Annotated in this window: 202 protein-coding genes, 7 tRNA genes, 1 other RNA gene, 3 pseudogenes and 1 riboswitch (1 of these 214 running past the window's edge); of the genes and pseudogenes, 108 read left to right on the plus strand and 105 right to left on the minus strand. The window is 70.4% G+C overall.

Going from position 1 to position 230,686, the window contains the following annotated elements:
• The first annotated feature begins 150 nt into the window (after positions 1-150).
• Positions 151-1,107 (plus strand): hypothetical protein, encoded by a 957-nt coding sequence (locus AMO33_RS18710; protein WP_050767933.1) that lies wholly within the window; start codon positions 151-153, stop codon positions 1,105-1,107.
• Position 1,108: 1 nt separating this feature from the next.
• Here the strand turns inward: AMO33_RS18710 and AMO33_RS18715 are convergent, their stop codons facing one another.
• Positions 1,109-1,945, minus strand: coding sequence for a DUF1266 domain-containing protein (locus AMO33_RS18715; protein WP_060593745.1), 837 nt, complete (start codon positions 1,943-1,945; stop codon positions 1,109-1,111).
• 141 nt (positions 1,946-2,086) lie between these two features.
• On the opposite strand from AMO33_RS18715, the gene AMO33_RS18720 reads away from it, so the two are divergent.
• On the plus strand, positions 2,087-2,350 hold the full coding sequence (locus tag AMO33_RS18720; RefSeq protein ID WP_011206924.1) for a DUF2277 domain-containing protein: 264 nt from the start codon (positions 2,087-2,089) through the stop codon (positions 2,348-2,350).
• On the opposite strand, the gene AMO33_RS18725 is transcribed toward AMO33_RS18720, so the two are convergent.
• On the minus strand, positions 2,340-3,635 hold the full coding sequence (locus AMO33_RS18725; protein ID WP_060593746.1) for a PucR family transcriptional regulator: 1,296 nt from the start codon (positions 3,633-3,635) through the stop codon (positions 2,340-2,342). The two genes, AMO33_RS18720 and AMO33_RS18725, sit on opposite strands and share 11 nt — an antisense overlap.
• Before the next feature lie 140 nt (positions 3,636-3,775).
• Between AMO33_RS18725 and AMO33_RS18730 the strand changes: the two genes are divergently transcribed.
• The 4 genes from AMO33_RS18730 (at position 3,776) to AMO33_RS18745 (ending at position 12,021) form a co-directional block, all read left to right on the plus strand.
• Positions 3,776-5,392 (plus strand): aldehyde dehydrogenase family protein, encoded by a 1,617-nt coding sequence (locus AMO33_RS18730; protein ID WP_082668759.1) that lies wholly within the window; start codon positions 3,776-3,778, stop codon positions 5,390-5,392.
• A 444-nt stretch (positions 5,393-5,836) separates the two neighbouring features.
• A complete protein-coding gene (locus AMO33_RS18735) occupies positions 5,837-6,733 on the plus strand; it encodes a LysR family transcriptional regulator (protein ID WP_011206921.1) in 897 nt (298 codons plus the stop codon).
• A 993-nt stretch (positions 6,734-7,726) separates the two neighbouring features.
• Positions 7,727-9,775, plus strand: coding sequence for a serine/threonine-protein kinase (locus tag AMO33_RS18740; RefSeq protein WP_373862100.1), 2,049 nt, complete (start codon positions 7,727-7,729; stop codon positions 9,773-9,775).
• Positions 9,772-12,021, plus strand: a complete 2,250-nt coding sequence (locus AMO33_RS18745) for a protein kinase domain-containing protein (RefSeq protein WP_060593748.1) — start codon at positions 9,772-9,774, stop codon at positions 12,019-12,021. The genes AMO33_RS18740 and AMO33_RS18745 overlap by 4 nt, the downstream gene beginning before the upstream one ends.
• A 78-nt stretch (positions 12,022-12,099) precedes the next feature.
• On the opposite strand, the gene hpt is transcribed toward AMO33_RS18745, so the two are convergent.
• Genes hpt through AMO33_RS18765 form a run of 4 tightly spaced genes read right to left on the minus strand, consistent with a single transcriptional unit; the run spans position 12,100 to position 16,248 of the window.
• Positions 12,100-12,657: a hypoxanthine phosphoribosyltransferase gene (gene hpt, locus AMO33_RS18750; protein WP_011206918.1), complete on the minus strand. Its 558-nt coding sequence runs from the start codon at positions 12,655-12,657 to the stop codon at positions 12,100-12,102.
• 36 nt (positions 12,658-12,693) lie between these two features.
• Positions 12,694-13,716: a tRNA lysidine(34) synthetase TilS gene (tilS, locus tag AMO33_RS18755; RefSeq protein ID WP_060593749.1), complete on the minus strand. Its 1,023-nt coding sequence runs from the start codon at positions 13,714-13,716 to the stop codon at positions 12,694-12,696.
• Positions 13,692-14,798, minus strand: coding sequence for a zinc-dependent metalloprotease (locus tag AMO33_RS18760; protein WP_011206916.1), 1,107 nt, complete (start codon positions 14,796-14,798; stop codon positions 13,692-13,694). The genes tilS and AMO33_RS18760 overlap by 25 nt, the downstream gene beginning before the upstream one ends.
• 13 nt (positions 14,799-14,811) lie before the next feature.
• Positions 14,812-16,248, minus strand: a complete 1,437-nt coding sequence (locus AMO33_RS18765) for a D-alanyl-D-alanine carboxypeptidase/D-alanyl-D-alanine-endopeptidase (RefSeq protein ID WP_060595041.1) — start codon at positions 16,246-16,248, stop codon at positions 14,812-14,814.
• Positions 16,249-16,431: 183 nt separating this feature from the next.
• Here AMO33_RS18765 and AMO33_RS18770 point away from each other — a divergent pair, with 183 nt between their 5' ends.
• Positions 16,432-16,923, plus strand: a complete 492-nt coding sequence (locus AMO33_RS18770; protein ID WP_011206914.1) for an inorganic diphosphatase — start codon at positions 16,432-16,434, stop codon at positions 16,921-16,923.
• A 79-nt stretch (positions 16,924-17,002) separates the two neighbouring features.
• On the opposite strand, the gene AMO33_RS18775 is transcribed toward AMO33_RS18770, so the two are convergent.
• Both AMO33_RS18775 and AMO33_RS18780 read right to left on the minus strand, forming a co-directional pair.
• Positions 17,003-17,257 (minus strand): hypothetical protein, encoded by a 255-nt coding sequence (locus tag AMO33_RS18775; RefSeq protein WP_011206913.1) that lies wholly within the window; start codon positions 17,255-17,257, stop codon positions 17,003-17,005.
• Between the two features lie 225 nt (positions 17,258-17,482).
• Entirely contained in the window at positions 17,483-18,304 is an 822-nt protein-coding gene (locus AMO33_RS18780) for a crotonase/enoyl-CoA hydratase family protein (protein WP_011206912.1), read from the minus strand.
• Between the two features lie 303 nt (positions 18,305-18,607).
• Here AMO33_RS18780 and AMO33_RS18785 point away from each other — a divergent pair, with 303 nt between their 5' ends.
• Positions 18,608-19,075, plus strand: a complete 468-nt coding sequence (locus tag AMO33_RS18785) for a flavin reductase family protein (protein ID WP_081433270.1) — start codon at positions 18,608-18,610, stop codon at positions 19,073-19,075.
• 61 nt (positions 19,076-19,136) lie between these two features.
• Here AMO33_RS18785 and AMO33_RS18790 read toward each other — a convergent pair whose 3' ends face one another.
• Positions 19,137-20,453, minus strand: coding sequence for an aminotransferase class V-fold PLP-dependent enzyme (locus AMO33_RS18790; protein ID WP_060593751.1), 1,317 nt, complete (start codon positions 20,451-20,453; stop codon positions 19,137-19,139).
• A 47-nt stretch (positions 20,454-20,500) separates the two neighbouring features.
• Positions 20,501-20,614: riboswitch (SAM riboswitch) on the minus strand.
• 100 nt (positions 20,615-20,714) lie between these two features.
• Between AMO33_RS18790 and AMO33_RS18795 the strand changes: the two genes are divergently transcribed.
• The 3 genes from AMO33_RS18795 to AMO33_RS18805 all read left to right on the plus strand — a co-directional run bounded on the left by AMO33_RS18795 (position 20,715) and on the right by AMO33_RS18805 (position 26,862).
• The gene (locus AMO33_RS18795; RefSeq protein WP_060593752.1) at positions 20,715-21,341 is read left to right on the plus strand and encodes a LysE family translocator; all 627 of its coding nucleotides are present in this window, start codon (positions 20,715-20,717) and stop codon (positions 21,339-21,341) included.
• A 243-nt stretch (positions 21,342-21,584) separates the two neighbouring features.
• Positions 21,585-25,457, plus strand: a complete 3,873-nt coding sequence (locus tag AMO33_RS18800; RefSeq protein ID WP_107103146.1) for a Pls/PosA family non-ribosomal peptide synthetase — start codon at positions 21,585-21,587, stop codon at positions 25,455-25,457.
• Positions 25,458-25,506: 49 nt separating this feature from the next.
• Positions 25,507-26,862 (plus strand): M1 family metallopeptidase, encoded by a 1,356-nt coding sequence (locus tag AMO33_RS18805; RefSeq protein ID WP_060593754.1) that lies wholly within the window; start codon positions 25,507-25,509, stop codon positions 26,860-26,862.
• Positions 26,863-26,923: 61 nt separating this feature from the next.
• On the opposite strand, the gene AMO33_RS18810 is transcribed toward AMO33_RS18805, so the two are convergent.
• Entirely contained in the window at positions 26,924-27,112 is a 189-nt protein-coding gene (locus AMO33_RS18810; protein ID WP_011206906.1) for a hypothetical protein, read from the minus strand.
• A 47-nt stretch (positions 27,113-27,159) separates the two neighbouring features.
• Positions 27,160-27,720, minus strand: coding sequence for a DUF2752 domain-containing protein (locus tag AMO33_RS18815; protein ID WP_060593755.1), 561 nt, complete (start codon positions 27,718-27,720; stop codon positions 27,160-27,162).
• A 179-nt stretch (positions 27,721-27,899) separates the two neighbouring features.
• On the opposite strand from AMO33_RS18815, the gene AMO33_RS18820 reads away from it, so the two are divergent.
• On the plus strand, positions 27,900-28,964 hold the full coding sequence (locus AMO33_RS18820) for an alpha/beta fold hydrolase (protein WP_060593756.1): 1,065 nt from the start codon (positions 27,900-27,902) through the stop codon (positions 28,962-28,964).
• Positions 28,965-29,019: 55 nt separating this feature from the next.
• Here the strand turns inward: AMO33_RS18820 and AMO33_RS18825 are convergent, their stop codons facing one another.
• The 4 genes and pseudogenes from AMO33_RS18825 to AMO33_RS30505 form a co-directional block, all read right to left on the minus strand.
• Positions 29,020-29,712 (minus strand): ABC transporter permease, encoded by a 693-nt coding sequence (locus AMO33_RS18825; protein ID WP_060593757.1) that lies wholly within the window; start codon positions 29,710-29,712, stop codon positions 29,020-29,022.
• On the minus strand, positions 29,712-30,623 hold the full coding sequence (locus AMO33_RS18830; protein WP_011206902.1) for an ABC transporter ATP-binding protein: 912 nt from the start codon (positions 30,621-30,623) through the stop codon (positions 29,712-29,714). The genes AMO33_RS18825 and AMO33_RS18830 overlap by 1 nt, the downstream gene beginning before the upstream one ends.
• A complete protein-coding gene (locus AMO33_RS18835; RefSeq protein WP_373862099.1) occupies positions 30,620-31,012 on the minus strand; it encodes a GntR family transcriptional regulator in 393 nt (130 codons plus the stop codon). The genes AMO33_RS18830 and AMO33_RS18835 overlap by 4 nt, the downstream gene beginning before the upstream one ends.
• Positions 31,013-31,182: 170 nt before the next feature.
• A pseudogene (locus AMO33_RS30505) lies at positions 31,183-31,341 on the minus strand (alpha/beta hydrolase); the annotation flags it as partial.
• A gap of 109 nt (positions 31,342-31,450) precedes the next feature.
• Here AMO33_RS30505 and AMO33_RS18840 point away from each other — a divergent pair.
• Together AMO33_RS18840 and AMO33_RS18845 are read left to right on the plus strand one after the other, a co-directional pair.
• A complete protein-coding gene (locus tag AMO33_RS18840) occupies positions 31,451-31,786 on the plus strand; it encodes an MmcQ/YjbR family DNA-binding protein (protein ID WP_041560586.1) in 336 nt (111 codons plus the stop codon).
• A 46-nt stretch (positions 31,787-31,832) separates the two neighbouring features.
• Positions 31,833-32,384, plus strand: coding sequence for a dihydrofolate reductase family protein (locus AMO33_RS18845; protein WP_060593758.1), 552 nt, complete (start codon positions 31,833-31,835; stop codon positions 32,382-32,384).
• A gap of 324 nt (positions 32,385-32,708) precedes the next feature.
• On the opposite strand, the gene AMO33_RS18850 is transcribed toward AMO33_RS18845, so the two are convergent.
• The gene (locus AMO33_RS18850) at positions 32,709-33,266 is read right to left on the minus strand and encodes a GNAT family N-acetyltransferase (protein WP_060593759.1); all 558 of its coding nucleotides are present in this window, start codon (positions 33,264-33,266) and stop codon (positions 32,709-32,711) included.
• Positions 33,263-34,435, minus strand: a complete 1,173-nt coding sequence (locus AMO33_RS18855) for a hypothetical protein (protein WP_139337553.1) — start codon at positions 34,433-34,435, stop codon at positions 33,263-33,265. Before AMO33_RS18855 ends, AMO33_RS18850 begins: the two co-directional genes overlap by 4 nt.
• 633 nt (positions 34,436-35,068) lie before the next feature.
• Between AMO33_RS18855 and AMO33_RS31635 the strand changes: the two genes are divergently transcribed.
• From AMO33_RS31635 to AMO33_RS18860, 3 genes are all read left to right on the plus strand, one after another.
• Positions 35,069-35,224, plus strand: coding sequence for a hypothetical protein (locus tag AMO33_RS31635; RefSeq protein WP_159005435.1), 156 nt, complete (start codon positions 35,069-35,071; stop codon positions 35,222-35,224).
• 97 nt (positions 35,225-35,321) lie between these two features.
• Positions 35,322-35,468: a hypothetical protein gene (locus AMO33_RS31640; RefSeq protein ID WP_159005437.1), complete on the plus strand. Its 147-nt coding sequence runs from the start codon at positions 35,322-35,324 to the stop codon at positions 35,466-35,468.
• Positions 35,469-35,569: 101 nt separating this feature from the next.
• Positions 35,570-36,427, plus strand: coding sequence for an aKG-HExxH-type peptide beta-hydroxylase (locus AMO33_RS18860; RefSeq protein ID WP_060593761.1), 858 nt, complete (start codon positions 35,570-35,572; stop codon positions 36,425-36,427).
• Between the two features lies 1 nt (position 36,428).
• Here the strand turns inward: AMO33_RS18860 and AMO33_RS18865 are convergent, their stop codons facing one another.
• The gene (locus AMO33_RS18865; protein ID WP_082668760.1) at positions 36,429-37,091 is read right to left on the minus strand and encodes a pentapeptide repeat-containing protein; all 663 of its coding nucleotides are present in this window, start codon (positions 37,089-37,091) and stop codon (positions 36,429-36,431) included.
• 202 nt (positions 37,092-37,293) lie between these two features.
• Here AMO33_RS18865 and AMO33_RS18870 point away from each other — a divergent pair, with 202 nt between their 5' ends.
• On the plus strand, positions 37,294-37,971 hold the full coding sequence (locus AMO33_RS18870; RefSeq protein WP_060593763.1) for a hypothetical protein: 678 nt from the start codon (positions 37,294-37,296) through the stop codon (positions 37,969-37,971).
• A gap of 91 nt (positions 37,972-38,062) precedes the next feature.
• Positions 38,063-38,326, plus strand: coding sequence for a hypothetical protein (locus tag AMO33_RS31645; RefSeq protein WP_127516297.1), 264 nt, complete (start codon positions 38,063-38,065; stop codon positions 38,324-38,326).
• Between the two features lie 822 nt (positions 38,327-39,148).
• Here the strand turns inward: AMO33_RS31645 and AMO33_RS18880 are convergent.
• The 4 genes and pseudogenes from AMO33_RS18880 to AMO33_RS18895 all read right to left on the minus strand — a co-directional run bounded on the left by AMO33_RS18880 (position 39,149) and on the right by AMO33_RS18895 (position 44,049).
• A tRNA-Thr gene (locus tag AMO33_RS18880) sits at positions 39,149-39,224 on the minus strand.
• A gap of 57 nt (positions 39,225-39,281) precedes the next feature.
• Positions 39,282-40,483, minus strand: a pseudogene (locus AMO33_RS18885) (DNA polymerase III subunit delta').
• 45 nt (positions 40,484-40,528) lie between these two features.
• On the minus strand, positions 40,529-43,462 hold the full coding sequence (gene topA / locus AMO33_RS18890) for a type I DNA topoisomerase (protein WP_060595042.1): 2,934 nt from the start codon (positions 43,460-43,462) through the stop codon (positions 40,529-40,531).
• Between the two features lie 380 nt (positions 43,463-43,842).
• Entirely contained in the window at positions 43,843-44,049 is a 207-nt protein-coding gene (locus AMO33_RS18895; protein WP_011206895.1) for a cold-shock protein, read from the minus strand.
• A gap of 452 nt (positions 44,050-44,501) precedes the next feature.
• On the opposite strand from AMO33_RS18895, the gene AMO33_RS18900 reads away from it, so the two are divergent.
• Entirely contained in the window at positions 44,502-46,889 is a 2,388-nt protein-coding gene (locus AMO33_RS18900; RefSeq protein WP_060593765.1) for a DEAD/DEAH box helicase, read from the plus strand.
• 283 nt (positions 46,890-47,172) lie between these two features.
• On the opposite strand, the gene AMO33_RS18905 is transcribed toward AMO33_RS18900, so the two are convergent.
• The 3 genes from AMO33_RS18905 to AMO33_RS18915 all read right to left on the minus strand — a co-directional run bounded on the left by AMO33_RS18905 (position 47,173) and on the right by AMO33_RS18915 (position 48,799).
• On the minus strand, positions 47,173-47,487 hold the full coding sequence (locus AMO33_RS18905) for an Rv3654c family TadE-like protein (protein WP_390502534.1): 315 nt from the start codon (positions 47,485-47,487) through the stop codon (positions 47,173-47,175).
• Positions 47,488-47,538: 51 nt separating this feature from the next.
• Positions 47,539-47,808 (minus strand): TadE family type IV pilus minor pilin, encoded by a 270-nt coding sequence (locus tag AMO33_RS18910; protein ID WP_220275699.1) that lies wholly within the window; start codon positions 47,806-47,808, stop codon positions 47,539-47,541.
• Positions 47,809-48,661: 853 nt separating this feature from the next.
• Positions 48,662-48,799: a DUF4244 domain-containing protein gene (locus AMO33_RS18915; protein ID WP_081433269.1), complete on the minus strand. Its 138-nt coding sequence runs from the start codon at positions 48,797-48,799 to the stop codon at positions 48,662-48,664.
• 868 nt (positions 48,800-49,667) lie between these two features.
• Between AMO33_RS18915 and AMO33_RS32635 the strand changes: the two genes are divergently transcribed.
• Positions 49,668-49,799, plus strand: coding sequence for a hypothetical protein (locus AMO33_RS32635; protein WP_255266263.1), 132 nt, complete (start codon positions 49,668-49,670; stop codon positions 49,797-49,799).
• Positions 49,800-50,961: 1,162 nt separating this feature from the next.
• On the opposite strand, the gene AMO33_RS18920 is transcribed toward AMO33_RS32635, so the two are convergent.
• From AMO33_RS18920 to ssd, 4 genes are read right to left on the minus strand one after another with little or no spacing between them, the layout of a single operon-like run.
• Positions 50,962-51,570 (minus strand): type II secretion system F family protein, encoded by a 609-nt coding sequence (locus AMO33_RS18920; protein ID WP_060593767.1) that lies wholly within the window; start codon positions 51,568-51,570, stop codon positions 50,962-50,964.
• A gap of 3 nt (positions 51,571-51,573) precedes the next feature.
• Entirely contained in the window at positions 51,574-52,359 is a 786-nt protein-coding gene (locus tag AMO33_RS18925) for a hypothetical protein (protein WP_060593768.1), read from the minus strand.
• Positions 52,356-53,543 carry a TadA family conjugal transfer-associated ATPase gene (locus AMO33_RS18930; protein WP_060593769.1) on the minus strand — a complete coding sequence of 396 codons (1,188 nt, stop codon included), beginning with the start codon at positions 53,541-53,543 and terminating at the stop codon, positions 52,356-52,358. The genes AMO33_RS18925 and AMO33_RS18930 overlap by 4 nt, the downstream gene beginning before the upstream one ends.
• Entirely contained in the window at positions 53,540-54,649 is a 1,110-nt protein-coding gene (gene ssd / locus AMO33_RS18935) for a septum site-determining protein Ssd (RefSeq protein WP_060593770.1), read from the minus strand. Before ssd ends, AMO33_RS18930 begins: the two co-directional genes overlap by 4 nt.
• A gap of 476 nt (positions 54,650-55,125) precedes the next feature.
• Here ssd and AMO33_RS18940 point away from each other — a divergent pair, with 476 nt between their 5' ends.
• A complete protein-coding gene (locus tag AMO33_RS18940) occupies positions 55,126-55,875 on the plus strand; it encodes an HAD family hydrolase (protein ID WP_229435036.1) in 750 nt (249 codons plus the stop codon).
• A 423-nt stretch (positions 55,876-56,298) separates the two neighbouring features.
• Here the strand turns inward: AMO33_RS18940 and AMO33_RS18945 are convergent, their stop codons facing one another.
• Positions 56,299-57,045, minus strand: coding sequence for a Fic family protein (locus tag AMO33_RS18945; RefSeq protein ID WP_060593771.1), 747 nt, complete (start codon positions 57,043-57,045; stop codon positions 56,299-56,301).
• 136 nt (positions 57,046-57,181) lie between these two features.
• Between AMO33_RS18945 and acs the strand changes: the two are divergent.
• The 4 genes and pseudogenes from acs to AMO33_RS18965 all read left to right on the plus strand — a co-directional run bounded on the left by acs (position 57,182) and on the right by AMO33_RS18965 (position 62,026).
• A pseudogene (gene acs / locus AMO33_RS18950) lies at positions 57,182-59,133 on the plus strand (acetate--CoA ligase).
• Positions 59,134-59,298: 165 nt separating this feature from the next.
• Positions 59,299-60,549, plus strand: coding sequence for a Na+/H+ antiporter NhaA (nhaA, locus tag AMO33_RS18955; protein WP_060593772.1), 1,251 nt, complete (start codon positions 59,299-59,301; stop codon positions 60,547-60,549).
• Between the two features lie 33 nt (positions 60,550-60,582).
• A complete protein-coding gene (locus AMO33_RS18960; RefSeq protein WP_011206882.1) occupies positions 60,583-61,089 on the plus strand; it encodes a phage holin family protein in 507 nt (168 codons plus the stop codon).
• Between the two features lie 4 nt (positions 61,090-61,093).
• The gene (locus AMO33_RS18965) at positions 61,094-62,026 is read left to right on the plus strand and encodes an alpha/beta fold hydrolase (RefSeq protein ID WP_011206881.1); all 933 of its coding nucleotides are present in this window, start codon (positions 61,094-61,096) and stop codon (positions 62,024-62,026) included.
• 3 nt (positions 62,027-62,029) lie between these two features.
• Here AMO33_RS18965 and AMO33_RS18970 read toward each other — a convergent pair whose 3' ends face one another.
• The 4 genes from AMO33_RS18970 to nth form a co-directional block, all read right to left on the minus strand.
• A complete protein-coding gene (locus tag AMO33_RS18970) occupies positions 62,030-63,223 on the minus strand; it encodes a MarP family serine protease (protein WP_011206880.1) in 1,194 nt (397 codons plus the stop codon).
• On the minus strand, positions 63,220-63,939 hold the full coding sequence (locus AMO33_RS18975) for an NUDIX hydrolase (RefSeq protein WP_011206879.1): 720 nt from the start codon (positions 63,937-63,939) through the stop codon (positions 63,220-63,222). Before AMO33_RS18975 ends, AMO33_RS18970 begins: the two co-directional genes overlap by 4 nt.
• A gap of 186 nt (positions 63,940-64,125) precedes the next feature.
• Positions 64,126-64,755 (minus strand): TlpA family protein disulfide reductase, encoded by a 630-nt coding sequence (locus AMO33_RS18980; RefSeq protein WP_060593773.1) that lies wholly within the window; start codon positions 64,753-64,755, stop codon positions 64,126-64,128.
• A complete protein-coding gene (gene nth / locus AMO33_RS18985) occupies positions 64,752-65,594 on the minus strand; it encodes an endonuclease III (protein WP_170916140.1) in 843 nt (280 codons plus the stop codon). The genes AMO33_RS18980 and nth overlap by 4 nt, the downstream gene beginning before the upstream one ends.
• Positions 65,595-65,684: 90 nt before the next feature.
• Between nth and AMO33_RS18990 the strand changes: the two genes are divergently transcribed.
• Together AMO33_RS18990 and AMO33_RS18995 are read left to right on the plus strand one after the other, a co-directional pair.
• Positions 65,685-65,927: a hypothetical protein gene (locus tag AMO33_RS18990; RefSeq protein WP_060593774.1), complete on the plus strand. Its 243-nt coding sequence runs from the start codon at positions 65,685-65,687 to the stop codon at positions 65,925-65,927.
• Between the two features lie 170 nt (positions 65,928-66,097).
• On the plus strand, positions 66,098-66,772 hold the full coding sequence (locus tag AMO33_RS18995) for a Crp/Fnr family transcriptional regulator (RefSeq protein ID WP_011206875.1): 675 nt from the start codon (positions 66,098-66,100) through the stop codon (positions 66,770-66,772).
• A gap of 73 nt (positions 66,773-66,845) precedes the next feature.
• Here AMO33_RS18995 and AMO33_RS19000 read toward each other — a convergent pair whose 3' ends face one another.
• Genes AMO33_RS19000 through AMO33_RS31110 form a run of 3 tightly spaced genes read right to left on the minus strand, consistent with a single transcriptional unit; the run spans position 66,846 to position 68,325 of the window.
• Positions 66,846-67,637 (minus strand): MBL fold metallo-hydrolase, encoded by a 792-nt coding sequence (locus AMO33_RS19000; RefSeq protein WP_041559770.1) that lies wholly within the window; start codon positions 67,635-67,637, stop codon positions 66,846-66,848.
• A gap of 52 nt (positions 67,638-67,689) precedes the next feature.
• Positions 67,690-68,160 (minus strand): RidA family protein, encoded by a 471-nt coding sequence (locus AMO33_RS19005; RefSeq protein ID WP_011206873.1) that lies wholly within the window; start codon positions 68,158-68,160, stop codon positions 67,690-67,692.
• 9 nt (positions 68,161-68,169) lie between these two features.
• The gene (locus AMO33_RS31110) at positions 68,170-68,325 is read right to left on the minus strand and encodes a DUF4177 domain-containing protein (RefSeq protein WP_011206872.1); all 156 of its coding nucleotides are present in this window, start codon (positions 68,323-68,325) and stop codon (positions 68,170-68,172) included.
• Between the two features lie 112 nt (positions 68,326-68,437).
• Between AMO33_RS31110 and AMO33_RS19010 the strand changes: the two genes are divergently transcribed.
• Both AMO33_RS19010 and AMO33_RS19015 read left to right on the plus strand, forming a co-directional pair.
• Positions 68,438-69,457 (plus strand): ArsA family ATPase, encoded by a 1,020-nt coding sequence (locus AMO33_RS19010; protein WP_011206871.1) that lies wholly within the window; start codon positions 68,438-68,440, stop codon positions 69,455-69,457.
• Positions 69,454-70,566, plus strand: coding sequence for an ArsA family ATPase (locus AMO33_RS19015; protein ID WP_060593775.1), 1,113 nt, complete (start codon positions 69,454-69,456; stop codon positions 70,564-70,566). Before AMO33_RS19010 ends, AMO33_RS19015 begins: the two co-directional genes overlap by 4 nt.
• 130 nt (positions 70,567-70,696) lie before the next feature.
• Here AMO33_RS19015 and AMO33_RS19020 read toward each other — a convergent pair whose 3' ends face one another.
• Positions 70,697-71,020: a WhiB family transcriptional regulator gene (locus AMO33_RS19020; RefSeq protein ID WP_011206869.1), complete on the minus strand. Its 324-nt coding sequence runs from the start codon at positions 71,018-71,020 to the stop codon at positions 70,697-70,699.
• A gap of 376 nt (positions 71,021-71,396) precedes the next feature.
• Between AMO33_RS19020 and AMO33_RS19025 the strand changes: the two genes are divergently transcribed.
• Positions 71,397-73,760, plus strand: coding sequence for a penicillin-binding protein (locus AMO33_RS19025; protein WP_041559769.1), 2,364 nt, complete (start codon positions 71,397-71,399; stop codon positions 73,758-73,760).
• A 6-nt stretch (positions 73,761-73,766) separates the two neighbouring features.
• Here the strand turns inward: AMO33_RS19025 and AMO33_RS19030 are convergent, their stop codons facing one another.
• Positions 73,767-74,231 (minus strand): GatB/YqeY domain-containing protein, encoded by a 465-nt coding sequence (locus AMO33_RS19030; RefSeq protein ID WP_060593776.1) that lies wholly within the window; start codon positions 74,229-74,231, stop codon positions 73,767-73,769.
• A 178-nt stretch (positions 74,232-74,409) separates the two neighbouring features.
• On the opposite strand from AMO33_RS19030, the gene AMO33_RS19035 reads away from it, so the two are divergent.
• The 5 genes from AMO33_RS19035 (at position 74,410) to AMO33_RS30510 (ending at position 78,715) form a co-directional block, all read left to right on the plus strand.
• Positions 74,410-75,369, plus strand: coding sequence for a metallophosphoesterase (locus AMO33_RS19035; RefSeq protein ID WP_060593777.1), 960 nt, complete (start codon positions 74,410-74,412; stop codon positions 75,367-75,369).
• A gap of 101 nt (positions 75,370-75,470) precedes the next feature.
• The gene (locus AMO33_RS31650; protein ID WP_159033822.1) at positions 75,471-76,349 is read left to right on the plus strand and encodes a hypothetical protein; all 879 of its coding nucleotides are present in this window, start codon (positions 75,471-75,473) and stop codon (positions 76,347-76,349) included.
• Between the two features lie 60 nt (positions 76,350-76,409).
• A tRNA-Pro gene (locus AMO33_RS19040) sits at positions 76,410-76,483 on the plus strand.
• 323 nt (positions 76,484-76,806) lie between these two features.
• Positions 76,807-77,604 (plus strand): hypothetical protein, encoded by a 798-nt coding sequence (locus AMO33_RS19045; protein WP_060593778.1) that lies wholly within the window; start codon positions 76,807-76,809, stop codon positions 77,602-77,604.
• Positions 77,605-77,668: 64 nt separating this feature from the next.
• The gene (locus AMO33_RS30510) at positions 77,669-78,715 is read left to right on the plus strand and encodes a helix-turn-helix domain-containing protein (RefSeq protein ID WP_240327260.1); all 1,047 of its coding nucleotides are present in this window, start codon (positions 77,669-77,671) and stop codon (positions 78,713-78,715) included.
• 51 nt (positions 78,716-78,766) lie between these two features.
• On the opposite strand, the gene AMO33_RS30515 is transcribed toward AMO33_RS30510, so the two are convergent.
• Both AMO33_RS30515 and AMO33_RS19050 read right to left on the minus strand, forming a co-directional pair.
• Positions 78,767-79,114 carry a DUF397 domain-containing protein gene (locus AMO33_RS30515; protein WP_076573699.1) on the minus strand — a complete coding sequence of 116 codons (348 nt, stop codon included), beginning with the start codon at positions 79,112-79,114 and terminating at the stop codon, positions 78,767-78,769.
• Positions 79,115-79,360: 246 nt separating this feature from the next.
• Positions 79,361-80,236, minus strand: coding sequence for an aldo/keto reductase (locus tag AMO33_RS19050; protein ID WP_011206856.1), 876 nt, complete (start codon positions 80,234-80,236; stop codon positions 79,361-79,363).
• Positions 80,237-80,699: 463 nt separating this feature from the next.
• Here AMO33_RS19050 and AMO33_RS31655 point away from each other — a divergent pair, with 463 nt between their 5' ends.
• Positions 80,700-80,846: a hypothetical protein gene (locus tag AMO33_RS31655; protein ID WP_157838324.1), complete on the plus strand. Its 147-nt coding sequence runs from the start codon at positions 80,700-80,702 to the stop codon at positions 80,844-80,846.
• Between the two features lie 80 nt (positions 80,847-80,926).
• Here AMO33_RS31655 and AMO33_RS19055 read toward each other — a convergent pair whose 3' ends face one another.
• Positions 80,927-81,358: a Fur family transcriptional regulator gene (locus AMO33_RS19055; protein ID WP_011206854.1), complete on the minus strand. Its 432-nt coding sequence runs from the start codon at positions 81,356-81,358 to the stop codon at positions 80,927-80,929.
• A gap of 172 nt (positions 81,359-81,530) precedes the next feature.
• Between AMO33_RS19055 and AMO33_RS19060 the strand changes: the two genes are divergently transcribed.
• Positions 81,531-82,778, plus strand: a complete 1,248-nt coding sequence (locus tag AMO33_RS19060) for an APC family permease (protein ID WP_060593779.1) — start codon at positions 81,531-81,533, stop codon at positions 82,776-82,778.
• Positions 82,779-82,862: 84 nt separating this feature from the next.
• Complete coding sequence (locus AMO33_RS19065) at positions 82,863-84,206, plus strand: serine hydrolase domain-containing protein (protein WP_076573701.1); 1,344 nt, start codon at positions 82,863-82,865, stop codon at positions 84,204-84,206.
• A gap of 3 nt (positions 84,207-84,209) precedes the next feature.
• On the opposite strand, the gene AMO33_RS19070 is transcribed toward AMO33_RS19065, so the two are convergent.
• From AMO33_RS19070 to AMO33_RS19080, 3 genes are all read right to left on the minus strand, one after another.
• Positions 84,210-85,124: an aminotransferase class IV gene (locus tag AMO33_RS19070; RefSeq protein WP_011206851.1), complete on the minus strand. Its 915-nt coding sequence runs from the start codon at positions 85,122-85,124 to the stop codon at positions 84,210-84,212.
• Between the two features lie 189 nt (positions 85,125-85,313).
• Entirely contained in the window at positions 85,314-86,348 is a 1,035-nt protein-coding gene (locus AMO33_RS19075) for an aspartate-semialdehyde dehydrogenase (RefSeq protein WP_011206848.1), read from the minus strand.
• A 3-nt stretch (positions 86,349-86,351) separates the two neighbouring features.
• Complete coding sequence (locus tag AMO33_RS19080) at positions 86,352-87,617, minus strand: aspartate kinase (RefSeq protein WP_011206847.1); 1,266 nt, start codon at positions 87,615-87,617, stop codon at positions 86,352-86,354.
• A gap of 163 nt (positions 87,618-87,780) precedes the next feature.
• Between AMO33_RS19080 and AMO33_RS19085 the strand changes: the two genes are divergently transcribed.
• On the plus strand, positions 87,781-88,185 hold the full coding sequence (locus AMO33_RS19085) for a secondary thiamine-phosphate synthase enzyme YjbQ (RefSeq protein ID WP_060593780.1): 405 nt from the start codon (positions 87,781-87,783) through the stop codon (positions 88,183-88,185).
• On the opposite strand, the gene AMO33_RS19090 is transcribed toward AMO33_RS19085, so the two are convergent.
• On the minus strand, positions 88,182-88,754 hold the full coding sequence (locus AMO33_RS19090) for a dihydrofolate reductase family protein (protein WP_060593781.1): 573 nt from the start codon (positions 88,752-88,754) through the stop codon (positions 88,182-88,184). The two genes, AMO33_RS19085 and AMO33_RS19090, sit on opposite strands and share 4 nt — an antisense overlap.
• 20 nt (positions 88,755-88,774) lie before the next feature.
• Positions 88,775-89,341 carry a dihydrofolate reductase family protein gene (locus AMO33_RS19095; RefSeq protein WP_060593782.1) on the minus strand — a complete coding sequence of 189 codons (567 nt, stop codon included), beginning with the start codon at positions 89,339-89,341 and terminating at the stop codon, positions 88,775-88,777.
• 70 nt (positions 89,342-89,411) lie between these two features.
• On the opposite strand from AMO33_RS19095, the gene AMO33_RS19100 reads away from it, so the two are divergent.
• From AMO33_RS19100 to AMO33_RS19110, 3 genes are all read left to right on the plus strand, one after another.
• The gene (locus tag AMO33_RS19100; protein ID WP_011206844.1) at positions 89,412-89,984 is read left to right on the plus strand and encodes a TetR/AcrR family transcriptional regulator; all 573 of its coding nucleotides are present in this window, start codon (positions 89,412-89,414) and stop codon (positions 89,982-89,984) included.
• A 246-nt stretch (positions 89,985-90,230) separates the two neighbouring features.
• On the plus strand, positions 90,231-90,686 hold the full coding sequence (locus tag AMO33_RS19105; RefSeq protein WP_011206843.1) for an SRPBCC family protein: 456 nt from the start codon (positions 90,231-90,233) through the stop codon (positions 90,684-90,686).
• Positions 90,687-90,785: 99 nt separating this feature from the next.
• Positions 90,786-91,997 (plus strand): low temperature requirement protein A, encoded by a 1,212-nt coding sequence (locus AMO33_RS19110; protein WP_011206842.1) that lies wholly within the window; start codon positions 90,786-90,788, stop codon positions 91,995-91,997.
• Positions 91,998-92,000: 3 nt separating this feature from the next.
• Here the strand turns inward: AMO33_RS19110 and AMO33_RS19115 are convergent, their stop codons facing one another.
• The 4 genes from AMO33_RS19115 to AMO33_RS19130 form a co-directional block, all read right to left on the minus strand.
• A complete protein-coding gene (locus tag AMO33_RS19115) occupies positions 92,001-92,858 on the minus strand; it encodes a hypothetical protein (RefSeq protein ID WP_011206841.1) in 858 nt (285 codons plus the stop codon).
• A gap of 104 nt (positions 92,859-92,962) precedes the next feature.
• Positions 92,963-94,582: a GMC oxidoreductase gene (locus AMO33_RS19120; RefSeq protein ID WP_060593783.1), complete on the minus strand. Its 1,620-nt coding sequence runs from the start codon at positions 94,580-94,582 to the stop codon at positions 92,963-92,965.
• A gap of 91 nt (positions 94,583-94,673) precedes the next feature.
• Entirely contained in the window at positions 94,674-96,350 is a 1,677-nt protein-coding gene (locus tag AMO33_RS19125; protein WP_240327262.1) for an alpha/beta hydrolase, read from the minus strand.
• Between the two features lie 71 nt (positions 96,351-96,421).
• Positions 96,422-97,189, minus strand: coding sequence for a sulfite exporter TauE/SafE family protein (locus tag AMO33_RS19130; RefSeq protein WP_060593785.1), 768 nt, complete (start codon positions 97,187-97,189; stop codon positions 96,422-96,424).
• 264 nt (positions 97,190-97,453) lie between these two features.
• Between AMO33_RS19130 and leuA the strand changes: the two genes are divergently transcribed.
• Entirely contained in the window at positions 97,454-99,247 is a 1,794-nt protein-coding gene (gene leuA, locus AMO33_RS19135) for a 2-isopropylmalate synthase (protein WP_041559760.1), read from the plus strand.
• Positions 99,248-99,536: 289 nt separating this feature from the next.
• Positions 99,537-101,114 carry a MinD/ParA family ATP-binding protein gene (locus tag AMO33_RS19140; protein WP_060593786.1) on the plus strand — a complete coding sequence of 526 codons (1,578 nt, stop codon included), beginning with the start codon at positions 99,537-99,539 and terminating at the stop codon, positions 101,112-101,114.
• A gap of 3 nt (positions 101,115-101,117) precedes the next feature.
• On the opposite strand, the gene AMO33_RS19145 is transcribed toward AMO33_RS19140, so the two are convergent.
• Positions 101,118-102,014, minus strand: coding sequence for a LysR family transcriptional regulator (locus AMO33_RS19145; RefSeq protein ID WP_060593787.1), 897 nt, complete (start codon positions 102,012-102,014; stop codon positions 101,118-101,120).
• A gap of 106 nt (positions 102,015-102,120) precedes the next feature.
• Between AMO33_RS19145 and AMO33_RS19150 the strand changes: the two genes are divergently transcribed.
• The 10 genes from AMO33_RS19150 to AMO33_RS19195 all read left to right on the plus strand — a co-directional run bounded on the left by AMO33_RS19150 (position 102,121) and on the right by AMO33_RS19195 (position 112,944).
• Positions 102,121-103,170 (plus strand): EamA family transporter, encoded by a 1,050-nt coding sequence (locus tag AMO33_RS19150; protein ID WP_229434836.1) that lies wholly within the window; start codon positions 102,121-102,123, stop codon positions 103,168-103,170.
• Positions 103,171-103,280: 110 nt separating this feature from the next.
• Positions 103,281-104,972: a hydroxysqualene dehydroxylase gene (locus tag AMO33_RS19155; RefSeq protein WP_228786811.1), complete on the plus strand. Its 1,692-nt coding sequence runs from the start codon at positions 103,281-103,283 to the stop codon at positions 104,970-104,972.
• Positions 104,973-105,011: 39 nt separating this feature from the next.
• Positions 105,012-105,641 (plus strand): pyridoxamine 5'-phosphate oxidase family protein, encoded by a 630-nt coding sequence (locus AMO33_RS19160; protein ID WP_060595045.1) that lies wholly within the window; start codon positions 105,012-105,014, stop codon positions 105,639-105,641.
• Between the two features lie 64 nt (positions 105,642-105,705).
• Positions 105,706-106,944 carry a MurT ligase domain-containing protein gene (locus AMO33_RS19165; protein WP_060593790.1) on the plus strand — a complete coding sequence of 413 codons (1,239 nt, stop codon included), beginning with the start codon at positions 105,706-105,708 and terminating at the stop codon, positions 106,942-106,944.
• Between the two features lie 14 nt (positions 106,945-106,958).
• Entirely contained in the window at positions 106,959-107,669 is a 711-nt protein-coding gene (locus AMO33_RS19170; protein ID WP_060593791.1) for a type 1 glutamine amidotransferase, read from the plus strand.
• Positions 107,670-107,903: 234 nt separating this feature from the next.
• Entirely contained in the window at positions 107,904-108,107 is a 204-nt protein-coding gene (locus AMO33_RS19175; RefSeq protein ID WP_060593792.1) for a hypothetical protein, read from the plus strand.
• Between the two features lie 109 nt (positions 108,108-108,216).
• Complete coding sequence (locus AMO33_RS19180) at positions 108,217-108,864, plus strand: hypothetical protein (RefSeq protein ID WP_060593793.1); 648 nt, start codon at positions 108,217-108,219, stop codon at positions 108,862-108,864.
• Positions 108,865-109,128: 264 nt separating this feature from the next.
• Positions 109,129-109,728 (plus strand): GAF and ANTAR domain-containing protein, encoded by a 600-nt coding sequence (locus AMO33_RS19185; RefSeq protein WP_060593794.1) that lies wholly within the window; start codon positions 109,129-109,131, stop codon positions 109,726-109,728.
• Positions 109,729-109,743: 15 nt separating this feature from the next.
• Positions 109,744-111,228 (plus strand): PP2C family protein-serine/threonine phosphatase, encoded by a 1,485-nt coding sequence (locus AMO33_RS19190; protein WP_060593795.1) that lies wholly within the window; start codon positions 109,744-109,746, stop codon positions 111,226-111,228.
• A gap of 90 nt (positions 111,229-111,318) precedes the next feature.
• A complete protein-coding gene (locus AMO33_RS19195) occupies positions 111,319-112,944 on the plus strand; it encodes a RecQ family ATP-dependent DNA helicase (protein WP_060593796.1) in 1,626 nt (541 codons plus the stop codon).
• A 116-nt stretch (positions 112,945-113,060) separates the two neighbouring features.
• On the opposite strand, the gene recR is transcribed toward AMO33_RS19195, so the two are convergent.
• On the minus strand, positions 113,061-113,669 hold the full coding sequence (gene recR / locus AMO33_RS19200) for a recombination mediator RecR (RefSeq protein WP_011206824.1): 609 nt from the start codon (positions 113,667-113,669) through the stop codon (positions 113,061-113,063).
• Between the two features lie 15 nt (positions 113,670-113,684).
• Positions 113,685-114,017: a YbaB/EbfC family nucleoid-associated protein gene (locus AMO33_RS19205; RefSeq protein ID WP_011206823.1), complete on the minus strand. Its 333-nt coding sequence runs from the start codon at positions 114,015-114,017 to the stop codon at positions 113,685-113,687.
• A gap of 129 nt (positions 114,018-114,146) precedes the next feature.
• On the opposite strand from AMO33_RS19205, the gene AMO33_RS19210 reads away from it, so the two are divergent.
• The 3 genes from AMO33_RS19210 to AMO33_RS19220 are packed head-to-tail and all read left to right on the plus strand — an operon-like array spanning position 114,147 to position 115,974.
• Positions 114,147-114,725 carry a hypothetical protein gene (locus AMO33_RS19210; protein ID WP_060593798.1) on the plus strand — a complete coding sequence of 193 codons (579 nt, stop codon included), beginning with the start codon at positions 114,147-114,149 and terminating at the stop codon, positions 114,723-114,725.
• Positions 114,726-114,783: 58 nt separating this feature from the next.
• Positions 114,784-115,599, plus strand: coding sequence for a MerR family transcriptional regulator (locus AMO33_RS19215; RefSeq protein WP_060593799.1), 816 nt, complete (start codon positions 114,784-114,786; stop codon positions 115,597-115,599).
• A gap of 27 nt (positions 115,600-115,626) precedes the next feature.
• On the plus strand, positions 115,627-115,974 hold the full coding sequence (locus AMO33_RS19220; RefSeq protein ID WP_011206820.1) for a VOC family protein: 348 nt from the start codon (positions 115,627-115,629) through the stop codon (positions 115,972-115,974).
• A gap of 17 nt (positions 115,975-115,991) precedes the next feature.
• Here AMO33_RS19220 and AMO33_RS19225 read toward each other — a convergent pair whose 3' ends face one another.
• Positions 115,992-116,426 carry an SRPBCC family protein gene (locus AMO33_RS19225; protein ID WP_011206819.1) on the minus strand — a complete coding sequence of 145 codons (435 nt, stop codon included), beginning with the start codon at positions 116,424-116,426 and terminating at the stop codon, positions 115,992-115,994.
• A 190-nt stretch (positions 116,427-116,616) separates the two neighbouring features.
• Between AMO33_RS19225 and AMO33_RS19230 the strand changes: the two genes are divergently transcribed.
• Together AMO33_RS19230 and AMO33_RS19235 are read left to right on the plus strand one after the other, a co-directional pair.
• On the plus strand, positions 116,617-118,074 hold the full coding sequence (locus AMO33_RS19230; protein ID WP_060593800.1) for an FAD-binding oxidoreductase: 1,458 nt from the start codon (positions 116,617-116,619) through the stop codon (positions 118,072-118,074).
• Positions 118,071-119,387 (plus strand): class I SAM-dependent methyltransferase, encoded by a 1,317-nt coding sequence (locus tag AMO33_RS19235; protein ID WP_060593801.1) that lies wholly within the window; start codon positions 118,071-118,073, stop codon positions 119,385-119,387. The genes AMO33_RS19230 and AMO33_RS19235 overlap by 4 nt, the downstream gene beginning before the upstream one ends.
• A 188-nt stretch (positions 119,388-119,575) precedes the next feature.
• On the opposite strand, the gene AMO33_RS19240 is transcribed toward AMO33_RS19235, so the two are convergent.
• From AMO33_RS19240 to AMO33_RS19260, 5 genes are all read right to left on the minus strand, one after another.
• Entirely contained in the window at positions 119,576-123,196 is a 3,621-nt protein-coding gene (locus AMO33_RS19240) for a serine/threonine-protein kinase (protein WP_179946655.1), read from the minus strand.
• 193 nt (positions 123,197-123,389) lie between these two features.
• Positions 123,390-125,540: a 3-hydroxyacyl-CoA dehydrogenase NAD-binding domain-containing protein gene (locus AMO33_RS19245; RefSeq protein WP_011206815.1), complete on the minus strand. Its 2,151-nt coding sequence runs from the start codon at positions 125,538-125,540 to the stop codon at positions 123,390-123,392.
• 39 nt (positions 125,541-125,579) lie between these two features.
• Positions 125,580-126,794, minus strand: a complete 1,215-nt coding sequence (locus AMO33_RS19250; RefSeq protein ID WP_011206814.1) for an acetyl-CoA C-acetyltransferase — start codon at positions 126,792-126,794, stop codon at positions 125,580-125,582.
• 257 nt (positions 126,795-127,051) lie between these two features.
• Positions 127,052-129,463 (minus strand): DNA polymerase III subunit gamma and tau, encoded by a 2,412-nt coding sequence (locus tag AMO33_RS19255; protein ID WP_060593802.1) that lies wholly within the window; start codon positions 129,461-129,463, stop codon positions 127,052-127,054.
• 50 nt (positions 129,464-129,513) lie between these two features.
• The gene (locus tag AMO33_RS19260) at positions 129,514-130,437 is read right to left on the minus strand and encodes a neutral zinc metallopeptidase (RefSeq protein WP_060593803.1); all 924 of its coding nucleotides are present in this window, start codon (positions 130,435-130,437) and stop codon (positions 129,514-129,516) included.
• Positions 130,438-130,766: 329 nt separating this feature from the next.
• Between AMO33_RS19260 and AMO33_RS19265 the strand changes: the two genes are divergently transcribed.
• Positions 130,767-132,383 carry a DUF2207 family protein gene (locus AMO33_RS19265; RefSeq protein WP_060593804.1) on the plus strand — a complete coding sequence of 539 codons (1,617 nt, stop codon included), beginning with the start codon at positions 130,767-130,769 and terminating at the stop codon, positions 132,381-132,383.
• 22 nt (positions 132,384-132,405) lie between these two features.
• On the opposite strand, the gene AMO33_RS19270 is transcribed toward AMO33_RS19265, so the two are convergent.
• The 3 genes from AMO33_RS19270 to AMO33_RS19280 all read right to left on the minus strand — a co-directional run bounded on the left by AMO33_RS19270 (position 132,406) and on the right by AMO33_RS19280 (position 135,457).
• On the minus strand, positions 132,406-133,671 hold the full coding sequence (locus AMO33_RS19270) for an ROK family transcriptional regulator (protein ID WP_060593805.1): 1,266 nt from the start codon (positions 133,669-133,671) through the stop codon (positions 132,406-132,408).
• Positions 133,672-134,048: 377 nt separating this feature from the next.
• The gene (locus AMO33_RS19275) at positions 134,049-134,765 is read right to left on the minus strand and encodes a hypothetical protein (RefSeq protein ID WP_060593806.1); all 717 of its coding nucleotides are present in this window, start codon (positions 134,763-134,765) and stop codon (positions 134,049-134,051) included.
• 110 nt (positions 134,766-134,875) lie between these two features.
• Positions 134,876-135,457, minus strand: coding sequence for an HhH-GPD-type base excision DNA repair protein (locus AMO33_RS19280; protein WP_060593807.1), 582 nt, complete (start codon positions 135,455-135,457; stop codon positions 134,876-134,878).
• An 80-nt stretch (positions 135,458-135,537) separates the two neighbouring features.
• On the opposite strand from AMO33_RS19280, the gene AMO33_RS19285 reads away from it, so the two are divergent.
• Entirely contained in the window at positions 135,538-135,990 is a 453-nt protein-coding gene (locus AMO33_RS19285) for a VOC family protein (protein ID WP_011206807.1), read from the plus strand.
• Between the two features lie 129 nt (positions 135,991-136,119).
• On the opposite strand, the gene AMO33_RS19290 is transcribed toward AMO33_RS19285, so the two are convergent.
• Entirely contained in the window at positions 136,120-137,037 is a 918-nt protein-coding gene (locus AMO33_RS19290) for a tyrosine-protein phosphatase (RefSeq protein WP_240327264.1), read from the minus strand.
• Between the two features lie 159 nt (positions 137,038-137,196).
• Here AMO33_RS19290 and AMO33_RS19295 point away from each other — a divergent pair, with 159 nt between their 5' ends.
• Positions 137,197-138,045 (plus strand): class I SAM-dependent methyltransferase, encoded by an 849-nt coding sequence (locus tag AMO33_RS19295; RefSeq protein WP_011206805.1) that lies wholly within the window; start codon positions 137,197-137,199, stop codon positions 138,043-138,045.
• Positions 138,046-138,058: 13 nt separating this feature from the next.
• Entirely contained in the window at positions 138,059-138,496 is a 438-nt protein-coding gene (locus AMO33_RS19300; protein WP_060593808.1) for an SRPBCC family protein, read from the plus strand.
• Positions 138,497-138,501: 5 nt separating this feature from the next.
• On the opposite strand, the gene AMO33_RS19305 is transcribed toward AMO33_RS19300, so the two are convergent.
• Positions 138,502-139,791 carry an aminotransferase class I/II-fold pyridoxal phosphate-dependent enzyme gene (locus AMO33_RS19305; protein WP_060593809.1) on the minus strand — a complete coding sequence of 430 codons (1,290 nt, stop codon included), beginning with the start codon at positions 139,789-139,791 and terminating at the stop codon, positions 138,502-138,504.
• A 218-nt stretch (positions 139,792-140,009) separates the two neighbouring features.
• An RNA gene (gene ffs, locus AMO33_RS19310) (signal recognition particle sRNA small type) lies at positions 140,010-140,104 on the minus strand.
• A 106-nt stretch (positions 140,105-140,210) separates the two neighbouring features.
• On the opposite strand from ffs, the gene AMO33_RS19315 reads away from it, so the two are divergent.
• Positions 140,211-140,298, plus strand: a tRNA-Ser gene (locus AMO33_RS19315).
• 57 nt (positions 140,299-140,355) lie between these two features.
• On the opposite strand, the gene AMO33_RS19320 is transcribed toward AMO33_RS19315, so the two are convergent.
• Positions 140,356-141,288, minus strand: a complete 933-nt coding sequence (locus AMO33_RS19320; protein WP_060593810.1) for a phosphatidylinositol mannoside acyltransferase — start codon at positions 141,286-141,288, stop codon at positions 140,356-140,358.
• 158 nt (positions 141,289-141,446) lie between these two features.
• Between AMO33_RS19320 and AMO33_RS19325 the strand changes: the two genes are divergently transcribed.
• Positions 141,447-142,094 carry a hypothetical protein gene (locus AMO33_RS19325; RefSeq protein WP_011206801.1) on the plus strand — a complete coding sequence of 216 codons (648 nt, stop codon included), beginning with the start codon at positions 141,447-141,449 and terminating at the stop codon, positions 142,092-142,094.
• A gap of 126 nt (positions 142,095-142,220) precedes the next feature.
• On the opposite strand, the gene AMO33_RS19330 is transcribed toward AMO33_RS19325, so the two are convergent.
• Positions 142,221-143,663, minus strand: a complete 1,443-nt coding sequence (locus tag AMO33_RS19330) for a WS/DGAT/MGAT family O-acyltransferase (protein ID WP_060593811.1) — start codon at positions 143,661-143,663, stop codon at positions 142,221-142,223.
• Between the two features lie 93 nt (positions 143,664-143,756).
• Complete coding sequence (locus AMO33_RS32260; RefSeq protein ID WP_041559757.1) at positions 143,757-143,966, minus strand: DUF397 domain-containing protein; 210 nt, start codon at positions 143,964-143,966, stop codon at positions 143,757-143,759.
• 423 nt (positions 143,967-144,389) lie between these two features.
• Here AMO33_RS32260 and AMO33_RS19340 point away from each other — a divergent pair, with 423 nt between their 5' ends.
• Genes AMO33_RS19340 through AMO33_RS19350 form a run of 3 tightly spaced genes read left to right on the plus strand, consistent with a single transcriptional unit; the run spans position 144,390 to position 146,587 of the window.
• Complete coding sequence (locus AMO33_RS19340) at positions 144,390-144,899, plus strand: DUF309 domain-containing protein (protein WP_060595047.1); 510 nt, start codon at positions 144,390-144,392, stop codon at positions 144,897-144,899.
• Positions 144,892-145,827: a tRNA glutamyl-Q(34) synthetase GluQRS gene (gene gluQRS / locus AMO33_RS19345; protein WP_060593812.1), complete on the plus strand. Its 936-nt coding sequence runs from the start codon at positions 144,892-144,894 to the stop codon at positions 145,825-145,827. The genes AMO33_RS19340 and gluQRS overlap by 8 nt, the downstream gene beginning before the upstream one ends.
• Before the next feature lie 58 nt (positions 145,828-145,885).
• Positions 145,886-146,587, plus strand: coding sequence for an RDD family protein (locus tag AMO33_RS19350; protein ID WP_060593813.1), 702 nt, complete (start codon positions 145,886-145,888; stop codon positions 146,585-146,587).
• Positions 146,588-146,650: 63 nt separating this feature from the next.
• Here the strand turns inward: AMO33_RS19350 and AMO33_RS19355 are convergent, their stop codons facing one another.
• A complete protein-coding gene (locus tag AMO33_RS19355) occupies positions 146,651-147,187 on the minus strand; it encodes a DUF4190 domain-containing protein (protein WP_060593814.1) in 537 nt (178 codons plus the stop codon).
• Between the two features lie 29 nt (positions 147,188-147,216).
• On the opposite strand from AMO33_RS19355, the gene AMO33_RS19360 reads away from it, so the two are divergent.
• Complete coding sequence (locus tag AMO33_RS19360) at positions 147,217-147,999, plus strand: queuosine precursor transporter (RefSeq protein ID WP_228786809.1); 783 nt, start codon at positions 147,217-147,219, stop codon at positions 147,997-147,999.
• 18 nt (positions 148,000-148,017) lie between these two features.
• On the opposite strand, the gene tgt is transcribed toward AMO33_RS19360, so the two are convergent.
• The 5 genes from tgt to AMO33_RS19385 all read right to left on the minus strand — a co-directional run bounded on the left by tgt (position 148,018) and on the right by AMO33_RS19385 (position 154,226).
• A complete protein-coding gene (gene tgt, locus AMO33_RS19365; RefSeq protein WP_060593816.1) occupies positions 148,018-149,277 on the minus strand; it encodes a tRNA guanosine(34) transglycosylase Tgt in 1,260 nt (419 codons plus the stop codon).
• A gap of 51 nt (positions 149,278-149,328) precedes the next feature.
• The gene (locus AMO33_RS19370; protein ID WP_060593817.1) at positions 149,329-151,248 is read right to left on the minus strand and encodes an ABC transporter ATP-binding protein; all 1,920 of its coding nucleotides are present in this window, start codon (positions 151,246-151,248) and stop codon (positions 149,329-149,331) included.
• Positions 151,245-152,981, minus strand: coding sequence for an ABC transporter ATP-binding protein (locus tag AMO33_RS19375; protein WP_011206792.1), 1,737 nt, complete (start codon positions 152,979-152,981; stop codon positions 151,245-151,247). The genes AMO33_RS19370 and AMO33_RS19375 overlap by 4 nt, the downstream gene beginning before the upstream one ends.
• Positions 152,982-153,056: 75 nt before the next feature.
• Complete coding sequence (locus AMO33_RS19380; protein ID WP_060593818.1) at positions 153,057-153,587, minus strand: RrF2 family transcriptional regulator; 531 nt, start codon at positions 153,585-153,587, stop codon at positions 153,057-153,059.
• 96 nt (positions 153,588-153,683) lie between these two features.
• Positions 153,684-154,226 carry a TetR/AcrR family transcriptional regulator gene (locus AMO33_RS19385; RefSeq protein ID WP_228786808.1) on the minus strand — a complete coding sequence of 181 codons (543 nt, stop codon included), beginning with the start codon at positions 154,224-154,226 and terminating at the stop codon, positions 153,684-153,686.
• A 255-nt stretch (positions 154,227-154,481) separates the two neighbouring features.
• On the opposite strand from AMO33_RS19385, the gene AMO33_RS19390 reads away from it, so the two are divergent.
• Together AMO33_RS19390 and AMO33_RS19395 are read left to right on the plus strand one after the other, a co-directional pair.
• Positions 154,482-156,776 carry an MMPL family transporter gene (locus AMO33_RS19390; protein ID WP_060593820.1) on the plus strand — a complete coding sequence of 765 codons (2,295 nt, stop codon included), beginning with the start codon at positions 154,482-154,484 and terminating at the stop codon, positions 156,774-156,776.
• Positions 156,777-156,988: 212 nt separating this feature from the next.
• Positions 156,989-159,280, plus strand: a complete 2,292-nt coding sequence (locus tag AMO33_RS19395) for an MMPL family transporter (protein WP_060593821.1) — start codon at positions 156,989-156,991, stop codon at positions 159,278-159,280.
• Between the two features lie 84 nt (positions 159,281-159,364).
• Here AMO33_RS19395 and AMO33_RS19400 read toward each other — a convergent pair whose 3' ends face one another.
• Together AMO33_RS19400 and AMO33_RS30525 are read right to left on the minus strand one after the other, a co-directional pair.
• Entirely contained in the window at positions 159,365-159,565 is a 201-nt protein-coding gene (locus tag AMO33_RS19400) for a hypothetical protein (protein ID WP_041559755.1), read from the minus strand.
• Between the two features lie 219 nt (positions 159,566-159,784).
• The gene (locus AMO33_RS30525; protein WP_076573705.1) at positions 159,785-160,027 is read right to left on the minus strand and encodes a hypothetical protein; all 243 of its coding nucleotides are present in this window, start codon (positions 160,025-160,027) and stop codon (positions 159,785-159,787) included.
• Positions 160,028-160,153: 126 nt separating this feature from the next.
• Between AMO33_RS30525 and AMO33_RS19405 the strand changes: the two genes are divergently transcribed.
• Positions 160,154-161,416: a helix-turn-helix domain-containing protein gene (locus tag AMO33_RS19405; RefSeq protein ID WP_076573707.1), complete on the plus strand. Its 1,263-nt coding sequence runs from the start codon at positions 160,154-160,156 to the stop codon at positions 161,414-161,416.
• Between the two features lie 135 nt (positions 161,417-161,551).
• Positions 161,552-161,725, plus strand: a complete 174-nt coding sequence (locus tag AMO33_RS19410) for a hypothetical protein (RefSeq protein WP_159005378.1) — start codon at positions 161,552-161,554, stop codon at positions 161,723-161,725.
• Positions 161,726-161,730: 5 nt separating this feature from the next.
• Here AMO33_RS19410 and AMO33_RS19415 read toward each other — a convergent pair whose 3' ends face one another.
• Entirely contained in the window at positions 161,731-162,954 is a 1,224-nt protein-coding gene (locus tag AMO33_RS19415; RefSeq protein ID WP_060593824.1) for a helix-turn-helix domain-containing protein, read from the minus strand.
• Between the two features lie 275 nt (positions 162,955-163,229).
• Here AMO33_RS19415 and AMO33_RS30530 point away from each other — a divergent pair, with 275 nt between their 5' ends.
• Positions 163,230-163,523, plus strand: a complete 294-nt coding sequence (locus AMO33_RS30530) for a hypothetical protein (protein ID WP_076573709.1) — start codon at positions 163,230-163,232, stop codon at positions 163,521-163,523.
• A gap of 164 nt (positions 163,524-163,687) precedes the next feature.
• Here the strand turns inward: AMO33_RS30530 and AMO33_RS19420 are convergent.
• From AMO33_RS19420 to AMO33_RS19430, 3 genes are all read right to left on the minus strand, one after another.
• Positions 163,688-163,775 (minus strand) — tRNA-Ser (locus AMO33_RS19420).
• 46 nt (positions 163,776-163,821) lie between these two features.
• The gene (locus AMO33_RS19425; RefSeq protein ID WP_060593825.1) at positions 163,822-164,301 is read right to left on the minus strand and encodes a nucleoside deaminase; all 480 of its coding nucleotides are present in this window, start codon (positions 164,299-164,301) and stop codon (positions 163,822-163,824) included.
• 10 nt (positions 164,302-164,311) lie between these two features.
• Positions 164,312-164,851, minus strand: a complete 540-nt coding sequence (locus tag AMO33_RS19430) for a tRNA adenosine deaminase-associated protein (protein ID WP_011206766.1) — start codon at positions 164,849-164,851, stop codon at positions 164,312-164,314.
• Positions 164,852-164,909: 58 nt separating this feature from the next.
• Here AMO33_RS19430 and AMO33_RS19435 point away from each other — a divergent pair, with 58 nt between their 5' ends.
• The gene (locus AMO33_RS19435; RefSeq protein WP_011206765.1) at positions 164,910-165,860 is read left to right on the plus strand and encodes a prephenate dehydrogenase; all 951 of its coding nucleotides are present in this window, start codon (positions 164,910-164,912) and stop codon (positions 165,858-165,860) included.
• 18 nt (positions 165,861-165,878) lie between these two features.
• On the opposite strand, the gene AMO33_RS19440 is transcribed toward AMO33_RS19435, so the two are convergent.
• Entirely contained in the window at positions 165,879-166,394 is a 516-nt protein-coding gene (locus AMO33_RS19440; protein ID WP_041559751.1) for a putative glycolipid-binding domain-containing protein, read from the minus strand.
• A gap of 268 nt (positions 166,395-166,662) precedes the next feature.
• Between AMO33_RS19440 and AMO33_RS19445 the strand changes: the two genes are divergently transcribed.
• The 5 genes from AMO33_RS19445 to AMO33_RS19465 all read left to right on the plus strand — a co-directional run bounded on the left by AMO33_RS19445 (position 166,663) and on the right by AMO33_RS19465 (position 170,246).
• Positions 166,663-167,796: a DNA cytosine methyltransferase gene (locus AMO33_RS19445; protein WP_170916151.1), complete on the plus strand. Its 1,134-nt coding sequence runs from the start codon at positions 166,663-166,665 to the stop codon at positions 167,794-167,796.
• Entirely contained in the window at positions 167,793-168,263 is a 471-nt protein-coding gene (locus AMO33_RS19450; protein ID WP_011206762.1) for a very short patch repair endonuclease, read from the plus strand. The genes AMO33_RS19445 and AMO33_RS19450 overlap by 4 nt, the downstream gene beginning before the upstream one ends.
• 136 nt (positions 168,264-168,399) lie before the next feature.
• Positions 168,400-169,056 carry a DUF998 domain-containing protein gene (locus tag AMO33_RS19455; protein WP_060593827.1) on the plus strand — a complete coding sequence of 219 codons (657 nt, stop codon included), beginning with the start codon at positions 168,400-168,402 and terminating at the stop codon, positions 169,054-169,056.
• A gap of 41 nt (positions 169,057-169,097) precedes the next feature.
• Positions 169,098-169,490 carry a RidA family protein gene (locus AMO33_RS19460; RefSeq protein WP_060593828.1) on the plus strand — a complete coding sequence of 131 codons (393 nt, stop codon included), beginning with the start codon at positions 169,098-169,100 and terminating at the stop codon, positions 169,488-169,490.
• Between the two features lie 27 nt (positions 169,491-169,517).
• Positions 169,518-170,246 (plus strand): maleylpyruvate isomerase family mycothiol-dependent enzyme, encoded by a 729-nt coding sequence (locus AMO33_RS19465; RefSeq protein WP_060593829.1) that lies wholly within the window; start codon positions 169,518-169,520, stop codon positions 170,244-170,246.
• Positions 170,247-170,350: 104 nt separating this feature from the next.
• Here AMO33_RS19465 and hisC read toward each other — a convergent pair whose 3' ends face one another.
• Positions 170,351-171,427, minus strand: coding sequence for a histidinol-phosphate transaminase (hisC, locus tag AMO33_RS19470; RefSeq protein WP_060595048.1), 1,077 nt, complete (start codon positions 171,425-171,427; stop codon positions 170,351-170,353).
• Between the two features lie 128 nt (positions 171,428-171,555).
• On the opposite strand from hisC, the gene AMO33_RS19475 reads away from it, so the two are divergent.
• The 4 genes from AMO33_RS19475 to AMO33_RS19490 all read left to right on the plus strand — a co-directional run bounded on the left by AMO33_RS19475 (position 171,556) and on the right by AMO33_RS19490 (position 173,531).
• Positions 171,556-172,263, plus strand: a complete 708-nt coding sequence (locus AMO33_RS19475; protein WP_041559750.1) for a dienelactone hydrolase family protein — start codon at positions 171,556-171,558, stop codon at positions 172,261-172,263.
• 91 nt (positions 172,264-172,354) lie between these two features.
• A tRNA-Ser gene (locus AMO33_RS19480) sits at positions 172,355-172,444 on the plus strand.
• Between the two features lie 34 nt (positions 172,445-172,478).
• A tRNA-Arg gene (locus tag AMO33_RS19485) sits at positions 172,479-172,551 on the plus strand.
• 191 nt (positions 172,552-172,742) lie between these two features.
• Positions 172,743-173,531, plus strand: coding sequence for a GNAT family N-acetyltransferase (locus tag AMO33_RS19490; RefSeq protein ID WP_011206756.1), 789 nt, complete (start codon positions 172,743-172,745; stop codon positions 173,529-173,531).
• A 94-nt stretch (positions 173,532-173,625) separates the two neighbouring features.
• On the opposite strand, the gene AMO33_RS19495 is transcribed toward AMO33_RS19490, so the two are convergent.
• The 5 genes from AMO33_RS19495 to AMO33_RS19515 form a co-directional block, all read right to left on the minus strand.
• Complete coding sequence (locus AMO33_RS19495; RefSeq protein WP_060593830.1) at positions 173,626-174,339, minus strand: protein phosphatase 2C domain-containing protein; 714 nt, start codon at positions 174,337-174,339, stop codon at positions 173,626-173,628.
• Positions 174,340-174,434: 95 nt separating this feature from the next.
• The gene (gene nicT / locus AMO33_RS19500; protein WP_197657783.1) at positions 174,435-175,481 is read right to left on the minus strand and encodes a Nickel transporter NicT; all 1,047 of its coding nucleotides are present in this window, start codon (positions 175,479-175,481) and stop codon (positions 174,435-174,437) included.
• A 90-nt stretch (positions 175,482-175,571) separates the two neighbouring features.
• Positions 175,572-175,656: transfer RNA gene (locus tag AMO33_RS19505), tRNA-Ser, on the minus strand.
• Positions 175,657-175,676: 20 nt separating this feature from the next.
• Positions 175,677-176,171 (minus strand): MarR family winged helix-turn-helix transcriptional regulator, encoded by a 495-nt coding sequence (locus AMO33_RS19510; protein WP_011206753.1) that lies wholly within the window; start codon positions 176,169-176,171, stop codon positions 175,677-175,679.
• Between the two features lie 48 nt (positions 176,172-176,219).
• Positions 176,220-177,395: a lactate 2-monooxygenase gene (locus AMO33_RS19515; RefSeq protein ID WP_060593831.1), complete on the minus strand. Its 1,176-nt coding sequence runs from the start codon at positions 177,393-177,395 to the stop codon at positions 176,220-176,222.
• A gap of 117 nt (positions 177,396-177,512) precedes the next feature.
• Here AMO33_RS19515 and AMO33_RS19520 point away from each other — a divergent pair, with 117 nt between their 5' ends.
• A complete protein-coding gene (locus AMO33_RS19520) occupies positions 177,513-178,517 on the plus strand; it encodes an NAD(P)H-quinone oxidoreductase (RefSeq protein ID WP_060593832.1) in 1,005 nt (334 codons plus the stop codon).
• 10 nt (positions 178,518-178,527) lie between these two features.
• On the opposite strand, the gene AMO33_RS19525 is transcribed toward AMO33_RS19520, so the two are convergent.
• Positions 178,528-179,730, minus strand: coding sequence for a cysteine desulfurase-like protein (locus tag AMO33_RS19525; protein WP_060593833.1), 1,203 nt, complete (start codon positions 179,728-179,730; stop codon positions 178,528-178,530).
• A 295-nt stretch (positions 179,731-180,025) separates the two neighbouring features.
• Between AMO33_RS19525 and AMO33_RS19530 the strand changes: the two genes are divergently transcribed.
• The 6 genes from AMO33_RS19530 (at position 180,026) to AMO33_RS19555 (ending at position 185,813) form a co-directional block, all read left to right on the plus strand.
• A complete protein-coding gene (locus tag AMO33_RS19530; RefSeq protein WP_041559749.1) occupies positions 180,026-180,628 on the plus strand; it encodes a bacterial proteasome activator family protein in 603 nt (200 codons plus the stop codon).
• A 203-nt stretch (positions 180,629-180,831) separates the two neighbouring features.
• Positions 180,832-181,713: a galactan export ABC transporter permease subunit Wzm/RfbD gene (gene wzm, locus AMO33_RS19535; RefSeq protein ID WP_076573762.1), complete on the plus strand. Its 882-nt coding sequence runs from the start codon at positions 180,832-180,834 to the stop codon at positions 181,711-181,713.
• A 9-nt stretch (positions 181,714-181,722) separates the two neighbouring features.
• Positions 181,723-182,574, plus strand: a complete 852-nt coding sequence (wzt, locus tag AMO33_RS19540) for a galactan export ABC transporter ATP-binding subunit Wzt/RfbE (RefSeq protein ID WP_011206747.1) — start codon at positions 181,723-181,725, stop codon at positions 182,572-182,574.
• Complete coding sequence (glfT1, locus tag AMO33_RS19545; RefSeq protein WP_220275726.1) at positions 182,571-183,518, plus strand: galactofuranosyltransferase GlfT1; 948 nt, start codon at positions 182,571-182,573, stop codon at positions 183,516-183,518. Before wzt ends, glfT1 begins: the two co-directional genes overlap by 4 nt.
• A gap of 235 nt (positions 183,519-183,753) precedes the next feature.
• Entirely contained in the window at positions 183,754-184,800 is a 1,047-nt protein-coding gene (gene rsgA, locus AMO33_RS19550) for a ribosome small subunit-dependent GTPase A (protein WP_060593834.1), read from the plus strand.
• A gap of 167 nt (positions 184,801-184,967) precedes the next feature.
• Positions 184,968-185,813 carry an SDR family oxidoreductase gene (locus AMO33_RS19555; RefSeq protein ID WP_060593835.1) on the plus strand — a complete coding sequence of 282 codons (846 nt, stop codon included), beginning with the start codon at positions 184,968-184,970 and terminating at the stop codon, positions 185,811-185,813.
• Positions 185,814-185,816: 3 nt separating this feature from the next.
• On the opposite strand, the gene AMO33_RS19560 is transcribed toward AMO33_RS19555, so the two are convergent.
• Both AMO33_RS19560 and AMO33_RS19565 read right to left on the minus strand, forming a co-directional pair.
• Positions 185,817-187,727: a glycosyltransferase gene (locus AMO33_RS19560; RefSeq protein ID WP_060595051.1), complete on the minus strand. Its 1,911-nt coding sequence runs from the start codon at positions 187,725-187,727 to the stop codon at positions 185,817-185,819.
• Positions 187,728-187,829: 102 nt separating this feature from the next.
• Positions 187,830-188,390 carry a GtrA family protein gene (locus AMO33_RS19565; RefSeq protein WP_167547537.1) on the minus strand — a complete coding sequence of 187 codons (561 nt, stop codon included), beginning with the start codon at positions 188,388-188,390 and terminating at the stop codon, positions 187,830-187,832.
• Positions 188,391-188,461: 71 nt separating this feature from the next.
• Between AMO33_RS19565 and AMO33_RS19570 the strand changes: the two genes are divergently transcribed.
• Entirely contained in the window at positions 188,462-189,457 is a 996-nt protein-coding gene (locus tag AMO33_RS19570; protein WP_041559747.1) for a glycosyltransferase, read from the plus strand.
• Positions 189,454-191,217 (plus strand): DUF2142 domain-containing protein, encoded by a 1,764-nt coding sequence (locus AMO33_RS19575; protein ID WP_060593836.1) that lies wholly within the window; start codon positions 189,454-189,456, stop codon positions 191,215-191,217. Before AMO33_RS19570 ends, AMO33_RS19575 begins: the two co-directional genes overlap by 4 nt.
• Positions 191,218-191,230: 13 nt before the next feature.
• Here the strand turns inward: AMO33_RS19575 and rfbB are convergent, their stop codons facing one another.
• A complete protein-coding gene (rfbB, locus tag AMO33_RS19580; RefSeq protein ID WP_060593837.1) occupies positions 191,231-192,253 on the minus strand; it encodes a dTDP-glucose 4,6-dehydratase in 1,023 nt (340 codons plus the stop codon).
• 276 nt (positions 192,254-192,529) lie between these two features.
• Here rfbB and AMO33_RS19585 point away from each other — a divergent pair, with 276 nt between their 5' ends.
• Positions 192,530-193,243 carry a hypothetical protein gene (locus AMO33_RS19585; RefSeq protein WP_011206738.1) on the plus strand — a complete coding sequence of 238 codons (714 nt, stop codon included), beginning with the start codon at positions 192,530-192,532 and terminating at the stop codon, positions 193,241-193,243.
• Between the two features lie 244 nt (positions 193,244-193,487).
• Here AMO33_RS19585 and AMO33_RS19590 read toward each other — a convergent pair whose 3' ends face one another.
• Positions 193,488-194,453: an alpha/beta hydrolase gene (locus AMO33_RS19590; RefSeq protein WP_041560559.1), complete on the minus strand. Its 966-nt coding sequence runs from the start codon at positions 194,451-194,453 to the stop codon at positions 193,488-193,490.
• A gap of 235 nt (positions 194,454-194,688) precedes the next feature.
• Between AMO33_RS19590 and rfbA the strand changes: the two genes are divergently transcribed.
• Entirely contained in the window at positions 194,689-195,561 is an 873-nt protein-coding gene (gene rfbA, locus AMO33_RS19595; RefSeq protein WP_011206736.1) for a glucose-1-phosphate thymidylyltransferase RfbA, read from the plus strand.
• A gap of 1 nt (position 195,562) precedes the next feature.
• On the plus strand, positions 195,563-196,111 hold the full coding sequence (locus AMO33_RS19600) for a dTDP-4-dehydrorhamnose 3,5-epimerase family protein (RefSeq protein ID WP_011206735.1): 549 nt from the start codon (positions 195,563-195,565) through the stop codon (positions 196,109-196,111).
• Between the two features lie 63 nt (positions 196,112-196,174).
• On the opposite strand, the gene AMO33_RS19605 is transcribed toward AMO33_RS19600, so the two are convergent.
• Complete coding sequence (locus AMO33_RS19605; RefSeq protein ID WP_011206734.1) at positions 196,175-197,638, minus strand: MFS transporter; 1,464 nt, start codon at positions 197,636-197,638, stop codon at positions 196,175-196,177.
• An 85-nt stretch (positions 197,639-197,723) separates the two neighbouring features.
• On the opposite strand from AMO33_RS19605, the gene AMO33_RS19610 reads away from it, so the two are divergent.
• The gene (locus AMO33_RS19610; protein ID WP_011206733.1) at positions 197,724-198,128 is read left to right on the plus strand and encodes a MarR family winged helix-turn-helix transcriptional regulator; all 405 of its coding nucleotides are present in this window, start codon (positions 197,724-197,726) and stop codon (positions 198,126-198,128) included.
• Between the two features lie 15 nt (positions 198,129-198,143).
• Here AMO33_RS19610 and AMO33_RS19615 read toward each other — a convergent pair whose 3' ends face one another.
• Together AMO33_RS19615 and AMO33_RS19620 are read right to left on the minus strand one after the other, a co-directional pair.
• Positions 198,144-199,028 (minus strand): helix-turn-helix domain-containing protein, encoded by an 885-nt coding sequence (locus tag AMO33_RS19615; protein ID WP_060593838.1) that lies wholly within the window; start codon positions 199,026-199,028, stop codon positions 198,144-198,146.
• Positions 199,029-199,165: 137 nt separating this feature from the next.
• A complete protein-coding gene (locus tag AMO33_RS19620; protein ID WP_060593839.1) occupies positions 199,166-199,813 on the minus strand; it encodes a DUF4282 domain-containing protein in 648 nt (215 codons plus the stop codon).
• A 284-nt stretch (positions 199,814-200,097) separates the two neighbouring features.
• Between AMO33_RS19620 and AMO33_RS19625 the strand changes: the two genes are divergently transcribed.
• The 3 genes from AMO33_RS19625 to AMO33_RS19635 all read left to right on the plus strand — a co-directional run bounded on the left by AMO33_RS19625 (position 200,098) and on the right by AMO33_RS19635 (position 203,815).
• The gene (locus tag AMO33_RS19625) at positions 200,098-200,607 is read left to right on the plus strand and encodes a hypothetical protein (RefSeq protein WP_170916141.1); all 510 of its coding nucleotides are present in this window, start codon (positions 200,098-200,100) and stop codon (positions 200,605-200,607) included.
• 165 nt (positions 200,608-200,772) lie between these two features.
• The gene (locus tag AMO33_RS19630; protein ID WP_082668763.1) at positions 200,773-202,971 is read left to right on the plus strand and encodes a molybdopterin oxidoreductase family protein; all 2,199 of its coding nucleotides are present in this window, start codon (positions 200,773-200,775) and stop codon (positions 202,969-202,971) included.
• Between the two features lie 196 nt (positions 202,972-203,167).
• A complete protein-coding gene (locus AMO33_RS19635; RefSeq protein WP_060593841.1) occupies positions 203,168-203,815 on the plus strand; it encodes a pyridoxamine 5'-phosphate oxidase family protein in 648 nt (215 codons plus the stop codon).
• A 23-nt stretch (positions 203,816-203,838) separates the two neighbouring features.
• Here AMO33_RS19635 and AMO33_RS19640 read toward each other — a convergent pair whose 3' ends face one another.
• Positions 203,839-204,303, minus strand: a complete 465-nt coding sequence (locus AMO33_RS19640) for a GtrA family protein (protein WP_011206727.1) — start codon at positions 204,301-204,303, stop codon at positions 203,839-203,841.
• A gap of 101 nt (positions 204,304-204,404) precedes the next feature.
• On the opposite strand from AMO33_RS19640, the gene AMO33_RS19645 reads away from it, so the two are divergent.
• The 6 genes from AMO33_RS19645 to AMO33_RS32110 all read left to right on the plus strand — a co-directional run bounded on the left by AMO33_RS19645 (position 204,405) and on the right by AMO33_RS32110 (position 214,621).
• A complete protein-coding gene (locus tag AMO33_RS19645; protein WP_011206726.1) occupies positions 204,405-205,886 on the plus strand; it encodes an FAD-binding oxidoreductase in 1,482 nt (493 codons plus the stop codon).
• Positions 205,887-205,902: 16 nt separating this feature from the next.
• Positions 205,903-206,682 (plus strand): decaprenylphospho-beta-D-erythro-pentofuranosid-2-ulose 2-reductase, encoded by a 780-nt coding sequence (locus AMO33_RS19650; RefSeq protein ID WP_011206725.1) that lies wholly within the window; start codon positions 205,903-205,905, stop codon positions 206,680-206,682.
• Between the two features lie 204 nt (positions 206,683-206,886).
• The gene (locus AMO33_RS19655) at positions 206,887-208,944 is read left to right on the plus strand and encodes an arabinofuranosyltransferase (RefSeq protein WP_197657784.1); all 2,058 of its coding nucleotides are present in this window, start codon (positions 206,887-206,889) and stop codon (positions 208,942-208,944) included.
• 193 nt (positions 208,945-209,137) lie between these two features.
• Positions 209,138-210,970, plus strand: coding sequence for a glycosyl transferase (locus AMO33_RS19660; protein WP_060593842.1), 1,833 nt, complete (start codon positions 209,138-209,140; stop codon positions 210,968-210,970).
• Between the two features lie 71 nt (positions 210,971-211,041).
• Positions 211,042-214,287 (plus strand): arabinosyltransferase domain-containing protein, encoded by a 3,246-nt coding sequence (locus tag AMO33_RS19665; RefSeq protein WP_060593843.1) that lies wholly within the window; start codon positions 211,042-211,044, stop codon positions 214,285-214,287.
• Positions 214,288-214,459: 172 nt separating this feature from the next.
• Positions 214,460-214,621: a hypothetical protein gene (locus AMO33_RS32110; protein ID WP_167547538.1), complete on the plus strand. Its 162-nt coding sequence runs from the start codon at positions 214,460-214,462 to the stop codon at positions 214,619-214,621.
• A 74-nt stretch (positions 214,622-214,695) separates the two neighbouring features.
• Here the strand turns inward: AMO33_RS32110 and AMO33_RS19670 are convergent, their stop codons facing one another.
• A complete protein-coding gene (locus tag AMO33_RS19670; RefSeq protein WP_041559745.1) occupies positions 214,696-218,031 on the minus strand; it encodes an arabinosyltransferase domain-containing protein in 3,336 nt (1,111 codons plus the stop codon).
• Positions 218,032-218,109: 78 nt separating this feature from the next.
• Between AMO33_RS19670 and AMO33_RS19675 the strand changes: the two genes are divergently transcribed.
• On the plus strand, positions 218,110-218,607 hold the full coding sequence (locus tag AMO33_RS19675) for a peptidylprolyl isomerase (RefSeq protein ID WP_011206720.1): 498 nt from the start codon (positions 218,110-218,112) through the stop codon (positions 218,605-218,607).
• Between the two features lie 75 nt (positions 218,608-218,682).
• Here the strand turns inward: AMO33_RS19675 and AMO33_RS19680 are convergent, their stop codons facing one another.
• The 7 genes from AMO33_RS19680 to AMO33_RS19710 form a co-directional block, all read right to left on the minus strand.
• On the minus strand, positions 218,683-220,227 hold the full coding sequence (locus AMO33_RS19680; RefSeq protein ID WP_011206719.1) for an acyl-CoA carboxylase subunit beta: 1,545 nt from the start codon (positions 220,225-220,227) through the stop codon (positions 218,683-218,685).
• Positions 220,224-225,476, minus strand: coding sequence for a polyketide synthase Pks13 (gene pks13 / locus AMO33_RS19685; protein WP_275896132.1), 5,253 nt, complete (start codon positions 225,474-225,476; stop codon positions 220,224-220,226). The genes AMO33_RS19680 and pks13 overlap by 4 nt, the downstream gene beginning before the upstream one ends.
• A gap of 112 nt (positions 225,477-225,588) precedes the next feature.
• The gene (gene fadD32 / locus AMO33_RS19690) at positions 225,589-227,505 is read right to left on the minus strand and encodes a long-chain-fatty-acid--AMP ligase FadD32 (RefSeq protein ID WP_060593844.1); all 1,917 of its coding nucleotides are present in this window, start codon (positions 227,503-227,505) and stop codon (positions 225,589-225,591) included.
• A gap of 191 nt (positions 227,506-227,696) precedes the next feature.
• A complete protein-coding gene (locus AMO33_RS19695) occupies positions 227,697-228,716 on the minus strand; it encodes an LLM class F420-dependent oxidoreductase (protein WP_011206716.1) in 1,020 nt (339 codons plus the stop codon).
• Between the two features lie 166 nt (positions 228,717-228,882).
• Complete coding sequence (locus tag AMO33_RS19700; protein WP_076573713.1) at positions 228,883-229,860, minus strand: cutinase family protein; 978 nt, start codon at positions 229,858-229,860, stop codon at positions 228,883-228,885.
• Complete coding sequence (locus tag AMO33_RS19705) at positions 229,857-230,387, minus strand: DUF732 domain-containing protein (RefSeq protein ID WP_011206714.1); 531 nt, start codon at positions 230,385-230,387, stop codon at positions 229,857-229,859. Before AMO33_RS19705 ends, AMO33_RS19700 begins: the two co-directional genes overlap by 4 nt.
• A gap of 102 nt (positions 230,388-230,489) precedes the next feature.
• On the minus strand, positions 230,490-230,686 hold the 3' portion of the coding sequence (locus tag AMO33_RS19710; protein WP_060593845.1) for an alpha/beta hydrolase-fold protein. It continues 1,588 nt past the right edge of the window; 197 of the gene's 1,785 nt are visible here — the last part of the coding sequence; its start codon lies beyond the right edge, outside the window; the stop codon is at positions 230,490-230,492.

The following is a 230,686-nucleotide window of genomic DNA, read 5'->3' on the forward strand; positions in this document are numbered from 1 at the left end:
GCGCAGTTCGGCAGTTGGTGCAGTTCGACAGGTAAACGGCCGGGGAACGGCGGTGGTTCCCGATTCCGCGCGCCGGTTTACCCCGAGTGGTCACAATCATGGCATGTACGGCCTATCGTGAGCGACGACACAAGACGAAGCGCAGGGGGTATGGACATAGTCGAGCTACGGACACCCACCGCGATCGTCCGGCACGGCGGCGGCCGACTGGTCGTGCTGCGCCCGGGCGGAGAAGGCGACGAGGGCGAGCGCGTTCTGGATGTTCCGATCGGTGACCTGCTCAAGGTCCGGCTGAGCAGACGCGCCGACGACGCCGTCGTCATCGAGATCTACCTGCGGTATCCGACCCCGGTGCTCACCGGGGTGCCCGCCGACCGCACGCCGCTGCCGGTCCTCATCGCCGAGCACGACGTGCCCGCGGCCAGCCGCATCGTCGAACGCATCAACGACCAGATCCTCACCGCGCAGCGCGTCGACATCGCCGCGCCCGACCTCGATCCCCCGGCCCCGGTGTGGACCGCCGACGGCCCGACCCGCGGCGACGTGGACCGGGCGGTGTCGCGGATGACCAGGCACGAGGAGGCCGCCGACGCCGTCGCCGCCCTGCACCACTACGTGCTGGGCGACGAGTACGTGCTCGAGACCGCCGTCGCCACCGCCCGCCCGCCCGCGGGGACCGGCACCGGCCTGCTGGCCGCCACCACCGGCCGGGTGCTGTTCGTCGCGCTCGGCCCGGACGAGAGTTACGCCTACGAACTGCCGGTGACCGCGGTGCTGTGGGCGCATTGGAGCGAGACCGCCCCCACCGCGCCGGGCGAGATCGGCGCCGACCGCGGCCGCAGCTGCGTGGAGGTGCACGACGGCAACCGGACGCTGTGCTTCACCGGCGTCGATCGCGCCGACATGGAGCGGGTGGCGTTCGCGGTGAACTTCGCGGTGCGGCGCGAGGCGGTCGACGGCGCCACCGGTCCCGCCGACCCCGGGGTCGCGCAGCTGTACGCGGAATGGGAACTGCTGGTCGAGCGGCATTCCCTGGGCATGGTCGACGACGTGCAGTTCCAGCGCTACGGCCGCGGCATCCTGCGCTCGCTGCCGGACGCGGGCTGACTCAGTCGGCGGCCTTCTTCGGCCCGTTGAGTTCGATCCGCCGCCACGGGCTGGTCGGCCTGGTCCAGAGCCGGAGCAGCTCCATCCGCCGGTCGACGCCGCCGTTCTTGAGTTCGGCCAGGTCCTCGCAGGCTTGCCAGTAGGTCCAGCCGGTGAGGTAGGCGTCGCCGAACTGCCGCCAGTTGCGGTACTTGCGCTGGGCCAGCGGCAGCGCCCGCATCAGGTAGCCCCAGGCCACGTCGGCCTCGATGTAGCCTGCGGTGAACGACATCCGCGCCACCGCGACCACGCGGGCCAGATCCCAGGCGTGGATGTCGCTGGGCAGCGGGCGGGCCAGGTGCTCGGTGAAGCCGATCTTGATGGCCTGGGACCAGATGTCGTAGTCGCGTACCAGCGACTCCGGGTTGTCCATGCCGCGGAACGAGGCGACCTGGCGCAGGAACGCGCGGTGCCGGTCGGCCCGCTCGCCGAAGCGGTCGCGCTCGCTGGCGTTGATCGAGGCGGTCACCAGCGGGTGCACCAGCGCGTAGAGCGGGGCGTGCATGCCGTCGAGCAGCTGTTCCATCGAGGCCTGTGCCTCGGTGCCGTCGGTGATCCCCCACGCCCCGGTGAGGGTGTCGATCGCCAGCTCGCGGCGATCGCCGAGCGGGTGTTCGCGTTCGGGGCCGAGCAGCAGCGCGTCGTGGAAGGCGTCCCAGCGGGTGGAGTAGAAGCCGCCGAGCGCGAGCGCGCGCAGTTCGTCGTCGGAGATCGCGGCGCCGGACCAGTGGTCGGGCTCCCGCTTGTCGAGCTCTTCGTACGGGAAGGTCGTCAATGTGGGTATACCGCGGGCAGGCATGTCACCGATTGTTCCCCATGGACCTTTCCGGGGCCGGTGTTATCGCCCAGCGGGGGCGTGTTCGCCCGCTGCGGGACGCAAATTCGCACTCCGGGTATTCATGCGGTGCCGCATCCGGTTTCGGAGAGCTAATGTGCACGCATGTGTAGTGACATCACCCGCCTGCGCGGCCTGGAGCCTGCCGCTACCGAGCAGGAAATCTATGCTGCCGCACTGCAGTACGTGCGCAAGGTCGGTGGTGTGTCCGGCCTGTCCACCACCACCAAGGCAGCGGTGGACAAGGCCGTGGCGACCATCGCGGCCGCGACCACGACCCTGCTCGCGGAGCTGCCCGACCACCCGGCCGCCGACGGCGTGGAACCGCCCTTGCGGCGCAACCGCGTCAGGGAGGTCGTCACGGACTGACGGCCTGCCCGGAACCGTAGGCGGCCAGGCAGGTCAGGGCCGTCTCCAGGGCCAGCGCCCGGTGTTCGACGGGATGCCCGAGCAACTCCTCGATGCGCTGCAGGCGGTAGCGCACGGTGTTCTTGTGGACGCCGAGCGCCTTGGCGGTGGCCTCGGGGCTGCGCTGCCGGGACAGGTAGACGTGCAGGGTGTCGCGCAGCCGGACGGTCGCGGGATCGGTCCCGGCGAGCGCGCCCAGCTCGCGCCGGATCAATCCCCACATCGCGTGCTGATCGACCCCGGCGAGGTAGGCGATCTCCACGTCGCGGTAGGCGACCACCCGCCTGCCGCCGCCGCGTTCGGCCACCTGCCGGGCCGCCATCGCCTCGCGGTGTCCGTCCCGGAATCCGGCCACCCGGGCGCCGGGCACCCCGAAGGCGATCCGGACCGGCGCCTCGATCTGCCCGTCCAGCACCTGTTCGATGCGTCCGGGCGCGGCGAGGTCGGCGGCGTGCGCTGCATCGTCGAGACCGGCCCACGCCCACATGCCGCTGGCGCCGGAGGCGACGGTGAGCAGGCGGTTGGTGCCGAGTTCCGCGGCGACCCGCGCCGCCACCCGGTCGAGCAGTCCGGTGACCTCCGCGTCGCCGCCGGGTTCGATCCGGTCGGTCCACAGCACGAAGGCCAGGTGGTGCAGGCCGAGCCGGTAGCCGAGCCGCACCGAGGCCTGGTCGGCGTCGAGTTCCTCGCCGGCCAGCAGCGCGTGCACGGTCTCGATGCGCCGGTTCAGCGCGGCGCGCAGCACCCGCTCGCGCTCCTCCATATAGGTGTCGGTGAGCAGTTCCACCGACAGGCTGATCCACTTCGTGGTGCGGTCGAACATCCGCAGCATGACGGCGCGTTCGATCTCCGCGGGCACCTCGCGCTGGCCCACCGCGTCGTTCATGTAGTCCAGCACCGCCTCCATCCCGGCGTGGTAGGTGCGTAGCAGCACCCGCAGGTCGAAGCCGCGGCGGGCGATCGTGCGGGCGAAGGCGTGCGCCTCGGCGGGCAGGGTGAACTCGAAGGTGTCGCTGGTGAGCCCGGCGAGCACGGTCCTGGCGTGGGCGCGGGTGCTGGCGGCGAGGTCGCGGCTCATGTCGCGGTCGGACAGTTCCGGCACGCGCGCGACGATGGCGGTGTCGAGCCGGCGCACGACCTGCTCGAGCGTCTCGGCGCGCATCGTCTCCGAGACGTAGTCGGCCAGCCAGTCGCGCACGACCACGCTGTTGGGCTCAACCGCCCCGGACTCCCCTGCTTGTGTCACCGATACAAACCGACCCGTCCTCGTTGACCGAATGGGCCAAGAAACTCCCCCGTCATTGTGTCACGATCATAGTTCAGTGAGCTGACTCACAGCGGTCGGCGCACGGCGGTCCACAGCACGACGTCAGTGGGAGAACAGCAGTGACCAACACCGAGTCCGCGCCGAAGCAGGCGAGGAAGGCACAGGCAGCGACGCCGGTCGAGCCCGCACCGAGCGCGCCCGGTCCGGACGTCATCGAGGTGCGCAACCCCGGTACCGGCGAACTCGTCGGCACGGTGCCCGCGCAGGGCGCCGACGAGGTCGCCACGACCGTGCGGAAGTTGCGCGAGCACCAGGCGGCCTGGGAGGCCCTCGGCCCCGACGGCCGCAAGGAATGGCTGTTGAAGATGCAGGACTGGATCATCGACAACACCGAGCAGCTGGCCGATGTGTTGCAGTCGGAGACCGCCAAGGCGCGCGGCGACGCGCTGATCGACCCGGCCTTCGGCGCCGACCTGATCGGCTATTACGCCCGGCGCGCGGCCAAGTTCCTGGCCGACGAGCATCCCTCCCCGCACAGCCCGCTGGCCCGGGTGAAGAAGCTGACCGTGGCCTACCGCCCCTATCCGGTGGTCGGCGTGATCACGCCGTGGAACTTCCCGCTGGCGATGCCGATCATGGACGTCTTCCCGGCGCTGGCCGCGGGCGCGTCGGTGGTGCTCAAGCCCTCGGAGGTGACCCCGCTCTCGGCGCTGGAGCTGGCCAGGGGCTGGGCCGAGATCGGCGCGCCGCCGGTGTTCGCGGTGGTCACCGGCGCGGGCGCGACGGGCGCCGCGGTGATCGACAACGTCGACTACGTGCAGTTCACCGGGTCCACCGCCACCGGCCGCAAGATCGCCGCGGCCTGTGTGGAGCGGATGATTCCCTACAGCCTGGAACTCGGCGGCAAGGATCCCGCGATCGTGCTGGCCGACGCGGATCTCGAGCGCGCCGCCAACGGCATCGCCTTCGGCGGCATGTTCAACGCCGGGCAGGTCTGCATCTCGGTGGAGCGGGTCTACGTGGAGGCTCCGGTCTACGACGAGTTCGTCGCCAAGCTCACCGAGAAGGTCCGCGCCCTGCGCCAGGGCCTCGACGACCGCTCGATCAAGCACGACCTGGGCGCGCTCGCGAACGAGAACCAGGTGCGCATCGTGCAGCGCCATGTCGAGGAGGCCGTCGCGGCCGGGGCGAAGGTGCTCACCGGCGGCAAGCGGACCGGTCAGGGCACGTTCTTCGAGCCGACGGTGCTGGTGGACGTGGACCAGAGCATGTCGTGCATCACCGAGGAGACCTTCGGCCCGACCCTGCCCGTGGTGAAGGTCGCCGACGAGGACGAGGCGATCCGGTTCGCCAACGACTCGATCTACGGACTGTCGGCCTCGGTGTGGACCGGCGACAAGGAGCGGGGCGAACGCATCGCCCGTCAGCTCGACGCGGGCGCGGTCAACATCAACGACGTGTTCGCCAACCTGTTCAGCTTCGCGCTGCCGATGGGCGGCTGGGGCCTGTCGGGAGTGGGGGCGCGCTGGGGCGGCGCGGCGGGCGTGCGCAAGTACTGCCGCCAGAAGGCGATCACCAAGCCGATCCTGCCGACCCAGGAGCGCGAGCTGTTCTGGTACCCGTACAAGCTGCCCAACCTGCTGGCCGCGGTGGGCACCATGCGGCTGGCCGGTGCGCGCGGCCTGCGCCGGATCAACATCCCCGCGCTGCTGAGCCTGAAGCGCAACAGCGAGTAGCGGACACGCCGGACGGACCGGCGGCATCCGGGGCGCTGTGGTTCATGACATGTCGTGAACCACAGCGCCTTTCGTTGTGTTCGGACACGGCCGCGGGAAACCTGCCGGTTGTAATGTGATGAAGATCACCGATATGCGCCACGCGGCGGACATTTCCGTTCGGTGTCATTCTCTGCGCGATTACCCGGACCCGCCGTAACACCATCGATCGCCGCGACGACTTCTCCTCACGACACCCATTACTACTGGTCAAACGTCCGAATGCGGCAGCATCGACAGCGGCGGATACGGCTGCTCACAATTCGCCCGTACGGATGATGCGCATCACCACACGACCCTCTATGCTGTCGAGTAACAAACCTGCCGACTGTTTCCGGCGCGCTATCCGAACTTCGGGGCCTGATAAGGCTGGAAATTCAAGACCGATTCTGATAGCAAAGGGCTATGGACCCGCACTTGCGCGACCTGCGGTATTTCGTGGCCGTCGCTGAGGAATTGCATTTCACCAACGCCGCTCAGCGGCTGCACATCGCTCAACCCACCCTGTCGCGTCAGATCCGTCAGCTGGAGCGCCAGCTCGACGTCGTGTTGTTCGACCGCAACCAGCGCAGCGTCGCGCTGACCGTCGCGGGCAAGGAACTGCTCGAGGGCGCCCGCAAGATCCTGGAGCTCTGGGAGGTCACCAACGTCTCGCTGCAGGAGGCGGGCGAAGTGCTGCGCGTCGGCATCCAGTCCGCGCTCGGCCGCGGGTTGCTCAACGACCTGGAGAGCGCCAGCGGCTACCGGCTGGCGCTGCACGCCGCGTCCTGGAACGACCCCTCCAGCGGGCTCGCCGGCCGCCAGGCCGATCTCGCGCTGGTGTGGTTGCCGCTCCCCGACTCCAACCGCTACCGCTGGCAGGTGCTGCGCACCGAGCCGCGCTGGGTGCTGCTACCGGAGAACCACCCGCTGGCCGGCCAGGACGTGATCGACTTCGCCGACCTGATGGACGAGCCGTTCATCGCGCTGCCCGCCGAGGCGGGCGCCATGCGCGATTTCTGGCTCGGCAACGACGGCCGCGGCGGACGCGCCCCCAAGATCGGCGCCGAGGCGGCCACCCCGGAGGACAAGCTCGAGGCCGTCAGCCTCGGTCTCGGGGTCTGCCTGCTCGCGGAGAACAACGTGCCGATGTACCGGTGGCCCGGGCTCACCGCCCGGCCGGTGGGCGGGCTCGCGCCCTGCGAACTGGCGGTCGCCTGGCGAGCCGACGACACCCGGCCGACGATCCTGGAATTCGCGGGCCGGGCGATGGAAGGCGGCTTCGCCACGCTGCAACAGCAGCACCAGCCGGTCGCGAGCTGAGCCGCCGGGCACGGTCGCGGCCCGTGCCCGGTTGCCGAAATCGCATGATCGGCGGCGAGGGTGGCAAGTATCATTCCCGGTACCGCGCGGGGACGATGACGTCGGGTGTGGCGGAACCCAATCCGGCACGCTACTGCCGACCAGTGCGGATGACCGCGATCATCCGCTCAGCCACCAGGTCCGAGAATGAGTGCCGAGTCCGAGAGAAGTCTTCCGCCGGGTCGAATCCCCGACCGCCGGGCAGGTGGCCGCCTGCTCGGGGCCGAGCCCGGCGCGGTGCGCGCCTTCACCGCCGCGTGGGCCGCGCTGGACGATCTCCCCACCACGGACCGGGCCGCGCGGGCGCCGCGCATCGCCGACTATCTGCCCGATGCGCGCACCCTGCGCGTCGAAGCGCTCGTCGAGCTGATCCGGGTCGACCTGCGGCACCGCTGGCTGCGGCCCGCCGGGTCCCTCCCCGACCGCCGCAAGCGGCTCGACGACTACTGCGCCGAGTTCCCCGAACTCGATCGTGACGAGTTGCCCGCCGGGCTGATCTACGAGGAGTTCGTCGTCCGCAGGCACAGCGGCGAGCGCCTCGATCCGCGCGACTGCCTGCGCGAATACCCGGTCCAGGCCCCGGCCCTGCGCGAACTTCTCAACGCCGACGACCTCGACCAGAGCACCCGCCGCGCCCGCCCCGACGAACTGGGCGAGGCATCGGCCCCCGACACCACGCTCTCCGCGACGGCACCCGCCACCCCCGCCGCGGATACCGCACCCGGCCGCGCTGCGGCACCGGATTCCGGGTGGGACGACGACATCACCGTCCTGGCCCCTGGACAGCCGGCCACACCCCCCGTCGACGACACCACGCGGCGCGGCCCCGGACCGGACCCGCGCCGCACGCCGCAGTCGCCGCCCGACACCACGGTCGCCGCGCCCGATCCGCGCACCGCGACGACGCGGGTCGCGTCCGGCGCCGACCAGCCGGGACCGACCGACGACATCACGCTGCTGCCGCACACCGGCGGCGCGGCGGACACCCCCGCCGCCGAGCACGCGGTGAACCCCGCCACCGCCCCGGCTCGTACCTCCGACATGGACGCCACCGCAGCCGCCACCCGCGCCGCGCCGGACGCGACCGGAACGGAGGCGACCGGGACGGCGACGGCGATCGGCTTCGGCGGAGACGATCGGCTCGACCCGCTCGATCGCATCCGCGTCGGTCAGCGGGTGGACGATTTCGATCTGCTCACCGGGCTGGGCAGCGGTGCGTTCGCGCGGGTGTTCCTGGCCCGGCAGCGGTCCATGCAGCGGCTGGTCGCGGTGAAGATCTCCGCCGACCACGGCACCGAGGCGCAGACGCTGGCGCAGCTGGACCACGACTACATCGTGCGCGTCTTCGATCAGCGGCTGATGGATTCCCAGCGCGGTACCGGGGAATCGGCGCGGCGGCTGCGCCTGCTGTACATGCAGTTCCTGCCCGGCGGCACCCTGCTGGGTGTGCTGCGCTGGGTGCGCGCCACCCCGCCCGCCGAGCGCAGCGGCAAACTGCTGCTGGACGCCGTCGACGCGGCGATGGAGGAGAAGGGCGAGATCCGCCCCACCGATTCCAGCGTCCGCGCCGAGATCGCGGGGCTGAGCTGGCCGGAGACGGTGGCGTGGCTGGGCCGCAGGCTCGCCGAGGCACTGGCCTACGCCTCCTCGCACGGCGTGCTGCACCGAGACGTGAAACCGGCCAATGTGCTGCTCACCGCCGAGGCCGTGCCGAAGCTGGCCGATTTCAACATCAGCTTCAGCCGCAACGTGGAGGGCACCAGTCCGGTGGCCTATTTCGGCGGCTCGCTGGCCTACATGTCCCCCGAACAGCTGGAAGCCTGCCACCCCGGCTGGGAGCGTTCCGCCGCCGATCTGGACACCCGCGCCGACATCTTCTCGCTGGGCGTGGTGCTCTGGGAGTTGCTCACCGGCGCGAAACCGTTCGACGACTCGACCGCGGGCGCGGGCAGGCGCGGTGACGACACCACGCTGGAGGCGATGCTGGAGCGCCGCAGCCTCGGCGTCGACCCCGCCGCGCTCGACCGGGTGCCGCCGGACTGCCCCGCCGCCCTGCGCCGCGTCCTGCTGACCTGCCTGGAACCCGACCGGGAACGCCGCTGGGCCGGCGGTGACGTGCTGGCCAAGCAACTGGACCTGTGCCTGGATCAGCGGGCACGCGAACTGGTCGACCCGAAGCCGGGCAGCTGGCGGCTGCGGCTGCGACCGTGGATCGTGCCGGTGCTGCTGGTGGCCATCGGGCTGCCGAATCTGCTCGCCTCGCTCTACAACATCCAGCACAACCAGACGCTGATCGTCGCGCGGATGACCGAGGACGCCCAACGCACCTTCCTCATCATCACCGGCGTGGTGAACAGCGTGTTCTTCCCGCTCGGATTCGTCGTCGTCGCCTACATGTCGCGGTATGTGCTCTCGGTGCCGAGAGGGCTGCGCCGCGGGCGCCGGTACGACCCGGACACGCTGCGAAGAGCCCGGTGCGACGCGCTGCTGCTCGGAGAGCGGGCGGTGGCGATCCCGTTCTCGCTGTGGGTGCTGGCCGGACTCACCTTCCCGCTGGCCCTGCAGTTGTCCACCGGCGGGATCACCGCGAGCGCGGTGATCCACTTCCTGGCCTCGCTGGTGGTGTGCGGTGCGATCGCGGCGTCGTATCCGTTCTTCCTGGCGACCTTCTACATCGTGCGCTGCATCTACCCGATCTTCCTGCGGCACGGGGAGATCAGCGCCGACGACGCGGTGCGGCTGCGCGCCCTGGACCGCCGCTGCAACGGCTATCTGGCGATCGCCGCCTCGGTGCCGCTGCTGGCGGTGGCCGGGGTGACCTTCCTGCCCCCGGGCGACATCCCGCAGGTGATCGTGGCGGTGCGGGTGCTGTGCGTGGGCGGCATCGTCGCATTCGTTGCCTCCTACCTGCTGTTCCGGGCGTTGGAGGCGGATCTGCAGGCGCTGGAGCGGGTGGTGTCGCCGGATTCGGCGCGCGGTCCCGACCCGGAGCCGCCCTCGTGACCCAGCCGGTCGCCGACGCCGTCGCCCGGTTCACCGCGCGGTGGCGCGAATCCCTGCGCACCGGCGCCGAGCCGCCGCGCCCGGCCGATTTCGTGCCGCGCGCCGCGCACGCCCGTCGCGCGGTGCTGCTGGCACTGGTCCGCGCCGACATCCGCGCCCGTGCCGCACACCCCGGCCTGGTCAAGGACATCGACGACTACCGGGCCGAGTTCCCGGAACTGTCCGACACCTCCGCCCTCATCGACCTGCTGGCCGTGGCCACGCGGTCCGCCGCCGACCTGACCAGAACCGGTGCGGCACGGCCCGACCACACCTCGGCCGCGTCGACCGACGGCCGCACGGCGCCGGCCACCCCCCTCGACGACATCGAGGACACCGAGACCGCGTGCGCGGCACGGCCCGGCCGCACACACACCGCGAGCAGGACACCGATACCGTCCGCCACGGACGGCACCGCCCGTCCCGGCGACCGGATCGACGACTTCGACCTGCTCGCCGAACTGGGCGAAGGAGCGTCCGGGCGGGTCTTCCTGGCCCGGCAGATCTCCATGCAGCGCCTGGTCACCCTGCGCCTGACGCGCGGCACCGAGCTGCCGCACGCGATGGCCGAGCTGGATCACCCGCACATCGTGCGCGTCTACGACCAGCGGCTGCCGGGCGGCGCCGAAGGTCTGGTCTACATGCAGTACCTGCCGGGTGGAACGGCCGAACACCTGCTGGCCGCCCGCCGCAGCCACGGACCGACCGGCGGCGGGCTGCTGCTACGGGCGGTCGACACCGCGATGGAGGCGAAAGGCGAGATTCCGCCGTCGGATTCGCCGATCCGCGCGCGGCTGGCCGGACTCGGCTGGCCGGAGACGGTCGCCTGGATCGGCCGCGGCCTGGCCACCGCGCTGGACTACGCAGCCCGCCACGGCACCCTGCACCGCGCGGTCAAGCCGGCCAACGTGGTGTTCACCGCCGAGGGCGTGCCGAAGCTCGCCGACTTCGCCGCCGACCCCACCGGCATCGATACCGGCGCGGCCCTGCGCTACCGCGCCCCGGAAGAACTCGCCGTCCTGGGCCGGGGCCCGCGAAACGATCCCCAGCCGTCCACAGGCGCGGTCGGGGAACCCGGACACGCCGCGCCCGAGGTCGGCGCGCGCGCCGACATCTACGCCCTCGGACTGCTGCTCTGGGAGCTGCTGACCGGCCGCTGCCCGTTCGACGACGAGGGCCTGCCCCCCGAGCAGATGCTCGCGCACCGCCGCCGCGGACTCCCCGACTCGGCCACGGCCGCCCTGCCCGCCGGCTGCCCCACCGCCCTGGTCCGCGTCCTACGCACCTGCCTCGACCCCGATCCCGCCCGGCGCTGGCCCGACGGCGCGGTGCTCGCCCAGCAGCTCGACCTGTGCCTCGACGAACGGGCCAGGGAGCTGGTCGACCCGCCGCCGGGCAGCCCGCGGCGCAGGCTGGTGCGGTGGCGGGTGCCGTTGATCGCCGCCGCGATCACCGTCCCGAACGTCCTGGCCTCGCTCTACAACATCGACCACAGCCGCAAACTGATCACCGGACGGCTCACCGAGCGCACCCAGGAGCTGTTCGCGACCAGCACGGTCGTCACCAACCTGCTGTTCTTCGCCATGGCCGCCGCGCTGCTCACCTACTGGTCCCGCCGGATCATCACGGTGCCGCGCGGACTGCGCGCCGGGGTGACCTACCCGCCGGGCGAGCTGGCACGCGCCCGCCGCGACGCGATCCTGCTCGGCGACCGCGCGGTGCTGGTGGCCTTCGGCTTCTGGATGATCAGCGCGGCCAGCTACCCGCTCGGTGTCACGGCGGCCGGTGACCGGCTCGCACCGCACGCGTTCGCCCACTTCCTCGCCTCGCACGCGGTGTGCGGGGCGATCGCGCTGGCGTATCCGTTCTTCCTGGTGAACTTCTACGTGGTGCGGTGCCTGTACCCGATGCTGCTCGGACACAGCGCCGTCGGCACCGACGACGGAGCCCTGCTGCGTGGGCTGCAACGCCGCTGCGTGGGCTACCTGCTGATCGCCGCGTCCATCCCGCTGCTCGCCGTCGCCGGGGTGACGCTGCTACCGGTCGAGGACGTCGCCCGCATCATCGTCGTGGTGCGGGTGCTGTGCCTGGGCAGCATCGTCATGTTCGTGGCCAGCTACCTGCTGTTCCGGGCGATCGAACGCGACCTGTCGGCGCTGGCCCGGGTGGCGCGGCCCGGACTCGCGCCCCTCACCACCCGGGCGTGAACGAGCCGGCGCCCTCCGTGGTGACGCTCCGCTACCGCCTCCGTGGTGACGCTCCGCTACCGCCTCCGGGTGCCCCGCTCAGGCGCCGCCGTAGACCTTGGGGTCGAGGGTGCCGATGTAGGGCAGGTCGCGGTAGCGCTCGGCGTAGTCGAGGCCGTAGCCGACGACGAACTCGTTGGGGATGTCGAAGCCGACGTGGGCGACCTCGACCTGGGTGCGCAGCGCGTCGGGCTTGCGCAGCAGGGTGACCACCTCGAGCGAGGCCGGATTGCGGGTGGACAGGTTGCGCTTGAGCCACGACAGCGTCAGGCCGGAGTCGATGATGTCCTCGACGATCAGCACATTGCGCCCGGCGATGTCCTTGTCCAAATCCTTCATGATCCGCACCACGCCCGAGGAGGAGGTGGACGACCCGTAGGAGGAGACGGCCATGAATTCCATCTGGGTCGGAATCGGCAGCGCCTTGGCCAGGTCGGTCATGAAGAAGATCGCGCCCTTGAGCACGCCCACCAACAGCAGATCACCTTCGGGGGCGCCGGCCGGATAGCGCTTGGCGATCAGCTCGGCCAGTTCCTTGGTCTTGGCGGCGATCTGTTCCTCGGTGATCAGCACCGACGCGATGTCGTCCCCGTACACGTGTCGTGGTGTCCCTTCCCTGTGTTCGCGGCACGTTCACCGCGCGGGCGATCGTGCTTGCCTGCGCAGTGTCAGCCTGCCACGTTCGCGCGCGGCAACCAACCTCATCCCCGGTGTTCCGCCGCCGACGGCCACCCCGCCCTGGCCTCGCCAGGCGGTAACCAGCGCGTCGATCGCGCGTAATTGCCTGTCGGTCAGTGCCTTCGCGCCGCCGTCGAGCAGCCAGGCGCGGATGGCGCGGCGGCGCAGCGCGGCCGGAGCCGTGGCCAGCGTCTCGATCCGCAGGTCACCGGCATCGGCGGCCGCGCTCGCGAGGTCGGCGGCCAGTGCGTCGAGCACCGCGCCGTCCTCGCGCAACTGCTGCCCGGTGCGGGCCAGCGCCTCGGCCACCCCGCCGCCGAGCACGTCCTCGAGCAGCGGCAGCACCTCGGTGCGCAGCCGCACCCGGGTGAACTCGGCGGACCGGTTGTGTGGGTCCTCGTGCGGGGTGAGGCCGAGGTCGGCGCACAGTCGCCGGGTGTCGGCCCGGCGCACCCCGAGCAGCGGCCTGCCCCACGGCGGGGTGTAGGCGGCCATGCCGCGGATGGATCGCGCGCCGGAGCCGCGGGCCAGGCCCAGCAGCACGGTTTCGGCCTGGTCGTCGAGGGTGTGCCCGAGCAGCACCGGAAGACCCGCGCGCGCACTGCCCAGCGCGGCGTAGCGGGCCTCGCGGGCGGCGGCCTCCAGCCCGCCGTCGCTGCCGACGCGCACGCGCAGCACCCGCACCGAACGGCAGCCCAGTGTCCGGGCCTGGGCCGCGGCCGCCGCGGCCACCGCGTCCGACCCCGCCTGCAAGCCGTGATCGACGACGAGGGCGTCCACCGCCGCGGCTTCCACCACGGCCGCCGCGGTCAACGCCAAGGAGTCGGCCCCACCGGACAACGCGACCGCGACGGCGGGCGCGGCACCGGGCAGGTGTTCGGCGAGCCACCCGCGCACGGCGTGCCGCAGCACGAGCGCCGCGGGGGTCTCGGGCAGGGTGCGTGTGTCCGCGCTCAGTTCAGGACGCGGGCGATCCACCGGTCCGGGTCCTCGATCTCGTCGGTGCGCGGCAGCGTCTCCGCGTCGGTCCACACCGTGTTGAACGAGGCCATCCCCACCCGGCCCACCACGTGGTCCACGAACGCCTTGCCCCGCACGTACTGGGCGACCTTCGCGTCCACGCCGAGCAGGGCGCGCAGGATCCGCTGGATCGGGTTGGCCGGGCGCTGCCTGCGCTTGTCGAAGGCGGCGCGGATCTGCGCGACGGTGGGGATCACCGCGGGCCCGACCGCGTCCATCACGTGGTCGGCGTGGCCCTCGAGCAGGGTGCCGAGCATGAGCAGCCGGTCCAGGGCCTCCCGCTGCGGTGGCGCCTGGGTGGCGCGCAGCAGGCCGATGACCCCGCGATTGGCGGGATCGTCGGGCACACCGCCGCGCCTGCGCTCGCGCACCTCCGCCACCAGCCGCGACAGCATCTCGGCCAGCGGCTCCTCGCCCACCTCGCCGAGCACGTCGACATTGCTGCGCATGTAGTCGGCCAGCCAGGGCGCCGAGGAGAACTGCACCCGGTGGGTCACCTCGTGCAGGCACACCCAGAAACGGAAGTCCGTCGGCGAGACGCCGAGCGCGCGTTCGACCGCCATGATGTTGGGCGCCACCAGCAGCAGCGTTCCGTCCGGCCCGGTGAACGGGTCGTACTGGCCGAGGATCGCGGTGGACAGGAAGGCCAGCATCGCGCCGGCCTGCACCCCGGCGGGTTTGCCGGCGAGCCTGCCCTTGAAGCCGGTGTCGGCCTGCGCGCCGGTGCCGGTGAGCGTGGACATCGAGTCCGCGGCGGCGCTGATCCAGCCGGGCCGGTCGACGATCCTGGCCTCGGGTACCGGCTGGTCGTCGAGAAGCCCGCTGACCTCGCGCACCGGTCCTTCGGCTCGGATGGAGGACGCGGCGAGCTCGGCGACCACCTGCTCGGCCGAGTACCGCGAGGTGCGCGGTCCCGCGGGCACCAGCGCGGCGCCGGTGCGCGCGGCCAGCCGCCAGTCGACGGCGCCGGACAGCCCGGAACGGCGCGGTGACTCGGTCGTCCCGGCCGCGGTGTCGGTCTCGTCAGCGCCTTCGAACATGGTCAACCACCCGTCACGAGCATCCACAGTTGCGCAGCGTGCCCGCGATGGCATCCAACGCCGGCCTGCTCACCTCCGGCGGCCGATCGTTCGACATCAACGCGAAGGTCAGCACCCGCCCGTCTCGGTCGAGCACATACCCGACCAACGCGCTGGCAACCGTGAGAGTTCCGGTTTTGGCCCGTACCCAGCCCGCGCCCTCGCGATTGCGGGTGACATACCGTTCGGCGAGCGAGCCGGTCGCCCCGGCCACCGGCAGCTGGTCGAGCAACGGCGCCAGCGTCGCGGCCAGCCGGTCGCTCTCCGGCTCGGCCTTGGTCCCGGCCGGGCGGGCCAGGGCCGTGCCGGTGGGCTGGGCGGCGGTGGCGATCACCTTGTCGAGCAGCCGGGCGGGCAGCCGGTCGTCCACCGACAAGCCGCTGGTGTCGTGCATGTCCATGCCGCTCACGTCGAAGCCCGCCTTCTCCAGCGTGGCGCGCACCGCGGCCACGGCGCCGGTGAAGGACGGTTCGTGGCCGGTGGCCAGGGCGATCTCGCGGCCGATCGTCTCGGCCAGCACGTTGTCGGAGTGCACCATCATGTCGCGCAGCCGGTCGCGCAGCGGCGCCGAATGTACCGCGGCCACCTCGGCGGCGTCGGGTGCCGCGGTGCCCGCCCGCACCCGGGCGGGGTCGAGCCCGAGCGCGGTGGCCAGGGCGCGCCCGGCGTCGAGGGCCGGTTCGGTGGTGCGCGGGGAGTATTCGACCAGCGGGCTCAGCCTGCCGCCGTCGATCATCACCGGCTCGATCGGGGCGATGGACCCCTCCGGCACGTCGATCGGGTCCCAGCCCCGCGCCATGGTCGGTCCGCTGAAGGCCGAGGTGTCCACGACGATGGTGTCGACCGCGCGTCCGGAGGCCTTGATCTGGTCCACCAGATCCGACAGCCGCGCCGCGTTCGGGTAATACCCCTTGCCGTCCGGCTGGGCGGTCAGCGTCGGGTCACCGCCGCCGACGAGCACCAGTTCCCCCGCCGCCGAGCCGACGACCACCTCGGTGGCCACCCGCCGGTCCGCGGGCAGTGCCAGCAGCGCCGCGGCGGCGGTGAGGATCTTGGCCGTGGAGGACGGGATCATCGGTGTGCCCGGGTCGGCGCTCCACAGCGTCACCCCGCTCTCGGCATCGGTGACGATGCCGGTGAACGCGCCCAGATCCGGGTTCGTGACGGCCGCGGCCAACGCCGTCGAGACCCCCGACGGGCTCGGCGCGGGCGCCTCGGTCGCCGGGGTCACCCGGGGGAACGCCTTGACCGGCGCGGGCGGGGCCGCGACGGTCAGCCCGCCGTGCCGGAATTCCGGGGTCCAGGGCCGCACCACCAGCAGCACCGCGGCGACGGCGAGGAGCAGCGCGGTCGCGGCGGCCGTGGCCCCGATCCACAACCGCCTGCGCCGCCGGGCCGCCAAGTCACCGATCTTCCTGTCGTTCCCACCAACCACGTGCCCGTCGTCTCCCTGACTCCGCTCACCGCGCACCGCCTGGCGCACCCGTATCCGCACCGCTCACACTATCCTCGTTCCGCTACCGTTCCCCCGAACAGTCGGCGAGTCGGCCGCGTGCCCGCTCGCGCCCACAGAAGCACCACAGAAGGAGATGGCGTGGAGTTCGACGTCACCATCGAGATCCCGAAGGGATCCCGGAACAAGTACGAAGTCGATCACGAGACCGGGCGGGTCCGCCTCGACCGTTTCCTGTACACCTCGATGGTGTACCCGGCCGACTACGGCTTCATCGAGAACACCCTGGGCGAGGACGGCGATCCGCTGGACGCGCTGGTGCTGCTGCCCGATTCGGTGTTCCCCGGCGTGATCGTGGAGGCCCGTCCGGTCGCCATGTACAAGATGGAGGACGAGGCGGGCGGCGACGCGAAGGTGCTGTGTGTGCCCGCCGGCGACCCGCGCTGGGACCACATCCAGGATCTGGCCGACGTGCCGGAGTTCGAGCTGGCCGCGATCAAGCACTTCTTCGAGCGCTACAAGGACCTCGAGCCGGGCAAGTACGTGAAGGGCTCGGAGTGGGTCGGCCGCGCCGAGGCCGAGGCCGAGGTCGAGGCGTCGTTCAAGCGACTGCAGGACAAGGGCGGCCACTGAGCCTGCCCCGCACACGGCGAAAGGGACGTCCGGCCGATGCCGGGCGTCCCTTTCTCGTCGCGGTGTGCGGAACCGGAGATCAGTAGTAGATGTAGAGGTCCCAGCCGTCCCAGTTCTCGATGCACTCCCAGTAGTAGCCGCCGGTGCTCGGGGAGATGCCGTCGGCGCGGCAGGCCTCCAGGGTGGCGTAGGTGCCGATGTAGGTGCCGCCGTAGTAGGCGGCCTGGTAGGTGGTCTCGATCGGCGCGGCGGCGGAGGCCGTGGCCGCCGTCGACACCCCGGCGACGGCGGCGGTGGCCAGCAGGCCGGCGGCGATGAGGGACTTGATGCGCATGTCGTGCTCCTGTCGGAAGGTGCGGGTCGGTGTGACAGGAACAACGGTATGGTTCGGAAAAGCCCTGCACAGCCACCCCTAGGTGGCGATACCGGGCACCCTGGCGGTGTTCACCACCGCCACCTTCGGACCTCCGCGCCCCACCCTCGGGTGGACGGCGTGAACGACGAAGCCCGCCGGTCGTGGGGACCGGCGGGCTCGGGCTCGGGGCTCGGAGCTCAGGGCTCAGCGTCCCTTGAACTCCGGCGCGCGCTTCTCGAACACCGCCTGGATCGCCTCGGTCAGGTCCTCCGAGGGCAGGAAGGCCGCGTTCCACGCCGAGACGTAGCGCAGGCCCTCGGCGATGTCGTTGACCCGCCGCTGCTCGAGCACGTCCTTGACGCCCTGCACCACCAGCGGCGGGTTGGCCGCGATCTCGCGGGCCAGCGCGTGCGCCGCGGCCAGCACCGCCTGCTGGTCCGGGTACACGTCGTTGACCAGCCCGATCTTCTCCGCGCGTGCGGCGTCGATGTCCTTGCCGGTGTAGGCCAGCTCGCGCAGGTGGCCCTCGCCGATGATGCCGGGCAGGCGCTGCAGCGAGCCCACGTCGGCGACGATGGCGACCTTGGCTTCGCGCACGCTGAACTGGGCGTCGGCGCTGGCGAGCCGGATGTCGGCGGCCGCGATGAGGTCGACGCCGCCGCCGATGCACCAGCCCGACACCGCCGCGATCACCGGCTTGGAGCACTCGGCGACGGAGTTGATCGAGGCCTGCAGCCTGCGGATCTCCTTGAGGAAGTCGGTGCGCGGGGCCGCCAGCGCCCGGTCGGCCATCAGCGGGCCGAAGGTGCCGGACATGGCAGGCAGGTCGAGACCGTAGGAGAAGTGTTTGCCGGAGCCGGTGATCACGACCGCGCGCACCTGCGGGTCGGCATCGAGCCCGGCGAAGATCTCCGGGAGCTCCCGCCAGAAATCCGGTCCCATCGCGTTGCCCTTGCCGGGACCGGTCAACGTCACCTGGGCGACATGGTCGCTGATCTCGACCGTGAAAGCCTGCCAATCTGTCATCCGCCCACCGTATCGGCCGCGCCGAGGCCGCGGCCAGCCCCTCCCGGCCGCCGCCGCACCCCGCCGGTGCGGATTTCCTTCGGCGTGGATCGAATCCTCGACCCCGCCGGTGCTCGGCACGTTGTTCCAGGTCACCGCGGTGGGCGGGAGGTGACGAGCCACCCAGCACGGCTGCCGCCCGCGCTCGGCGGGTGCCGATGCGGCGTAGCTTGTGGTGGTGTGAGCGAAGTACCTCGCCCCGAGACGGGCATCCGGATCCCCGACGACCTCAGCGGCATCACCGCCGAGCAGTACCGAGCGTCGATGCGGCACTACCCGGCCGGCGTCACCGTGGTCACGCTCGACTCACCGGCCGGACCGGTCGGCTTCACCGCGACGTCGTTCGCGTCGCTGTCGCTGGAGCCGCCGCTGGTCTCGTTCAACATCGCCCACACCTCGTCGAGCCTGACCGCGATGCTGGCCGCCGACTCGGTCGTCATCCACTTTCTCGGCGAACACCAGCGCCACATCGCGCAGCGCTTCTCCCGCACCGCGGCCGAGCGCTTCGCCGACCATTCGCTGTGGACCACGCTGGAGACCGGGGAGCCGGTGCTGCACGGCACTCCCATCTGGGTGCGCGCCGCGGTGCATCAGCTCATCCCGATCGGTGACCACACCTTCGTCGTCGGCCTGGTCACCCGCGTCCACGACGACACCGACGAGAGTCCGTCGGCGGCACCGCTGCTCTACTACAACGGCCGCTACCACCGGCCCACGGCACTGGACGGGTGATCCCGAGGTCGGCGGCCGGTCGCACGATGGCACCACCGGCAGCCGCTGCCGACCGCGGGCCTCAGCGCAGGCAGGGCGCCGCGCCGCCCGCCGAATCACCGCCGAGCGGCCGGGTTTCGGGGCTCGGGCTCCACAGCCCGCCGGTGCACGCGTAGTTCCACGCCGTCCCCCGCTCGACGAGCCGCGCGACCGCGCCGACCAGGCGGTCGACCTGCTCCGAGGTGGTCGACACCCCGACGCTCGCTCGCAGCGCGGCGGCCACCCCGAGCCGGGCCAGCAGCGGATGCGCGCAGAACCGCCCGTCGCGCACGCCGATGCCGTGCTCGGCGGACAGGTAGGCGGCGACATGACCGGGCTCGTACCCGTCGAGGGTGAACGCCACGATTCCGACGCAGTCGCTGCTGTCGGCGAACACGCGCAGCACCCGGCACCCCGGCACCGCGGCGAGACCGGCGCGCAGCCGCTCGGTGAGCTGCCGCTCGTGCGCGACCAGCGCTTCGGCGTCGACCGCGCCCAGCGCATCGCAGGCCGCGGCGATCGCGGCCGCACCGAGCACGTTCGGCGATCCGCCCTCGTGCCGCTGCGGCGCGGGCGCCCACGCCACGTCGGAGACGCCGACCTCGCGCACCGCGCCACCGCCGGCCAGATACGGCTCGGCCGCGTCCAGCCAGTCCCGCCTGCCCACCAGCACCCCGGCGCCGAACGGCGCGTACAGCTTGTGCCCGGAGCAGGCGAGGTAGTCGATGCCGGTGTCGCGCAGGGAGATCCGCCGGTGCGGCGCGAGCTGCGCCGCGTCGACCAGCAGCCGCGCACCGCACTGGTGGGCGATCTCGGCCAGCCTGCGCAGCGGCAGCACCTCGCCGGTCACGTTGGACGCGCCGGTGACCGCGAGCAGCGCGGCGGGGCGGGCGCACAGCTCGGCCACCAGCCTGCGCAGTGTCTCCTCGATCGTGTCGGCCGCGCGCACCACCCGCCGCCCGTGCCTGGTCCAGGGCAGGAAGTTGGCGTGGTGCTCGATGTCGAGCACCACGGTCTCGCCCGGCACGCAGCCGGCCAGCAGGTTCAGCGAGTCGGTGGTGTTGCGGGTGAACACCACCACCTGGTCGTCGCCGGCGTCGAGGAACCGGGCGACCGAGCCGCGCGCGGCCTCGTAGCACTCGGTGGAGATGCGCGAGGCATACCCGGCGCCCCGGTGCACGCTGGCGTAGTAGGGCAGCAGGTGCTGGATCCGGTCGGCCACCGTGGCCAGCGCCGGAGCGCTCGCGGCCAGGTCGAAGTTGGCGTAGGTGGTGGTCCCGCCCTGGACGAGCGGCACGCGCAGGTCGTCGCCGGACACCCGGGCGAAGGCGGCGCAGGTCTGGTCCACAACAGCAGTCATCACGTCATCCCGTCGGTTCATGGACCCGAGATCGAGAGGATTCGTCGAGTCCGCGCTTGCCGCGTCCGGTCGGACGGCGGCCAGGTCGTCACCCGGAGCACCCCACCGCGGAGGAGGGTTGCCGACCAGCGAGCCGGGGCTTTGCGCTGGCACTCATGACCTGGACCGAGATTGGCAGACCCGGCGCCGCGTTGTCAACCACGATCCCCGGCACACCGAAACCGGGTTGCGGGCGCGCGCGGGGTGCGATCCCATCGACAGGTGACCCCCTCGCTGCTGCTCAGCTTCGTCGGCCTGTGCGTGCTGCTGTCGCTGACGCCCGGCCCGGACTCGTTCCTGGTGCTGCGGTTCTCGATCGTGGACGCCCGACCCGGCATCGCCGCGGCGATCGGCTCGGCGCTCGGCGGCATCGCCTGGGCGGTGGTGGTGGCCGCCGGGGTGGCGACCCTGCTCGAACAGTCCGCCACCGCCTACCGCGCCCTGAAGGTGATCGGCGGAATCTACTTGGTGTACTTGGGGATTCGCGCACTGCTCGACCACCGCAAGCAACGCGGAACCGCCGCGGAGCCGCCCGCGCCGGACCGGCACGCCCCCTCGGTTCGCTCGGCGTTCACCGCCGGTGTGGTCTCGTGTCTGTTCAACCCGAAGGTCGGCCTGTTCTACCTGGCGGTGCTGCCCCAGTTCCTCACCGAGGTCACCTTCGCCAACACGCTCGCCCTCGGTGCGATCGAATGCCTGGTGGCCGCGGTGGAGATGGTCCTGCTCGCCCTGCTGGCCGCCCGTGCCGTCGCCCTGCTGCGCACCCCGCGGGTGCGGGACCGGCTCGAACAGGCCAGTGCGGCGATCCTCACCGCGCTCGGCGTCGGCACGGTCGCCTCGGCCTCCTGACCGGGCCTGCGGACCGGGCCTGCCGACCGGCCACGTCCCGGCTCCGCGCACCCGCCGCGCACGACCCGTCCGGGTACCGTGGACAGCTGGTCACCGGGGTGTTTGCCCTCTGGTAACCCTGCTGTGAAACAAACATCCCGACACTGGGCAGGTTCTCGGAGAGGTGGACAGGACGTGACGCTGCAGCCGCAGGTCGACGCCGCGGCGGACGGCAACCGGGCACCGGGCGCATCGCCCGACCCGCTGTACCGGTCGGTCGCCGCACCCGAGCCGCGCACCCTGGTCGACATCCTCGACGCCACCGTCGCCGCCCACCCCGACGCCCCCGCCCTCGACGACGGCGAGGTCGTGCTCAGCTACGCCGAACTGCGCGCCGAGATCGCCGAGCGCGTGGCCGAGCTGGTGGCCGCGGGCGTGCGCCCCGGCGACCGGGTCGGTGTCCGGATGCCCTCCGGGGATCACCGCCTCTACGTGACCATCCTCGCCGTCCTCTACGCCGGAGCCGCCTACGTCCCGGTCGACGCCGACGATCCCGACGAACGGGCGGCCCTCGTCTTCGGCGAGGCGCGGGTGCGGGTCGTCGCGACCGGTGCGGGGATCGAGGCAGCCGAGCAGGCCGGGACGGACGGCCGCCCCCCGGCAGCCGGCCCCTCCCCCGCCGACGACGCCTGGATCATCTTCACCTCCGGCTCCACCGGCACCCCCAAGGGCGTGGCCGTCACCCACCGCAGCGCCGCCGCGTTCGTCGACGCCGAGGCCCGGATGTTCCTGCGGGACAACCCGATCGGCCCGGGCGACCGGGTGCTGGCGGGTCTCTCGGTGGCCTTCGACGCCTCCTGCGAGGAGATGTGGCTGGCGTGGCGGCACGGCGCCTGCCTCGTGCCCGCGCCCCGGGCCCTGGTCCGCACCGGCGCCGATCTCGGCCCCTGGTTGGTGCGCCGGGAGATCACCGTGGTCTCGACCGTCCCGACGCTGGCCGCTACCTGGCCGCCGGAGGCTCTGGAGGCGGTGCGGCTGCTCATCTTCGGCGGTGAGGCCGTGCCACCGGAACTGGCCGAACGGGTCGCCGGCGGCGACGACGCGGGCCGGGAGGTGTGGAACACCTACGGTCCCACCGAGGCGACGGTGGTGGCGTGCGCGGCGCCACTGACCGGCGAGGGCCCGATCCGGATCGGGCTGCCGCTGGACGGCTGGGATCTCGCCGTCGTCGACGCGCAGGGCAATCCGGTCGGCGAAGGCGAGTCCGGCGAGCTGGTGATCGGCGGCGTCGGCCTGGCCCGCTACCTCGACCCGGCCAAGGACGCCGAGAAATACGCTCCCGCACCGGCATTGGGCTGGGAGCGCGCATACCGCAGCGGTGACCTGGTGCGCAAGGAGCGCGCGGGCCTGATCTTCCTCGGCCGCGCCGACGACCAGATCAAGCTCGGCGGCCGCCGCATCGAACTCGGCGAGATCGACAACGCGCTCCAGCACCTGCCCGGCGTCACCGCCGCCGCGGCGGCCATCCGGACCACCAAGGCGGGCAACAAGATCCTCGTCGGCTACCTCACCGGCCCGGGTGCCGACTACGACCTGCGGGCCGCGCGCGAATCCCTCGCCGAGCACCTGCCCGCCCCGCTGGTGCCGCGCCTGGCGCTGGTCGACGAGCTGCCCACCCGCACCTCGGGCAAGGTCGACCGCGACGCACTGCCCTGGCCGCTGCCCGAGACCGGGCGCGCCGACGCCGAGGACGGCCTGTCCGAGACCGGGCGCTGGGTGGCGGGTCTGTGGGACGCGATCCTCGGCGCCGAGGTCACCGGCCCCGATGCCGACTTCTTCGACCTGGGCGGCGGGTCGCTGGCCGCGGCCCAGCTCGTCACCGCGCTGCGCGAACGCCACCCCGGCATCGCCGTCGCCGACCTCTACGACCATCCGCGCCTGGGTGCGCTGGTCGACTTCCTGGAACAGTCCGCGCCCGCGGCCCGCGTCGAACCGCGCACGGTCGTGCCGACCCCGCGGCGCGCCCAGCTGACCCAGGTACTGGCCACCGTGCCGCTGACCACCCTCACCGGCCTGCAGTGGTTCACCTGGCTGGCGATCGTCGGCAACATCGCCGCCTGGTCCGGCTCGCTGCCCTGGCTGCCGCGGCTGTCCTGGTGGTGGGCGCTGCCCGCCTTCGTCCTGTTCATCACCCCGCCCGGCCGTATGGCGCTGTGCGTGGCCGGTGCGCGCATCCTGTTGCGCGGGGTGCGGCCCGGCAGCTATCCACGCGGCGGGTCGGTGCACCTGCGGCTGTGGGCCGCGGTGCGGCTGTCGGAGGCCAGCGGCGCGGAGAACCTCTCCGGCGCACCGTGGATGGTGCCGTTCGCGCGCGCGCTGGGCGCCCGCATCGGCAAGGGCGTCGACCTGCACACCCTGCCGCCGGTCACCGGCATGCTCGAGCTCGGTGCCGGATGCAGCGTCGAACCCGAGGTGGACCTGTCCGGCTATTGGATCGACGGCGATCTCGTGCACATCGGCCCGATCGAGGTCGGCGCGGGCGCGGTCGTCGGATCCAGGTCGATCCTGTTGCCCGGCAGCCGGATCGGCAAGAACGCGGTGATCGCACCGGGCTCGGCGGTGTCCGGGCGCGTCAAGGCCGACCAGGAGTGGGCGGGCTCCCCCGCGGTGAAGGTGGGCAAGGCGCGCCACCGCTGGCCCGATCACACCCCCGCCCGGGCCCGGCACTGGGTGGCGGTCTTCGCGATCACCTCGGTCGCGCTGGCGGCGCTGCCGATCGTCGGGCTCGCCGCGGGCGCGGCCTGGCTGGCCTGGTGCGTCCGTGACACGACGACGCTCGGCGCGGGCCTGACCGGCGCGTTCGCGGCACTGCCGCCCGCCGTGCTGATCGCCCTCGGGGTGTACGCCGCGGCGACCATCGTGCTGGTGCGGCTGTTCTCGCTCGGCCTGACCGAGGGCTATCACCCGGTGCGCAGCCGCGTCGGCTGGCAGGCCTGGGCCACCGAACGCCTGCTCGACGGCGCCCGCACCTTCCTGTTCCCGCTCTACGCCAGCCTGCTCACGCCACTGTGGCTGCGGCTGCTCGGCGCGAAGGTCGGCAAGCACGTGGAGGCCTCCACGGTGCTGCTGCTGCCGAAGTTCACCACCGTCGCCGACGGCGCGTTCCTGGCCGACGACACCATGATCGCCGGATACGAACTCGGCGGCGGCTGGCTACGCATCGGCGAGGCCAAGGTCGGCAAGCGCGCCTTCCTCGGCAACTCCGGCATGACCGCGCCCGGACGGCGGGTGCCCAAGAACGGCCTGGTCGCGGTGCTGTCCGCCGCGCCGTCCAAGGCCAAGGCGGGCTCGTCGTGGGTGGGCAGCCCGCCCGTGCGGTTGCGCCGCGCCGCCGAATCCGGCGACACCCGGCGCACCTTCGATCCGCCGCCGAGCCTGAAGCTCGCCCGCGCGGCCGTGGAGACCTGCCGATTGCTCCCGGTGCTGGTGACGTTCGGCATCGGACTCGGTGTGCTGTTCGCGATGGCATGGCTGGCGCAGACCGTCGGCCATCCGGTGGCCGCGCTGCTGAGCGGGGTGGTGCTGCTGGTGGCGGGCGCGGTCGCCTGCGGCAGTGCGGTGGCGGCGAAATGGTTGCTGGTCGGGCGGATCCGGGCCGAGGAGCATCCGCTGTGGAGTTCGTTCGTCTGGCGCAACGAGGTGTCGGACACCTTCGTCGAAACCGTCGCCGCGCCCTGGTTCGCGCGCGCCGCCACCGGCACCCCGGTGCTGAATCTGTGGCTGCGGGCGCTCGGCGCGCGCATCGGCCGCGGGGTATGGTGCGAGTCCTATTGGCTTCCGGAGGCGGACCTGGTGACACTCGGTGACGGCGCGACCGTGGAACGAGGCTGCGTGGTGCAGACCCACCTGTTCCACGACCGCATCATGGCCATGGACACCGTCGTCCTCGAACCCGGCGCGACCCTCGGTCCGCACTGCGTGGCCCTGCCCGCGGCCCGCATCGGCGCGGGTGCCACGGTGGGCCCGGCCTCGCTGGTCATGCGCGGTGACGCGGTGCCCGCCTCGACGAGCTGGTGGGGCAACCCGATCGCGCCGTGGCCGCGCCCCCATCCCACGCCGACCGTCGCCGAGGGGTGACGGATGCGAGCGCTGAGGGGTGAGAAGTGCTGATGGGCGAGAAGTGCTGATGGGCGACAAATTCTACGACGAGCCGATCGACGACTACCTGCCGCAGAACGGCAATCGCGGCTATCGGGTCTCCCGCTACGAACTGGACCTGGTCTACAAGGTCGCCGGCAACCGGCTGAGCGGGCGCGCCGAGATCACGGCGGTGACCACCGCGGTGCGCCCGCGCTTCGCGTTCGACCTGGCGCAGTCGCTGAGCGTGGCCAAGGTGTTCGTCAACGGCGCCAAGGTCGCCCGCTACACCCACCGCAACGGCAAGCTCGTCCTCACCCCGCAGCAGAAGATCCCCGCGGGCGGCGTGCTCGCGGTGGTGGTCCAGTACGCCGGTGCGCCCAAACCGGTGCGCGGGCCGTGGGGTGAGGTGGGTTGGGAAGAACTCACCGAGGGCGCGTTGGTCGCCAGCCAGCCCAACGGTGCGGCCTCCTGGTTCCCCTGCGACGATCACCCCAGTTCCAAGGCCAGCTACCGCATCTCGATCACCACCGACAGCCCGTACCACGCGCTCGCCAACGGCACCTTGGTCCGCAAGCAGACCAAGGCCAGCCAGACCACCTGGGTCTACGAACAACCCGAGCCGATGTCGAGCTACCTGGCGACCATCCAGATCGGCCCCTACCGCTGGCATCGGATCGGGTCCGAGCAGTCACCCGTGCCGATGTACGCCGTGCTGCCCGCCCGGCTGCGCGCCGCCTTCGACACCGATTTCGCCCGCCAGCAGCGGATGATGGAGGTCTTCACCGACCTGTTCGGGCCCTACCCGTTCGCCGGGTACACCGTGGTCGTCACCGACGACGACCTGGAGATTCCGATCGAAGCACAGGGCATCTCGATCTTCGGCGCCAACCACTGCGACGGCCGCCGCGGCTCCGAACGCCTGGTCGCGCACGAACTCGCCCACCAGTGGTTCGGCAACAGCCTCACCCTGCGCCGGTGGCGCGACATCTGGTTGCACGAGGGTTTCGCCTGCTACGCGGAGTGGATCTGGTCGGAGGCCGCCGGCGGCCCGAGCGCCGACCAGCTGGCCCGCGCCGCCCGGCACAACCTCTCCCGTGAGCCTCAGGATCTGGTGCTGGCAGATCCCGGCCCCGCATTGATGTTCGACGACCGGGTCTACAAGCGCGGCGCGCTCACCCTGCACGCGTTGCGCATCGAACTCGGCGACCGCGCGTTCTTCGATCTGCTGCGGGAGTGGACCGGTCGCTACCGGCACGCCTGCGTGGACACCGAGGAATTCACCGATCTGGCAGGCCATTACAGCCAGGTGCCGCTGCGCCCGCTGTGGGACAGCTGGTTACGCGAGACGGCGCTGCCGCCGCTGCCGCCGCACGGCGGACAGGCCGTGACCGTGCCGCGCTGAGGATGTCGGGCGCCGCGTCGAGGACATGCGCGTCGAGAACATGCGCGTCGAGAACATGCGCTCAGAACACCAGATAGCGTTCGGCCAGTTCCTCCACCAGGGGGTCGTCCTCGGTCACGCTGTCGAGGGCGTCCAGGTCGGTCTCGACCGAGATCTGGCGGGGGTCGTCGTGCTCGGCGTCGGGCGGGCCGTCCTCGCCGAGCTGGCGCAGCAACTTCTCCCGCACCCGTTTCTTCAGTGAATCCGTCATATCGACAGAGTGCCCGGTCCGCGCCGGGGAAACCGCCCGCGCCGTGATCAGACCGGCGTCAACCAGGTGCCCCACGGGGTGTTGCGCAGCACCGCGTATACCGCGAAGAGCGCGAACAACGCCCACATGACCGATCTGTCGATGGCGGGCACCCGCGGCTTCTGTCCCCGCCACGCCCGCACCGACCAGTCGGCGACGAACCAGAAGAACGCCACGATCAGTGGCAGCGCGAGCAGGTTGCTGTGCAGGGAGTCGAGGACGCGGCCGTCGGTGAGGTTGTGCACCGCGCGCATGCCGCCACAGCCCGGGCAGTACACCCCGAACAGCGCATACACCGGGCATTCGCCGTAGGACCCCTCGACGTGCGGATCCCGCACGTGCAACAGCACCAGCACGCCGGCGCCCGCCGCGGCCGTCAGCATCGGCAGGCCGAGCGCTCGCAGACCACCGCGCTGTACGGGCCTGGGTGCCTGGTGATCGACGGGCGTGTCCACGAGAACCCACGGTAGCCGGGCCGCGCCGACCGGCGCCAGCGCACCCGACGCGGCGGCGCTGCTCTCGACTCGATAACGGTCGGCGGCACTCGGTATCGCCGCTGGGTACCCCATCGATAGACCTGGCAGGACGCCGCTCCGGCGCCGAAGATCTTCGGTCGGGACGGAAAGTTCAGTGGACCGAATATCGGGTATCCAAGCATTCGGAGCCAGGTTTTCCGACACCGAGCGCTTGCACTAGCAAGCAGTCGTGCTTGCACGGTACGGTGGCGGCAGACACAAAGGAGTGTGCGATGCTGGTGACGTCGATGAAGACCCTGGCGGGGGTGCGCAGCACCGAACCGCTCACCGCGGCCTACCGTGCCGCCCTGCGATCCCGGACCTACGCCACGGCGTCGCTGAACAAGCCCGCCGCGCCCGTGGAGATCGTGCCGGTCACCACCGTCGACGGCGCCCGCCTCCGAGTGCATGCCTACGGCCCCGCCGACGGCGAGGTCATCGTGCTCATCCACGGCTGGAGCTGCTGCATCGAGTACTGGCACCCGCAGATCAACGCCCTGGCCGACCGCTACCGCGTGATCTGCTACGACCAGCGCGGGCACGGCGAGAGCACCCTCGGCCGCGTGGCGCCCTGCGCCGACACCCTGGCCGACGATCTGGCCACCGTCCTGGACGCCACCCTGCCCCGTGGCCGCCGCGCCGTGCTGGTCGGCCACAGCATGGGCGGCATCACCCTGCAGGCCTGGGCCGCTCGCTATCCCGAGCAGGTGCCCGACCGCGCGGCCGCCGTCGTGCTGGCCAACACCGCCTCCAAGGACATCCGCTTCGAGACCGATCTGCTGCCGCTGCTGAACAAACCGCTGGCCGTGGCCAACCGACCGCTCACGGTGTTCGGCCGTGGCGTGCGGATGCCGATGGTGCTCGCCGAAACCCTGCTCACCGCACCGATACCGCTGCCCGGTGGCCCGATGAGCCCGCTCGTCACCGCGGTCCTCAAGTCCCGCGTGATGACCAGGAACGCCACCGCCGACCAGGCCGCCTTCGCGCTCGGCATCGTCCGCTCCTGCCGTCCGCTCACCCGCGGCCTGCACGCGGCGGCGCTGGCCGACATGGACCTCGGCGACGCGGCGAAGAACCTGACCGTGCCGACCACCGTCATCGCCGGGCTGCACGACCACCTGCTGCCCGAGCGGATGAACCGCACCATCGTCGAGGCGCTGAAATCGTCCGGCTCGCTGGCGGATTACCAGGTCTGGCCGACCGGGCACCTGAGCAACGTGGAGGCGGCCGACCGGTTCAACGCGGAGTTGGCGAAGATCGCCGCCAGCGCCTACCGGCCGCAGGCCGACGCGGTGTGAGGAAACGGCCCCGGCTGAGGAGCCGGGGCCTGCGCCGCCGCGTCCGGATTCGTGGTCATGCCGTGGCGCGGCGGACCAGCGCCCACGCGCCGCCGAGGCAGACCGCCGCCAGGACCGCGGGCACCAGCACCATCGGGACCGCGCGCGGGCTGTCGGTGAACCAGTGGCCCACCTCCGGCCACCAGCGCTGCCAGGTCACCAGGATCGCGGCCAGACCGCCGAGCACCAGGACCACCGCGCCGAGGGTGTAGAGCCCGGTCACCCGCCACCGCTGCTGGATGGCGCCCATCAGCAGGCCCGCGGCCGCGATCAGCGCGAGCACCGCCAGGAAGGTCCCGAGTTGGACCAGCCGGTTGTCGGTGAATTCGGCCGGGATCCCGAACATCACCATGTTCACCCCCCACCCGTCGGTGGCCTGCTCGGCCGCCGACAGTCCCCACAGCAGCACCCCGAAGCCCACGATCTGGGTCAGCGCGACCAACAGGGTGGCGAGGAAGTAGTCGCGCCTGGTCACCCCGAGCCCCAGCGCGAACGGCAGCGACTGCGTCATCGCGACCAGGTAGAAGGCCAGTGCGATGCCGAGGATCGAGTAGACGCTGCCGGTCATGTTGCGGTCCTCGGTGTCGACCAGCGCGAAGATCACCCAGGGGATGGCGAACGCGGCCGTCAGCACGCCCAGCGGCCAGGCGAACAGCAGCGGCCAGGAGACGGCGTGAATACGGGCGACGGACAGGACTCGGGCGATCATCACTGCTCCTGGGTAGTGGCGGTTTCGACGATGAGCTGCTGCAACGAGACCGGCTCCAGCCGCAGTCCCAGTGCGCCCGCCCGCGCGACGTCGGCATCGTGGTCGGTGGTGCGCACCAGCACGCGCGCCTGGTTGCCCAGCGCTTCGCGGCGCAGTTCCGGACGTCCGGCGACGAAGCGGTCGACCTCGCCGACCGGCCCGGCGACGGTGATCGCCGATTCGCGCAGCTGGTCGGCGGCGGCGTCGGCGACCACCCGGCCACGGTCGATGACGATGACGTGCTCGAGCAGATCCGCCACCTCGTCGATGAGATGCGTGGACAGCACCACGGTCCGCGGATTCTCGGCGTAGTCGGCGAGCAGCCGGTCGTAGAACAGCTGCCGCGCGACCGCGTCCAGCCCGAGGTACGGCTCGTCGAACAGCGTCAACGGCGCCCGGGACGCCAGGCCGATGATGACGCCGAGCGCGGACGTCATCCCGCGGGAGAGCTTCTTGACCCGTCGACCGAGCGGCAGGTCGAAATCGCGCAACAATCGCTGGGCGAAATCCTCGTCCCAGTGCGGGAGCAGGTGCCGCGCCACGTCGAGCACATGCTTGACCTTGTAATCGGCCGGGTACGGCTGGCTCTCGCGAATGAAGGTGACATCGCGCAGCACGGCCGCGTTCTCGTGCGGCGTCGCCCCGAACACGCTGACCTCACCCGCGGTCTGGAACTGCTGTCCGGTGAGCACCTGCATCAGCGTCGTCTTGCCGGCGCCGTTACGGCCGAGCAGGCCGTAGATGGTGTTCGCGCGCAGCTCGAAGGACACGTCGTCGAGCGCCGTGACCGAACCGAACCGCATGCCGACACCCCGCACCGACGCGACGGTCTCGGTGTCGAGCACCGCAGGGTCGAGGTAGGTCGCGCTCATCGTGATCCCTCCCGCTGGTCGAGCATGGCCTTGAGTTCGTCGATGCCCATGCCGAGCTTGTCGGCCTCGGCGATCAGCGGATCGATGTACTGCTGGGCGAACCGCTCCCTACGCCGCATCCGCAAGGCGTTGCGCGCGCCGGCCGTGACGAACATGCCGATCCCTCGTTTCTTGTACAGAATCCCTTCCGACACAAGCTGATTGAGCCCTTTCGCCGCCGTCGCCGGGTTGATCCGGTGAAAGGCGGCGAGCTCGTTCGACGACGGCGCCTGTGCCTCTTCCGCCAGCGACCCGTCGATGATCGAGTTCTCGATCATCTCCGCGATCTGCAGAAAGAGCGGCTTCCCGTCTTCGAGCACCAGCTCACCGTCCTCGGTGGAGTGGTTCATTACTCATGTAATGAACCATAGAGGTAGGTCACGGGTCGGCGCAACTCCGGCGGGCGCGACCAGGACACGTGCGGTCGGCTGCCACGCTGTTCCGCCCGGTCAGGCGCGGTTACCGACGGCCGCCGTCATCCGGCGTCGAGGGCGGCGCTGATCCTGCGAGGCAGGGCGGCAGCGTCCAGACCGCTGCGGATGCGTTCCTGCTCGTCACCGCGGCTGCCGAACGAGGTGCCCGAGGCGACCACGTACCGCACCGGCACCCTGATCTCGTCGAGCACCGGACCCAGCTCCCGCTCGCGGGACAGCTCGCCGAGCTCGATGTTGGAGGTAGCCCTGTGTGGCGAACTGACCGTTCAGGTGGACCACCGGCAGCCCGGCGCCGCCGGTGTCGGTGACCGCCGGCCCGGCCACGTGACGGTGCCCGCTGGCAAGATCACGCCCATGAGCACCACCGGCGACGACGTACGCGCCTACGCCCTCTCCCTCCCGGAAACCACCGAGGAATTCGCCTGGCAGATGCCCATCTTCCGGGTCGCGCGCTCGCTGTTCCTCACCCTGCCCGACGACGAGACCTCCATGGCCGTCCGCTGCCCCGTCATCGACCGCGACGAACTCGTCGCCGCCGAGCCGGCCAAGTTCTGGATCGCACCCCACGAGGCCAACAACGCCTGGGTCCGGGTCCGCCTCGCCGCCCTCGACGACCATGACGAACTGCGCGCCATCGTGCTCGACTCCTGGAAACTGGCGGCCCCCAAACGGTTACTCGACGGCGCCTGACGGGTCCCGGCGATGATTTCTGCCGGCGCGGCGCGTCTACACCGACATGAGGAAACTGGTCTACGGGTTCAGCGTGTCCTTGGACGGCTACATCAACGACCGCGCCGGCGCCATCGATTGGACCGAGCCGGACGACGAACTGCACCAATTCCACAACGACCGCTTCCGCGAGATCGAGATCTCGCTGCACGGCCGCCGCCTGTACGAGCTGATGGCCGAGTACTGGCCGCACGTCCCCGCGGACGCACCGCCCATCGAGCGCGAGTTCGGCAGGCTCTGGACCGAGAAGCCGAAGGTCGTCTTCTCCCGGACAGTGCCCGAAGTGCACTGGAACAGCACGCTGATCAGCGCGAACTCCGCCGAGGAGGTCGGCAGACTCAAGGCCGCGGGCGACGGCGTCATCGAGGTCGGCGGCGCGACACTGGCCGCCTCGCTGATACCGCACGGACTCGTCGACGAGTACCAGATGTTCGTCTCCCCCGTGGTTCTCGGCGGCGGCACCCCGTACTTCCCCGCCCTCGACACCCGCCTCCGCCTGCGCCTGGCCGAAACACGGCACTTCAAGACCGCGGTCCTGCTGCGCTACGTCACCGAGTGAGCCGGCCACTCGGCCGGACGAACCGCGCCCACCTTCGAACCATGTCAGTCGATGTCGAAGTACTCCTCACGCGGACTGCCGAGTTCATGCCGGGTCTACCGGTGCGGAATGTCGGCTGATGGCGACCAGCCGAGCATGGCCGTGGCGAGAGGAGGCCGTGGCAGATGGTCAGGGGCTCTCATCGGCAGGGAGGCCGACGAAGACCTTCGCGGGGCTGGAGGTACCGTCCCGGGACGAGGACGGATTGCCATCGCCAGCGGCGTCCCGGAACGGTTCCTGCGCATCTGCCTATCGTCGACCACTGTCGACCATCGAACAGCTCGGTCACACCGGCAGCGAGCGAATCAGCACATCGAAGGTCGGAGCATCCGGCCACCCCGGCGTCAACGTCCCCACCCGCGACCATCCCCACTTCCGATAGCGCGCATACGCTCGCTCGTTCTCCGGCTCCACGAGCAGCGTTGCCCTCTGCTCACGCCGGCCGGACAGCAGTTCATCATGCAGGGCACGGGCGAGACCTCGACCCGTCCACTCCTGGCACACCATGATCTCCGACAGCGCGAAAGTCCGCGTGCCGTCCTCGGCGGTAAACTCGGCCGGATCATCGTCATCCAGCGTCAGCCCACCCCACCAGGCGTTGTGCGGACCCAGCGGCCAACCCCAAGTCTGGCCGACAGGCTCCCCATCGATGTAGGCGATTACGAGGTCGAATCCGCTTCCGCCGGTGTAGGAGTCGAAGCGGCGCATGAACTCCTCAGGCGTGTCGAACGGGTCTCCCGACTCGATCGCATCGGTATACGAGCGCCGGAAGATGGCCTCGACAACGGCCCGCAGCTCGCGGGCCTGGGTCGCGTTGTACCGCCGGAACTCCGGTGTGTTCATGGCATGAGTGCCTTCCTGCTCATCGCCGCGCCGAGCTGGTCGAACCGATCCCGGAAATCTCCGCCCGGATCGATATCACGCACCGGTTCCATCACCCGCAGCGTCCGGACAGACGCGACAGACTCCAACTCGGTCAAAACGCCGTGTCCGGTGTCGAGTGCGCCGGACACGTCGCCGAGTCGCGCTTTCGCGGAGGCGGCCCACGCTGATGTGTGCGTGGCGTTCCGTGGGCTGTCCGGCTCGTCTCCGGACAGGATCTCGTCGAATACCTGTACCGAGCGCGCCCAATCTCCGAGATCGCCGTACCCGCGTGCCTCATGCCCGCGAAGCTCGGCGGCGGTGACGAACCGCAACCATTGCGGCGCTTCCTCGAGCGCCTCGAACATCAGGGCGTGATCGAGCTCCCGCCAGGCGGTGGCGACGGCGCGGCCGAATGCAGCCCGGTCACCCATCAACGCTCGAGCCTGGGCTTCCCGCGCGGCGATCAGCGCGTGGATGCGGCCAGGCGGTTTGCCGCGGGACAGAGTGCGGGCCCGGTCGATGTATTTCAGCGCGTGATATGGGGTGCCGTGCCCGCGGCGGGCCAGGCCGATGGCCTGGTTGGCGGCATACAGGGAGGCGTCCGCGACGAGTGTTTCGTCATCGGCTTCGGTCGCGAGCGCGAACGCGTCGGCGTAACAGCGGCGCGCCAGGGGCTGTCGGTCGGTATCGGCGGCGAGCCACCCGGCCATCATCGCCAGTCGTCCTGTCGCGGCGGCGAACGCGTCCCCGACCTCGGGTGAGTAGCTGCCGATATCGAGGCGGTGTTTGGCGGCGGCCAACTGCTGAACCGCGAACTCGACGAGCTTGCCGCCTCCGACCCGCTGGTCCTCGGCCTCGAGGAGGTCCACGCCGGCGAGTAGCCGGTCGACGTCGGCTCGGCCGATGTGTTCCCCGAACTGCCAGGCGTCGGAGGACAGTCCGGCGGCGGAGACCGCCGCAACCGCTGCGAGTTTCCCGAATTCCCTTCGCTTCACGTCTGCGTCAACTTCCCATGCGTAGAGGCCGAAACCGTGTGTGGTGGAGGTGCTCGGCGGCGCGGGGTGTTCCGGTGGCGCGGGCTCGGCGCTGGTGATCCGTAGTTCTGTGGCGAACCGGGCGTGTTGATCGTCGTCGAGCTGGGCGAGCATCGTGTCCAGTGCTTCGGCGGACCGGCCGCGCACCGGCCGGTCACGAGTGGCACGATGCCACTTCTTGATCGTCGGCAGCCCGAATCCGGCACGTTCGGCGAACTCTTCCTGCGTTTCCCGTAGCGCGGCGACGCGGAGTGCGCGCACCTCTGATTGTGTCCATCTGGAAACGATCATTCCACCTCCACGGGCACAGAACGCCGGTCCGGTTCCAAGCGTATCCCTGGCGTATCACTTCCGTGCCTTCGATGTTGGGCGATGCTGCGAAATCCTGGTTTCAGTCGCCCCGCCCTCGGGACGCCCCTCATGCCTCGGGGGTGGGCGCGGCCCCACGGAACCAATCCCAACCGATCGAGGTGTCCCCCCGATGAGCGAGAGACTGCCGTCGTTGCCGGTGCGAACTCCGGCAACGCGTCCCACGTATCTGTACCGGTTCGGCTGTAGGTCTCTGCACCTGTTGGAGCGGGTCGCGGCCGGTTTGCGCGCGCTCGACGACCACTACCCGCCAGCGCAATGCCGGACCGGTGGGCCGATCCGTTCGCAGGCGCATGCATGCCTGGTGATGGATCGGCATGTGGCACACCGGTGTCCGCGATTCGCGGAAGCAGCCGCGTACGTCGCGGAGGTGGAGACATGATGCGCGACGCCGACAACGAGACGGCTCCTGTCAGGCATGTCGCGTCGCCGCTGGGGGACGACGCGCCGGCCGATGCGTTTCGGTTGCAGGGCGAGATAGACCGCGTGATGTCGCAGTACCGGGCGACGCACCCGGAGGACACAACACGGTGACCGTTCCCGTGCCCGAACGTAACCGGTACCGCGGGCAGATGCGCCCGCGCATAGGGCCCTGGCCAGGGGATCAAGAAACCGAATTGGAAGGAATGCCATGAGCACCCTGAACACCGACACGATCACCAACGAAGCCGTACAGCGGGCGGCGTCCGACTCCGAAGCCACGAACGCGGCGGTGCGCGACCGCATCGCCCAGTTCCGCAGCGACGACAACGCGGCGATGATGGGCGGCTGGACCTGATAGGCCAACTCACCGACATCTCGTAGGGCGGGCGGCGGAGTGCCACATTCCGCCGCCCGCCTGTTTCGTTCCATACCCCTTATCCACCAGGAGCTTCCACCATGCATTTCCTCAACATCGGCCACGCCTACGAGAACACCGCCCGGTACACACGCGCGGTCCTCGGCGAAATCCCCGATCCCGCAAGGCTGCCCGTCTCCTACCGGGAAGCAGTCAGCCGACATCGGCCGATCGACGCGCCGCCGGAAGGTTCGGCAATCCACTACGAGGACAGCCAGTGGGGCAAGTACCTGCGCGAATCCGATGTCTTCGACGGAATCTTCAATGGTCTGCGCCCCTCGACTCCCGAAGAGCGTGACATATGGCCCGGCTGCGTCGCTGAGGCCGGCGAGTACGTCCGCGACCTCAATGCCGACCTCGGGCGCCTGGTCGATTTGCTGGTCACCGATGTCATCTTGCTGCCGTCCGACAGCACCGGCGGCGGATCTGCGGCGCACCTGCCCGGCTTGGTCGCATTGAGTCCCGGACCACACTGGACCGTGTACGACTTCGCCGAATCGCTCGTGCACGAGGCCACACACCTGAACCTGTTCGTCGGCGAAATGGTCCACGGCCTCTACACCAAGCCCGTGAAACACCTCGACGCCCAGGAGTTCCGTGTGCTGTCCGCGGTGAAATTCGGGCAACTCCGCCCACTCGATCGCGCATTTCATTCCGCAGTGGTCGCGGTGCCGCTGATGTGGATGCAGCACCAGCGCGGGGAAACCGAACTCGTCGACATGTTCACCGGCTCACTGCGCGAATGCTGCCAGGGCCTCAACGCCAAGCGAGATCTGTTCACCTCCTACGGGCAGATGCTCGTGCACCAGCTCGCGGAGTTCGCGTTCTCTCTCGACTGGGATTACGTCGCCGAATCGATCTCCGACGAACGGTTCTCCCGGTACGCTGTCGCGTCCTGAGTCACCAGTCCACCTCGATGCCGACCTCTCGGGCCAGGCTCTCCGCCAGCCCGAGCAGGTCGTCACCGCGCACATGCGCACCCTTCAACCCGCGCACCCCGCGCACATCGACCATCCGGCAATCGGCGAACGTGGTGTTGTGCTCGATACTCGCCTGCGAGAACTGGGCACCGGTCAGGTCGCACCCCTCGAACCGGACACTACGGAACCGCACCCGCTGGAAATCGGCTCCCGCAAGGTTGCAGCCGGTGAACACCACTTTCTGAAACTTGCTGCCACGGAACGACGCCAGATCCGCACGGGTGTCCTCCACCGTCACATCACGCAGCACCCCGTCAGTCAACGACAGTCCGGTCAGACGCGACTGCGCGATGGCCGATTCCAGAAACGATGTCTCGTCGGCACGCAGCCCCGCGAGATCCGATGAGTCGAACACGCAATTGTCGAAAGTCGTACGGGTCAGCGACCCGACAAGCCGGGCGCCGGAGAACTCCGAGGCACTGACCGCGATGACGTCACCACCCTCGGCTCCGGCCGCACCGCCGGTGTATCTCACGCCGGCCACCGTCAGTTCGTCGCCGAACGCCTCCCCTGGCCCGGCATCGCGTAACGCACCTCCGAGCTTTGGTCGCGCCGGCGTGACCTGCAAGCGTGTGACTGCCATCGACTCCCCTGTAGACGACGTGGAACAGGCACCGAACCTAGCACGCCGCCGCCCCCTCCCATCAGGCAATTCACCAGCCTTCTGCCCGTGTCGGACGACGCATCCGACGATCCATAGGAGACAACTCCTCGGTACCCACCGACACGGTGCGGTCCCTTTCGGGATGTAAGGCAGCGGCAGGTGGTCGAGCCCCAAGGGCGGGGTGGAATTCGGGTTCGGTCAGGGGTGGTTCGACCGGTTCGCCTACGACAATTCGGCGTTCGCGTTGACGCTGCTGCGGGAAATGGTCGTCACGATGTCCGCGCGGCTGGCGCGGATGCGCGAAGAGACCCTCGATGACCACAAGGCGGATCGCTTGGAGTTCGTGCGCCGCATCCTGGCCTTTGCCGGCCTCGACAAACCTGCCCGCGATCCCCATCGCCACACCTGGTCGCGCATCGGCCCCGCTATCCGCGTCCCCTCCTGCACACATCTGCTCATGACCGCGACCTCTCAGCGTCTCGCCTGGCGTGTCGAATACGACCGGGCGATGCTCGCGGCTACCGTCCTGCCTCCGGAGGGGCGGATAGTGCCGATACCGGCACGGATGCCGCCCACACTACAGAGCAAACAGACAGCAATGATTTGGATCTTGGCCCGGAAGGACAGGCAGATGTCTGCTGAACCCAGCGCACACCGGCCGCGACGGCGGGTCACCACGAAAGTCGCTGCAGCGCATATCTGTGTGAACCCCGAAGTGCTACGCCGATGGAACCGGCATCGCGATCCGTGGCTGCCCCGGCCGCGGAAGGTGGGAAAGGACTTCCGTTGCGACCTCGACGCATTGGATGCGGCGCTGGACGCGCAGGAGGATTCGGGGATGATTCGACGGATCGACTGATGCGGCGCGGCAGACCGGCGCGACCGATCGACGTTCCGGGCAAGGTGATGCTGACCGAACTGCGCCCCGGCATTGGCAGGCGCGGGTCCTGGTGCGCGACAAGACCGGTAAACGTCGGCAGGTAACGCGCACGTCGCCGCTGAAGCTCGACGCACGCGGGCGACAGGTTCCGGACGCCCAAGGCTCCCGAGCGACAGATGCTGCACTGGCCGCCGCGACCGCTACTCGGGTGGACGCGGGCGGCGAGCTGTCGGAAAGCACGACTGTTCGGCAATTGTGGGACGAGTACCAGGGGTACCTCGTCGAACAGAACCGGGCGCCTTCGACGATCGAACGCTATGACGTGATGCAGTGACCTTCAACACAGCGTTCGGTGGCCGTCTGCTCCTCGAAGTGAGCACATCGTCCGTGGAAGCGTTCCTCGTGGACCTCGGGCGGGCCAAGGGCCCCGGGTCGATGCGCACAGACCGAAACGTCCTCTCCGGCATGTTCCGCAACGCGGTGCGCGAAGACGCGCTCACGGTGAATCCGGTACGGGAAACCAGCTCGTGCAGAACATCGCGGCCAAGGGCCGGACGGGCGGCCCACGAGATGTCACCGTCGAAGAGTGCGCACGATCCTGTCCGCCGTGCGCAGTTCGAAAAGGTCCCTGCCCACGCAAGCTGTCCCGGGCAGAACGGACACGAGGCAAGCCGGTGAAGTCGTACACGCCGCCGACCGTCGCCGAGTACTGCGCGAACGCCGACCTGGCCGACTGGGTGACGGTCCTCGCCGGCGCCGGGCTGCGCCGCAGCCAGATACTCGGGCTGGTGTGGCCGGACATCGACTTGGCGGCGGGCACGCTGCGCACGAGCGGGAAGGTCGTGCGGGTCAAGGCCAAGGGGCTGGTGCGGATCGGCAACGACGACGACCCGAAGAACCGCAAGGGCGTCATCGCGCTTGCACGATTTCGTCGTACAAGCGCTGACGCAGCGCCGGAAAGCCCAGGCGGCCGCCAGCTGGCCGCGCCTCCGAGCACGACGGATGCCCTCGACCTGGTGTTTCCGTCCAACGCGGGGACGCTGCGGGACCCGCAGAACGTCGGGCACGAATGGCAGCGGGTTCGTGACGCCCTAGGCATCCCCGACGACGTGACCGCGCACCGTGTCCGCAGCGCGGTGGCCACGATCAGCAAGTATGGAGCCGCCTGGGGGAATCGAACCCCCGACCTTTTCATTACGAGTGAAGCGCTCTACCGACTGAGCTAAGGCGGCGTGCCTTCCGGCGTCGCGAGTCTATCGTCTCCGGCGCCGGATCGCGAAAACGGGTGGTCAGCCGGATTGGGCGGCGATGAGGGTGGCGACCATGGCGGCGACGGCGAAGCGGGGTTTGACGTTGAGGTCGAGGGCTTCGCGGCAGGCCAGCACGGCGTCGATGGAGCGGAGCAGGCCCTCGGGGGGCACGCGGTCGGCGAGGTCGTGGATCTGCTCGGTCATGTCGGGGTGGGTGAGGGTGACCGCGTCGGCGTCGTGGGCGGCGAAGCGGACGGCGAGGGCGTCCCGGTAGAGACCGGCGACGTCGATGAGGGCACGGTCGAGGGCGTCGCGGCCGGTGCGGGTGGCGCGGGACTTCTGCCTGCGTTCGAGCTCCTTGAGCACGCCCGCCGAGCCGCGGGTGGCGCTCGCGGCGCCCTTGCCGGTGCCACCCGCACCGAGGGCGGTGGCGAGTTCCTCGCGTTCACGTTCGTCGCGTTCGGCGCTCATCTCCTTGGCTTCGTCGTCGGCGGCCTTGACCAGCTCGTCGGCGGCGGCGTAGGCAGCGCCGGGACGGGCGGCCGCCGCGGCCAGGGCCAGCGCGCGCTGCCGGCGTTCGCGGGCGTGGGCGTCGGTGGCCAGGCGGCGGGCCCGGCCGACGTGCCCCCGCTGACCGACGCCGCCCACTCGGCGGTCTTCGCGTCCAGGCCGTCGCGTTCCCGCAGGACGGTGGCGATCGCGGCGACCGAGGGCGTCACCAGGTGCACGTGCCGACAACGCGAGCGCAACGTGACGGAGATGTCCTCGGGATCGACCGACGGCGCGCACAGCAGGAACACCGTGCGTTCCGGCGGCTCCTCCACCACCTTCAACAGCACATTGCCGGCCGCCTCGGTGAGCCGGTCGGCGTCCTCGATGACGACCACCTGCCACCGTCCGGTGCTGGGCCTGCGCGAGGCGATCTGCACGATCTCGCGCATCTCCTTGGTGCTGATGCTCAGTCCCTCGGGCACCACCCGTCGCACGTCGCCGTGGGTGCCCGCCATCGTGGTGGTGCACGCGTGACAGCGGCCGCAACCGGGCGTGCCCGGGTCGGTGCACTGCAGGGCCGCGGCGAAGCACAGCGCGGCGACGGAACGCCCGGAACCGGGCGGGCCGGTGAACAGCCAGGAGTGCGTCATCGCCCCCTCGACGGAACCCGCGCGCGCCGCGACCGCCGCGGCCGTCAACTCGGACTCGACCGCGTCCTGGCCGACCAACCGATCGAAGACACCCGCCACGTCTGACACCCTAACCGCAGGCTCGGACACCGGCGCCGAGCCGACTCAGGAGTTCTCGGCCGTCGACTTGGCCGGCGCCTTCTTGGCCGCGGTCTTCTTCGCGGCCGTCGTCTTCTTCGCGGTGGTCTTCTTCGCCGTGGTCTTGGTCGCCGTGGTCTTGGTCGCCGCCGTCTTGGTCGCGGCCGCCTTGGTCGCGGTGGTCTTCTTGGCGGCGGTCTTCTTCGCTGCCTTCTTGGCCGTCTTCTTGACCGGTCCCCGCGCGCGGCGGTCGGCGAGCAGTTCGGCCGCCCGCTCGTCGGTGATCGACTCGACCTCGTCGCCCTTACGCAGGCTGGCGTTGGTCTCGCCGTCGGTGACGTACGGGCCGAAGCGGCCGTCCTTGATCACCATCGGCTTGCCGGACACCGGATCGGTGCCGAGTTCCCGCAGCGGCGCGGCGCTGGCCGATTGGCCGCCACGGCGCTTGGGCTCGGCATAGATCTTGAGCGCCTCGTCGAGGGTGATGGTGAAGATCTGGTCCTCCGACGCCAGCGAACGGGAATCGGTGCCCTTCTTCAGGTACGGCCCGTACCGGCCGTTCTGCGCGGTGATCTCCTCGCCGGTGGCCGGATCGGTGCCGACCACCCGGGGCAACGACAGCAGCTTCAGCGCGTCGTCGAGGGTGATCGAGGCGAGATCCATCGACTTGAACAGCGAGCCCGTGCGCGGTTTCGGCGCGGTCTTCTTCGCCGCCGTCTTCTTGGCACCCTCCTCGGTGGCGGGCTCCGGCAGGATCTCGGTGACGTACGGGCCGAAACGCCCTTCCTTGGCGACGATTTCGTGCCCGGTGGCCGGATCTACGCCGAGGCTGCGCCCCTCCTGCGGGGTGGCGAACAGCTTCTCGGCGACCTCCGGGGTCAGCTCGTCCGGCGGCAGATCATCGGGCAGGTTCGCCCGCTGCGAGATCGGATCACCGTCCGGGTCATCGGGATCGGTGACCAGGCGCTCCAGATACGGGCCGTAGCGGCCGACCCGGACCACCACGTCGCGACCCTCGCCGTCGGTGAACAGCTTGATCGAGTTCACCTCGCGGGCGTCGATGTCGTCGAGCTGTTCGCCGACCATCTTCTTCAGCCCGCCCGAGCGCGCGACCGACCCCTCCACACCGCTGTCGCCACCGAAGTAGAAGCTGGACAACCAGTTTCCGCGCCGTTCCCGGCCGGAGGCGATGGCATCGAGATCGTCTTCCATCGCGGCGGTGAAGTCGAAGTCGACGAGCCTGCCGAAGTACGCCTCGAGCAGCCCGACGACCGCGAACGCCACCCACGAGGGCACCAGCGCGCTGCCGCGCTTGTAGACGTAGCCGCGGTCCAGGATGGTCTTGATGATGGACGAATACGTCGAGGGGCGGCCGATGCCCAGTTCCTCGAGCGCCTTGATGAGCGAGGCCTCGGTGTAGCGGGCGGGCGGATTCGTGCTGTGCCCGTCGGGGTTCAGCTCGATCGCGGTGACGTTCTGGCCCTCTTCCAGCGCGGGCAGCCGGGATTCGGCGTCGTCGGACTGCCCGCCCGCCTCCTCGTCCACGCTCTCGACGTAGGCCTTGAGGAAGCCGGGGAAGGTGATGGTGCGACCGGACGCGGAGAACACGCACTCCTCACCGGTACCCGCGACACCGGTGATGCGCAGGGTCAGCGTGGTGCCGCGCGCGTCGGCCATCTGGGAGGCGACGGTGCGCTGCCAGATCAGTTCGTAGAGCCGGAATTCGTCGTTGTCCAGGCGCGAGTGCAGCTGGCCCGGGGTGGCGAAGGTGTCGCCCGCCGGACGGATCGCCTCGTGGGCCTCCTGCGCGTTCTTGACCTTGCGGTTGTACTGGCGCGGCGACGGATGCACGTACTCGGCGCCGTAGAGCTGGGTGGCCTGCGAGCGGGCCGCCGCGATCGCCGACTCCGACAGCGTGGTGGAGTCGGTGCGCATATAGGTGATGTAGCCGTTCTCGTACAACCGCTGCGCGACGCGCATGGTGCGTTCGGAGGTGAAGCGCAGCTTGCGGCCCGCCTCCTGCTGCAGGGTCGAGGTCATGAACGGCGGGTACGGCTTGCGCGAGTACGGCTTGGACTCGGCCGAGGTGACCGCGAGGTCGACGCCGTCGAGCGCCTCGGCGAGCCGGCGGGCGCGGGCCTCGTCCAGCACCACCACACCGGAGGCCGACTTCAGTTGTCCGTCGGGACCGAAATCGCGACCGCTGGCCACCCGGGCGCCGTCGACGTTCACCAGCCGCGCGCCGAACGTGCGCGGGTTCGCCGCATCGCTCTGCTCGTCGGTTCCCGCGTCCAGCTTGGCGGCGATGTCCCAGTACTCCGCGGAGCGGAACGCCATGCGCTCGCGCTCGCGCTGCACGATCACCCGGGTCGCCACCGACTGCACCCGGCCCGCCGAGAGCTTCGGCATGACCTTCTTCCACAGCACCGGGCTGACCTCGTAGCCGTAGAGGCGGTCGAGGATGCGGCGGGTCTCCTGCGCGTCGACCAGGTCCGGGTCGAGTTCCCTGGTGTCGGCCGCGGCCGCGCGGATGGCGGGCTCGGTGATCTCGTGGAAGACCATCCGGCGCACCGGCACCTTGGGCTTGAGGGTCTCGAGCAGGTGCCAGGCGATGGCCTCGCCCTCGCGGTCGGGGTCGGTGGCGAGGTAGAGCTCGTCGGCGTCGGCAAGCAGGCTCTTGAGCTCGGTGACCTTGGCCTTCTTGTCCGGGCTCACCACGTAGATGGGCTCGAAGTCGTTGTCGACGTCGACGCCGAGGCGAGCCCAGGGCTGTCCTTTGTATTTGGCCGGCACATCGGCGGCGCCGCGCGGCAGGTCGCGGATATGACCGACCGAGGCCTCCACCGTGTAGTTGCGGCCCAGGTAGGGCGCAATCTTGCGGGCCTTGGTCGGGGACTCGACGATCACGAGACGACGCAGGGGACGGCCCTGGTCGGCTGCACCGCGGTCTCGTGTTGCCACCGGCGAATACACCTTTCCTTCTCGACCCGCGCGACGCGCTGTTCGCGTGTGGTGCGCGGCTGGGGCAAGCGGCGACGAGGAACATCGCTACCAGAGACGTTTATACCTTGAGGACGGCAGCGGTCGAGCGCTTGCGACCCGAACCACCGAGCGTACGTGATGGCAGATGGTAGTTCGGACCCGCCCGTCGGGCGGCATGTCACCGCCCGCGGCGCCGTCCCGGGCGCGCTCGGCGGACCGCGCGTTGTCGGCAGCGGTTCGGCGGGGGCCGATCGGCGCTGCGGCGCGGGCGGGCGCCCGGTGTCACGTCCCTACCCCGGATACAGCTCGTCCCTCATCCCGATGCCGGTGATGAGGGACGAAGCTGGAATCGGGCGTGCTCAGCTGAGCGCGCGCACTCCGGTGGCCTGCGGGCCCTTGGTGCCCTGGCCGACCTCGAACTCGACCTTCTGGTTCTCCTCGAGGGTGCGGAAGCCCGACCCCTGGATCTCGGAGTAGTGGACGAAGACGTCAGCCGAGCCGTCCTCGGGCGCGATGAAGCCGAACCCCTTCTCCGCGTTGAACCACTTCACAGTTCCCTGTGCCATTATGTTCCTTCTCTTTTCTTACCGGAACGGCGGACAACTGGGTTCGTCCACCGGGTCCGTTCCGACCGCTGTACTCTTGGTTCCCCCTGCAAGGAAAGCACCAAGCACACCGTTCGCAACATCGATCCTGCTGACGGTTTGGACTTTCGATCCGTCCCTCGAACACAGAAGCTTGCGACCAGGAACCAGTGAACCATGTCTTCGAGCAATTCAACAGTCGAGTTACCGACAATTTGCAAAAAACTTGATCTTGCGAATGCGCAGGTGAGGGAGAGAATGCTCGAATCCAGACTTCGGGTCGGTTTGCCATCGGATAACCGGGTAGTAGTTCGGCAAACATGGTGTGACCCAGGTCGCTATTTGGTATCGAAAACACTGGTCACGCGTCCGAACTACGCACGTTTCACACTTCGCGAGCCTCTCGCGGCCGCGTCGTGGTGACAGGAGCGGACATGGGGGACGCCGCAGGCGCCGATCCGGCCCTCGGCTACGGGCGATCGTTGCTGAATCGTGTCCAACGGGGCGGTCCTGATCGCAGGCTCACCCACGCCGTCGACCTGCCCGCGCGGCCTGCCGAGACCACCGAGTGGCCCGCGTGGGTCCACCCCGACGTCATCGCGGCCCTGGACACGTACGGCATCGGCGCACCGTGGACACACCAGACCCGCACCGCGGAGCTGGCCGCGGGCGGGCAGCACGTCGTGGTCAGTACCGGCACCGCGTCCGGGAAATCGCTGGGATACCAGCTACCGGTGCTCACGGCGCTGCGGGAGGACCCGCGGGCGACCGCCCTGTACCTCGCGCCGACCAAGGCGCTGGGTGCCGACCAGCTGCGCGCCCTCGGCGAACTCACCCACGAGGGCCCGTTGCGCGAGGTCCACCCGGCCACCTACGACGGCGACACCCCGGCCGAGATCCGGCAATGGGTGCGCGACAACGCTCGCTGGATATTCACCAACCCGGACATGCTGCACGTCGGCATGCTGCGGTCGCATCAGCGGTGGGCGCGGGTGTTTCGCAGACTCCGCTACGTCGTGGTCGACGAATGCCATGCCTACCGGGGCGTCTTCGGTTCACACGTGGCACTGGTGCTGCGCAGGCTGCGCCGCGTCGCCGCGCACTACGGCGCCGATCCGGTGTTCGTGCTCTGCTCGGCCACCACGGCCGATCCGGCGGCGGCCGCGTCGCGGCTGATCGGCGCGCCGTGCGTGGCGGTGACCGAGGACGGATCGCCGCGCGGCGCGCGCACCGTAGCGCTCTGGGAACCGCCGCTCACCGCCGCGACCGGCGAAAACGGTGCACCCGTTCGGCGCTCGGCGACGATCGAGGCGGCGCGCATCATGGCCGACCTGGTGGTCGAGGGCGCGCGGACGCTGACGTTCGTGCGGTCGCGCCGCGGCGCCGAACTGGCCGCGCGGGAGGCCCGCGGACTACTGGGCGAGGTCGATCCACGGCTGACCGAGCGCGTGGCCGCCTACCGAGCCGGCTACCTGGCCGAGGACCGGCGCGAACTCGAGGCGGCGTTGTCCGACGGCAGGCTGCTCGGCGCGGCGACGACCAACGCGCTGGAACTGGGCGTCGACATCGCGGGCCTGGACGCCGTTGTCATCTCGGGTTTCCCCGGCACCGTGGCCTCGTTCTGGCAGCAGGCGGGCCGCGCGGGCCGGCGTAGCCAAGGGTCGTTGGTGCTGCTCGTGGCCACCGACGACCCCCTCGACACGTACCTCGTCCATCACCCCGACGCGCTGCTGGACAAGCCCGTCGAGGCCACCATCACCGACCCCACCAACCCCTACGTGCTGGGCCCCCAGCTGCTGTGCGCGGCCGCCGAACTCCCGCTGACCGATGCCGAAGCCGAGGAGCTCGGCGCCACCCGAGTCCTCGCCGACCTGGCCGCGCAGGGCCGGATCAGGCGCCGGGTCGCGCCGCGGACCGGCGCAGGCCGCTGGCACATCACCGCGCACACCCATCCACACGACGACGTGGACGTGCGCGGCGGCATCGGCGCCCCCGTGGCCATCGTGGACGGCGAGACCGGCCGTCTGCTCGGCACCGCGGATGCCGGTCGGGCCCCGGCCACCCTGCACCCCGGCGCCGTCCACCTGCACCAGGGTGAGACCTTCGTGGTGGACGAACTCGACCTCACCGACGGCGTCGCCTTCGTCCACGCAGCCGACCCCGGCTGGACCACCAGCGCACGCAAGCTCACCTCACTCACCGTCGAATCGGTACTGGCCGAGCGCCACCACGGCGGCGTGACCAGCGCCTTCGCTCAGGTGTGCGTCACCAGCCAGGTGATCGGCTATCTACGGACGCTGCCCACCGGCGAGGTCATGGACATGGTCGAACTCGATCTACCCGCCCAGACCCTGCCCACCAAAGCCGTCTTCTACACCGTCACCCCCGATCTGCTGGCCGAAGCGGGCATCGACGCCCGCCGCGTCCCGGGGGCGCTGCACGCCGCCGAGCACGCCGCGATCGGCCTGTTGCCGCTGGTCGCCACCTGCGACCGCTGGGACATCGGTGGCGTCTCCACGGCCGAACACCCCGACACCGGCCTGCCCACCGTCTTCGTCTACGACGGCCAGCCCGGCGGCGCCGGATTCGCCGAGCGCGGCTTCGCCCAGCTGCGCCGCTGGCTGGCGGCGACCCTCGCCGCCATCGAGTCCTGCCGCTGCGCCACCGGGTGCCCGTCGTGCGTGCAGTCCCCCAAGTGCGGCAACGGCAACAACCCGCTGGACAAGGACGGCGCCGCCCGGCTGCTGCGGGCCGTCCTCGGCGCACTCGACCGCACGTCGGCGGCGGTCGGCGCAGGTCAAGGCGCAGATCTCACGCCGTGACCTGCCCGTCCCCGCGACGTGACCACGCCGCCACTTCCGAGCCGGTGACCGGACGGCAGCTGCGTAGCCGGCACGCTGCCGCCGACGCTCGTGTGCGTCCGAATAAAGAGGATTCGTTTCATGTTAACTACGGCATTGCGGCGGGCCGATACCGCGAACACCGCGCACGTGAATTGAATTACCGAGAATCTTCGGGAATAGATACCTCATCGTAATTATCAACTCATCGGTATTCCCGAATTCGTCGGCGTCGAACACCCACTGTGGAACGTTTACATACCGGTCAGTCTTCCTGTTCCGCCGGACCTGCCCGGGCACTCGCTCGGACAGTCCGCGCACCCGCCGCGCCCATTCGGACAATCCGCTCCACCGACACCGTGACGTCCCACCGCATCACCTCGCACTCGCTCACCAGCGCCCCCATCCGACGCACCACCGCTTCGGCCGCGGCGCAGGCCTCGTCCGCCCCTGCCTGCAGCGCGCCCGCCCCGGCCAACGCACCGAGATCGGCGGCGGCCTGAACACGGTGACGCGCGACGACCACCGTGCCGACCTGCGCGATCAGCAGCGTCACCGCGATCAGCCCGACGAGCGCCACACACGCGAACACCGTGGCGCCACCCTCCTCACCACCCCGCCCGTACACGGTCTACTGCCCCGGTTCCCGGGCGGCGACGGCTTCCCCGCGTAACCGCAGTGGCAACAGCGGCGCGCGAGCCGACACGACCGCGACGACGAAGTCGCCGTCCCGCCGGATCGCGATATCGGCGCCCGGCGGCGCGACGCGCTCGGCGGCAGCCCTGGCATCGACCGGGTCACCCCGCGCCTCCAGCCGCGCCGCCTCTCGCGCGGCGTCCACGCAGCGCACCTGCGTCGAGGCCGCGAGCAAGGCCCCGACACACACGACGACCACCACCATGATCGCCGCCAACGCGATCGCGGCCTCCACCGTGACGGCCCCGCACTCGTCCCCGACCACGCGGCGACCGCATCGCCGCGCCTCTCGACCACCGACCGGCCCCACCGCGTCGTCGGCAAGCGGCCCCGACCCACGATCAGCGACCGAGCGCACCGCGTGGTCGTCGTCCACCCACACCCCCTGGCACATCACCCACCCCCTTTCCCGACAAACCCACCCCACCCCCGACGGCCCGCTCCACCGGCCCTGACACAACCCACCGAGCGGCGAGCCACTGACCCGCCCGGCAACCGGAGGTCTCGAGCCACGGTCCACGTGCCACCGGGCCGCTGGGCCGCTATGGCCGCTATGGCCGCTATGGCCACTGAGCCGCTATGGCCTACCGGGCCACTGGACCACCCGGCCGCTGAGGCCACCCGGCCGCTGAGGCCACCCGGCCGCTGAGGCCACCCGGCCGCTGGACCACCCGGCCGCTGGACCACCCGGCCGCTGGACCACCCGGCCGCTGGACCACCCGGCCGCTGGACCACCCGGCCGCTGGGGCCACCGGGCCGTTGGGTCGCTGGGCCACTGCGCCGTTGGCCGTTGGGCGGTTGGACCATCCGAGCCCGTAACCAGGTGCTACCACCGCGCGGCCAGCCACCGAACCGCCACGCGACCGGAGCCCATGCGACGAGCCAGCGAGCACCGGGGGCCGCGCCGCTGAGTAACCGCCGCCGGCCCTTGGAACGGCGAGCCCCGAAGCCGTTGGACCGGCGGAGCAGCACGAACATCGTCCCGACAGGCAGCCCGGCACTCGAGCGGACGCGGCGTAGGTTATCCGGCCGCCGCCCGGAACACCCACGTCCCGGCCTCACACGCTGGTGTTGAGCGCCTTGTCGATGATCTTGGTCAGTGCATCGACGATGGAGTCACCGGTGACCACCCCGTAGAGCACGGCGCCGAAGGCGGCCGCCGCGATCGTGCCGATCGCGTATTCGGCGGTGCTCATGCCGTCATCGGCGACTGCCGCATGGAGGAGGCGGGTTCGCAGGCGCCAGACACCGTTCTCGGTGCGGTCGACGACCGAGCGCAGCGAGGAACGTGAATCGGCGGATGCGATCTCGTCGCCCTGGTCCGATTCGGGTTCCGGTCCGCGGGCGACTGCCTCGGCTGACGCAGCGGGTGTCGTCGCGGCTGGCGCGGCGGTGGTCGCGCTGTGGGGCGGAGCGACAGTCGTCGGCTGGTAGCCCAGCGATGTCCGGGTATCCGCCTCGGCGCAATCGGCATCGAGGGCCATCGCCAGCGGTACCGGATCCGGAGCCGCCAGCGAGGGATCGGTCTGCACGCCGATCGATGGCCTCGCCGTCATCACCCCGTCGAGCGCGACCTCCGGTGTCGTGGCCGGCGCCAAGACCCCCGGCGTTGTGGCCGGTGCCGAGACCCCCGGTGCTGTGGCCGGCGCCAAGACCCCCGGCGTTGTGGCCGGTGCCGAGACCCCCGGCGTTGTGGCCGGTGCCGAGACCCCCGGCGTTGTGGCCGGTGCCGAGACCCCCGGCGTTGTGGCCGGTGCCGCGACCTCCGGTGTTGTGGCCAGTGCCGAGACGGAAGGCAGACCACCACCCACCGCGGCCGGTGCTGCTCCCGGTGCCACCGCCGGGGCGGGAGCTGCCAACCGGGTGCGACGCGCTGCCGATGCGGCATGGCAGAGCGCTTGCGTGAACGATGGGCCGAGGGCCGTTCGGCAAGGCATCGTCCCTGCCTCCGGAACGGACGAGCCCGCAGACGAGGCGGGCGGGGCCGGGAGCAGCGCCCGCGTTTCGGTCGGACACGTCGATGCCGCACGGCAGGTGGAATGCGGGTGCGTACCGTGTGGGCTCATGCTCGGCTCACCGACAGCGGATGGTGCCGAAGGAGGTACCGAAGGCACGTCCGAGGCCGTCTCCGGATTCCGCTCAGGCATCGGCATCGGCATCGGCATCGGCATCGGCATGGACGATGGAACCAGCTGAGCCGCAGTCGAATCCGTCGGTGATGCAGGTGTGGGTTGGGGCACCGGCGCCGGTCCCTCCACCGGTCGTTGTGGCGGTCGTATCAGCCGACCGGGCGCTGAGGATCGAGTGACCGACGGCGACAGGGCGCGGGCTCGCAGGAGGCGGAGCAGGCCGGCGAGGCGGAGTCCGCGCGGGCGGCCCTGCGGCGCCCACCGCGCGGGCGGCACGGGTGCGCTCGGTAGTGCCTGACAACCGGGGGCAGCGGGGTTCGGGGGCGGCGTCGATGGCCGGACGCGCACGCGCTGGAATCCCCACGTGGACTTCATTCGTCGCGCTGTGTGCGGGAGCCGAGACGACGCGCCGGGGGCGGGAACGGCGGTGCGGAGACGCCGGAGGGCCCAGACGGTCGCGGCGTCGCTGTCGAAACGATGGGTCGCACGAAGGGGCGCGGGCAGTGAGATCTGCGGCACCGCGTGGAGCTGGGCGGGCACCCGCGCGCTCGATTCCGCCCTTGCTCCCCACCAGTGGACGAGACCTTTCACTGCCGAGCGAACCTGCGCCTGTCCACCTCGAATCACACTGCGCGGCACGGCAATACCGCGCCCGCTTCGGCTCCGCCCCGTTCTGTTCTCGCCCGGAGGGGCCGGCCGCAGCAGCGCGTGTCGTTCCGCCGACGGACGGGCCTCGCCGAGCACGTCAGCACAACCACCCTGGGCACGTACCCGCCCGACACGACAGCCACCCTCGACACCGACCCGCTCGGAGCTGACCGCACGCCGAAGGTCCGCGGTGGTCGAAAACTCGCCGCGGGAGCCGTGATCTGTTGAGGCAGGCGATGTCCCCAGGGCCACCGGTTGCGCCTGCACGCCGCTCCGCCCCACCGATTCGGCTGACCCCGACTCCTCGGACGCGGAGGACGACGGAACTCCGGCCGCCGCCGGCGGAGAGCACACCGCTGAGGCGGTGGGAGCCGGCGGGTTCGCCTCGCCGTCGGCGGCAGTCGGCGGAACCGGCGACGCGTGGCTGCGCCGCACCATGAGCAGGCTGCCCAGCCGCCGTGGGACACCTCCGGTCGGATTGGTGATCTGCACCGACATTCCTTTCTGTTCACCCCGGCGGTTGGTCCGCGCGGGGACGTTCGATGGGCCACCGCATCCGGTGGCCGAGGATGGTCCGCCCGTCACAGCAGGCCCCCGTCCAGTACGCGCCCGGCCAGTCCGACGACCACCGGGACGATGCCGAGACACAGGAAGGCGGGGAGGAAGCACAAGCCCAGCGGACCGCTGATGAGCACGCCCGCCCGTTCGGCGCGTGCCGCGGCGGCGTCCTCCACGGTGGCTCGATGCTGTTCGGCGAGTTCTGCGACGGCCGCCGCGAGGGACGAGCCCGAGCGAGCGGACCGGCGCGCCATCCGCGCCAGCGACTCGATCTCCGCGCCGCCCGGTCTGCCCGCGGCCTCGCGGGCGGCACGTTCCCAGGCGTCGGTGGCGTCGGCGCCGAGCGCCAACAGATCGGCCGCGCGCAGGAGGGCGGCCCCCAGCTCGCCCGGCGAGCCCGGTGCCGCGGCTCTGGCGGCCGAGGCCATCGGCAGACCGGCGCGCAGGCAGGCGGCGAGCAGGTCGAACACCGAGGCCACGACCAGCGGGTCCGCGGGCCCGACGGTCCGGGTGGGTGGCGGCGGGGCCGGTGCGTAGAGGGCGGCCAGGCGCGTGTCCAACCCGGCGCGGACGGGCCAGCAGAGCAGCGCGCCGGCGAGGAGGACCCAGACGGAGGCTGAGGTCTGGAACATAGGTCAGACCAGTGCCTTTCGGGTGATCGCGTCCGTCCACAGCAGTCCGGCACAGGCCAGCGCGGTTCCCAACGGCAGCAGAATGTCGCCCGCCGACGTGGTGAACAGGATGCGGAGCGGGTCGGCGCCCATGAGTTGGCCGAGCCCCAAGCCGAGCAGCGGCAGTCCGGAGAGCACGGACGCCGTCGCCCGCGCCCCCGCCATCGCCGCGGCGCTGCGGGCGCGGAACCGGATGCGCCCGGCGAGATCGACCCGCGCGGCGGTGAGCAATTCGGCCAACGCGAGGCCGTGCCGCTCGGCGACCTGCCAGGCGTCCGCGATGCGCGCGAGTTCGGCGCCGATCACCGACTGCTCGTCGCGCAGCCCGTCGGCACCGGATCCGCCGAGCCTGCCGCGTGCCGCGGACACCGCGAAGGCCCGCGCGGCGGCGCCCGCGGATTCGCGTGCCGCCACCTCGGCGGCCGCGCTCGGATGGGCACCGACACGTAGTTCGCCGATCACGGCTTCCAACGCGTCCAGCAGCCTGCCGCACTCGGCGGATTGCTCCCGGTCGCGCCGCGACCGCCGGTGCCGCACGGTGAACGTGCCGAACAGCACGGCCGCGGCGATCAGCGGCCCGACACCGGTCCACAGCACCGCGCCCGCTGCGGCACCGACACCGACCGGCCGGACCGCCCGTTGCCACGGCACGGGGCGGGGACTCCCGTACATTCCGGCGAATCGGCGCCTTGCCGCCGGACCGGGCGCCACGAGCAGCGCCACCGCGAGACTCACCAGGGCACCGCTCATCGAATCGACCGTTCGGCGAAGAGTTCGGCCAGCCGGGGCGCCGCGGGCGCGGGACCGCCGTCCGCCCGCCACGCGGCGACGATGTGCACACGCCCGTCGTGCGCGGGCTCGAGCAGACCGATCTCCCGCAAGCCGCGGGAGCCGTCGGCACCGCGCTGCACGTGCAGCACCACTTGCACGGCCGCGGCGAGCTGACTGTGCAGGGCAGCCCGTGTCATGCCACCCAGTGCCGCCAACGCTTCCAACCGTGCGGGCACCTCACGGGGCGAGTTCGCGTGGACGGTGCCCGCACCCCCGTCGTGCCCGGTGTTCAGGGCGGTCAGTAGATCGACGACCTCGGCGCCGCGCACCTCCCCGACGACGATGCGGTCCGGGCGCATCCGCAGCGCCTGGCGCACGAGGTCGCGCACCGTCACCTCGCCGACGCCTTCGACATTGGCGGTGCGGGCGACCAGCCGCACGACATGGGGATGCGGCGGGGCCAACTCCGCCGCATCCTCCACGCAGACGATGCGCTCGGCAGGATCGACGGTGGCCAGCAGGCCGGACAACAGCGTCGTCTTGCCCGCCCCGGTCCCACCGACCACCAGGAAGGCGAGCCGGGCGCGAACGATCTTTTCCAGCAGCGCTTTCGCGGATGCCGGAACGGCGCCGGAGGCGGCCAGCGCGTCCAGCCCCTGGGTGGCGGGCCGCAGTACCCGCAGCGACAGGCAGGTGCCGTCGTGCGCGATCGGCGCGAGCACCGCGTGCAGGCGGACGCCGAACGACTCGCCCAGGGTCGACCCGGGACCGGCGAGCTTGCCGTCCACCCACGGCTGCGCGTCGTCGAGCCGCCGGCCCGCCGAGAGCGCCAGCCGCTGTGCGAGCCTGCGCACGGCGGCTTCGTCGGGAAACGTGATCGTTGTCTTCTCGAGCCCGCGGCCACGGTCGACCCACACCGCATCCGGTGCCGTGACCAGCACGTCGGCGACGCGGGGGTCGTGCAGCAGCGGTTCGAGCAGCCCGGCACCGGTCAGCTCGGTCTGCAACAGCCGCAGCGCCCGCAACAGGTCGGTGTCGCCGAGGACGCCGCCCGCCTCGGCGCGGATCGCCGCGGCCAGCTGCGCCGGGTCGGGCTCGCCGGACTGTCCGGCGAGCCGTTGCCGTACCCGCTCGAGCAGCTCGGCGGTGACCAGCGCACTCATCGCGCCGTCCCCGCCGGTGCGTCGAGCACGGCGAGCACGGCATCGGCGGCCGTGACCAGGGGACCGCGCCGCGGCAGGCGGAGACCGCCGCGTTCCAGGCGGCCGGGCAGGTCGGGTTGGGCGCGCACGGCGGCCAGCAGTGGTAGATCGAGAATCTCGGCGATCTCCTGCCCGCGCAGTCCGCCCGGCGCCGGTCCGCGAACGATCAACCCTTGGTTGGGATTACGGGTGCCGACATAGGCGCTGACGGCTTCGGCCGCCGCCGCGGCCCGCAGTCGCGCCGGGACGACGAGCACCACCAGATCGGCAGAGTCGAGCATCTGCTCGGCCGCGGGGCCGCGCTCACCGGAGACGTCGCAGATGACGAGATCGCCTGCGGCACGGCCTGCTTCGAGGACCGCGTGCGCGGCGGCGGGACCGATGCGCCCCGGCAATCGACCGGCACCTGCGCGCCCGCAGGACAACACCACCAGCCCCGAACCCGCGGTGGGCAGTGCCTCGTGCAGCGCGCCCGCGGCGACCCTGCCGTCTTCGACGACGAGATCGGACCAGCGCAGGCCGGGCGCCGACTCGAGGCCGAGCAGCAGGTCCAGACCACCGCCGAGGGGTGCGCCGTCGACCAGCAGCGTGTGTCGGCGGAAGCCGACGGCCGCCGCGCGCAAGGCCGTGACCCCGGCCAGCACCGACGCACCCGCGCCACCGCACGCACCGACCACCGCGACGACGACACCGCCGCCCGCGCGTGGTTCACCGTGTTCAGCAAACTTCTCGATAAGACCGACGGCCGCGCCCGGCAGGGCGATGACCCGCTCGGCGCCGACCGCCGCGGCGGCCTGCCACGCGGACAGTCCCGGCTCGCCCTCGGTGACGAGGACGACGCCCATCCGTCGCTGATGGTCGGCCGCCGCGCACTCCAGCGCACTGGCTGTGTCGAGGATCACCAGGGGTGCGCCGGCCCAGCTGTGCCTGCCGACCGGCGGCTCGGCCTCGACGAGCTCGCGTTCGGCCGCGGCGGCGACCCGACGCACCTCCTCGCGCAGCCGAACGTCACGGATCAGCGCGAGTGCGGGGCGCACCGGCGGGAGGTCGGCGAGGTCGATGTCCATGCCGCTCAGCGTCGTGGAACCGGCGCGACCCCGACAGGACCGAGATGCCGAATGTGGATAACCCAGGGCCTGTGGAGAACCTCGCGGAGCCGGAAATATCACCGGCCGGAAATAGAGGACGGCCCCAGCCGGGGGGGGAGGAGGCTGGGGCCGTCGGGGTTCAGCCCCGGGGGGTCGGGCTGAACACGCCTGGAACATGTCCAGGTGCCAGCAATACTACACCCATTCCCCGCCGCCGACGCAAGTGCGACGCCGAAGAACTTCGGCCCCGCCCGGACCCCTCCGGCTTCTTGCGAGCAAACACGGCGCGGCCCCCGTCCGCGCGCCCGCCGCGACCCCGGCGTGCCTATCCTGAACGGGTGACGACCGAGGACGACCAGCCCGCGGACAGCGGCCGAGGGGCACCCGGCGCGCACACCGCGAATCGCACGACCGGTGGTGCGCGCGTCGCCGCGTTCTTCGATCTCGACAAGACGGTGATCGCCAAATCGAGCACCTACGTGTTCAGCAAGCCGTTCTACGCGCAGGGGCTGCTCAACCGCCGCACCGTCCTGGAAAGCAGCTACGCGCACTTCCTGTACCTGCTCTCCGGCGCCGACCACGACCAGATGGAGCGGATGCGGGAACACCTGACCAAGATGGTCGCCGGGTGGGACGTCGAACAGGTGAAATCGATTGTCGCCGAGACCCTTCACGAGCTGGTCGATCCGCTGATCTACGCCGAGGCGGCCGATCTGATCGCCGATCACAAGATCCGCGGCCACGACGTGGTGATCGTGTCCGCCTCGGGCGAGGAGATCGTCGCGCCGATCGCCGCGGCACTCGGTGTGGCGCACACCGCGGCGACCCGCCTGGTCGTCGAGGACGGCAAGTACACCGGCGAGGTGGAGTTCTACTGCTACGGCGAGGGCAAGGTCACCGCGATCGAAAAGCTCGCCGCGAGCGAGGGTTACGACCTCGCGCGGTGCTACGCCTACTCCGATTCGATCACCGACCTGCCGATGCTCGGCGCGGTCGGGCACCCCACCGCGGTCAATCCGGACCGCGCGCTGCGGCGGGAAGCGCTCGCGCGGGGCTGGCCGGTGCTGGCGTTCTCCAACCCGGTCTCACTGTGGTCGCGCTTCCAGTCCCCCTCCTCCACCACCGTCGCGGCGACCGCGGCGGTCGGTCTCAGCGCGGTGCTGGCGGGCGCGATCAGCTATCGGTTGCTGCGGAAACGGCGCTGATCGTTTCAGGGCTCTGACCTGCGGAATCCGCGCTCGCGCCGGGGCGACAAGACCCCGCCGGTGAACTTTTCAAGCCCTTGAGTGAGCTGCCTCACAGTGGTAGAAAGGTAGCTACGGAAAGGCGGAAGGCCAAGGCGGAACCGGAAGAGAAGGTCACGTCTCCCGACCACCTTTCCCAGCACGGAGGCCAGGTACCCACGCGGAGCGCGCCGCTTGGATGGCAGAAGCGTTGTGGGCCTGCGTAGTTCGAGCTGCCGACGGCGAGAGCCTCGCACAGGTTGCGGGGATGAACCGGCGGAGTTCGGATGATCGCCGAGGCCATGGAACACAACCCACCTCAGCACGCTTGGTAACCGGGTACTCCGTGCTAGCGGGCGGTGAAGTCGTCGAAGGACGGCAGCGCCGCCCGCTTCGATGTGTCCACTAGCTCGCCGCGGCGTCGGCGATGGACGTGGCCTCCCGCGCGCCGTCCTCGAGAGCGCCGCAGCACAGGATCACCCAGCCGCCGACCCCACTCGGATCCCCCGTGGCGAACGCGGCCGCGGCGTCCAGGTAGGCCTGTCGCCGGCGCAGCCAGAAGACCTCCGGCACACCGAGGCTGTGCGGGTCCAGGCCGCTGGCCACCGTCGCCAGCCGCGAGGCGGCGCGCGCGACGATGCCGTCACCGCTGCCGAACGGTCGCAGGGCGAGCAGTTCGCCGTGCACCACGGCGGCGATCACCGGCGCGGGCGCGTGGGTGGCCTGCAGGGTCTGTACGAGCAGATCGAGGCGTTGCGCGACGCCCGGATCGGTGCGCGGACGGCCCAGCGACTGCTCGTCCTCGACCAGGTCGGCGGCGGCGAGCAGGTGCAGCCGGGCCAGCGCCTGCAGCGGCGCGCGCTGCCACACGGCGGTCAAATTGCGGAGCGCGTCGCCGTCGAGTGCCTGGCCGACGCGCAGGGACCCGGCCAGGATCGGGTCGGCGACACGGCCGTCGGCGGGGATCTCGGTGCTGCCGCCCTCGATGGCCGCCGAGGACCGCGCCGCGCGCACCGCCGCCTCCGCGGCCGTCGTCGGCCAGCCGCGGAGATTCGCCCGGTGCCGGTGCACAGCCGCCAGCGCATCGCGGGCACGGTCGGCGGCGTCGCGCACACCGGGCAGGTCGACGAGGGGCTGCAACGGATCGCTCACGGGGTACGAGGCTACTGGCGCGGCCCGTTCCGACGTGCCGACAGGTGACCGAATCAGTGGGAGGAGACGGGCGCGGCGTGGATCACAGTTGATTAATCTCGGGATGAGCCCGTGCTGCCGCGAGGAAAGAGTAGTGATGACCGAAACCACCGCTGATCACCGAGAGTCGTACCCGCCGTCGCCGGAGTTTGTTGCCGGGGCCAATGCTGATGGGTCGTTGTATGAGCGGGCGCAGGCTGATCGGTTGGGGTTCTGGGCCGAGCAGGCCCGCCGCTTGTACTGGCACACCCCCTTCACCGAGGTGCTGGACTGGTCCCAGGCGCCGGTGGCGCGCTGGTTCGCCGACGGCCGACTCAACGTCGCCTACAACTGCCTGGACCGCCACGTCCTCGACGGCCACGGCGACCAACCGGCCATCCTGTGGGAAGGCGAACCCGGCGACACCCGCACCCTGACCTACGCCCAACTGCTCACCGAGGTCTGCAAAACCGCCAACTACCTCACCCAACTGGGCCTGAACACCGGCGACCGCGTCGCGATCTACCTGCCGATGATCCCCGAAGCCATCATCGCCATGCTCGCCTGCGCCCGCCTGGGCCTGCCCCACTCGGTCGTCTTCGCCGGCTTCTCCCCCGCCGCCCTGCGCCAACGCGTCGACGACGCCGCCGCCCGCCTGATCATCACCAGCGACGGCCAATACCGCCGCGGCACCCCCACCCCCCTCAAAACCGCCGTCGACGAAGCCCTCACCGAACCCGGCCACACCGTCGAACACGTCCTGATCGTCAACCGCTGCAACCTCGACATCCCCCTCACCCCCGGCCGCGACCTGTGGTGGCACGACACCATCGCCCACGCCCCACCCAACACACCGCCCAACCCCTACCCGCCGAACACCCCCTGTTCATCCTCTACACCTCCGGCACCACCGGAAAACCCAAAGGCATCCTGCACACCAGCGGCGGCTACCTCACCCAAGCCGCCTACACCCACCACTACGTCTTCGACCACAAACCCGGCCACGACATCTACTGGTGCACCGCCGACATCGGCTGGGTCACCGGCCACTCCTACATCGTCTACGGCCCCCTGGCCAACCGCGCCACCCAAATCCTCTACGAAGGCACCCCCAACACCCCCGACGAACACCGCCACTTCCACATCATCGAAAAATACGGCGTCACCATCTACTACACCGCCCCCACCCTCATCCGCACCTTCATGAAATGGGGCCGCCACATCCCCGACGCCCACAACCTGACCAGCCTGCGCCTACTCGGCTCGGTCGGCGAACCCATCAACCCCGAAGCCTGGCGCTGGTACCGCCACGTCATCGGCCGCGACACCACCCCCATCGTCGACACCTGGTGGCAAACCGAAACCGGCGCCATCATGATCTCCCCCCTCCCCGGCATCACCCACACCAAACCCGGCGCCGCCATGACCCCCCTACCCGGCATCAGCGCCCAAGTCGTCGACGACGACGCCAACCCCGTCACCCCAGGCGAAACCGAAGCCAACGGCTACCTCGTCCTCGACCAACCCTGGCCCGCCATGCTCCGCGGCATCTGGGGCGACCCCGACCGCTACCGCGACACCTACTGGAACCGCTACCACACCCACGGCTGGTACTTCGCCGGCGACGGCGCCAAAATCGACACCGACGGCGCCCTCTGGGTCCTCGGCCGCGTCGACGACGTCATGAACGTCTCCGGCCACCGCATCTCCACCGCCGAAGTCGAATCCGCCCTCGTCGCCCACCCCGCCGTCGCCGAAGCCGCCGTCGTCGGCGCCACCGACCCCACCACCGGCCAAGGCATCGTCGCCTTCGTCATCACCAACACCACCACCAACCCCCACACCACCCCCGACCAACTCATCACCGACCTCAAAACCCAAGTCGCCCAAGAAATCAGCCCCATCGCCCGCCCCCGCGACATCCACATCGTCCCCGAACTCCCCAAAACCCGCAGCGGCAAAATCATGCGCCGACTCCTCCGCGACATCGCCGAAGGCCGCCCCCTCGGCGACACCAGCACCCTCGTCGACCCCACCGTCTTCGAGGCCATCCGCGCCGAGAAGGCATAACCGCACCCTCGGGGAACCACGGCCGGCGACGAGTTCGCCGGCCGTGTTCGTTAGACTTGCTACCGGTGTGCCGGGAAGCCTGGTCGGCGTGTGGTCGGCGGCTGCGTCCCCGCAGGGGGTGCGGCGGCGGCCGCGGATTCCTGTCCGACCGGCCGAGAGGTACCCGTGATCACCCGCGTTCGCTCCGAACTCACCCGCTACCTGCGCACCGAGACCGTCGGTGGCGCCATCCTCCTGGTGGCGGCCGCCATCGCGTTGCTGTGGGTGAACTCGCCGTGGGGCGACAGCTATCTGCGGATGACCGAGACCGTGCTGGCGATCGAGCCGTTGCACCTGGAGCTGACGCTGGCGGACTGGACCAAGGACGGCCTGCTCGCGGTCTTCTTCTTCGTCGCCGGGCTGGAGCTCAAACGCGAACTCGTCGTCGGTGAGCTGGCCGATCCCAAGCGGGCCGCGTTGCCCATCATCGCCGCCGTCGGCGGTGTCGTGACCCCCGCGCTGATCGCCGCGGTGATCGGCCACGGCGCACCCGGTATGGACAAGGGCTGGGCGATCCCGGTGGCCACCGACATCGCCTTCGCACTCGGTGTGCTGGCGCTGACCGGCTCCCGCATACCCGCCACCGCCCGGGTGTTCCTGCTGAGCCTGGCCGTGGTGGACGATCTGCTCGCGATCATCCTCATCGCCGTGCTGTTCACCGTGGGGGTCTCGCTGCTGTGGTTGCTCGCGGCCGCGGCCTGCATGGCCGGCTGGTGGGTGGCCCAGCGCCGCCGCCTGCGCACCCCGCTGGTGTACGTGCCGCTGGCCCTGGTGACCTGGTACGCGCTGCACGAGGCAGGCGTGCATCCGACCCTGGCGGGTGTCGCGCTCGGCCTGCTCACCCGGGTACGCCCCGACCCGGACGAGGAATGGGCGCCCGCGGCCCGGCTCGAGCACCTGATCCAGCCGGTGTCGGCAGGCATCTGCGTGCCGCTGTTCGCGCTGTTCGCCGCGGGTGTTCCGCTGAACGCGACGGTGTTCGGAGAACTGTTCACCGATCGGCTCGCCCTGGCCGTGATACTCGGCCTGCTGCTCGGCAAGACCATCGGCATCTTCGGGATCAGCTGGGTGGCAATCCGATTCGGGCTCGCCACGCGTCCGTCCGGGCTCGGCTACCGTGACATGTTCGCCCTCTCGGTGCTCGGCGCCATCGGTTTCACCGTCAGCCTGCTCGTCGCGGAGCTGGCCTTGCCCGACGGCGACACCGTCGAATTGGCCAAGGCCGCAGTCCTGATCACCTCCTTGGCGGCCTCGCTGGCCGGTTCGGCGCTACTGTTGCGGCGTGGGCGTGTCCATCAGGCCAGACAAGACGCCCTCGAGCTACAACCGGACGAGGGCGACGCGAGCGACCCGTCGGAAGGCGGTAGCCTCCGTTAGCAAAGTGCCGGGACAGGGAGAAGGGTCGACCAAGTGAGTTTCACCCAGGGCGGTAACGGGAACGACGCGCGCAGCGGGAGCACGGTGAGCTCGATTCCGTTGACGGATGCCAATCCGCCCGGCTCCGCCAGCTTCGGCGCGCTGGTGCGCGACGCCGCCGAACAGATGTCGACCCTGGTGCGCGCCGAAGTCGAGCTCGCCAAGGCCGAGGTCACCGGTGAGATCAAGAAGGGCCTGCAGGGCAGCGTCTTCTTCATCCTCGCGTTGACCGTGCTGCTGTTCAGCACGTTCTTCTTTTTCTTCTTCCTCGGTGAGCTGCTGGACGTGTGGCTGGCGCGCTGGGCGGCCTTCCTCATCGTCTTCCTGCTCATGATCGCGGCGACGGCGGTGCTCGGCTTCCTCGGTTATCGCCGGGTGAAGAAGCTGCGCGCCCCGGAGAAGACCATCGATTCGCTCAAGCAGGCCCGCACGGTGCTGCCGAGCGGTTTCGGCCAGGCGGCGCACGAGGATCACCTCGTGCTGGAAAAGCGCACGAACTAGCAGCGTGTCGCCGACCCCGCCCGATCCGTCCACCGTCCGCTACGACGGTCCGTGGACGCATCGGGACGTTCACGCCAACGGCATCCGCTTCCATGTGGTCGAAGCGGCGCCGGAGCGCACGGACGCGCCGCTGGTGGTGCTGTTGCACGGGTTCGCCGACTTCTGGTGGTCCTGGCGGCACCAGCTGACCGGCCTGGCCGACCTCGGCTATCGCGCCGTCGCGGTGGATCTGCGCGGCTACGGCGATTCCGACAAGCCGCCACGCGGCTACGACGGCTGGACGCTGGCCGGGGACGTCGCCGGGTTGATCCGGGCGCTCGGCCACACCGAGGCGGTGCTGGTCGGGCACGCCGAGGGCGGGCTGGTGTGCTGGGCGACGGCCGTGCTGCATCCCCGGCTGGTCCGGGCGATCGCGCTGGTGAGTTCACCGCACCCGGCCGCGCTCAAGGCCGCGGTGCTGACCGACGCCCGGCAGCGGCGGGCCTGGCTGCCCGCGTTCCTGCGCTGCCAGCTGCCGCGGCTACCCGAGCACCGGCTCACCACCGCCGACGGCTTCGAGGTGGAACGGATGCTGCGCCGACGGGTCGGCGCGCAGTGGGCGGGGACGAGCGAGTTCGTCGACACCGCCCGCCGCATGCGCACCGCGATCCGCATCCCCGGCGCGGCACACTGCGCGCTGGAGTACCAGCGCTGGGCCTTCCGCAGCCAGTGGCGGCCCGACGGTCGCCGTTTCATGGCGACGATGCGGGATCCGATCGACATCCCGGTGCTGTCGCTGCGCGGCGAACACGACAACTACCTGCTGCGGCCCACCTTCCATCGCGGCCATCGGTGGGCGCCACACCGGCGGCTGGTCACCGTGCCCGAGGCGGGACATTTCGCCCACCAGGAGAACCCGGACGTGGTGACCACCGAACTTGCCAAGTTCCTGGCCTGAGCCTCAGCTCAGCACGCAGCCCCCGGTGTCGACCGGCAGCGTCGCCCCGGGCGCGGCCTCCAGCTCGGTGCGCACCTCCGACAGTGTCAGCACGTAGCCGGTGTCGTCGTCGGTGACGGCCGCGCCGAACACCACGCCGAGCACCTGGCCCTGGGTGTCGACCAGCGGACCGCCCGAGTTACCCGCGCGCACCAGGCCGCGCACCGTGTACACCTCGCGTTCGACGGTGCCGTTGCGGTAGATCGTCGGACCGGTCAGATCCAGCGTCTCGCGCACGCGCGCCGCGCTGGCGGTGTACGGGCCGCCGCCGGGGTAGCCGAGCACGATCGCGCTGTCGCCCGAGCGCGCCGCCGCGGATGCCTGTGGGATCACCGGTGCGGTGAGGCCGGGCACCGCGAGGACCGCGATGTCCTTGGACGGATCGAACAGCACCACGCTCGCCTCCAGCGGGCCGCGCGCGGTGTCCACCGAGACGCTGGTCGTGCCCGCCACCACGTGCGCGTTGGTCATCACCCGTTCCGGCGCGATGACGAAGCCGGAGCCCTCCAGCGCGCGCTGGCAGCTGGGCGCCACACCGCGGATGCGCAGCACGCTCTGCTGCAACGAGGCGGCGACGGGACTGGCCAGCACGCTCGGGTCCGGCGGCTCGACGGCCGCGATCGGCGCCCGGCCGAACGGCCCGATCACATCCGGCAGCCCGGAGGTGTTCAGCAGCCGGGAGAACTCGTTGGGTACCTTGCGCAGCCAGTTCGGGGCGACCTCGTTGACATCGGCCAGCACGCGGGAGCCGTTGATCGCCGAGGCGATGGCCGGCTGTGAGGAGGTGGCCAACGGCAGCGCCAGCAGCCAGGCGATGACCAGCACCGCCACCGCTTGCAGCGCCGCGCCCACGATGCTGTCGACGCTGCGGGTGAACGGATGCCGCATGCCGCTGCGGGCCGCGCGCCCCAGCACCATGCCCGCGACCTCACCGACGATCACCAGCACCACGATCAGCAACACCCCGGTGAGCACCCGGGTACGTCCCTCGTCGACGTGGACGAGGATGTGCGGCGCGATGAGGATGCCCGCGACGGCGCCGAGCACCACGCCGAGGAAGGCCAGCGCCGAGGCGACCGCGCCCTGCCGCCAGCCGGAGGCGGCGGCGGCCAGCGCCAGCACCACCACGACGACGTCGAGCCAAACCGACGAACTCATAGTGACATCCCCACCGCAGCCAGTGCTTCCTCCAGGTCACGCACGTCGGTGCGATCCCACTCGATCTCCCAGCCCGCGCCGCTGATCAGCCCGGCGAGAATGCCGCCGGTCAGGCCCCAGACGAGCATGCCGTCGACCTGGAAGGCCGGGCTCTGGTAGCCGAAGGAGCTGCGGACCAGGAACCGGTTGGCGGGGTCGAGCAGTTCGGCCATCGGCACCCGCACCACGCGCTCGGTCTCGGCCGGGTCGACCACCCGCACCTCGCTGGGCTCGCGCCAGTACGCCACGACCGGCGTGACGTCGAAGCGCGACGGCGGCACGAACAGCTTCGGAAGCGTGGCCACCGGCTGCACACCGGCGCGCAGCAGGCCGGTTTCCTCGGTCGCCTCCCGCAGCGCCGTGTCGACGGGATCGCGGTCCCCGGGATCGGTCGCGCCACCGGGGAAGGCGACCTGCCCGCGGTGCTGGCGCATGGTGGCCGCGCGCTGGGTGAGCAGCACGTCGGCGTCGGCGGGCAAACCGCCCGGCGCGCCCGGGTCGGGCTCAGGTGAGCCGCCGAACAGCACGAGCACGGCGGCCTGGCGCGGTTCGGCGGTGAGCGTCATCAGCCTGCGTACCGCACGGGCCTTGGACAGCGAGTCGACGGGGTCGAGGGCACCGGGCTCGACGGCACGGCGCAGCCACGCGGGCGTGTCGGCCGGGATCTCCAGGGTCATGTCACCGCTCCCGGCCTGCGCAAACGCACGGGTGCGACGCCACCGCCGCGGTGTCGTCTCGCCGCCGGATCGTCGGCCCCGCTGAACGCGCGCACCATCACCTCCACAACCGTTCTGTCCGCCCGCAACAGACGCTGCGAGATGTCTTGTCGTCTCGACCTTCTCACGAACCGGTCTCCGCCGCGTTCACATCGGCACCCCGAGCGCCCGCTGCACGGTCGCGGCGATGTCGTCGACGCCGGTGAACGTGCGCACCACGACCTCGGCGACGGAGCCGTCCGGCCGCACCAGCACCGAGATCGGCAGCACCGCGGGCGCACCGACCGCGGCGCGGACGCGGGCGTCGGGGTCGAGCACGCCGGGCAGGTGCACGTCCAGGCCGGTCAGCCGGGACAGCGCCTTGGCCTCCTCGGGATCGCTGTGCACAGTGAGCACGGTGACCCGGTCGCCCACCCGGCTCGCGTACTCGCGCAGATGCGGCAGTTCCTCCGCGCACGGACCGCACCAGTAGGCCCAGAGGTTGAGCAGGGCGGGTTTGCCCGCGAGCGCGGCCGCCAGGTCGACCGGCGCGCCATCGGCCAGGCAGGTCGGTGTCAGCCCCGCCAGCGGCCCCGCACCCACCGCGCCCGGCGCGGGGCCGGGACACGGCGCGAGCGCGGCATCGGCACGCAGCTGCGCGGAGACGGCACCGCCGGTCGGTGCGCCGCTGCCCGCCGCGGGTTCGCCGGCGTCGCGCGGCCACAGCGCGACCGCGAGCGCGACCACGGTGATCAGCCCGGCCAACGCCAGCCGAACCCAGACCGGCACCCGACTCACAGGCCGACCATCCCCAGCAGGTGCTCGCGCTCGGGCCCCTTGACCAGCTTCGCGGCCGCCTCCGGCTCGACCGGGCCGAGCCCGAACGAGGGGCAGTCCTTGGCCAGCACGCACGCACCGCACGCGGGTTTGCGGGAGTGGCAGACCCGGCGACCGTGGAAGATCACCCGGTGCGAGAGCATCGTCCAGTCCTTGCGCTCGATGAGCTCACCGACGGCGTGCTCGACCTTGACCGGGTCCTCCTCGGTGGTCCAGCCCCAGCGGCGCACCAGGCGGCCGAAATGGGTGTCGACGGTGATGCCGGGCACGTCGAAGGCATTGCCGAGGATCACGTTGGCGGTTTTGCGCCCGATTCCCGGCAATTGCACCAATTCTTCGAGGGTGTGAGGTACTTCACCGTCGTACTTCTCCACCAGTGCCTGGCCGAGCCCGATGAGCGAGCTCGTCTTGTTTCGATAGAAACCGGTCGGCCTGATGTATTCCTCGAGTTCGGTTCGATTCGCCTCGGCGTAGGCACGCGCGTCGGGATATCGGGCGAACAGCGCCGGTGTGGTCATGTTCACGCGCTCGTCGGTGCATTGCGCGGAAAGGATTGTGGCCACCGCCAATTCGAGCGGCGTGGTGAAGTCCAGCTCACAGTGCGCATCCGGGAACGCGCGGGCCAGCGTGCGATTCATCCGACGGGCCCTGCGCACCAGCCCGAGCTTCGTTTCCGCTTGTCGGGACCGGGTTTTCCGCTTCGGCTCCGCGGATTCGGCAGCGCCGGCCGACGGTGCGGCCGACCCCGCACCGGCACTGGACGACCCGCTCTCGACGGCGGACGACGGGGACACACGCACCCGTTCACCATACGGAATCGGGGTGACAGCTCGCCCGGCCAGCCGGACCGCGTGTTCCATCCGAGACCTTCACCGTGTTTACTCCTCGATATGCAAGGACTCGCTGTTGTGCTCTTCCCAGTGGTGTTGATGATCTTCGCCCTGGGTATGGAGCGGCTCGAGAATCGGCTCCGCAAACTTCTCGAACCGGACCCCGAGGTTCAGCACTACCTCGACAAGGCCAGCAACGCCGAGGTGAACGAGCTCACCGAACTCGGCCTACCGGCGGCCGCCGCCAAGATGCGCAAGCGCCGCGCGCGCGGCGGCGAACTCGACGTCGCCCGCGCCAGCTGACCCCGCCGCGGGGCCGCGCCCACGCCCGGTCCCGCCCCTCGTCCCCCTCGACACGGATTCCACTTGTAACGTGGTGTCTGTCACTACCCCGGCGCAGTGCCGCGTAGACTGCGCTTTTGGCCGATTCGCTTCGGTCCAGGACAGAGCCATTTCCCATAAGGAGCACATTCGTGGACGAGGCCCTCGCCAGAGCAGGCATCTTCCAAGGCGTAGAGCCCACCGCGGTGGCGGCGCTCGCCAAACAACTGCAGCCGGTGGACTTCCCACGCGGCCATGTCATCTTCAACGAGGGTGAGCCCGGCGACCGGCTGTACATCATCACCTCGGGCAAGGTGAAGATCGGCCGTCGTTCCCCGGACGGCCGGGAGAACCTGCTGACCATCATGGGCCCGTCGGACATGTTCGGCGAGCTGTCGATCTTCGACCCCGGGCCGCGTACCTCGACCGCCACCACGGTCACCGAGGTCCGCGCCGTCACCATGGACCGCGACGCCCTCAAGTCCTGGATCGACCAGCGGCCCGAGATCGCCGAACAGTTGCTGCGGGTCCTCGCGCGCCGCCTGCGCCGCACCAACAACAACCTCGCCGACCTGATCTTCACCGACGTGCCCGGCCGCGTGGCCAAGGCACTGCTGCAGCTCGCGCAGCGCTTCGGCACCCAGGAAGCGGGTGCCCTGCGGGTCACCCACGACCTGACCCAGGAGGAGATCGCGCAGCTGGTCGGCGCGTCCCGCGAGACCGTCAACAAGGCGCTCGCCGACTTCGCGCACCGCGGCTGGCTGCGCCTGGAAGGCAAGAGCGTGCTGATCTCGGACTCCGAGCGGCTCGCCCGCCGCGCTCGCTGAGCATCGAGCACCGTACCCGTACGGCCCGGCGGATCCGCGCGCTCCACTCGGATCCGCCGGGCCGTCGTGCGTGTCAGCCCCTGCTGCGCAGATAGTCCAGCTGGGCCTGCACCGAACTGCGCGCCGCCGGCCACAGCCGCTTGTCCACATCGGCGTATACCTTGCGGACCACCGCCATCGCACCCGCGTCCGCGCCCAGCTCCCGCAGAGCGGCACGCACCTGATCCAGACGTTCGTGCCGGTGCTTCACGTAGTACTGGGCGACCGGCGCGAGGTCGGCGTGGTCGGGTCCGTGCGCGGGCAGCAACGCCTTGCCCGACCCCTCGGCCAGCAGCCGATCCAGCGAATCGAGGTAGTCGGCCAGCGCACCGCTGCGCGATTCCAGCACGGTGGTGCCGCTGCCGAGGATCGTGTCGCCGGTGATCACCGCGTCGTCGAGCACGAAACTCACCGAGTCCGAGGTGTGGCCGGGCGTGGCCAGCGTCCGGATGCGCAGACCGGCCGCCTCCAGCACGGCGTCGTCGGCCAGCGGGGTGTCCCAGCCGTGCAGGTAGCCGGGGTCGGCCGCGGTGACCGGCGCGCCGGTGAGCTTCACCAGCCGGTCGATGCCGCCGGTGTGGTCGTGGTGATGGTGGGTGATGAGCGTGAGCGCGATGCGGCCGTCGGTCGCGGCGAGAATCGCCTCGGTGTGCTTCTTGTCCTTGGGCCCCGGGTCGACCACCACGTATTCGGTGGCGCCGGGCGCCCGCAACAACCAGGTGTTGGTGCCGTCCAGCGTCATCTGGCCCGGGTTGTCCGCCAGCAGCACCGCCGCCGTCGGCGTCACCTGACGTACCCGGCCGTATGCGGGATGGGTCAGCGTCATCGCTCTCACCTCGGTTTCCTTGCCGTCCAGCGGGTTTCTCCGGACGGAAAACTCAGCCGCGCACCTCGACGACGAGTTCGACCTCGACGGGCGCGTTCTTGGGCAGTTCGGCCACCCCCACCGCCGAGCGCGCGTGCACGCCCGCTTCTCCGAACACCTCGCCCAGCAGTTCCGAGGCGCCGTTCACCACGATCGGCTGGTCGGTGAATCCCGGTGCGGAGGCGACGAATCCGACCACCTTGACGATCCGCGTCACCTCGTCGAGCGAGATGAGATCGTGCACGGCGGCCAAGGCGTTGAGTGCGCAGAGCCGGGCGGCCTCCTTGGCCGTCTCGAGCGACACCTCGGCGCCGACCTTGCCGACCGCGGACAACTCACCGTCGACGAAGGGGAGCTGTCCGGACGTGTACACCAGCGAACCCGTCCTGATGGCCGGGATGTAGGCCGCCACCGGCGCCGCCACCGCGGGCAGCGTCACGCCGAGCCGGTCCAGGTTCTCCCGCCACCGCGTCGCCGATTCCACCGCCGCCGCCTACTGCTTCGGGCGCTTGAGGTACGCGACGTGCTGCTCGCCGGTCGGGCCGGGCAGCACCGTCACCAATTCCCAGCCGTCGGCGCCCCACTGGTCGAGGATCTGCTTGGTCGCGTGCGTGAGCAACGGCACGGTCGCGTATTCCCATGTGGTCATGGAGTGAGTGTATGGGCATCGCGTTCGGGCACAATTCCCGCCACCACACCTGTGGTTACGGCGGGAATTCCCGGCGAGTTATAGGCTCGCGAGCGTGGGAGTACCAACTGCAGTGCCCGTTTCGGCGGAGTCGGGGCTGGACAAGGGGTGGCCGAAGCGTGCGGAGCAGGCGCGCCTGCACTACGTCTCCGGCAAGGGCGGCACCGGTAAGTCCACGGTGGCCGCCGCGCTGGCGCTGGCCCTGGCCGCCGGCGGGCGGCGGGTGCTGCTGGTGGAGGTGGAGAGCAGGCAATCCATCGCCCAGCTGTTCGATCTTCCGCCGCTGCCACCCACCGAGACCAGGATCGCGACCGCCGACGGCGGCGGCGAGGTGGTGGCGCTGGCGCTCGACATCGAGCACGCCTTCCTCGAATACCTCGACATGTTCTACAACCTGGGCTTCGCGGGACGGGCGATGCGGCGGATGGGCGCCATCGAGTTCGTCACCACCATCGCCCCCGGCCTACGTGACGTGATCCTGACCGGCAAGATCAAGGAGTGCGTGGTCCGCGTCGATCAGGCGGGCAAGCCGGTCTACGACGAGGTCGTGGTCGACGCACCGCCGACCGGCCGGATCGCCAGCTTCCTCGACGTCACCAAGGCGATGGCCGAGATCGCCAAGGGCGGCCCCATCGCCTCGCAGGCCGAGGGCGTGTCGCGGCTGCTGCACTCCGACCAGACGATGATCCACCTGGTCACGCTGCTGGAGGCGCTGCCGGTGCAGGAGACCGCCGACGCGGTCGCCGAGCTCACCGCCAACGACCTGCGGATCGGCACCGTCATCGTCAACCGCGCGGGCGAGGGTTACCTGCCCGCCGACGTGCGCGACCGGGCCGCGGCCGGTGACCTCGATCGCGCGGCGATCCGCGCCGGACTCGAGCGCGCGGGCATTCGTCTCGACGAGGCCGATGTCGAGGGGCTGATCACCGAGACCGTCGAGCACTCGACCCGGTTGCAGGCGCAGGACACCAGCGCGACGGAACTGAACGAGGTCGGTGTGTCCCAGCTGTACCTGCCCGCCCTGACCGACGGCATCGATCTCGGCGCGCTGTACGAGCTGGCCGAACACCTGAGCGCACAGGGAGTGCGATGAACACGCTGGATGTCTCGGGGATCATCGCCGATCCCACCGCCCGGGTCGTGGTGTGCTGTGGCTCCGGCGGCGTCGGCAAGACGACCACCGCGGCCGCGATCGCGCTGCGGGCCGCCGAGCTGGGCCGCAAGGTCGTGGTGCTCACCATCGACCCGGCGCGCAGGCTGGCCCAGTCGCTCGGGGTGGCCGAGCTGGACAACGCGCCGCAGCGGGTGATCCTCGGCCCCGAGGCCAAGGGTGAGCTGCACGCGATGATGCTCAACATGCGCCGCACCTTCGACGAGATGGTGCTCGAGCACACCAGCCGGGACAAGGCCGAGCAGATCTTCGCCAACCCGATCTACCAGACCGTGGCCTCGTCCTTCGGCGGCACGCAGGAATACATGGCGATGGAGAAGCTGGGCCAGCTGGTGTCCCGGCGCGAGTGGGACCTGATCGTGGTCGACACCCCGCCCTCGCGCAACGCGCTGGACTTCCTCGACGCGCCCAAGCGCCTGGGCACCTTCCTCAACGGCAAGATGATCCGCCTGATCATGGCGCCCGGTCGCGGGGTCGGCCGGTTCGTGACCGGCGCGATGAGCCTGGCGATGCGCGGTGTGTCCACAATCGTGGGCGGGCAGATGCTCAAGGATGCCTCGAACTTCCTGCAATCGCTGGAGTCGCTGTTCGGCGGCTTCCAGGACCGCGCCGACCGCACCTACGCCATGCTCGCCAAGCCGGGCACCCACTTCCTGGTGGTGGCGGCGCCCGAACCGGACGCGCTGCGGGAGGCGTCGTTCTTCGTGGACCGGCTCTCCAGCGAGGGCATGCCGCTGGCCGGGCTGGTGCTCAACCGGACCCACCCGGTGCTCAGCAGCCTGCCGGGCGATCACGCACTCACCGCCGCCGACCGGCTCGCCGAGGACGATCCGCTGACCGCGGCGGTGCTGCGCATCCACGCCGAACGGGTCGCGACCGCCAAGCGGGAACGGCATCTGCTGGTGCGGTTCACCGGCGCCCACCCGCGGGTGCCGATCGCGCCGGTGACGGCGCTGCCGTTCGAGGTCTCCGATCTCACGGCGTTGCGCGCGGTCGCCGATCAGCTCACCGGCGCGCCCGCCCCCGTGTGATCGGTTCCGCTCGATAGCGAATCGGCCTGGGTCGCCAAAAGAACAGGGGCCGCAACGCCTTACCCCGAAAATGGAACTGAGCCCGCGATCGCGGGCTCAGTTCGCTGGTTGTCGGTCCTGCCGGTCTGTCTCACATCGCCACTTGGTGCTGGCGCTGGGCCTGGAAGAAGTCGGCCCAGGAGGTCACCTCCGGATGCTGCTTGAGCAGCGCGCGACGCTGCCGTTCGGTCATCCCACCCCACACACCGAATTCCACTCGATTGTCGAGAGCATCGGCTCCACACTGCATCAACACCGGGCAGTGCCTGCAGATCGTCGCCGCCTTGCGCTGCGCCGCGCCGCGGACGAACAACTGATCGGGATCCACTTCCTTGCATCGGGCCTGGGAAACCCAGGCGATTCGAGCTTCGGCCTGCTCCACGTCCAATCGAGCGATGGGGGTTGTCATATGCATTTGGTGTGCCCCTTTGCAGTCCGAACACCGGTCAACGGCGCTCCAGAATCGCGTGCCAGTGCGCAGCTACCCGTACCCTGCTGCGAACTGAACCACATTCCACTTTTAGTGTTAGCTCCATCACACTGGGTTCTCAATCTAGGTAAAGGTATGGCCCGAGCGCAAGACCGTCTCGAGATTTTTTGGTACGCCCGTCCATGCACCTGCCAGCACAAGACCGATCGGTCTGCGTGGATGTCCGACTCGCCGAGGCGACACGCCGAACATGCGCGGGAGACACGCTGATCGCAGCGTTTCCTGGCGTGGCTCGCACTGCGGGACAAACACACCCGCAAACGCCGCGGCGCCACCCCGTAGGCTTGGCACCGTGTCGAACGTGCCGATCACACATACCCTCGCGAAGCTCGCAGGCAGCTGCGCGCTGGCCGCGGTACTCGTCGCCGGATTGCTGTTCCCGCTCGCCGGTGGTTTCGGGTTCGTCTCCAACCGCGCCGCCGACGCCGTCGACAACGTCTCCGCCGAACTCGTCGAGGGCACCGTCCCCGCGGTGTCGACGATGGTGGACGCGGCGGGCAACCCGATCGCCTGGCTCTACGAGCAGCGGCGCTTCGAGGTGCCCAGCGACCGCATCTCCAACGACATGAAGCTGGCGATCATCTCCATCGAGGACCGCCGCTTCGCCGAACACGACGGCGTCGACTGGCAGGGCACCGTCCGTGCCTTCCTGACCAACACCACCAGCGGCGAGGTCCAGCAGGGCGCCTCCACGCTGGACCAGCAGTACGTGAAGAACTTCCAGCTGCTGGTGGTCGCCAAGACCGACGCCGAGCGCCGGGCCGCCATCGAGACCACCCCCGCGCGCAAGATCCGCGAGATCCGCATGGCGCTGACGCTGGACAAGGAACTCACCAAGGACGAGATCCTCACCCGGTACCTCAACCTCGTCCCGTTCGGCAACTCCTCGTACGGCATCCAGGACGCCGCGCAGACCTATTTCGGCATCGATGCCGCGGACCTGAACGTGCCGCAGGCGGCCATGCTGGCCGGTATGGTGCAGTCCAGCTCCAAGCTGAACCCGTACACCAATCCTCAGGGCGTGCTGGACCGTCGCAACACCGTGCTGGACACGATGATCCAGAACATCCCCGGCCGTGCCGAGGAGTTCCGCAAGGCCAAGCAGGAGCCGCTGGGCGTGCTGCCGGAGCCGAAGGGGCTGCCGCGCGGCTGCATCGCGGCCAACGACCGCGGCTTCTTCTGCGACTACGCACTGCAGTACCTGGCCGAAGCGGGCATCAGCCGCGAGCAGATCGACAAGGGCGGCTTCCTGATCAGGACCACGCTCGACCCGGCCGTGCAGGACTCGGTCAAGCGCGCGATCAACGACCACGCCAAGCCGGACCTCGACCACATCGCCGAGGTGATGTCGGTCGTCGCGCCGGGACAGGACTCGCATCCGGTGCTGGCGATGGCCAGCAGCCGCACCTACGGCCTGAACCAGGACGCCAACGAGACGGTGCAACCGCAGCCGTTCTCGATGGTCGGCGACGGCGCGGGCTCGGTCTTCAAGATCTTCACCACCGCCGCCGCGATGGAGAAGGGTCTCGGCATCAACTCCCAGCTCGACGTGCCCGCCCGCTTCGACGCCCAGGGCATGGGCAACGGCGGCGCGCGCGGCTGCCCGCCGGCCACCTACTGCGTCGAGAACGCGGGCCGCTACAAGTCGCCGATGTCGGTGACCGAGGCGCTGGCCACCTCGCCGAACACCGCGTTCGTCAAGCTCATCCAGGCCGTCGGCGTGACACCGACCGTCGACATGGCGGTCCGGCTCGGCATGCGTTCGTTCACCAAGCCGGGCACCTCCGGCCACGGCAACCAGAGTCTGGCCGACATGATCAAGGACCAGAACCTCGGCTCGTTCACCCTGGGCCCGGTCGCGATCAACCCGCTCGAGCTGTCCAACGTGGCCGCGACGCTGGCCTCCGGTGGTCGCTGGTGCCCGCCCTCGCCGATCAAGGAGGTGATCGACCGCTACGGCAAGCCGGTGCCGCTCACCCAGCAGGCCTGCGAGCAGGTGGTCGAGCCGGGGCTGGCCAACACCCTGGCCAACGCCATGAGCAAGGACGACACCTCCGGCACCGCCGCGGGCGCGGCGCAGGCGATGGGCTGGGGCGGCCTGCCGATGGCGGGTAAGACGGGCACCACCGAGAGCCACCGCTCCTCGGCGTTCCTCGGCTTCACCAACTCGCTGGCCGGCGCGGTCTACGTCTACGGTGACAGCCCGACGCCCGGCGAGATCTGCTCGTTCCCGCTGCGCAACTGCGGCAGCGGCGACCTGTTCGGTGGTAACGAGCCTGCGCGCACCTGGTTCAGCGCGGTGAAGGGCGTGGTGGGCAACTTCCCGCCGCCCGCGCTGCCGCCGCTGGACGACAAATACGTGCGCGGTGCGAACAACGCGCAGGTGCCCGATGTGGTCGGGATGTCGCAGAGCGAGGCGACCACGGCGCTGGTCTCGGCGGGCTTCCAGGTGTCGGCCGTGAACGGTTCCGGACCGCCGCCGAAGGGCAGCGTGATGAGCATGGCGCCGAACGGCTCGGCGATTCCGGGCTCGGTCATCACCATCTACATCAGCGACGGCACCCAGCGGCAGGCGCCGAGTCCGGCGGCGCCGGCGCCCGCGCCGAACCTGCCGGCGCCGCCGCCGCTGCCGAACATCCCGCTGCCACCGTGGTGGCCGCGGTAGCCAGCGCTAGAGGCGGGCTTTGACGGCCGCGGAGATCCGCGAGCCGTCGGCCTTGCCCTGGGCCAGCTGGGTGGCGATCTTCATGGCCTGCCCCATCTGGCGCATGCCCGGCCGCTCCCCCAACTGCTCGGCGACCTGGGCGATCGCGGTGTCGGCGAGGTCGGCCACCTCCGCCTCGCTGAGCTGGGTGGGCAGGTACTCGTCGATGATGCGGGCTTCGGCGTGCTCGTTGGCCGCCAGCTCCCCGCGCCCGGCCTGGGTGTAGACCTCGGCCGACTCGTTGCGCTTCTTCGCCTCCTTCTGCAGGACGGCGATCACCTCGGCATCGGACAGCTCCCGCGCCTGCGCACCCGCGACCTCGGCGTTCTGGATCGCGGCCAGCAGCATGCGCAGGGTGGCCAGGCGCAGGGTGTCCTTGGCTTTCATCGCGGCGGTCATGTCCGCACGCAGGCGCTCTTTGAGTTCCGACATGGGCCTCACGGTAGTCGGTCCGCCGGTGCCGCCCCACCACATTTCGGCTGTGCCGCCCGGCCCGTCGCGGCCCGGTATGTCCGGTGATTTCCCAGGTCGGGCCGGGTGCGGCCGAATTCGCCAGGCGTGTGCGGAAACACACTCAGCGTTCTCCGCCCGCCTCACCTATGCTGGGCAAATGTCCGTGATCTCGACCTCCGCTGTCCGCAGAACCGCGCTGGGAGCCACTGGGGCCGCGGTGGCCGGTATCGGCTACGCCTCGCTCATCGAGCGCAACGCGTTCGTGCTGCGGGAGGCGACCATGCCGGTGCTGCCGCCCGGGTCGTCGAGCCTACGCGTGTTGCACATCAGCGATCTGCACATGATGCCCGGCCAGAAACTCAAGCAGCAGTGGCTGCGCGAGCTGGATCGGCTCGAGCCGGACCTCGTCGTGAACACCGGTGACAATCTGTCCCACCAGAAGGCGGTGCCCGCCGTCGTGCAGGCGCTCGGCGGGCTGCTGGCGCGGCCGGGCCTGTTCGTCTTCGGCAGCAACGACTACTTCGCCCCGGTGCCGAAGAACCCGCTGAAGTACTTCAAGACCGACCATCGCCGCGTCCACGGCGCCCCGCTGCCCTGGAAGGACCTGCGCGCGGCGTTCACCGAACGCGGCTGGATGGACCTGACCCATGTGCGCCGCGACCTCGAGGTGGCGGGCATCCGCATCGCGTCGGCGGGCGTGGACGACCCGCACCTGCGCCGCGACCGCTACGACACCGTCGCGGGTGCGCCCAACCCGTTGGCCGAGCTGAGCATCGGCCTCACCCATTCTCCCGAGCCGCGCGTGCTCGACCGCTTCGCCGAGGACGGCTACGACCTGGTGCTCGCCGGCCACACGCACGGCGGCCAGCTGGTGCTGCCCGGTTACGGCGCCCTCGTCACCAACTGCGGCATCGACAAGTCGCGCGTGAAGGGTCCTTCCCGGTGGGGCGAGCACACCCGTCTGCACGTCTCGGCGGGCATCGGCACGTCGCCGTGGGCGCCGTACCGGTTCTGCTGCCGTCCCGAGGCCACCCTGCTCACGCTCGTCGCCGCGCCGCCCAAGCGGCCGCTCGCCGAGAGCAACGAGGGGCTGTCCACCTCCTCCGTCGCGGGCTGACACCGACCTCGTCCGGTGAACCGTCGCATCGAATCCCGATGCGACGAGGGGTGACTCGCGCCCGCGACTAGGCATTGTCCGGCCCGGGTGGGTAGGGTCGCGTGCCGAGAACGAACGTCGGTCGAGGAGGGGACGACGGTGCACGGTGGATTCGATCGCGACATGGGGGACACGGCGACCCGGACCACTCCCATACCGCCGCAGGGCCTTTCGGCACCGCCCGGCGACCACGACGACATGGCGGTGGCCCGCGAGCTCTACCGGCCGAGCTCCGGCGGGCACCGCTGGATCGGCCTGGGCATGGCCGTCCTGGCCGTGCTCGGCGGCACCGCCGTCGCCGTGCTGGCCGACGGCTCCGATGCGGCCGAGGCCGACGACGCCACGGGCATGGTGAGCGCGCTGACCCCGTCCACCCGCACCCGCACCACCGAGCAACCGGTGATCTCCGCCCCCGCCGTCGTCCCCGGCTACCGCGCCGTCGTCGCCCCGGACAGCGACGCCGCCTACGACGTACCCGCCGACTGGACCATCGCGCCCCCGACCGCTCCGGCGGCTTCGGCAAACCACCCAACACCATCGGCGGCAAGGGCTACGCCTCCGAGGGCAAGGACTACTGCCCCGGCTCCACGCGCACCGTCGCCTTCCTCACCGGCTCCCCCACCACCGACACCACCGCCGCCGCCCTCGAAGTCGGCGCCCGCGCCGCCCGCATCGCCTACCTCGCCGACCCCACCCCCACCGCACCCGAGCCGCTGCACTCCCTCGACGGCACCCAGCACGGCACCTTCGCCGAAACCCGCGGCCTCATCCGCGACCCGGCCCCCGGCTGCGCCCCCACCTTCTCCATCTACACCTTCGCCACCCCCGCCGACACCGGCAGCCTCGTCATGGTGATCGCCGCCGACACCGGCGTCGCCAAGGCCGTCGACCCCGACACCGCCAAGCGCATCTTCACCAGCATCCGCCCCTATAAACCCTGATTGACCTGCCGGTTTAACGCCGGAGCCCACCCTGATGTAAGCTACTCCAGGTTCGCTTCACGGGGTGTGGCGCAGCTTGGTAGCGCGCTTCGTTCGGGACGAAGAGGTCGCAGGTTCAAATCCTGTCACCCCGACTCGTGTGGTTGAGACACGATAGAGGCCCTGGCCGGTTCTTCCGGCCAGGGCCTCTTTTGTTCCACGCCACTGCAGCCCCGCCTTGCGGAGAGCAAAAGGGCTGCCGCTCTTGAGCCCTCTCGTGACTGGACGAAGTTCCATCCTGTGGCGGATGAACGGCCAAGGCCCGCAGCCGCAAAACACCGCTGGTTCACGCGCTCGACGACCACGCGAGAGGCAACAGCCCGCTCTACCTGCACCGATAGTTGGCAGAGGTTCTATGATGACGCGCCCGGAGTAAAATCTGGAGCGGTAATTACTGCCGATAGTGTAGGGTTGAAGCATGAGTGCTGCAGATGATGCCCTTGCCAGTCTGAGTCAGTCAGGACTGCTCAAGATCCTCGCATGGGCAGCGCCTGTAGCGTTTGCCCGTACTGGCCAAGACTTCGACGAGGACGCCGGACACGACCAGATGGTCGTCGGCACCCTCAACTACAAATACCTGTGCGACCTTCTGGATCGGGCCACATCGAACAGGCGGTTTGCCGTGGCCGAGGGTGTCGAAGGGGAAGGCGACGATATCCTTGGGCGCGGAATCACCCCTGAAGCCCGCCACACGATGCCATTCGTGCCTCCGGGCAGCATCGTTCGCAGTGACTACCAGGGGTCCCCAGGCTGGGCGGCCGACGGTTACCGAGTACTTCTGCAGTCGTTCAAGTATGGCGAGATTGATCATATCAACTGGGGCCAGCGAAGCGACGCCAAGCGGCGGGTGGCGTCACAGTCCTACGTCTCCCAGGACACTCTTTTCTCCATCGAGGAAATCGGCCTGGAGCCACTGGTCGCCACATGCGATGCCGATGACTTTGTAGGGACAACTCTCGTCGCTGCGCATTCCTACGACGCCATCACGGGTAAATTTGAGTTGTACATCGGCCAGAGCAAGAACCCGGAATTTCCGGGCGACGTGTGCTGGCACTGGCGGCACCAACTCCTTAATGGTGGCACTTCACCCCTCCCGACTGGCCAGACGCTGCCGCCCATTCTGCCGGGCGATGCTCCTTCGGCCCAGGCGGAGGAGATCGACATCCGTCTCAAGAAGTCGCAGTCGGACGACGGCGCGGTCGACTCGAATGGGTAGCGGAGGACCGACTTCGCAGACACTCGCCAGTGCCACATCGTTTTTCAATGGTAGGCGACTGACGATGGCACGCCACCTCGCAGGGCTTAAGAAATCCCGCCTTGCGGAGCTGATCGGAATGTCACCGGCGTCGGTAACAGGATGGGAGAGCGGGGCAAAGCAACCCAACCGCGCAACTGTGGCAAAGCTTGCGCTTGCTCTGAAGGTTGAGCCTCAGTTCTTTTCGGGCGGCGTGCCTCCCCAAGTGGAGAAGCCGCACTTCCGTTCTCTGCGTTCCACGCCCCAGGTGGCCCAAGACGAGGCCGAGGCGTACGGACAGTTCGTCACGGAGATCGCCGTTCTACTCGAAAAGGTGGTCGAGCTCCCAAAGCCGCTGCTACCCGACGTTCCCGTGTCACCGTCCGAGTTCGGCTCAACGCCAGAAGACGCCGCGCGCGAGGCGCGTCGATTTTTCGGGGTTTCTCCGGGTCCCATTCAGCATGTCGTCCGACTAGCCGAGCGCGCAGGCGTGGTCGTGGTTTTTAGCGAGCCAGGTATTGCATCAATTGATGCATATTCTCTGCACACCGGCATCCGTCCAATTATCGTACTCAATCCCGTCAAGGACGACTACTATCGCCAGCGATTCGATATGGCCCACGAGCTAGGGCATTTGATAATGCACCACGATGCAGAACCTGGCGGGAAGATTGCGGAAAATCAGGCAGATCGATTCGCCGCAGAGTTCCTGATGCCAGCCGAGCAAATCGCACCGTACCTACCCAATAGTACTTCGGGGCGCGGCTGGGCAACATTGGCAGAACTAAAGGAGCACTGGGGCGTAAGTCTGGCGGCGCTTCTCTACCGAGCTCGATCGCTTGGAATCATGGGAGATGTGACTTATCGAAACGCGATGATACGGATGTCACAGAACGGGTGGCGGCGAGCCGAACCGGGAAGGGTCTCATCGCTTGAGATGCCTTCAATGCTCCCACGGGCACGCGAGGTTGTTAATGCTGCTGGCATCGACGACAGCGTGTTCCTATCCGGCGCTGGCTTACCGATTCACTTGTTCGAGGTTGCCACCTCCCGATCGCCTCAACGGGCGGATTCCGCTCGAGGTAGCGACTAGCGCTTGGCAGCCCAGCCCCGGGTGATTCAGGAAAGACCAGGTTTGGCGGTACTAACTGCGGTCGAACTCTCCGTCGACAACGCCCTTGGCGAAGGCGTCCCATTCGGTGGGCGTGTAGTGGAGGGTCACCTTGTCACCGGCTTCCGAGGGGCCGGTCAGGATCGAGCTTCCGTCGCTCGCGACGTCGACGGTCAGGTCTCCGACCCGACCGGATCGGCGGCTCACCGCGAGGTCGAGAACCGATGGCCACTCACTACGCGCCACCCTGATCCGTGGCTGCGATGACCGATTCCCGGTGTATTTGCTGTCCTGGATGAGCACAGCGTCGCTACGGTGGGCAACCTCCACACACGAGTTGTTCGCTCCGCTGTAGCTCGACTCGTAGAACCGCGTACTCACATCAAGTACGGTACCGGCTGGGCAACTCCTGGATCAGCGCGTGCGAATCGGCTGAATTGAGTGCGATACGTTGCAACTGCTCGTAGATGCACTGCAATCGCTCGACCTCCCTCGGGTCTTCCTCGGCTCTAGTCGAGTATGGATTGCCACCCGACACGCTGGCCCGGTATCTGAGCGGGGTTCGAGGTTCGTGAGGTCGAGAAGTGCGGGGGCACTGACCAGCGTCGGTCGGAGCCCCGAGTCCACCTACTCCGCGGCGGCTGACAACTCCTCGAACTCGCTGTCGCTCAAGGTGATCTGCGCGGCGGCGGTGTTCTCCTCCACGTGCGCGACCGACGACGTGCCCGGGATCGGGAGCATCACCGGCGATCGGCGCAGCAGCCAGGCCAGGGCGAGCTGGGCGGGGGTCGCGCCGTGGCGGGTGGCGATGGCGTCGAGGGGGCCGCCGGGGCGGGCGAGTTCGCCGGTGGCGATGGGGAACCACGGGATGAAGGCGATGTTCTCGCGTTCGGCGTAGTCGAGGACGGCCTCGTCGGTGCGGTTGGCGAGGTTGTAGAGGTTCTGGACGGAGACGATCTCGGCGATCTCGCGGGCCTGCTGCAACTGCTCGACGCTGACCTGGGAGACGCCGATGTGGCGGATCTTGCCCTCCTGTTGCAGCGCGACCAGCTCGCCGAGCTGGTCGGCCAGCGGCACCTGGGGGTCGATGCGGTGCAGCTGGTAGAGGTCGATGCGGTCGACGCCGAGGTGGCGCAGGCTCAACTCGGCCTGCTGGCGCAGGTACTCGGGGCGGCCGACCGGGCGCCAATCGCCGGGGCCGGAGCGGGTGAGCCCGGCCTTGGTGGCGATCACCAGGTCGTCGGGGTAGGGGTGCAGGGCGGTGCGGATCAGCTGTTCGCTGACGAAGGGGCCGTAGGAGTCGGCGGTGTCGATGAAGTTCACGCCCAGCTCGACGGCGCGGCGCAGCACGCGCACCGCTTCCTCGGGATCGCGGGGGTCGCCCCAGACGCCGGGACCGGTCAGTTGCATGGCGCCGTAGCCGAGACGGTTGACGGGGAGATCACCGCCGAGCCGGAAGGTGCCGGCGGCGTCGGCGGGACGGGATGCGACGTTCGTGCTCATGGATTGGCCTTTCGTCGTCGATGCGGGGGTGACGCGGGGCGTCAACGCTCTCGCTGCACAACGGGCGCGGATCGGCTTCTTGTTCCCGCGCGCGACGAGGCCCTCCGGCCTGGCAGCGGCCGGAGGGCCTCGACATTCACCCCGTGGGCGGGCCGGTTACCCCTCGTGAACCGGCCCGCCCGCATGGTGGGCCTGGTGCGCGTCGGCGTGGTTACCGTCGGCAGCGGCGGGTGTGCCGCGAGCTCCGGGAAGAGCCGTCGCCGGTGCGTGGTGCGGCCGGCGGGTCGGTCACCCCTCGTGGACCGACCCGGCCGGCCGCGCCGCCGGCGCGCGACCTGCCACCCCTCGAAAAGACAGGTCGTGCGCCGGGTCCCACCCCGGTGGTGGCTGGTGTGGTGATCCGGTGTCGAGGAAGACAATGCGGCCCGCTGCTCGAGAAGGACTTAAGAAGACCTTGTACGCGGTGAATGCGCTGGCAGGCGTGGTTCTGCTAACACTGGGTGGCGACGCGAGCGATGATGGAAGCGGCGCGAAGAGAATGGGAGCGACGATGGAAACCGTGGTGGTCTGGGCCCTCGCCTGCCTGCTGTACTGGTGGGGTCTGCTGTAGCGACGGGAACGGCACGAGACAGACGAAAAGAGCCGGGCGGGTGCGTGTTCCGCACCCGCCCGGCTCGTGTGTGTCGGGGGTCAGTCCTGGGCGGCTCGGCAGTCCGGGCACAGGCCCCAGAAGACCACCTCGGCCTCGTCGACGGCGTATCCGTGGGTCTCGCTGGGCTCCAGGCAGGGGGCAGCGCCGACCGCGCAGTCGACGTCGGCAACCGCCCCGCAACGCCGGCACACCAGGTGGTGGTGATTGTCGCCGGTGCGGGTCTCGTAGCGGGCCGGCGAACCCGCCGGCTCGATGCGGCGCAGCAGCCCGGCGCCGACACAGGCGTGCAGCACGTCGTAGATGCCCTGGGTGGAGACCGAGCCGAGCGCGGCGCGTACCTCGGCGGCGATGGTGTCGGCGTCGGCGTGCGGGTGCGCGCTGACGGCCTTCAACACCGCCAGCCGCGGCGCGGTGACGCGCAGGCCCGCGGCGCGCAGGCGGTCGCGGGGTTCGGCGGTCTCGGTATGCATGACTCCATGGTCGGTACGAATATGGAACTAATCAAGAAAATCGTGGTGTATATCGCGGCGTGATGTAGCCCACCTGGCGGCGATTCGCTGTTCACGGGGTGTTCATCGCTTCGCCCGGACCGATCGGCGCGCTGGGCTCGCACGACGCGCCGCGACCGGCCAGGATTGGCCCATGACCTCGGCGGACCCCGGCAACGCGCTGCACCGACGACTCGGACTCACCGATTCGGTGGTGATCGGGCTCGGTTCGATGGTCGGCGCGGGGATCTTCGCCGCACTCGCTCCGGCGGCGGCCGCGGCGGGCAGCTGGCTGCTGCTCGCGCTGGGGGTGGCCGCGCTGCTGGCCTACTGCAATGCGATGTCCTCGGCGCGGCTGGCCGCGCGCTACCCGGTGTCGGGCGGCACCTACGTCTACGGGCGGGAGCGGCTCGGACCGTTCTGGGGATACCTCGCCGGATGGGGATTCGTGGTCGGCAAGACCGCCTCGTGCGCGGCGATGGCGCTGACGGTCGGGCACTACGCGTGGCCCGAGCACGCGCGCTGGGTGGCGGTGGCGACCGTCGTGGCGATCACCGCCGTGAACTACACCGGGGTGCAGAAGTCGGCGCTGGCGACGCGGATCATCGTCGGCGCGGTGCTGACGGTGCTGGCGGTGGTCGTAGTGGTCGCGTTCTCCGGGTCGCACTCGGCGGCCGCGCCGATGCCGGGACGGATCGGGCCCGGCGACGTGCTCCAGGCGGCGGGACTGCTGTTCTTCGCCTTCGCGGGATATGCGCGCATCGCGACGCTCGGCGAGGAGGTCCGCGAGCCGCACCGCACGATTCCCCGGGCGATCCGGCTGGCGCTCGGCCTGGCGCTCGCGGTGTATGCGCTGGTGGCCGTGGCGGCGCTGCTGACGCTGGGTTCGCAGGGCCTCGCCACGGCGGTCGACCCGCTGGCTCGGGTGGTGGACGCGGCGGGTGCGGGATGGCTGACACCGCTGGTCCGGGCCGGTGCGGTGCTGGCCGCGGCGGGCTCGCTGCTCGCCCTGATTCTCGGCGTCTCCCGGACGACGCTGGCGATGGCGCGCGACGGCCACCTGCCCTCCGCGTTGACGGCGGTGCATCCACGATTCGGCGTGCCGCACCGCGCGGAACTGGCCGTGGGCGCGGTGGTGGCGGTCGTCGCGGCGACCGCCGATCTGCGCTCCGCCATCGGGTTCTCCTCCTTCACGGTGCTCGTCTACTACCTCCTCGCCAACCTCTCGGCGGGCACGCTCGGCGCCGACGAAGGCCGTCCGGCGCGGTGGATTCCCGTCGTCGGGGCGGCCGGCTGCGTGATCGTGGGATTCGCGCTGCCGATCGGGTCGGTGCTCGCGGGGCTGGCGGTGCTCGCGCTGGGCGCCGGGTGGTACGCGGTCCGGTCGGCCCGGCGGGCATAGCGGCGGCGATCGACACGGCGACACTCGCGCGGCGCGAACCGCTTTCGCCGGTTTCGGCGCGGTCGGCGGGTTAGCCTCGTTCTCATGGTGCGCGGGGTGGTGGCCGCGATGGCGGCGGTGACGTTGGTGGCGGGAGCGCTCGCCGGTGCTGCGCAAGCCGCACCCGATCCCGGGTATGCCGAGTGCGCGGTGACCCCGGGGCGGACACCGCAGCGTGCCGCGCCCGAGGCCGCGGGCTTCGACAGCGGAAGGCTCGACGAGGCGTTGCGCTTCGCCGCCGAGCGAAATCGGTTCAACGTGCAGGTCTTCCGGCACAACTGCCTGGTCGGGGAGGGCCCCAACAACGCGCACACCGGCCACGTGCCGTGGAACATCTGGAGCTCCACCAAGAGCGTGGTCTCACTGCTGGCGGGCATGGCCGCCGAACGCGGGCTGCTGGATCTGCACGCGCCGATCGACCGGTATCTGCCCGCCGGGCTCGGCGACGCCGAGCATCGCTCGATCACCGTCGAAAACCTGCTCACCGAGACCTCCGGGATGCGGGTCGGCGTGCTCACCGAAGGCATCACCGGCGTGATCCCCATCGACCCGCACAGTGCCGTGCAGGCGCTGGGTGTCCCACTGGCCAACCCGCCCGGGACGGTGTTCAGCTACAGCCAGCGCAACGTCGACCTGCTCGCCTACGTGATCGAGCTGGCGTTGGGCGAGCCGTTGCAGCAGTTCGCGCAGCGGGAGCTGTTCGACCCGCTCGGTATCGCGCGCGAGGACTACTACTGGGCCAGGGACCGGGCAGGCAACACCTACGGCTACGCGCACCTGATGCTCCCGCCCGACGACTTCGCCAAGCTCGGCCTGCTCGTCGCCGACGACGGACGCTGGGGTGCGCAGCAGATCGTGCCCGCCGACTACCTGCGCCAGGCGCGCACCCCCTCCCCCGCCAACCGGTGCTACGGCTACCTGTTCTGGCTCGGTCCGGGCTGCGCGGAGATCCCCGCGTTCCTGCCGTCCGGGGTGTACGCGATGGCCGGGCTCGGATTGCAGAACGTCTTCGTGCTGCCCGAACTCGACCTCGTGGTGGTGTGGACGGGCGCGTTCGGCAACGTCAGCGCGCACGGGGTGCAGGGCATCGTGCAGAACACCGGCGAGCTGCCGTGGGAGTTCTTCCGCAAGCTGTTCGCGGCCATGCACGAGCCGCCGGTCCCCGATCCCGGACCGTATGTGGAGCCGCCGTTGCGCACCGACCCGAGCCGGTACGTCGACAACAGCCTGCTGCTGGCCGTGTTCGGGGTCGGGCCCGCCGCCTATCCGGGCTGCAATGTGTTCTCCTGCCTGAACTACGAGCTCGCGGCGCCGTTCGCCGACGCCCCGCCCGGCTGCTACGTGCTGGCCTGCCTCGGGCCCGACCCGCGCACGCCCGGAATACGCTGAGGCTCAGTCCAGTTCGGTGACCCAGCCGTGCACCTCGTCGGTGCGCAGCGCGGCCGCATGCCGTTTGCGCAGCGCCTGCGACACCGGGCCGGGCGCGCCGTCGGCCACCACGCGACCGTCCACCTCGAGCACCGGCGCCGCGCCCGCCGAGGTGCCGGTGACGAAGACTTCGTCGGCGATGTACAACTCGGTGAGGTCGACGGTGCGCTCCTGCACCGGGATGCCGTCCTCGGCCGCCAGGGTGAGGATGGTGCGGCGGTTGATGCCGTCGAGGATGTCGCAGGAGACGTCGGGGGTGATCAGCGTGCCGCCGCGGACCAGGAAGATGTTGGCGGCGCTGAGTTCACAGACGTGGCCGTTGCCGTCGAGGAAGATGCAGTCGTCGTAGCCGCTGTCGATGGCGTCCTGCTTGGCCAGCACCGAGTTCACGTAGGCGCCGTTGACCTTGGCGCGCGAGGGAATCGCGTTGTCGGGGATCCGCCGCCACGGACTGGACTTCAAGCGCATGCCGTCCTGCGGGACGATCGGCACGGCGTCGTAGACGAACATGCTCATCCGGATCTCGCAGCCGCGCACCCGCGTGCCCGGAATCGACTCCACCACGTGCACGGTGGCGCGCACGAACACGTCCTCGCGCGGGGCGTTGGCCGCGATCAGCGCACGCACCGCGGCGGTGAACCGGCTGAAATCCCACTCGTGGGCGAACCGGTCGATGCCGATGATCTTGCAGGACTCCTCGAGCCGCCGGAAATGGTCGTCGAGCCGGAACGCGGTGCGCCGTGCCCCGTCCACGTGCACCGGGAACACCGTGTACACGCTCAGCCCGTACAGGACCGCCGCCGAGGCCACCCCCACCTGCGCGTCCTGCGCCGCCACGAGCCGATCACCGAAAAACACCTGAGGATGCGGATTCGCCATCGCCGCAGGCTAACAGCCGCCCGCTCGCAGCGGCGACCCCATTTTCCGGCGGGCTCACGCCATCCATTCCGTAGATCACGATCCCACCGCCCTCGGTGACGCACTGCTCCTCGGTGATGAATCCCTACACCGGACAAGACGCAGCACCGGCCGGGTCGATTCCGGCCGGTGCTGGGGAGGTTCGTCCGCTCAGCGCTGGCTGAGGAGGACTTCGGCGATCTGGATGGTGTTGAGCGCAGCGCCTTTTCGGAGGTTGTCGCCGGAGACGAACAGGGCGAGTCCGCGGCCGTCGGGGACGCCGGGGTCCTGGCGGATGCGGCCGACGAGGGACTCGTCGATGCCCGCGGCCTGTAGCGGGGTGGGGACGTCGACGAGCTTGACGCCGGGGGCCTTGCCGAGCAGTTCCTCGGCGCGCTCCACCGAGAGCGGCTCGGCGAACTCGGCGTTGATCGACAGCGAGTGACCGGTGAACACCGGCACGCGCACGCAGGTGCCGCTGACCGCGAGGTCGGGCAGGCCGAGGATCTTGCGGCTCTCGTTGCGCAGCTTCTGGTCCTCGTCGGTCTCACCGGAGCCGTCGTCGACGAGCGAGCCCGCCAGCGGGATCACGTCGAAGGCGATCGGCGCGACGTACTTGTTCGGCGCCGGGAACTCGACGGCGCCGCCGTCGTGCACCAGCTTCTCCGCGTCGTCGACCACCGCGCGCACCTGCGAGGCCAGTTCCTCCACACCGGCCAGGCCGCTGCCGGACACCGCCTGGTAGCTGGAGACGATCAACCGCTGCAGGCCCGCCGCGTCGTGCAGCGGTTTGAGCACCGGCATGGCCGCCATCGTGGTGCAGTTCGGATTGGCGATGATGCCCTTGACCAGGTTGCGGGTCTGCTCCGGGTTGACCTCGGAGACCACCAGCGGCACCTCGGGGTCCTTGCGCCAGGCCGAGGAGTTGTCGATGACGGTGACACCCGCGGCCGCGAAACGCGGCGCCTGCACCCGCGACATGGTCGCGCCCGCGGAGAACAGCGCGATGTCGAGACCGGTGGGATCGGCGGTCTCGGTGTCTTCGACGACGATCTCACCGCCGCGCCACGGCAGCTTCTTGCCCGCCGAGCGCGCCGAGGCGAAGAACCGCACCTCGTCGGCCGGGAAGTTGCGCTCCTCCAGCAGTTTCCGCATGACGGCGCCGACCTGGCCGGTCGCGCCGACGACTCCTACCCGTACACCCATGAGTTATCGCCCCGTTCCCGCGTGCACGACGGCGACCTCGTCACCGCCGAGGTCGAAGGCGCGGTGCAGCACCTGCACGGCGTCGTCGAGTTCGGTGTCCTTGACAAGTACCGAGATCCGGATCTCGGAGGTGGAGATCAGATCGATGTTGATGCCCGCGTCCGCCAGCGCCTCGCAGAAGGTGGCGGTGACGCCAGGGTGGCTCTTCATGCCCGCGCCGACCAGCGAGACCTTGCCGATGTGGTCGTCGTAGAGCACCTGCGAGAAGCCGATCTCGCCCTGCCGCTTGGTGAGCATCTCCACCGCGCGGGCGCCCTCGGTCTTGGGCAGCGTGAAGGTGATGTCGGTCTTGCCCGTCTCCACCTTGGAGATGTTCTGCAGCACCATGTCGATGTTGATCTCGGCGTCGGCGACGGCGCGGAACACCTTGGCGGCGTAGCCCGGCTCGTCCGGCAGGCCGACGACGGTCACCTTGGCCTCGCTGCGGTCGTGCGCGACGCCGGTGAGGATTGCTTTCTCCAAGGGGATGTCCTCCATCGATCCGTATACGTAGGTGCCCGGCTTGTCGGTGTAGGACGAGCGGACATGCACGGGCACGTTGTAGCGACGCGCGTACTCGACGCAGCGCAGCATCAGCACTTTGGAACCGCAGGCCGCCATCTCCAGCATCTCCTCGTAGGAGACCTGCTCGAGGCGCTGCGCGTCGGAGACGATGCGCGGATCGGCGGTGAACACCCCGTCCACGTCGGTGTAGATCTCGCAGACGTCGGCTTCCAACGCCGCGGCCAGGGCGACGGCGGTGGTGTCGGAGCCGCCGCGGCCGAGCGTGGTGACGTCCTTGCTGTCCTGGCTGACGCCCTGGAAGCCGGCGACGAGCACGATGGTGCCCTCGTCGAGCGCCTCGCGCAGCCGGCTCGGGGTGACGTCGATGATCTTGGCGTTGCCGTGCGCACCGGTGGTGATGACGCCGGCCTGCGAGCCGGTGAAGGAGCGAGCCTGCGCGCCGAGCGAGTGGATCGCCATCGCGACCAGCGCGTTGGAGATGCGCTCGCCCGCGGTGAGCAGCATGTCCATCTCGCGGGCGGGCGGGGCGGGAGCCACCTGTTCGGCGAGGTCGAGCAGTTCGTCGGTGGTGTCACCCATCGCCGAGCAGACGACGACCACGTCGTGGCCCTGCTTCTTGGTCTCGACGATCCGTTCAGCGACGCGCCGGATGCGCTCGGCACTGGCGACCGAGGATCCTCCGTACTTCTGAACAACGAGAGCCACGACAGGGTCCTCCAAGATCGCTAGCGGCTGCTGACAGCTCCCCAGACTACCGGCCGGGGCCCGCCGGACCGGCGGCTACCTCCACCAGGGTGACGCCCGCCACGCTGCGGTGATCGACTCGCGGGCGGTTGCCGACACCCGGTGTCGCGACGAGCATGGTGCCATGGAGAGCATCGTGATCGACGTCCACACGGGCCGAACCGAAGTCGTGCACGACCTCACTCCGCAGTGCGCGAAGTTCGTGGCCGATCTCGGCGACGGCCTGCTGCACGTGTTCGTCCCGCACGCGACCGCCGGTATCGCGATCATGGAGCTCGGCGCGCGCAGCGACGACGACCTGCTCGCGGCGCTGCGCGACATGCTGCCCGCCGACGACCGCTGGCGGCACGCGCACGGCTCGCGCGGGCACGGCCGCTCGCACGTCATGCCCGCGATGATCGCGCCGTACGCGACGGTGCCCGTGCTCGACGGCGAGCTGGCGCTGGGCACCTGGCAGTCGATCGCGCTGGTCGACCTCAATATCGACAACCCCGATCGCCAGGTGCGCCTGTCGTTCCTGGCGGGCTAGGCGGGTCGGTAGACGGCGACCTCGGTGCCGTTGGCGAAACCTTGCCGCCGCACCGGGGTGAACCGGGTCGGCCCGAACGCCCCCGAGAACATCGGGATGCCGTCGCCCGCGACGACCGGATAGTGCTTGACCACCATCTCGTCGATCTCGTCCCGCAGGGTGGCGGCCAATCTGCCGCCGCCCGCGAGCCAGATGTCGGGCCCGTCGGACGCCTTCAGCTCGCGCACCAGCGCGCGGGGGTCGCGCACCACCCGCACGTCGGGCGCGGGCGCGCTGTCCAGGGTGGTGGACACGACGTACTGGGTCAGGTGCGGATACGGGCTCGCCACGCCGACGGCGAGTCCGGGTTCGTAGGTCGCCCTGCCCATGATCATCGAGCCGAAGCGCCGATTGGGCGCGTCCACGTCCAGGCCGAAGTGCGGGCGCGCGTGGGCAGGCAGGGTCTCCGGGTAGTCGGCGCGCATCCAGTCGAGGAAGTCCTCACCGAGCGGCATGAAGTCGATCTCGCCGTTCGGACCCGCGATGTAGCCGTCGAGGGAGACGCCGACGTAGTAGACGAGGTTGGGCACGGTGTGCTCCTTTCTCGGGCTCAAGCCCGGGTGAACCAGCTGATCTGGGCGCCGCTGTCGAACTGTCGGCGCCGCACGGGGCGGAACTGTCCGGGGCGGAAGCCGCCGGCCACCATCGGCATCCCGGCACCGACGACGACCGGGTAGCTCTTGAGGATCAGTTCATCGATCTCTCCGAGCAGGGCCGCCGCTAGCACACCGCCACCGCACAGCCAGATGTCACCGCCTTCCCGCGCCTTCAGCGCGCGGACGAACTCCGCCGGGTCGTCGCGGACCAGCCGCACCGCCGGGTCCGGCGCCGCGCGGAGGCCGCGCGAGACGACGTACTGGCACAGGTGCGGGTACGGGTCGGTGACGGGCAGGCCCGCGTCGTAGGTGCGCCTGCCCATCAACACGGTGTCGAACCGCGTGTTCGGCGCGTCCGCGGCGATCCCGGCCTGCTCGCGGAAGTCAGCCGGGACGAACTCGGGGTATTGCTCGGTGATCCAGGACATGTCCGGGCTGACGGGGAAGAAGTCCCACTGGTCCGCCGGACCCGCGATGTAGCCGTCCAGGCTCACCCCGACGTAGTAGACGAGCTTGCGCAAGAGCTTCCCCGTTCGTAGTACTCTGATTGAAGTGGTTTGAACGTAGTACTACAGATGGAGTGGTGTCAAGATGCGGACGAATCCCGAGCGGCGGGCCGCGCTGTTGGACGGCGCGATCGAAGTACTGGCCGAGGAGGGTGCGCGCGGGCTGACCTTCCGCGCCGTGGACAAGCGAGCCGGGGTGCCCGCGGGGACGGCGTCGAACTATTTCGGCAATCGCGACGACCTGCTCACCCAGGTGGGCAGCCGGTTCTACGAGCGGCTGCAGCCGAGCGCCGAGGTGATGGCACAGGTGAGCGCCGGGCCCCGGACACGGGAGAACATCGTGAGCCTGATGACCGAGACCGTGGCCAGGGTGTCGGGATTCCGCACCGGCTTCCTGGCGATGCTGGAACTTCGCCTGGAAGCCACCCGCAGGCCGGAACTGCGCGCGGTGCTCACCGATCGGGTGCGCGCCGACCTCGAATTCAATGTGCGCAATCACCTGGAATCCGGGCAACCCGGCGACGCCGAAACCGTGGAACTGCTGTACCTGGCGTTGAATTGGCTGATCTTGGAACACCTCACCCTGCCCGACATCTTCGACGCCGATCGGAGCGCTCACCTGATCGAGACCGCGGTCGCCAGATTGATCAACTCGTGATAGGAATGTGATACCCGTCACGCACATTCGCCAATGCGCACTCCCCGGGCGGAATCCCGTCCTGGACACCCCACACGGCCACCCATCGGCCCGAACCCCCAACTGGTCGAGCGACCACCGTTATTCCGGCCCCCCACCACTACCCGCCAGTAGCCCCCGAAATCGGCAAAACCCGAGGTTGACGGAACGGAACGGCGCTGTGCAGAATCTGCCGCAGTTGATCCACCGGGGGGCGGAGGAACCCGCATGCGCACGAAAACCGATATCCGCTTCACCGTCGATGCCGGCCCGGCCCACGTCCTCGACGTTTTGGCGGCGATCGAATTGCTCCCGGAATGGTCGATGTACCGGGACGCGCGGGTGGCGACCCGGTACGAGAACGGCAGGCCGCGGCGCGTGTACGTCACCGCCGACGTGCTGGGCAGCTCCGATCTGCAGGTGCTGGAATACGAATGGACCGACAACCGCTCGTCCTGGCAGGTGGTGGACAGCTCGCGCGGAATCGGCGGCGGCGGTTGGTTCGAGGTCGCCGAGGACCCGGCGGGCACCCGGGTCTGGTATCACACCGAACTGCAATCCGGACTGCCGCTGCCGGGTTTGCTGATGAAGCGCACGGTGCAGCGCTGGCACGAAACAGTGGCGCAGAACTTCGTCGAATTCGCCGAAAGCTATCCGGAGAACGAGAAATTCCCCTCGCTATAGCGAATGCGCATGATCCCGGATGTCGCGGTGAGCGAAATCCGGCGCGCACACCTGGATGAAGCACGCGCGCCGGGCGTGGTGGGTGCGACGATGTGCACCATGATCGGTTCCAAGCGGGCGCGCTTCCAGCCCGTCACCGAGGGCGCCTCGGTGACGCAGCTCGAGTTGTTCTTCGACCTGGTCATCGTGTTCGCGTTCACGATGGTCACCGACCTGGCCTCGGAGGAGACGACGGCCAAGAACATGCTGCGGGCGCTGCTGGTACTCGCGGTGATGTGGTGGGTGTGGATCTCCTACTCCTGGGTGGGCAACGTGGTCCGCGCCGACGAGGGCCTGTCGCGGGTCGCCATGTTCGTGGCGATGGGTGCGGCGTTCATCGCGGCGCTGACCATCCCGGAGGCCTTCCACGACATGCCCGGCGGCTGGTTCGGCCCGCTGGTGTTCGCCATCGCCTACCTGGTGGCCCGGCTGGTGCACCTGTGGGTGTTCTGGCTGGCCAGCGCCGAGGACGCACAGTTGCGCGGGCAGGTCGCGCGATGGGGCCTCGGCTCGATCACCATCGGCACCACCCTGCTGGTCATCGCGGCCATGACCCACGGCGTGGTACAGATGGCCCTGTGGCTGGCGGCCATCGTCGGCGACATGCTGTGGACGATGGTGGCAGGCGACGACTGGCGGTTGAACTCGGCCAAACACTTCGCCGAACGATACGGCCTGATCATCATCGTCGCACTCGGCGAATCGATCGTCTCCATCGGCATCGGCGTGGCCGGGCTGCCCATCTCCTGGCCGATCACCGTCGCCGCGATGCTCGGGCTCGCGGTGTCCGGACTGCTGTGGTGGGCCTACTTCGACGTGGCCAGCATCGCCGTCGAACACGAACTGAAGACCGCCGACGGACAGCGCCAGATCCAGATCGCCCGTAACTGCTACACCTACTGGCATTTCCCGATGATCGTCGGCATCATCGCGCTCTCGCTCGGCCTGAAGAAGGTGCTCTACTACGTCGGCGACCAGTCCGACCACACGCTGCACGACGCGCTCTACGGCATCCCGCTGTTCGCGCTCTACGGCGGCGTTGTGCTCTACCTGGTGGCGCTGACCGGGTTCAAGTACTACGCCACCCGCGAGTTCTCCACCCAGCGGGTGCTGACCGCGGTCGTGCTGCTCGCCCTGATCCCGCTGGCCGCGGCGCTGCCCGCGCTGATCTCGCTCGGCCTGCTCGCGGCGGTGCTGATGTGCCTGATCGGCTGGGAGATGGTGCGCTTCGCCGAACCGCGCGACCAGATCCGGCACGCGAACGGCGCCTGACACTCACGGCTGGTCCGGCGCCGTCGCGCGCTTGTCGAGGTGGTAGCGCACGGTCTCGTGGTGCGGCGTCGGCCCGTACGCCGAGGGCCGCACCCGTACACCGTCGCGCACCGCGCCGCGGATCTGCTCCACGTTCTCCCGGATCATGTCCGAGACCAGCTCGTCGGTGCGCGGATCGGCCAGCACCTGGAAGACGATGCGGAAGGTGGTGTCGGCGATCAGCCGGATGATCTCGTCGTGGAAGGGGATGTAGCGGACCTTGCCCGCCTGCGGGTCCTTCTTGATGAGTTCGAGGATCATCTCGTCCATCTCGGCGCGGTTCTCCTCCAGCGCCGCGGCGATGTTGCGGGTGTAATGGCCGGTGCGCAGCACGTGCGCCACCTCGTCCAGGACGGCGATGGTCATCGGCCGCTTGATCACCTCGACGATGGTGCGCACGAAGCGGTTCACCACCGCCGCGGTCACCCGGTCGCCGAAGACCCGGTCGGCGACCCTGGCCAGGCGCACCAGGATCACGACGATCCGCAGCAACCGGAAGCCGCGGAACAGCGGACTGGTCACCGGGATCATGCCGAGCACCTCGTACCAGTAGACCAGCGGGAAGGTCCACGGCCAGCCCGCCCGGCGCCAGCGCCACAGGAACTCCGCGGCGAACACCGCGCAGATCGCGTAGTCGATCGTCACCACGACCCGGTAGGTGTGCCCGGAGACCTCGAAGAAGCTGATCCACACCACCAGCGCCACCGAGACCACCGCCAGCGCGAGCATCACGAAGTCGGTCCACAGCGCGGGGGGCTTGCGCGGATAGGTCTCGGACTCCGGTGCGGGCTCGAGATCCGAGCCTGCGGTGCTAGCTACCACGGATGATCCCTTCGACGCCGGTCACCGCCCGAGCGTAACCGCACCCCGCCGCGGCGACGGGCGAACACGGGCCCGCCCGAACCACTTTGGGGAACCGCCCGGGCTCAGCGTCCGTCGCGGATGATCCGCTCGATGTTGCGTTCGGCGAGAGCGGTGATGGTCAGCGACGGGTTGACCGTGGCGGTGCTGCCGGGAATCGCCGCGCCGTCCATCACGTACAGGCCGGGATGTCCGTGCACCCGGCCGTAGCCGTCGGTGGCCTTGCCGAGCACGGCGCCGCCCAGCGGGTGCGCGGTGAACAGGGCGTTGGCGTCGTAGCCGATCGGTCCGTAGCCGACCAGGGAACCGGCGCGTTCGGCGATGCGCTGGTCGACCGTGCGGGCCGCCGCCACCACCTGGTCACGGTTGACCCGGTCCCAGCTCAGCCCGACGCGGCCGTCGGCGGCGTTGTAGCCGAAGCGGGTGCGGGTCGGGTCGAGCACCATGCCGAGCGAGGCCAGCGCGCCGGTCTCGACCGGGATGCCGGGGATGTACCAGCTCTCCAACGTCACCGGCGCGTCGGTCTCGTCGTAGATCCGGCTCGCGCTGGGCACACCCTGGCCGAGCCCGGTCAGCGAGCTGGCGCCGCGGGCGAGCACGACGTCGCCGTTGGTGCCCCAGCCGTCGCCGACGTGCTCGTTGAGATTCGGCAGCGCGCCGGTGGCCTGCGCCCGGACCAGCAGCTCCGAGGTGCCGATCGAGCCGGCGCCGAGGAAGAGCCGGTCGCAGGTGAGCGTGCGGGTGGCCAGCACGTCACCGGTCGGAGCCAGCTTGGTGACGGTGACGGCGTAGCGGCCACCGGACTCCTGCGCGATGGCGTCGACCCGGTGGCCGGGGAACACCGCCGCCTTCCCGGTGTCCTGGGCGTATTTCAGGTAGTTCTGGTTCAGGTCGAACTTGGCGCCGTTGGAGTTGCCGAGGTTGCTGCGGGCGACGGTGGCCGAGGGCCGGGTGGTGCCCGCCAGTTCCCCGCGCAGGATGTCCCAGGTGAAGATCGAGTCGTTGGGCTGCGGCTCGTACCCGGCCTTGCGCACCTGCTCGTCCCAGGCGCGCGAATGGGTGAACGGCGCGGAGTGGTAGATATCGGCGGGCATCGTGCTCAGCCGCAGCATCTGTCGCACCCGCGGGTAGTAGACCCGGTCGAGTTCGTCGTAGTCGACGCTGCCGCGGAAGACCTCGTCGAAGAGTTTGCGCTGCGGGGCGATCATCGCGCCGGTGAAGATCACCGAGCCGCCGCCCACCGCGGCGGCCCGCCACACATCGATGCCCGGGTACTCGGTGCAGTCGAGCACGCCGCCGAAGGAGGCGAAGTGCATCGGCACCTTGGTGACGCCGGTGAAGCTGGTGCGGTGCCAGAAGCCACGGCCGTCGGGCAGATCGTCGCCGGTGAAGATCTCCCGCCACGGGTCGTTGGGCCAGCGCGAACCGCGTTCGAGCACGGTGGTCGCGACGCCGGCCTCGGCCAGCCGCAGCGCGGTGACGGCGGCGCCGAAACCGGAACCGACGACGAGCGCCGGGGAATGCTCCGGTGGATCGGGCAGCGGCGCGAAGATCTCGGGCACCCACTCGCGGAACAGGCCGTTCCACACCGGGTCGGCCGCAGCCGGGCGACCGCCCAGCAACGAACCCGCGCCGGCGAACAGCGCCGCCACACCCGCCGCCTTGAACAGGGCGCGTCTGCGCACCAGGCCACCTCCCTCGTCACACTGGCGAGCGCAGAATAGCGCGGGCCACGTGCATCCGGGGTATCGACGGTGATTCCGGTCCGTTACCCGGTCAGGAGGCGAAGGGCGCCCGGTCGGCGGTGCAGGTCGCGCCGGGTGCGGGCAATTGCAGGTCGATCAGGTACCGCTCGCGCAGGGAGCGCACGCACTCGCCGCCGGGTTCGTGGCCGTAGCCGCCCTCGACCACCACCAGGCGCGCGTTGACCAGCTCCTGCTGGGCCCGCCGAGCGAACTCGAGCGGGGTTGCCGGGTCGTAGCGGTTGTTCACCAGCAGCGCGGGCTTGTCGGAGATCAGCGTCCACGGCCCGGCGACGTGGCGGGCGTCCTGCTCGGGGGTGGGCCAGGCGGCGCACGGCTGACGCATGTACAGCCAGAAGTCGTCGAAGTCCGGTGTCGCCACGGGTGTCTCCTGCGCCAGCGCGGGCCAGCGGGCGGGGTCGCGCGGCAGGGTGGCGTCGGCGCAGGTGATCGCGGTGAAGGAGTCGAGGAAGTCGAGCGGGGTGGCGCCGCCGGCGAGCGCCTGCCGCACCGGGGCCGGATCGCCGTGGGGACCGCGGTCGAGTTCGGCGAGCAGGCCCGCCAGCGCCGGCCAGCCCTGCCGCGGGTCGTAGAGCAGCAGCGCATGCGCCTGCACGACCTCGGCGTAACCGACGCGCACCGCCTGCTCGCCCGTGCCGACGGTGATCGGGCCGGTGCGCAACCGCTCGAGCAGCGCGGCGTCCCTGGCCCGCAGGCGCTCGACGTCCGCCTCGGCCGGGCCCGCGGCGGTGGTGAGGGTGACGCTGGGCCGCTCGGTACCCGAACTGCCCGCCTTCTCGGCTGCTCCCGGCCCGCTCTCGCCGACCAGTTCGCTGCGCTCACCGCCCTCGGCGAACGCGCACTCCGGCCGGCCCGCCTGCGCGCACAGCCGCAGGAACTCCTCGAACACCTCGGCGGTGCCCGCGGCGGTGCCGGCGATCTCGGCGCGGGTGTCGCCGCCGTAGACCGCCGGATCGATCACCGAGGTGAGGTGCAGTGCGCGCACCCGCTCACCGAACAACGCGCCGTAGACCTGGCCCAGATAGGTCGCGTACGAGCCGCCGGTGAAGGTCAGGCGGTCCTCGCCGACCGCGCGGCGCAGCAGATCCAGATCGCGCGCGGCGTCGACGGTGGTCAGATGCGGGAGCAGCGCGCCGCTGTGCCGGGCGCAGCCCTCCGCGTAGGCCCGCGCGGCCCGCTCGGCGGCGAGCTGCTGCTCGGCGTCGGCCGGCGGCAGGATCATCGTCGACCAGAACCGCTCCTGCTCGGCCGCATCCGCGAAGCAGCGCACCGGCGCGCTGGCACCCACCCCGCGCTGATCGAAGGTGACGACGTCGAACCGGCGGCTGATCTCGCCCGGGAACATCGGCCCGCCACGGGCCCAGTCCAGCCCGGAATTGCCCGGACCGCCCGCGGCGGCGAACAGCGTGCCGAGCCGCCGCTGCGGGTCGCCTGCCCGCTGCCGGACCAGGGCCAGCTCGATGGTCTCGCCGTCGGGCCGCGCGTAATCCAGCGGCACCCGCGCCGCCGCGCACTCGTATCCGGCCAGCTGTTGCTCGGCACAGTCGGTCCAGTCCAGCCGCGGCGTCGCCGCCGCATCGGCCTGTGCGGCCAGCTGCCCCAGCGCCGTCTGCTTTTGTACCGCCCCCGCGCACCCGGCCGCCAGCGGCAGCATCGCCACGACCACCAGCGCGATCCTCCACCTACCCACGTGCACATCCTGCGCTGCCACACCCCGGGCTGTCGTCATCCTCGATGACGACTTCACCCTGTGTCCGACCCTCATGTGGCGAGCAGCCGCACCACCGCGATGCTGCCCACCACCACGATCACCGCGCGCAGCACGTTCGGCGGCAGCCGCCTGCCCACCCCGGCGCCCAGCTGTCCGCCGACGATCGCACCCGCCGCGATCAACGCCACCACCGTCCAGTTCACCTCGGCCACCACGATGAAGATCACCGCCGCGACGCCGTTCACCAGCAGGGCGAGCACGTTCTTCACCCCGTTCAGGCGCTGGATGTCCTCGTGCACCAGCACACCGAGCAGACCGAGCAGCAACACGCCCTGCGCGGCGCCGAAGTAGCCGCCGTAGATGCCGGTGGCGTAGACCGCGGCCCACAGGACCGGTCCGCCGTGCGCGGGCGCCTCCCCGGTCGCGGCCTCGCGCCGTTTCTTCACCCAGGCCGACAACCGCGGCTGCACCACCACCAGGATCAACGCCAGCACGATGAGGACCGGGACGATCGCGTCGAAGGCGTCCGAGGGCAGCACGAGCAGCAGCACCGCGCCGGTGATGCCGCCCAGCAGCGAGGCGCTGCCCAATTGCAGCAACCGCGTGCGTTGCCCGCTGAGCTCGCGCCGGTAGCCGATCGCGCCGCTGAGCGACCCCGGCACCAGGCCGATGGTGTTGGACACGTTCGCCGTCACCGGCGGCAGCCCGAAGGCGAGCAGGACCGGGAAGGTGATGAGGGTGCCCGACCCGACGACGGTGTTGATGCCGCCCGCCGCCACGCCCGCGCCGAGGATCGCCAGGTGTTCGAGCCAAGTCATCGCCAGTTCCTTCGACGTCCCCCGAGCACCCGGCCGGGCAGCAAACCTTCAGTTCGACAGCACGGTATCGGCACCCCGGCACACCACGCGCAATCGGACCCGGTCTTACCCGCCCGGCGCGGCAGGCGCTAAACTGGCCGACATCATGCAGCGGGCTCTTCTTCTCGGCCGCCGCGACGGGGTCTGATCGGACCGGCTCCCGTCGCGGGGTTAAGCCGTGCCGGTCGACCCATTACTGGGATTCCACCAACCCTGGAGAATTGCATGTCCCCCGCTGACGCCTACGTATCCGGCTCGCGCCACATCACCGCTCCGTCGAAGCCTGCCCCCGCCGACCAGCCCGCCTGGAACGCGCAGAAGAACTCCTCGATGCCTGCCTACCGGTACCGGCCGTTCGCCGAGGAGGTCGAGCCCGTCACGCTGCCCGACCGCACCTGGCCCGACAAGGTCATCGATCGCGCGCCCGGCTGGTGCGCGGTGGACCTGCGCGACGGCAACCAGGCGCTGATCGACCCGATGAGCCCGGCCCGCAAGCGCCGCATGTTCGATCTGCTGGTGCGGATGGGCTACAAGGAGATCGAGGTCGGTTTCCCCTCGGCCAGCCAGACCGACTACGACTTCGTGCGCGAGATCATCGAGGACAACGCGATCCCCGACGACGTCACGATCCAGGTGCTGACCCAGTGTCGCCCCGAGCTGATCGAGCGCACCTTCGAGGCGTGCGCGGGCGCGGCCAACGTGATCGTGCACTTCTACAACTCGACCTCCATCCTGCAGCGCCGGGTGGTGTTCCGCGCCGACCGCGAGCAGGTGAAGAAGATCGCCACCGACGCGGCGAAGCTGTGCTTGGAGGTGGAGAAGCGCTACCCCGACACCAACTGGCGCTACGAATACAGCCCGGAGTCCTACACCGGCACCGAGCTGGAGTACGCGCGGGAGGTGTGCGACGCGGTGTCGGAGATCATCGCGCCGACGCCGGAGAAGCCGCTGATCATCAACCTGCCCGCCACCGTCGAGATGGCGACCCCGAACGTCTACGCCGATTCGATCGAGTGGATGAGCCGCAACCTGGCCCGTCGTGAATCGATCGTGCTGTCGCTGCACCCGCACAACGATCGCGGCACCGCGGTGGCCGCGGCCGAGCTGGGCTACCAGGCGGGCGCCGACCGCATCGAGGGCTGCCTGTTCGGCAACGGTGAGCGCACCGGCAACGTCTGCCTGGTGACGCTGGGCATGAACATGTTCTCCCGGGGCATCGACCCGCAGATCGACTTCTCCGACATCGACGAGATCCGGCGCACGGTCGAGTACTGCAACCAGCTGCCCGTGCACGAGCGCCACCCCTACGGCGGCGACCTGGTGTACACCGCGTTCTCCGGCAGCCACCAGGACGCCATCAACAAGGGCCTGGACGCGATGAAGGCCGCCGCGGACGCGCAGAACGCCGACGTCTCCGACATCGTCTGGGAGGTGCCCTACCTGCCGATCGACCCGAAGGACGTGGGGCGCACCTACGAGGCCGTCATCCGGGTGAACTCGCAGTCCGGCAAGGGCGGCGTCGCCTACATCATGAAGACCGACCACGGCCTGGTGCTGCCGCGCCGGCTGCAGATCGAGTTCTCCCAGGTGGTGCAGAAGATCACCGACGGCGAGGGCGGCGAGGTCACCCCGAAGGAGATGTGGGACGTCTTCCACGAGGAGTACCTGGCCCCGATCCGGCCGCTGGAGCGGATCCGGCAGAAGGTGACCGCGGCCGAGACCGACGGCGGCGTCGACTCGATCACCGCGGTGGTCAAGGTCGACGGTGTCGAGCAGGAGATCACCGGCCAGGGCAACGGCCCGCTCGCGGCGTTCGTCGACGCCATCGCGACCGTCGGCTACGACGTGCGGGTGCTGGACTACTCCGAGCACGCGATGTCCGCCGGTGACGACGCGCAGGCGGCCGCCTACGTCGAGTGCGCGATCGGCGACAAGGTGGTCTGGGGCGTCGGTATCGCCACGTCGATCACCACCGCGTCGCTGCGCGCGGTCGTCTCCGCGGTCAACCGGGCACACTGATCGAACGAACACGGCCGGGCCCCACCGCGTTACGGGGCCCGGCCGTTTCGTGTCCCGTGGGCCGGGGGGTGCGTGCGGGCAGGCCGGGCCACGAGCGGATCGCGGTCGCCCGCGGAAATCAGCAGGTGGGGCGGTGCCGGGCACGCCCTGCGCGCCCCCGGGACCACCTGCTAGCGTTGGTTTTGCACGCAAGCGCCGAGCTCTCTGCTCGATATCCCGAGCAGATGGGGGAACTGTGACAAACAACGACCACAATCCGACCTCTCCGCCGTGGCTGCAGAGTCATCCGGTGGATACGGCCGAACCCTCCGCATCGTCGAAGGCGCAGGACGAGCACGATCCCACCGACACCGCCGCCGAGCCGGGTGAGCAGGCCGAATCCGCCACCGCCGCACGCACACCCGAGGCCGGTGAGCCCGCGCCCGAGCCGGCTGCGGCCGGCTTCGCGCCACCCGGTTTCGGTCCCGAGGGTGCCGGGCCCGCGCCCGATCAGTTCGCCCCGTACGGCTCCGGCCAGTTCGCGCAGGCGGGCGCGCCGCACCCGGGCGGTTTCGCGCCGCCGCCACCACCGCAGCCCGGCCCGCCGAGCGCTCCCTACAGCGAATACCGCCAGGAGATCGGTCCGGACGGCATGGTCCGCCGGGTTCCCCAGGACGGCGCGGAAGGCGTTGGCCCGCAATCGTCCACGGGTGAGCAGCCGAGCTACAGCTGGGCCCCTCCGCCGCCGCCCACGGCGCCGATGCCGCCGCAGCAGCCGCCGATGTACCAGCAGCCCGGTGGCGCACCGGATCCCGGCCAGCCGTGGCCGGGTGGGCCGCAGCAGTACGGCCAGCCACCCCAGCAGTTCGGGCAGCCCCAGCCGCAGTTCGGGCAGCCGCCACAGCCGCAGTACGGTCAGCCGCAGATGCCGCCCGGGCATTCGGTCAACGACCTGAATCTGCTCAAGCGGGCCAGGCGCGCACCGCGCAGCGGCTGGCGCCGGGCCGTGCACAAGGCCTCCGGCGGCATCATCAATCCCGGTGAGTCCGCGGCCGACATCGTCTATCGCGACCTGGTCGAGCGCGTCAATCAGCCGGTGCGCGGTGATTACCGGATCGCGATCCTCTCGCTCAAGGGCGGCGTCGGCAAGACCACCACGACCGTCGGTCTCGGCTCCACCTTCGCCTCGCTGCGCGGCGACCGCGTCATCGCCATCGACGCCAATCCCGACCTGGGCACCCTCGCCCACCGGGTGCCCCGCCAGACCCGGTCGACGGTGCGCAACCTGCTCGAAGACCAGCACATCTCCCGGTACTCCGACGTGCGCGCGCACACCTCGCAGGCACCGAGCCGACTGGAAGTGCTTGCTTCCGAACAGGATCCGGCGGTGTCGGAGGCGTTCAGCGAGGCCGATTACCGCAAGGCGATCGGCATCCTGCAGTCGTTCTACAACATCATCCTCACCGACTGCGGCACCGGCCTGATGCACTCGGCGATGGCAGGCGTGCTCGACATGGCCAGCTCGCTGGTGCTGGTCACCTCGCCCGCCATCGACGGCGCGCGCAGCGCCTCGGCCACCCTGGACTGGCTCGAGCACCACGGCTACGGCAAGCTGGTCGAGCGAACCGTGGTGGTGGTCAACGCGTCCCGGCGCGGCGCGTCCACGGTCGACCTGGATCAGCTGCGCAAGCTGTTCCTCGATCGCACCCGCGCGGTGCAGGTCGTGCCGTTCGACGACCACCTGGCCGAGGGCGCCGAGATCGACCTGGAACTGGTGAGCAAACCGACCCGGCGGGCCCTGCTCGAGCTGGCCGCGATGGTCGCCGACGATTTCGGCTACGTCGGTGCGCAGCAGTATCAGCAGCCCGGCCCGATGGACCGGCGCTGAGGCTCATTCGGCCGTGATGCGCCGCGCCGCCTCGGCGAAGGCGGCCAGCACGGTCGCCACCGCCGGGCGGCGCTCGGCGCGCGGCCTGGTGACCAGGTCGTAACTGCGCGCCGCGCGCACGCCGGACAGCCGGAGCACCACCACCTCGGGGTGGGTCACGGCGAAGCGCGGCATCAGCGCCACCCCGTAACCGGCCGCGACCAGCGCCTCGATGGCACGGAAGTCGTTGAGGCGCTGAGCGATCCGTGGCTGCACCCCGGTGACGGTCGCGATCGACTCGAGCACGTCGTCGACGGGGAAGCCGCCGCGCACGCTCAGCCAGCTCTCCTCGGCGAGTTCGGCGGGGGCGACGGCGCGCTGCCTGGCCAGCCGGTGCCCGGGCGGGACCACGACGTCGATGGGTTCGCGCATCAGGAAGCGGGTGCTCACGCGCGGCCCGGCGAGCGGTCCGGAGCGTTCGTCGCGGTGGGTCAGCACGATGTCGTAGTCGGCCAGCAGCGGCGGCACCGCGCTCGGCGGCACGTCCTCGTCGCGGGCGACCACGTCGATCTCGCTGTCGGCCAGCGCGGGCAGCACCAGCGGCAGCAGCAGCGCGGCGCCGGAGGGGAACAACGCCACCCGCACCCGCCCGCGCGGGGATTCGCGGTAGTGCGCCATTTCCGCGGCGGCCCGGTCCATCGCGGCCAGCACCTCGTCGGCGCGCACGACCAGCGCCTGCCCGGCATCGGTGAGCCGGATGCGGCGGCCGTCGGGCTCCAGCAGCGGCACCCCGGCCTCCTTGGCGAGCACCTTGAGCTGCTGGGAGACGGCCGAGGGCGTCATGGACAGCGCGGCGGCGGTGGCGGCGATGGTGCCGCGGTCGGCGAAGGCGCGCAGCACCCGCAGGCGATCCAGGGACATCGACGGCCCCGCCATCGCACACCTCACAATCGTGTAGAGCAACTACAATATCAGTCCATATTTATTCGATTGTGCTGATGATTGCCACGGCTCGACGATGGGACGCGTGACCTTCCGCGACCGCCTGCTCGGCCTCACCGTCGTCCTGCTCTGGGGCCTGAACTTCCTGGCCATCCGCGCCGGGCTCGACCACTTCCCGCCGCTGTTCTTCGCGGCCCTGCGCTTCGTCGTGCCGGCGGTGCCGGTGCTGCTGTTCGTGCCGAGACCCCGGGTGCCGCTGCGCTGGCTGCTGCTCTACGGCACCGGTTTCGGCGTCCTGCAATTCGCCTTCCTGTTCACCGCCATGCGCGAAGGCATGCCGACCGGGCTGGCCTCGCTGGTCTTGCAGTCCTCGGCGCCGTTCACCGTGGTGCTGGGTGCGCTGCTGCTGCGGGAGCGGCTCGCGCCGCGGCAACTGCTCGGTCTGGCGATCGCCACCGGGGGCATCACCGTCATCGGCGCGGACCGGCTGGAGCAGGCCGCGCTGCTGCCGCTGCTGCTGACCCTGGCCGCCGGACTCGGCTGGGCCTTCGGCAACATCGGCTCCCGGCTCGCGGTGGCGTCCGGGCCGGGCGTCGACCCGCTGCACCTGACCCTGTGGATGACCGTGGTCCCGCCGATCCCGCTGTTCGCGCTCTCGGCGCTCACCGAAGGACCCGGCGCGGGAGTGCGGGCGCTGGCCGAGCTCGCGAGCCCGACCGGCCCGGCCGCACTGGCCGGTCTGGCCTACATCGTGGTGCTCGGCACCGTCGCCGGATCGGGGCTGTGGACCTACCTGATGAGCCGCTACCCGGCCGGCGCCGTCGCGCCCCTGTCGCTGCTGGTGCCCGTGGTGGGGATCGCGGCGGCCTGGCTGGTGCTCGACGAAACCCCGAGCGGCACCGAGCTGGCCGGCGCGGTGGTGGTGATCGCGGGCGCCTTCCTCACCACCGTCGGCGGGCGCGGTACCGCCTCGACCCCGGCCGGGATCGACGAAGCGCCGCGCAGTGTGCCCGGTCGCGGTAGTGTCCCCGACGATGCGCGGCGCGCGGGCGACGTTCCCGCAACCGGCGTCTGCGCGTCGGGAACCGCGGCGGGGTCGGCTGGGAATGCCCCGGGTGTGATCCCTACAGTGTGAGCACGGTGCAGGTTGGTTCGGCGAGGCTAGGCAGCAGAGTGCGGATGGCAGATCAGCGGTGGGCCGTTTCCCGGCGGACGATGCTTCGCGGAGCGGTTGCGGTGGGGGCGATGACGGCGGGCGCCGCCTGGGGCGCCGGACCCGCGCTCGCGGCGCCGGCCGGCAAGCGCGTCGCGGTGCTCGGCGGCGGCGTCGCCGGTCTCACCGCAGCCCACGAACTGGCCGAACGCGGATTCGAGGTCACCGTCTACGAACGCAGGGCGCTCGGCGGCAAGGCCCGCAGCATCCCGGTGCCCGGCACCGCCGCGGGCGGACGGCCCGAACTGCCCGGCGAACACGGCTTCCGCTTCTTTCCCGGCTTCTACCAGCACATTCCCGACACCATGCGGCGAATCCCGTTCGGCGCCAACCCGGATGGGGTGTGGAACAACCTGGTCGCGGTGCCGGAAGCGCGGTTCGCCCGCCGCGACGGCGACGATTTCCGGGTCGGCCTCGACCTCACCGCGCCGCCGGACCCGTCCGCGCCCGGATTCGCCGAAACCCTCGGCGCGGCACTGGCCACCGCGCTGAAGGTCAGCGCCGCCGAGGGCCTGTTCTTCGCCAACCGGCTGATGGTGTTCAACACCAGTTGCGACGCACGGCGATTCGGTCAGTGGGAGCACATGGCGTGGCTGGACTTCGTGCGCGGGCACGAGCGCTCGCACGAGTTCCGCACGCTGCTCTCGCGCACCCTCACCAGCATCATGGTCGCCGCCAAGGACAGCCTCGCCAGCGTCCGCACCATCGGCAACATGGGTGAACAGTTCCTCGGCAATCCGCTGGGGATCGGCAACGACGGTGCGCTGGACCGGGTGCTCAACGGCCCGACCAATCTGGCCTGGATCGACCCGTGGACCCAGCGGCTGCGGGCGCTGGGGGTGCGGTTCGCGCTGGGCAGCGAGGTACGCGGGCTCGAGGTGCGCGACCGGCGCGTCACGGGCGCGCGCATCGTCGACGAGACCGGCGCCGCGCGCACCGTCGAGGCCGATCATTTCGTGGTCGCGCTGGCCGCCGAGCAGGCGCGGGCGCTGTGGTCGCCCGAGGTACTCGCGGTGCGCCCGGAACTGGAGGGCATGCACCGGCTGGTGGTCGACTGGATGACCGGCATCCAGTTCTACCTGCGCCGCACCACCGACATCTCCCCCGGCCACACCGCCTACATCGATTCGCCGTGGTCGCTGACCTCGATCGGCCAGAACCACCTGTGGGCGCGCAAGCTCACCGAGTTCGGCGACGGCAGCGTGCAGGACTGCCTCTCGGTGGACATCTCCGACTGGCACACCCCCGGCATCCTCTACGGCAAACCGGCGATGGAGTGCACCCACGAGGAGATCGCCCGCGAGGTCTGGGCGCAGCTGCGCGCCCACCTCAACGACCGGGAGGAATTGCTGCGCGATGCCGACCTGCACTCCTGGTTCCTCGACCCGGCGATCGTCTGGCAGGCCGACACCGGGCGCAACACCAACGCCGACCCGCTGCTGATCAACACCGCGGGCTCGTGGGAGCTGCGCCCGGAACCGCACGGTGATCTGGAAAACCTGTACTTGGCAGGCGATTACGTGCGCACCAACGTGGATCTGGCCACCATGGAGGGCGCCAACGAATCGGCCCGCGCCGCGGTGAACACCCTGCTCGACGTCACCGGCTCCGACGCGCCCCGCTGCCGGATGTACACCCTGCACCGGGCCGCGGAACTCGAGCCGCTGCGCCGCATCGACGAAGACCGGTACCGGGCGGGCCTGCCCAACGCCCTCGACGTCTGACCCGTGGTGCGCCGCCGCGCGCGGTGCTTCAATCGGACGGTGACGAGCACCGAGATCACCGACCCGGCCGACCTGCGCGCACTGCTCGGCGAGGTGTCGCCCCGCGTGGCGAACAAGGACCGTACCGCGCTGCACCCCCGCGATCGCGAATGGATCGCCACCTCTCCGTTCCTGGTGATGAGCACCTGCGACGCCGAGGGCCGCTGCGATGCCTCCCCCAAGGGCGACCCGGCGGGCTTCGTGCACGTGCTCGACGACCACACCCTGGCCATCCCCGAGCGCCCCGGCAACCGCCGCGCCGACGGCTACCGCAACATCCTGTCCAATCCGCACGTCGGCCTGCTGTTCCTCATCCCGGGTCGGCCGGAGACGCTGCGCATCAACGGCCGGGCCCGGCTGGTGCGTGACGCTCCTTACTTCGATGCGATGGTGGTGCGCGGACACCGGCCCGTCCTGGCGGTCGAAGTCGCCATCGAACAGATCTTCTTCCACTGCGCCAAGGCCTTCCTGCGCAGCCACCTGTGGCAGCCCGACCAGTGGCCCGAAGACCGCCTGCCGAGTGCGGCGTGCCTGGTCAAAGAGGTGCAGAGCGGGGTGACCGAGACGCTGGCCGAGCTGGAGGAGTACTACAGCCCGGCCAACTACGAGCGCAAGCTCTACCAGTCCTGAGCCGACCGCACGAGCGCGCACCCGCCGCGCGCCCGATGCGCCGATCGCACATACACTCGCCTGCGTGGCGGACTTTTCGATACGCGGGCGGATCGCCCTGCGGGCCGCGGCGGCCGCGTCGTGGGCGTCGCGGCGCGCGGGCCGCGGCAACGGTTCGATGATCGGCGGCCTGATCGCGCTGAAGATCGACCCGACGATCATGACGCAGCTCGGCCGCGGGCGGCGGACCGTGCTGATCACCGGAACCAACGGCAAATCGACCACCACCAGGATGACCACGGCCGCGCTCGGCACGCTCGGCGCGGTCGCCACCCAGGCCGACGGCGCCAACATGGACGCGGGCATCGTCGCGGCACTCAGCAGGCACCCCGGTGTGGCGCTGGCCGCGATCGAGGTGGACGAACTGCACCTGCCGCACGTCAGCGACGCGCTCGAGCCGGCGGCGGTGGTGCTGCTCAATCTCAGCCGCGACCAGCTCGACCGGGTCGGCGAGATCAACATGATCGAGCGCAGGCTGCGCGCCGGGCTGGCCAAGCATCCCGACACCGTCGTCGTCGCCAACTGCGACGACGTGCTGATGACCTCGATCACCTACGACCACCCGAATGTGGTGTGGGTGGCCGCGGGCAGCGGCTGGGCGATGGACGCCACCAGTTGCCCGCGCAGCGGCGAGCCGATCGTCTGGGAGGGCACGCACTGGCGCAGCACCGGTGCCGATTTCGAACGGCCGCAGCCGGATTGGTGGCTGGAGGGCGAGGAACTGGTCGGCCCGGACGGCACCCGTTACCCGCTGCATCTGGCGCTGCCCGGCCGGGCCAACCGGGGCAACGCGGCGCAGGCGGTCGCGGCGGCGGTCGCGCTGGGCGCCGAGCCCGCCAAGGCGGTGGTCGCCACCGGCACCGTGCGCGAGATCGCCGGACGCTACAAGACCGTGCAGGTCGGGCCGCATTCGGCGCGGCTGCTGCTGGCGAAGAACCCGGCGGGCTGGCAGGAGGCGCTGTCGATGATCGACCATTCCGCCTCGGGTCTGGTGATCGCGGTGAACGGGCAGGTCCCCGACGGCGAGGATCTGTCCTGGCTGTGGGACGTGCGGTTCGAGCATTTCGAGGACGTGCAGGTGGTGGCCGCGGGCGAGCGCGCCACCGACCTGGCGGTGCGGCTCACCTACGCGGGCGTGGCGCACACCACCGTGCCGGATCCGTTGCGCGCCATCGCCTCCTGCCCGCCCGGGCAGGTGGAGGTGCTGGCCAACTACACCGCCTTCCGTGACCTCAACCGCGATCTGGAGGCACGGCGGGCATGACGCGGGAACGGACGATGGGCGAGTCGACGGTACGGATCGGGCTGGTGCTGCCCGACGTGATGGGCACCTACGGCGACGGCGGCAACGCGCTGGTGCTGCGGCAGCGGCTGCGCATGCGCGGGTACGACGCCGAGATCGTGGAGATCAACCTCACCGACCCGGTGCCCGAGACGCTGGACATCTACACCCTCGGCGGTGCCGAGGATTCGGCACAGCGGCTGGCCACCCGGCACCTGTGCCGCTACCCCGGCCTGCAGCAGGCCGCCGCGAAAGGCGCGCCGGTGCTCGCCATCTGCGCGGCCATCCAGGTGCTCGGCAACTGGTACGAGACCTCCTCCGGCGAGCGTGTGGAGGGCGTCGGCCTGATCGACGTGACCACCGCCCCCCAGGACAAGCGCGCCATCGGCGAGGTCGTCACCGCCCCCACCGTGCCCGGCCTCACCGAACCGCTCACCGGTTTCGAGAACCACCGCGGCGGAACCACTCTCGGCCCGGACGCCACCGGCCTGGCGCGGGTCACCCGCGGGGTCGGCAACGGTGTCGGCGACGGCCGCGAGGGCGTGGTACAGGGCTCGGTCATCGGCACCTACATGCACGGCCCCGCGCTGGCGCGCAACCCCGAACTCGCCGACCTGCTGCTGTGCCGCGCCCTCGGCGTCGACTCCCTGCCGCCGCTCGACCTGCCCGAAGTGACGCAACTGCGGCGCGAGCGGCTGCGCGCCTGACTCACCGGGCCGGCAGGCCCACCGCCCCAGTCGACGGCACCACGGATCGGCCGTCACCGGCGTCAGGCCCGCGCCGCGCGCCGCGGTCTCCGTCCACACCGTCCGCGTCGGGCCGGGTGTCGGTGGGCCGTGGTGTGATGGGATCCGCCCGGAGGGAACGACACGCCAACGGCGTCCCCCCATCCGGGTAAGCACGGTGTAAGACCGAATCATCGACGCTCGTCAGGAGGGCATATGCGCACACCGGGCTGCCGGTCCTGCGACACCGCGGTGGATCACTGCCACGGCACGCTGATCGTGCACGTGAGCCGGGTCGAGGAGTGCACCGAGCCGGACTGCTTCGACCTCGACCACGCGCGGCACACCTTCGTCGTCGACTGCGGCGACATCGCGGGCGGCTGCGCCTGCGCGGCCACCGAAGTCCGGCGCACCGCCTGAGCGGGTCAGCGGCCGGAGGCGGCAGCGAAGCGTCACCACGCAGGCGGTGGCGAAGCGTCACCACGCAGGCCGCGGCGGAGCACCACCCGCCCGCCCGTAGGCTGGCCTGGTGAACTACGACCACGTGCTGCTGCCCTCGGGGGCCGCGACGACGCTGTCCGAGGTCGACGCCTACCTGACGGCGCAGCGGGGCCTGCCGCAGTCGGCGGCGGTGGCGGCGATGGCCGGGCAGATCAACGAACGCAACGCGGCGCTGCCGGAGGAGGATGCCTTCCTCGCCGACAACGCCGAGGTGGGCGGCGGCCCCACCGGCGACGTGCTGCACGTGGCCTGCCCGTACGACGCGATCGGCCACGTGCGGGCGCTGCTGTTCGAACTCGCCACCCCGCGCGGCTACGCCGTCTACGATCCGCAGCTGGCCTGGCTGCTCGATCCCGCGGGCCACGTCCCGGTGACGGTCACCCACGGCGGCGCGGGCGAGTTCCCGTACCTCACCCAAGCCCTTGTCCGGCAGTGGGTCCCGGAACTGGCCGACCCCAATCCGTATCTCATCGTGGAGCGGGCGCCGCACCACTACATCCAGACCTATCGGGGCGGGGCCGAGGAGTTCACCGTCGAGTACCGCGACGGCGGCCCGGACCGCCATTTCGGCATCACCCTCACCACCCCGGCCGAGGTGTCGGCCCTGATCTGGTCGTGGACCAGCGGCGACCACGCGGCGGTGGCGGCGCAGCCCTGGGCACGGGTCGAGTTCTGAGCTGGGCGGTCCCCGCACACCCGGTCGGCGTATCGGACGGATTCCTGGGTACTGCGATGCCAGGACAGTGCCGGTGCGAACGGAAGGTGTCGACATGGCCCCGGAGTCCCGCTCCGCACCCGTGACCGGAACGATCGCAGATGCGGTGCAAGCTCAACCCGCCGTGGATCAACTCGTCGCTGCCTCCGCGCGGATGTCGGGGTTCTTCCTGACCGCGGCACGGCGGGCACGGCGCTGAAACTGATCACCTCGCTGGCGACGGAGATGGTGGCGCCCACGTCGGGCGCCGGGATCAGCATGCTGGACGGCAGCGGCGCGCGGATGACCGCGGCCGCGACCGGTGAGGTCGTCGAGGAGGCCGACAGTCTGCAATACCAACTCGGCGCGGGCCCGTGCCTGACCGCGTGGGCCGACCGGGTGGTGGTGCGCGTCGACGACTTCGGGACCGATCAGCGCTGGCCGGAGTGGTCGCGGCGGGCGGCGCGGCTGGGTTTGGCGTCGTCGCTGAGCGCACCGCTGGTGGCGGGTACGCAGGCCCTGGGCGCGATCAAGATCTACGGTGCGCGGCCCGGCATCTGCGGGCAGCGCGAGGAACATCTGCTGTCGATGTTCTCCTCCCAGGCCGCCATGCTGCTGGCGCACATGCGCGCGGCCGACGACGCCGAACGTGTCAGCGGGCTGATCGCCGAGAGCCTGCGGGGGCGGGACGTGATCAATCTGGCCAAGGGCATCATCATGGCCAGGGACCGGGTCGACGAACGGGGTGCCTTCCTGATCCTGGCGAGTACCGCCCGCAACCAGAACGTCCCGGTGCGGCGGGTCGCGGAACGGGTGGCGATGTCGACCGTGCCCCGTCGACGGTGACCGGAGACCACGTCGATGACCGACCGGCCAGCCCACGACGCCGCGGACCGCGCCCGTGAGCAGCGGCACAGCCTCGTGCTCGCCTTGAAAGGCGCCCAGCTGAGCATGGAGGAGCTCTGGCTGGAGTATTTCGCGCTGAGCGGCACGCTCGGCTTCCCGCAGATCAACGCCTACGTGCGCGGTGGCGACAGCCTGCCCGCGCTCGATCGCGACATTCTCGCCCAGGTCGTCAACGAACACCTGGACCGGCGGTCGCGCACCAAACGCGCCACCTACAGCCGGACCCTGCGCGAGTCCGAGCCCACCGGTGGTCCGTTGTCGGCACTGGTCGAGCTTCTCGAGGGCGCCCACGGGGCGCCGCCCGAGCGACTGCCCGCCCTCGCCGCCGCCGCGGGCCGGGCACTGGGCGTGCACATCGAGATGTACTTGATCGATTACGGCCAGCGGCGATTGCTCCGCGCCGACGAGCCGGGCGGGGATTCCGGATACGACATCGACACCACCCTGCCGGGCCGGGCCTTCCGTTTCGTGCAGACCCTACCGTCCTACGCGCCGGACCTCCCGCGGCTGTGGATGCCGCTGCTGGACGGCAACGAGCGGGTCGGGGTGCTCGACATCCAGGTCGCCGACCCCGAGGATCTGGCCGACCCGCGGCTGCGAGCGCAATGCGGGTGGGTGTCGAAGCTGATCGGTCACCTCGTCTCGGTGATGACGGGATACGGAGACGGTCTGGAGCGGGTCCGGTTGCGCGCGGTCCGCAGCCCCAACGCCGAGCTGATCTGGTCGATGCTGCCGCCGTTGACCGCGGTGGTGGACGGCTTCGTGATCGCCGGCGTGGTGGAGCCCAGGCACGACCTCAACGGTGACGCCTTCGACTACGCGCTGTCCGGCACCACCGCGCAACTGATCGTGCTGGACGCGGTGGGTCATGACGCCCAGAGCGGCCTGATCGCGGCCACCGCGCTGGCCGCCTACCGCAGCGTCCGCCGCGCGGGCCACGGCCTGTTCGAGCAGGCGCGCGTCATCGATGAGGCGATCGCCACCCAGTTCGGCAACAGCAAGTTCGCCACCGCCGTGCTCGCCGAGCTGGACCTGGGCACCGGGCGGTTGCGCTACATCAACGCCGGGCACCCGGAGCCGATGATCATGCGCGGCGGCAAGATGGTCAAACCGCTGCCGGGTGGGCGCCGAATGCCGCTCGGCCTGGGCAGCGGCGATCTCACCGTCGGTGAGGAGGTGCTGCAACCGCAGGACTGGCTGCTGCTCTACACCGACGGCATCACCGAGGCCCGTGATCCGGATGGCGCCTTCTTCGGCGAGACCCGCCTGTTCGACTTCCTGCGGCGCGAGGCGGCGTCGGGCCACCCGCCGCCGGAGACCGCCCGCCGGCTCATCAATGCCGTCCTCACCCACCAGCGCGGCACCCTCCAGGACGACGCCACCGTCCTGCTCGCCCGCTGGACCGTCCCGGCGGTCGCCGATCCGGTTTCCCGGCGCTGATTCCGGCTACGCGCCGGACATGCCCGATATCGCGTCACCCGTGCCCACCGCCCGACCGACCACCGTTCGCGCACAGCCGGGCGGCGTTCGATGACGACGGCCGCGCGCCTGCGCCGGATCGCCGAACAGACCTTCGGATTGCCCCACCTCTACGACGAGCAACTGCGCGCCATGGAGCTGGTGCTGGCCGGGCACGACGTGCTGGCCGTGCTGCCCAGCGGCGGTGGCAAGTCCGCGATCTACCAGGTGCCCGCGCTGCTGCTGGACGGGCCGACGGTGGTGGTGTCGCCGCTGATCGCGTTGCAGCACGACCAGATGGAGGGCATCGAGGAGACCGATGCGCCACCCGCCGTGGCGCTGAACTCGGCCCAGCGCGGCCGGGCGCGACGCGAGGCGTGGGCGGCGCTGCGCCGCGGCGACGCCCGCTATGTGTTCCTCTCCCCCGAACAGCTGGCCAAGCCGGAGGTCGTCGACGCACTCGCCGACCTCGGTGTCGCCCTGTTCGCGGTGGACGAGGCGCACTGTATCTCGGCCTGGGGCCACGACTTCCGGCCCGATTACCTGCGGTTGGGCGAGGTGCGCGAGCGCCTGGGCGGCCCGCGGGTGATCGCGTTGACCGCGACCGCGGCGGCCCCGGTGCGCCGCGACATCGTCGAGCGGCTTGGCATGCGCGACCACCGGGAGGTGGTCACCTCCTTCGACCGGCCGAACCTGTTTCTGGCCGCGCACCGGTTCACCTCCGAGGCCGACAAGCACGCGGCCGCGCTCGCCCGCGTGGGTGAGCTGGCCGCCGAGAACCGGTGCGGCCTGGTGTACACCGCCAGCCGCAGCGGCGCCGACCGGTTCGCCCGCGACCTGGCCGGCACCGGCGTCCGTACCGCCCGCTACCACGCGGGCATGAAGGCAGCCGACCGCGAGCGGGTGCATCAGGACTTCCTCGCCGACACCGTCGACGTGGTGGTGGCCACCTCGGCCTTCGGCATGGGGATCGACAAGCCCGGCGTCCGGTTCGTCGTGCACGCCTCGGTGCCGGATTCGCTGGACTCCTACTACCAGCAGATCGGGCGGGCCGGACGCGACGGCGAACCGGCACGCGCCGAGTTGTACTACCGCCCCGAGGATTTGAGCTTGCAGCGGTTCCTCACCACCAACAAGCCGCCCGCCGACACGCTGGAGGCGGTCGCGCGCGCCCTCGCGCGCCACCCCCTGCCGCCGCGCCGACTGGCCGAGGCGGTCGACGCACCGCCCGCCCGCCGCACCCGGGCGATCAACCTGCTCGAACAGATCGGCGCGCTCACCACCACCGCCGACGGACGGCTCGGCTTCACGACCGACCTCACCCCCGACGAGGCCGCCGACCAGGCCCACCGGGCGGCCGACGCGCACGAAACCCTGATCCGCTCACGACTGGACATGCTGCGCGGCTACGCCGAGACCACCGACTGCCGCCGCCGCTTCCTGCTCGAGTACTTCGGGGAACGGCTGCCGCAGCGGTGCGGCAACTGCGACACCTGTGCGGCCGGCACGGCCGAGCGACGTACCGGCGAGGCCGCCGACTTCCCGACCGATGCCAGGGTCACGCACCCGGAATGGGGTGCGGGCGTGGTCCTTTCGGCACACGAGGACCACCTGACCGTGCTGTTCGACGACTACGGCTACAAGACGCTGTCGCTGACGCAGGTGCGCGAGCGCGACCTGCTGACCCGCATCGACTGAGCACTCCGGCCCACGGGGCAACACCCGCCCACAGCACAGCGCCCGCCCACGGCACAACGCCGCCCACGGTGCAGCGCCCGCCTACGGTGCGGTGCCGACCGGCAACACCGCGCCGACTAGAGCGCGCGACGTCCGGACAGCGCGCGGCCGAGCGTCAGTTCGTCGGCGAACTCCAGGTCACCGCCCATCGGCAAGCCCGACGCCAGCCGGGTCACGGTCAGCCCCGGGAAATCGCGCAACATGCGCACCAGGTAGGTCGCCGTCGCCTCGCCCTCGGTGTTGGGGTCGGTGGCGATGATGACCTCGGCGACGTCGACCCCGTCGTCCTGATTGCCGATGCGCGCCAGCAACTCCCGGATGCGCAGCTGATCGGGGCCGACACCGCTGAGCGGGTCGAGCGCGCCGCCGAGCACGTGATAGCGGCCGCGGAACTCGCGCGTCCGCTCGATGGCCTGGACGTCCTTCGGCTCTTCGACGACGCAGATCATGGTCCGGTCGCGGCGCGGGTCGGCGCAGATGCGGCACAGCTCGCCGTCGGAGACGGTGCCGCACACCACGCAGAACTGCACCCCGTCACGGACCTTCTGCAATGCCGCCTGCAACCGGTCGATCTCCGGTGGCTCGACCTGCAACAGGTGGAAGGCGATGCGCTGCGCGCTCTTGGGACCGACGCCGGGCAGCTTGCCCAACTCGTCGATCAGATCCTGTACCGGCCCTTCGTACAACCGCGGCGTCCTCGCTCAGAAACCGGGCAGGCCCGGCATCGAACCGCCGCCCGCGAGCGGGCCGAGGCGCTCGGCGGCCAACTGCTGGGCCCGGGCCATCGCGTCGTTGATCGCGCCGATGACCAGATCCTGCAGGCCCTCCACGTCCTCGGGGTCGACGACCTTCGGGTCGATGGTCAGCGCCTGCACCTCACCGGTGGCCTTGATGGTGGCCTTCACCAGCCCACCACCGGCCTGGCCCTCGACCTCGGTGGCGGCGATCTCGGCCTGCGCCTGCATCACCGCTTCCTGCATCTGCTGGGCCTGGGCGAGCAACTGCTGCATGTCGAACTGACCACCGGGCTGCACGGCACGTCCTCTCTGGCGGGATTGTCACGGTTCAGCGTAGTCGCCGCCGAACCCCGTTTGTGGCGCACCCGTGCGGGCATACGCTCGGAACCGGGTCGGGACCCGGTGCGGTGAATTCTGGAGACAGCAATGAGCGCTAACCGACTTCTCTTCCGTGGCGTGCTCGCCCTCGCGCTGAGCCTGCCCGCCCTGTTCCTCGGCGCCGCGAACGCCGCCGCCGACGCCGATGTCCGTACCGTCGCCGCCGACTACGGCGGCGGTTGTGTGTTGTACCCGGACAACAAGGCGGCGACCCTGGATTCGCTGCGTCTGCGCTGCTCGCCGGAACAGCAGGACGCCATCTTCCGGGACGCGCCCGCGGGCGCGGTGCCGATGGGTGTCACCAACGGTTGGGTGGTCCGCCCGGTCTATGTGCAGGGGATCGCGCCCGCCTTCTGGGTCGGCAAGACCTTCTACACCGGGCCCGACGGCGGCTTCCTGATGAACCGGGTGACCGGCGCGGGCCTGGAGGCCTGGCGCGCCGACGTCTACCGGGCACCGTCGCTGATGGACGGCGAAGAAGCGTGGGCGCTGAACTACAACCCCTCGCCGACCCCGCCGCTCTACGACGAGATCCGCGAGGTCACCCCCGGTGTGTGGCTCGGGTACTCGTGGTGGCGGGGCTTCTTCCAGACCACGCTGCTGCTGACCTTCGCGCTGGCGAACTGAGCCCGGGGCAGCGCGGCGGCTTGACTCTCCCCGTGCTGGAGGGTGTTCGCTGGTCCCCATGACAGCGACCGTCACCATCGGTGAGTTCGCCCGGCTCTCGCACCTGAGCGTGAAGACGCTGCGGTACTACCACGACATCGGCCTGCTCGCCCCCGCCGAGGTCGACCGGGACACCGGCTACCGCCGCTACGGCACCGACCAGGTGGACCGGGCGCACCTGATCCGCAGGCTCCGCGAGCTCGACATGCCGCTGCCGGAGATCCGCGCCGTGCTCGCCGCCCCCGACACCGCCGCCCGCGACGCCACCCTGCGCGCCCACCTGGCCAGGATGGAAGCCGAACTGCGGCGCACCGCCCAGGTGGTGGCCTCGCTGCGGGCGCTGCTGACCCCCGCCGACCCGTTGCCCGTCGAGTACCGCGAGCTGCCCGCGGTCCGGGCGCTGGCGCTGCGGGAGGTGGTGAGCAAGGACGACATCGACCTGTGGTGCGCCGCGGCCTTCCCGCGCCTGTACGCGGCGCTCGCGGGCGTCGGCGTCGCCCCGGCCGGGCCGGCCGGCGCCACCTACGCGCTGGAGTTCTTCGCCGAGGACGCCGGCGAGGTGACCGCGTTCGTGCCGATCACCCCGGCGCTCGCGCTCGACCCGCCGCACGGGCTGACGATGCTCGACCTGCCCGCCCGCCACGTCGCGATCGCGGTGCACCGCGGCCCGTTCGAGGACTTCGACCGCACCTACGGCGCGCTCGGCAGCCACGTGGCCGAACACGACCGGGCACTGCCCGAGCCGGTCCGCGAGGTCTACCTCGTCGGCCCCGGCGACACCCCCGACCCCGAGAACTACCGCACCGAGGTCTGCTGGCCCGTCAGCAGGTCGTGAACCCGACCCACCACCGAGGAGAAACCCATGTCGCTGTCCATCGCCGCCGTCACCTTCGACTGCACCGACGCCGCGAAGCTGGCCGGATTCTGGAGCGAATTGCTCGACCGCCCGGTCGATCCCGAGGCCAACCAGTACTTCGCCTCGATCGGGCGCGGCTCCGGCGGCCAGGCGCTGATGTTCATCCAGGTGCCCGACCGGACGCCCGGCAAGAACGTCATCCATCTCGACCTGCACGCCGACGACCGGCAGGCCCAGGTCGACCGGGCGCTGGCGCTGGGCGCCGAGCACCGCGGTGAATTCGACGAATACGGCGTCCGGTGGACGACCCTGGCCGACCCCGAAGGCAACCTCTTCGACATCGCCGCCGAATAGCCGCCGCGGGTGGGCGCTCAGCCCAGTTCGCGCTTCAGGTTCTCCAGCACCTCGGCCTGGATCTTCTTCAGGCCGAGCGGGGCGAAGATGCCCTCGAAGATGCCCGACACCCCGCCCGCGCCCTGCCAGGCGGTGCGCAGCGTGACCCGTGCGCCCGCGCCCTCCGGCGTGACGGTCCAGGTGTTGACCAGGGAGGAGTTGGCGTCGCGCTCGGTCACGATGGAATCGGAGACCGAGACGACCGCCCGCACGTTGCGTGCGCGCTTCTGGGTGGCCTGCAGCGTCCATTCGGCCACGGTGCCCGCGCCCTTGCCGCCCTCGACGACCTTGTAGTCGCGGTAGTGCGCGGAGAGGATGCGCGGGCGCACCGTCTCGTAGTCCGCGATGGCCTCGAGCGCGCGCTTCGGATCGGCCGCAACGGTGATCGAACTGCTGGCGCTGACCTGTCCCACAATGAGCTCCTTGTCCGGGTGCGATGTCTCGACGACACCAATCCTGCCCTGCCGCACGGCAGAACGGGACCTCACCCTCGCACTGTCGCCGTGACCACCGGGTATTCCCGATGCAACATCTCCGTGACATTTCTCCCCGGCCGGGTACCTCGTGGTGGCCCGCCCGCGACGGGAGTACTAGCGTCGAGGGGTGGCAGTGAGTCTGGGGAAGGCCGGTCACACTCCGGCCGCACGCGAATCAGGGTATGCCGCGCATCGAGCGGGTGTGGACCGCCTTCTGGCGAGTTACCACGCCATCCCGCCCGAGGCCACCGTGCGCCTGGCGAAGAAGACCTCCAACCTGTTCCGGGCCAGGGCCGCGAACCCGGCGCCCGGACTGGACGTCTCCGGCCTGACGCGGGTCATCGCCGTGGACCCGGAGGCACGCACCGCCGACGTGGCGGGCATGACCACCTACGAGGATCTGGTCGCGACCACCCTCCCCTACGGGCTGGCGCCGCTGGTGGTGCCGCAACTCAAGACCATCACCCTGGGTGGCGCGGTGACCGGGCTCGGCATCGAGTCCACCTCCTTCCGCAACGGCCTGCCGCACGAGTCCGTGCTGGAGATGGACGTGCTCACCGGCGCGGGCGAGATCCTCACCGTGACACCGGACGGCGAGCACGCCGACCTGTTCCGCGGCTTCCCGAACTCCTACGGCACCCTCGGCTACACCGTCCGGCTGAAGATCGAACTGGAGCCGGTGCCGCGCTACGTGGCGCTGCGGCACGTGCGCTTCCACGACCTGCGCGAGCTCGAGGCCGCCATCGCCGCCGTCGTCGAGGACCGCAGCTACGACGGCGAGCGCGTCGACTACCTCGACGGCGTGGTGTTCACCGCCACCGAGAGCTACCTGACCCTGGGCAGGCAGACCGACGAACCGGGCCCGGTCAGCGACTACACCGGGATGGACATCTACTACCGCTCCATCCAGCACGACTCGCCGCACCCGAAACGGGACCGGCTGACCGTCCACGACTACCTGTGGCGCTGGGACACCGACTGGTTCTGGTGCTCGCGCGCCTTCGGCACCCAGAACCCGAAGATCCGCCGGTTCTGGCCGAAGCGGTACCGGCGCAGCAGCTTCTACTGGAAGCTGGTCGCGCTCGACCACAAGTACCACATCGGCGACAAGATCGAGGCGCGCAAGGGCAACCCCCCGCGCGAGCGGGTGGTGCAGGACATCGAGGTGCCGGTGGAGCGCACCGCCGACTTCGTGTCGTGGTTCCTGCGTGAGATCCCGATCGAGCCGATCTGGCTGTGCCCGTTGCGGCTGCGCGCCGAGGGTCCGGCAGTGTCCGGCGCGGGGGCGGCCGGCACGCGAGCCTGGCCCCTGTACCCGCTCGAGCGCGACCGCACCTACGTGAACGTCGGATTCTGGTCGGCGGTACCCACCGTCCCCGGCCAACCCGAGGGCGCGGCCAACCGCGCGATCGAACGCACCGTGACCGAGTTCGACGGGCACAAATCGCTGTACTCGGATTCGTATTACGACAAGGATGAGTTCGCGGCACTGTACGGCGGCGACAGCTACACCGAACTGAAGAAACGCTACGACCCGGACCAGCGCCTGCTGGATTTGTATTCGAAGGCGGTGCAACGCAAATGACGACATTCAAGGACCGTTCCGACGTCTTCGCGGATCTCGGTACCAAGCTCAGCATTGCCGAGATCTTCGAGACCCTGATCGACGGCGAGGTCCCGATCCGGCTGACCGCCTACGACGGCAGCTCGACCGGACCCGCCGATTCGCGGTATTCCCTCGACATCCGCACCCCGCGCGGCATCAACTACCTGGCGACCGCGCCGGGCGACCTCGGTATGGCGCGCGCCTACATCTCCGGCGACATGACCGCGGGCGGGGTCCACCCGGGCGACCCGTACGAGGCGCTGAAGGCCCTGCAGAACATGAAGTTCCGGCGGCCCTCGGCGCTGGCGCTGGTGACCATCGCCCGCTCGCTGGGCTGGGAGCGGCTCAAGCCGGTCGCGCCGCCGCCGCAGGAGACCCTGCCGCGCTGGCGCCGCATCGCCTTCGAGGGCCTGCGGCACACCAAGGGCCGCGACGCCGAGGCGATCCACCACCACTACGACGTCTCGAACACCTTCTACGAGTACGTGCTCGGCCCCTCGATGACCTACACCTGCGCGGTCTACGGCGACGAGAACTGGACCCTGGAGCAGGCGCAGGAGAACAAGTACCGGCTGATCTTCGACAAGCTGCGGCTGAAGGAAGGCGACCGGCTGCTCGACATCGGCTGCGGCTGGGGCGGCATGGTGCGCTATGCCGCCCGGCGTGGAGTGCGCGTGATCGGCGCGACGCTGTCGGCCGAGCAGGCCGACTGGGCGCAGAAGAAGATCGCCGAGGAGGGCCTGGGCGACCTGGCCGAGGTGCGCCACTGCGACTACCGCGACGTGCCGGAGACCGATTTCGACGCGGTGTCCTCGATCGGGCTCACCGAACACATCGGCGTGCACAACTACCCGTTCTACTTCGGCTACATCAAGAGCAAGCTGCGCGACGGCGGCCTGTTCCTCAACCACTGCATCACCCGCCCGGACAACACCCGCAGCACCAAGGCCGGTGACTTCATCGACCGCTACGTCTTCCCCGACGGCGAACTGATCGGTTCCGGGCGCATCATCTCCGACATCCAGAACGTCGGACTCGAGGTGCTGCACGAGGAGAACCTGCGCGAGCACTACGCGCTCACGCTGCACGAATGGTGCAAGAACCTGGTCGCCAACTGGGACGCCTGCGTCGCCGAGGTCGGCGAGGGCACCGCCAAGGTGTGGGGCCTGTACATGGCCGGTTCGCGGCTGGGCTTCCAGCGCAATGTCGTGCAGCTGCACCAGGTACTCGGCGTCAAGCTGCCCGCCGACGGCGACTGGACGGTGCCGCTGCGCCCCTGGTGGAAGCCCTAGCGAAAGGCGCTACCGCCGCCGGCCGCTGACCCGTTCAGCCGTGCCTGATTTCGGCTGAGCGGGGCGGCCTGCGTGGTGACGCTGCGCTACCGCCTCCGGCCGCTGACCCGCTCAGCTGTGCCTGATTTCGGCTGAGCGGGGCGGCCTGCGTGGTGACGCTGCGCTACCGCCTCCGGCCGCTGACCCGCTCAGCCGAGCACCTCGTCGAGGAAGTGGGTGGGGAGTCGCGTCTCATCCGCGTTCTCGGGGCTCAGGTGCAGTTCACCGCGGAGTACCCGCAGGATCGCGACCACGCGGGGTCCGGCGTCGAGCAGCGGCCGTGGCCAGCCCAGCCGCGCGCACACCTGGGCGGCGGGCACGAGCATGGCCGTGGCCTCCCCCACCCAGCCCGACGCGGCCAGGGTCTCGGCCAGCAGCAGCGCGGTGTCGAGTTCGGCGCGCGGGCGACCCTGCTCGGTGGTGCGCCCGTAGAGCGCGCGGGCTCGCCGCACCGGCGCGTCGTCGGTGTGCGAGGGGCGCGCGGCCAGCATCGCGCGCACGGCCGCGGTCTCCTCGGCCTCGGCGATCAGCGCCGCCACCCCGGTGGCCCGGCGCAGGCCGGGCCCCGGCCCGCTCTCGGTCGCGGGCTCCACCGGAAGTCCGAGGCGCAGCCGTTCGGCGCGCACGTGCGCGGCGAGGCGGGGCAGCTCGTACTCGCGGGCGATGCGCTCGCCCTCCTCGAGCCGCGCCGCCGCCGTCGCGAGATCACCGCGCACGGCCTTGACCCGCGCGCCGGTCACGAAGGTCGCCAGCAGGAAGTCGACGGTGCCGACCCTGGTCACCAGCTGGTGGCTCTCGTCGAGCAACCGGTCCGCGGTGGCGAGATCACCCGCCCGGTACGTCAACTCGCCCAGCATCGCCGAGGCCACCCGCACGCCGTGGGAACGCGGACCCGCCCGGCTGTGCGCGACCTCCCACGCCCGCTCGAAATAATCGTTCGCCCCGGGGATGTCGAGCTGTTCGTAGGCGGCCGCGCCCTGCGCGCACAATCCGAACACCGTCCCCAGCGGATCCTTGGACTTCTCGTGATAGGGCTGGGCCCACTCCTGGATCTGCCGCGCACCGTCGAAGTCGAACGTGCACAACCGCACGTAGGAGACCACGTTCGCCGCGGTGGAGACGGTCCAGGCGGGCAGGTCGTCGGGATTGTCCAGGCAGTCGGCCACCTGGTCGAGCACGCCGTCGGTCTGATCGCGGGTGACCGCGTCGGCCGCCGCGAGCACCGCGGCCTCGCAGCGTTGCCGGTTCGTCTCGTCCTCGCCGCTGCCGCCGGGCAGCATGTTGGTGAGCTTGCCGAGGGCGCTGCGGGCCGCGCCGGACTGCTGCAGGTTGACATTCGCCCTGGCCACCGCCATCAGCAACTTGGAGCGCGAGGTCACCTGCTGCACCGGCAGTTTCGAGACGGTGCCGAGCAGCGTGGCCAGCCGGGAGCCGTCGATGAGGTCCATGCCGCCGCCCTCGACGAGATCCAGCGCCAGCTTGAGATCGGTGGCGGCGAGCGCGTGGTCCACCGACTTGCGCAGGAACTGGTGCTCGGCGTACCAGCGGGACGCCTTGCGGTGCAGCGCCCGCAGCTGCGCCGCGTCGGTGCGCTCGAGCCGGGCGCGCAGGTGCTCGGCGAACAACGGCTGCATCCGGTACCACTCGGGGTCGTGTTCGATGCGGCGCAGGAACAGCTCGCGCTGCTCGGCCTGCGCCAGCAGCAGCTCGGCCTCACTGTCCTCGGACAACGCCGCCGCCAGCGAGGCGTTGACCCGCTCGGTCACCGAGATCGCGGTGAGGAAGTCGAGCATCCGCGGTTCGAGCGTGTCCAGGACGTTCTCGGCCAGATACTCGCGAATACCGTGGCCGCCTTCGGGCAGCGCGGAGATCAGCCGCTGCGGGTCGGGGTTGCCGCGCAACGCCAGGCTGACCAGCTGCACCGCGGCCGGCCAGCCGTCGGTCACCCGGTGGATCTGCTCGACCTGCTTGTCGGTGAGCTCGAAGCCGTTGCGTTCCACCAGGATCTGCCCGGTCTCGGCGCGGGTCAGCCGCAGCTGCGCCGAACCGATCTCCACCAGCTCGTCGTGCACCCGCATCGAGTTCACCGGCAGCCCGGACTGGTCCCGGCTGGTCACCACGAACCGCAGGTGATGGCAGCCGTTGTCCAGCAGCGCCGCCATCGCGCGGTGGGCGCCGGGATCGGTGATGCGATGCCAGTCCTCGATCACCACCACGATCGTCTCCCCGCCCGCGTGCACCTCGTCGATCAGCGTGCTGATCACGAAGGCCACCGCGTCGGCGGGGCGTTCCTCGAGCGCCTGGTCCAGACCCGCGCCGATGGCCGGCCGCACCCGGTGGATGGCCTGCAGCAGGTGCGCCAGGAACCACACCTCGTTGTCGTCGTCGTGGTCCAGCCCGATCCAGGCCACCGGGACACCCTGGTCGGTCAGCTCGGCCCGCCACTGCGCGGCGACGGTGCTCTTGCCGAACCCCGCGGGCGCGTGGATCAACGCCAACCTGCGCCGCCCGCCCGCCCGCAGCACCTCCAGCAGGCGCGGGCGCGGCACCGGCGCCCTGGCCGGCGTCGGTGGCCGGAACTTGGTGGCCGCGGTCGGCGGCGGGGTGGTGCTGGTGGCGCCCGGCGGATGTTGGGAGACGTTCGGCCGCAGCGTCAACGGCCAGCTGCGCCGCGCCGTCACCGACGGCCTGGCCCGGGTGGAGAACTGGGTCCGGATCGAGGGATGGGGTTCGGTCGCCCGTACCTCGCCCAGGTCGTCGAGCAGCACCGCGGTATCCAGCAACGCCATCTCGTCGGGCAGCTGCCCGAGGGCGCGCTGGGCCGCGCGCAGCATCTCCCCGAACTCGAACGCCGACTCCGGCCGCTGCTGCGGATCCGGCGACATGGCCCGCTCGATCGCCTCGGCCACCGGCGCCGGAATGTCCTGCTCACGCAGGTCGGGCACCGGCTGGGTGGTGATCCGCAGGAACTGCGCCACCACCTTCTCCCCGGCCTGCCGCTCGAACGCGGCGTGCCCGGTGAGCAGCGCGAACAGCGTCGCGCCCAGCCCGTAGACGTCCGAGCGCACGGTCGGTTCCTCGCCCTTGAGCACCTCGGGCGCGGTGAAGGCGGGCGAGCCGGTGATCATGCTGCTCGAGGTGCGGAAACCGCCCGGGATACGCGCGATCCCGAAATCGGTGAGCTGCGGTTCGCCGTAACTGCTGAGCAGCACGTTGCCCGGTTTGACGTCGCGGTGCAGGATCTGCGCGCGGTGCGCGCTCTCGATGGCCCCCGCCAGCTTCACCCCGACGCGCAGCGTGTCGGCCCAACCCAGCGGACCCTGCTCGTGGATGAGTTGTTCGAGCGAACCGTGCGTGCAGTAGGGCATCACGATGAACGGCAACCCGCTGGCGGTGACATCGACCTGCAGGATGTCGACGATGTTCGGGTGGCCGGAGAGCCTGCCCATCGCCTGCTCCTCGCGCAGGAACCGCTCGCGGCTCTCGGCGTCCATGTCCGGTGGGAGCACCTTGACCGCGACGACGCGCTCCAGTGCGGTCTGCAGGCACCGATACACCACGCCGAAACCACCGCGGCCGATCTCCACCGCACCGGACAGTCCGGCAGCCTCGAGTTCGTCGGCGATACCGATCGGTTCGTTGCGCTGGGTCGGTTCGTTGTGCCTGCCCGCGGGCGCGGCGTCGGCGCGACCGGCATCGGCCTCCCGGTCGCTCGAATCGTCCTGGGCGGCTTCGGGTTCGGAACCTGCCGAACGCGACTGACGCTTCACCTTGACCACCTCGTGCCGACGACGTCGGACCCGGGGCAGCCGCCGCGAGCCCGAATTGCCTGCGCATCTCCAACGTAGCGCGGCAGGGTCGCGGTTTGGTGGAGTTCCACACGCGGGTCGCGCGCCGCCGGAGACAGCGAAGAGCCCGCCACCGGAACACGGTGACGGGCTCTGTGCCTACCGGCGCGGCGACCTACTTACGCAGCGACGCGGGCACCTGGAAGCGCTGGCCGTACTTCTCGGCCAGCTCGTCCGCGCGGGCCACGAAGGCCTCCTGGCCGCCCGGGTAGCCGACGATGAACTGGTGCACACCACCGGTCCAGGCCGGGAAGCCGATGCCGAAGATCGAGCCGATGTTGGCGTCGGCGGTGGTCTCCAGCACACCCTCGTCGAAGCACTTCTGGGTCTCGATCGCCTCCGCGAACAGCATGCGGTCGATCAGATCCTGCAACGGCACGTCGAAACCGGCGGTGGTCTTGAAGTGCTCGCGCAGGCCCTGCCACAGGCCGAGGCGCTTGCCGTTCTCGTCGTACTCGTAGAAGCCGGCCTTCTCCAGGCGGCCCGGACGACCCTCGCCGACCATCCACTCGATGACGTCGATGGCCGGGTGCCGCTCGGTGCCCAGCTTGGTGTCGCCCGCCTTGATCGCTTCCTCGGTCTCCTTGGCGATCTTGAGCATGAGCTTCATGTTGAGCTCGTCGGACAGCTGCAGCGGCGGCGCCGGGTAGCCCGCCTGCGAACCGGCCTGCTCGATGGTCGCGGGCTCGATGCCCTCGCCCAGCATGGCGATCGCCTCGTTGACGAAGGTGCCGATCACGCGCGAGGTGAAGAAGCCACGGCTGTCGTTGACGACGATCGGGGTCTTCTTGATGGCGAGGGTGTAGTCGTACACCCGGGCCAGCGCCTCGTCGGAGGTCTTCTCACCCTTGATGATCTCCACCAGCGGCATCTTGTCGACCGGCGAGAAGAAGTGGATGCCGATGAAGTCCTCCTGGCGCTTCACGCCGGTCGCCAGACCGGTGATCGGCAGGGTGGAGGTGTTGGAGCCCAGCAGGGCGTCGGGGGTGACGATGTCCTCGATCTCCTGGAACACCTTGTGCTTGAGCTCGGTGTTCTCGAAGACGGCCTCGATGACGAAGTCGACACCGGCGAAGTCGGCCGCGTCCGCGGTCGGCTTGATCCGGTCCAGCAGCGCCTTGGACTTCTCCTCGGTGGTCTTGCCACGGGAGAGGGCCTTGGCCTCGATCTTCTCCGAGTAGCCCTTGCCGCGCTCGGCCGCCTCCAGCGAGACGTCCTTGAGCACGACCTCGTAGCCGGCCTTGGCCGAGACGTAGGCGATGCCCGCGCCCATCATGCCCGCGCCGAGCACGCCGACCTTCTTGATTTCCCGCTTGGGCACGTCCTTGGGACGCGAACCGCCGTTGTTGATCGCCTGCAGGTCGAAGAAGAACGCCTGGATCATGTTCTTCGCGACCGGGCCGGTGAGCAGGTGCACGAAGTAGCGCGACTCGATCAGCGACGCGTTGTCGATGTCGACCTGCGAACCCTCCACCGCGGCCGCCATGATGGCGCGCGGGGCGGGCATGTTGGCGCCCTTGAGCTGCTTGCGCAGGTTGGCCGGGAAGGCGGGCAGGTTGGCCGCGAAGCCGGGGCTGGCGGGGGTGCCGCCGGGGATCTTGAAGCCCTTCTTGTCCCACGGCTGCACACCGGCGTCGGGGTTGGCCTTGATCCACGCCTTGGCGGCGGGCACCAGCTCCTCGATCGAGCCGACCAGCTCGTCGACCAGGCCGATCTCCTTGGCCTTGGCCGGCTTGTTGCGCTGGCCCTGCAGCAGCACCTGCATGAGGGCGTTCTGCAGGCCGAGCATGCGCACGGTGCGGATGATGCCGCCACCGGCGGGCAGCAGGCCGAGGGTCACCTCGGGCAGGCCGATCTGCGAGCCCGGCACGTCCGCGGCGATGCGGTGGTGGGTCGCCAGCGCGATCTCCAGGCCGCCGCCCAGCGCGGCGCCGTTGATGGCGGCCACGACCGGCTTGCCGAGCTGCTCGAGCCGGCGCAGCGCCGACTTGATCTCGGTCAGCTCGGCCATCAGCGCCTGCGCGTCGTCCGGGCCGACCTTCATCATGTTCTTCAGGTCGCCACCGGCGAAGAAGGTCTTCTTCGCCGAGGTCAGCACGACACCGGTGATGTCGTCCTTCTCGGCCTCCAGCCGGTCGACGGTCGCCGTCATCGACTTCTTGTACAGCTCGTTCATCGTGTTGGCGCCCTGGTTCGGGTCGTCCATCGTCAGTACGACGATGCCGTCCGAATCCTTCTCCCAACCGATCATGTTGGTTTCGCTCACAGCTGTGTGTCTCCTTGTTGAATCAGTGACCGGTGGGGATCAGACCCGCTCGATGATGGTGGCCACGCCCATGCCGCCGCCGATGCACAGGGTGATCAGCGCGTAGCGGCCGTTGCGACGCTCCAGCTCGTCGACCATGGTGCCGGTGATCATGGCGCCGGTGGCGCCCAGCGGGTGGCCCATCGCGATGGCGCCACCGTTGACGTTCAGCTTCTCGTCCGGGATGTTCAGGTCCTTCTGGAACTTGAGCACCACGGAGGCGAACGCCTCGTTGATCTCGACCAGGTCGATGTCGTCCAGCGTCAGGCCCGCCTTGGCGAGCACCTTCTTGGCGGCCGGCGTGGGGCCGGTCAGCATGATGGTGGAGTCGGCGCCACTGGTGGCGGTCGCGACGACGCGGGCGCGCGGGGTCAGGCCGGAGGCCTTGCCCGCCTCTTCCGAGCCGACCAGCACCAGCGCGGCGCCGTCGACGATGCCCGAGCTGTTGCCGCCGTGGTGGACGTGGTTGATCTTCTCCACGAAGTGGTACTTCTGCAGCGCCACCGCGTCGAAGCCGCCCATCTCACCGATCATGGCGAAGGAGGGCTGCAGCTTGGCCAGGTCCTCGAGGGTGGTGCCGGGCCGCATGTGCTCGTCGCGGTCCAGCACGACCAGGCCGTTCTGATCCTTGACCGGAACGATCGACTTGGCGAAGTAGCCGCCGGTGGTGGCCTTGGCGGCCAGCTCCTGCGAGCGCACCGCGTAGGCGTCGACGTCCTCGCGGCTGAAGCCCTCGATGGTGGCGATCAGGTCGGCGGAGACACCCTGCGGCACGAAGTAGGTGTCGTAGTTGGTGGCCGGGTCCAGCGCCCAGGCGCCACCGTCGGAGCCCATCGGCACGCGGGACATGGACTCGACACCACCGGCGATGACGAGGTCGTCGAAGCCGGAGCGCACCTTCTGGGCGGCGAGGTTGACCGCTTCCAGACCCGAGGCGCAGAAGCGGTTCAGCTGGAAACCGCCCACGGTGTCGGGCAGGCCGGCGACGGTGACGGCGGTGCGCGCGATGTCGGCGCCCTGGTCACCCACCGGCGCGACCACACCGAGGATCACGTCCGAGATCCGGTCCTCGTCGAGGTTGGGGAAGCGGCTGCGCAGCTCCTGGATCAGACCAACAGTCAGATCGATCGGCTTGACCGAGTGCAGCGAACCGTTCTTCTTGCCGCGGCCGCGCGGAGTGCGGATGGCCTCGTAAATGTAGGCCTCTGTGGTCATATCGGAGTGTTTCCTTCCTTAAGGTGCGCCCGCGCCGCGGTGTGCGGCACCGACGCGGATCACCTCGCCGACCGGCCGTGCGACCGACCGTCCTGACGCTGTACAAATCTCGGCACGCCACGATAGACGCTCGCTCTGGCCGCCCGCGCGTCTGGGCATACCATAGAACCTCGTCGTATCGGAGCTCGCGGCCACCCGTTCATACTAGCGCCGGTGTGCGAACTCCGGTTAACTTAACGACGTCGAGGCGGTGGTTGTCAACCGTCCAGCCGTGTGGCACCGAGCTCAGCGCGGAGCAATTCCAGGGCGACCTCGTCGGGGTCACGCCGGTCCTCCGGGGCGACCGGCCGGGCCGCCTCGGCCAGCATCTCCTGCTCCTCCTCGGCGGTGAGCGGACCGGGCACCGCCGCGGGTGGATAGCCGCCGTCGGCGCCGTCGGTCTGCACCGGATCGGGCGGCGGATAGTCCCCCGGCCCTGGATCGTCGGGTAGGTCGGGGTAGTCGGGCGGGGGAATATCGTCGTCACCGCTTGGCGCGGAGCGCTTCGCCCGGCCCGCGGCCTCCGCCGCCGCGCCGCCGGCCTGGCTGGGTCGGGAGAACCGCGCGGCACCCTGACCACGCACCTGTCCCCCGCGGTTCGCGGGTGCACCGCCCGCCTTGCCCCGGTTCGCCGCGGGTGCGGGCTTCACCGCCGCACCGCTCTCCCAGCGAATCTCGTGATCGTGTCCGAGCACCGCCCGCACCGCCGCGCGGACCGCGTCGATGTTGCGCGGCTCGGACAACCGTCCGGCCAGCACCGGCGACGGATGAGCGAACACGATCGCCGACCCCTCGATGCGCGCCACCGAAGCGCCGGAGAGCATCGCCTGCATCGTCGCGCTGTACTCGCGCACCTTCGCGCGGATGTCGGCCCACGCCCCTTCGACGGCACGCAGCAGGTCGTCGTCCCGGGGTGTCGCGGCCGGTTCGGAGGGCCGATCGGCCGGCGGAACCTCTTGTGCCTCATGGATTTCCGGAGCCGGATCGGCAGCCCCGCGCGGCTGGGCGGGTATTGTCCGGCCCGCCTCGGGGCCGGCTGCCCGGCTGTCGCCGTCACCGGCCGCACGGGGGCCGGTGACATCCGGCGGCGGGTCGGCGGCCGGACCGTTGGCCGGCGGCGCATCGGCGGTCGCGGGTGCGCGGGCCGCCTCCGGGCGAACCGCGCGCGCATCGCCGGTGATGTCCGGCGACGGCTCGTCGACGGCTCGCCGCTGCTCGTCGGCCGGGCCTGCCGTGGTGCCAGGACCACCGCCGTCGACCGCGGCCTCCGGTTGCCCGGACTCCCCGGTTCCGGCACTCGCCGGTGGATTCGGCTCGGCATCGCCCGGCCGCCGCTCGTCGTCTTTGGCCTTGCTCTGCTTCAATGCCGCGAGCGCCTCGGCACCGCGCCGGCGCGGCGGCTCGTTGCCGGGGCGCGGGACCGCGGGGCCGGCCTCCCCGCTCGGATCGGGGGCCGTGGGCGGGGTGAACACACCGCCCGCCATGCCGCGCTCGAGACGTTCCAGTCGCTGCAAGGTCGCGGATTCGGCGTCGGAGACGGCGGGCAGCAACATCCGCGCGCACACGACCTCGAGCAGCAGGCGGGGCGCGGTGGCGCCGCGCATCTCGCCCAGCCCCTCGTGCAGCAGTTCGGCATAGCGGGTCAGGGTGGCCGGGCCGATCCGCTCGGCCTGCTCGCGCATCCGGTCGAGCACGTCCTCGGGGCCGGCGACCAGGCCGCGTTCCACCGCGTCGGGCACCGCGCGCAGCAGGATGAGATCACGGAAGCGCTCGAGCAGGTCGACGGCGAAGCGGCGCGGATCGTGCCCGGCCTCCATCACCCGATCCACCGTGCCGAACAGGGCGGCGCCGTCGTCGTCGGCCAGCGCCTGCACCGCGTCGTCGATCAGCGCGACGTCGGTGACGCCGAGCAACGCCACCGCGCGGTGATAGGTGACGCCCTTTGGTCCCGCGCCCGCCAGCAGCTGGTCGAGCACGCTGAGGCTGTCGCGCGGCGAACCGCCACCGGCACGGATGACCAGCGGATACACCGCCTCCTCGACGGTGACGTGCTCCTGCTCGCAGATGCGCCCGAGCAGTCCGCGCATGGTGGCGGGCGGCAGCAACCGGAACGGATAGTGATGCGTCCGCGAGCGGATCGTCGGCAGCACCTTGTCGGGCTCGGTGGTGGCGAAGATGAAGATCAGGTGCGCGGGCGGCTCCTCCACGATCTTCAGCAGTGCGTTGAAGCCCGCGGTGGTCACCATGTGCGCCTCGTCGACGATGAACACCCGGTAGCGGGATTCGGCGGGCGCGTAGAAGGCCCGGTCGCGCAGCTCGCGGGTGTCGTCGACGCCGCCGTGGCTCGCGGCGTCGAGTTCGATGACGTCCAGGTTGCCCGGCCCGCCCGGCGCCAGTGCCACACAGGACGCGCACACCCCGCACGGCGTCGAGGTGGGGCCCTGCTCGCAGTTCAGCGAGCGCGCGAGGATCCGCGCCGAGGACGTCTTGCCGCAGCCGCGCGGACCCGAGAACAGGTACGCGTGGTTGATGCGGCCGGTGTCGAGTGCGGTGCTGAGCGGTTCGGTGACGTGTTCCTGCCCCACCACCTCAGCGAAGGTTGCCGGTCGGTACTTCCGGTACAGAGCCACAGCCCGAGACTACTGCCGGGCACCGACGTGCCCCGGGGGGAGCCGGTGGTTCAGCCGACCGCCGCGGCCGGCGCGCTGAAGGTGTTGCACTGCGCGGTGCGATTGTGCTCGACGCCGAGCTCGAACCACGCGCCGCTGTTGTCGGGGCTGCCGTGGTCGGGTGAGTCGGTCGGCCCGTCACCGCGACCGCCGGCGTCGCGGACGGCCAGACCGATCTGGGCGGTGGTGAGCGCGCCGCCGTCCTGCGCCGAGCCGAGGTACATGCCGTCGAAGCACTGCGCCTGCAATTCGATCCGGCGGGAGAGTTCGAGCCCGCGTTCGCTACGCGTGCCCGCGTCGACCCGCTCGCTGTTGGCCTTGCGCAGGATCCCCGACATCGCCTGCACGTGGTGGCCGTACTCGTGCGCGAACACCGACAGGTAGATGACCCAGTTGTCCTTGAACAGGTCGGTCTGCAGCTGGCTGATCGGCATGTAGATGGTCTTGTTCGCCGGGCAGTAGAAGGCGGCGAAATTGGTCGTGCTGCCGGTGCACGGCGTGGAGATGCCCGCCGTGGTGGCGCTGACGTTGAGCGCGGGCGGGGTGAACGGCAGGTTCACCTGTGCCAGCACCGGCTGCCACGCGTCCTCGAGGCAGGCCGCGGCGCTTTCGAAGAACCGGCGCGCGGTGTCGACCTGGGTGCCCCACGGCGCGTAGTCGCAGTCGGCGGGCAGCAGGGTGGCGTCGGGGTCGGTGAGCAGCGGGTTGGTGGCCGTCTCGGAGACGCCCGGCGAGCCGTCGGGGGTGTAGGTGAAGCTCGGGTCGGGGCCGGTGGCGCGATGCTCGGGGCCGTCGAAGCGGATCGCGGCGCGCACCAGTCCGCCGACGATCACCACCGCCACCACCAGCAGTAGCGCCAACACGCGCCCGCCGCCGCGTTTGCGCGGAGGCATCGGCGCGCGCCCGGGCGGGCCGTAGGGCATGGGCGGCGGCATCGGCGGCCGATACGCCTGCGGCGGGCCGTAACCCGGTGCGGCGGAGTAGGCGTGCGGCCCCGCATAGCCGCGGGGGGCCGGATATCCTTGCGGCGCAGCGTATCCCGGGGGCGGTCCGTACCCGGGGCGCTGGCCGTGGCGGGGCGGCGGCGTGGGACGCGGCCCGTATCCCGGGCGGCCACCCTGGTTCGGGGGCGGTGGTACGGGGTGCCCGCCGGGTGGCACCGGTCCGTAGCCGTACGGTGGTTGGGTCACTCCCCCGTACCCCCTCGTCTCATGTCGCCGACAGCCGCTGACGAAGGATAGCAACCTGTCTAGAGTAGGCAGCCGTGCTTACTTTTCGGGGGGCCGCCGCGAGCGCGCTGCTTCTCGCCGCCGCGGCGAGCGTGGCCGCAGCTCCGGTCGCCCAGGCCCAGCCCGCGCCCGCGGGCGTGGTGATCACCGCCGATCTGGTCCTCGATCGCGAGGGCGTGCTGCGGGTGGAGGAGACGGTGTCGGTGCCCGAGGGCGCCGAGTTCCGGATGTCGCTGCCGTTGCGGTTGCAGGTCGAGCCCGACGTGGAACGCCGGTTCCGGGTCACCGATGTGGAGACCGGCGGCGTCGGCAGCGCGACCACCGCCGACGACCGGTTCACCCTGGTCGCGCCGCCGGGTGAATCCACCTTCCGCTACGCCGTGCACAACACCGTCGGCGACGCCCCGAGCAGCCAGGTGTTCCACTGGCTCGGCGTGGTGGACACCGACATCGCCGCGATCAGCGCCGCGCTGGTGGCCCCCAGTTACGAACTGGCGATCGTCGATTGCACGCTCGGCCCGCCCGGCAACACCCGCCCGTGCGCCGACGTCCGCACCGAGGCGATCGGGGTGCTGCATCTCGAACAGACCGATCTGCGCAAGGGTGACGCGATCGACCTCACCGTGCAACTGCCGCCGGGTACCGTCCCCGCCAACGCCGACGTGATCGACCACAGCGGCCCCGGCCCGTTCTCGCTCAGCGGTCCGGTGCTCGCCGCGTTCGGCGCACTGCTGGCACTGCTGGCGGGCCTGGCCGCGCTGGTGTGGCGGGCCCGGCGCGACAACGCCGCGGCGACAACCGGTTCCGAGGTGTTCGATCCGCTGGCGCGGGAGGACGGCCAGGTGCGGTTCACCGCGCCCGACGGCGTGCTGCCCGGCGAGGCCGGGTTGCTGCTCGACGAGCATGTCGACCCGGTCGACATCGCCGCCACCGTGGTGGATCTGGCGGTGCGGCGCTATCTGTGGGTGACGCAGATCGCCGAGAACGACTGGCGCATCACCCGCGTCAACGCCCCCGACGACCAGCTGCGCGACTTCGAGAAGGCGGTGTACACCGCGCTGCTGCCGGACGGGGTGGACGCGGTGACGATGGGCGAACTGCGCGGGCGCGTCCAGGCCGGGCCGGTGCGCGCGGCGATGATCGCCGACGCCGTCGCGCGCGGCGCCTTCGTGGATCGCTCCCGCCCCGGCCCGGCGGTCTGGCTCGGCGGCGCGCTCGTGGTGGCCGGCCTGGCCGCCACCGTGGGGCTCGCGGTGACCGCCGGCTACGCGCTGGTCGGCGTCGCGATCCTGCTCGCGGGCGTGGCGCTGGTGCTGCTGCCGAAGTACCTGCCGTCGCGGACCGCGGCGGGCAGCAGGATCGCCGGCCGCGTGCGCGCCCTCCAACGCGGGCTGGACGCGACCCGCCCCGAGCAGATCCCGCCCACCGACCAGGAGACGGTGTTCTCCCGCGCCCTGCCCTACACCGTGGTCGGCGGCCGGGCCGACAACTGGGTGCGCGCCTTCCGCCAGCTGAACCCCGCCGCCGACGCCCAGCCCGGCCTCTACTGGTTCGGCGGTTACGAACGCGATCGCGACCTGCACCGCTTCGCCGCGCACTTCCCGTACTTCATCACCGCCCTGGAGGGGCTCTTCAGCGAGACGAGTCACTGAGTACGCGGCGGGCCCGCCCGGCTCAGTCGACCGCGAGCCGCCGCATCGCCGCGAGCGGGTCGGCGTAGAGGGTGCTCAGCGAGGCGACCACGGCCGCGAATTCCTGTACCTTCCCGCCGAATCCGCTGATCCTGATGTCGGTCGGCGGCAGCGCCGAGGCACTGCGGAACGCCTTGGCGACGTGCGCGACGCCGGGCCGGTAGCCGGTGAACGCCTGCCCGCCCAGGATCACCCGGTCCGGGTTGAGCATGTCGCTGACCAGCGCGACGGCGTTGCCGAGGATCGTGGCCCGCTCGACCAGCAGTTCGTGCGCGGCCGCCGAACCCTCCGCGGCGGCACGGTGCAGGTCGGCGATGGTGGAGCCGCCGGTGCCGTTGTGGGCCGGGATGATGCCCCGTCCGACGGCGCGGGCCACCAGCGCCCGGTCGCCGACGGTGGCCTCGAGGCAGCCCGTCCGGCCGCACGCGCACACCACGTCCGAACCGGTGGGCAGATGCGCGATCGAGCCGGGGCCGTTGCTCGGGGTGTGCACGCGGCCGTCGAGAGTGACCGCCACACCGGCGGTTTCGCGGACGTAGAAGAACAGGCCCGCGCCGCGCTCGTGCGCCCGGTCCGGCTGCGGCGTGGGCAGCAGCAGTTCGGAGGCCGCCATCGCTTCGACGTGCGGGGCGACCGAGATCGGCAGTTCCAGCACCTCGGCCAGCACCGCGCCGAGCTGCGCGCCCTGCCAGCCAAGCGCCGGATGGTCGACGCTGCCGCTCACTGGGTCGACGCGCCCGCCGATGGCCACGCCCGCCCACAGCGCGCGACGGCGATGCCAGCGGCGCAGAAAGGCTTTGGCGCTGCGCGCGATGGTGGTGGTGGCGAAGTCCTGGCCGGTCTGCGGCGTGGCGATGGCCAGACCGCCGATGATGCGGCCACGCAGGTCGGCGGCCACGATCTTGGTGGCGGCCGCGCCGATGTGGATGCCGAGGGTGAGGTAGCTGTCGTGGTCGACCTCGAAGGGCACCCGCGGCCGGCCGACGGCGCCGGGGGTGGTGAGGTCGGGGCGCTCGCGCAGCAGCCCGGCCGCGAGCAGCGCCGAGACCTGGCGGTTCACCGTCGCGATGCTGAGTCCCGTTGTGCGCGCGGCGTTGTCGCGGGAGACCGGTCCGCCGGTCGCGGCGCGCAGCACGGCCGCCGCCGGGTTGTCGCTGATGCGCAGTTCGGGCGGGAGGACGGGGCGGGGAGTGCGGACGCGCGCCGGGGCGACCCGCGCGACGGAACGTTCCAGGGTGGGAATGGACATCACGAGTTCCTTGCTGAGGACCCGCCGGAGACGGGCCGTGCCTACACGTTCGGCGACGGTGGCGCGTGAGCGAGGATCGAGACCGGAGTGTGGATCGAGACCGGTGAGCGAAGATCGAGACTCAGCGCCGACGACGGGAACAACACAGTTCCCGCGTCAGCGGCAGCCGCAGGCCCAGCGCGGCGGTCACGTAGGTGACCCGCGTGGCACTCGGACGGCTGGAAGACATAAAGGAAAGGTAACACCGGCGACGGCGGCGTACCAAGCTTTCCGCCACCCGGGGTGCGCCAGGCCACAGATCGCCGTCAACAGCCCTGAACACACGAACCGGCCCCGCCCGACGCGAAACGCGTTGAGCGGGGCCGGTTTACCGATGGCTACTTGGCCGGCGCGGGGGCGTTGAACGGCTGGTTGATGGTGGTGAAGTACTGGATCGCCGCGGCGATCGCCACCGGGGCGGTCACCAGCAACTGGCCCGCGACGGTACCGAGCGCGCCGACGGCGATGATGCCGCCGAGGCAGCCGATGGCCGCGGCCGGGATGAACGGACCGAACAGGCCGACGATGGTCGCCGAGGCCACGGTCGCACCCGCGATGCCGCCGAGCACGCAACCCACCGCCGCGCCGCCCAGGCCACCGACCAGGGTGCCGATCGTGGCGCCCATGCTGATCGTGTTGGTGAGCCGGGTCCAGGCCGCGACCTCGCGGTCGTACTCGCTCTTCCACGGCGCCTTGTCCTCGAACGGCAGGGCGACCGGCTTGTAGACGGCGTGCTCGCGGTCGAACTGCGGGGTCAGGGTGGCGGTGCGACCGCTGATGTCGGCGGCGATCGGGAATTCGAAATCATCGATCCGGAACCGCAGCGGGGTGCCCGCGAGCACGGTGCCGTCGGACGCCTTGATCTTGAAGACCTCGTCCTCGACGACCAGCGACCCCGCGTCGGTGGTGATGATCGACTGGGTGTCGGTCGACTGCGCCGTGAAGTTCACCGCCTCCGGCGCGGGGGCCTCGGGCGCGGCGCCCGCGGTGCCCGCGGCCACCCCGGTCGCGATGGACACCAACGCCGCGATCACGGCGAGCTTGCTTTTACTCATCAGTGCTGCAATCCCTCATCCGGTGGAGCTGTTCGAGCCGCAAGCATCGAGCAATTGCCCCACCACCGACGAGGGAAAAACGCAGCGAGATTTCAACGCACCGCCGGGCTTCAGCCCGCGGTGGCCTTCGCCTGCGCCTTCATCTGCTTCTTGAACGCGCGCACCTCGAGCAACGACTGGCCGTCGGTGATGTCGGCGGCGGACCGCCGCGAATTCGGCTCGGCATAATCGCCCGCGGCCTTTTCCCAGCCCTTCGGCCGCACGCCGAGTTGCTTGCCGAGCAGCGCGAGGAAGATGCGCGCCTTCTGTTTTCCGTAGCCGGGCAGGTCCTCGAGCCTGCGCAGTACGGTGGCGCCGTCCGGGTCGCCCTCGCTCCAGATCCGGGTGGTGTCGCCGTCATAGTGTTCGAGCACGTAACGCGCCAGATCCTGGGTGCGCCGAGCCATCGACCGGCCGTACCGGTGAATGGCGGGCGGCGTGGCGCACAACTCCTCGAATTCCTGCGGATCGGCCTCGGCGATGCGGCGGATGTCGAAGCCGTCCATTCGCTCGGCGATCTTGCGCGGCCCGCGGAAGGCGTGTTCGAGCGGATATTGCTGATCCAGCAGCATCCCGGTGAGGAGCGCGAACGGATCCTCCGACAGCAATTTGTCCGCCTCGGGTTCCTGGGCGAGACACAACGTCACGGTCACATGCGGTCCTTTCCCGGTAGCCGGTGGTTTCCTGCCTCGATCATCCCACCGTGTCAGGAGGGCGCGGTAGGTTCGCCACCATGGCTGTGAACTGGACCCTGACTGTGGACAGTCGCGATGCGCCGGTGCTCGCCGATTTCTGGGCGGCGGCCCTCGGCTACCAGGTGGAGGACCCGAGCCCGCTCATCGAGCAGTTGCTCGCGGCCGGGCATCTCCCGCCGGACCAGGTGGCCGAGCACCGCGGCGGCAAGATCTTCCGCGGGTACGCCGCGATCCGGCACCCCGACGACCCGTTCGACCCGGTCAGCGGTATCGGGCGGGGCCGCCGCCTGCTCTTCCAGGACGTGCCCGAGCACAAGTCGGTCAAGAACCGCATGCACCCGGACCTCGACGCCGGACCGGAGGGCCGGGACGCGATGGTCGAGCGCCTGGAAGGGCTCGGCGCCGAACGCGTGCGCGAGGTCGACATGGGCCCCGCCGGCCACTGGTGGGTCATGCAAGACCCGGAGGGCAACGAGTTCTGCGTCGCCTGAGCGGGTCAGCGCCCGGAGGCGGTAGCGCAGCGTCACCACGCAGGGCGCCCCGCTCAGGCACAAACAAACACAGCCTGAGCGGGTCAGCGCCCGGAGGCGGCAGCGCAGCGTCACCACGCAGGGCGCCCCCTACCCGACCAGTGCGCTCCGCAGTGCGTCCAGTGTCGCGGTGTCGAGTCCGAGTCCGGCGGTGAGGAATTCGTCCATCGAGCCGTAGGACCGGCGCACCTGGTCGAAGGCCGCGTCGAGGAACTCCCGCTGCACCCCGAGGATCGGCTCCCACAGTTCGGGGTCCTCGACGAGGCCCTGGGCCACGAGGTTGTCCAGCAGTGCCTTGTTGCCCGCGGCCAGGTTGGCGTTGGAGGCCAGGAAGTCCTGGTAGATCTGGCCGTCGGGCACGCCGAGCACGGAGAACAGGATCGCGGTCATCCAGCCGGTGCGGTCCTTGCCGGCGGTGCAGTGGTAGAGCACGGCCCCCGGGGCGCCCGCGATGTCGCGCAGCGCCGCGGCGAATTGCCCGCGGGCGGACGCGTCGGTGACCAGCCAGCGGTAGTAGTCGCTCATGTACTGCACGCCCTTGCCGTCGCCGAGTGCCTCGCGCTGGGCCTGCGGTCCGCCCGCGATCAGCCGCGACATCAGCACGTAGAGGTCGTTGTTCGCGTCGTAGACCGGGTACTCGGTGCGGCGGATGGCGACCGGCAGCTTGTCGGGCGCCTGCGCCACCTCGGTCGGGCTGCGGAAATCGATCACCTGCTGCACGCCGAGGTCGACCAGCCGCTGCTGCTCGGCGCCGTCGAGCTTGGCCAGTGCGTCGGCGCGGTAGACGACGCCGAAGCGCACCTTGCCGCCCCCGCGCACCGGATAGCCGCCGATGTCGCGGGCGTTGGGCGCGTGCGCCAGGTCGAGCGGGCGCTGGTCGCGGCCCGGCGCCTCCAGCATCGGCGCGAGCGGGCCGGCCTGGGCGGGTGCGGTGAGGGTGGGCAGAACTCCGACGAGGGCGACCGCGGACACCGCGACCACACCCCGCGCCACATGCGGGAATTTCACGGGAGCTTCCTTTCGATCGTGAGCCGATTCGGCTCGCGTGCTCCGGGACGGTAGAGACATCGGGCCGGGCCGCGCTGCCCGTCCTTCCCGGTCACCGGGAGGTGACCGGGCTCACAGGTCGGCGTCGCGACATACCGGTGTGCCGCGTAGGCTCTGGCCATGTCTTCGACGACGGCGACACCCATGGACGGACACGTGCGCATGGACAGTTACGGATTGCGCCCGGATCGCTTCGACAGCGCGGGCCAGGATCAGTTGGTCGACGTTCGCGATCTGCAGGCGGCCCTGCCCGGCATCCAGCGGCTACGCACCTGGGCCCACCAGGCGCTGGCCGTGCGACCCGGCGAACGCGCCGTGGACATCGGCTCGGGCACGGGCTCGGAGGTCTTCGCCTTCGCCCGGGCGGTCGGGCCCACCGGTGAGGCCGTCGGCGTCGAGCCAGATCCGAATCTGCTCGCCGCGGCCGAGCGCCGGGCCGGCGAGCAGGGCGTGTCCGCGAAGTTCCACTCCGGCGACGCCTACGGAATCCCGTTCGGCGCCGACTATTTCGACGCGGTGCTGTCCGAGCGCGTCTTCCAGCATCTCACCGCCCCGGCGCGTGCCGCGAGCGAGATCGCGCGGGTGCTGCGCCCGGGCGGTCGCACCGTGGTGATGGACGTCGACTGGGACACCGCGATCATCCACCCGGGTGACCGCCGGGTGGTTCGTCAGGTGGTCGAGACGCTGATCTCGGCGACCACCAATCCGCTGTCCGGCCGCAGGTTGCCCGGCCTGCTCACCCAGGCGGGGCTGGTCATCGACGAGATCGGCTCGCACGCGCTGATCCAGGACCGCGCGGTGGGCCCCGGCTCGCTGGTCGACCGCATCTCGGCGATGGCGGTTGCGCGCGGGGCGATCAGCGAGAAGGAACGCGACGAGCTGCTGGCCGGTCTCGAGCGCGGCGCGCGCACCGGCGACATCCACCTGTCGGTGACGATGTTCGCGGTGCTCGCCCACAAGCCGAGCTGAGCGGGGCGCGGCGATGCGGGTCGACGTGCGCACCGAGATCGTCATCGATCGGCCGCCGTCGACCGTGGCCGCCTTCGCCGCCGATCCCACGAACGTGCCCCGCTGGTATGCCAACATCCACGAGGTGCGCTGGGTGAGCGAACCGCCGCTGCGCACCGGCTCGCAGCTGGAGTTCGCCGCGCAGTTCCTGGGCAGACGACTGGTCTACACCTACGAGGTGACCGAATACGTGCCCGGCAGCCTGCTGGTGATGCGGACCGCGCGCGGCCCGTTCCCGATGGAGACCAGCTACACCTGGGAGCCGACCGCGGCGGGCACCCGCATGACGCTGCGCAACCGGGGCGAGCCCGCGGGGTTCAGCCGCGTGCTCGCCCCGGTGCTGGAGTCGGCGGTGCGCCGGGCCAACCGCGCCGACCTCGCGCGATTGAAAGCCGAGCTGGAAGCCGAGTAGTCGGCCTACTTCTCCAGGAGTTTCTCGGTGGCGGCCAGCAGCACGCAGGTGGCCAGGCCGTCCATCGCCTTCTCCAGCTCGGGCAGCTTCGGGAAGCTCGGCGCGATGCGAATGTTCTTGTCTTCGGGGTCCTTCCGGTACGGGAAGGCCGAGCCTGCGGCGGTGAGCGCGATACCCGCGTCCTTGGCCAGCGCGATCACCCGGCTCGCGGTGCCCTCGAGCACGTCGAGGCTGATGAAGTAGCCGCCCTTGGGCTCGGTCCACGAGGCCACCTTGGATGCGCCGAGGCGGTCCTCGAGGATGCGGCGCACCAGCGCGAACTTCGGCTCCAGGATCGCCCGGTGCTTCTGCATGTGCGCGCGCACCCCGTCGGCGTCGCCGAAGAACCGCAGGTGGCGCAGCTGGTTGATCTTGTCGGGGCCGATGCTCTTCTTCGCCGCGTGACCGAGGTACCACTCGAGGTTGGCGGTGGAGCCGCCGAGGAAGCTGACCCCGGCACCGGCGAAGGTGATCTTGGAGGTGGAGGCGAACACGATCGGCCGGTTCGGATGCCCCGCCTCGGCCGCCATGCCGAGCACGTCGTAGACCGGGGCTGCGGTGTCGGTGAGCGGGTGCACCGCGTAGGCGTTGTCCCAGAACAGGCGGAAGTCCGGCGCCGCGGCGGGCATCGAAACCAGTTCGCGCACAACTTCTTCGGAGAAGACGACACCGGTGGGGTTGGAGTAGTTCGGCACCGCCCACAGGCCCTTGATCGCCGGGTCGGCGGCGAGCAGTTCGGCGATCTTGTGGGTGTCGGGGCCGTCGTGCAGCATCGGCACCGGGATCATCTCGATGCCGAGCGCCTCGGTGATCGCGAAGTGCCGGTCGTAGCCGGGCGCCGGACACAGGAACTTCAGCACCGGCTCGTCGGCCCAACGGCGTTCGGAATCGTTCGTGCCGTAGAGCATCGCGTAGGTGATGACGTCGTGCATCAGCTCGAGGCTGGCGTTGTTGCCCGCCAGGAGGTTGTCGACGGGGATGTTCAGGAGTTCACCGAAGATCGCGCGCAGTTCGGGCAGGCCGTGCAGACCGCCGTAGTTGCGGCAGTCGGTGCCGGTGCCGTCGCGGTAGTCGCCGTCGCCGGGCAGTGAGAGCAGGGCGGCCGAGAGGTCGAGCTGCTCCGGCGAGGGCTTGCCCCTGGTCAGGTCCAGGGTGAGCTTCTCGGTCTTGAGCTTCGCGTAGTTCGCGGACTGGGTCTCGTGTTCGGACACGAGCTCGTCATGGCTCATCAAACCGATCTGCGTTTGCCGGGGCATCCTGGACAGCCTTTCCAAGCAGCGGGGGTGACAGGGGCGACATCCGTCCGGACCGATCGGGCCCACGCGGAAGCGGTGTTCACGTTACCCGGACCCGGTGCCGAAGTGGGGGGTGTTCTTCGCGGGGATTCGGCCGTGACGCCCGCCCACAGCCCCGGATTCTGCACGGGAGCCGGAGCCGGTCGACGGGGCGCCCCGAGGGGCCGAGCGGCCTCGAATTAAGGGGACCCCGCGCACCCGGCAGAGCCCGTTGACCCTTGCTGCCTTCCGGCCCTGGGGGAGTTCACAGGATGCGCGCCGCGCGGGATCCGTCGGCCAGTGTAGCGGGTCGCGGCGCCGCCCGCCGCCACCCCCTCCCCCACCCCGTCGGCCGGGGGCGGTTTGGTGTCCACCCCGCCCGACCCGCTATGCTGCTCCACGGAGGATTCGCCTAGTGGCCTATGGCGCTCGCCTGGAACGCGGGTTGGGTTAACGCCCTCAGGGGTTCAAATCCCCTATCCTCCGCCACGAAGAGGCCCGGTTCGGTGCGGTATGCGCTGGACCGGGCCTTTTCCGTCTCGGCGATCAGATGCCCGGCCGGTGCTCACGCCGGCGGCGGTCGGCGGTCCACAGCGGCTGGAGCATGTGCCAGTCGGCCGGGTGGGCGGCGATCCCGGCGGCGAAGTGGTCGGCCAGCGCCTGCGTGGTCGGCTGCACGCCGCCGCCGGTGTCCAGGGGTGCGCCGACCGAGAATCCCCAGCCGTCGGGGGTGAACCAGCAGTGCACCGGCAACAGCGGAGCGCCGGTATCGATTGCCAGCCGGGCCGGGCCTGCGGGCATCCGGGCGGGTTCGCCGAAGAAGGAGACCGGCACGCCGGTGGCGGTCAGGTCGCGTTCACCGAGCAGGCCGACGACCCTGCCCTGCCGCAGCCGTGCGGCGAGCTGCTCGAACGGTGCGGTCGCGCCGCCGGTGAGCGGAATGATCTCGAACCCCAGCCGCTCGCGGAACCGGACGAAGCGCCGGAACAGCGATTCCGGCGCCAGCCGCTCGGCCACCACGGTGGGCGTGCCCACCCGTTGCACCAGCCACACCCCGGCCAGGTCCCAGTTGCCGCTGTGCGGCAGGGCCAGGATCACTCCGCGCCCGCCCGCCACCGCGTCGTGGATGTGGTCCAGACCGGTGGCGGAGTTCTCGATCCGCTCGGCCAGGCGAACCGGGTCCATCGACGGCAGCCGGAACGCCTCGCACCAGTACCGCGCGTAGGAGCGCAGGCTCGCCCGCACGAGGTCGTCGGGTACCCGGTCCGGCGTGACGGCCAGCACCCGCGCGAGGTTGCGCCGCAACTGCGCCGGGCCGCCGTCGCGCGCCGCCCGGTCGGCCGCCGCCAGGAACAGCCACATCGCCCACCGTTCGGGCAGTGCGCGCACCAGTCGCCAGCCCGCGGCATAGGCGAGATCCCACCCGCGGGCGGCGGCGGTGTGCGCGGGTCCGTTTTCGGGCTGGTGTTGTCGCGTCATGCCGACGCTCCTGACCGGGGTCGCGGGCAGCCCATCGGCGGGCCACTGGCAGCCTACTCCCGACAGGTGTTGCCGCGCCGTGGGTCCGGCCGGGCGAATCGACCGCGAACACGCATGCCGGGGAGACGCGGGCCACAGGTCGGTGCGATGATGCCCGGGTGACTCAGTGGCTTCCTGTTCTCAGTTCGCTGATCGTGGCCGGTGCGGCGCTGATCGGCTTCGCGGTGAACAACCGGACCAATCGGCGGGCGATCGAGGCGGCGGACGAGCGGCACCGGGAGACGCTCGAGGAGGCACGGCGCGGAATGGAGTTGGCGCACACCGCCGGTGAACGGCGCGAGCACGACAAGTGGCGGCACGAGGCGGTGGTGGCCGCGGTGTCGTCGGTGCTGGAGACCTCGAATTCGGTTCGGCAGCAACTGTGGTCGTGCCACCGCTGGGAAGTCGACGACAACTTCGAGCTGGAGCGGGTCGGCGCCGACATCCACGAGGCGCTGTGGGGTTGCAACGGCACCATCAACCGGTTGCGGCTGCTGGCCTCGCCGAAGATCCCGAACCAGTGCGAGGATCTGCTGAGCACCCTCGGCGCGGCCCGCAACATCACCCTGCAATATCTCAAACTGCAACTGGACGACGAGGCCACCAGCGAGGAGTTCACCGAGATCAACTCGTTGTGGGAGAAGGCGATTCGCAAGGCGATCGAGCAGGAGCGCGCCGTCGTCAACGCCACCCGCGCCGAGCTGGGCATCGAACGACTCGAGGACGTCGCCAAGCCGGCGCGTCAGCCGGTGCTCGACACCGCCTGAGCGGTCAGCGGCCGGAGGCGGCAGCGAAGCGTCACCACGCAGGCCGCCCGCTCAGGCGACATCGGACCCCGCCTGAGCGGTCAGCGGCCGAAGGCGGAAGCGGAGCGTCACCACGCAGGCCGCCGCTCACCGCAGCGCGGCGACCACCTCGGTGACCGCGGCACGGAGGTGTGCGGCGTATCCGTCGGGGTCGCCGACGGCGGCGGGGTCGGCATGGATCGACACCGTGACGGTCTCGCCGAGCCCGTGCACGCCGTGGGTCAGGTGCATCACCGAGCCGATGGCGGGGAAGCCCGCGGTGAACCGGACCGGACCGCCGAAATGCAGGTCGGCGGGGCCGCGGTCGACGCTGGAGACGACGGTGTGGCCGGCGATGCTGTCCGGCACCAGGTCCAGCGGCCAGCGCCGCACGTCGCGGTGGAGGAAGACGGCGGGCGTGACGGCCGTGACCAGGTCCTGCGCCGAGGTCAGCGGATGGCCGGCCCGTTCGCGGCCCGCCCGCAGTGCGGCGGCGATCCGGTCGGCACGGGCGGACAGCTCCGGTTCGTCGACGGCCAGGTCGATCGAGAGGTTGCGGTAGTTGTTGCGCGGCAGCCGTTTTCCGTTCCGCGCCGACCCCATCGGCACCTGCGCCCCCAGCCGCTCGACCGGGTGGCCCTGCGCCGCCAGGTATTCCGACAGCGCCACCGAGACCGCCGTCAGCACCACGACGGTCACCGTCCGTCCCGGCACCCGCAACTCCGCCGCCGCGAAAACCAGCATGCGCACCGCGTGGGCGGTGGGTACGGCCGCGGGATTGAGCGGGTTCGGCGCGAAGCCGGGCGTGGGCGGCGGGACGGCACCCGCGGCGGTGGACTCCGCGAGTGCCCGCTGCGCCCGAAAGGCGCGGTAGCCACGAAACACGGTGCGGACGATGTGCACGGGCAGCAGGAGGGCGCCGAGAACGGCAGGCACGACGTCGCCGGCCCACGGTGCCGGAGCAGCGGGCGACGACGCCGCTCCCCCGGAAGCGCCAGGGCGGTCGGCCTGCGCCGCACCGGGATGACCCTCGCGCCACCGCGCTCCCGCCGCCGCGTCCTCCCCGGCCCCGAACAATTCCCGTGCGATGGCGGCCGCGCGCCGCCCGTCGGCCAGCGCGTGCGAGATCTGGAGCACCACGACGGTCGCCGTCTCGCCGTCCGGGGCCGGTCCCGGCGCCCCGCCGACCCCGCGGAACAGGTGCACCCGCCACGGTCGCTCGGCGGCGTCGACGCCGGTGCCGAGCAGTTCCCCCACGGCCGACTCCAGCCCCGGCCAGTCGGCGACCCCGCGATGCTCGACGATCTGCGAGTCGAGCACGGCGCAGGGCACCCACGCGGGATAGTTCAGATCGCCCGGCACCTCGCGCAGCCGGACGGCCAGATCGGGAATCCGCCGGGCGCGGGTGAGCAGCGCGGCCCGCAGCTCGGCGGTGGGACGGCCCCGGTCGGCGAAGCTGTAGAGCAGGAACAGATCGTTGCGGCTGCGGCGCGACAACCAGAACATGATCGCGTCCTGCGGTGCCACTCGATTCACGGCCGCCTGGTTCACGCCCGCGACCCTATCGGTCCCCGGACACGCGACGACCCCGAGTCCGTGTCGACGACTCGGGGCCGGTTGCTGCTGTCGGGGGCGAGCCGGCGCTCAGCCGCGCCGGAACTCGCCTGCGGAAACCCCGCTCACGAATGCGTCCCATTCGCCCGGTGTGAATGCCAGCACCGGACCGTTTCCGTTGTCCTTGGTGTCGCGGACCGCTACGTTGCCGTCGTCGAGAAATGCCACTTCCACGCAGTTCCCGTCGGGGCCGCTGAATGAACTCTTACGCCACACAGCGCCCGTCACATCAACCTCCACGGCACTAGCTCCTTTGCTGCGTCGAGAACGAGATATTGCTTCCCGGATCGTGCTGACTGGCACCGGAATCCGGCAACGAACGCCGAATCTCGTGGTGCGCCTGGTGGTAGCGCGCATCTCTCCCGTGCGTTGTCAACGCCATCGGGTTCGAGGTGAGAACACCTGGCGGGGTGGCCCCCGCGCGGTAGACACTAGCAGCTCGAACGGAAGGTTGCCCGGCTCTTGCCAATTCACCGCGCGAGTTTGCCAAGCTTGCGAATCCGCCGGTTTGCGGAATCATTGCGGCGGGTAAAGAAGCGGGCGCGGAATCGGCGGAGCGCCCGCCGGGCGCGGTGTCGTGATTGTTCCGTGATCGATGCGCACGGCCGTCGGCCCCGCCACCGCCTCGCGCGTCCGGGGCGCGCGACGTGGATCATGGACGTCATGGTCGAACGTCCACGCGACGAGGCAGGTCGCGCGCGGAATCCCCGCCCCCGCGACCGCCTCGGACGCCCGCTCCCGCTCGGCAGCACAGGTGTGCCGCGAATTCCGGACGATCTGGAACTCCCACCCGAGCAATCGCTGTCCTACGCGCAGCAACTTCTCGATGACGGATTGGCGTTCAACGCGCACGAAGTCCTGGAGGCCGCGTGGAAGAACGGGCCGTTCGCCGAGAAGATGCTGTGGCAGGGTCTCGCGCAGTACGCGGTGGGTATCACGCATATCCAGCGCGGCAATGCCAAGGGCGCGCGCACGCTGCTCACCCGCGCGATCGGGCGGCTGGAGGCGTATCTGCGGGGAGATAGCTCGCAGCCACCGCGCGCGGACTACCCCTACGGTGTGGACGGCCGCGGGCTGATCGAGCACGGCCGCGCGCTGCTGGCCGCACTGGACGCGGGCACCGAGATCACCGCCGCCGACCTGGCGCCCCGGCTGTGTACCTACCATGGCTGATGTGCAGGCACCCACGATCGGCGGCGCGGGCCGCTACGCGCCGAGCCCGTCCGGCGACCTGCACCTGGGCAATCTGCGCACCGCGCTGCTGGCCTGGCTGTTCGCCCGCGCCAGCGGCAGGCGCTTCCTGTTGCGGGTGGAGGATCTGGACCGGGTGCGGCCCGGCGCCCAGCAACGTCAGCTCGCCGACCTGCGGGCCATCGGCCTGGACTGGGACGGCCCGGTGGTCTGCCAGTCCCAGCGGCGCACCCGGTACGAGGCGGCGATCACGCGTTTGCGCGAGGCCGGACTGGCCTACGAGTGCTACTGCACCCGCCGCGAGATCCAGCAGGCCGCGACCGCGCCGCACGGCCCGCTGGGCGCCTACCCCGGCACCTGCCGCGACCTGAGCGACGCCGAACGCGCCGAACGCCGCGCCCAGGGGCGGCCCGCGGCGCTGCGATTGCGGGCCGAGCGCACCGATTTCGAGATCGTCGACCAGCTGCACGGCCGCTACCGCGGCCCCGTGGACGACGTGGTGTTGCGCCGCGGCGACGGCCTTCCGGCCTACAACCTGGCGGTGGTCGTGGACGACGCCGCGCAGGGCGTCGACCAGGTGGTGCGCGGCGACGACCTGTTGCCCTCCACGCCGCGCCAGGCCTACCTGGCCACCCTGCTCGGGCTTCCGGTCCCCGCCTACGCCCATGTTCCGTTGGTGCTCAACAAGGATGGGCAACGGCTGGCCAAGCGCGACGGCGCGGTCACCCTGGCCGATCAGCAACGCGCGGGGAAATCGCCGGAGCAGGTGCTGGCCCTGCTGACCGATTCGCTCGGGCTGCCGCCGCGCCCGCCGCGGGAGCTGCTCGCCGATTTCGATCCGGCCCGTTTACCCCGTGAGCCCTGGATACTCACCGACAACGGGTTGTTGCAACCGAGCGAATGTCCGTAACGTACGAGTTCGACCGATCACTGATCATCCGATCGACGACGAGGACGAGGACGAAGCTATGACGAGCGGTGGGTACGACCCCAACCAGAACCCGCAGGGCGGGCAGCCGTACGGCCAGCCGTACCCACAGGGCGGGCAACCGTACGGGCAACAGCCCTTCGGCAAGGACCCCTACGGACAGCAACCGCCTCAGTACGGCCAGCAGCCCCAGTACGGCGAGCAGCCGCCCTACGGCCAGCAGCCCCAGTACGGCGAACAGCAGCCGTACCCGCAGAACCCGTACGGGCAGCAGGCCTACGGCGGATACGGCGACCCCGGCCTCGGCGGTGCCCAGCCCGGTGACCTCGGCAGCCGCATCGGCGCCCGCGTCATCGACCACATCATCGTCTCGATCCCGGCGCTGATCTTCTCGTTCGTGTTCGCCAACAGCTCGACCGGGATCGGCACCCAGCTCGTCGTCTCGGCGCTGCTGGCGTTCGTGCCGATCGGCTACTTCGTGCTGATGGAGACCACGCAGGGCTTCACGCTGGGCAAGAAGCTGCTGGGCCTGCGGGTGCTCGCCCCGGGCGGCGCGCCCAAGATCGACCCGGCGACCTCGTTCAAGCGCAACCTGTACGTGATCACCAACCTCATCCCGTGTGTGGGCTGGCTGGTCTCGATCGGTCTGGCGATCTACATCATGATCACCATCGAGCAGGACCCGAACAAGCAGGGCTGGCACGACAAGTTCGCCGGCGGCACGCAGGTCGTCAAGGGCTGAATCCCAGGATGACGACAGGGGCGCTCCCGCTCGGGAGCGCCCCTTTCCGCGTCTGCGGCGGACCTACATTCCGGCCGAGAAACCGATCGCGATGTTGAGCACCCAGTACACGATGCCGAGGACCGCACCCGCCGCGCCGACCCAGATTCCCGCCTGCGCCATGCCCTTGCCGTTGTAGTCACCGGAGGTCTTCATCTGGTTCATGGCGACGACGCCCAGCACCAGGCCGACGATGCTCGGCACGATGAAGCAGCACGAGGCGACCCCGGCGATGGAGACGATCATCGAGGCCAGCGCCATGCCGTTGAGCCCGCCCGACGGTGGCGCGCCGTACGGCTGGTAGCCGCCCGCCTGCGGGTAACCGTATCCCGGTTGCTGCGGGTACGACGGCCCCGACGACTGCGGGTACTGCGGCTGCGGCGGCTGGTACTGCGGCGGCTGGTATTGCGGCGGCTGCTGGGGGTACTGGGGAGCCGAGGGGTACCCCGACGGTCCGGAGGTCGGGTACTGCGGGACGGAGCTGGAGGCGCCGGAGTCCGGCGATACGCCCTCGCCGCCGTACTGCTTCCACCACTCGTCGGAATCGCCGGGATTCGTCATGGACAACAGCGTATTCCACACCTGCGAGGATGGGGCCCGTGAGTCATTCCAACAGAACCGAAGAGTACGAGGGGTCTGGGCGCCCCGCGTCCGACCAAGTGGCGTTCGCCCAGGTGGCGCGGGGGTACTACCCGCTGATCGTCGCGCTGTTCACCGCGACGCTGATCATCTCCAACATCTGCGCGACCAAGGGCGTCGAGTTCTTCGGTGACCGCTCGGTCACCCTCGGCCCGTTGCAGATCCTGCCGATCGTGACCGACGGCGCGTTCTTCCTCTTCCCGCTGGCATACGTCCTCGGCGACGTGCTCAGCGAGGTGTACGGATTCCGTGCCACCCGCCGGGCGATCTACTACGGCTTCGGCGCGCTGCTGCTGACGGTGCTCTGTTTCGCCGTCGCCCTCGAGCTGCCCGCGGCCGGTTTCTACGAGAACCAGGAGGCGCTGCGCAGCGTCATCGGCCCGGTGCCCCGGCTCGTGATCGCCGGGCTGGCAGGCTATTTCGTCGGCCAGATGCTCAATTCCGCGACCCTGGTACTGATCAAGGAACGGACCAAGGAAAAGCACCTGTGGGCCCGGCTGATCGGTTCCACCGTCGTCGGGGAATTCGCCGACACCCTCATCTTCTGCTCGATCGCCGCCGGTGCCATCGGCATCGAGACCTGGGAGCAGTTCGTCAACTACGTCGTGGTCGGCTTCCTGTGGAAGACGCTGTGCGAGGTGCTGGTCATGCCGGTCACCTATCGCGTCATCGGCCTGCTGAAGAAGCACGAACCGACCTACGCCCCGATCGCGGGCGATCCACTGCGCAGCTGAGCCGCGCGGCGGGGCGGGTCAGCGGCGCCCGCCCTGCCACCGGCCCAGCGTCTCGGCCTTGAACTCGTCGAAGTACCCACCGTCGATGCTCGCCCTGATCCGGTCGACCAGCCGGACGGTGAATCGCTCGTTGTGGATCGTGCACAGGGTGGCGGCCAGCATCTCCTTGGCCTTGAACAGGTGATGCAGGTAGGCGCGGGTGTAGTTGGCGCAGGTGTAGCAGTCGCAGTCCTCGTCGATCGGGGTGAAGTCGCGGCGGTAGCGGCTGGTGTTGATGTTGAACCGCCCGTCACCCCGGTAGATCGCGGCGTTGCGCGCCACCCGGGAGGGATTCACGCAGTCGAAGGTGTCCGCGCCGTTCTCCACCGCGACGAACAGATCCTCCGGTTCACTGATGCCCAGCATGTGCCGCGGCTTCTCCTCGGGCAGCTCGTCGCTGCACCAGCCGACGATCGTGCCGAGGTTGTGTTTCTCCAGCGCGCCGCCGATGCCGTAGCCGTCGAAGGCGGTGCCCGCCGCGCCGCGGATCGCCTCCAGGTCACGGCAGGCCTTGCGGCGCAGATCCTCGTACTGCGCGCCCTGGATCACCGCGAACAGCGCCTGGTAGGGCCGGTGCGTGCGCGCCGCGGTGAGCCGTTCGTGCTCGTCGATGCAGCGCTGTGCCCACTCGTGCGTGCGCTGCAACGACTTCTCCTGGTAGCCGCGGGTGTTGAGCAGGGTGGTCAGCTCGTCGAAGGCGAACATGATGTCGGCGCCGAGCCGGTGCTGGATGCCCATCGACACCTCCGGTGTGAACCGGTGCGTGGAGCCGTCCAGGTGCGAGCGGAAGGTCACGCCGTCGTCGTCGACGGTGGCCAGGCGTTCCTTGCCCGCGGCGATCACGTCGTCGTTCGCGACGCCGACCGACTCCATCGCCAGCACCTTCTTGAACCCGACGCCCAGCGACATCACCTGGAAGCCGCCGCTGTCGGTGAAGGTGGGCCCCGGCCAGTTCATGAACGCGCCGAGCCCGCCCGCCTCGTCGACGATGTCGGCGCCGGGCTGCAGGTAGAGGTGGTAGGCGTTGGCGAGCAGCGCCTGCGCGCCGAGTTCGCGCATGGTCTCGGGCAGCACCGCCTTCACCGTCGCTTTGGTGCCCACCGGCACGAACGCCGGGGTGGCGATCTCCCCGTGCGGGGTGCGGATCACCCCGGTACGGCCGTGCCGGCCGCCGTCGAGCCGGGTACCGACGGTGAAGGAGAACCCTGAGGACGTTTCGGCAGCAACCACGGTCCTCATCCTCTCGCAGCCGTCTCGGACGCCCCGAGCCGGATCACCGCCGGCCTGCGCTCACGCCTCCGCGGCGGCCGCGGCGAACTGGGCGTTGTAGAGCCGGTAGTAGGCGCCGCGCTCCTCGAGCAGCCGCTGATGGGTGCCGTGCTCGACGATCCGGCCCGCCTCCATGACGACGATCAGGTCGGCGTCGCGGATGGTGGACAGGCGATGGGCGATGACGAAGCTGGTCCGGTCCCGCCGCAGCGCCGCCGTGGCCTGCTGCACCAGCAGTTCGGTGCGGGTGTCCACCGAGCTGGTCGCCTCGTCCAGGATCAGGATCGACGGCTTGGCCAGGAACGCGCGTGCGATGGTGATGAGCTGCTTCTCGCCCGCGCTGACGCCGGAGCCCTCCTCGTCGATCATGGTGTCGTAGCCGTCGGGCAGCGCGTGCACGAACCGGTCGACGTAGGCCGCGCGGGCGGCGGCGAGGATCTCCTCCTCGCTCGCGTTCGGATTGCCGTAGGCGATGTTCTCCCGGATGGTGCCGCGGAACAGCCAAGTGTCCTGCAACACCATGCCGATGCGGGAACGCAGCGCGTCGCGGCTCATCCGGGTGATGTCGACCCCGTCGATGGTGATGGTGCCCGCGTCGAGTTCGTAGAACCGCATCAGCAGGTTGACCAGTGTGGTCTTGCCCGCACCGGTGGGCCCGACGATCGCGACCACGTGCCCCGGCTCGGCGACCAGGGACAGCCGCTCGATGACCGGCTTGTCCGGCTCGTACCGGAACGAGACCGCCTCGAACTCCACCCGGCCCCGGTCCAGCGGCCGCACATCGGGCAGCTGCGGGTCCGGCGACTGCTCCTCGGCGTCGAGGATCTCGAAGATCCGCTCGGCCGAGGCCACCCCGGATTGCAGCAGGTTCACCATCGTGCCGATCTGGGTCAGCGGCTGGCTGAACTGGCGCGAGTACTGGATGAAGGCCTGCACCTCACCCAGCGAGAGCTGCCCCGTCGCCACCCGCAGGCCGCCGACCAGCGCGACGAGCACGAAGTTGACGTTCCCGAGGAACATGATCGAGGGCATGATCAGGCCGGAGATGAACTGCGCCTTGAAGCTGGACTCGTAGAGCTTGTCGTTGCGCTGGTCGAACTCCTCGCCCACCTCGCGGTTGCGGCCGAACGCGGTGATCACCTCGTGGCCGGTGTAGGCCTCCTCCACCTGCGCGTTCACCAGGCCGGTGTACTTCCACTGGTTGACGAAGTGCGGCTTGGAGCGCTTGGCGATCTGCGCGGTGACGACGATCGCGGCGGGCACGGTGAGCAGGGCGATCACCGCGAGCAGCGGCGAGATCCAGAACATCATGATCAGGATGCCCAGCACCGAGAACACCGACATCAGCAGCTGGCTCATGGTCTGCTGCAGGCTCTGCGAGACGTTGTCGACGTCGTTGGTCACCCGGCTGAGCACGTCGCCGCGCGGCTGGGAGTCGAAGTAGCGCAACGGCAGCCGGTGGATCTTGTCCTCGATGTCGCTGCGCAGCCGCTTGACCGTGCGGTTGATGACGATGTTGAGCAGGTAGGCCTGCAACCAGCTGAACAGCGCCGCGGCCAGGTAGAGCGCGAGCACCACCAACAGCACCCGGCCGACCGCGGTGAAATCGACGCCGACGCCGGGCACCACGTTCATGGCGCTGAGCATGTCGGCCAGGGTGTCGTTGCCGGAGTCGCGCAGCCGCTCGACGGCCTCCTCCTTGGACAGCCCGCGCATCTGCTCGAGGTTCTTGCCGACCACACCGTCGAAGACGATGTTGGTGGCCTTGCCGAGCAGATACGGCCCGAGGGTGTTCAGCACGACCGAGACGATCGCCAGCACCACGATGCACCAGACGTAGAACCGCTCGGGTGCGAGCCGGGCCAGCAGCCGCTTCAGCGACGGCTTGAACGACTTGGGCTTGGCGTCGGGCGCGCCCGGCACCGGTCCACCCGGCCTCATCGGACCTCCTCCTGCGCGCTGAGCTGCGACGCCACGATCTCCTGGTATTCGGCGCAGTCGCGCAGCAGCTGCTCGTGCGTGCCGATGCCCGCCATCTCACCGTCCTCGAGCACGATGATCTGGTCGGCGTCGCGGATGGTCGACACCCGCTGGGCGACGATGATCACCGAGGCGTCCCTGGTCTCGGGGCGCAGCGCCTCGCGCAGCCTGGCGTCGGTGGCGACGTCGAGCGCGGAGAACGAGTCGTCGAACAGGTACACCCGCGGCCTGCGCACCAGGGCGCGGGCGATGGCCAGGCGCTGGCGTTGCCCACCGGACACCGTGGTGCCGCCCTGCGCCACCGGCGTCTCGAGTCCCTGCGGCATGTCCCGCACGAAGTCGGCGGCCTGGGCGATCTCGAGCGCGCGCCACAGTTCCTCGTCGGTGGCGTCCGGTCGGCCGTAGCGCAGGTTGCTCGCCACCGTCCCGGAGAACAGGTACGCCTTCTGCGGCACCAGGCCGATCTGCTCGCGCAGCAGTTCCATGTCCAGCTCGCGCACGTCGGTGCCGCCCACGTACACCGCACCGGCGGTGACGTCGATCAGTCGCGGGATCAGGTTGAGCAGCGTGGTCTTGCCCGCGCCGGTGGAGCCGACGATCGCGGTGGTGGTGCCCGGCTCGACGGTGAAGCGGATCCCGCGCAGCACCGGCTTCTCGGCGCCGGGGAAGGCGAACTCGGCCGCGGCGAACTCCACCCGGCCGGGGTCACCGGCGAACGGCTTCGGGAATTCCGGCGGCACCACCGAGGACTCGGTGGTGAGCACGGCGCCGATCCGGTCCGCCGACACCGCCGCGCGCGGGGCCATCATGGCCAGGAACGAGGCCATCATGACCGCCATCAGGATCTGCATGATGTAGGACAGCATCGCGGTGAGCGAGCCGATCTGCAGTTCGCCGTCGTCGATCAGGTGCCCGCCGAACCAGATCACCGCCACCGTGGTGACGTTGCTGATCAGCATGACCACCGGGAACATCAGCGCCATCAGCCTGCCCACCCGCAGCGAGGCCTCGGTGAGATCGGTGTTCGCCAGGCCGAACCGCCAGGTCTCCTGCCGTTCCCGCACGAAGGCGCGGACCACCCTGATGCCGGTGATCTGCTCGCGCAGCACCCGGTTCACCACGTCGATGCGGGCCTGCATCTCCCGGAAGCCGGGCACCAGCCTGGCCACCACCAGACCCATCGCCAACGCCAGCGCGGGCACCGCGATGAGCAGCAGCCAGGACAGTTTCAAGTCCTCGCGCAGCGCCATGATGATGCCGCCCACGCACATGATCGGCGCCATCACCAGCACCGTCACCGACATCACCACCAGCAGCTGCACCTGCTGCACGTCGTTGGTGTTGCGGGTGATCAGCGAGGGCGCGCCGAACAGGCCGACCTCGCGGGCGGAGAAGGTGCCCACCCGGTGCACCAGCGCGGCGCGCAGGTCGCGGCCGGCGCTCATCGCCGCCTGGGCGCCGAGGAACACCGACGAGGCCGACGCCACGATCTGCACCGCGGTCACCGCCAGCATCCACAGGCCGGTGTGCCAGATGTAGTCGATGTCGCCCTTGGTGACGCCGTTGTCGATGAGATCGGCGTTCAGGCTCGGCAGGTAGAGCATGGCGATGACCGAAACCAGCTGGAGCGCAACGACCCCCGCCAGCTGCGCGCGGTACGGGGACAGATACGTCCTGAGCAGTCTGATCAACATGATGTGAGGCAGGCTACCGGCAATGTGAAGCGCTCGCCTGCAGGTTTCGCGCTGGGCGAGATCGGCGTCGCCGGATCAGCGCCGGGCCCAGGCACCGGGGTCGGCGGTGAGCGCGTCGACGAATTCGGGCAGCCGGTCGGCGGCGATCTGCTCGATCGAGACGTTCTCGAGCACCGCGCGGATGTTGACCCGCAGCGCGATCCACACCCGCTGCAACGGCTCGGCCATCCCCTCGTACCGCACATCCTCGGGGCGCTGCCCGCGCACCGAGGCCAGCGGGCCCTCGATGGCGCGGATGACGTCGGCGACCGAGATCTGCGCGGCCGGACGGGCCAGCCGGTAGCCGCCGTCGGGGCCGCGCCTGCTGGTCACCAGCTCGGCGCGGCGCAGGTCGGAGAGCACCGTCTCGAGCACCTTGGGCGGGATCTGCTGCGCGGCGGCGATGGTCTCGGCCTTGACCTTCGCCGGTGCCGCCACCCCGGCATCGGGCCGCACTCCCGGATCGGCGACACACCCCGCCGTCGCCGGGGTGATCTCGGCGGGCGTCAACCGGGCGATCTCGAGCAACGTCCGCACCGCGTAGTCGACCTTCGCGGTGATGTGCACGGCAGGCTCCTGAGGTGTTGCGTATCGGCGGGTGTTGCGTATCGGCGGTGTCGGGCTATCGGCGAACTGTCGCGGACCGGCGGCGACCCGACGAATCTAACCGGTCGCGCCCGCCGCGAGCACCGCGGTGGCCGCGTCCAACAGCGTCGCCTCGAGCAGCTCGTCGGAGACGCCGGGCACGAACTCCTCCGACAGCAGCGCCACACCCAGCACCTCGAGCGCCGCGCTGGCGCGCACCCGGTTCTCGTCGGTGGGTCGGGGCCCGGCCAGCCACTCCGCGAGCAGCCGGTTGGCGTTCATCACATCCGGGTAGCGGTCGGCCATCGCGTTGAAGATGGCGGCGGTGTCGCGCACGCACAGCGTGCCCGCGTCGCGATGCCGGATCATGCCGCGCAGGTAGTCGCCGAGCACCCGGCGGACGTTGGCCGGATCGTGCGGCACGGCTTCGAGACCGTCCACCACCGAGCGCAGGTGATCGACGATCGGGTCGACGATCGCCAGCAGCAGGTCGAGCTTGGACGGGTAGTGATAGTAGAGCGAGGCCTTTGTGATCCCTACCGCATCCGCGACCTCGCGCAGACTGGTCTGCTCGAACCCCTTGCTGGTGAACAAGCGCACCGCGGCGTCGCGAATTGCCATTTTCGTGCCGCTACCTGCGATGACGCTCTCAGGTGCGTGTGGTTGGGCCATAGGACGATCCTCTCACCCCGGCGGCGCGGTGTTGTCACCGTCACCAAAACTGAGGTTGTTCCTCCGCTTAGTCGCCGGTTAGTCTACCTACCGCACGGTAGGCAGAAAGCGGAAGTGGAGGCGGGGACGAGCAGGCACCCCCGCAAGTGCTGTCTACAGGGCCACGATCCAGCACGTCCCAGTCATCGCTAGGAGAAACCCCTCGTGTCCGTCTATCTGTACAGATTCGGAAAGTTCGCTTTCCGCCGGAAATGGATAGTGCTTCCCGCCTGGCTCGTCCTGCTGGTCGTGGTCAGCGGCCTCGGCGCGCAGCTGGGCAAGCCGATGAGCAACGACTTCAGCATGCCGTCACTGCCGTCGGAACGCGCCAACGAGATTCTCGACAAGCATTTCCCCGGCGCCTCCGAGGCCTTCCAGCTCGACGCCGTCACCGGCACCTACGTCATCGCCGCCCCCGAGGGCCAGCAGCTGACCGACCCGGCCAACCGGGACGCCGTCAAAGCCCTCGTCGGACAGCTCGATCAGCTCGACATCGTCGACCACAGCAAGCCGGTCACCGATCCGATCACGGCCGCCGAAGCGATGGGCTGCCTGGCGAATCCCGACCCGGCCACCTGCAGTGGCGCGCCGCTGAACGTGCTCAGCGCCGACGACCCGAACTCCGTCGCGGTGATCAGCGTCCCCTTCACCATCCCCGGCTTCGCCGACATCACCGACGAGGACCGGCAGAAGGCGACCGCCGTGGCCGACGCGGCCCGTGCGGCCGGCCTGACCGTGGAGATGAGCGGTTCGATCGCCCAGGAGAACGTGCAGCCCGGCGGCAAGTCCGAGATGATCGGCATGATCGTGGCGCTGTTCGTGATGATCATCGGCTTCGGCGCCGTGGTGGCCGCCTTCGTGCCGATCATCACCGCACTGGTCGGTGTCGGCGCGGCGAGCTCGGTGGTGATGCTCGGCACCTCGGTCATCGAGATTCCCAGCTTCACCAGCTTCCTCACCCTGATGATCGGCATCGCGCTGTCCATCGACTACGCGCTGTTCATCGTCTCCCGCTACAAACACGAACTCGCCGTGCAGGATTCACCCGAGGAAGCCGCGGGCATCGCGCTCGGCACCGCGGGTTCGGCCGTCGTGTTCGCCGGTCTCACCGTCATCATCGCGCTGGCCGGGCTGAGCATCGTCGGCGTCCAGTTCCTCACCTTCATGGGCCTCGGTGGCGCCATCGCCGCCGCGTTCGCGGTGATCACCGCCGTCACCCTGATGCCTGCACTGCTGGGTGCGTTCGGCCGGTTCCTGTTCAAGCCCAAGCTCCCGCTGGTGGCCAAGCACGATCCCGAGGACGACAGCGTCGTCACCAACGGCATGCGCTTCGGCAAGCTCATCGGCAAGGCGCCCTGGGTGGCGCTGGTGCTCAGCGTGGTCGCGCTCGGCGCGCTGGCCGCGCCCGCGCTCAACCTGAACCTCGGCCTGCCCGGCGAGGACAGCATGCCGCCGGAGACCACCGTCCGTAAGGCCTACGAGCTGCGCACCGAAGGCTTCGGCGAGGGCAGCAACGGCGTGCTCAACATCGTCGCCGATCTGAGCGCGGTGCCCGCCGAGCAGCGCCAGGAGGCGGTGAACGCACTGCGCGACCGCCTCGCCTCCTACCCGGAGATGGACTACGTCACCGCACCGCAGTTCAGTCAGGACGGCGCGGGTGTGATGCTCGACGGTGTGCCGAAGGCCGGCCCGAACAACCAGGCCACCAAGGATCTGGTGCGCGAGGCCCGCGACGCCGAAAGCGAGCTGAAGGACCGGTACGGCATGGAATACGGCGTCACCGGCGCCACCGCCATCTACGCCGACATCGACCACGTGCTGCTCAGCAAGATCGCCCCCTACCTGGCGATCGTGGCGGGCGCGGCCTTCCTGCTGCTGATCCTGGTGTTCCGCTCGATCCTGGTGCCGCTCACCGCCGCACTCGGCTTCCTGCTGTCGATGGCGGCCACCTTCGGCGCGACCGTGCTGATCTTCCAGGAGGGCGCGCTCGGCCTGATCGAGGATCCGCATCCGCTGGTGAGCTTCCTGCCCATCATGCTGATCGGCTTGGTGTTCGGCCTGGCGATGGATTACCAGGTGTTCCTGGTGACCCGCATGCGCGAGGAGTTCGTGCACGGCAAGTCACCGAAGGAGGCGGTGGTCTCCGGCTACCACCACGGCGCCCGCGTGGTGACCGCCGCGGCGATCATCATGATCTCGGTGTTCGCCTCCTTCATCCTCGAATCCGACGTCACCGTGAAGTCGTTCGGCTTCGCGCTCGCCGCGGGCGTGCTGTTCGACGCTTTCGTGGTGCGCATGGTGGTGATCCCCTCGCTGCTGGTCATCATGGGCAAGTGGTCGTGGTGGATCCCGAAGTGGCTCGACCGCGTGCTGCCGGACATCGACGTGGAGGGCACCAAGCTGCGTGCCATCCAGAACGGTTCCGCCGAGCAGCCCAAGGAGCCGGTCGGCGTCGCCTGACCGCTCGACACACGCGGCCCCGCATCCGGTCCGGATGCGGGGCCGCTGTCGTTCCCGGCCCGGAAATCCTTGATCTTTGCGCCCGGCACCGCGCAGACTCGACGGTGTTCGACTCTTCAGATCGGAAATGGTGTTCGTCGACGCGGATGCGGTGACCGCCCGCACGGACATCGTCCGAGCCGGCTCCACCCGATGACCGTGAGGAGAACGCTGTGTCGGTGTTTCTGTACCGGTGGGGGAAGTTCGCCTTCCGCCGCAAGTGGATCGTGTTGCCGGTCTGGCTGGCGCTTTTCCTGATCCTGGGCGGTCTCGGCGCCCAGCTGCGGGAGCCGATGACCGACGACTTCTCCCTGCCGAACCTGCCCTCCGAGCGGGCGACGGAGATCCTCGACAAGCACTTCCCCGGTATGTCGGAGGCGTTCGCCTTCGACGCGGTCACCGGCACCTACGTCATCGGCGCGCCCGAAGGCCAGCGGCTCACCGACCCGGCCAATCGCGAGGCGATCACGGCCATGATCGGCAGGCTGGAGCAGCTCGACATCGTCGATCACGCCGAGCCGATCGTCGATCCGATCACCGCCACCGAGCAGATGGGTTGCCTGATCCCCGATCCGGATCCGGCCGAGTGCGGCAGCGCACCGCTGAACGTGCTCAATCAGACCGCGCCCGCGACCGTCGCCTACTTCAGCGTGCCGTTCACCATCGCCGAATTCGCCGACATCACCGCGCAGGACCGCGCGGCCGCCTACGGCGTGGCCGATGCCGCCCGACAGGCCGGGCTCACAGTGGAGATGAGCGGGTCGATCGCGATCGAGGAGGGCGGGCCCAGCGGCAAGGCCGAAATGATCGGCATGGCCGTGGCTTTCGTGGTGATGATCGTGGCGTTCGGCGCCATCGTGGCCGCGTTCGTGCCGATCGTCACCGCCGTCGTCGGGCTCGGCGCGGCCACCTCGTTGATCTTCCTGGGCACCTCGGTGGTCTCGATCCCGACCTTCACCACCTTCCTGGCCTCGATGATCGGCATCGCGCTGTCCATCGACTACGCGCTGTTCATCGTCTCCCGCTACAAACACGAACTCGCCGTGCAGGATTCACCCGAGGAAGCCGCGGGCACCGCGTTGGGCACCGCGGGCTCGGCGGTGGTGTTCGCCGGTCTCACCGTCATCATCGCGCTGGCCGGCCTGAGCATCGTCGGCGTGCGGTTCCTCACCTTCATGGGTCTCGGCGGCGCGGTGGCCGCGGCGTTCGCGGTGCTCGTCGCCCTGACCCTGATGCCCGCGCTGCTCGGCGCGCTCGGCCGGTTCCTGTTCACGCCCAAGCTGCCGTTGGTCGCCCAGCACGATCCCGAGGACGACACCGTCGTCACCAACGGCATGCGGGTGGCCAAGCTCATCGGCCGCGCGCCCGCACTGACCCTGCTGCTGAGCGTGGTCGTGCTCGGCCTGCTCGCCGCGCCCGCGGTGAACCTCGACCTCGGCCTGCCCGGCGAGGACTCGATGGCCAAGACCACCACCGTGCGCAAGGCCTACGAGCTGCGCACCGCCGGATTCGGCGAAGGCAGCAACGGCGTGCTGCAGGTGGCCGTCGACCTCAGCGGGGTACCCGAGGACCGGCGCGCCGAGGCGTTGACCGCGCTGCGCGACAAGCTCGCCTCCTACCCGGACATGGACTACGTCAGCCGGCCCACGCCCAGCGCCGACGGCCAGGGCGCGCTCATCAACGGCGTGCCGACCGCGGGCCCGAACGACCAGCGCACCAAGGACCTGGTGCGCGACGCCCGCGCCGACGAGGCCGCGCTGAACGAGGAGTTCGGCATGGCGTACGGCGTCACCGGCACCACCGCGATCTACGCCGACATCGACCACGTGCTGCTCGGCAAGATCGTGCCCTACATGGCCATCGTCGCGGGTGCCGCGTTCGTGCTGCTGATCCTCGTGTTCCGCTCGATCCTGGTACCACTGACCGGCGCGCTCGGCTTCCTGCTGTCGATGGCGGCCACCTTCGGCGCCACCGTGCTGATCTTCCAGGAAGGCCGGTTCGGGCTCATCGACGACCCGCACCCGATCGTCAGCTTCCTGCCCATCATGCTGATCGGCCTGGTCTTCGGCCTGGCGATGGACTACCAGGTGTTCCTGGTGACCCGCATCCGCGAAGAATACGTGCACGGTGCCGAACCACGCACCGCCATGATCAACGGCTACCACCACGGCGCCCGCGTCGTCACCGCCGCCGCGGTCATCATGATCTCGGTGTTCGGCTCGTTCCTGCTGGAAACCGACGCGACCGCCAAGTCGATGGGCTTCGCACTCGCCGCGGGCGTGCTGCTCGACGCCTTCTTCGTGCGCATGCTGCTGATCCCCACGCTGCTCGCACTCCTCGGCGACAAGGCCTGGTGGATGCCCAGGTGGCTGGACCGGATCGTGCCCGACATCGACGTCGAAGGGGCGAAACTGCACGCCCTGCGCGCCCCCGCCGCCGACAAGGAACGCGCGCCCGTGAGCTGACCCGCGCCGCACCGCGACACGGCCCCGGCGGAATCACTCCACCGGGGCCGTTTCCGTACGTTCCGCGGGCACACCCGCCGGAGACTACGGACTGGGCTGCGGCACGTTGCAATCCTCGACCTTCGGGTTCACGCCCATGTAGTTGAGCGGCCCCGCGATCGTGGTGACCACAATCGTCCCGAACCCGGCACAATTGACCGGTCCACTGTCGAAGTAGTCGCGCTGCACGCACGCCACCACCCCGATCAACAACCAGATCAGAACAATCGCACTTCCAATTCTCATGTGACTCTCGCGCATCGTTCCCACGCGGACGGCTCGGCGGCGCATTCGGCACCACATCCCTTCCCGCTTCCGACCACCGATGGAATACCCCCTCCTTCCCGATTCACCCGAGAAGTTCCAAATGCGAGGTCCATGGCACCGGGCCCCCGCGCCACACAGCACGGTGGATCGCCTGCTGGCCTGGACGAGCAGGTCACGGCCACTGGCGCGGAGGTGGTGCTACTGCCCTCGTCGGCACATGTGGACGTCGTAACCCTCGATCGCGTGCTGGCAGTAGCCGACGTGGAGTGCGCGGCGCCCCGCGTGTCGTTCGCGCGGTGGTCGGCCCTCGGCCAGGCCCGATACCGACGGGTGATCAGGTCGATACAGCTCGTATCCCAGCCGGCGCGCCAAGCGACGGACCTGCGCCAGGTCCCATTCCGGTGTCGGCGACAGCGGGTCGATCCAGGCGAATGCGAACATGCCCCTCCTCGTGTCCATGGCCGAGGCGCCGCCAACGGGACGGTCACAACAACCGGGTAGCGGGCGCTCGGGTCACAGCCTCACGCCGGTGCTGACCAGGCAGAAGTGGCATGAGGGTGGCATGGCATGCGTTTGCACGAAGCTAGTGGCACCGGTGGTGGCATTCAGCGGTCCGGCAAGCGCTCCGGCCGGTCGGGGTGGCAGGCTGAATACATGTCTGCGGACACGGGGAGGCTGATCCGCCAACTGCGGGTGGCCAAGGGCTGGAGCCAGGGTCGACTCGCGAGCGAACTGTCGAAGTTGTCCGGCTGCACCATGACTCGCGAGTACATCTCGCGCCATTGGGAGTCCGGGAAGACGGAGCCGTCCGCATTCTGGCTACGCCATATCGCGGCGGCCTTGGATTGCCCGCAGGAACTGCTGGAGGCCGACGTGAACCGCCGCCGATTTCTCTCCCACCTGGCCGCCACGTCCATCGCTCCCGCTGTGGCTTCCGATCTCCTGTCCCAAGGCTTTTCGACACGCCTGCACGCCGGCGGGCCGACGGTCGAGGAATGGGAAGCCACCCTCGCCCGCTACGGAACCGACTACATGAGCCAGGGCGCCGCCACCATCCAGCAGCGATTGGCCGCGGATCTGGTTGTGTTGCAACAGCAGCTGGACAGTCCACGAATGTGGGCGATCGCGGCGCGATTGATGACCCTGTTCGCCAAGACCTACCCCGGCAGCGACGGAAACAAGGCGATCGCGTGGTACCGAATGGCGGCCGAGGCCGCCGACCGTTCGGAGGACATCGACATCCGGGTGTGGGTGCGCGGCCGCGCCGCGATCGCGCTCGGTTACGAGGGCGCCGCGTTACCGGTCGCCCACACCTTCGCCGACCAAGCTCTCGCCATCTCCGAGCGGAGCAGCCTCGGGCGGCTGAACTCGCTGTGGGGGAAAGCCCACGCCGCCGTGCTGGAGGGCGATGTGCGCACGGCTCGCGAGCTGGTCGACGAGGGCCGCCGCGAGTTCGACCGGTCGTACTCGGAGGAACAGACGTCCGACTACGCGGTCCCGTGGTGGCGGGTGAACGTCTTCCTGTCGCTGTTGGCGGCCCGGCTCGGTGACGAGAAGCTCGCCGTCCAAGCCCAGGAGGACGCCCGTGCCGAACTCCCCGCGCAGCTGCCGCGCTTCGCCACCCACCTGGCGATGCACCGCGGGCTGATGCTGGTCCGCGCGGGCGATCGGCAGCAGGGCGTCGCGCTGGCCCGCGCCGCCCTCGACGCGCTTCCCCCGGAAAAGCACTCACTCACCCTGCGGATGCTCATGTCCGAGATAGCCGGGGTCGGAAATCCGGGATCGGCCCAGAGGTTTACGACCGACCCGCGCCTTGATAGGACAACCTGATGCGCTTCACCACACGCACCACCGGGCTTCTGGCGGCACCACCGCCGATCCTCGTCCGCGCCGCCGCGCGGATGCACCGCGCCGGCACGCAGGCCCGCAATGCCTAGGCAGGGTCCGCGGCGGACGATGATCGGCGTGCGGCTCACGGACGAGCAGATCGAGCAACTGGACTGGCGCGCCAACTCGGAGGGCCTGGTGACGAAGGCGGGCGAACCGAACCGCTCCGAGCTCATCCGGATCATGATCGCCTACGCCGAGCAGAACATGCCCGCAGACTGGCGGCCGGAGGGGTGGCGCTACGTCGGCTGACCGGGTTACGCGGTGACGCCGAGTTGGTTCGCCAGAGCCCGCGCCTCACGCTCGACGAGCCGCCCGCCGTGGGTGACGAGGGCGGCGGCGAGGTTGCGGCCGATGGGGTGGCAGCTGGTCGATTCCTCCGAAACCGCGGTCGCGGTGCGCAGGGCACCCAGCGTGCCTATCCAGTCGCGGCGCTGTTCGTAGGCACGTGCGAGCTCGAGCCACAGCCGGGCGCGGCGGTCCACGCTGGGCACGGCGTCGGGGTCGACCGATGATGCGGCGTCGAGCGCCGAGCCCGCGCGGCGGAGATCGACGTGGACCGAGACCGCGGTGAATTCGGCGTTCGCGGTACCGAACAGCGTCCACGGGTGCGCGGTTCCGTTCGGCAGCGCGCGAGCCATCCCCATCGCCTGATCGATGCCGCGCAGCGCGTCACCCTCGCGGCCGAGCCGAGCTGCGGTGATCGCGCCGTGCAGCCGGCACGCACCCCACAGCGCCCGCGCGTCCTCGGCGTCGTCGAGGCGCGGCTCGAGCAGCGACGCGGCGTCCTGTGCGAGGCGGTAGGCGTCTTCCTCGCGACCCGTCGAGCGCCAGACGTTGCCGAGTACCCACGAGGCCGAGGCCAGCGACACCGGGTCGTCGGCGATCTCGGCGGCGGCCATGCAACGATCTGCGGCCAGCCACAACAGCGGGGCGTCGGCGACCCAGGCGAGCACCTGCTCGGACAGTGCGTAGGCGGCCGACAGCGCCGCGGCGGCGGTCCTACGGTCTTGGCCGTCGAGGGTGCGCAGCGCTCGGCGCCCGTCGCGGATCAGCTCCGGCAGCATGGCCCCCGCGTCAGCGCGCGGGGTCGGCGACGTATGCCACAGGCGCCAGGCGCGATCGACGCGAGCCCGGAGTTCGGCAGGCGAGACAGGCGACGGTGCGGGGGTGAGGTCGACGGACTCGATCGCTTCGCGGATGGCGGGGACGACCGCGTGACCGGCGCGGCGGGACAACCCGACCATCAACTCGTGCTCGCCGGTGATCTCGGTGAGGTCGCGCACCCCGAGGGCTTGGCCGAGCCGTAGCAGCATCTCCAGACCGGGGGCGCCTTGGCGACCTCGCTCGACATCTCGTAGCCATTCCTCGGACCGGCCGACGAGACCGGCCACCACGGCGCGGCTCTTGCCGGTGCGGGTGCGGATGATCTGGATGCGCTCGCCGATGGACCGCCCGGCGAGATCGTCAGGGTTCGGCATGGGACCGTCCTTGTTCGCGGATGAGCCCTCCCCCGCGGTGATCCCGGCCCCTGGACCCGGGGGCGCGACCTTCGCGAAGTGGGTCTTTCCAGCGTAGCGACGACGGCGGAATCACACCGGCCGAACAGGTGGGGGGAATCTCCCCACCTCGGTTGCCGGGGCGCACCCACCAGCCAGTGACGTTGCGGCGGAACAGTATTCAAGCATCCCTCGCGCCGGGTCGAGCACCTCCTCGGCGTGAGGGCCGTCCAACGACAGCGAGGGGAAGGTGGGGGATGGACGCGCTCGGATGGATCGACCCGTGTTCGCCGACGCCGGAGTGGGATGTCGCGCAGGTACGCCGCCTGGCACGCCGGTTGGGATATCCGCTTCGGTGGGCCGATCCCGGCTCTGTGCTCGGTCTGGTCGAGCAGGTCGAGGCGGCCGGGGTCGAAGTGGTCGTGTTGTCGTCGGCGGCTCACGTGGATGCGGTGACGTTGGACCGGCTGATGGGCTGCGCCAATGTGGAATGCGCGGCTCCGCGGGCATCGTTCGGCCGATGGTCGCCGTTCAGCGGAGCTCGACGGTGAGCTGGGCCCAGTGCGGACTCGTCGTCGTGGTCGGCCTGCCGGTCGCGGTCGTCCTGTTCATGATCTTCTGGCCGTCCGACTACGGCTGATGCCGAGCCGGGGAACCGCAGCATCGGCACGGCACACAAAAGCCCCCCACCTGGAATTCAGGTGAGGGGCCGGAGCGGTGGCGGAGGGATTTGAACCCTCGGAGGGGGGTTACCCCTCACACGCTTTCGAGGCGTGCTCCTTAGGCCGCTCGGACACGCCACCGCGGACAACATTACAACGAGCACCGCCGGATCACTAAATCCGCTGGTCAGCGGTGGGTGCGGAAGAAGGTGTCGAGGAGGGCGGCGCATTCGGTCTCGAGCACGCCGCCGCGGACTTCGGGGCGGTGGTTGAGGCGGCGGTCGCGCACGACGTCCCACAGTGAGCCGACGGCGCCGGTCTTGGGTTCCCAGGCGCCGAAGACCAGGCGGTCGACCCTGGCCAGCACCAGCGCGCCGGCGCACATCGTGCACGGTTCGAGGGTGACGGCCAGGGTGGCGCCGGCCAGGCGCCAGCCGTCGCCGTGCACCTGCGCGGCGCGGCGTAGGGCCAGGACCTCGGCGTGCGCGGTGGGGTCGCCGCTGGCTTCTCTGGCATTGGCGGCGCGGGCCAGCTCACGTCCCTGCGCGTCGAAGACGACCGCGCCGACGGGCACGTCCCGGGGGTCGGCGGCCGCGGCGGCTTCGATGGCGACGCGGATCATCGCCTCGTCCGCGGCCAGCGGACCCGGGCCGAGCGGCGCGGTCATCGCAGCACGGTCACCGCGGCAGCTTGTCCAGCACCGCGGACAGTTCGTTGGCGAAGCCGAGCCGCTGGGCGATCATGCCGAGCTGCTCGTCGGGATAGAGGTCGGTTTCGGCGAGGATGACACTGAGTACCGGTTCGGGCAGGCCGAGGTCGGCGAGCACGCCGAGATCGCCCTCTTCCCAGGGTTCGATGTCGTCGAGTTCGTCGGGGTCGATATCGGGAATTTCGATATTCAACGCGTCGAGGACGTCGGCGGCGATGTCGTAATCGATCGCGGCCGTCGCGTCCGACACCAGCATCCTGGTGCCGCTCGGCGCGGGCCGGAGCACGATGAAGAACTCGTCATCGACGTCCAGCAAGCCGAACACCGCACCGGAGCTGCGCAAAGCCTTCAGCTCGTGCTCCGCGGCGGACAGGTCGGTGAGCGCCGCCCGGCTGAGCGGACTACACCGCCATTTGCCTTCTTCGCGGACCACGGCCACTGCGAACCCTTCCACGTCGTCGTAATCTTCCGACGTCGCCCTGTTCGTGCCCGAGCGCTGTGCTGCCATGGCCGCAACGGTAGTCGGCTCGAGCTCAAATGTTGAAGTCGTATGCGAATCTGTTCGGGTGACTGGCGACGCGAATGCACCCGTGTGTGTCCTCGGTACCGGCCTGATCGGCGGTTCCCTGCTGCGCGCCGCCCGGGCGGCCGGCTATCCGGCTTTCGGGTACAACCGCTCATCGGCGGGGGTACTGGCCGCGCGCGGTGACGGATTCGACGTCGCCGACGATCTGCCGGCGGTGTTGCGGCGGGCCGCGCGGGAGGATGCGCTGATCGTCGTCGCGGTGCCGATGCCCGCGGTCGATCACCTGCTCGCCGACATCGCCACCTTCGCCCCCGAGTGCGTGCTCACCGATGTGGTGAGCGTCAAGGGTCCGGTCGCGGAAGCCGTGGCGCGGCACGGGCTTTCGGCCCGCTACGTGGGCGGGCACCCGATGGCGGGCACGGCGGAGTCGGGGTGGGCGGCAACCGATCCGGAGCTGTTCCGTGGCGCGGTGTGGGCGGTGGGCGTCGACGAGGGCACCCGCGCCGAGCCGTGGCGGCGGGTGGTGCGGCTGGCGCTGGCCTGCGGGTCGACGGTGGTGCCGGTGACCGCGGCCGAGCACGACCGCGCCGTCGCCCGGATCTCGCATCTGCCGCACGTGCTCGCCGAGGCGCTGGCGGTGGCGGGGGCCGCGGGTGGCCCGCTGGCGCTGGGTTTGGCGGCGGGCTCGTTCCGCGACGGCACCCGGGTGGCGGGCACCGCGCCCGACCTGGTGCGCGCCATCTGCGAACCGAACGCCGCGGCCCTGCTCGACGTGCTGGAGGAAACGCTGACCGTGCTCGGCGCCGCCCGCGACAGCCTGCGCGCCGACGGCACGCTGGGCGAACTGGTCGACGCCGGCCACGACGGCCACACCGACTACCGCACGGTGCGCCGCTGGGAGATCACCGACGTGCGTCCCGGCGAGCACGACTGGCTGGCCCGGCTGCGCGAGGCGGGGTTGCGCGGCGGCGTGCTCACCGCACTGGACTGAGCAGATGCGCTGGACTGATCAGATGCGCTCGGCCAGGCCCGGGTAGTCGAGCAGGAAACCGTCCGGGTCGACGGTGACCGTCGCGCTGGAGACCGGGGACAGCACGCTGATGCCGTCGGCGCCGCTGCTGTAGGTGAGCGACGCCTCCTGCACGAGCAGGTCGGGCAACCGGACATACACCACCGGCACCACCACTTCGTCGACCGCGTGCTGCAGGCCGAACCGGCGGATCGGTAGCGTGTTGAAGAACGGGCTGAGCACCACGTCGACGTCCAACGCACCGCCGAAGGTGGAACGCACGTGGCTGTTGCCCGCGTCGACCAGCCAGTAGTCCTCCTCGTCGCGGGCGATGGAGGCGTGCCGCTCACCGGCGGCGGTGGTGGTGCGCAGCGACAGCCGTTTGGTCACGCCGTTCTCGTCGGTGACCAGGTCGTAGGAGGCGCTGAAGGCGGGATGCTCGTCGCAGTCGCCGCCGATCATCCGGCCCGCGGCACGGATACGGTTGCCGTTCAGCGTCACACGCACCGACTCCATCCGGGACGCGTTGTGCGCGCGCCACGTGAGGATCGCAGGCCACCGGGGTGCCACCGGTTCGCTGTCGGGGCCAGGGACTGAATTGGTCACCTATCTACCGTAAGCGACGAAACGCTGCGGACCACGTCACACCGAGGACACGGCACCGCCCATCCGCTGCCAGGAGATGCGGCGCGGCTCGAGTAACGTGGTCCCGCGAGCACGGAGCGCGAACGTGTCGGCGCCCGTCGTGGGATCGCAGAAGGGGTGACCGGTGACGGGCGGGCGGATGGTGGGGTTGTTCGCCGGGATCGGCGGGCTCGAACTCGGCCTCGCCGCGCACGGCTGGACCTGCGAGCTGCTCTGTGAGATCGATCCCGGCGCGCAGGCCGTACTCGGCGCCCGTTTCCCCGACACCGACCTGCACGCCGACATCACCGCCCTGCGCGCCGTGCCCGCGGGCACCGAGCTGGTCGCGGCGGGTTTTCCCTGCCAGGACCTGTCGCAGGCCGGGCGCACCGCGGGCATCACCGGGTTGCGCTCGGGCCTGGTCGACGAGGTGTTCCGGCTGGTGCGGCGCAAGCGGGGACCGCGCTGGCTGTTGATCGAGAACGTCCCGTTCATGCTGCAACTCGGCCGCGGTGCCGCCATGCGCCACATCACCACCGCGCTCGAGGATCTCGGCTACACCTGGGCCTACCGGGTGGTGGACGCGCGCGCCTTCGGACTGCCACAGCGGCGTCAGCGGGTGCTCATGCTCGCCTCGCGCACCGAGGATCCGCGGCCGGTGCTGTTCGGCGAGGACGCGGGCGAGGCCGTCGTCGGTGACCCGGACCGCGACCCGTGCGGTTTCTACTGGACCGAGGGCGTGCGCGGACTGGGGTGGGCGGTGAACGCCGTGCCGACGCTGAAGGGTGGCTCGGGCCTCGGCATCGCCAGCCCACCCGCGGTGCGGCTGCCCTCCGGGGAGATCGTCACGCCGGGCATCGTGGACGGCGAACGGTTGCAGGGCTTCGCCGCGGACTGGACCGCGCCCGCGGTCACCGTGCCCGGCATCCGCCAGGGGCACCGGTGGAAACTGATCGGCAACGCGGTCAGCGTGCGGATGGCCGACTGGGTGGGCGCGCGGCTGGCCGCACCCCTCGAACCGATCCCCCACGACGTGCCGCTCGCCCCGGGCACCCCGTGGCCGAGCGCCGCGTGGGGCCGGGCAGGCAGCGCCTACCGGGTGCCGGTGTCGACCTGGCCGGTGCGGGCGCCGTACGAGGACCTGAAGAACTTCCTCACCGACTCCCGTCTGCTCTCCGCGCGCGCCACCGCCGGATTCCTGCGCCGCGCGAGCCGCGGCAGCCTCCGCTTCCCGGATGGTTTCCTGGAAGACGTGGCAAGTCATCTCGATCGGATGGGCGGTTGGGCGGCGTGATCGCGACCGACCCGGCCACCAGCGCCAGGATGTCGCGGCAGCGGCGCACCGGCACCGCGCCGGAGCTCGCGCTGCGCCGGGAACTGCACCGGCGCGGGCTGCGCTACTTCGTCGATCGCGCGCCGCTGCGTGGGCAGCGCCGCCGCGCCGACGTGGTGTTCCCGCGGCGCAAGCTCGCCGTCTATGTCGACGGGTGCTTCTGGCACCGTTGCCCGCAGCACGCCACCGATCCGAAGAACAACGGTCGGTGGTGGGCGGACAAGCTGGCGGGCAACGTGGCCCGCGATCGCGCCACCGACGAGGCGCTGCGCGCCGCGGGCTGGCAGGTGGTCCGCGTCTGGGAGCACGAGGACCCGATTGCCGCCGCCGACCGCGTGCAGGCCGCGCTCAGCGCCGAGCCCGCACCCGGACCAACGTCCGCGGGGCGTGCGCGGCCACATGACTCGACGCCGCCATCGCCGCGATGACGGTGCAACCGGCCAGGGCTGTCAGAAACCCGATCATGAGTACCTCCTCGTCGCCGTATCACCGACCAGCCTGGCGGGCGTACCTGACAGGAGCCTGTGTGCGAGGTGGCAATGCGGTGCGAAGGAGAATGGCCCGGTGACGAGTCGACGGCTGGCAGCGGTGCTCGCGGTCGTGATCGCGGTGGCCGGGTTGTCCTATTCGGCGTGGGTGCTGCAGTTCGTGCTGCCGGTTCACGCCGATCCCGTGCACAGCTTCCTCAGCGAACTCGACGCCGAGGGCAAGCCGTACCGAACGGTGTTCGCCGCCGGTGACGTGCTCACCGGCGCGCTGTTGATTCCCGCCGGGCTCGCCGGACTGCTGCTGTTCCCGCGTCGCCCGCTCACCACTCTCGGCTGGGCGGCGCTGACCGTCTTCGGCGCCGCGACCATCGCCGACGCCCTGATCCCGCTGCGCGACTGCGCGCCCGGCGAACCCGGCTGCGGCGGTCCGCGGGAACTGTTCCCCCAACTGCACCAGCCGCACGCGCTCACCAGCACGCTCGCCGTGACCGCGATCGCGGTGGCCGTGGCGGCGTTCAGCGTGGCCGCGTTCCGCTACCGGCGCTGGCGGGTGCTGCGGGAATTCGGGATCGCCGCGTTCCTCGCTGGTGCGGTGGCCACGGTCTGGATGCTCGTCGCCGATCGCCTGCCGGGCGAGTACGCCCTCGGCATCGCCCAGCGCATCCAGGTCGGGGCCATGTCGGCGTGGTTGCTCACGCTGGCCGCGGCGGTGCTGGTGGAGGCGCGGGAGTAATTCGGTTGGCGGTGGCCGGTGCGGCATCGGATGCTGTCGGCATGAGCCAGCGCGTGAACATCTCCTCGGCTTCGGAGTTCGAGGACGTCGTCGGATACTCCCGGGCCGTGCGGATCGGCGACCACATCGCCGTCAGCGGCACCACCGCCGCGGGCCCCGGCGGCACGGCGATCGGCGGCGACGACATCGGCGCGCAGGCCAGGGAGGCGCTGCGCCGCATCGGCATCGCGCTCACCGAGGCGGGCGCGAGCCTGACCGACGTGGTGCGCACCCGCATCTTCGTCACCGACATCGCCCGCTGGCCCGAGGTCGCCGCCGCGCACGCCGAGGTGTTCGGCGACATCCGCCCGGCCGCGTCGATGTACGAGGTGCGGGCGCTGATCACCCCGGCCCTGCTGGTGGAGATCGAGGCCGACGCCGTCGTGACCGGGTGAATTCCGCTGCCGGATAGGCTCGTCCACGTGACCAGCGATGCGCACGACCTCACGCCCCGCACCACCCTCGACCAGGTCGCGGCGAGTACCGCCCGGCTGCTCGAGACCGTGCGCGACCTCACCGACGCCGACCTCACCGCCGCCTCACCGCTGCCCGGCTGGACCCGCGGCCACGTCGTCACCCACCTCGCCCGCAACGCCGACAGCCTGGTCAACCTGCTGATCTGGGCGCGCACCGGCGTCGAGATCGCCCAGTATCCGAGCACGTTCCTGCGCGATTTCGACATCGACGCGGGCGCGCCCCGCCCCGCCGAGCAGCAGGTACTCGACCTGGACGCAGCGGTGACCCGGTTCACCGCGCTCGCCGACAGCGCCCCGCCGGACGCCTGGGGCGCCGTCGTCCGCACCCGGCAGGGCCGTCCGATCGCCGCGGCGGAGATCGCCTGGATGCGCCTGCTCGAGGTCGAGATCCACCACGTCGACCTCGGCGTGGACTACACCCCCGACGACTGGCCGAACACCTTCGTCGCCCGCGCCCTCCCCGGCGTGGCCACCGACCTCGCCAAGGCGGTCTCCCCCGACACCGAGGCCTTCGACCTGCAAGCCACCGACACCCCGTTCACCGCCACCCTCGGCACGGGCGCACCCGTGCACACGGTCGCAGGCACCTCGGCGCACCTGCTGGCCTGGCTGCTCGGGCGGTCCACCGGCGAGAGCCTGTCCGGCCCCCTCCCCGAACTGCCCGCCTGGCGGTGATCCTCGCAGCGAGATCGTCTGCGCTTCAGCACTTCTCGCGGATCGCGAGTACGCAGGCTGTGCGCGCCTCCTGTCGAGGGGCGGTGATGGGGAGCGGCGAAGAGTCAGCGGAAGCGGGCGACGACGGCGGGGTCGGCGGCGAAACGCAGGAACATCTCGTTCTCGTGCGGATCACCGACGGTCACCCGCACACCGTCGGTGCCGTAGGGCCGCACCAGCACGCCCGCCGCCGCGCTGGCCTCGCCGAACTCGGCGCTGTGCGCACCGAGCGGCAGCCAGACGAAGTTGGTCTCGCTCGGCGGTACGTCGTAGCCGGCCGCGAGCAGCGCCTCACGCAGCCGCTCGCGTTCGACGATCACGGCCTCGGTGCGCTCGAGCAGTTCGTGCCGGGCCTCGAGCGAGGCGATCGCGGCGGCCTGCGCCACCCGGTTCACGCTGAACGGGATGTGCACCTTCATCAGCGCGGTGATCACCTCGGGGTCGCCCACCGCGTAACCGACGCGCAGCCCGGCCAAGCCGTACGCCTTCGAGAACGTGCGCAGGACAACCACATTCGGTCGGTTGCGGCCGATCTCCACCCCGTCCGGACGATCCTGCGGGGTCAGCCGCATGTACTCGTAGTAGGCCTCGTCCAGCACCACGAGCACGTGCGCGGGCACGGCGTCGAGGAAGCGCTCGAGCGCCGCCCGGCCGTGCGCGGTGCCGGTGGGGTTGTTGGGGTTGCAGACGAAGATCAGCCGGGTGTGCTCGGTGACCGCCGCGGCCAGCGCGTCCAGGTCGTGCGCGTAGTCCGGGGTCAGCGGCACCTGCACGGCGGTGGCGTTGCCCACCTGCGTGATGATCGGGTACGCCTCGAACGAGCGCCACGCGAACAGCACCTCGTCCCGCGGCGACGAGCAGGTGATCTGCACCAGCTCCTGGCACAGCGCCACGCTGCCGCAGCCGATCGCGACGTTCTCGACCCTCACCCCGAGGAACTCGGCCAGCGCCGCGCGCAACTCGCCCGACTGGTTGTCCGGGTAGCGGTGCGCCAGCTCCGCCGCCTCGGCGATCGCCTTGGCCGCGGCGGGCAGCGGCGGCAGCGTGGTCTCGTTGCTCGCCAGCTTCACCGCGCCGGGGTTGCTGCGGCCCGGGGTGTAGGCGGGGATCGAGGAGAGGTCGGGACGGATGCGAGCGCTCACGGGTTCCACCCTAGTTGGCCCGGGAAAGCGGCCGGTCCCGCCCCGGTTCGGTACCGGAAAAGTTGCGGGTAATTCACGCTCAGGGGCAATATCTCGCGAAGATCGGGCCCGCGCCCTACGCTGGTTTCATGTCGGGCATTTATGACGATGTCGCCCAGCTACGCGGCGGCGCGGAGGATGAAGAGCGCTCCGGCGCAGGTGCGAGTGTGCCGGTCACGGTGATCGAACCGGAGGGCCATGCCCGGGGCGGGATCGTGGTCCTGCACGAGTCCAGAGAGTTCACCGGCTCGTTGCTGGAGTTCATGCGCGCGCTCTCCAACGAGGGCTGGACCGTCGTCGCCCCGAATCTGTTCCACCGCGGCGAGGAAGCGGGCCAGGAGGTGTTCGGGCAGGACCTGTTCGACGACTTCGACGCCTGCTTCGACTGGCTGACCCGCCGCGGCGTCTTCCCCGACTGCATCGGCGTGCTCGGCTTCGACCACGCGGGCACCGCCGCCTTCCTGGTCGCCACCAACCGCCCGATCGGCGCGGCCGTCAGCGTCGCCGCTCCCGGCATCACCGAGCCGCTCACCGACCAGGCCGAGGCCCTCGTCCAGGCCGCGCCCGAACTCCAGGCCCCCTGGCTCGGCCTCTACGGCGCCGACGACCCCGAGACGCCTCCCGACGACGTGGAGAAACTCCGCGACGCCACCGCCCGCGCCTCGGTCGCCAGCCTGGTGGTGACCTACCCCGGCCTACGGCACCGCGCCGACGACCCCTCCGATGACGACGACCAGAACGTCCTCATCGACTCCCAGACCCGCATCTTCGACTGGTTCGACAGCAATTTACGCTGATGACCAGGCGTTTTGTTATCTGGTCGCGCGGTACTGTAACCTTCATGCTCGGCGGTTCGAAAGGACCGGTGCCCTCGAAGAGAAGGCTCCAGGAGGCGTGCCAGAGCGGCCGAATGGGACTCACTGCTAATGAGTTGTCCCTTCACGGGGACCGGAGGTTCAAATCCTCTCGCCTCCGCCAAGCCCGGTTCGCCGGGTGAACAACTGAATACCATGCGCCCGTAGCTCAACGGATAGAGCATCTGACTACGGATCAGAAGGTTAGGGGTTCGAATCCCTTCGGGCGCACATATACATCCCCTCCACCGAATATCGGCGGAGGGGATGTTTCGTTGATCCGTCCGAGTGGTTCTGGACCCGGCGGTAGCCGAGCGAACACCTGCCCGGAGCACCGGGTCGCGGGCGTCGTGCCGTTGATCGGCATGTTGCAGGCCCAGCGCCCGGGCTCCTGACGTCCGCACGTCGAATATGGTTCACGCATGTTTCCCACGTGGCGGATGGCGTATGTCAGGGCGGCCATCCAGCAGGGGCCCTGGCGTACCGTCGCGCGCGGGCTGGCGAGTTGGATCGCGACGGTCGGGGGTCCGGCGGTGGTTCTCGGGCTCGCGTTGACGGTTGTATCGGGATCCACCGCTGGGGAACTCATCGGCTTGTGGGTGGTGCTCGTCGTAGGCGTCCTGCTTGTCGCGGGCGGACTGTGGGCGTGGCAGGTCAGCGGGCTCGTCGACAAGGAAACCAGGGCGCGTTACCTCGTGCTGCGAGAGGTCGAATCCGCACGGTTGCTGCTGCGTCCGCCGGTACCGCGGGACGCGGTCGCGCTCGCCGCCACGATCGATGCGGAGATGCTGGCCGCGAATGGGTGGACCGAACGGCAGGCCCGGGCCATGGTGAAGGCCGTGCGAGCGGGCCATCCGACTCCCGGCCTTCTGGTATTCGAGGCGCGGTCGGACGGGGCCCTGGTAGGCGGCGGGGGTGTGCACCCGCGTGTCGACGATCCTTCCTCGCAAACTCTCGGCTGGTGGATCGGCCCACGACACCGCCGCGCCGGTTACGCGGGCGAAGCTGTTGCCGCGCTGGTGGCGGCGATCCACGACGCCGGTTTCGCCACCGTCGAAATCGGTACGGCCGAGACGAATCTCGCGGTGCAGCGCATCTGCGACCGGATCGGGGCGACGGAAACCGGCCGGCGCGAGCACGCGTTGCCGAACGGATCGGTAGTCCCGGGAATCTGGTACGAGCACCGGCAGGTCACCGCGGACCAGCCTTGACCCGGCCCATTCTCGGGGAGGCAGCGGGTCTCGAGCGGTCACGGCTCGGTCGTAGCCAGGAATTCTTGATCGCAGTGCATTCCGCCCCGCTCAGCTACAGACGAACCACCGCGAGAGTTTTGTCGTCGTGTCGTTTCGACCGAGGGAGTATGCGGCCGTCGGGGTCGGTTTCCGCTTCCCAGGAATGGCACGTCCGGAGTAGCGCGCCGAGTTCGTCGGCTGACTGCTGGGCAATATCGGTCCACGGGATGCCGAGCGATTGAATCGGTTCACGGGCACCGTCGGTGGCGGCGACGAGCCAGGAGACCGAGTTCCGCGGAATATCGAGCCGGATGGCGTGGGCCGCCGCCGACGGGTCGGCTTCGGCGATCCAATACCCGCCCGGGCGATTTCGCTGTTCTCGCTGCCGCTCTTGCAGTTCGCGGAGAAGCCGGCGATGCACATCGTCGTAGCCGGAGCCGTGCGCCAACCGGCGCCGGTACTCGGCCGCCTGGGGGATGCCGAGAGCGCCCAGCCGGTCGTCGGTGTGGATCTCGTGGCTGCCGTCGGTCCTGCCGACGATCACCGTGGTGTCGCCCAGGAGCAGCACGGACACCGTGTCCACAGCGATGCGCACGATCGCGACAGTGCTCGACGGCGACCGGCCCGGCGCGAGGCCGAGTGCGCGCGCTGTGTCCCGGATGGCATCGGCCAGAGCGGGTGGGAGCTGCGCATCGGGGATGAGGTGCTGGGCGAGCGCGGCGCCGAGGGCGTCGACGTATTCCGAGGCCGGTGGGATGCCCGGATGATGCGAGGTCGCCCCGTCCATAACCACCAGGGCGTTCTCGATGGGCAGTGCTCGGTCCTCGTTGGTTCGAGCGGGCAGTTGCGCTATCGCGATCCGCACGGGGCACCGGTGGGGGCTCACCGCACCAAGCGGTCCGACCACCGTTGGTCCAGTCGGCCCAACCTCCACACCGCATACGCCACCGCCCAGGTCGCGACGAACAATCCCACGATGATGTACCCCAGCTCGCCGATGTCCAGGTGGCCGATCCAGGCGATCAGGCCGGATTCGATGTCCAGCCGCTCGACGAAGATGGAGATGATCTCCTGGCCGCCGATGAGGAGGGCCACCGCGACGGACAAGCCGGTGACGACGAGGTTGTAGTAGATCTTGCGGACCGGTTGGGCGAAGGCCCAGTCGTAGGCGTGGGTCATGAAGGAGCCGTCGAGGGAGTCGAACAGGGTCATGCCCGCGGAGAACAGGACGGGCAGGACCAGGATCGAATACCAGGGGAGGTCGGTGGCGGCGGCGCCGCCGGCGATGACGAGCAGGCCGACTTCGGTGACGGTGTCGAAGCCGAGGCCGAACAGCAGCCCGACGGGGTACATGTGCCAGGGTGCGCGGACCAGGCGGACGACGGGGGCGAGGATGCGGTTGAGCAGGCCGCGGTCGTCGAGGGCGCGCTCGAGGCGGGCCTCGTCGTACTCGCCGCGGCGCATGCGCCGGAACACCCGCCAGATGGCAAGCAGGGAGACCAGATTCAGCAGGCCGATGGTGATGAGGAACAGGCCGGAGACGCTGGTGCCCCACAGGCCGGTCCACTGTTGCAGGGCGGAGCCGTCGTCTTCGAGGTTGCGGGCCAGGGCACGCACGCCGAACGCGATCAGCGCGACGAGGGCGAAGACCACGCTGGAATGGCCGAGCGCGAACCAGAATCCGACGCTGTGCACTCTGCGGCCGGGGTGTTCGGCGGTGAGTTTGCGGGTGATGTTGTCGATGGCGGCGATGTGGTCGGCGTCGAAGGCGTGCCGCATGCCGAGGGTGTAGGCGGTGACGCCGAGGCCGACGCCGAACACCGCGCCCTGCACCACATGATGGCCGGGGACCACGAACAACAGCAGTGTGCCCCAGCCGATCACGTGCAACGCGACGACCGCGGCCACCATGCCGAGCACACTGCGCATGTCACAACCCCTGCTCGTCACCGGATACCGATCTGTCGAACGGTACCCAGCACGCCCGGTCCGCGCGCGACGGGCGAGGGGAAAAGTGAGCGGAGACGGAGGGATTTGAACCCCCGGTCGCTCTCGCGACGCTCGCTTTCAAGGCGAGTGCAATCGGCCGCTCTGCCACGTCTCCAGTGCCCCGATCCTAACCGCTCACTCTTCGCGGGCGCCGATGGTGTCGTCGACGCGGGCGAACACCCGGTGGACGGCGGCGAGTTCCTCGGGGGTGAGCAGGTCGATGAAGTCGCGGCGGACGGCTTCGACGTGGCCGGGGGCGGCCGATTCGAGCTTGCGCATGCCTGCCTCGGTGAGTTCGGCGAGTACGCCGCGGCCGTCGTCGGGGCAGGATGCGCGGCGGACCAGGCCCTGGGCCTCCATGCGCCGGATCTGGTGGGTGAGCCTGCTGCGGGAGGACAGCACACCGTCGGCGAGCTCGCTCATGCGCAGGGCGTGCTCGGGCGCCTCCGACAGCAGCACCAGGATCCGGTATTCGGCGAAGCTGAGGTCGCTGTCGCGCAGCAGCTGCCGGTTGAGGGTGGCCATCAGGCGCTGGTGGCCGTCCATGTAGGCGCGCCAGGCGCGCTGCTCGGCCGGACTCAGCCAGCGCGGCTCGGTGGCGGGCGCGGCGTCGCTCGGCGGGATGGGCACGCCGCGATTCTAAAACGGGGTCGAACCAGACCCTCTGGTACGCGCCGGTCAGTGCGGCGTGGCGATGAGCGAGCGATCCAGCGCCGCCGCGCTCGTGCAGCCGCACAACCCCATCGCCGAGTCGAAGTCGGCCAACAGTAGCCGCAGCGCATGGTGCACGCCCGCGCGCCCCGCGATGCCGAGACCGTAGGCGTAGGGGCGGCCGAACAGCACGGCCTTGGCGCCCAGCGCCAGCGCCACGAGCACATCCGAGCCGGTGCGGATGCCGGAGTCGAAGAGCACGTCGGCGCGGTCACCGATCGCCGAGACCACCGCGGGCAGCGCGTCCAGCGCGGCGATCGAGTTGTCCACCTGACGGCCACCGTGGTTGCTGACCACCACGCCGTCGGCGCCCGCGTCGATCACCGCGCGGGCGTCGTCGGGATGCAGGATGCCCTTCACCGCGATCGGCAGGTCGGTCCATTCGCGCAGCCGGGCGATGTCGGCCGGGCGCAGGGTGTGGTTGCCGAACAGGCCCACCCAGGTGAGGATCGCGATCCGCATGGCGTCCTCGCTCTCCTCCGGCGGCGAGGGCAGCTTGGCGCGGAACACCGGGTCGGAGAGATAGTTGGCGATGCCCTTGCCGACCAGGAACGGCAGGTGCGCGAGCTCGAGGTCCTGCGGACGCCAGCCGAGGCTCGGGGTGTCGACGGTGACCATGATCGCCTTCGCGCCTGCCCGCTCGGCGCGCTCGACGAAGGAGCGGGCCAGGTCGTGGTCGGCGGGCCAGTACAGCTGATACCACCAGTCCCCCGCGGCGGCGCCGACCTCCTCGATGGTGCTGGAGGAGGCGGTCGAGAGCACCGAGCCGATGCCGAGTTCCTTGGTGACCTCCGCGACGGTCACCTCGCCGCCGGGCCGCATGAGTTCGAGCACGCCGATGGGCGCGGTGAGCACCGGCGCGGCGAGCCGGGTGCCGAGCACCTCCGTCGACAGGTCACGGTTGCCGGGGCCGGTGGCACCGCGCAGCATCCGCGGGACGATCCGGTAACGGTCGAAGGCCGCCCTGTTGGCGGCGGCGGTGCGACCGGAGGATGCGCTGCCCGCGACGTAGGCGAATTCGGACGCGCCGAGCACCTCGCGGGCGCGCTCCTCCAAACCCTCGGGGGTCATCGGCAATTCGGGGATCCGACCACCCAGACCGGCCAGGTAGATCTCGTTCTGGAAGTCGATGAAGCTGCTCACGCCGGGAACGCTAGTCCCTCGCCCCGGCGCGCGCAGCAACCCGCGCGGAAATGCGGCTGCCGCACCGCCATCGGGGTACGGGCTGTGCCCGGCGGTGGCGCGGAGCAGTATGGGGGCATGCGTGCGATCGAACTGAACGGATTCGGTGGACCCGAGGTGCTGGTGTGGGGCAAGGCGGCCGATCCCGTGCCCGGCCACGGCGAAGTGCTGATCGACGTGGTCGCGGCCGGGGTGAACCGCGCCGACCTGCTGCAACGGCAGGGCAACTACCCACCGCCCGCGGGTGCGAGCGACATCCTCGGCCTGGAGTGCTCCGGCGTCGTCGCCGAGGTGGGCGAGGGTGTGCGCGAGTGGCAGGTGGGCGACCGGGTGTGCGCGCTGCTCTCCGGCGGCGGTTACGCCGAACGCGTGGTGGTGCCCGCCACCCAGGTGCTGCCGGTGCCCGACGGGATGGACCTGGCCGCGGCGGCCGGCCTGCCCGAGGTCGCGGCGACGGTGTGGTCGAACCTGGTGATGACGGCCGGTCTGCACGCCGGGCAACTGGTGCTGATCCACGGTGGCGGCAGCGGCATCGGCACCCACGCCATCCAGGTCGCGCGGCAGCGCGGCGCGCGGGTGGCGGTGACGGCGGGATCGGCCGAGAAGCTGGAGCGCTGCCGCGAACTGGGCGCGGACGTGCTGATCAACTACCGGGAACAGGATTTCGTCGAGGTGGTGCGCGCGCAGGAATCGGGTGCGGGCGCGGCCGGCGCCGACATCATCCTCGACAACATGGGCGCGGCCTACCTCACGCGCAACGTCGCCGCCCTCGCGCCGCACGGACACCTGGTGATCATCGGGATGCAGGGCGGGGTCAGAGGCGAACTGAACGTCGGTGCGCTGCTGGGCAAATGGGGCAGTGTGCATGCCACCAACGTGCGCAACCGGCCCGCCACCGGCACCGGCAGCAAGGCGGAGATCATCGCCGAGGTGCGCAGGCACCTGTGGCCGCTGGTGGCCGACGGCGCGGTGGTGCCGGTGATCCACGCCGAATTCGACATCGCCGACGCCGCGCAAGCGCATCGCGTGCTGGATTCCTCGCGGGCCTTCGGCAAGGTGGTGCTGCGCGTGCGCGAGGAGTGAGCCGCCCGGCTCAGTCCAGCGCGGCCAGGGCGCGGCCGAGCTGATCGATCTCGAACCGCGTCGTGTAGGGCGCGAGGCCGACGGTCACCGCACCGCCCTCGTCGTTGACGCCGAGCGCGTCGAGCAGGCGGCTGCCGCCGTGCACGCCGCTGAGCGTGCTGATGCGGGCGTCGGCCAGGGTGGCGGCGACCTTCTCCGCCTGCATCCCCGCGATCGTGAAGCTGACCGTCGGGATGCGGGTGGAGGCCCGCCCGATCACGGTCAGATTCGGGATCTTGTCGAGGGTGTCCATCAGGTGCTCGAACAGCTGGTCGTGATAGTCCTGCAGCGAGGTGATGGAGATCTCCAAGCGCTCGCGGCGGGTGCCCCTGGCCCGGTCGTCGAGTCCGGCGAGGAAGTCGATGGAGCTGGTGAGCCCGGCCAGCAGCGCGTACTGGTGGCCGCCGACCTCGAGGCGTTCGGCGCCCTTGGCGTAGGGATTCAGCGACATCGAAGGGATCCGGTCGAGGAAGGCCGGGTCGCGGAAGACCAGCGCGCCGATCTGCGGGCCGCCCCAGGCCGGGGCGCTGAGCGCGACCACGTCGGCGTTGAGTTCGTCGATGTCGATGAGCGCGTACGGCGCGGCGCCGAACGCGTCGGCCACCAACAGCCCGCCGACCTCGTGCACGCGGTCGGCGGCGACCCGCACCGCGGGCGCGGAGCCCACGATCGGCGAGGCGGCGGTCAGGGCGACCAACCGGGCGGTGGGGCCGATCAGTTCCTCGAACTGCCACGACGGCATCTCGCAGGTCTCGATCTCCACCTCCGCCCAGCGCACATGCGCGCCGTAGCGGTTGGCGATGCGCAGCCACGGCGCGACGTTGGCCTCGTCGTCCAGCCGCGACAGCACGATCCCGGTGCCGAGGCCGAGCCGCGAGCTGAGCGACTCGGCGAGCCAGGCAAGCAGCACCGCCCGGTCGGGGCCGAGGACGACACCGGCCGGATCGCCGCCGACCAGGTCGGCGACCGCCTCGCGGGCGGCATCGAGGATGGCGGCGCTGCGGCGCGCGGCGTTGTTGCGGCCGAGATGGGAGAACGACGCGGTGCGGAAGCCGGTCGACACGGCGCGCGAGACCACGTCCGGGACGAGCATCCCCGCTTGTGGATCGAGATGGATCCAGCCGTCGCCCAGGGACGGTATCAGGCCCCGAACCCTCGCGACGTCGTAAGTCATATCGGCCACTCTAAGGGCAGGGGCCGGGGCCGCGTAACCGTGTTCCCGACCGGCACGGCTCGGATCAGGCGGGCGGCACCGCGCGCTGTCCGGGCGCGGTCGTGCACCGACCGGCCGGAACGGGGCGACCCGGGAATCAGCATGGCAACCGACTTTCAGCAAATCCGAACCACACGGACCCGAACAGGATAATCGGCCGCCGCCGGCCCCGGCAGCGGCCTGGCGAACCTCCGGCGCGCACCCGCGCACGCGGGAGGTTTAGCGCGTCCGGCGACAACACGACATGATGGGGGTCATGACGCATTCGGAGGAGACACCCGATTCCATCGTCGTGGTCGGCCCCGACGGGCGGCCGCTGGTCGTCCCGGCCGAGGCGGGCAACCACCGCACCGCACCGGCGGACGCCGAGGACGCGGCGAAGGGCGAGGCCGACGAGCGCGAGGAACAGGGCGAATCGCTGGCCGACATGGTCGAGCAGCCCGCCAAGGTGATGCGCATCGGGACCATGATCAAGCAGCTGCTCGAGGAGGTGCGCGCCGCTCCCCTCGACGACGCCAGCCGCAGCAGGCTCAAGGAGATCCACCGCTCCTCGGTGCGCGAGCTCGAACAGGGCCTCGCCCCCGAACTGCGCGCCGAGCTCGAGCGGCTGACCTTGCCGTTCACCGACGAGGCGGTGCCCTCGGACGCCGAGCTGCGGGTGGCCCAGGCCCAGCTGGTCGGCTGGCTGGAAGGGCTGTTCCACGGCATCCAGACCGCGCTGTTCGCCCAGCAGATGGCCGCGCGGGCCCAGCTCGAGCAGATGCGTCAAGGCGCCCTGCCCGCGGGTGTGCAGATCGCCGATCCGCGGGTGGCCCGCGGCGACCAGCACCACACGGGCGGCTCCGGCCAGTACCTGTGACCCGGTGGAACCGGGAAAATCGGCCCGGTCGGTGATGGACCAATCGGGCCGCGGCGCAGGGCGCGGGGGTAGTGTCGTGCACCGTGCCCGCCGCTGCTGCTCGTCCCGACTCCGAAGTGAGCTCGGTGCGTCCTGAAGAGAGCCAAGTGCAATCAGAGGAGAGCTCGGTGCGTTCTGCCGAGGAGACTCCGGTGAACACCGCCGTGTCGACGGCGCCCGCCGACGAGGTCGAGACCACCCACGTGCCATCGGAGCCCATCGTGTCCGATTCACAGACCTTCCGACGCGCCTTCCGCGACATGCGCGACGGGTTCGGGCAGCGGGAACTATGGCTCTCGCTCGGCTGGCAGGACATCAAGCAGCGCTATCGCCGCTCGGTGCTCGGCCCGTTCTGGATCACCATCGCCACCGGCGTGCAGGCCGCGGCCATGGGCATCCTCTACGCGACACTGCTCGGCCAGCCGCTGCGCGAATACCTGCCCTATGTGACCGTCGGCCTCATCGTCTGGAACGTCATCTCCGCCAGCATCCTCGAGGGCTCCGACGTGTTCATCGCCAACGAGGGCCTGATCAAACAGCTGCCCTCGGCGCTGAGCGTGCACGTCTACCGGCTGGTCTGGCGGCAGATGCTGTTCTTCGCCCACAACCTGGTGATCTATCTGGTGCTGCTGGCCGCGTTCGGGGTGTGGGAGAACCTGGGCTGGTCCAGTCTGCTCGCGCTGCCCGCGATCGGGCTGATCTTCCTCAACTCCATGTGGGTGTCGATCGTGTTCGGCATCTTCAGCACCCGTTACCGCGACATCGCCCCGATCCTGGGCAGCATGACGCTGATGCTGTTCGTGCTGACGCCGGTGATGTGGACCACCAAGACGCTCGAGGATCAGATCGGCACCGGCAGCGAACGCGCCCGGCTGGTGGAGATCATCCCCACCTTCCACTACCTCGAGATCGTGCGCGCACCGCTGCTGGGCGAACCGCAGGCGCTGCGGCACTGGGTGATCGTCGGGGCGATCACCGTGGTGGGCTGGATCGTCGCGGTGTTCGCCATGAAGCAATACCGTTCCCGCGTGCCGTACTGGGTATAGGAGCCGCACATGAGCCGTGTGAGTATCGATACCCACCAGGCGTGGGTGGAGTTCCCGATCTTCGACGCCAAGTCGCGCTCGCTGAAGAAGGCGTTCCTCGGCAAGGCGGGCGGGGCGATCGGGCGCAATCAGTCCGACGTGGTCGTGGTCGAGGCGCTGCGCGACATCAATCTGTCGTTGCGGGAAGGCGATCGGATCGGGCTGGTCGGCCACAACGGCGCGGGCAAGTCGACGCTGCTGCGCCTGCTGTCGGGGATCTACGAACCCTCGCGCGGCAGCGCGCGCATCCGCGGCCGGGTCGCGCCGGTATTCGACCTCGGCGTCGGCATGGACCCGGAGATCTCCGGCTACGAGAACATCATCATCCGCGGGTTGTTCCTAGGGCAGACCCGCAAGCAGATGATGTCGAAGATCGACGAGATCGCCGACTTCACCGAACTCGGTGAATACCTGCACATGCCGTTGCGCACCTACTCCACCGGCATGCGGGTGCGCCTGGCGATGGGCGTGGTCACCTCCATCGACCCGGAGATCCTGTTGCTCGACGAGGGCATCGGCGCGGTCGACGCGGAATTCATGAAGAAGGCCCGGCTGCGCCTGCAGGAATTGGTGGCGCGGTCTGGCATCCTGGTGTTCGCGAGCCATTCCAACGAATTCCTGGCCCAGCTCTGCGATTCCGCGCTGTGGATCGATCACGGCCAGATCCGGTTGCGCGGCGGCATCGAGGAAGTGGTGCGCGCCTACGAAGGGCCCGACGCGGGCAATCACGTGGCCACGGTGCTGCGGGAGATGGCTGCCGAGCGGGCGGGCCGCGCGGAGGGATCCGCGGACGAGAGAGAACTGGAGCAGAACGCAACATGAGCGGTCAGGGGCCGGAAGAAACGCGCGAGCGTCCCGAGCCGGCGGGCACCGGTCCCGATGCCAGGATCGTCGCGGTGGTGGTCACCCACAAGCGGCGGGAGCTGCTCGCCGAATCGCTGAAGGTGCTGACCTCGCAGTCCCGGCCGATCGACCACCTCATCGTGGTGGACAACGGCAACGAGGCCGAGGTCGCCGAACTGGTGGACCAGCAGCCGGTGGAGACCACCTACCTGGGCTCGGCGCACAACCTCGGTGGGGCGGGCGGTTTCGCGCTCGGCATCCTGCACGCGTTGACGATCGGGGCGGACTGGGTGTGGCTGGCCGACGACGACGGCCGCCCGGAGGGCCCCGACGTGCTGTCGACCCTGCTCGACTGCGCTGCCCGGCACGGGTTGGCCGAGGTCTCGCCGGTGGTGTGCGACATCGACGAGCCGGACCGGCTGGCTTTCCCGCTGCGCCGCGGAGTGGTGTGGCGGCGGTTGCGCTCCGAACTCGGCGAGGAGGATTTCCTGCCCGGGATCGCCTCGCTGTTCAACGGAGCGCTGATCTCCGCGGCGGCGGTGGACGTGATCGGCGTGCCCGACCTGCGCCTGTTCGTACGCGGCGACGAGGTGGAGGTACACCGGCGCCTGGTGCGTTCCGGCCTGCCGTTCGGCACCTGCCTGCAGACGGCGTACCTGCATCCCAACGGCGCCGCCGAGTTCAAACCGATCCTGGGCGGGCGGATGCACACCCAGTACCCGGACGACCCGGTCAAGCGCTACTTCACCTATCGCAACCGCGGCTACCTGATGGCGCAGCCGGGCATGCGGAAGCTGTTGCCGCAGGAGTGGATTCGCTTCTCCTGGTTCTTCCTGGTGACCCGGCGGGATCCGGCGGGCCTGCGCGAGTGGTTCCATCTGCGCTCGCTGGGCAGGCACGAGCAGTTCGGCAAGCCGGACTGAGGCGATCGGTCGCCGGGGAGAAGTCGCCGGGAAAATACGTTGCGGGCCGGGTCGGCCGCGTGCGAGAGTGTTCGGGTCACCAGCGAGATGTGGATGAGGAGGTGGAGCGCGTGACGGTCGTCCGGATTGCCGGGCGGCGGGCCGTGTCGGCCGCTGCCATGCCGTTCTCCCCCTCGAACTCCCCTCGCTGAACCCGCCGTCGGGTTCGGCGCCCGACGAATGGATTCTTCCCATCATGGTCGACCACGACCTGCTGGTCCCCTACGGCTGGACCGAGCCCGTTGCCGCGCGGTACGCGGCGCTCATCGACCCGGACTGCGTGCCGGCCCGGGTCGTTCGGATGGATCGCAGCGAATGCGATGTCGTCACCCCCACCGGTCCGGCGCGGGCCCGCTGCCCGCGCGCGGACTCCGAGGTCAGCGGACTGTGCACCGGTGACTGGGTGAGTGTGGACGCCCGCGGCGAGGTGCGCGCGCTGCTGCCGCGCCACACCGCCATCGTGCGCTCGGCGGCGTCCGGGCGTTCGGAGGGCCAGGTGCTGGCCGCCAATGTCGACACCGTGCTGATCTGCACGGCCGCCGACGGCGACGTGGACCTGGGCCGGATCGAACGGATGCTCGCGCTGGTCTGGGAGAGCGGCGCCCAGCCGGTCGTCGTGCTCACCAAAGCCGATGCGGCCGAACATGTCCCGCTCGACGAGGTGCGGGCGATCGCGCCGGGCGCCACGGTGCTCGGGGTGAGCGCCAGTGCCGAGATCGGGCTGGACGTGCTCACCGCGGTGCTCGACGGGACGGTCGCGCTGCTCGGCCCTTCCGGTGCGGGCAAATCCACCCTGGCCAACGCACTGCTGGGCCGGGAGGTGTTCGCCACCAACGAGGTTCGCGCGGCCGACAAGAAGGGCAGGCACACCACGGTGCACCGGGAGCTGCGCCCGCTGCCCGGCGGTGGCACGCTCATCGACACCCCCGGCCTGCGCGGTGTCGGCCTGTGGGATGCGGCCGAGGGCATCGGCCGTACCTTCAGCGACATCGAGGAGCTGGCGGCGCGCTGCCGGTTCTCCGATTGCGCGCACGAAGCCGAACCGGGGTGCGCGGTGCGCGAGGCCATCGAGGCCGGTGTGCTCACCGCCCGGCGGCTGGCCAGCTACCGCAAGCTGGCCAAGGAGAACGCCTGGATGGCGGCGCGTACCGACAAGCGGCTACAGGCCGAGCGTGATCGGGCCTGGCGCGGCATCGTGAAGGAACAGCGGCGCAGGTACCGCGAACGCGACAACCGGCGCTGAGAACAGGGGCATCGGAGACCCTCCGGTGCCCTTTCTCAGCGAACGCTATGCAACTAGTTGCATAGCGGCGGACTTGCCTCTACCGTGAGGACGGTGACCGCCGCGGCCAGGCGCCGCGACACGACAGCGCGTCCGGGCTCGGATGCCGACGACGAAGGAGCAGGTCGATGACGGAGAACAAGCCGCTCGCCGGCAAGACGATGATCATGTCCGGCGGCAGCAGGGGCATCGGGCTCGAGATCGCCAAGCGCGCCGCCGCCGACGGCGCCGCCATCACCCTCATCGCCAAGACCGATCAGCCGCACCCCAAGCTGCCCGGCACCATCCACACCGCCGCCGCCGAACTCGAGGCCGCGGGCGGGCAGGTGCTGCCCTTCGTCGGCGACATCCGCAGCGACGAGTCGGTGCAGCAGGCGGTGGACGCGACGGTCGCGCGCTTCGGCGGCATCGATCTCGTGGTCAACAACGCCTCGGCGATCGACCTGTCCCCCACCGACGCGCTGCCGATGAAGAAGTACGACCTGATGCAGGACATCAACTGCCGCGGCAGCTTCCTGCTGTCCAAGCTGTGCCTGCCGCACCTGCGGGAATCGGCGCGGGCGGGCCGCAACCCGCACATCCTGACCCTCTCGCCGCCGCTGAACCTGGACCCCAAGTGGGCGGGCGCCTCACTCGGCTACACCATCGCCAAGTACGGGATGTCGCTCACCACCCTGGGCTTGGCCGAGGAACTGAAGAACGACGGCATCGGCGTCAACTCGCTGTGGCCGCGCACCACCATCGCCACCGCCGCGGTGCGCAACCTGCTCGGCGGCGAGGAGATGGTGGCCACCTCGCGCACCCCCGACATCTACGCCGATGCCGCCTACCTGGTGCTCACCGCGGACGCCGCGAAGACCACCGGCAACTTCTTCATCGACGACGAGGTGCTGGCCGCACACGGCATCACCGACCTGGACAAGTACCGGGTGGTGCCGGGCGACGGCCCGCTCACCACCGACCTGTTCCTGTAGGTCTCAGGACCGCTCGCCCGCGCCGATGCCGTAGAGGCGTTCCCAGTTGGCGCGGCTGGTGAGTTCGGGCATGGCGGCGCGGTACTGCTCCTGCAGGGCGGGCAGTTCGCGGCGCAACCGCCGCAGCACGCGGACGGTGCGCAGCAGCAGGGCGCGGGCGCGCGCCTTGTCGCGCCGCCGGACCCGGACGCCGGACTGGGAGGCATCGGTGACCACCACGTGGTCGAACAGCGAGACGTGCCACCAGTGCGCGTCCTCCCGGGTGACCCCGATCAGGCCGTGCTGGGTGCGGCCGAACCACTGGTTGACCGCCCGCTTGACCAGCACCAGCAGCGCCCGGCTCGGCTCGCCGCCCGCCCGCCGCACCTGGATCTCGGCCGAGGGCACCGGCGGATTCGCGGCCGGATGCTTGATCGTCTCCGGGTAGTCGGCGCGCTGGGCCCGGGCGGCCGCCAGCGCGGCGACACCGCCGTCGCGCAACACCTTCGGACCCTCCAGGAAGTCCTCGATGCCCTGCAGGGTGGTGTGCACCAGGCCGTACTGCATGGCCACCAGGTGCTCGGCGATGGTGCGGAAGAACTGCTTGGTGATCGCCTTGCCGTCCAGGTCGGTGTGCATGGCGCCGACGATCAGGGAGTTGCGGGTGCTGAAGTAGCGCGCCCAGTCGTCGTAGTCCTTCCAGTAGAAGTCCGCGTGCCAGACCGCCGCGTTGGGCAGGGTCACGGTGACGAAGCCGTGCTCGCGGGCCCGCAGGCCGTACTCGACGTCGTCCCACTGGAAGAAGATGGGGATCGGCAGGCCGATCTTCGCGACCACCTCGGCCGGGATCAGGCAGGTCCACCAGGCGTTGTAGCCGGCGTCGACGCGGCGCTCCTGGTTCTTCTTCAGCATGCTGGTGTTGCGCAGCGCCTTGGGCACCTTCTGGCCGTGGCGCAGTTCGTGCAGGTGCACCTCCTCGGCCCCGACGTTGAGGTAGTCGGGGTTGAGCAGGAACAGCATCTGCGCGCCGACCAGCGTCGGCTCCACGGTGAGGTTGGCGAAGGCGTTGAGCCGCAACACCGTTTCCGGCTCACAGAGGATGTCGTCGTCCATCAGGATGACGTCGGCGTGCTCGTTGACCGCCGACACCTCGTACAGGCCGCGGGTGAACCCGCCCGCGCCGCCCAGGTTGGGCTGGCGGATGTAGCGCAGCTTGTCGCCGAAGGCGGGCTCGACCTCGCGGAAGCGGGGCCGGTCGGCGACCAGGTCGGTGCCCTGGTCCACGACGTAGACCGCGTCGATGGCGGCCAACACGGTGGGGTCGGCGGCCAGCGCGGCCACGGTCTCGGCGCAGTCGGCGGCCCGGTTGAACGTGCAGATGGCGATGGCGACCGGGCGCACCCGTTCGGGAGCGGGCGCGGTCCACACCAGCTCGGCGATGCCGAGCTCGCCGCCGTCGGCGTCGAACTCCAGCCACAGCGCGCCGCCGTCGACGTACTGGTCCAGCGGTGCGCTCAGCACCACCGTGCCGCTCTCGGCGGTGGTGAGGGTGTCGATGATGCGCCGGTGGCCGGCGATGTCGGAGGCGACCAACCGCACCCGCGCGCGCCTGCCGACCTCCAGGGTCATCGTCGCGGTCACCTCGGTGACGGTGGTCCAGCGCTGCCAGTAGCTGGCGGCGAACCGGCCGAAGTAGGTGTTGGTGTGGGCGGTGGCGCCCTTCTCCAGTCGCAGCGTCTGCCGCTCCCGTGCCGCCTTGCCCTTGACCACCGCGTAGAGCTCGTCGCTGACCTTGGCCGAGGGGCCGGTGAAGATGCCGCGTTGCAGCACCAGCCGGTCCGGCGCCCGATGGTCGACCCGCAGCGCGGCCGGTGCGGCGGCGGCGATGCGGTGGTCGTTCGATTCGGTAACGGCCTGGGTAGCCGACTGGTCCATGAAGTCCTCGAAATTCCTCATTTTTGTGCCGACGGGACCACACGCCCCGGTATGCCGAGCGCGGCGCAGCGAGGATATCAACCGATGATGGGCTCTGCCCCGTCAGCGACCGGTGGCCTCGGCCTGTTGTTCGGCTTCGGCCTCGGCCGCCCCGGTGAACACGAACGTGTCGTAGGCCCAGTACCGGAAGATCATCGCGACCGCCTGCCCGATCAGCGTGCCGGAGATGTTGTCGGCCAGCGGTGAGGCCAGGTCGAGCACGTAGCGGGAGAAGCCCAGGCAGCCGAGCTGCAGGCCGATGGCGATCGCGTTGAACAGCGCGTAGAGCAGGTATTCGCGGACGGGATTGCCGGACTGCTTGTGGCCGAAGGTCCACCACTTGTTGCCGAAGTAGGTGACCACGGTGGCGAGCGCGATGGAGATGATCTTGGCGGGGAGCGGAGCGTGACGCATCACACCGCCGTCGATCCAGAACACCAGCAGGTTGTAGGTGCCCGCGTCGACCAGGAAGCCGATGACGCCGACCACGAGGAACGGCCCGCCACCCTTGCGCAGCAGGCCCAGGAGGGTCGCGCTCAGCGGCGCGCGCACGTCCCCCGGCGCGGGCACGGATGCGGCGGCGAGTTTCTCGGCCGGTGCGGCGGGATGCTCGGGGTAGGACACCTCGGCGACGGTACCCCAGCGGTGTACCCTCCCCGGTGTCCCCTTCACCGCCGAGATGAGGATTGACCCGGGTGGACTCCACCGACCTTCGCATCGCCGCCGTGGTCCCGTGCCACAACGAGGAGGCCTCCGTCGCCAAGGTCGTCACCGACCTGCAGGCCGCCGTGCCGGGAATCGTCGTCTACGTCTACGACAACCTGAGCACCGACCGCACCGCCGAACGCGCCAGGGAAGCGGGCGCGATCGTGCGGCACGAGCACACCAAGGGCAAGGGCAACGTGGTGCGCCGCGCGTTCGCCGACATCGAGGCCGACGTCTACCTGATGATCGACGGTGACGACACCTACGAGGCCTCGGCCGCGCCGCTGATGATCAAGACGCTGCTGGAGGGCCCCTACGACCACGTGCTCGGCGTGCGCAAGCAGGACGAGGGCGCCTCGGCGTACCGGGCGGGCCACGAGACCGGCAACAAGGTGCTCAACGGCGTGGTCGGCAAGGTCTTCGGCGAGAACGTCGAGGACATGCTCTCCGGCTTCCGGGTGTTCTCGCGCCGCTTCGTCAAGAGCTTCCCCGCGGTCTCGCGGGAATTCGAGATCGAGACCGAGCTGACCGTGCATTCGCTGCACCTGCGGGTGCCGCAGACCTCGGTCCCGGTCGGCTTCCGGGACCGGCCCGCGGGCAGCGAGAGCAAGCTGCGCACCTACCACGACGGTTTCAAGATCCTGGCGTTGATCATCGGCCTGGCCAGGCACGAACGCCCGGTGGCGTTCTACGGCCTGTTCGGCTCGCTGGCCTGGCTGCTGTCGGTCGTGCTCACGGTGCCGATCGTCATCGAGTTCACCCGCACGCACGAGGTGCCGCGGTTCCCGACGCTGTTCCTCGGCTTCACCCTGCTGCTGCTGGGCAGCCTGGCCTGGACCGCCGGGCTCATCCTCGACGGCATCCGCCGCTCCCGGCACGAGGCGTCTCGCCTTGTGTACCTGCGGTATTCGGCGGTCGGCGCGGACGAGCCGGCCGACGGGCAGGTGCGCGAGCGCGGGCTACGCGGTGACGGGACCGCGCGGTGACGACCTCCGCCGACCGCAACACCGCCACCGACTCCGGCGATTCCGAGTCCGACACGACGTCCGACACGACGTCCGGCACCACGTCCGGCACCCCATCCACCGTGACCGGCCGCGACCGGTCCGAGTCCGGTGCCGACGCGGCGACGACCACCGACCCGACGACCACCGACCCGACGACGGTCGACTCGGCCACGGCCGACACGACGAGCACGCACGCGGCGAGGACCACCGTCGAAACGACCGGCGCGGCAACGGAACCCGCCGGACGGACCGCCCCGATCCGGGCGTTCGCGCGCCGCGCACATCGGCGGTTCGGCGGCGCCACCCTGGCCTTCGCCCTGCTGGCGACGCTGTTCGGCGCGGTGTTCGCCGTCATCACCCCGCCGTTCTGGGGCCACGACGAGATCACCCAGTTCGGCCGCGCCTACCAGGTCGCCCACGGCGGGTTCCTGCCCACCGAGATCGAGGACGACCGCGGCGTTGCCTACGGCGGCGTGATCCCGCCCGGCATCGACGACCTGATGGGTTACGCCTTCCACGACTACCAGGAGAACCCGGAGGAGCCGGGCGCGATGGTGGCCGACCCGGGCGCCTACGAACGGCTGCGCTCGGCCGACATCGGCACCGAGCTGCGCCCGATCTGGTTCACCAACACCGCCGCCTACTCGCCGGTGGCCTACGTGCCGGCCGCCGTGGGCATCCGCGTCGCCGAGGCGGTCGGTCTCGACGTCGGCGGCGTCGTGTTGCTCACCCGGCTGGCCGGGCTGCTCGGTTACCTGGTGGTGGCCGGGTTCGCGCTCTACGCGCTGCGCGCCCACCGCATCCAGTGGCTGGCGTTCACGGTGGCCGTGCTGCCCATCGCGATCTTCCAGGCGGGCACCGTCACCGCCGACACGATGACCAACGCGCTCGCCCTGCTGGTGTCCGCGCTGCTGGTCAAGGGCCTGTTCCTGGGCCGCGATCTGACCCGCGCCGAGACCGTTGCGCTGCTCGCGGCCACGCTGCTGCTGCCGCTGAGCAAGCCGACCTACGTGCTGCTGGCCATGCTGGTGGTACTGATCCCGGTGCGCCGCTTCGCCTTCTTCGGCGGGGTCGCCGCCACCGGCTTCGACTGGCGCAGGCTGATCCCGTGGGTGTTCGCGGGCACCGGCGCGGTGGCGTTCGCGATCTGGATGAAGATCGCCGCGCCCACCGGCGACGGCATGAGCCTGATGCGCCCGCGCCACCAGTGGTACACGGTGAAACCCGACGAACAGCTGGGCGAGATCCTCGGCGATCCGTTCCGCTTCCTCGGCGTCTTCCGCGACAGCATCGTCTACCGCGACCAGCGCTGGTTCACCCAGTTCTTCGGCGAACTGGGCTTCGCCTACATCGATGTGCCCGCGCTGGCGGTGCTGGGCTGTCTGCTGGCGCTGGCGGTGAGCCTGGGCATCGGCGACCGGATGGACGGCGCCGCCGCGACCACACGCCGCACGCTGCTGGTGGCGCTCACCGTGGCCGCCAGCGTGGCGATGATCTACGTGACGCTCTACATGTCGTTCACGCCGGTGGGCTTCTACATCATCGACGGCGTGCAGGGCCGCTACTTCGTGCCGCTGGCGCTGACGGGCTGCGCGGTGCTGCTGCGCTGGATGCCGTGGCGGCTCACCGACGCGCGGGGCCGCACCCCCACCTGGGGGCCCGGCCTGACGGTGGTGGCCGCGACGACGGTCGCGCTGGTGGCGACGGTGGTGAAGTACCACAGCATCGTCTGGGGCTGAGCCCCGCCGAGGCTCAGTCCGTGCCCGGCACCCGGGTGAGGGTCTGCTCCCCCGCGGCGGCGTAAGCCCGCTCGGTCGCGGCTTTCATCGGGCGCCACCAGGATTCGTTGGCGCGGTACCAGTCGATGGTGGCGGCCAGTCCGGCGCGGAAGTCGGCGTAGCGCGGAGTCCAGCCGAGTTCGGTGCGCAGCAGCGTGGCGTCGATCGCGTAGCGCTGGTCGTGGCCGGGCCGATCGGTGACGTGATCGAAGTCGTCGGGATCGCGGCCGAACGCCTCGAGCAGCATCCGCACGACGGACTTGTTGTCCAATTCCCCGTTCGCGCCGATCAGATAGGTCTGCCCGATCCGGCCGCGCTCGAGGATGTCCCAGACCGCGCGGTTGTGATCGTGCACGTGGATCCAGTCCCGGATCTGGTGCCCGGCGCCGTACAGGCGGGGCCGCACACCGTCGATCAGGTTGGTGATCTGGCGCGGGATGAACTTCTCCACGTGCTGGTACGGGCCGTAGTTGTTGCTGCAGTTGGAGATCGTCGCGCGGACCCCGAACGAGCGGGTCCAGGCGCGCACCAGCAGATCGCTCGAGGCCTTGGTCGCCGAGTACGGGCTGGACGGGTTGTAGGCCGTGGTCTCGGTGAACGGCGGCTGCTCGGCGGTCAGATCGCCGTAGACCTCGTCGGTGGAGACGTGGTGGTAGCGCACGTCGTGCCTGCGCACGGCCTGCAACAGCGAGTAGGTGCCGACGATGTTGGTCTGCACGAACGGCCACGGCTCGGCGAGGGAGTTGTCGTTGTGCGATTCGGCGGCGAAGTGCACGACGGCGTCGACACCGCTCACCAGTTCGTCGACCAGGTCGAGGTCGGCGATGTCGCCGTGCACGAAGTCGATCCGGTCGGCCACCGGGGCGAGCGAGGCTCGGTTGCCCGCGTAGGTCAGCGCGTCGAGCACGGTGACGGTGGCGTCGGGCCGCTCGGCGACGGTCTGCTGGACGAAATTCGCACCGATGAATCCGGCTCCGCCGGTAACGAGCAATCGCACGTCCGAACCTTACGTCGGCAGACCCGGCCGACTCCACGGCAGCCGCCGAACGGTGTGACCTTCGTCTCAGATGGTTTGACGAAAATAAGCCCCGCGGTCCGTTTTTACGGCGAAAAGCCAGCTCGGCGTGTCCTTTTCCGAATACGCACAGACCCGGCGGTCGACTTGGTGAACGGAATTTGAATCAACGGTCACAGTCGGTTCACCGCGCGTTAGCTGACCTCCATTTCGATCAACGGGTCCCCTCCGAACGCTTCACATCGAGGAACCCCAGAAATGCTGATGAGGAAATTCGCCGCTACGTCGGCGCTGCTGATCGCCGCGCTCGGCGTCACCGCCGGCACAGTCAACGCGGCGCCCGCCGCGCCGGCCGAGAGCGGTGCCATCAATTTCACCGCGCAGTCGACCGACACCCAGTCCATCATCTCGATCGACTCCGGCTCGCTGGTGGTCGAGGACAACGCGCTCAAGATCAAGGCCGCCGACGGCACCACCGTCGCGGGCGCGCCGCTGACCTTCCGCGTGGACGAGTTCGAGTTCCCGATCGCCGCCGAGATCAGCGACCGCACCGCCACCCTGACCCCGCAGCTCGACGTCGACAAGGCGGTCTACAAGCCGGTCGCCCTGCCGTTCGAGGACAAGGCGCCCTGGAAGAGCGAATACGACCGTGAGCTGGCCGCTTTCAACCGCCTGAAGGACACCATCGGCATGGGCGCCACCATCGGCACCCTGGTCGGCGGCCTGGGCGGCGCGGCCGTGGGCTGCGTGCTCGGCGGCATCGCGGGTGCGACCGTGGCCTCGGCGACCATCGTCGGCCTGTTCGGTCCGTTCATCCCGGCCGCGGCCATCGGCTGCCTGGGCGGCATCCTCGCCGTCGGCGCGCTGGGCACCCTGGCCGGCCAGATCCTGGTGACCGCGCCCGTCGCGATCGGCGCCGCGATCCAGTACTTCACCACCATCAACCAGCCGTTCGTGCCCCCGGCCAAGTAATCTCCGGCACATTTTCCGACGACCCCGCCCGTTCCGGGCGGGGTTTTCGTCCGTTTCGGGAGCTTTCCGGCCGGAACAATTTCCCGGCGGAAATGATCGCGAATTTCGCCCTGAAAAACGCCGGGCGGGTGGGGCGGGCAGAAATCGCCCCGAAAGGGACATTCCCGGCACGCACCGCAGAAAAAGAGCGAACCTCGTCCCGGCGTCCCGGGACGAGGTTCCTCGACTCGTCCGACCGAGCGGATCAGGCCGTCCGAGCCCGCTGGGAATCCGCCAGCCGCCCGCGGACGAAACGTGCGACCCGGCCGAGTGCGGCCCGGCTCTCCGGCAGGCCGGGGGCGATGCTCATGAACGCGTGCACCTGGCCGCGCCACAACTCCACCGAATTCGGCACCCCGGCCGCGTCGAGGCGCGCCGCCATCAGCTCGGCGTCGAAGCGCAGCACTTCGTCCTCGGCCGCGACCAGCAACACCGGCGGTAGGTGCGCCAGCGCGCCGTTCACCGGCGAGAGCAGGGGATCGAGCCTGCCCTCGCGCTCGGCACCCAGCCGCACCACCGCCGCCAGGGCGGACAGTGGGATATACGGATCGCGCGCGACATTGACGTAGTCGCGCTTGGCCGCGTAGTCGAGATCCAGCAGCGGACTCAGTCCCACCAGGCCCGCCGGGGCGGGCAGCCCGCATTCCAGGGCTCGCAGCGCGGTGGCGAAGGTGAGGTAGCCGCCCGCCGAGTCCCCCGCGAACACGATCCGGTCCGGCTCGGCACCGTGGCGCAGCAGCCAGCGGTAGGCGGCCAGGCAGTCGTCGATCGACTCGGTGATGCTGCGCACGGGCAGCTGCCGGTAGGCCACGTTGACCACCGGCAGCCCGGTGCGCCGTGCCAGGCTGGCCGCCACCGGCCGGTGCGTTTCCAGGCCGCACACCGCGAAGCCGCCGCCGTGCAGGTAGAGCAGCGCGCCGTGCCGCATCGCGCGCGCCGCACCGGCGGGTCGGATGATCTCCATGGCGAAGCCGGGCATGGTGACCTGCTCGCGCTCGATGCCGCGCGGGTGCGGGCGCAGCCGGGCCAGGCCGTCGATGGCGAGCGCGCCGACCGGGATGGTCGCGCGCGTGATCGGCGCGGCCCGCAACACGGGGCGCACCACCCCGCGGCAGGCCGCCGTCAGCAGCCGCGCCTGCGCGCTCGGCCCTTCCGGATTGAGTACCACCATCGCGCACCGCCTCGCCGCCGCGCCGCCGCAGCGACCCGGCCGCACCGCGCGGTGCCGCACGAGCGAGTGTCGGCGTCGACATCTCACACACTTACATTTCAGAAGACCACGCAGAAGTGATCTACGCAACACTTATCGCCCGCCACGCCGACGTGCGAAACCTCCGTGACGAAAACGTGCGCTACTCGGAACCTCCCCGACGCCGGCCCGGCCCCCAGCTGGCAGACTCCAGGGCATGCGCGGAATCATCTTGGCGGGCGGCACCGGTTCGCGGCTGCACCCGATCACGCGCGGGGTGAGCAAGCAGCTGGTCCCGGTCTACGACAAACCGATGATCTACTACCCGCTGTCCACCCTGATGCTGGCCGGCATCAGGGACGTCCTGGTGATCACCACCCCCGAGGACGCGCAGGCCTTCCGGCGGCTGCTCGGCGACGGCAGCCAGTTCGGTATCGCGATCAGTTACGTGGTGCAACCGGAGCCGGACGGCCTGGCCCGCGCCTTCGTGCTCGGCGCCGACCACATCGGCTCCGACTGCGCGGCTCTGGTGCTGGGCGACAACATCTTCCACGGCCCCGGTCTCGGTACCAGCCTGGAGCGCTTCGACGGCATCTCCGGCGGTGCGGTGTTCGCCTACTGGGTCTCCGATCCCACCGCCTACGGCGTGGTCGAATTCGCCGAGGGCAAAGCGATTTCCATCGAGGAGAAGCCGAAGGTGCCGCGGTCGAACTACGCGATCCCCGGCCTGTACTTCTACGACAACGACGTGGTGGAGATCGCGCGTGGGCTGCGGCCGTCGGCACGCGGCGAGTACGAGATCACCGACATCAACCGGGCCTATCTCGAGCAGGGCAGGTTGCAGGTCGAGGTGCTGGCCCGCGGCACCGCCTGGCTGGACACCGGCACCTTCGATTCGCTGCTCGACGCCGCCAACTACGTGCGCACCATCGAGGAACGCCAGGGCCTGAAGATCGGCGTGCCCGAGGAGGTCGCCTGGCGGATGGGTTTCATCGACGACGAGGGTTTGCGGGCGGTGGCCGAACCGCTGGTCCGGTCCGGTTACGGCAGCTATCTGCTCGACCTGCTCGAACGCGGACGGGATTGGTGAGATGGAGATCCGGGAGCTCTCGATTCCGGGGGCGTGGGTGGTCACCCCGCGCGTGTTCCACGACGAGCGGGGCAGCTTCGCCGAGGCGTTCAAGGCCTCGGAGTTCGAGAAGGCCACCGGCCGGCCGATGGACCTGCGGCAGGTGAACTGCTCGGTGTCGGCGGCCGGGGTGCTGCGCGGCATCCACTACACCGAGAACCCGCCCGGTCAGGCCAAGTATGTGACCTGCGTGCGCGGCGCCTTCCTGGATGTGGTGGTCGACCTGCGCCGCGGCTCACCCACCTACGGCCGCTGGGACAGCGTGCTGCTCGACGACGTGGACCGCCGCTCGGTGTTCGTGTCCGAGGGCCTCGGCCACGCCATCCTGTCGCTGGAGGACGACTCCACCGTCACCTATCTGTGTTCGCTCGAGTACACCCCGGAGCTGGACGGCGAGATCGACGCCTTCGATCCGACCCTGGCCATCGAGTGGCCGCGCACCGGCCGCGACGGCAGGCCGCTGACCTACCTGCGTTCGCCGAAAGACACTGCCGCCCCGCCCTTCTCCTGAGACGGGCGAACGCCCCGTCCGGGTGGTGGCCGGACGGGACGCTCTGGCGGGAGGCCGTCGTCGTCAGCCGACGAGTTCGACCTCGGGCTCGGCCGCCCGGCGCCTGCGCAGCGCGGGCGCGAAGGCCGACAGCGCGACCAGTGCACCGACCACCGCGATGCCCGCGGCGAAGGTCAAGCCGGGCCGGTAGGCATCGAGCATCTGCTGCGGCTCGCCGGAGCCGTGGCCGCCGGAGGAGATGACGGCGGTGGTCACCGCCAGCATCACCGCGCCGCCGACCTGCATCGCGGTCTGGAGCACGCCCGCGGCCAGGCCCTGCTCGTCGTCATCGATACCGCTGGTGGCCTGGATGTTGATGGCCGGGAAGCCGATCCAGCCGATGCCGATCAGCAACACGGCGGGCAGGATCATCGTCAGGTAGGACGGGTGCGTGTCCAGCCGCAGGAACAGCAGGTAACCGACGGCCATCACGGTCATGGTGACGCCGATGATGGGTCCGGTGCCGAAGCGGTCGACCAGCTTGTCGGAGAACACCGCCGAGAGGGCGACCAGCAGGCCGACCGGCAGCAGCGCCAGCGCCAGCCGCAGCGGCGACCACCCCAGGGTGTCCTGCAGGTACAGCGTGACGATGAACTGCCAGCTGAAGTAGGAACCGGCCACCGCGACGATCGCCAGCGACGCGCGCACCAGGGTGGTCTTGCGCAGGATGCCCAGCCGCACCAGCGGATGCGCGACCCGCCGTTCCACCGCGAGGAAGGCCGCGAACAGCACCGCGACCGCGGCGAACGAACCGACCGTGCGGGCCGAGTTCCAGCCCACTTCGGGGGCGGTGACCACGGTGTAGACCAGCAGCAGCATGGCCGCGGTGGACAGCGCCGCGCCGAGCAGATCGTGTCCGCCCTCCTCGGCGGGCTCGTCCTTGGGCACCAGCACCCAGGCCGCCGCCAGCGCGGCCAGGGCGATCGGCACCGGCAGCAGGAAGGTCCAGCGCCAGCCCATGCCGGTCATCAGCCCGCCGAAGAGCAGGCCCGAGGAGTAGCCGCCCGCGCCGAACACGGTGTAGATCGACAGCGCCTTGTTGCGGGCCGGGCCCTCGGCGAAGGTGGTGGTGATGATCGACAGACCGGTCGGCGCGGTGAACGCGGCGGCCAGGCCCTTCACGAAGCGGGTCAGGATCAGCAACGGTCCGGAGCTGACCAGGCCGCCCGCCAGCGAGGCGAGGGCGAAGACGGCCAGCGCGATGAGGAAGACCTTGCGCCGCCCGAGCAGGTCGGCGGTGCGCCCGCCGAGCAGCAGCAGGCCGCCGTAGCCGAGCACGTAGCCGCTGACCAGCCACTGCAGGGTCGAGGTCGACATGTCGAGTTCGGCGCCGATCGAGGGCAGGGCGACGCCGATCATCGAGACGTCGAGCCCGTCGAGGAACAGCACGACGCACAGCGTGATCAACATCCCCCACAGCCGGACGGGCCACTTCGTGGGGTCGAGCGCCGGTGCGGCGGCGGCCGAGAGTGTTGCCGGAGAAGTCATGCCGGGGACATTACATGCGTGTGCATTAAATGCCAACACATAAAATGCCGTTGCATGGAGTAAGGGTCCGGACTAGGATGACGGCATGTCGAAGTCGACCGTGGACACCGCACGACGCCCGAGCGCGTCGTCGGCACTGGTCGGCCAGTGGCGTGACCTGCTGGATCGGCACGCCGCGGTGAGCTGCGCGCTGGAGAAGGCGCTGCAGAACGAGCACGGCATCGGGCTCAGCGAATTCGAGACGCTCGACCGGCTCGTCGACGCCGCCTGCGGCAAGTACCGGATGAGCGATCTGGCCGGCGACATCCACCTGAGCCAGAGCGCGCTCTCACGGGCGGTGGCCCGGCTCGAACGCGACGGCCTGGTCGAACGCAGCATGTGCGAGGAAGACCGGCGCGCGATCTTCGTCCGGATGACGGACAAGGGCCGCGCGGTCTACGAGGCGGCCATGCCCACCCACCGCACGGTGCTGGCCGACACCTGGCACTGACCGCCCGGCGCGGGGTCAGGACCGGCGGTTCAGTGCCGCCACGGCCTCGTCGAGCGGGGCGCGCGCGTCCACCGCGACGGCGGCGATGCTCGCGAACGCCCGGCGATACCGCTCGATCTCGGCGTCCTTGTCCAGGTAGACCGGCCCGGTGAAGGCCTCGACGTAGACCACCGGCGGCTCGGGCTGCGCCACGTCACCGAGCGGGAACTCGAGAATCGCGAATCGGCTCGTCGCCATGCCCGCGTGATAGTCCGACGCCGCGGGCACCACCCGCAGCCGCACCGTCGGCAGTTCGCACATGCGCCGCAGGTGCGCCAGTTGCTCGGCCGCGACCGCGCGGCCACCGATCCGCTTGTGCAGCACCGCCTCGGCGACCACCACATCCAGCCGCAGCGGCGCACCGGGCCGGGTCAGCAGCGCCTGCCTGCGGCTGCGCAGGGCGACCCGGCGGTCGATCTCGGTGGCCGTGGCGTCCGGATGGGCGGCGCCGAGCAGGGCACGCGCGTAGGCCTCGGTCTGCAACAGCCCGGGGACCAGCTCGTTCTCGTAGCCGGCGAGCTGGCGGGCGGCCTCCTCCAGACCGATGTAGATGTCGAAGCCCTCGCCGATGACGTCGCTGTAGGCGGTCCACCACCCGCGGGCCTTGGTCTCCTTGGCCAGGGCCGCCAGCGGCGCGACCACCTCGTCGGGGGCGCCGTAGATCTTGCACATGGCCTCCACGTCGAGGCTGCGCAGCGAGGTCTGGCCGGTCTCGATCCGCCAGATCTTGGCCTCCGACCACTCCAGGTGGCGGGCGGCGGCGCGGGTGGTCATCTTGGCGCGCGTGCGCAGGTCACGCAGATGCCTGCCGAGTCGTCTGCGCGGCATGGTCGATCCGGTGGTGACCTGCGGTAAAGCCATACTTCCCCCTTGCGCTGCCTCGGGTTTCCGCCCACGGTCCCGGCGCACCCGAACGGCATTGTTTCACAACAGTTCTGGCAGTTCGCAACACGAACGGACGGCACACCCCCGCGCACCCCGCGATAGCTAATGTCGAGCTATTTCCGCGGATTCCGACCACGGAAGCGCCAGAACTGCACCGCGCGAACATCTTCGGAGAGCTGGTTGACCGGCTCGGCGACATCGGAGAGCGCCTGGAACAGATCGTCGGCCAGATCGCTGATGTGCTCCACCCGCGTCGCCAGGCGCGAAGCGTTGACCAGGAACTCCAGCATCAGCCGCACGGCCGCGGCGATGGTGAGCCCCAACGGGATCGCCACCAGCGCGGCCAGCACGCCGAGCACGATCGAGACCTGCCACAGCAGCACCGTCAGCGCGATCGGCACGGCGCAGGCGAAGATCAGCCCGAGGATGTAGGCGAGCGGCAGCAACGTCCTGGTGGCCTGCCGGTGGAATTGGACATCGAGCAGCGCGGCGGCGGCATCGGCGCTCCAGTGCCGGAAATCACGCCCGCTGCGGAAGGGTTCGGCGGGCTCCTCGTCCCGGACGCCGCCCGCCAGCCTGCGCAGCGCCGCGGCTTTCCAGGCGAGCCAGCGCGACTCGGGCACGTACTCGGACGTACCGCGCCGCGCGGCCGCGTCGGTGCCGGCGGCGTCCGTGCCGGCGGCGTCCGTGCCGGCGGCGTCCGTGCCGGCGGCGTTCGGATCCGTGCTGGTCGAATCCCCGCGGTTCGCATCCTCGGCCATGGCTCACGCTCCTCGGCATCGTTCGCGCCCGGCGGCACGCCTCGGCCGAATACTGCCCCGATTTCCGCGCCCGAACCACCCCCCAGGAACCTCCCAGGAAGCACACGGCCCGGCCACAGCGACGGAGCCCAGAGTGGGTGGCGCGGTCGTCCGACGGCGGCGGTATGCTCCCCCGCCGAATGAGACGTACTGCACAGTTCGGGATTTTTTCGGAGATCGCGTAACGCCCGGGGCCCCGCCCCTCGATACGAACCATGAACGCAGGACCCCCAGAGCATCCGGGAATGGAGAAAACAGTGCGCACCACGTTTCCGACTTCCGTCTCCGCGGCCGACATGGACGCCGCGGCGCAGGACTACATCCAGCGCGGGTGGACGGTCGCCGAAACGGCCAACGGGCTGTGCCTGATCACGGACGAGAACGTCTCCGCCATCGAGATCGGCGGCGAGCTCGCGGGTGAGGTGCGGCGCTTCCTGCGCGCGAACAACCTGACCGGTCCGGTGATCGAGGTTCCCGGCGCCGAGCGCCGTGAGATCCACCTGGTCACCGGCGTGCGCAAGGCCGCCATGGCGCTCGACGCGCTGCGCGAGGCCGGCGCCATCGTCTACACCGACGGCGCGGGCGTGCCGCTGCCGCCGAGCAAGCTGTCCGCCGGTTCGGCCAGCTGGGGCGTCGCGCCCCGCGAGGCCCGCTGGGTCCCGCCGGTGGTCGCCATCGCCGCGGCGGTGCGCTCGGCCGCCAGCGGCAAGCGCGCGCAGCTCACCGGCGCCCAGCTCACCAGCGTCGCCTGCTGAGTCACCAGCCTGCACGGGCAGCGGCGGCCCGCACTACCTCCGCTGCCGACGACCGGCATCCGCACGGATGCCGGTCGTTTCTCGTTTCCCCACCCGGTCCGCTATGGGACATTTTTCAGCAAATGTCGCAAACGCTCTTCCCCTCCGGACGGTCCGGCGGCCAAGATGGGGACTATGGCCCAGATCACCGACTCGGCTCGGAAACTGCTGCGCACCTGCCCGCTCTGTGAGGCCGTGTGCGGACTCGAGATCACCCTCGACGCCGCCGACCACGTGGTCTCGGTACGCGGTGACAAGCTCGATCCCTTCAGCAAAGGCTTCCTCTGCCCGAAGGGGGCCAGCCTCGGCAAGCTCGACGAGGACCCCGAGCGCGTCACCGAGCCGATGATCCGCGATCGCGCCACCGGCGCCTGGCGTACGGCGGGCTGGGACGAGGCCTTCGACTACATCGCCGAACGCTTCCCCGCCATCACCGCCGAGTACGGCAACCAGGCCGTGGGCATGTACGTCGGCAACCCGAACGCGCACACCGTCGCGGGTGCGCTCTACCTGCCGGTGCTGATCCGCGCGCTCGGCACCAAGAACCTCTTCTCGGCCAGCACCGCCGACCAGATGCCCAAGCAGGTCGCCGCCGGCCTGATGTTCGGCGACCCCCTCACCGTGCCCGTGCCGGATCTGGACCGCACCGACTACCTGTTGATGCTCGGCGCGAACCCGCTCGAATCGAACGGATCGCTGTGCACCGCACCGGATTTCCCGGGCAGGCTCGCCGCGCTGCGCAAGCGCGGCGGACGGTTCGTTGTGGTCGATCCGCGCGCCACCCGCACCGCGGAACGCGCCGACGAGCACCTGTTCATCCGTCCCGGCACCGATGTCTTCCTGCTGTTCGGGCTCGTGCACACGCTGTTCGCCGAGAACCTGACCGAGGTGCGCGTGGCCGTGAACGGGCTCGACGAGGTGCGCGCGGCCGCCGCCGAATTCACCCCCGAGGTCGTCGCCGCCCACACCGGCGTGCCCGCCGAGACGGTGGTGCGGCTGGCCCGCGAACTGGCCGCCGCCCCGACGGCGGCGGTGTACGCCAGGATCGGCACCTGCACGGCGGAGTTCGGCACCCTCACCCAGTGGCTTGTCGACGTGCTCAACGTCCTGACCGGCAATCTCGACTCCCCCGGCGGCGCGATGTTCGCCACCGCCGCGGCGACCGGCATCGTGCGCAGCAAGCCGTTCCGCACCGGACGCTGGCGCAGCCGGGTGCGCGGGCTCGCGGAGGCGATGGGGGAGCTGCCGGTGGCCACCCTGGCCGACGAGATCCTCACCCCCGGCGAGGGGCAGATCCGGGCGATGGTGACGGTGGCGGGCAATCCGGCGCTCTCCGCGCCCGGCGCCGCCCGCCTCGACGCGGCCCTGGCCGGGCTGGACTTCATGGTGAGCGTGGACCGCTACCTCAACGAGACCACCCGGCACGCCGATGTCATCCTGCCGCCGCCGCGCACCGTGCAATCCCCGCACTACGACTTCGCGCTGCTGCAGTTCGCGGTCCGCAACTACGCGCGATACTCCCGGCCGCTGGTTCCGCTGGGCGACCGGCCCTCCGAAGCGGCCGTGCTGGCCCGGCTCGGCGCCGCGCTCACGGGGCGGCCGCACCACGGCACCGGCGACCAGGACCCGGTGGCCGCGGTCGACGAGCTGGTGATCGCGGGCATGTTGCACAAGGCCGGTATCCCCGAGCGCCGCGACGAGTTGATCGGCGCGAACAGCACCGAACAGCGCATCGATCTGATGCTGCGGCTCGGCCCGTACGGCGAATGGAACGGCGGCACGCTGAACCTGCAAGTGCTGCTGGACAACCCGCACGGCATCGACCTCGGCCCGCTCACCCCGCGGCTGCCCGGCGCGCTGCGCACCGCGTCCGGCGCGGTGGAGCTGGCGCCGGAACCGCTGCTGGACGATCTCGCCCGGCTGCGCGCCAGGATGGCCGACCAGGCGCCGGAGTTCGTGCTGATCGGCCGCAGGCACCTGCGCTCCAACAACAGCTGGCTGCACAACGTGCCCGCCCTGGTCGGCGGCACCAACCGCTGCACACTGCAGATCAATCCCGCCGACGTGGACCGGCTCGGGCTCGGCGATCAGGCGGTGGTGAAATCGGCCGCGGGCACGCTGACGGTGCCGCTGGAACCCACCGACACGATCATGCCCGGCGTGGTCAGCCTGCCGCACGGCTGGGGCCACGGCGCGGGCACCCAGTCGGTGGCCAGGGCGAACGCCGGGGTGAACGCCAATGTGCTGACCGATGATTCGATCGTCGACACCCCATCGGGCAACGCGGTGTTCAACGGCGTGCCGGTGACCCTGCTGCCCGCCTGACCAGATCAGAAATCGCTGCGCGACGGCCGGATTCGACATCGACCGGCCGAATTCGCCAATGGTGTGCGCTGTTCGTCACTAGAATCGACGCGGATTTCGGTTTCATCACGGTTCGGCTTTTCTTCGTGGCCGGGTTCGCGCGTGGTTCGAGGCGGCACCACGCGGCCCGGATATCGGCGACCAGTAGGGGGCGCACATGACCGGCAACCAGATCGGCAGCGACGGTGAACACGTACTCCAGGAGCGCTACGGCACCGTCGACCGGGCCGAGCGATTCTACGGCGACCAGGTGCTCGACCGGCTCAATCCGGCGATGGTCGAATTCGTCCGGCGGATGGACATGGCGTTCATCGCCACCGCCGACAAGAACGGGGAGTGCGACAACAGCTTCCGCGCCGGGCCGCCCGGCTTCCTGCACGTCGTCGACGACCGCACGATCGCCTATCCGGAATATCGTGGCAACGGGGTGATGGCGAGTCTGGGCAACATCTCGGAGAACCCGCACATCGGGATTCTGCTCATCGATTTCGTGCACGACCTGATCGGACTGCACATCAACGGCTCGGCGCGCATCGTGGAGGACCACGCGCTGCGCTGCTCGGTGCCCGACCTGCCCGCGGCGCGGGTGCGCGGCAGGCAGGCCGAACGCTGGGTGGTGGTGGAGGTCGAGGAGGCCTACATCCACTGCCGCAAGCACATCCCGCACCTGGTGCCCGCCGACCGCGAGCAGCGCGACTGGGGTACCGACAACGTCCGGGCCAAGGGCGGGGACTACTTCGGCGTCAAGGCTTCGTCCGGTGTCGTCTCGTCCGGCATCGAACCAGCCGCCGTGCTCAGTCGCTGAATCGGCCCGCTCGCCCCGCGTGGCTAGTCGATCTTGAAGATGACCAGCCGCTGCACGACGAAGTTGATCACCGTCGCCGTGCCCTGGGCCACCACGAAGGCGACGGCGACCGGCACGGGGTCCTCCCCGAGCAGATGCACCATCAGCTGGTTGATGCCCACCTGGACCGCGAAGGTGGTGGCGTAGAGCGCCACCACCGCCAGGAACCGGGCGCGGCTCGGCGGCGCCTGGAAGGTCCAGCGGCGGTTGATCAGGTACGCGGTGGTGGTGCCCGCCACGAAACCGATCGACTTGGCGACCGGCACGGGCAGCCCGACCACCTTCAGCAGGAACACGTACAGCCCGAAGTCGACGATCGCGGAGAACCCGCCGGTCACGGTGAACCGGATGATCTGCGTCTTCAGGTCGACGGCGCCGTCCGCGTCGGCGAGTCGTTCGTCGACCAGGGGCAACTCGGCCGTGGGCGGCAGTGGGGGTTCGGCGTGCACGGCCACGAGCCTAACGCCGAGCGGCCGCCGTGCCCCACCGCGTACCGGCGAGTACGCCGACGGCGAACCCTCGCGCGCGGGGGCATGTAGCCTCTATCCCGATGTCCACGAAAGCTCCGACCACCACCACGACGACCGGTGTCGACGAGACCGCAGGCAGCACCGACGGCGCCACCGGGCGTACCGAGGCCTACCAGCTGCCCACGCGGACCCGGTCGCTCACCGGGTGGGGTCGCACCGCACCCACCTCCGCCGAAGTGCTCTCGACCAGCGATCCGGAAGTGATCGCGAAGGCCGTCGCGATGGTCGCCGAGGACAACGACGGCAAGCCCGCCCACCTGCGCCGCGGCGTGATCGCGCGGGGCCTCGGCCGCTCCTACGGCGACAACGCCCAGAACGCGGGCGGCCTGGTCGTCGACATGACCGCGCTCAACCGCATCCACCGCATCGACGCCGACTCCCGGCTGGTCGACGTGGACGCCGGCGTCACGCTCGACCAGCTGATGAAGGCGGCGCTGCCGTTCGGGCTGTGGGTGCCCGTGCTCCCCGGCACCAGGCAGGTGACCGTGGGTGGCGCGATCGGCTCCGACATCCACGGCAAGAACCATCACAGCGCGGGCAGCTTCGGCAACCACGTGCGCTCGATGGAGCTGCTCACCGCCGACGGCACCGTGCACCACATCACGCCCAAGCGCAACGCCAAGCTGTTCTGGGCCACGGTCGGCGGGTGCGGCCTCACCGGCATCATCCTGCGCGCGACCATCGAGATGACGCCGACCGAGACGGCGTACTTCATCGCCGACGGCGACGTGACGGCCGGGCTGGACGAGACCATCGCCTTCCACAGCGACGGCTCCGAGGACAACTACACCTACAGCTCGGCCTGGTTCGACGCGATGAGCCCGATGCCGAAGCTGGGCCGGGCGGTGATCTCGCGCGGCTCGCTGGCCAAGCTCGACGAGCTGCCCAAGAAGCTGCGCAAGAACCCGCTCGACTTCACCGGCAAGACCTTCCTGACCTTCCCCGACCTGTTCCCGAACGGGCTGCTCAACAAGCAGACCTTCGCGCTGGCCACCGAGGTCTGGTACCGCAAGGGCACCACCTACCGGCGCAAGCCGCAGAACCTGACCGCGTTCTACCACCCGCTGGACATGCTCGGCGAGTGGAATCGCGCCTACGGCTCGCGCGGCTTCCTCCAGTACCAGTTCGTGGTGCCGCCGGAGGCGGTCGAGGAGTTCAAGCAGATCCTCATCGACGTCCAGCGCAGCGGGCACTACTCGTTCCTCAACGTGTTCAAGTACTTCGGCCAGGGCAACCAGGCACCGCTGAGCTTCCCGATGCCGGGCTGGAACGTCTGCCTGGACTTCCCGATCAAGCCGGGGCTCAACGAGTTCGTCACCGAATTGGACAGCCGGGTGCTGGAATTCGGCGGCAGGCTCTACACCGGCAAGGACTCGCGCACCACCGCCGAGACCTTCCACAAGATGTATCCGCGGATCGACGAGTGGATCAAGGTCCGCCGATCGGTCGATCCCACAGGCGTTTTCATGTCCGACATGGCGAGGAGGCTGGAACTCCAGTGACGGTGAGGTTCGCACGATGATCAATGCCGTAGGCAACCCGCAGGCCATCCTGCTGCTCGGCGGCACCTCGGAGATCGGCCTCGCGATCTGCGCGGAGTACCTGAAGAAGGCTCCCGCGCGCGTCATCCTGGCGACGCTGCCCGGCGACCCGCTGCGCGCGGACGCGGTGGCGCAGATGGAAGCCGCGGGGGCGAGCGAGGTCGAGGTGATCGATTTCGACGCGCTCGACACCGACAGCCATCCGAAGGTGATCGACGCGGCCTGGGCGCGCGGTGATGTCGACGTGGCGATCGTGGCGTTCGGCCTGCTCGGCGAGGCCGAGGAGTTGTGGCGGAACCAGCGCAAGGCCGTGCAGATCGCCGAGATCAACTACACCGCCGCGGTGTCGGTGGGTGTGCTGGTCGGCGAGAAGATGCAGGCCCAGGGGTACGGGCGCATCATCGCGATGTCCTCGGCGGCGGGTGAGCGCGTGCGGCGCTCCAACTTCGTCTACGGCTCGACCAAGGCCGGGCTGGACGGGTTCTACCTCGGCCTGGGCGAGGCGCTGCGGCCGTTCGGCCCGCGCGTGCTGGTGGTGCGGCCGGGCCAGGTGCGCACCCGCACCACCATCGAGCACTGGAAGGCGACCGGCGCGAAGGAGGCGCCGTTCACCGTGGACAAGGAAGAGGTTGCCGCGCTGGCGGTTTCGGCTTCCGACAAGGGCAAGGAGCTCATCTGGGCGCCGGGCGTGTTCCGGTACGTGATGATGGTTCTGCGTCACATCCCGCGGCCGATCTTCCGCAGGCTGCCGATCTAGCCGACCGGACTTTCGCCGGAGGGCCGTGCACGGGCGTGCGCGGCCCTCCGGCGTTCCCGGGTCTGCGAGGCACCCCGTGTACTCCACTAGGCTGTGCTCGATTCGCCTGAGCGAGACCGCCCACGGAACCCGCTCGGGCAGAGGCACTGCGCAGAGGCAATGCCTGAGGGGAACGCGGATCAGGAGCCGGAGGTTGGCGCACCGATGACGACGAGCGACAGGGGGCGGCTGCGGCCGCTGGTGCGTCAGGTGGGCGGCGGCGTCGGCGAGGCGATCGCGGCGGCCCTCGTGGCGGTTGCCGTGGCCGCGGTGGGCCTGGTCGCCTTCTCGCTGGTCGAGTGGCCCGCGTTCAACTCCTCCCACGTGACCCGCGCGCTCACCACGGTCGGCCAGGTGGTCGCGGCGGCGCTGCTCGTCGCGGCGATCGTGCTGGTGCGCAGGCGCCGCGCCCCGCGCCTCGCGGCACTGCTGTCGTGGGCGGGTATCGCCGCCTTCGTGACCGTGACGCTCGGCATGCCGCTGGCCGCGACGAAGCTGTACCTGTTCGGTGTCTCGGTCGATCAGGAGTTCCGTACCGAGTACCTGACCCGGCTCACCGACAGCCCCGCGCTGCGCGACATGACCTACGCCGACATCCCGCCGTTCTATCCGGCGGGCTGGTTCTGGGTCGGCGGCCGGGTGGCCGACGTGCTGGGGATGTCGGGCTGGGAGGCGTTCAAGCCCTACGCGATCGGCTCGCTGGCGGTCGCGGCGGTGCTGTCGCTGGTGCTGTGGACGCGGCTGATCCGGACCGACTGGGCCATCGCGGTCACGGCGGCGAGCACGGCCGTCGCGCTCGCCTTCGCCTCGCCCGAGGCCTACAGCGCCGTCATCGTGCTGCTGCTGCCGCCCGCGCTGGTGCTGGCCTGGGGGGCGCTGCACCGGCCGGTCGCGGACGGACTGGTCGCCGATGACAGCGCCGTCGCAGAGCCGCCCGCCACCACCGCGGAGCGACCCCCGGTGCCCGAGCAGGCCGGTTCGTCCGTTCCCGCGAGCGCGGGCGGCTGGGGCGCGGTGGTCGGCACCGGGCTCTTCCTCGGTTTGGCGGCCACCTTCTACACCCTCTACCTGGGCGTCGCGGCGTTCGCGGTGACGCTGATGGGGCTGCTCGCGGCCTTCCTCGCCGTCCGGGCGGCCAAGCAGACACGACGACCGCGGCGGGGCACGGCAGTCGTCGCGACCGGGCCGGTCTGGCGCGCGGCGGTACCGCCGCTGGTTCGGCTGCTCGTGATCGCGGTGATCGCGGCGCTCATCGCGGCGGTGGTGTGGACACCCGTGCTCGTGGAGATGCTGCGCTCGACCACGCCGCGCTCGGGCACCGCTCTGCACTACCTGCCCCGGGCGGGCGCCGAGTTGCCGCTGCCGATGCTGGAGTTCTCGCTGCTGGGCGCGCTGTGCCTGATCGGCACGATCTGGCTGGTGGTGCGGGCCTCGTCGTCGCGGCGCGCCCAGGCGCTCGGCGTCGGCGTGCTGGCGATCTACCTCTGGACGCTGCTGTCGATGCTGGTGACGGCGGCGGGTACGACGCTGCTGTCGTTCCGGTTGGAAGCGCCGCTGCTGGCACTGCTGGCGACCGCGGGCGCGTTCGGTTTCGTCGAGGGGGCGCGGGCGGCCTACCAGGCGTTCAACGAGCCCGAGCGATTCCGGGTCGCGGTCGCGGTGGTCGCGGTGCTCGGCGCGCTCGCCTTCGCCCAGGACATTCCGCACGTGCTCGCACCGGAGATCACCACCGCCTACACCGACACCGACGGCGACGGCGAACGCGCCGACAAGCGCCCGCCCGGCGCCGCCTCCTACTACCGCGAGATCGACGCCGCGCTGCGCGAGCAGACCGGCAGGCCGCGCGACGAGACGGTCGTGCTCACCGCCGACACGACCTTTCTTGCCTTCTACCCCTACTTCGGGTTCCAGGCGCTGACCTCGCACTACGCCAACCCGCTCGCCGACTTCGCGGGCCGCGCCGCCCTGATCCGGCAGTGGAGCGAGCTGGACTCCCCCGCCGCCCTGCGGGCCGCGCTGGCCGAGAGCCCCTGGCGCGCTCCCGACGCGTTCCTGTTCCGGCGCAGCGGCGAGACCTACACGCTGCGATTGGCCGAGGACGTCTATCCCAACGACCCCAACGTCCGCCGTTACACGGTGAGCTTCCCGGCGGCGCTGTTCGACGACCCCGCCTTCACCAGCACCGACATCGGCCCGTTCACGCTGGTCACCGTGCGGGACTGACGAGCGAGAGCCAGATCACACCGGTTTCCCGGTTTCGGCGCGCCGGTGCTGGGCAGTCTGGTCCGAAGCGGCGGTTCCGCCTGCCCGGAGAACCCCGGCAGGCCGTCTCGCGATCCGGGCGAGGCCGTACACCGCGTTGCGCCGACCGCGCGCCCGCGGCCGCCGGGCACATCCGACGAAGGAGCACCGAGGGGTGGCGCCTACCCGAGAGACTGCCGAGCCGACCACCATCGTCCGAGGACGGCCACCGCGCATCCGGACCGCGTGGCGACCCGCGACCGCCGCGCGTGCGCTCGTTCCCGAGCGCGGCGATCTGCTGGTCGGCCTCATCTACCTCGTACTGGCGGCCGCGGTGCTGTCCGGGCAGTGGCGCGACACCTCGGGCGGATACCTGATCAAGAGCGGTCAGGACCAGACCATGTGGGAGTGGTTCTTCGCGGTGACCGCGCATTCGCTCGCGCACCTGGAGAACCCGCTCGGCACGACCTTGCAGAACTTCCCCGCCGGGGTGAACATGATGGCCAACACGGCCATGTTCGGCGTCGGCGTGCCGCTGGCGCCGATCACCCTGCTGTTCGGGCCCACGGTGACCTTCGTGCTCGTGCTGACGCTCGGCCTGGCCACCACCGCCTACGCCTGGTACCGGCTCTTCGCCGCCGAACTCGTGCGTTCCCGGGCCGCGGCCGCGCTGGGCGGACTGTTCTGCGGATTCGCGCCCGGGATGATCTCGCACGCCAACGCGCACCCGAACTTCGTGGTGCTCGCGCTGCTGCCGGTGATCGCCGGGCTGGTGATCCGGCTGGCACGGGTCACGGTGGCCGAGGGTGGCGGCGTTCGGTGGCGGTCCGCGGTCGCGCTCGGCCTGCTGGTGGCCGGGCAGATCGCGTTGGGCGAGGAACCGCTGTTGATCTTCGCGCTGGCCTTCGCGGTGTTCGCGGTCGTCTACCACGCGCGTGCCCCGCGCGCGGGGCTGCGCGCCGCGCGGGCGATCGCACCCACCGTCGCGGTGGCCGCGGGCATCACGCTGGTGCTCACGGCGGTGCCGCTGTGGTGGCAGTTCTTCGGACCGCAGAGTTACCGCTCGATCGATCACGGGCCGATGGGCAACGATCTCAAGGCGATGGTGCAGTTCCCGTCGGAGTCGCTGGGCGGCCTGCTCGCGCCGGGGCAGCCGGTGGCGATCAACCCCACCGAACAGAACGCCTACTTCGGCTGGCCGCTGCTGCTGCTCGTCGGCGTGATCGTCGCGCTGCTGTGGCGGGACCGGGTGGTGCGCGCCGCCGCCGCGGTGATCGCCGTGTTCGGGCTGCTCTCGCTGGGCGCGAGCGCGACGCTGGGCAAGCGCGACACCGGCATCGCGCTACCCTGGCGCTGGGCCGAGCACGTGCCGCTGCTGAACACCGTGCTGGAGAGCAGGCTGGCACTGGCGGCGGTGCCCGCCATCGCGATACTGCTGGCGCTGGTGGCCGAGCGCGCGGTGGCCTCCTGGCGGACCTCGCTGACCGACTGGAAGCCGCTGGCCTGGTTCGCCGCCGTCGCGGCCGCGCTGGTGCCGTTGACACCCACCGTCCTGCCGGTCACCGAACGGGAACCGACACCGCGGTTCTTCACCGAGCAGACCGTGCGGGCGTTCACCGGCGACGGCTCGGTCGTCCTGGTGCCACCGCCCCGGCCCGCCGACGCGCGGGCGCTGCGCTGGCAGTCCGACGCGGACTTCGTATTCCCGCTGGCCGGTGGCTATTTCGTCGGCCCGACCGGCGCCGACAAGAAGGGGGTCTACGGCCCGCCCCGGCGCCCGACCACGGACCTGCTGGTGCGCGCGCAGGACACCGGCTCGGTGCCGCCGATCGGAGCGGCCGAACAGGCCGCGGCCCGCGCGGATCTGCGCTACTGGCGCGCCGACGTGCTCGTCCTGCCCGCGACGAAGAACGCCGACGTGCTCGCCGAAACCGTGACCCGGCTGCTGGGCGCCGGGCCGGTCCCGGTGGCCGATGTGCGGGTCTGGGACGTGCGCGGCCTGCGCTGATACCGGCGGGGACCGCGCCGGGCGGTTCGGTGGCGCGGGCCGCACCCGTGCGGTGGCTAGCATGACTGATCGTGCGACCGGACCGAACAACTCGAGCGTTCACCCGCTACCGCCTGATCGCCCTCGTCTCCGGGCTTCTCGGATTCGTGCTGGCGCTGCTGTCACCGCTGCTGCCGGTACGGCAGGACCGGGCGACGCTGGACTGGCCGCAGCCCGATGCCGCGAGCGTGTCCGCGCCCCTGGTGTCGTATGTGCCGCTGCGCCTGGATGCCTCGCTGCCCTGCTCGGTGCTCGGCTCCGGCGCGTCGACCCTGCTGTCCACCATCCCGGTCGCGTCCGGCCAGGCCACCAGCAAGGGCCTGGTCGTCTCGGTCGCCGACGGCACCCTCACGCTCCTGCAACGCGACGTGCCGCTGCTCTCGGCCCCGGTCGCCGAGATCGCCTCGTGCGCCGAGATCAGGGTCGAGGCCACCGACGCGGCCACCACCGCGGAGTTCGTCGGGGTGTCGCGGGCGGACGGAACCCCGTTCCGCAACAGCGTGACTCGCGACATCAGGCCCCAGATGGTCGGCGTGTTCACCGATCTCGACGCCGGGCAGCTCGGCGGTGCGCGCGTGCACGCCGACATCGACTCCCGCTTCTCCTCCACGCCGAGTCCGCTGAAACTGGCGGTGATGATCGCCGCCGCGGTGTTCACCGTGATCGCGCTGGTGGCACTGCACCTGCTGGACACCTCCGACGGCCGCCGCGCCCGCCGCTTCCTGCCCGCGCACTGGTGGCGCTTCGGCCCGGCCGACGGCGCGGTGCTCGGCACGCTGGTGCTGTGGCACATCATCGGCGCCAACACCTCCGACGACGGCTACATCCTCAACATGGCGCGCGCCTCGGAGCGCTCGGGCTACATGGCCAACTACTACCGTTGGTTCGCCGTGCCCGAGGCACCGTTCGGCTGGTCCTACGAGGTGCTGGCCTGGATGGCGAAGGTGTCGGCGGCCAGCCCGTGGATGCGGCTGCCCACGCTGCTCGCGGGCATCCTGTGCTGGCTGGTGATCAGCCGCGAGGTGCTGCCCCGGCTCGGGGCGCGGGTGCGCCGCAACAAGGTCGCGCTGTGGACCGCGGGCCTGGTGTTCCTGGCGTTCTGGCTGCCCTACGACAACGGTCTGCGCCCGGAACCGCTGATCGCCGCGGGCGCGCTGCTCACCTGGTGCTCGATCGAACGCGCGATCGCCACCGGGCGGCTGCTGCCCGCCGCGATCGCGGTGCTGATCGCGGGCTTCTCGCTGGCTGCCGGCCCGACCGGCCTGATCTGCGTGGCCGCGCTCATCGCCGGCTCGCGGCCGGTGTTGCAGATCATTGTCAAGCGGGCGCGCGGCGGTGGCGGGCGCGGCGCGGGGGTGTTCCGCTATCTGTCGCTGCTCGCGCCGGGGCTCGCGGCGGGCACGCTGGTGCTGATCGTGGTGTTCGCCGACCAGACCCTGTCCACGGTGCTCGAGGCCACCCGGGTGCGCACCCTGGTCGGCCCCAACGTGGCCTGGTTCGACGAGCGGACCCGCTGGGACTCGCTGCTGATGCTGGCACCGGACGGTTCGCTGGCCCGCCGCTTCGGCGTGCTGCTCATGCTGTTGTGCCTGCTGGTCTCGGTGTTGCAGGTGCTGCGCAAGGGCCGCATCCCGGGCACCTCGCGCGGGCCCTCGGTGCGCATCCTCGGCATCGTGTTCGCCTCGCTGCTGCTGATGATGTTCACCCCGACCAAGTGGACGCACCACTTCGGCGTCTACGCCGGGCTGGCCGGTTCGCTGGCCGCGCTGGCGGCGGTGGCGGTGGGTACCGCGGCGATCCGCTCGCCGCGCAACCGCGCGCTGTTCGCGGCGGCGGTGCTGTTCCTGCTGGCCATCACCTTCACCGGCTCCAACGGCTGGTGGTACGTCTCGAGCTACGGCGTGCCCTGGTGGGACAAGGCGCCGCTGATCGCGGGCAAGGGGCTGTCCACGCTGTTCCTCGGGCTCACCGGGGTGGCGCTGCTGGTGGCGGTGTGGTTCCACTACCGCGAGCCCTACCGGCGCCCGCGCCCGGGCAACGGCTTCGACCGGGTCGCCTCCGCGCCGCTGACCATCGCCGCGGCCCTGCTGGTGCTCTTCGAGATCGCCTCGCTGGCCAAGGGCGCGGTCGGCCAGTATCCGGCCTACTCGATCGCCAAGTCCAACATCGAGTCGCTGCGCGGGAATCCGTGCGCGCTGGCCGACGAGGTGCTGGTGGAGACGAACACCGCCGACTCGCTGCTGCAACCCTACGACGCCGCCCCGGCCGACGGGCTGGCCGGCGAGGTGACGGCCTTCACCCCCGACGGGGTGGCGCGCGATCTCACCGCCGACGCGGAGGAGACCGCCAGCGGCGGCGCCAACACCGTCGACACCGGTGGCGAGAACAAGACCACCAACACCACCGGCGCGGGCACCGGCGGCGGCACCACAGCCGAGGCGGGCATCAACGGCAGCAGTGTGGCGCTGCCGTTCGGCCTCGACCCGGCGCGGACCCCGGTGCTGGGCTCCTACCAGGAGGACGAACAGCGGCAAGCCGCGCTCACCACGCACTGGTACCGGCTGGACCAGAACGCCGACGACCTGCGCGCCGATCCGGCGTACCGGGTGCTGGCGATCACGGCGGCGGGCCGCATCAAGTCGGTCGACGCCGACGGCGTGGAGACCTACGGCCAGGAGCTGCGGGTGGAGTACGGCGTGCGCGAGGCCGACGGCAGCGTCCGGGTCCTCGGTTCGGTGCTGCCGCTGGACATCGGCCCGGCACCGTCCTGGCGCACGCTGCGCGTCCCGTTGGACCGGCTGCCCGGCGAGGTGAACGCCGTGCGCCTGGTGGCCGTCGACAACGACATCACCCAGCGCCAGTGGCTGGCGGTCACCCCGCCGCGGCTGCCGCGGCTGGCGACGCTGAACTCGGTGGTCGGCTCCACCGATCCGGTGCTGCTGGACTGGCACGTCGGCCTGGCCTTCCCCTGCCAGCGGCCCTTCGATCACCACGACGGCGTGGCCGAGGCCCCGCGCTGGCGCATCCTGCCCGATCGGGTCGGCTCGGACGCCTCCAACGCCTGGCAGGACGACATCGGCGGCGGCCCGCTCGGCTGGACCGAACTGCTGCTGAAGGCCGAGACCGTGCCCACCTATCTCGACCACGACTGGGGCCGGGACTGGGGCTCGCTGGAACGCTTCACGCCCTACGATCCGGCCGCGGAGCCGGCCACCATCGGGGTGCGCGTGGTGACCAGGCCGGGCACGGCCGACGACCCGCCGATCCGCGCCCGCTGACCGGCGCGGCTCCCGGTGACCGGCACCGGGAGCCGCATCCCCAACCGTACGGTTGTCACGCAAACGTGACCGAATCCCGTTGCGCTACGGTGAGTTTCGTCGAAATGACACCTTCGTAACCGTTGCTTCGAAATGTGGGCACGCAGATGTTTCAGAACGTATGGTGGTGGGTATGACTGCAGCCTTCGATGACATGGATCTGCGCGATCTCGTCGATCTGCTCACCGACGAGGAGAAGCGTGAACTACGCCCGGCGGTGCTGCGGGTCCTCCACCGGCTTCCCGACCAGGAGGTGCTCCGCCGCGATTTATCCCGCCGGTTGCTCGAGGTGTGACAGGTCAGCGGACGTACGAACAAGGGCCGTGGTCGCGGAACACTCCGCGACCACGGCCCTTCCTCATGTGCGGGTCAGGACACCCGCATCGCACCCGGCGACCACAGCCCGTGCCGGGTGGTGGTCGTGGTGCTCAGCTCGGCGGGCACCGCGCTCTGGTCGTACTGGTCGTAGCGCTCGAGCGAGCCCCAGTCCCTGGCCCAGTCGTCCTTGAGATAGGTCGGAATGGTGGTCGACCTGGCCAGCATCTGCGCGAAGCCGAGCGGGCCGCCGAACTCCTGAGCCTGCCAGGTGTTGGTGGAGCTCACCGCGAGCGGCCGGTCCGGCAGCACCCGGTAGCGCGGCACCTCGGCCACGCCGTTCTCGTGGAAGAACGGCCGCTGGCACGGGAACTGCAGACCGACGGCCCAGTCCAGCAGGATCGGCTGACGCGAGCCGAGGTAGTCGTCGAGCGACTGCAGGGTCGGCATCCGCGGCGGCGTGAACGCCAGCCACTGGTCGCCGATCAGGATGGGGTCGTTGGCCACGATCCGCACCGCGTCGGCGTCGGGGGCGAGCTCGTCCAGCGGCACCCGCAGGTTGCGCCAGGACGGGAACGGGCCGATGTCACGCGGCAGGTACTCGCCCTGCTTGGTCACGGTGCCGTCGGGCCCGCGCTTGCCGTACTCGACCTTGAGTTCCTGGCCGTACTTCATCGCACCGGTGTCGTCGAAGGACAGCACCCGGCCGGCCGCCGAGATCACGATCAGCGGGCGATCCGCCGACCGCTGCGGCAGCGCGTACCAGCTCGACACCAGGTGCGCGGGCTGCTGCACCCCGGCCTGGTAGCTGCCCATCACCGGGGTGGTCGCCGGATCCAGGCCGAACGGCAGCGCCACGGTGCTGCCGTTCACGCCGCGGGCGCCCTGGCCGCCGCCGGTGCCCGCGTTCTCGCCCTCGGCGAAGGCCGCGCCGACCGACTGGGTGGAGGTGTTACCGGTGCCCGGCTTCACCTCGACGCTGTCGGCGGACAGGTCGTCCGGCACCCCGTTGGGATCGAAGCCGACCGGGTTCGCGCCGGCCAGCGGGTCGCCGTTCGCCGGCGGTTCGTTCGGATCGATGATCGGGGTGAGCTGTCCGTCGTTGGGGTCGGGTTCGACGAGCACGTCGTTGGCCAGGCCGCACATGTTGCCGCGCAAGGCGTCGACGTTCGAGCGCGCCAGCGAGTAGGCCGGGTACTGCGAGACCGCGCCCTTGGCCAGCGACAGCACCTCGAGCGCCACCATCAGGGCGGCGACCACGGTCAGCGGGATCGCCGCGAACTTGCGGATGCGCCTGCCGCGCACGGTCTTGGCCGAGGGCTGCGGCGCGGTGTAGTCCTCGCGCAGGGTGAACCAGGCCACCAGCGCCAGCGCGACACCGAACAACACCAGCATCAGCGTGTTCGACTGGTAGCCGCGCAGCGAGATCTGCTTGTCGAACCACGGCACGCCGAAGCTGGAGACATACCAGTAGCCGTTGATACCCGAGAACGCGATGGCCAGCACGAACAACAGACCGGCCAGGAAGATCGCCCGGTTCTTGCGTGCCCGCAGCGCACTGGCCGACACCGCGACCGCCGTCACCGCGGCCAGCGAGCCCGCGATGCCCGCGTACGCGCCGAAGTGGTGGGTCCACTTCGTCGGGTTGAACATCATGAAGAAGATCGTGCCGAACACGATGCCCATCAACCGCCAGGTCGGTGCGCTGGCGATGCCGGGCACGCGCCTGCGCCGCAGCAGCACCAGCATGGTGGTGAACAGGCACAGCAGCATCACCAGGAAGGCGAACCGGCGCGAGAGGGACCCGTCCACCGTCTCGACGAACAGGTAGTAGTAGCGCAGGTAGTCCTCGTACCAGGCCAGGTTCGGGCCGGTCGCCTGGCGCACCCGGTTGGCCTCCTGGATGCCCGCGAACGTCTGGTCGCTGTAGACCACCGTCAACACCAGTAGGCCCGCCGCCGCGATCGGCGCGAGCAACGGCAGCGTGCCGTGCTCGCGGTGGCGGCGCACCACGATCCGCACCAGCGGCCGGGTACCGGCCAGCAGCGCGGCCACGCACATCAGCCCGGTCGGGGCCGCGGCCAGGGTGAACGCCGCGATCAGCACCGCCACCGCGGCGGGCAGCAGGCGCCCGGTCGCGATCGCGCGTTCGATGGAGACCCAGGTCAGCAGCGCGCCGAGCGCCACGATCGGCTCCGAGCGCAGGCCGTTGTCGAACGGCAGCCAGAACGCCAGGAACACCAGCCCGCCGGTCCACAGCGCCACCTTGCTGGTGCGCACCCCGCGCCCGAGCCGCGGCACCACCTCGCGGCTGATCACCATCCAGCACAGGATCGCGCAGAACAGCGCGGGCAGGCGCACCCACGGACTGGCCGTGGACACCTCGGCGAAGACCTGGATGACGTAGTAGTACCAGCCGAACGGCGCCTCCGGCACGCCGTACCAGCGGAAGTAGTTGGCCATGTAACCGGCCTCCGGCGCCACCCGGACCATGTTGAGGATGTAGCCGTCGTCGGAGGTGTTGGCGCCGATGAAGTGCCACAGCACCAGCGTGCCGAGCACCGCGCCGTCGGCCCAGGTCGGCTTGAACCAGTTGGCGGGCAGGAACCGGCGGTGGCCGCGGCCGTCGCTGCCGTCCAGGCGGGCCAGCGCGGCCAGGGCGATGATCGTGCACAGCACCGCGGCCAGCATCGCGGTCAGCTTGATCCAGGTGGGGCTGGAGCTGAACCGGGTGTCGACGGTCATGTCGAAGCTCAGCCCGGCGGGCACCGCACCCTCGAGATCGGAGAACACCCCCACCACCTGCGGCCGGAAGTCACCGGGCATGGTGCCCTCGACCGGCACGCGCACCAGTTCGGTCTGCCCCGGCGCGCCACCCTGGACCGGCCGCTCGATCTCGCGCTGCATGCCCTCGAACACCGCGGTGGTGCGGGCGTTGTCGGAGGCGATGCGGATGGCCGAGCACTCGCCCATCCGCGCCCGCTCGGCCGAGGCGACCACGGCGTTGCGGTTCACCACGTCCACCGAGTTCTCCGAGACCCGGACGAACATCGCCTCCAGCGCCGCGCGGTCGCCCTGCGGCGGCGCGGTGGCCAGCAGCATGCCGCCCTGCGCGGGCAGCGCGTCCACGGCCGAACACGGGATGCTCGCGGCGAGGTCGATCGGCACCTGCGCCATCAGCGGCGCCTGCACGTTCTGCAGCGTGCCGCCCTGCGGCCAGTTCAACACCGCCACGGTCTGCTTGACCGGCAGGAACGGGGTCGCCAACGCCAGCAGAGCGCCCAGCGCGCCGACCACGAGGGCGATTATTCGCGCGGTTCGGAAATCCCGCGGACGAACCTCGGGAGCGGCGGGTGGCTTCGTCAAGACAGCAGTAGCGGCGTCGGGCACGAATGGCAATGCTAGCCGTAAGCCGAAAACTCGACCCGACTTGCTGACCCCCGGCGGCGGGGATGGAAAGGTGGGGGTATGACCAAGGTGAATCTGGAGACGAATTTCGGACCGATCGTCCTGGAGCTGGACGACGCCAAGGCGCCGGAGACGGTGCGCAACTTCGTGGATTACGTGAACTCGGGCCACTACAACGGCACGATCTTCCACCGGGTGATTCCCGGCTTCATGATCCAGGGCGGCGGATTCGAGCCGGGAATGCGGCAGAAGGGCACCAAGGCCCCCATTCAGAACGAGGCCGCCAACGGCCTCAAGAACGACAAGTACACCGTCGCGATGGCGCGGACCAACGACCCGCATTCGGCCACCGCGCAGTTCTTCATCAACGTCGCCGACAACGCCTTCCTCAACCACACCGCCCCGAGCCCGTCCGGCTGGGGCTACGCGGTCTTCGGCCAGGTCGTCGACGGCACCGACGTGGTCGACAAGATCGCCGGTGTGTCCACCGGTTCGGCGGGCATGCACCAGGACGTCCCGGTCGACGACGTGATCATCACCTCCGCCAGCCTCGCCTGAGCAGCCTGAGCGGGGTCAGACCGATCGGGCCGCCCACCTTGCACGGGTGGGCGGCCCGACGTCTGTCCGCGAGCGTCAGAGCGGTAGCAGGTGGTGTTTGCGCGGGTTGCGGGCCAGCTTCTTGTCCCGTAGCAGATGCAGGGCGCGGCGCAGCTCCAGCCGGGTGGCCGAGGGCTCGATGACGGCGTCGATGTAGCCGCGCTCGGCCGCCACCCACGGCGTGGCCACGGTCGCGTTGTAGAAGTCGATCATCTGCTGGCGCATGGCGGCGCGCTGGTCCTCCGGCGCCGCGGCCAGCTGCTTGCCGCCGATCAGGCTGACGGCGCTCTCGGCGCCCATCACCGCGATGCGGGCGGTCGGCCAGGCCAGGTTGACGTCCGCGCCGAGCTGCTTGGACCCCATCACCGCGTAGCCGCCGCCGTAAGACTTGCGGATCACCACCGTCACCTTCGGCACGGTCGCCTCCACGAAGGAGAACAGGAACCGGCCGCCGCGTTTGATGACGCCGATCTTCTCCTGCTCCACGCCGGGCAGGAAGCCGGGGGTGTCCACCACGAACACCAGCGGGATCTCGAAGGCGTCGCACAGTCGCACGAAGTGCGCGGCCTTGTCGGAGGCGCGGGCGTCCAGCGCGCCGGCGTACACCAGCGGCTGGTTGGCCACCACCCCGACGCTGCGGCCGTCGACCCGGGCGAAACCGGTGATGATGTTGCGGCCCGCGGTCGCGCCGATCTCGTGGAAGTCGCCGTCGTCGAAGATCCGCAGCAGGATCTCGTGCATGTCGTAGCCGGCATTGTCGGAGTCGGGCACGATCGAGTCGAGTTCGCGGTCGCTGTCGGTGATCTCCGGCTCCAGACCGGGGTTGACCACCGGCGGCAGCTCCTGGCAGCTGGTCGGCAGGAAGCTGAGGTAGTCGCGCACCCACTGGAACGCGGCCTTCTCGTCCTTGGCGACGTGATGGATGTTGCCGTATTCGGCCTGGCTCTGCGCGCCGCCGAGTTCCTCGAGGCTCACGTCCTCACCGGTGACCTCGCGGATCACCTTGGGCCCGGTGACGAACATGTACGCCTCTTCGGTCGCCACCACCACGTCGGTGTTGATCGGGGCGTACACCGCGCCGCCCGCGCACTTGCCGAGGATCATCGACACCTGCGGCACCAGCCCGGACAGCGGTTCCTGCCTGCGGCCCAGTTCGGCGTACCAGGCCAGCGAGGTCACCGCCTCCTGCACGCGCGCGCCGCCGGAGTCGTTGATGCCGACGACCGGGCAGCCGACCTTGGCCGCGTACTCCATGATGTAGGCGACCTTGCGGCCGAACATCTCACCGACCGAGCCGCCGTAGACGGTCTGGTCGTGCGAGAACACCGCCACCGGCCGCCCGTCCACCAGGCCGTGGCCGGTGACCACGCCGTCGCCGTAGAGGGCCGCCGGGTCGCCGGGTTTGCGCACCAGCGCACCGATTTCCACGAAGGTTCCCGGATCGAGCAGCATGTTGATCCGGTCGCGGGCGCTGGGAATGCCCTTCTTCGCCCGCTTCGCGACCCCCGCTTCACCCGCGGGCTCCTGCGCAAGCTCGAGGCGCTTACGCAGGTCTGCGAGTTTCTCGGCAGTAGTGCTCACTTGTCCCCTTTCGCCTCCATCGCAACAAGCTTCGCGGTCAGGTCGGCACCGATCTTCGCGATCCGCGGTTCGTCGACGATCTGCAGATGATCGCCGGGAATGTGGACGACCTGGAGATGCGGGAGGTACTCGTCCCAGCCGCCGTTGGGCTTGCGCTCGGCGAACCTGGGCTCCAGCTCGATCATGCCGTCGTGGTAGCGATCCGCCAGGTACAGCACCACGTCGCCGTCGTAGCGCGAGGGCGTGGTGCGGGCCAGGTGCCTGCTCTCGATCCAGGAGGTGCGCTGATGTTCGAGCACGCCGCCGGGGATCTTGGCACCGCTGATCTTGATCAGATCGCTGATCATCTTGAACTGCTCTTCGTCCGAGGCCGCCGCCAGCTCCTCGAGCTGGGCGCGGTCGAGCTCGGCGTCGATGCCGTAGGTCTTGCGCGCGAAGGCCTGGTAGCGCTCGATCCGGCGCACCCGCTCCTCGGGGCTGTTGTCCTCGTCCCGGGTCGGGATGGCCAGGTCGATCAGTCCGACCACCCGCACGTCGGCGCCCTCGGCGCGCAGCAACTGCGCGACCTGCAACGCGAACACCGCGCCCAGCGACCAGCCGTACAGCACGAACGGCCCGTCCCCCTGGATGCGGCGCAGCTCGGGGATATACTGCTTGGCCCGCTGCTCGATGTCGCCGTCCACCCGCTCGAACCCGTACATCGGGGTGTGCGCGGGCAGCCGCTTGAGCAACGGCTCGTAGACGAGGGTGTTGCCGCCGGAGGGATGGAACACGAACACCGGCACGGCGTCGGAGCCTTCGGGGCGCGGGCGCAGCGGGCGCACGAAGCCGTCGATCTCGGCGCCGCTGTCCTGGCGTTCGCGCACGATGTCGGCGAGCTGCTCGATGGTCTCGCAGTCGAGCACGTCGTCGACGGTCACCTCGGCCTTGATCCGCTCGGACAGGCGCGCCGCCAGCTTCTCGGCGACCTCCTCTTCGAGGATCGGCAGGGTGTTGAAGATGCCGCCCGCCGACTTGCCGGTGACGATCGCCCAGGTCGCGTAGGTGAGCCGTTCGGCCGCGTCGCGCGGGGGCACGTCGTCCTCGTCGACGGCGGCCAGCGCCTCACCGAAGGCGGCGGCCTCCTGATCGACCGGAGCGGGGTCGGCCACAGCGGGGTCGGCCACAGCGGGTTCGGCCGGAGCGTCGGCCGCCGTGCCCGAATCCTGGCTGCCCACCGCGGTTTCCAGTGCCGCGACCGGATCCTCGCCCGCCTCCATCGCGGCACGCGCGGCGGTGACGAAGTCGGCGTCGACGGTGATCTCCTCGCCCGCGGCCTGCTTCTCGGCGATGGCGGCGACCTGGTCACGGTGCTCGATCGCGTAGCGCAGCACCTTGCCGACCTCGGTGAGGTTGGCATCGCGCACGGCCTGGATCTGCAGCTGCGGAATGTCGAACTCGTACTCGACGCGGTTCTTGATCCGCATCGCCATCAGCGAGTCCAGACCAAGCTCCATGAGCGGGATCTCCATCGGCAGGTCCTCGACCGCGTAGCCCATCGACTCGGCGACGATCAGCGCCAGCCGTTCCTCGATGGTCTGGCTGCCGTTGGGGTCCCACCGGTCACCGGCCTGCTCGAGCACCTCGGGCTCGGCGGCGGGCGCCGCGGCGGTGGCGGTGCTCGGCGCGGCGACCGCCGGGGTGGGCAGCGGCGCGCCGGAGGTGACCACGGCGTCGAAGATCAGCCGGAACTGCGCGTCCTCCTTGGCGTGCACCTGCACCGAGGCACCGCCCGGATGCGGGGTGAGCGTGGTGGTCAGGGTGCCCGCGGCCGGGACGGCGCCGTGCGCGAGCGAGGCGCCGACGGTCACGTCGGCGAGCACCTGCGCGGCGGCGGCGCGGACCAGCTCGGCCGGGTCGGTCACCGCGCTCGCCTGGACCTCCCACACGTGCCTGCCGTCGGGCAGCGCGACGTGCGCGCCGGGCACGCGGCCGGTGCCGCTGCCGGTGGCCATCCGCGCGGCGGGCCAGAACTCCTTGCGCACGAAGGTGGTGCGCGGGATGTCGGCGTAGTCGCCCGCGGGCAGCAGCGAGGACAGGTCGACGGCGTGACCGTGCACGTAGAGCTGGGCGAGGGCGGAGATCACACCCGCCGACTCGTCTTCCTTGCGCTTGAGCGTGGGGATGAGCTGGGCGTCGTGCAGGCCGGCGGCGAAGGTGGTGCCGAGCACCTGCATCAGCGCCACCGAGTTGGGCGCGAGCTCGAGGAAGGTGGTGTGGCCGCTGTCCACCGCGAGCTTCACCGCGTTGGTGAAGTACACGCTGTGGCGCATGTTGGTGACCCAGTAGTCCTCGTCGTGCACCGGGTCGTGGCCGGGACGGTAGTACTTCTCCTTGTGCACCGTCGAGTACAGGCCCGCGCGCAGCCGGGTCGGCTCGATGCCGGCCAGCTCGGCGGCCAGCTCGCCGAGCAGCGGGTCCATCTGCGAGGTGTGGCCTGCGCCGCGGGTCTGCAGCACGCGGGCGAACTTGCCCGCCTCCTCGACCTTGGCGACGATCGCCTGCACCTGCTCGTACGGTCCGCCGATGACGGTGTTGGTCGGCGCGGCGTAGACGGCGACCTCGACGTCGGGGTAGTCGGTGAGCATGGCCTCGACCTCGGCGGCGCTCAGCTCGACCAGCGCCATGTTGCGCACGTCGTCGTCGCTGATCATCTGCTCGCCCTCGCCCATCAGGCGGGACCGGGCGCAGATCACCCGGACCGCGTCCTCGAGGGTGAGACCACCGGCGATGTAGGCGCCCGCGACCTCGCCCATCGAATGGCCGACCACCGCTTCGGGTTCCGCGCCGTGCGCGCGCAGCAGCGCGGCCAGGCCGATCTGGATGGTGAAGATGCCGACCTGCGAGGTGCCGACGTTGTAGTCCTGGGCGTCGTCGAGGATCATCTCGCGCACCGAATAGCCGGCCTCGTCCTGGACGAGCTCGTCGACCTCGTCGACGGTGCGGCGGAAGATCGCGTTCTCCAGGTACAGCTGCTTGCCCATCTTGCGGTGCTGGGCGCCGAACCCGGAGAGCACCCAGATCGGGCCCTGGGCGGCGGGAGCGTCCGCGGTGAACACGCCGGTGCCCGGCTTGCCCGCGGCGATCGCGCGCAGCCCGGCCACCGCCTCCTCGTGCGTCTTGGCCAGCACCACACCGCGCGAGCGCCAGTGGCTACGCTTGGCCAGCGACCGCGCCACATCGGCCAGCGGCACGTCGCGGCCCGCCTCGGACTCCAGCCAGTCGGCCAGTTCGGTGGCGGCCCGGCGGCGGCGCGAGGGCAGGTAGCCCGACACGCACAGGATCACCGGCAGCGGCTCGGTGCGCTCGGCCGACCATTCCGCGGCGTCGGCGGCGGCCTCGGCGGTGATCTCGGTGGCCTCGGCGACGACGTCGCCCGCTTCCGCGGTGATCGCGGTCGCCGCCGCGATCACATCGGTGGTCTCGGTCTCGGTGTCGGTGTCGGTACCGGGCGCGACGACCGCGGCCTTCGTCGGCGGGGTGTATTCCTGCAGCACGACGTGGGCGTTGGCGCCACCGAAGCCGAAGCCGGAGATGCCGACGGTGGCCACGCCGCTGTAGCGCGGGAACTGGGTGGGCTCGTCGACCACCTTCAGCCGGGCCTGCTCGAACGGAATGTAGGGGTTCGGGCCCGCGAAGTTGATGTTCGGCGGAATCACGTTGTGCTGGAAGGCCATCACGACCTTGGCCAGGCTGGGCACGCCCGCGCCGGACTCGAGGTGACCGAAGTTGGTCTTGGCCGAGCCGAGCAGGGCGGGCTTGTCGGCGTCGCGGCCGCGGCCGACCACCCGGCCGAGCGCGTCGGCCTCGATGGGATCGCCGATCAGCGTGCCGGTGCCGTGCGCCTCGATGTAGTCCACCGTCGCCGGGTTGATGCCCGCGTCGCGGTAGGCGCGGCGCAGCACGTCGGCCTGCGCGTCGGGGTTCGGGGCGAACAGGCCGTTGGAGCGGCCGTCGTTGTTGACCGCGGTGCCCTTGATGACGGCGAGGATGCGGTCGCCGTCGCGTTCGGCGTCGGCGAGCCGCTTGAGCACGACCAGGCCGGCGCCCTCGGAGCGCACCATGCCGTCGGCGTCGGATGAGAACGCCTTGATGCGGCCGTTCTTGGCCACCGCGCCGTTCTTCTCGAAGCCGAGGGTGGCCACCGGGGCCAGGATCATGTTCACGCCGCCCGCCAACGCGAGGTCGGCCTCGCCGTCCCGCAGCGCGCGCACGGCCTGGTGCACGGCCACCAGCGTGGACGAGCACGCGGTGTCGACGGTCACCGACGGACCGCGGAAGTCGAAGAAGTAGGAGACCCGGTTGGCGATGATGCCGGTGGAGGCACCCAGCAGCGCGTAGGCCTCGGCCGAGATCGGCAGATTCGGGTCGCGGTCGCCGAGCCCGAGCGCGGCGATGAGCTGGAAGTCCTGGGTGGAGGAGCCGACGAACATGCCGACCGACTCGCCGCGCAGCTCGCTGGCCGGGATGCGGGCGTGTTCGAGCGCCTCCCAGGTGAGCTCCATCATCAGGCGCTGCTGCGGATCGACCCGCTCGACCTCGATCGGCGACATCGCGAAGAACTCCGCGTCGAAGCCCTTCACCACCTCCTGGTCGAGGTAGCCGCCGAGGGTGTTGCTCTCCTCGATCATCTTCGCCACGTTCGGGTCGGACATGAACTCCGCCCAGCGGCCCTCCGGCAGTTCGCGGATCGCGTCGCCGCCGTTGATGAGGAATTCCCAGGTCGATTCCGGGGTGTCGCCCGCGCCCGGCAGCCGGGTGGACAGGCCGACGATGGCGATGTCGTGCGCCTCGCCCGGCGTGTAGCCCGCGGTGTAGAACGCCTCGTCACCCGCGGTCTCGGGAACCTCGGGTTCGCCGTGCACGATGACCTCGGCCAGCGAGGCGATGGTCGGGTGCTGGTAGACCACGGTCGCGGTCAGCACCACGCCGGTGAGCTCCTCGATGTCGCCGCCGAGCGCCAGGGCGTCACGCGAGGCCAGGCCGAATTCCTCCATCGGCCGGTCGACGGTGATGTTCTCCAGCGGCTGCCCGGTCGCGTCGGCGACCCAGCGGCGCAACCACTCCCGCACCTCGGCCACCGACATGTCGGTGCGCGGACCGTCGCCCACGGCGCCCTCGCCCACGGCACCGTCGGGCGCCGGGGTCGCGGCGGCGTCGGTGGTGGCGTCCTCGGTCGTCTGGTCGGGCGTGCCCTCGTTGTCAGCCATCAATTCCTCAAGCTACCTGTCTGCGTACCGGGCGCGCCGCGAAACGACACCCGGCGTGGACGATATCCGCGCCGGGCGCCGTCGACCGGCCGTTCAGCTCACCCTTGGCGATTTACTCTTCCGGTGCATCGGGGAAAGCCTGCTGGGTGTATCCACCGCGCAGCGTTCCCTCCAGATATGCAGTCTTGCAGGCGCGGCGCGCGATCTTGCCGCTGGAGGTGCGCGGGATCGAGCCCGCGGGCACCAGCAGCACGTCGCGCACGGTCACACCGTGCCGCTGCGAGATGGCCGCGCGCACCGCGTCGGCGATCGGGCCAGGATCGGCCTTGCCGGCGCCCGGACCGCGTTCGGCCACGATGACCAGCTGCTCGGAGGCGTCGTCGGGATCGAACTTCAGGCCCGAGTGGCTGCCCTGCTCGAACACCTCGGCGGGCAGCTGGTTGGCCGGCACCGAGAACGCGGCGATGAAGCCGGGCCGCAGCGCCTTGCTGGCCTCCTGCGCGGAGTACTCGAGGTCCTGCGGGTAGTGGTTGCGGCCGTCGACGATGACCAGGTCCTTCACCCGGCCGGTGATGTAGAGCTCACCCTCGAAGTACACGCCGTAGTCGCCGGTGCGCATCCAGTCCGCGTCCTCGGCGGTGCCCTCGGCGTGGCTGCCCTCGGCCAGCCGCTGGGTGACCTTGTTGCGGAAGGTCTTCTGGGTCTCGTCGGGCCGGTTCCAGTACCCGATGCCCATGTTGTTGCCGTGCAGCCAGATCTCACCGACGTGCCCGTCGGGCAGCTCGCGGCCGCCGCCGTCGCTCTCCACGGTGGCCGGGTCGACGATGACCGCCCACTGCGAGAGCGCGACGTACCCGCAGGAGACCTGCGCGATGGCGTTCTCGGCGCTCGGGTCGACCTTCACCATGCGGCCCGCGTTGAGCTCGTTGCGGTCGACGTAGGTGACCTTGGCCTCGTCCTCGGCCTTGGTGGCCGAGACGAACAGGGTGGCCTCGGCCATGCCGTAGCAGGGCTTGATGGCCGTCTTGGGCAGGCCGTAGGGCGCGAACGCCTCGTTGAACTTCTTCATCGAGGACGTGGTGACCGGCTCGCTGCCGTTGATCAGGCCGATCACGTTGGACAGGTCCAGCGATTCGCCGTTCTTGGGCAGGCCGCGCGCGGCGGCGTGCTCGAAGGCGAAGTTCGGCGCCGCGGCGAAGGTGCCCGCGCCGTCGGAGACCGCGGCCAGCTCCTTGATCCAGCGGTAGGGACGGCGCACGAACGCGCTCGGCGACATGATGGTGATGTACTTGCCGCCGACCGCGGGCAGGATCACCGTGAGCAGGCCCATGTCGTGGAACAGCGGCAGCCAGGTGACCCCGCGCGAGTTCCAGTCCAGCTTGATCGCGTCGACCATCTGCAGCAGGTTGGTGCCGACGGCCCGGTGGGTGATCTCCACGCCCGCGGGCACCCGGGTGGAGCCCGAGGTGTACTGCAGGTAGGCGATGTCGTCGATCTTGATGTCCGGGCGCACCCAGCTCTCCCCGACGCTGTCGGGAATGGCGTCCACGGCGATGATGCGCGGGCGCTGGGCGGCGGGCAGCGAACGGAAGAACTGGCGCACCCCGGCCGCGGAGGAGCTGGCGGTCAGGATGGCGGAGGGCTCGCAGTCGCCGAGCACGGCGTGCAGGCGGTCGGTGTGCCCCGGCTCGTCCGGGTCGAACAGCGGCACCGAGATGGTGCCCGCGTAGATCGCGGCGAAGAAGGAAACCACGTAGTCCAGGCCCTGGGGGGCGAGGATGGCGACCCGATCACCCCGCTTGGTCACCTGCTGGAGTCGGGCGGCCACCGCGCGCAGCCGAACGCCGAACTGTTGCCACGTCAGCTCGTGTACCTCGCCATCGCGTTCCCGCGAATAGTCGATGTATCGGTACGCGAGCGTGTTCGCGTCATTGCGGGTGTGCTTCTCGACGTGATCAACCAGGGTGTGATCCTCGGGAATACGGATGTTCCCGGTTTCGTCCAGGTAGTCGTCGAAAGTCTCTTCCATTCCTTCTTCTCCTCCGAGGCACACGCAGCATGACGGCGACACCGCCGTGGTATCCGTGGGGCCCCGACTCGCTTTCGCCCGCGGGTGCTCTATGTCGCAGAGTCAACCTGCAGATTTCCTGCGGTCTGCGCGGTGACCGCTTTATCGGCTAGATGTCCTCAAACCAGAGTCATGTTACAGAGAAGACCGGCTCACTCGTCCCTCAGCAGGGGGATAACCGGTGCGAACGCGTCCATCTGCGTGGGATAGATGCCGACATAGGACATCGACGTGAGTTTGCGCACGCGTTTGATCTGCTCGGCGATCTCCTCGAACGTGCCGATCGCCACGTAGGGCGAGTTCAGCAGATCCTCCACCGTCAGCTGCGTATCGACCTCGAGGTCGGGATGCAGCCCGCGGTCGAGGGCCGACAACGCCATCTCGGCGGTCTTCTCCCGGTCGTCGGTGATGACGATCGCGGAAATGGCCCAGTTCAGTTCGATCTCCGAGAATCGATCCCCGGCCGCTTCCTTGACCAGGTTCACCTTCTCGATGGTCTTCTCCAGGGTGATGCCCGAGAGCAGACCCTTGCCGTTCTTGGTGGTCATCGGCACCACCGAGACGATGTCGGCGTGCTTGGCGGCCAGCCGCAGCATCTTCGGGCCGCCGCCGCCGGTGCACAGCGGCGGACGTGGGCCCTGCCGCGGGCGCGGCGTGCCCTTGACGCCCTCCACCTGGTAGTACTTGCCGTGGAAGGTGCATTCCTGGCCGCGCAGCAGCACGTCGAGAATGGTCAGCGTCTCGTCCAGCTTGGCCAGGCGCACGCCCGGGGAATCGTAGGGCAGCCCGGCGGCGAGGAACTCGTCCTGCTTCCAGCCCGCGCCGATGCCGACCTCGAGACGGCCCTTGGACAGCACGTCGATGGTGGCCAGATCCTTGGCCAGCACCACGGGATGACGGAAACCGTTGGCCAGCACGGAGGTGCCGAGCCGGATCTTCTCGGTGGCCTGGGTCAGGGCGCCGAGCGCGGCGATCGGGCCGATCTGGTCGCCGAGGTGGTCGGGCACGACGAAGGTGTCGTAGCCGTATTCCTCGGCCTGCTGCGCCAGCTGGACGAACTTGCGGGCACCGCCCTCCTGCTTGTTGCCCTCGCCCGCGGCCGCGAAGCGGAACGGGCGCAGCGGCGTACCCAGGTCGGTCAGCTCACCGGCCGGTGCGGCGGCTTGTGTCATGGAATCCTGCTCCTGGCTGTGCGGAAATGCGGCGCGACGGCCCCGGCGTGCGACGGGCCGGTCGCGAATCACCAGCGCACTTTACAGCGTCCCGCGGAACTCCCGTGCGGTTGTCACCGCACCGGATGGCCGGGCACAGCACCCCGGGGGACGCGGTTGTGCGCACTCACGAATGCGGCGGGTGCGGCGCGGACTCGATCAGACCGGCTGCCCAGCCCGCGGTCCACTGGGTCGCGGTGGTGCCGTTGCCGTCCACCACGTAGGTGTTGTACAAGGCGTGCACCGGGTTTCCGGCCGCCCGGACCAGGCTCAGCACGCTGGGGATCCAGTTCACCGGGCTGAGAGCCTGCCGCGGCGAATCGCAGATCATGTCGCCCGGCGCGCAGATGGTGTAGGTGCGATCGGCCAGCGCGCCGAAGCCGGGGCGCGGCCCGGTCATCGTGATACCGGGCACCTTCAGCCCGTTCAGCGCGACTTCGGCACCCACGCCCGGCGGTGTGGCGCCGACCTCGATCGCCTGCCCTGGCCCGGCCTCGCGCCTGCCGTCGGCGATGAGCGTCACGCCGAGGACCAGGTCCGCCGGGACGGGGCCCTTGCCCTCCCCGATCTGGGCGGCCACGTCGCCCACGATCACCGCACCCTGCGAGAACCCCGCGAGCACGTAGGTGGTCAAGGGGCATTCACGGTGCCGTTCGGCCAACGCGTCGATGGTGCGCTGGGTGCCCTCGGAGCGGCTGTTGTTGTAGGACTGCTGGCCGTCCGGCGGAATCGCCACCGGGTTGGAGAACTGGGCGACGTAGGGCACCGTGTAGACGTCCAGGCGCTCGGCGGGGAACTGCTCGCGCAGCGGACCGGTGACGTTGAGCATCAGCGACAGCGGGTTGGCCGTCGGATTGCGCGGATCGTCGTTGCTGTTCGACTCCCACGTGCCGGGCACCGAGATCAGTTGCACGTCAGGGCAACTGGCGGGCTGGGAGGCGGGCGGCCTGGTCGGTTCCGGGCCGGGGCCGGGCAACCGCAGCCGTCCGGCCAGCAGGAACCACAGCAGGATGATCACCGCGACCAGCAGCGCGGCGATCACCAGGAACAGCAGGCACCCCACCGGTCGTGACCGGCGGGGTCTCGAGCCGCGACGCGCGTTCACTGGCAGTAGGTCTGCTTGGCCGTGTCGATGTAGATCCGCCCGGCCTGCTCGACCGGCATCTTGGCCGGGTCGAAGGAGGCGTCGGCGCCGGCCATGGCGTTGACGAAGGTGGTCAGGTCCTGCTCGGACGCGCCCGCCTGCACGCTCTGGCACACGTAGCTGCCGATGCTGAGCGCGATGTCCGGCGAGGACGGCGTGACGCCCTTCTCCTCGAGGGCCGCGATGAAGGCCTTGTCCTTCTCGCTCAGACCGGAGGTGTCGGCGGGCGGCACCGCCTCGGTGGGCACCGGCTGGGGGCGCTCGGGCGCGACGGTCTCGCTCGGCGGCGCCTCGGGGGCGGGCGCCTGGCTCTGCGGTGCGCCCTCGGCCGGGCTGCTCGACGCGGCGGCCGCCGAGGTCGCGGTGGCACCCGTCGTCAGCGTCGGCGTGCTCGACGCGGTCGAGTCGTCGTCACCACAGGCGGCGAGCAGGCCGGTGGCCGCGATGGCCAGGGCGAGGCCGGCCACCTTTCCACGGATCCGATGCATGAATGTCTGTCCTCGATCTGTTCGCAAGGGGGATCGGTCGGCCCCCAGGGTAACGGCAACCGCGCTGCGGCCGGTCACACCTCGGGGCCCGCGGCCTCCCGGCTAGATGCCGTGGATCTCCGCCTTGCCGTCGCGCACGACGATGAAGCCGGTCTGGAAGTTCTGCTGCACGCCGCCGTCGACGGGGAACTCGTCGCTGATCGGGTAGCCCAGCCTGCCGTTCTCGAAGCCGGCCGACTGCCAGGCGTCCATGATCGGGCCGTTGCGCACCGCCCAGGCGCCCGAGAGCGGACTCCAGT

Source organism: Nocardia farcinica, assembly GCF_001182745.1.
GTDB lineage: Bacteria > Actinomycetota > Actinomycetes > Mycobacteriales > Mycobacteriaceae > Nocardia > Nocardia farcinica.

Bases quoted from the DNA above. Each gene is read 5' to 3' on its own strand.
- AMO33_RS18710 (WP_050767933.1), top strand. From the start codon at position 151: ATGGACATAGTCGAGCTACGGACACCCACCGCGATCGTCCGGCACGGC.
- AMO33_RS18715 (WP_060593745.1), bottom strand. From the start codon at position 1,945: ATGCCTGCCCGCGGTATACCCACATTGACGACCTTCCCGTACGAAGAG.
- AMO33_RS18720 (WP_011206924.1), top strand. From the start codon at position 2,087: ATGTGTAGTGACATCACCCGCCTGCGCGGCCTGGAGCCTGCCGCTACC.
- AMO33_RS18735 (WP_011206921.1), top strand. From the start codon at position 5,837: ATGGACCCGCACTTGCGCGACCTGCGGTATTTCGTGGCCGTCGCTGAG.
- AMO33_RS18760 (WP_011206916.1), bottom strand. From the start codon at position 14,798: ATGTTCGAAGGCGCTGACGAGACCGACACCGCGGCCGGGACGACCGAG.
- AMO33_RS18775 (WP_011206913.1), bottom strand. From the start codon at position 17,257: ATGCGCATCAAGTCCCTCATCGCCGCCGGCCTGCTGGCCACCGCCGCC.
- AMO33_RS18780 (WP_011206912.1), bottom strand. From the start codon at position 18,304: ATGACAGATTGGCAGGCTTTCACGGTCGAGATCAGCGACCATGTCGCC.
- AMO33_RS18785 (WP_081433270.1), top strand. From the start codon at position 18,608: ATGCGGCACTACCCGGCCGGCGTCACCGTGGTCACGCTCGACTCACCG.
- AMO33_RS18790 (WP_060593751.1), bottom strand. From the start codon at position 20,453: ATGACTGCTGTTGTGGACCAGACCTGCGCCGCCTTCGCCCGGGTGTCC.
- AMO33_RS18805 (WP_060593754.1), top strand. From the start codon at position 25,507: ATGGGCGACAAATTCTACGACGAGCCGATCGACGACTACCTGCCGCAG.
- AMO33_RS18810 (WP_011206906.1), bottom strand. From the start codon at position 27,112: ATGACGGATTCACTGAAGAAACGGGTGCGGGAGAAGTTGCTGCGCCAG.
- AMO33_RS18815 (WP_060593755.1), bottom strand. From the start codon at position 27,720: ATGGGGTACCCAGCGGCGATACCGAGTGCCGCCGACCGTTATCGAGTC.
- AMO33_RS18820 (WP_060593756.1), top strand. From the start codon at position 27,900: ATGCTGGTGACGTCGATGAAGACCCTGGCGGGGGTGCGCAGCACCGAA.
- AMO33_RS18825 (WP_060593757.1), bottom strand. From the start codon at position 29,712: ATGATCGCCCGAGTCCTGTCCGTCGCCCGTATTCACGCCGTCTCCTGG.
- AMO33_RS18830 (WP_011206902.1), bottom strand. From the start codon at position 30,623: ATGAGCGCGACCTACCTCGACCCTGCGGTGCTCGACACCGAGACCGTC.
- AMO33_RS18835 (WP_373862099.1), bottom strand. From the start codon at position 31,012: ATGAACCACTCCACCGAGGACGGTGAGCTGGTGCTCGAAGACGGGAAG.
- AMO33_RS18840 (WP_041560586.1), top strand. From the start codon at position 31,451: ATGAGCACCACCGGCGACGACGTACGCGCCTACGCCCTCTCCCTCCCG.
- AMO33_RS18845 (WP_060593758.1), top strand. From the start codon at position 31,833: ATGAGGAAACTGGTCTACGGGTTCAGCGTGTCCTTGGACGGCTACATC.
- AMO33_RS18850 (WP_060593759.1), bottom strand. From the start codon at position 33,266: ATGAACACACCGGAGTTCCGGCGGTACAACGCGACCCAGGCCCGCGAG.
- AMO33_RS18855 (WP_139337553.1), bottom strand. From the start codon at position 34,435: ATGCTCGCCCAGCTCGACGACGATCAACACGCCCGGTTCGCCACAGAA.
- AMO33_RS31635 (WP_159005435.1), top strand. From the start codon at position 35,069: ATGATGCGCGACGCCGACAACGAGACGGCTCCTGTCAGGCATGTCGCG.
- AMO33_RS31640 (WP_159005437.1), top strand. From the start codon at position 35,322: ATGAGCACCCTGAACACCGACACGATCACCAACGAAGCCGTACAGCGG.
- AMO33_RS18860 (WP_060593761.1), top strand. From the start codon at position 35,570: ATGCATTTCCTCAACATCGGCCACGCCTACGAGAACACCGCCCGGTAC.
- AMO33_RS18865 (WP_082668760.1), bottom strand. From the start codon at position 37,091: ATGGCAGTCACACGCTTGCAGGTCACGCCGGCGCGACCAAAGCTCGGA.
- AMO33_RS18895 (WP_011206895.1), bottom strand. From the start codon at position 44,049: ATGGCACAGGGAACTGTGAAGTGGTTCAACGCGGAGAAGGGGTTCGGC.
- AMO33_RS18900 (WP_060593765.1), top strand. From the start codon at position 44,502: ATGGGGGACGCCGCAGGCGCCGATCCGGCCCTCGGCTACGGGCGATCG.
- AMO33_RS18910 (WP_220275699.1), bottom strand. From the start codon at position 47,808: ATGGTGGTGGTCGTCGTGTGTGTCGGGGCCTTGCTCGCGGCCTCGACG.
- AMO33_RS18915 (WP_081433269.1), bottom strand. From the start codon at position 48,799: ATGAGCACCGCCGAATACGCGATCGGCACGATCGCGGCGGCCGCCTTC.
- AMO33_RS32635 (WP_255266263.1), top strand. From the start codon at position 49,668: ATGCTCGGCTCACCGACAGCGGATGGTGCCGAAGGAGGTACCGAAGGC.
- AMO33_RS18920 (WP_060593767.1), bottom strand. From the start codon at position 51,570: ATGTTCCAGACCTCAGCCTCCGTCTGGGTCCTCCTCGCCGGCGCGCTG.
- AMO33_RS18925 (WP_060593768.1), bottom strand. From the start codon at position 52,359: ATGAGCGGTGCCCTGGTGAGTCTCGCGGTGGCGCTGCTCGTGGCGCCC.
- AMO33_RS18930 (WP_060593769.1), bottom strand. From the start codon at position 53,543: ATGAGTGCGCTGGTCACCGCCGAGCTGCTCGAGCGGGTACGGCAACGG.
- ssd (WP_060593770.1), bottom strand. From the start codon at position 54,649: ATGGACATCGACCTCGCCGACCTCCCGCCGGTGCGCCCCGCACTCGCG.
- AMO33_RS18970 (WP_011206880.1), bottom strand. From the start codon at position 63,223: ATGAGTTCGTCGGTTTGGCTCGACGTCGTCGTGGTGGTGCTGGCGCTG.
- AMO33_RS18975 (WP_011206879.1), bottom strand. From the start codon at position 63,939: ATGACCCTGGAGATCCCGGCCGACACGCCCGCGTGGCTGCGCCGTGCC.
- AMO33_RS18990 (WP_060593774.1), top strand. From the start codon at position 65,685: ATGCAAGGACTCGCTGTTGTGCTCTTCCCAGTGGTGTTGATGATCTTC.
- AMO33_RS19000 (WP_041559770.1), bottom strand. From the start codon at position 67,637: ATGACGCTGACCCATCCCGCATACGGCCGGGTACGTCAGGTGACGCCG.
- AMO33_RS31110 (WP_011206872.1), bottom strand. From the start codon at position 68,325: ATGACCACATGGGAATACGCGACCGTGCCGTTGCTCACGCACGCGACC.
- AMO33_RS19015 (WP_060593775.1), top strand. From the start codon at position 69,454: ATGAACACGCTGGATGTCTCGGGGATCATCGCCGATCCCACCGCCCGG.
- AMO33_RS19020 (WP_011206869.1), bottom strand. From the start codon at position 71,020: ATGCATATGACAACCCCCATCGCTCGATTGGACGTGGAGCAGGCCGAA.
- AMO33_RS19030 (WP_060593776.1), bottom strand. From the start codon at position 74,231: ATGTCGGAACTCAAAGAGCGCCTGCGTGCGGACATGACCGCCGCGATG.
- AMO33_RS19035 (WP_060593777.1), top strand. From the start codon at position 74,410: ATGTCCGTGATCTCGACCTCCGCTGTCCGCAGAACCGCGCTGGGAGCC.
- AMO33_RS19045 (WP_060593778.1), top strand. From the start codon at position 76,807: ATGAGTGCTGCAGATGATGCCCTTGCCAGTCTGAGTCAGTCAGGACTG.
- AMO33_RS30510 (WP_240327260.1), top strand. From the start codon at position 77,669: ATGGCACGCCACCTCGCAGGGCTTAAGAAATCCCGCCTTGCGGAGCTG.
- AMO33_RS19050 (WP_011206856.1), bottom strand. From the start codon at position 80,236: ATGAGCACGAACGTCGCATCCCGTCCCGCCGACGCCGCCGGCACCTTC.
- AMO33_RS19055 (WP_011206854.1), bottom strand. From the start codon at position 81,358: ATGCATACCGAGACCGCCGAACCCCGCGACCGCCTGCGCGCCGCGGGC.
- AMO33_RS19060 (WP_060593779.1), top strand. From the start codon at position 81,531: ATGACCTCGGCGGACCCCGGCAACGCGCTGCACCGACGACTCGGACTC.
- AMO33_RS19065 (WP_076573701.1), top strand. From the start codon at position 82,863: ATGGTGCGCGGGGTGGTGGCCGCGATGGCGGCGGTGACGTTGGTGGCG.
- AMO33_RS19070 (WP_011206851.1), bottom strand. From the start codon at position 85,124: ATGGCGAATCCGCATCCTCAGGTGTTTTTCGGTGATCGGCTCGTGGCG.
- AMO33_RS19075 (WP_011206848.1), bottom strand. From the start codon at position 86,348: ATGGGTGTACGGGTAGGAGTCGTCGGCGCGACCGGCCAGGTCGGCGCC.
- AMO33_RS19085 (WP_060593780.1), top strand. From the start codon at position 87,781: ATGGAGAGCATCGTGATCGACGTCCACACGGGCCGAACCGAAGTCGTG.
- AMO33_RS19100 (WP_011206844.1), top strand. From the start codon at position 89,412: ATGCGGACGAATCCCGAGCGGCGGGCCGCGCTGTTGGACGGCGCGATC.
- AMO33_RS19105 (WP_011206843.1), top strand. From the start codon at position 90,231: ATGCGCACGAAAACCGATATCCGCTTCACCGTCGATGCCGGCCCGGCC.
- AMO33_RS19110 (WP_011206842.1), top strand. From the start codon at position 90,786: ATGATCGGTTCCAAGCGGGCGCGCTTCCAGCCCGTCACCGAGGGCGCC.
- AMO33_RS19130 (WP_060593785.1), bottom strand. From the start codon at position 97,189: ATGACTTGGCTCGAACACCTGGCGATCCTCGGCGCGGGCGTGGCGGCG.
- leuA (WP_041559760.1), top strand. From the start codon at position 97,454: ATGTCCCCCGCTGACGCCTACGTATCCGGCTCGCGCCACATCACCGCT.
- AMO33_RS19145 (WP_060593787.1), bottom strand. From the start codon at position 102,014: ATGTCCCTGGATCGCCTGCGGGTGCTGCGCGCCTTCGCCGACCGCGGC.
- AMO33_RS19155 (WP_228786811.1), top strand. From the start codon at position 103,281: ATGACGGCGGGCGCCGCCTGGGGCGCCGGACCCGCGCTCGCGGCGCCG.
- AMO33_RS19170 (WP_060593791.1), top strand. From the start codon at position 106,959: ATGGGCGAGTCGACGGTACGGATCGGGCTGGTGCTGCCCGACGTGATG.
- AMO33_RS19175 (WP_060593792.1), top strand. From the start codon at position 107,904: ATGCGCACACCGGGCTGCCGGTCCTGCGACACCGCGGTGGATCACTGC.
- AMO33_RS19185 (WP_060593794.1), top strand. From the start codon at position 109,129: ATGGTGGCGCCCACGTCGGGCGCCGGGATCAGCATGCTGGACGGCAGC.
- AMO33_RS19190 (WP_060593795.1), top strand. From the start codon at position 109,744: ATGACCGACCGGCCAGCCCACGACGCCGCGGACCGCGCCCGTGAGCAG.
- AMO33_RS19195 (WP_060593796.1), top strand. From the start codon at position 111,319: ATGACGACGGCCGCGCGCCTGCGCCGGATCGCCGAACAGACCTTCGGA.
- AMO33_RS19210 (WP_060593798.1), top strand. From the start codon at position 114,147: ATGAGCGCTAACCGACTTCTCTTCCGTGGCGTGCTCGCCCTCGCGCTG.
- AMO33_RS19215 (WP_060593799.1), top strand. From the start codon at position 114,784: ATGACAGCGACCGTCACCATCGGTGAGTTCGCCCGGCTCTCGCACCTG.
- AMO33_RS19220 (WP_011206820.1), top strand. From the start codon at position 115,627: ATGTCGCTGTCCATCGCCGCCGTCACCTTCGACTGCACCGACGCCGCG.
- AMO33_RS19235 (WP_060593801.1), top strand. From the start codon at position 118,071: ATGACGACATTCAAGGACCGTTCCGACGTCTTCGCGGATCTCGGTACC.
- AMO33_RS19250 (WP_011206814.1), bottom strand. From the start codon at position 126,794: ATGACCACAGAGGCCTACATTTACGAGGCCATCCGCACTCCGCGCGGC.
- AMO33_RS19260 (WP_060593803.1), bottom strand. From the start codon at position 130,437: ATGCCGCCGCCCATGCCCTACGGCCCGCCCGGGCGCGCGCCGATGCCT.
- AMO33_RS19270 (WP_060593805.1), bottom strand. From the start codon at position 133,671: ATGTCCATTCCCACCCTGGAACGTTCCGTCGCGCGGGTCGCCCCGGCG.
- AMO33_RS19275 (WP_060593806.1), bottom strand. From the start codon at position 134,765: ATGAGTAAAAGCAAGCTCGCCGTGATCGCGGCGTTGGTGTCCATCGCG.
- AMO33_RS19285 (WP_011206807.1), top strand. From the start codon at position 135,538: ATGGCTGTGAACTGGACCCTGACTGTGGACAGTCGCGATGCGCCGGTG.
- AMO33_RS19295 (WP_011206805.1), top strand. From the start codon at position 137,197: ATGTCTTCGACGACGGCGACACCCATGGACGGACACGTGCGCATGGAC.
- AMO33_RS19300 (WP_060593808.1), top strand. From the start codon at position 138,059: ATGCGGGTCGACGTGCGCACCGAGATCGTCATCGATCGGCCGCCGTCG.
- AMO33_RS19305 (WP_060593809.1), bottom strand. From the start codon at position 139,791: ATGCCCCGGCAAACGCAGATCGGTTTGATGAGCCATGACGAGCTCGTG.
- AMO33_RS19320 (WP_060593810.1), bottom strand. From the start codon at position 141,288: ATGACGCGACAACACCAGCCCGAAAACGGACCCGCGCACACCGCCGCC.
- AMO33_RS19340 (WP_060595047.1), top strand. From the start codon at position 144,390: ATGGTCGAACGTCCACGCGACGAGGCAGGTCGCGCGCGGAATCCCCGC.
- gluQRS (WP_060593812.1), top strand. From the start codon at position 144,892: ATGGCTGATGTGCAGGCACCCACGATCGGCGGCGCGGGCCGCTACGCG.
- AMO33_RS19350 (WP_060593813.1), top strand. From the start codon at position 145,886: ATGACGAGCGGTGGGTACGACCCCAACCAGAACCCGCAGGGCGGGCAG.
- AMO33_RS19355 (WP_060593814.1), bottom strand. From the start codon at position 147,187: ATGACGAATCCCGGCGATTCCGACGAGTGGTGGAAGCAGTACGGCGGC.
- AMO33_RS19360 (WP_228786809.1), top strand. From the start codon at position 147,217: ATGGGGCCCGTGAGTCATTCCAACAGAACCGAAGAGTACGAGGGGTCT.
- tgt (WP_060593816.1), bottom strand. From the start codon at position 149,277: ATGAGGACCGTGGTTGCTGCCGAAACGTCCTCAGGGTTCTCCTTCACC.
- AMO33_RS19370 (WP_060593817.1), bottom strand. From the start codon at position 151,248: ATGAGGCCGGGTGGACCGGTGCCGGGCGCGCCCGACGCCAAGCCCAAG.
- AMO33_RS19375 (WP_011206792.1), bottom strand. From the start codon at position 152,981: ATGTTGATCAGACTGCTCAGGACGTATCTGTCCCCGTACCGCGCGCAG.
- AMO33_RS19385 (WP_228786808.1), bottom strand. From the start codon at position 154,226: ATGGCAATTCGCGACGCCGCGGTGCGCTTGTTCACCAGCAAGGGGTTC.
- AMO33_RS19400 (WP_041559755.1), bottom strand. From the start codon at position 159,565: ATGAGAATTGGAAGTGCGATTGTTCTGATCTGGTTGTTGATCGGGGTG.
- AMO33_RS30525 (WP_076573705.1), bottom strand. From the start codon at position 160,027: ATGTTCGCATTCGCCTGGATCGACCCGCTGTCGCCGACACCGGAATGG.
- AMO33_RS19405 (WP_076573707.1), top strand. From the start codon at position 160,154: ATGCGTTTGCACGAAGCTAGTGGCACCGGTGGTGGCATTCAGCGGTCC.
- AMO33_RS19415 (WP_060593824.1), bottom strand. From the start codon at position 162,954: ATGCCGAACCCTGACGATCTCGCCGGGCGGTCCATCGGCGAGCGCATC.
- AMO33_RS30530 (WP_076573709.1), top strand. From the start codon at position 163,230: ATGGACGCGCTCGGATGGATCGACCCGTGTTCGCCGACGCCGGAGTGG.
- AMO33_RS19425 (WP_060593825.1), bottom strand. From the start codon at position 164,301: ATGACCGCGCCGCTCGGCCCGGGTCCGCTGGCCGCGGACGAGGCGATG.
- AMO33_RS19430 (WP_011206766.1), bottom strand. From the start codon at position 164,851: ATGGCAGCACAGCGCTCGGGCACGAACAGGGCGACGTCGGAAGATTAC.
- AMO33_RS19440 (WP_041559751.1), bottom strand. From the start codon at position 166,394: ATGGAGTCGGTGCGTGTGACGCTGAACGGCAACCGTATCCGTGCCGCG.
- AMO33_RS19445 (WP_170916151.1), top strand. From the start codon at position 166,663: ATGGTGGGGTTGTTCGCCGGGATCGGCGGGCTCGAACTCGGCCTCGCC.
- AMO33_RS19460 (WP_060593828.1), top strand. From the start codon at position 169,098: ATGAGCCAGCGCGTGAACATCTCCTCGGCTTCGGAGTTCGAGGACGTC.
- AMO33_RS19475 (WP_041559750.1), top strand. From the start codon at position 171,556: ATGTCGGGCATTTATGACGATGTCGCCCAGCTACGCGGCGGCGCGGAG.
- AMO33_RS19490 (WP_011206756.1), top strand. From the start codon at position 172,743: ATGTTTCCCACGTGGCGGATGGCGTATGTCAGGGCGGCCATCCAGCAG.
- AMO33_RS19495 (WP_060593830.1), bottom strand. From the start codon at position 174,339: ATGGACGGGGCGACCTCGCATCATCCGGGCATCCCACCGGCCTCGGAA.
- nicT (WP_197657783.1), bottom strand. From the start codon at position 175,481: ATGCGCAGTGTGCTCGGCATGGTGGCCGCGGTCGTCGCGTTGCACGTG.
- AMO33_RS19520 (WP_060593832.1), top strand. From the start codon at position 177,513: ATGCGTGCGATCGAACTGAACGGATTCGGTGGACCCGAGGTGCTGGTG.
- AMO33_RS19525 (WP_060593833.1), bottom strand. From the start codon at position 179,730: ATGACTTACGACGTCGCGAGGGTTCGGGGCCTGATACCGTCCCTGGGC.
- AMO33_RS19530 (WP_041559749.1), top strand. From the start codon at position 180,026: ATGACGCATTCGGAGGAGACACCCGATTCCATCGTCGTGGTCGGCCCC.
- wzt (WP_011206747.1), top strand. From the start codon at position 181,723: ATGAGCCGTGTGAGTATCGATACCCACCAGGCGTGGGTGGAGTTCCCG.
- glfT1 (WP_220275726.1), top strand. From the start codon at position 182,571: ATGAGCGGTCAGGGGCCGGAAGAAACGCGCGAGCGTCCCGAGCCGGCG.
- rsgA (WP_060593834.1), top strand. From the start codon at position 183,754: ATGGTCGACCACGACCTGCTGGTCCCCTACGGCTGGACCGAGCCCGTT.
- AMO33_RS19555 (WP_060593835.1), top strand. From the start codon at position 184,968: ATGACGGAGAACAAGCCGCTCGCCGGCAAGACGATGATCATGTCCGGC.
- AMO33_RS19560 (WP_060595051.1), bottom strand. From the start codon at position 187,727: ATGGACCAGTCGGCTACCCAGGCCGTTACCGAATCGAACGACCACCGC.
- AMO33_RS19585 (WP_011206738.1), top strand. From the start codon at position 192,530: ATGCTGATGAGGAAATTCGCCGCTACGTCGGCGCTGCTGATCGCCGCG.
- AMO33_RS19590 (WP_041560559.1), bottom strand. From the start codon at position 194,453: ATGGTGGTACTCAATCCGGAAGGGCCGAGCGCGCAGGCGCGGCTGCTG.
- rfbA (WP_011206736.1), top strand. From the start codon at position 194,689: ATGCGCGGAATCATCTTGGCGGGCGGCACCGGTTCGCGGCTGCACCCG.
- AMO33_RS19600 (WP_011206735.1), top strand. From the start codon at position 195,563: ATGGAGATCCGGGAGCTCTCGATTCCGGGGGCGTGGGTGGTCACCCCG.
- AMO33_RS19605 (WP_011206734.1), bottom strand. From the start codon at position 197,638: ATGACTTCTCCGGCAACACTCTCGGCCGCCGCCGCACCGGCGCTCGAC.
- AMO33_RS19610 (WP_011206733.1), top strand. From the start codon at position 197,724: ATGTCGAAGTCGACCGTGGACACCGCACGACGCCCGAGCGCGTCGTCG.
- AMO33_RS19615 (WP_060593838.1), bottom strand. From the start codon at position 199,028: ATGGCTTTACCGCAGGTCACCACCGGATCGACCATGCCGCGCAGACGA.
- AMO33_RS19620 (WP_060593839.1), bottom strand. From the start codon at position 199,813: ATGGCCGAGGATGCGAACCGCGGGGATTCGACCAGCACGGATCCGAAC.
- AMO33_RS19625 (WP_170916141.1), top strand. From the start codon at position 200,098: ATGGAGAAAACAGTGCGCACCACGTTTCCGACTTCCGTCTCCGCGGCC.
- AMO33_RS19630 (WP_082668763.1), top strand. From the start codon at position 200,773: ATGGGGACTATGGCCCAGATCACCGACTCGGCTCGGAAACTGCTGCGC.
- AMO33_RS19635 (WP_060593841.1), top strand. From the start codon at position 203,168: ATGACCGGCAACCAGATCGGCAGCGACGGTGAACACGTACTCCAGGAG.
- AMO33_RS19645 (WP_011206726.1), top strand. From the start codon at position 204,405: ATGTCCACGAAAGCTCCGACCACCACCACGACGACCGGTGTCGACGAG.
- AMO33_RS19650 (WP_011206725.1), top strand. From the start codon at position 205,903: ATGATCAATGCCGTAGGCAACCCGCAGGCCATCCTGCTGCTCGGCGGC.
- AMO33_RS19655 (WP_197657784.1), top strand. From the start codon at position 206,887: ATGACGACGAGCGACAGGGGGCGGCTGCGGCCGCTGGTGCGTCAGGTG.
- AMO33_RS32110 (WP_167547538.1), top strand. From the start codon at position 214,460: ATGACTGCAGCCTTCGATGACATGGATCTGCGCGATCTCGTCGATCTG.
- AMO33_RS19675 (WP_011206720.1), top strand. From the start codon at position 218,110: ATGACCAAGGTGAATCTGGAGACGAATTTCGGACCGATCGTCCTGGAG.
- pks13 (WP_275896132.1), bottom strand. From the start codon at position 225,476: ATGGCTGACAACGAGGGCACGCCCGACCAGACGACCGAGGACGCCACC.
- fadD32 (WP_060593844.1), bottom strand. From the start codon at position 227,505: ATGGAAGAGACTTTCGACGACTACCTGGACGAAACCGGGAACATCCGT.
- AMO33_RS19695 (WP_011206716.1), bottom strand. From the start codon at position 228,716: ATGACACAAGCCGCCGCACCGGCCGGTGAGCTGACCGACCTGGGTACG.
- AMO33_RS19705 (WP_011206714.1), bottom strand. From the start codon at position 230,387: ATGCATCGGATCCGTGGAAAGGTGGCCGGCCTCGCCCTGGCCATCGCG.